At 59.6% G+C, this 229,762-nt stretch carries 203 protein-coding genes, 9 pseudogenes and 1 riboswitch (2 of these 213 only partly in view); of the genes and pseudogenes, 102 read left to right on the plus strand and 110 right to left on the minus strand.

The genetic code is table 11. The features are described from left to right. From AB4N48_RS08410 to AB4N48_RS08425, 4 genes are all read right to left on the minus strand, one after another. Window positions 1-577, minus strand: the 5' portion of a protein-coding gene (locus AB4N48_RS08410) for an NAD-dependent protein deacetylase (protein ID WP_460095150.1). It extends 266 nt beyond the left edge of the window; the window shows 577 of its 843 coding nt (coding positions 1-577); it begins with the start codon at window positions 575-577; its stop codon lies off the left edge, out of view. A 54-nt stretch (window positions 578-631) separates the two neighbouring features. Further along, the gene (locus AB4N48_RS08415) at window positions 632-1,678 is read right to left on the minus strand and encodes a class I SAM-dependent methyltransferase (protein ID WP_460095151.1); all 1,047 of its coding nucleotides are present in this window, start codon (window positions 1,676-1,678) and stop codon (window positions 632-634) included. A gap of 150 nt (window positions 1,679-1,828) precedes the next feature. Continuing rightward, window positions 1,829-3,139: an ATP-binding protein gene (locus tag AB4N48_RS08420; protein ID WP_071172820.1), complete on the minus strand. Its 1,311-nt coding sequence runs from the start codon at window positions 3,137-3,139 to the stop codon at window positions 1,829-1,831. Beyond that, entirely contained in the window at window positions 3,136-3,876 is a 741-nt protein-coding gene (locus AB4N48_RS08425) for a response regulator (protein ID WP_024013314.1), read from the minus strand. Before AB4N48_RS08425 ends, AB4N48_RS08420 begins: the two co-directional genes overlap by 4 nt. A 298-nt stretch (window positions 3,877-4,174) precedes the next feature. On the opposite strand from AB4N48_RS08425, the gene AB4N48_RS08430 reads away from it, so the two are divergent. The 3 genes from AB4N48_RS08430 to AB4N48_RS08440 all read left to right on the plus strand — a co-directional run bounded on the left by AB4N48_RS08430 (window position 4,175) and on the right by AB4N48_RS08440 (window position 6,153). Then, a complete protein-coding gene (locus AB4N48_RS08430) occupies window positions 4,175-4,438 on the plus strand; it encodes a DUF2790 domain-containing protein (protein ID WP_016775158.1) in 264 nt (87 codons plus the stop codon). 33 nt (window positions 4,439-4,471) lie between these two features. Next, on the plus strand, window positions 4,472-4,852 hold the full coding sequence (locus AB4N48_RS08435) for a hypothetical protein (protein ID WP_460095152.1): 381 nt from the start codon (window positions 4,472-4,474) through the stop codon (window positions 4,850-4,852). A gap of 89 nt (window positions 4,853-4,941) precedes the next feature. After that, window positions 4,942-6,153: a cytochrome c biogenesis protein DipZ gene (locus AB4N48_RS08440; RefSeq protein WP_457262810.1), complete on the plus strand. Its 1,212-nt coding sequence runs from the start codon at window positions 4,942-4,944 to the stop codon at window positions 6,151-6,153. A 17-nt stretch (window positions 6,154-6,170) separates the two neighbouring features. Here the strand turns inward: AB4N48_RS08440 and AB4N48_RS08445 are convergent, their stop codons facing one another. Beyond that, window positions 6,171-6,632, minus strand: a complete 462-nt coding sequence (locus AB4N48_RS08445) for a GNAT family N-acetyltransferase (RefSeq protein ID WP_457262811.1) — start codon at window positions 6,630-6,632, stop codon at window positions 6,171-6,173. A 230-nt stretch (window positions 6,633-6,862) separates the two neighbouring features. On the opposite strand from AB4N48_RS08445, the gene AB4N48_RS08450 reads away from it, so the two are divergent. Continuing rightward, window positions 6,863-7,675, plus strand: coding sequence for a class I SAM-dependent methyltransferase (locus AB4N48_RS08450; RefSeq protein WP_460095153.1), 813 nt, complete (start codon window positions 6,863-6,865; stop codon window positions 7,673-7,675). Window positions 7,676-7,808: 133 nt separating this feature from the next. On the opposite strand, the gene pcsA is transcribed toward AB4N48_RS08450, so the two are convergent. Further along, window positions 7,809-8,531, minus strand: coding sequence for a phosphatidylcholine synthase (gene pcsA, locus AB4N48_RS08455; protein ID WP_016775154.1), 723 nt, complete (start codon window positions 8,529-8,531; stop codon window positions 7,809-7,811). Window positions 8,532-8,791: 260 nt separating this feature from the next. Between pcsA and AB4N48_RS08460 the strand changes: the two genes are divergently transcribed. After that, complete coding sequence (locus AB4N48_RS08460; protein ID WP_252876508.1) at window positions 8,792-9,529, plus strand: tellurite resistance TerB family protein; 738 nt, start codon at window positions 8,792-8,794, stop codon at window positions 9,527-9,529. A 132-nt stretch (window positions 9,530-9,661) separates the two neighbouring features. Then, a complete protein-coding gene (gene ligD / locus AB4N48_RS08465) occupies window positions 9,662-12,295 on the plus strand; it encodes a DNA ligase D (RefSeq protein ID WP_460095154.1) in 2,634 nt (877 codons plus the stop codon). Here ligD and AB4N48_RS08470 read toward each other — a convergent pair whose 3' ends face one another. The 3 genes from AB4N48_RS08470 to sodC all read right to left on the minus strand — a co-directional run bounded on the left by AB4N48_RS08470 (window position 12,296) and on the right by sodC (window position 13,739). Then, entirely contained in the window at window positions 12,296-12,697 is a 402-nt protein-coding gene (locus AB4N48_RS08470) for a hypothetical protein (RefSeq protein ID WP_310216630.1), read from the minus strand. 80 nt (window positions 12,698-12,777) lie between these two features. Beyond that, complete coding sequence (locus tag AB4N48_RS08475; protein WP_016775151.1) at window positions 12,778-13,092, minus strand: DUF2388 domain-containing protein; 315 nt, start codon at window positions 13,090-13,092, stop codon at window positions 12,778-12,780. A 125-nt stretch (window positions 13,093-13,217) separates the two neighbouring features. After that, window positions 13,218-13,739 (minus strand): superoxide dismutase family protein, encoded by a 522-nt coding sequence (sodC, locus tag AB4N48_RS08480; protein WP_042609346.1) that lies wholly within the window; start codon window positions 13,737-13,739, stop codon window positions 13,218-13,220. A 303-nt stretch (window positions 13,740-14,042) separates the two neighbouring features. Between sodC and AB4N48_RS08485 the strand changes: the two are divergent. Together AB4N48_RS08485 and AB4N48_RS08490 are read left to right on the plus strand one after the other, a co-directional pair. Further along, a pseudogene (locus AB4N48_RS08485) lies at window positions 14,043-14,690 on the plus strand (methyl-accepting chemotaxis protein); the annotation flags it as partial. A 312-nt stretch (window positions 14,691-15,002) separates the two neighbouring features. Beyond that, window positions 15,003-15,596 (plus strand): annotated as a pseudogene (locus tag AB4N48_RS08490) (methyl-accepting chemotaxis protein); the annotation flags it as partial. A gap of 167 nt (window positions 15,597-15,763) precedes the next feature. Here the strand turns inward: AB4N48_RS08490 and AB4N48_RS08495 are convergent. Continuing rightward, a complete protein-coding gene (locus tag AB4N48_RS08495; RefSeq protein WP_071172808.1) occupies window positions 15,764-16,195 on the minus strand; it encodes a nuclear transport factor 2 family protein in 432 nt (143 codons plus the stop codon). A 529-nt stretch (window positions 16,196-16,724) separates the two neighbouring features. Between AB4N48_RS08495 and mqo the strand changes: the two genes are divergently transcribed. Beyond that, window positions 16,725-18,371, plus strand: a complete 1,647-nt coding sequence (gene mqo / locus AB4N48_RS08500) for a malate dehydrogenase (quinone) (protein ID WP_460095155.1) — start codon at window positions 16,725-16,727, stop codon at window positions 18,369-18,371. 178 nt (window positions 18,372-18,549) lie between these two features. Here the strand turns inward: mqo and AB4N48_RS08505 are convergent, their stop codons facing one another. Next, on the minus strand, window positions 18,550-18,978 hold the full coding sequence (locus AB4N48_RS08505) for a nuclear transport factor 2 family protein (protein WP_095180270.1): 429 nt from the start codon (window positions 18,976-18,978) through the stop codon (window positions 18,550-18,552). Between the two features lie 439 nt (window positions 18,979-19,417). Between AB4N48_RS08505 and AB4N48_RS08510 the strand changes: the two genes are divergently transcribed. Continuing rightward, window positions 19,418-20,227, plus strand: a complete 810-nt coding sequence (locus AB4N48_RS08510) for an OBAP family protein (RefSeq protein ID WP_460095156.1) — start codon at window positions 19,418-19,420, stop codon at window positions 20,225-20,227. A 133-nt stretch (window positions 20,228-20,360) separates the two neighbouring features. On the opposite strand, the gene AB4N48_RS08515 is transcribed toward AB4N48_RS08510, so the two are convergent. After that, window positions 20,361-21,131, minus strand: coding sequence for an alpha/beta hydrolase (locus tag AB4N48_RS08515; protein ID WP_460095157.1), 771 nt, complete (start codon window positions 21,129-21,131; stop codon window positions 20,361-20,363). Window positions 21,132-21,242: 111 nt separating this feature from the next. On the opposite strand from AB4N48_RS08515, the gene AB4N48_RS08520 reads away from it, so the two are divergent. Then, on the plus strand, window positions 21,243-22,202 hold the full coding sequence (locus AB4N48_RS08520) for an aldo/keto reductase (RefSeq protein ID WP_460095158.1): 960 nt from the start codon (window positions 21,243-21,245) through the stop codon (window positions 22,200-22,202). Between the two features lie 6 nt (window positions 22,203-22,208). On the opposite strand, the gene AB4N48_RS08525 is transcribed toward AB4N48_RS08520, so the two are convergent. After that, window positions 22,209-23,102 (minus strand): LysR family transcriptional regulator, encoded by an 894-nt coding sequence (locus AB4N48_RS08525; protein WP_460095159.1) that lies wholly within the window; start codon window positions 23,100-23,102, stop codon window positions 22,209-22,211. Between the two features lie 96 nt (window positions 23,103-23,198). Between AB4N48_RS08525 and AB4N48_RS08530 the strand changes: the two genes are divergently transcribed. Further along, a complete protein-coding gene (locus AB4N48_RS08530) occupies window positions 23,199-23,675 on the plus strand; it encodes a (R)-mandelonitrile lyase (protein WP_263219373.1) in 477 nt (158 codons plus the stop codon). Between the two features lie 324 nt (window positions 23,676-23,999). Here AB4N48_RS08530 and paoC read toward each other — a convergent pair whose 3' ends face one another. From paoC to AB4N48_RS08550, 4 genes are all read right to left on the minus strand, one after another. Beyond that, complete coding sequence (gene paoC, locus AB4N48_RS08535; protein ID WP_460095161.1) at window positions 24,000-26,198, minus strand: aldehyde oxidoreductase molybdenum-binding subunit PaoC; 2,199 nt, start codon at window positions 26,196-26,198, stop codon at window positions 24,000-24,002. Then, a complete protein-coding gene (locus AB4N48_RS08540; RefSeq protein WP_400554652.1) occupies window positions 26,195-27,151 on the minus strand; it encodes an FAD binding domain-containing protein in 957 nt (318 codons plus the stop codon). Before AB4N48_RS08540 ends, paoC begins: the two co-directional genes overlap by 4 nt. Further along, window positions 27,148-27,771, minus strand: a complete 624-nt coding sequence (gene paoA, locus AB4N48_RS08545; RefSeq protein ID WP_041480864.1) for an aldehyde dehydrogenase iron-sulfur subunit PaoA — start codon at window positions 27,769-27,771, stop codon at window positions 27,148-27,150. The genes AB4N48_RS08540 and paoA overlap by 4 nt, the downstream gene beginning before the upstream one ends. 358 nt (window positions 27,772-28,129) lie before the next feature. Further along, window positions 28,130-29,884: an L-lactate permease gene (locus AB4N48_RS08550; protein WP_252878448.1), complete on the minus strand. Its 1,755-nt coding sequence runs from the start codon at window positions 29,882-29,884 to the stop codon at window positions 28,130-28,132. Between the two features lie 244 nt (window positions 29,885-30,128). Between AB4N48_RS08550 and AB4N48_RS08555 the strand changes: the two genes are divergently transcribed. Further along, window positions 30,129-30,335, plus strand: coding sequence for a hypothetical protein (locus AB4N48_RS08555; protein ID WP_016775135.1), 207 nt, complete (start codon window positions 30,129-30,131; stop codon window positions 30,333-30,335). Window positions 30,336-30,386: 51 nt separating this feature from the next. Here AB4N48_RS08555 and AB4N48_RS08560 read toward each other — a convergent pair whose 3' ends face one another. After that, window positions 30,387-30,668 carry a hypothetical protein gene (locus AB4N48_RS08560; RefSeq protein ID WP_236168640.1) on the minus strand — a complete coding sequence of 94 codons (282 nt, stop codon included), beginning with the start codon at window positions 30,666-30,668 and terminating at the stop codon, window positions 30,387-30,389. Window positions 30,669-30,948: 280 nt separating this feature from the next. Here AB4N48_RS08560 and AB4N48_RS08565 point away from each other — a divergent pair, with 280 nt between their 5' ends. Together AB4N48_RS08565 and AB4N48_RS08570 are read left to right on the plus strand one after the other, a co-directional pair. Then, a complete protein-coding gene (locus AB4N48_RS08565; RefSeq protein WP_460061794.1) occupies window positions 30,949-31,971 on the plus strand; it encodes a hypothetical protein in 1,023 nt (340 codons plus the stop codon). 90 nt (window positions 31,972-32,061) lie between these two features. Then, complete coding sequence (locus AB4N48_RS08570) at window positions 32,062-32,682, plus strand: TetR/AcrR family transcriptional regulator (RefSeq protein WP_024013291.1); 621 nt, start codon at window positions 32,062-32,064, stop codon at window positions 32,680-32,682. A gap of 202 nt (window positions 32,683-32,884) precedes the next feature. Here the strand turns inward: AB4N48_RS08570 and preA are convergent, their stop codons facing one another. From preA to hydA, 3 genes are all read right to left on the minus strand, one after another. Further along, window positions 32,885-34,159 (minus strand): NAD-dependent dihydropyrimidine dehydrogenase subunit PreA, encoded by a 1,275-nt coding sequence (gene preA / locus AB4N48_RS08575; RefSeq protein WP_076563397.1) that lies wholly within the window; start codon window positions 34,157-34,159, stop codon window positions 32,885-32,887. Next, on the minus strand, window positions 34,160-35,527 hold the full coding sequence (locus AB4N48_RS08580) for an NAD(P)-dependent oxidoreductase (protein ID WP_460095162.1): 1,368 nt from the start codon (window positions 35,525-35,527) through the stop codon (window positions 34,160-34,162). 164 nt (window positions 35,528-35,691) lie between these two features. Continuing rightward, window positions 35,692-37,131, minus strand: a complete 1,440-nt coding sequence (gene hydA / locus AB4N48_RS08585) for a dihydropyrimidinase (protein WP_460095163.1) — start codon at window positions 37,129-37,131, stop codon at window positions 35,692-35,694. 624 nt (window positions 37,132-37,755) lie between these two features. On the opposite strand from hydA, the gene AB4N48_RS08590 reads away from it, so the two are divergent. The 4 genes from AB4N48_RS08590 (at window position 37,756) to AB4N48_RS08605 (ending at window position 42,855) form a co-directional block, all read left to right on the plus strand. Next, window positions 37,756-39,240 carry an NCS1 family nucleobase:cation symporter-1 gene (locus AB4N48_RS08590; RefSeq protein WP_122602775.1) on the plus strand — a complete coding sequence of 495 codons (1,485 nt, stop codon included), beginning with the start codon at window positions 37,756-37,758 and terminating at the stop codon, window positions 39,238-39,240. Window positions 39,241-39,475: 235 nt separating this feature from the next. Next, window positions 39,476-40,759: a Zn-dependent hydrolase gene (locus AB4N48_RS08595; RefSeq protein WP_460095164.1), complete on the plus strand. Its 1,284-nt coding sequence runs from the start codon at window positions 39,476-39,478 to the stop codon at window positions 40,757-40,759. 201 nt (window positions 40,760-40,960) lie between these two features. Further along, window positions 40,961-42,457 (plus strand): helix-turn-helix transcriptional regulator, encoded by a 1,497-nt coding sequence (locus tag AB4N48_RS08600; RefSeq protein ID WP_122602771.1) that lies wholly within the window; start codon window positions 40,961-40,963, stop codon window positions 42,455-42,457. Window positions 42,458-42,597: 140 nt separating this feature from the next. Continuing rightward, window positions 42,598-42,855 (plus strand): DUF1652 domain-containing protein, encoded by a 258-nt coding sequence (locus AB4N48_RS08605; RefSeq protein WP_024013284.1) that lies wholly within the window; start codon window positions 42,598-42,600, stop codon window positions 42,853-42,855. A 1,081-nt stretch (window positions 42,856-43,936) separates the two neighbouring features. On the opposite strand, the gene AB4N48_RS08610 is transcribed toward AB4N48_RS08605, so the two are convergent. The 4 genes from AB4N48_RS08610 to AB4N48_RS08625 all read right to left on the minus strand — a co-directional run bounded on the left by AB4N48_RS08610 (window position 43,937) and on the right by AB4N48_RS08625 (window position 47,480). After that, on the minus strand, window positions 43,937-44,704 hold the full coding sequence (locus AB4N48_RS08610; RefSeq protein WP_041480848.1) for an SDR family oxidoreductase: 768 nt from the start codon (window positions 44,702-44,704) through the stop codon (window positions 43,937-43,939). Between the two features lie 37 nt (window positions 44,705-44,741). Then, window positions 44,742-45,809 carry a phosphotransferase family protein gene (locus AB4N48_RS08615; protein WP_095180255.1) on the minus strand — a complete coding sequence of 356 codons (1,068 nt, stop codon included), beginning with the start codon at window positions 45,807-45,809 and terminating at the stop codon, window positions 44,742-44,744. Window positions 45,810-45,972: 163 nt separating this feature from the next. After that, the gene (locus AB4N48_RS08620; RefSeq protein ID WP_095180254.1) at window positions 45,973-46,941 is read right to left on the minus strand and encodes a 2-hydroxyacid dehydrogenase; all 969 of its coding nucleotides are present in this window, start codon (window positions 46,939-46,941) and stop codon (window positions 45,973-45,975) included. Between the two features lie 155 nt (window positions 46,942-47,096). Further along, on the minus strand, window positions 47,097-47,480 hold the full coding sequence (locus AB4N48_RS08625; protein ID WP_095180253.1) for a tautomerase family protein: 384 nt from the start codon (window positions 47,478-47,480) through the stop codon (window positions 47,097-47,099). A 248-nt stretch (window positions 47,481-47,728) separates the two neighbouring features. On the opposite strand from AB4N48_RS08625, the gene AB4N48_RS08630 reads away from it, so the two are divergent. The 3 genes from AB4N48_RS08630 to AB4N48_RS08640 all read left to right on the plus strand — a co-directional run bounded on the left by AB4N48_RS08630 (window position 47,729) and on the right by AB4N48_RS08640 (window position 49,678). Further along, a complete protein-coding gene (locus tag AB4N48_RS08630; RefSeq protein ID WP_056789207.1) occupies window positions 47,729-47,923 on the plus strand; it encodes an FtsB/FtsL family cell division protein in 195 nt (64 codons plus the stop codon). Between the two features lie 49 nt (window positions 47,924-47,972). Beyond that, window positions 47,973-48,143 carry a hypothetical protein gene (locus tag AB4N48_RS08635; RefSeq protein WP_163032915.1) on the plus strand — a complete coding sequence of 57 codons (171 nt, stop codon included), beginning with the start codon at window positions 47,973-47,975 and terminating at the stop codon, window positions 48,141-48,143. A gap of 254 nt (window positions 48,144-48,397) precedes the next feature. Beyond that, window positions 48,398-49,678 (plus strand): HAAAP family serine/threonine permease, encoded by a 1,281-nt coding sequence (locus AB4N48_RS08640; protein ID WP_024013278.1) that lies wholly within the window; start codon window positions 48,398-48,400, stop codon window positions 49,676-49,678. Between the two features lie 198 nt (window positions 49,679-49,876). On the opposite strand, the gene acnB is transcribed toward AB4N48_RS08640, so the two are convergent. Continuing rightward, window positions 49,877-52,486 (minus strand): bifunctional aconitate hydratase 2/2-methylisocitrate dehydratase, encoded by a 2,610-nt coding sequence (gene acnB, locus AB4N48_RS08645; protein ID WP_252878185.1) that lies wholly within the window; start codon window positions 52,484-52,486, stop codon window positions 49,877-49,879. A gap of 467 nt (window positions 52,487-52,953) precedes the next feature. Between acnB and AB4N48_RS08650 the strand changes: the two genes are divergently transcribed. Continuing rightward, window positions 52,954-53,424, plus strand: a complete 471-nt coding sequence (locus AB4N48_RS08650) for a DUF1289 domain-containing protein (RefSeq protein WP_024013275.1) — start codon at window positions 52,954-52,956, stop codon at window positions 53,422-53,424. Window positions 53,425-53,517: 93 nt separating this feature from the next. Here AB4N48_RS08650 and AB4N48_RS08655 read toward each other — a convergent pair whose 3' ends face one another. Beyond that, the gene (locus tag AB4N48_RS08655) at window positions 53,518-54,381 is read right to left on the minus strand and encodes a universal stress protein (RefSeq protein WP_076562374.1); all 864 of its coding nucleotides are present in this window, start codon (window positions 54,379-54,381) and stop codon (window positions 53,518-53,520) included. 159 nt (window positions 54,382-54,540) lie between these two features. Here AB4N48_RS08655 and AB4N48_RS08660 point away from each other — a divergent pair, with 159 nt between their 5' ends. The 3 genes from AB4N48_RS08660 (at window position 54,541) to AB4N48_RS08670 (ending at window position 57,279) form a co-directional block, all read left to right on the plus strand. Beyond that, on the plus strand, window positions 54,541-55,143 hold the full coding sequence (locus AB4N48_RS08660; protein WP_016775115.1) for a MiaE family protein: 603 nt from the start codon (window positions 54,541-54,543) through the stop codon (window positions 55,141-55,143). 141 nt (window positions 55,144-55,284) lie between these two features. Next, window positions 55,285-55,992 carry a winged helix-turn-helix domain-containing protein gene (locus AB4N48_RS08665; protein ID WP_137214904.1) on the plus strand — a complete coding sequence of 236 codons (708 nt, stop codon included), beginning with the start codon at window positions 55,285-55,287 and terminating at the stop codon, window positions 55,990-55,992. Then, window positions 55,993-57,279, plus strand: a complete 1,287-nt coding sequence (locus tag AB4N48_RS08670; protein WP_122612530.1) for an ATP-binding protein — start codon at window positions 55,993-55,995, stop codon at window positions 57,277-57,279. Between the two features lie 99 nt (window positions 57,280-57,378). On the opposite strand, the gene AB4N48_RS08675 is transcribed toward AB4N48_RS08670, so the two are convergent. Next, on the minus strand, window positions 57,379-57,867 hold the full coding sequence (locus AB4N48_RS08675; protein WP_273527314.1) for a GFA family protein: 489 nt from the start codon (window positions 57,865-57,867) through the stop codon (window positions 57,379-57,381). A 139-nt stretch (window positions 57,868-58,006) separates the two neighbouring features. Here AB4N48_RS08675 and glsB point away from each other — a divergent pair, with 139 nt between their 5' ends. After that, a complete protein-coding gene (gene glsB, locus AB4N48_RS08680) occupies window positions 58,007-58,915 on the plus strand; it encodes a glutaminase B (RefSeq protein WP_024013269.1) in 909 nt (302 codons plus the stop codon). Window positions 58,916-59,111: 196 nt separating this feature from the next. Further along, entirely contained in the window at window positions 59,112-60,614 is a 1,503-nt protein-coding gene (locus tag AB4N48_RS08685; RefSeq protein ID WP_460095165.1) for an aldehyde dehydrogenase family protein, read from the plus strand. 129 nt (window positions 60,615-60,743) lie between these two features. On the opposite strand, the gene AB4N48_RS08690 is transcribed toward AB4N48_RS08685, so the two are convergent. Both AB4N48_RS08690 and cynS read right to left on the minus strand, forming a co-directional pair. After that, the gene (locus tag AB4N48_RS08690; protein WP_095180245.1) at window positions 60,744-61,403 is read right to left on the minus strand and encodes a carbonic anhydrase; all 660 of its coding nucleotides are present in this window, start codon (window positions 61,401-61,403) and stop codon (window positions 60,744-60,746) included. A gap of 57 nt (window positions 61,404-61,460) precedes the next feature. Then, window positions 61,461-61,928, minus strand: a complete 468-nt coding sequence (cynS, locus tag AB4N48_RS08695; protein ID WP_041480833.1) for a cyanase — start codon at window positions 61,926-61,928, stop codon at window positions 61,461-61,463. 120 nt (window positions 61,929-62,048) lie between these two features. Here cynS and cynR point away from each other — a divergent pair, with 120 nt between their 5' ends. Beyond that, window positions 62,049-62,936, plus strand: coding sequence for a transcriptional regulator CynR (gene cynR / locus AB4N48_RS08700; RefSeq protein ID WP_315434719.1), 888 nt, complete (start codon window positions 62,049-62,051; stop codon window positions 62,934-62,936). Window positions 62,937-63,189: 253 nt separating this feature from the next. On the opposite strand, the gene AB4N48_RS08705 is transcribed toward cynR, so the two are convergent. Both AB4N48_RS08705 and AB4N48_RS08710 read right to left on the minus strand, forming a co-directional pair. Further along, entirely contained in the window at window positions 63,190-63,519 is a 330-nt protein-coding gene (locus AB4N48_RS08705) for a hypothetical protein (protein WP_252886371.1), read from the minus strand. A gap of 542 nt (window positions 63,520-64,061) precedes the next feature. Next, a complete protein-coding gene (locus AB4N48_RS08710; RefSeq protein WP_460095166.1) occupies window positions 64,062-66,005 on the minus strand; it encodes a DNA topoisomerase III in 1,944 nt (647 codons plus the stop codon). A gap of 192 nt (window positions 66,006-66,197) precedes the next feature. Here AB4N48_RS08710 and AB4N48_RS08715 point away from each other — a divergent pair, with 192 nt between their 5' ends. Next, on the plus strand, window positions 66,198-66,560 hold the full coding sequence (locus AB4N48_RS08715; RefSeq protein ID WP_056789235.1) for a DUF427 domain-containing protein: 363 nt from the start codon (window positions 66,198-66,200) through the stop codon (window positions 66,558-66,560). Window positions 66,561-66,613: 53 nt separating this feature from the next. Here AB4N48_RS08715 and AB4N48_RS08720 read toward each other — a convergent pair whose 3' ends face one another. Beyond that, complete coding sequence (locus tag AB4N48_RS08720; protein WP_024013261.1) at window positions 66,614-68,236, minus strand: MFS transporter; 1,623 nt, start codon at window positions 68,234-68,236, stop codon at window positions 66,614-66,616. A gap of 132 nt (window positions 68,237-68,368) precedes the next feature. Beyond that, the gene (locus tag AB4N48_RS08725; protein ID WP_095180242.1) at window positions 68,369-70,030 is read right to left on the minus strand and encodes a GMC family oxidoreductase; all 1,662 of its coding nucleotides are present in this window, start codon (window positions 70,028-70,030) and stop codon (window positions 68,369-68,371) included. A 133-nt stretch (window positions 70,031-70,163) separates the two neighbouring features. Here AB4N48_RS08725 and AB4N48_RS08730 point away from each other — a divergent pair, with 133 nt between their 5' ends. Together AB4N48_RS08730 and AB4N48_RS08735 are read left to right on the plus strand one after the other, a co-directional pair. Beyond that, on the plus strand, window positions 70,164-71,075 hold the full coding sequence (locus tag AB4N48_RS08730) for a LysR family transcriptional regulator (RefSeq protein ID WP_056789240.1): 912 nt from the start codon (window positions 70,164-70,166) through the stop codon (window positions 71,073-71,075). A gap of 34 nt (window positions 71,076-71,109) precedes the next feature. Then, a complete protein-coding gene (locus AB4N48_RS08735; protein ID WP_056789243.1) occupies window positions 71,110-71,589 on the plus strand; it encodes a GNAT family N-acetyltransferase in 480 nt (159 codons plus the stop codon). A 101-nt stretch (window positions 71,590-71,690) separates the two neighbouring features. Here the strand turns inward: AB4N48_RS08735 and AB4N48_RS08740 are convergent, their stop codons facing one another. The 3 genes from AB4N48_RS08740 to AB4N48_RS08750 form a co-directional block, all read right to left on the minus strand. Beyond that, window positions 71,691-72,794: a DNA alkylation repair protein gene (locus AB4N48_RS08740; RefSeq protein WP_457262842.1), complete on the minus strand. Its 1,104-nt coding sequence runs from the start codon at window positions 72,792-72,794 to the stop codon at window positions 71,691-71,693. Between the two features lie 2 nt (window positions 72,795-72,796). Continuing rightward, window positions 72,797-73,402, minus strand: coding sequence for a glutathione S-transferase (locus tag AB4N48_RS08745; protein WP_150635039.1), 606 nt, complete (start codon window positions 73,400-73,402; stop codon window positions 72,797-72,799). Window positions 73,403-73,463: 61 nt separating this feature from the next. Then, the gene (locus AB4N48_RS08750; protein ID WP_460095167.1) at window positions 73,464-74,372 is read right to left on the minus strand and encodes a MurR/RpiR family transcriptional regulator; all 909 of its coding nucleotides are present in this window, start codon (window positions 74,370-74,372) and stop codon (window positions 73,464-73,466) included. Window positions 74,373-74,775: 403 nt separating this feature from the next. On the opposite strand from AB4N48_RS08750, the gene AB4N48_RS08755 reads away from it, so the two are divergent. The 3 genes from AB4N48_RS08755 (at window position 74,776) to AB4N48_RS08765 (ending at window position 77,326) form a co-directional block, all read left to right on the plus strand. Continuing rightward, the gene (locus tag AB4N48_RS08755; protein ID WP_016775095.1) at window positions 74,776-75,180 is read left to right on the plus strand and encodes a TraR/DksA family transcriptional regulator; all 405 of its coding nucleotides are present in this window, start codon (window positions 74,776-74,778) and stop codon (window positions 75,178-75,180) included. Window positions 75,181-75,789: 609 nt separating this feature from the next. Next, on the plus strand, window positions 75,790-77,013 hold the full coding sequence (locus tag AB4N48_RS08760; protein WP_460095551.1) for a methyl-accepting chemotaxis protein: 1,224 nt from the start codon (window positions 75,790-75,792) through the stop codon (window positions 77,011-77,013). A 109-nt stretch (window positions 77,014-77,122) separates the two neighbouring features. Continuing rightward, window positions 77,123-77,326, plus strand: coding sequence for a hypothetical protein (locus AB4N48_RS08765; RefSeq protein ID WP_016775093.1), 204 nt, complete (start codon window positions 77,123-77,125; stop codon window positions 77,324-77,326). Between the two features lie 6 nt (window positions 77,327-77,332). Here the strand turns inward: AB4N48_RS08765 and AB4N48_RS08770 are convergent, their stop codons facing one another. Together AB4N48_RS08770 and AB4N48_RS08775 are read right to left on the minus strand one after the other, a co-directional pair. Further along, window positions 77,333-77,572 (minus strand): DUF2789 family protein, encoded by a 240-nt coding sequence (locus AB4N48_RS08770; protein ID WP_056789253.1) that lies wholly within the window; start codon window positions 77,570-77,572, stop codon window positions 77,333-77,335. 49 nt (window positions 77,573-77,621) lie between these two features. Beyond that, window positions 77,622-77,834, minus strand: a complete 213-nt coding sequence (locus AB4N48_RS08775; RefSeq protein ID WP_236168680.1) for a hypothetical protein — start codon at window positions 77,832-77,834, stop codon at window positions 77,622-77,624. Between the two features lie 459 nt (window positions 77,835-78,293). On the opposite strand from AB4N48_RS08775, the gene AB4N48_RS08780 reads away from it, so the two are divergent. The 4 genes from AB4N48_RS08780 to AB4N48_RS08795 all read left to right on the plus strand — a co-directional run bounded on the left by AB4N48_RS08780 (window position 78,294) and on the right by AB4N48_RS08795 (window position 80,633). Beyond that, window positions 78,294-78,764 (plus strand): hypothetical protein, encoded by a 471-nt coding sequence (locus AB4N48_RS08780; protein WP_039763128.1) that lies wholly within the window; start codon window positions 78,294-78,296, stop codon window positions 78,762-78,764. Further along, complete coding sequence (locus tag AB4N48_RS08785) at window positions 78,761-78,958, plus strand: hypothetical protein (RefSeq protein WP_041480814.1); 198 nt, start codon at window positions 78,761-78,763, stop codon at window positions 78,956-78,958. The genes AB4N48_RS08780 and AB4N48_RS08785 overlap by 4 nt, the downstream gene beginning before the upstream one ends. A 125-nt stretch (window positions 78,959-79,083) precedes the next feature. Next, entirely contained in the window at window positions 79,084-80,100 is a 1,017-nt protein-coding gene (locus AB4N48_RS08790; protein ID WP_095180238.1) for an ABC transporter substrate-binding protein, read from the plus strand. A gap of 92 nt (window positions 80,101-80,192) precedes the next feature. Then, window positions 80,193-80,633, plus strand: a complete 441-nt coding sequence (locus tag AB4N48_RS08795) for a DUF3995 domain-containing protein (protein WP_041480810.1) — start codon at window positions 80,193-80,195, stop codon at window positions 80,631-80,633. A 116-nt stretch (window positions 80,634-80,749) separates the two neighbouring features. Here AB4N48_RS08795 and AB4N48_RS08800 read toward each other — a convergent pair whose 3' ends face one another. The 7 genes from AB4N48_RS08800 to AB4N48_RS08830 form a co-directional block, all read right to left on the minus strand. Next, the gene (locus tag AB4N48_RS08800; RefSeq protein WP_041480808.1) at window positions 80,750-81,112 is read right to left on the minus strand and encodes a Na+/H+ antiporter subunit G; all 363 of its coding nucleotides are present in this window, start codon (window positions 81,110-81,112) and stop codon (window positions 80,750-80,752) included. Further along, window positions 81,109-81,387: a K+/H+ antiporter subunit F gene (locus AB4N48_RS08805; protein ID WP_041480807.1), complete on the minus strand. Its 279-nt coding sequence runs from the start codon at window positions 81,385-81,387 to the stop codon at window positions 81,109-81,111. The genes AB4N48_RS08800 and AB4N48_RS08805 overlap by 4 nt, the downstream gene beginning before the upstream one ends. Then, window positions 81,384-81,872 carry a Na+/H+ antiporter subunit E gene (locus AB4N48_RS08810; protein WP_056789263.1) on the minus strand — a complete coding sequence of 163 codons (489 nt, stop codon included), beginning with the start codon at window positions 81,870-81,872 and terminating at the stop codon, window positions 81,384-81,386. The genes AB4N48_RS08805 and AB4N48_RS08810 overlap by 4 nt, the downstream gene beginning before the upstream one ends. Continuing rightward, entirely contained in the window at window positions 81,869-83,548 is a 1,680-nt protein-coding gene (locus AB4N48_RS08815; RefSeq protein ID WP_095180236.1) for a monovalent cation/H+ antiporter subunit D, read from the minus strand. The genes AB4N48_RS08810 and AB4N48_RS08815 overlap by 4 nt, the downstream gene beginning before the upstream one ends. Next, on the minus strand, window positions 83,545-83,889 hold the full coding sequence (locus AB4N48_RS08820) for a Na+/H+ antiporter subunit C (protein ID WP_016775082.1): 345 nt from the start codon (window positions 83,887-83,889) through the stop codon (window positions 83,545-83,547). Before AB4N48_RS08820 ends, AB4N48_RS08815 begins: the two co-directional genes overlap by 4 nt. Beyond that, complete coding sequence (locus tag AB4N48_RS08825) at window positions 83,889-86,807, minus strand: monovalent cation/H+ antiporter subunit A (RefSeq protein ID WP_150635048.1); 2,919 nt, start codon at window positions 86,805-86,807, stop codon at window positions 83,889-83,891. Before AB4N48_RS08825 ends, AB4N48_RS08820 begins: the two co-directional genes overlap by 1 nt. A 170-nt stretch (window positions 86,808-86,977) precedes the next feature. Next, window positions 86,978-87,913 carry a DMT family transporter gene (locus AB4N48_RS08830; RefSeq protein WP_460095169.1) on the minus strand — a complete coding sequence of 312 codons (936 nt, stop codon included), beginning with the start codon at window positions 87,911-87,913 and terminating at the stop codon, window positions 86,978-86,980. An 85-nt stretch (window positions 87,914-87,998) separates the two neighbouring features. Here AB4N48_RS08830 and AB4N48_RS08835 point away from each other — a divergent pair, with 85 nt between their 5' ends. Together AB4N48_RS08835 and AB4N48_RS08840 are read left to right on the plus strand one after the other, a co-directional pair. After that, window positions 87,999-88,562 carry a helix-turn-helix domain-containing protein gene (locus AB4N48_RS08835; protein WP_460095170.1) on the plus strand — a complete coding sequence of 188 codons (564 nt, stop codon included), beginning with the start codon at window positions 87,999-88,001 and terminating at the stop codon, window positions 88,560-88,562. Continuing rightward, on the plus strand, window positions 88,563-89,966 hold the full coding sequence (locus AB4N48_RS08840) for an FAD/NAD(P)-binding protein (protein WP_460095171.1): 1,404 nt from the start codon (window positions 88,563-88,565) through the stop codon (window positions 89,964-89,966). Window positions 89,967-90,168: 202 nt separating this feature from the next. Here AB4N48_RS08840 and ppnN read toward each other — a convergent pair whose 3' ends face one another. Then, window positions 90,169-91,542, minus strand: coding sequence for a nucleotide 5'-monophosphate nucleosidase PpnN (gene ppnN / locus AB4N48_RS08845; protein WP_056789275.1), 1,374 nt, complete (start codon window positions 91,540-91,542; stop codon window positions 90,169-90,171). 222 nt (window positions 91,543-91,764) lie between these two features. On the opposite strand from ppnN, the gene AB4N48_RS08850 reads away from it, so the two are divergent. Then, window positions 91,765-92,292, plus strand: coding sequence for a DUF3087 domain-containing protein (locus AB4N48_RS08850; protein ID WP_095180232.1), 528 nt, complete (start codon window positions 91,765-91,767; stop codon window positions 92,290-92,292). Here the strand turns inward: AB4N48_RS08850 and AB4N48_RS08855 are convergent. Continuing rightward, on the minus strand, window positions 92,289-92,675 hold the full coding sequence (locus AB4N48_RS08855; protein WP_041480792.1) for a DUF2784 domain-containing protein: 387 nt from the start codon (window positions 92,673-92,675) through the stop codon (window positions 92,289-92,291). The two genes, AB4N48_RS08850 and AB4N48_RS08855, sit on opposite strands and share 4 nt — an antisense overlap. 129 nt (window positions 92,676-92,804) lie before the next feature. On the opposite strand from AB4N48_RS08855, the gene AB4N48_RS08860 reads away from it, so the two are divergent. Then, window positions 92,805-92,948, plus strand: a complete 144-nt coding sequence (locus tag AB4N48_RS08860; RefSeq protein ID WP_164488351.1) for a hypothetical protein — start codon at window positions 92,805-92,807, stop codon at window positions 92,946-92,948. Between the two features lie 44 nt (window positions 92,949-92,992). Here the strand turns inward: AB4N48_RS08860 and AB4N48_RS08865 are convergent, their stop codons facing one another. Together AB4N48_RS08865 and AB4N48_RS08870 are read right to left on the minus strand one after the other, a co-directional pair. Beyond that, complete coding sequence (locus AB4N48_RS08865) at window positions 92,993-93,265, minus strand: hypothetical protein (RefSeq protein ID WP_041480791.1); 273 nt, start codon at window positions 93,263-93,265, stop codon at window positions 92,993-92,995. 263 nt (window positions 93,266-93,528) lie between these two features. After that, window positions 93,529-94,209 (minus strand): SOS response-associated peptidase, encoded by a 681-nt coding sequence (locus AB4N48_RS08870; protein ID WP_252876474.1) that lies wholly within the window; start codon window positions 94,207-94,209, stop codon window positions 93,529-93,531. Between the two features lie 198 nt (window positions 94,210-94,407). Between AB4N48_RS08870 and AB4N48_RS08875 the strand changes: the two genes are divergently transcribed. After that, window positions 94,408-95,307 carry a polysaccharide deacetylase family protein gene (locus AB4N48_RS08875; protein ID WP_252876473.1) on the plus strand — a complete coding sequence of 300 codons (900 nt, stop codon included), beginning with the start codon at window positions 94,408-94,410 and terminating at the stop codon, window positions 95,305-95,307. Between the two features lie 105 nt (window positions 95,308-95,412). Continuing rightward, on the plus strand, window positions 95,413-95,655 hold the full coding sequence (locus AB4N48_RS08880; RefSeq protein ID WP_016775073.1) for a DUF1652 domain-containing protein: 243 nt from the start codon (window positions 95,413-95,415) through the stop codon (window positions 95,653-95,655). 3 nt (window positions 95,656-95,658) lie between these two features. On the opposite strand, the gene AB4N48_RS08885 is transcribed toward AB4N48_RS08880, so the two are convergent. Further along, window positions 95,659-96,021, minus strand: coding sequence for an NUDIX hydrolase (locus AB4N48_RS08885; RefSeq protein ID WP_252876472.1), 363 nt, complete (start codon window positions 96,019-96,021; stop codon window positions 95,659-95,661). A 218-nt stretch (window positions 96,022-96,239) separates the two neighbouring features. Between AB4N48_RS08885 and AB4N48_RS08890 the strand changes: the two genes are divergently transcribed. Then, window positions 96,240-96,437, plus strand: coding sequence for a DUF2188 domain-containing protein (locus AB4N48_RS08890; RefSeq protein ID WP_252876471.1), 198 nt, complete (start codon window positions 96,240-96,242; stop codon window positions 96,435-96,437). A 64-nt stretch (window positions 96,438-96,501) separates the two neighbouring features. Here AB4N48_RS08890 and AB4N48_RS08895 read toward each other — a convergent pair whose 3' ends face one another. Then, window positions 96,502-96,741 (minus strand): hypothetical protein, encoded by a 240-nt coding sequence (locus AB4N48_RS08895; RefSeq protein WP_041480783.1) that lies wholly within the window; start codon window positions 96,739-96,741, stop codon window positions 96,502-96,504. 184 nt (window positions 96,742-96,925) lie between these two features. Here AB4N48_RS08895 and AB4N48_RS08900 point away from each other — a divergent pair, with 184 nt between their 5' ends. Both AB4N48_RS08900 and AB4N48_RS08905 read left to right on the plus strand, forming a co-directional pair. Next, entirely contained in the window at window positions 96,926-97,261 is a 336-nt protein-coding gene (locus AB4N48_RS08900) for a hypothetical protein (RefSeq protein ID WP_041480781.1), read from the plus strand. A 189-nt stretch (window positions 97,262-97,450) separates the two neighbouring features. Next, window positions 97,451-98,095 (plus strand): DUF6338 family protein, encoded by a 645-nt coding sequence (locus AB4N48_RS08905; protein WP_150741030.1) that lies wholly within the window; start codon window positions 97,451-97,453, stop codon window positions 98,093-98,095. A gap of 104 nt (window positions 98,096-98,199) precedes the next feature. Here the strand turns inward: AB4N48_RS08905 and AB4N48_RS08910 are convergent, their stop codons facing one another. Further along, entirely contained in the window at window positions 98,200-99,099 is a 900-nt protein-coding gene (locus AB4N48_RS08910; protein WP_252884376.1) for a LysR family transcriptional regulator, read from the minus strand. Between the two features lie 119 nt (window positions 99,100-99,218). Between AB4N48_RS08910 and AB4N48_RS08915 the strand changes: the two genes are divergently transcribed. Together AB4N48_RS08915 and AB4N48_RS08920 are read left to right on the plus strand one after the other, a co-directional pair. After that, complete coding sequence (locus tag AB4N48_RS08915) at window positions 99,219-100,586, plus strand: MFS transporter (RefSeq protein WP_041480776.1); 1,368 nt, start codon at window positions 99,219-99,221, stop codon at window positions 100,584-100,586. Between the two features lie 30 nt (window positions 100,587-100,616). Continuing rightward, complete coding sequence (locus tag AB4N48_RS08920) at window positions 100,617-101,891, plus strand: glucarate dehydratase family protein (RefSeq protein ID WP_056789296.1); 1,275 nt, start codon at window positions 100,617-100,619, stop codon at window positions 101,889-101,891. 102 nt (window positions 101,892-101,993) lie between these two features. Here the strand turns inward: AB4N48_RS08920 and AB4N48_RS08925 are convergent, their stop codons facing one another. Beyond that, window positions 101,994-102,878 (minus strand): LysR substrate-binding domain-containing protein, encoded by an 885-nt coding sequence (locus tag AB4N48_RS08925; RefSeq protein WP_056789299.1) that lies wholly within the window; start codon window positions 102,876-102,878, stop codon window positions 101,994-101,996. Window positions 102,879-103,035: 157 nt separating this feature from the next. On the opposite strand from AB4N48_RS08925, the gene ydiJ reads away from it, so the two are divergent. Beyond that, the gene (gene ydiJ / locus AB4N48_RS08930) at window positions 103,036-106,062 is read left to right on the plus strand and encodes a D-2-hydroxyglutarate dehydrogenase YdiJ (protein WP_460095173.1); all 3,027 of its coding nucleotides are present in this window, start codon (window positions 103,036-103,038) and stop codon (window positions 106,060-106,062) included. Here ydiJ and AB4N48_RS08935 read toward each other — a convergent pair. Then, window positions 105,995-106,681, minus strand: coding sequence for a paraquat-inducible protein A (locus AB4N48_RS08935; RefSeq protein ID WP_460095175.1), 687 nt, complete (start codon window positions 106,679-106,681; stop codon window positions 105,995-105,997). The two genes, ydiJ and AB4N48_RS08935, sit on opposite strands and share 68 nt — an antisense overlap. Beyond that, window positions 106,678-107,274 (minus strand): paraquat-inducible protein A, encoded by a 597-nt coding sequence (locus AB4N48_RS08940; protein ID WP_024013226.1) that lies wholly within the window; start codon window positions 107,272-107,274, stop codon window positions 106,678-106,680. Before AB4N48_RS08940 ends, AB4N48_RS08935 begins: the two co-directional genes overlap by 4 nt. 170 nt (window positions 107,275-107,444) lie before the next feature. Between AB4N48_RS08940 and AB4N48_RS08945 the strand changes: the two genes are divergently transcribed. Further along, complete coding sequence (locus AB4N48_RS08945) at window positions 107,445-108,614, plus strand: DUF1624 domain-containing protein (protein ID WP_406226739.1); 1,170 nt, start codon at window positions 107,445-107,447, stop codon at window positions 108,612-108,614. 251 nt (window positions 108,615-108,865) lie between these two features. On the opposite strand, the gene AB4N48_RS08950 is transcribed toward AB4N48_RS08945, so the two are convergent. Next, window positions 108,866-110,257, minus strand: a complete 1,392-nt coding sequence (locus tag AB4N48_RS08950; protein WP_460095177.1) for an aldehyde dehydrogenase family protein — start codon at window positions 110,255-110,257, stop codon at window positions 108,866-108,868. Window positions 110,258-110,360: 103 nt separating this feature from the next. Here AB4N48_RS08950 and ptrR point away from each other — a divergent pair, with 103 nt between their 5' ends. Further along, entirely contained in the window at window positions 110,361-111,239 is an 879-nt protein-coding gene (ptrR, locus tag AB4N48_RS08955; RefSeq protein WP_038862196.1) for a putrescine utilization regulator PtrR, read from the plus strand. A 12-nt stretch (window positions 111,240-111,251) separates the two neighbouring features. Here the strand turns inward: ptrR and AB4N48_RS08960 are convergent, their stop codons facing one another. Together AB4N48_RS08960 and AB4N48_RS08965 are read right to left on the minus strand one after the other, a co-directional pair. Further along, window positions 111,252-111,875, minus strand: coding sequence for a glutathione S-transferase family protein (locus tag AB4N48_RS08960; RefSeq protein ID WP_056789310.1), 624 nt, complete (start codon window positions 111,873-111,875; stop codon window positions 111,252-111,254). A gap of 115 nt (window positions 111,876-111,990) precedes the next feature. Then, on the minus strand, window positions 111,991-112,809 hold the full coding sequence (locus AB4N48_RS08965; protein WP_016775055.1) for an alpha/beta fold hydrolase: 819 nt from the start codon (window positions 112,807-112,809) through the stop codon (window positions 111,991-111,993). Between the two features lie 223 nt (window positions 112,810-113,032). Between AB4N48_RS08965 and AB4N48_RS08970 the strand changes: the two genes are divergently transcribed. The 3 genes from AB4N48_RS08970 to AB4N48_RS08980 are packed head-to-tail and all read left to right on the plus strand — an operon-like array spanning window position 113,033 to window position 123,850. Then, entirely contained in the window at window positions 113,033-114,739 is a 1,707-nt protein-coding gene (locus AB4N48_RS08970) for a ShlB/FhaC/HecB family hemolysin secretion/activation protein (protein WP_460095179.1), read from the plus strand. A 25-nt stretch (window positions 114,740-114,764) separates the two neighbouring features. After that, window positions 114,765-123,416 carry a two-partner secretion domain-containing protein gene (locus AB4N48_RS08975; RefSeq protein ID WP_460095181.1) on the plus strand — a complete coding sequence of 2,884 codons (8,652 nt, stop codon included), beginning with the start codon at window positions 114,765-114,767 and terminating at the stop codon, window positions 123,414-123,416. After that, window positions 123,416-123,850, plus strand: a complete 435-nt coding sequence (locus AB4N48_RS08980) for a hypothetical protein (protein WP_016775049.1) — start codon at window positions 123,416-123,418, stop codon at window positions 123,848-123,850. Before AB4N48_RS08975 ends, AB4N48_RS08980 begins: the two co-directional genes overlap by 1 nt. On the opposite strand, the gene AB4N48_RS08985 is transcribed toward AB4N48_RS08980, so the two are convergent. Continuing rightward, window positions 123,831-124,130: a hypothetical protein gene (locus tag AB4N48_RS08985; RefSeq protein ID WP_130927882.1), complete on the minus strand. Its 300-nt coding sequence runs from the start codon at window positions 124,128-124,130 to the stop codon at window positions 123,831-123,833. The genes AB4N48_RS08980 and AB4N48_RS08985 overlap by 20 nt on opposite strands. Window positions 124,131-124,348: 218 nt before the next feature. On the opposite strand from AB4N48_RS08985, the gene AB4N48_RS08990 reads away from it, so the two are divergent. From AB4N48_RS08990 to AB4N48_RS09040, 11 genes and pseudogenes are all read left to right on the plus strand, one after another. Next, window positions 124,349-124,618 carry a hypothetical protein gene (locus tag AB4N48_RS08990; protein ID WP_016775048.1) on the plus strand — a complete coding sequence of 90 codons (270 nt, stop codon included), beginning with the start codon at window positions 124,349-124,351 and terminating at the stop codon, window positions 124,616-124,618. A 237-nt stretch (window positions 124,619-124,855) separates the two neighbouring features. After that, on the plus strand, window positions 124,856-125,473 hold the full coding sequence (locus AB4N48_RS08995) for an SMI1/KNR4 family protein (RefSeq protein WP_224787207.1): 618 nt from the start codon (window positions 124,856-124,858) through the stop codon (window positions 125,471-125,473). A 133-nt stretch (window positions 125,474-125,606) separates the two neighbouring features. Continuing rightward, window positions 125,607-126,089, plus strand: a complete 483-nt coding sequence (locus AB4N48_RS09000; RefSeq protein ID WP_252867762.1) for a hypothetical protein — start codon at window positions 125,607-125,609, stop codon at window positions 126,087-126,089. A gap of 127 nt (window positions 126,090-126,216) precedes the next feature. Next, a pseudogene (locus AB4N48_RS09005) lies at window positions 126,217-128,646 on the plus strand (DUF637 domain-containing protein); the annotation flags it as partial. A gap of 9 nt (window positions 128,647-128,655) precedes the next feature. Continuing rightward, entirely contained in the window at window positions 128,656-129,084 is a 429-nt protein-coding gene (locus tag AB4N48_RS09010) for a hypothetical protein (protein ID WP_041479757.1), read from the plus strand. Window positions 129,085-129,381: 297 nt separating this feature from the next. Further along, on the plus strand, window positions 129,382-129,834 hold the full coding sequence (locus AB4N48_RS09015; protein WP_236169913.1) for an Imm42 family immunity protein: 453 nt from the start codon (window positions 129,382-129,384) through the stop codon (window positions 129,832-129,834). A gap of 291 nt (window positions 129,835-130,125) precedes the next feature. After that, a pseudogene (locus AB4N48_RS09020) lies at window positions 130,126-132,387 on the plus strand (DUF637 domain-containing protein); the annotation flags it as partial. Between the two features lie 165 nt (window positions 132,388-132,552). Continuing rightward, entirely contained in the window at window positions 132,553-132,834 is a 282-nt protein-coding gene (locus AB4N48_RS09025) for a hypothetical protein (protein WP_095180220.1), read from the plus strand. A 75-nt stretch (window positions 132,835-132,909) separates the two neighbouring features. Further along, window positions 132,910-133,185 (plus strand): annotated as a pseudogene (locus AB4N48_RS09030) (hypothetical protein); the annotation flags it as partial. A gap of 554 nt (window positions 133,186-133,739) precedes the next feature. Further along, window positions 133,740-134,171 carry an Imm42 family immunity protein gene (locus AB4N48_RS09035; protein ID WP_460095184.1) on the plus strand — a complete coding sequence of 144 codons (432 nt, stop codon included), beginning with the start codon at window positions 133,740-133,742 and terminating at the stop codon, window positions 134,169-134,171. A gap of 143 nt (window positions 134,172-134,314) precedes the next feature. Beyond that, the gene (locus AB4N48_RS09040) at window positions 134,315-134,827 is read left to right on the plus strand and encodes a hypothetical protein (RefSeq protein WP_371857529.1); all 513 of its coding nucleotides are present in this window, start codon (window positions 134,315-134,317) and stop codon (window positions 134,825-134,827) included. A 54-nt stretch (window positions 134,828-134,881) separates the two neighbouring features. Here the strand turns inward: AB4N48_RS09040 and AB4N48_RS09045 are convergent, their stop codons facing one another. Further along, window positions 134,882-135,925: an LLM class flavin-dependent oxidoreductase gene (locus AB4N48_RS09045; RefSeq protein WP_073471146.1), complete on the minus strand. Its 1,044-nt coding sequence runs from the start codon at window positions 135,923-135,925 to the stop codon at window positions 134,882-134,884. Between the two features lie 359 nt (window positions 135,926-136,284). Between AB4N48_RS09045 and AB4N48_RS09050 the strand changes: the two are divergent. Both AB4N48_RS09050 and AB4N48_RS09055 read left to right on the plus strand, forming a co-directional pair. Continuing rightward, window positions 136,285-137,169 (plus strand): annotated as a pseudogene (locus AB4N48_RS09050) (cache domain-containing protein); the annotation flags it as partial. A 306-nt stretch (window positions 137,170-137,475) separates the two neighbouring features. Further along, window positions 137,476-138,075 (plus strand): annotated as a pseudogene (locus AB4N48_RS09055) (methyl-accepting chemotaxis protein); the annotation flags it as partial. A 140-nt stretch (window positions 138,076-138,215) separates the two neighbouring features. Here the strand turns inward: AB4N48_RS09055 and AB4N48_RS09060 are convergent. After that, complete coding sequence (locus tag AB4N48_RS09060) at window positions 138,216-138,701, minus strand: flavin reductase family protein (protein ID WP_016775037.1); 486 nt, start codon at window positions 138,699-138,701, stop codon at window positions 138,216-138,218. A 323-nt stretch (window positions 138,702-139,024) separates the two neighbouring features. On the opposite strand from AB4N48_RS09060, the gene AB4N48_RS09065 reads away from it, so the two are divergent. Together AB4N48_RS09065 and AB4N48_RS09070 are read left to right on the plus strand one after the other, a co-directional pair. Then, window positions 139,025-140,431, plus strand: a complete 1,407-nt coding sequence (locus AB4N48_RS09065) for a purine-cytosine permease family protein (RefSeq protein ID WP_016775036.1) — start codon at window positions 139,025-139,027, stop codon at window positions 140,429-140,431. A 249-nt stretch (window positions 140,432-140,680) separates the two neighbouring features. After that, the gene (locus AB4N48_RS09070; protein ID WP_041480044.1) at window positions 140,681-141,781 is read left to right on the plus strand and encodes a polyamine ABC transporter substrate-binding protein; all 1,101 of its coding nucleotides are present in this window, start codon (window positions 140,681-140,683) and stop codon (window positions 141,779-141,781) included. A gap of 122 nt (window positions 141,782-141,903) precedes the next feature. On the opposite strand, the gene AB4N48_RS09075 is transcribed toward AB4N48_RS09070, so the two are convergent. Next, window positions 141,904-142,878, minus strand: a complete 975-nt coding sequence (locus AB4N48_RS09075; protein ID WP_375122305.1) for a TerC family protein — start codon at window positions 142,876-142,878, stop codon at window positions 141,904-141,906. A gap of 239 nt (window positions 142,879-143,117) precedes the next feature. Continuing rightward, the gene (locus AB4N48_RS09080) at window positions 143,118-143,906 is read right to left on the minus strand and encodes an AraC family transcriptional regulator (protein WP_460095552.1); all 789 of its coding nucleotides are present in this window, start codon (window positions 143,904-143,906) and stop codon (window positions 143,118-143,120) included. An 82-nt stretch (window positions 143,907-143,988) separates the two neighbouring features. Between AB4N48_RS09080 and AB4N48_RS09085 the strand changes: the two genes are divergently transcribed. Further along, window positions 143,989-144,987 (plus strand): bile acid:sodium symporter family protein, encoded by a 999-nt coding sequence (locus tag AB4N48_RS09085; protein ID WP_041480047.1) that lies wholly within the window; start codon window positions 143,989-143,991, stop codon window positions 144,985-144,987. A 6-nt stretch (window positions 144,988-144,993) separates the two neighbouring features. Here the strand turns inward: AB4N48_RS09085 and AB4N48_RS09090 are convergent, their stop codons facing one another. Next, complete coding sequence (locus AB4N48_RS09090) at window positions 144,994-145,596, minus strand: LuxR C-terminal-related transcriptional regulator (RefSeq protein ID WP_236169602.1); 603 nt, start codon at window positions 145,594-145,596, stop codon at window positions 144,994-144,996. Between the two features lie 114 nt (window positions 145,597-145,710). Here AB4N48_RS09090 and AB4N48_RS09095 point away from each other — a divergent pair, with 114 nt between their 5' ends. Continuing rightward, a complete protein-coding gene (locus AB4N48_RS09095) occupies window positions 145,711-147,339 on the plus strand; it encodes an ATP-binding response regulator (protein WP_460095187.1) in 1,629 nt (542 codons plus the stop codon). 50 nt (window positions 147,340-147,389) lie between these two features. On the opposite strand, the gene AB4N48_RS09100 is transcribed toward AB4N48_RS09095, so the two are convergent. The 3 genes from AB4N48_RS09100 to AB4N48_RS09110 form a co-directional block, all read right to left on the minus strand. Next, window positions 147,390-147,998 (minus strand): hypothetical protein, encoded by a 609-nt coding sequence (locus tag AB4N48_RS09100; protein WP_460095190.1) that lies wholly within the window; start codon window positions 147,996-147,998, stop codon window positions 147,390-147,392. 250 nt (window positions 147,999-148,248) lie between these two features. Continuing rightward, window positions 148,249-149,421 (minus strand): cystathionine gamma-synthase, encoded by a 1,173-nt coding sequence (locus AB4N48_RS09105; protein ID WP_460095192.1) that lies wholly within the window; start codon window positions 149,419-149,421, stop codon window positions 148,249-148,251. Then, window positions 149,418-150,794, minus strand: a complete 1,377-nt coding sequence (locus tag AB4N48_RS09110; RefSeq protein WP_129999953.1) for a pyridoxal-phosphate dependent enzyme — start codon at window positions 150,792-150,794, stop codon at window positions 149,418-149,420. Before AB4N48_RS09110 ends, AB4N48_RS09105 begins: the two co-directional genes overlap by 4 nt. A gap of 364 nt (window positions 150,795-151,158) precedes the next feature. Here AB4N48_RS09110 and metE point away from each other — a divergent pair, with 364 nt between their 5' ends. Continuing rightward, window positions 151,159-153,447, plus strand: coding sequence for a 5-methyltetrahydropteroyltriglutamate--homocysteine S-methyltransferase (gene metE, locus AB4N48_RS09115; protein ID WP_460095194.1), 2,289 nt, complete (start codon window positions 151,159-151,161; stop codon window positions 153,445-153,447). 211 nt (window positions 153,448-153,658) lie between these two features. Here the strand turns inward: metE and AB4N48_RS09120 are convergent. The 3 genes and pseudogenes from AB4N48_RS09120 to AB4N48_RS09130 form a co-directional block, all read right to left on the minus strand. Further along, window positions 153,659-154,327: pseudogene (locus AB4N48_RS09120) on the minus strand (ABC transporter ATP-binding protein); the annotation flags it as partial. Between the two features lie 92 nt (window positions 154,328-154,419). Beyond that, complete coding sequence (locus AB4N48_RS09125; protein WP_056789371.1) at window positions 154,420-155,436, minus strand: FecCD family ABC transporter permease; 1,017 nt, start codon at window positions 155,434-155,436, stop codon at window positions 154,420-154,422. After that, window positions 155,433-156,446, minus strand: coding sequence for an ABC transporter substrate-binding protein (locus tag AB4N48_RS09130; protein WP_460095198.1), 1,014 nt, complete (start codon window positions 156,444-156,446; stop codon window positions 155,433-155,435). Before AB4N48_RS09130 ends, AB4N48_RS09125 begins: the two co-directional genes overlap by 4 nt. Before the next feature lie 139 nt (window positions 156,447-156,585). Then, window positions 156,586-156,777: riboswitch (cobalamin riboswitch) on the minus strand. Between the two features lie 209 nt (window positions 156,778-156,986). Between AB4N48_RS09130 and AB4N48_RS09135 the strand changes: the two genes are divergently transcribed. Both AB4N48_RS09135 and map read left to right on the plus strand, forming a co-directional pair. Next, complete coding sequence (locus tag AB4N48_RS09135; protein ID WP_007918027.1) at window positions 156,987-157,214, plus strand: ParD-like family protein; 228 nt, start codon at window positions 156,987-156,989, stop codon at window positions 157,212-157,214. After that, window positions 157,211-158,002 (plus strand): type I methionyl aminopeptidase, encoded by a 792-nt coding sequence (map, locus tag AB4N48_RS09140; RefSeq protein WP_073471133.1) that lies wholly within the window; start codon window positions 157,211-157,213, stop codon window positions 158,000-158,002. Before AB4N48_RS09135 ends, map begins: the two co-directional genes overlap by 4 nt. A gap of 203 nt (window positions 158,003-158,205) precedes the next feature. Here the strand turns inward: map and AB4N48_RS09145 are convergent, their stop codons facing one another. From AB4N48_RS09145 to ribBA, 5 genes are all read right to left on the minus strand, one after another. Next, entirely contained in the window at window positions 158,206-159,360 is a 1,155-nt protein-coding gene (locus AB4N48_RS09145; RefSeq protein ID WP_406226730.1) for an ABC transporter ATP-binding protein, read from the minus strand. Between the two features lie 17 nt (window positions 159,361-159,377). Next, window positions 159,378-160,187: an ABC transporter permease gene (locus AB4N48_RS09150; RefSeq protein WP_007918021.1), complete on the minus strand. Its 810-nt coding sequence runs from the start codon at window positions 160,185-160,187 to the stop codon at window positions 159,378-159,380. Window positions 160,188-160,193: 6 nt separating this feature from the next. Further along, window positions 160,194-161,102 (minus strand): ABC transporter permease, encoded by a 909-nt coding sequence (locus tag AB4N48_RS09155; RefSeq protein WP_056789380.1) that lies wholly within the window; start codon window positions 161,100-161,102, stop codon window positions 160,194-160,196. After that, a complete protein-coding gene (locus AB4N48_RS09160; protein WP_016775018.1) occupies window positions 161,099-162,124 on the minus strand; it encodes an ABC transporter substrate-binding protein in 1,026 nt (341 codons plus the stop codon). Before AB4N48_RS09160 ends, AB4N48_RS09155 begins: the two co-directional genes overlap by 4 nt. A gap of 426 nt (window positions 162,125-162,550) precedes the next feature. Then, window positions 162,551-163,660, minus strand: coding sequence for a bifunctional 3,4-dihydroxy-2-butanone-4-phosphate synthase/GTP cyclohydrolase II (ribBA, locus tag AB4N48_RS09165; protein ID WP_460095201.1), 1,110 nt, complete (start codon window positions 163,658-163,660; stop codon window positions 162,551-162,553). 68 nt (window positions 163,661-163,728) lie between these two features. Here ribBA and AB4N48_RS09170 point away from each other — a divergent pair, with 68 nt between their 5' ends. Further along, a complete protein-coding gene (locus AB4N48_RS09170; RefSeq protein ID WP_460095204.1) occupies window positions 163,729-164,025 on the plus strand; it encodes a DUF1330 domain-containing protein in 297 nt (98 codons plus the stop codon). A 134-nt stretch (window positions 164,026-164,159) separates the two neighbouring features. Here the strand turns inward: AB4N48_RS09170 and AB4N48_RS09175 are convergent, their stop codons facing one another. From AB4N48_RS09175 to AB4N48_RS09205, 7 genes are all read right to left on the minus strand, one after another. Next, window positions 164,160-164,723, minus strand: a complete 564-nt coding sequence (locus AB4N48_RS09175) for an NUDIX hydrolase (protein ID WP_256810089.1) — start codon at window positions 164,721-164,723, stop codon at window positions 164,160-164,162. 1 nt (window position 164,724) lies between these two features. Then, a complete protein-coding gene (locus AB4N48_RS09180) occupies window positions 164,725-165,489 on the minus strand; it encodes a GntR family transcriptional regulator (protein ID WP_042606770.1) in 765 nt (254 codons plus the stop codon). Window positions 165,490-165,546: 57 nt separating this feature from the next. Then, window positions 165,547-165,936, minus strand: a complete 390-nt coding sequence (locus AB4N48_RS09185) for a carboxymuconolactone decarboxylase family protein (protein ID WP_039763896.1) — start codon at window positions 165,934-165,936, stop codon at window positions 165,547-165,549. Between the two features lie 131 nt (window positions 165,937-166,067). Next, a complete protein-coding gene (locus AB4N48_RS09190; RefSeq protein WP_071172702.1) occupies window positions 166,068-166,553 on the minus strand; it encodes a flavin reductase family protein in 486 nt (161 codons plus the stop codon). Window positions 166,554-166,565: 12 nt separating this feature from the next. After that, window positions 166,566-168,047, minus strand: coding sequence for an aldehyde dehydrogenase (locus tag AB4N48_RS09195; protein ID WP_056789392.1), 1,482 nt, complete (start codon window positions 168,045-168,047; stop codon window positions 166,566-166,568). Continuing rightward, window positions 168,044-168,877: an alpha/beta fold hydrolase gene (locus AB4N48_RS09200; RefSeq protein ID WP_071172700.1), complete on the minus strand. Its 834-nt coding sequence runs from the start codon at window positions 168,875-168,877 to the stop codon at window positions 168,044-168,046. The genes AB4N48_RS09195 and AB4N48_RS09200 overlap by 4 nt, the downstream gene beginning before the upstream one ends. Before the next feature lie 31 nt (window positions 168,878-168,908). Further along, window positions 168,909-169,499 (minus strand): amino acid synthesis family protein, encoded by a 591-nt coding sequence (locus tag AB4N48_RS09205; RefSeq protein ID WP_056789406.1) that lies wholly within the window; start codon window positions 169,497-169,499, stop codon window positions 168,909-168,911. 462 nt (window positions 169,500-169,961) lie between these two features. Between AB4N48_RS09205 and AB4N48_RS09210 the strand changes: the two genes are divergently transcribed. Both AB4N48_RS09210 and AB4N48_RS09215 read left to right on the plus strand, forming a co-directional pair. Further along, a complete protein-coding gene (locus AB4N48_RS09210; RefSeq protein WP_056789409.1) occupies window positions 169,962-171,005 on the plus strand; it encodes a WD40/YVTN/BNR-like repeat-containing protein in 1,044 nt (347 codons plus the stop codon). Continuing rightward, entirely contained in the window at window positions 171,002-173,386 is a 2,385-nt protein-coding gene (locus AB4N48_RS09215) for an efflux RND transporter permease subunit (protein WP_042606775.1), read from the plus strand. The genes AB4N48_RS09210 and AB4N48_RS09215 overlap by 4 nt, the downstream gene beginning before the upstream one ends. 265 nt (window positions 173,387-173,651) lie before the next feature. Here the strand turns inward: AB4N48_RS09215 and AB4N48_RS09220 are convergent, their stop codons facing one another. Both AB4N48_RS09220 and AB4N48_RS09225 read right to left on the minus strand, forming a co-directional pair. After that, on the minus strand, window positions 173,652-174,371 hold the full coding sequence (locus AB4N48_RS09220) for a FadR/GntR family transcriptional regulator (protein ID WP_024013185.1): 720 nt from the start codon (window positions 174,369-174,371) through the stop codon (window positions 173,652-173,654). A 187-nt stretch (window positions 174,372-174,558) separates the two neighbouring features. After that, window positions 174,559-176,295, minus strand: a complete 1,737-nt coding sequence (locus AB4N48_RS09225) for an IlvD/Edd family dehydratase (protein WP_460095210.1) — start codon at window positions 176,293-176,295, stop codon at window positions 174,559-174,561. A gap of 192 nt (window positions 176,296-176,487) precedes the next feature. Here AB4N48_RS09225 and AB4N48_RS09230 point away from each other — a divergent pair, with 192 nt between their 5' ends. From AB4N48_RS09230 to AB4N48_RS09255, 6 genes are all read left to right on the plus strand, one after another. Then, a complete protein-coding gene (locus tag AB4N48_RS09230) occupies window positions 176,488-177,810 on the plus strand; it encodes an MFS transporter (protein ID WP_056789414.1) in 1,323 nt (440 codons plus the stop codon). Between the two features lie 144 nt (window positions 177,811-177,954). Continuing rightward, window positions 177,955-178,947, plus strand: a complete 993-nt coding sequence (araD1, locus tag AB4N48_RS09235) for an AraD1 family protein (protein ID WP_460095212.1) — start codon at window positions 177,955-177,957, stop codon at window positions 178,945-178,947. Between the two features lie 9 nt (window positions 178,948-178,956). Next, window positions 178,957-180,537 (plus strand): aldehyde dehydrogenase (NADP(+)), encoded by a 1,581-nt coding sequence (locus tag AB4N48_RS09240; RefSeq protein ID WP_460095213.1) that lies wholly within the window; start codon window positions 178,957-178,959, stop codon window positions 180,535-180,537. Window positions 180,538-180,743: 206 nt separating this feature from the next. Next, window positions 180,744-181,055 (plus strand): DUF5629 family protein, encoded by a 312-nt coding sequence (locus tag AB4N48_RS09245; protein ID WP_110645651.1) that lies wholly within the window; start codon window positions 180,744-180,746, stop codon window positions 181,053-181,055. Further along, window positions 181,042-182,217, plus strand: coding sequence for a lactonase family protein (locus tag AB4N48_RS09250; protein ID WP_056789423.1), 1,176 nt, complete (start codon window positions 181,042-181,044; stop codon window positions 182,215-182,217). Before AB4N48_RS09245 ends, AB4N48_RS09250 begins: the two co-directional genes overlap by 14 nt. 156 nt (window positions 182,218-182,373) lie before the next feature. Further along, a complete protein-coding gene (locus tag AB4N48_RS09255; protein WP_016775003.1) occupies window positions 182,374-182,553 on the plus strand; it encodes a hypothetical protein in 180 nt (59 codons plus the stop codon). 227 nt (window positions 182,554-182,780) lie between these two features. On the opposite strand, the gene AB4N48_RS09260 is transcribed toward AB4N48_RS09255, so the two are convergent. Beyond that, window positions 182,781-182,972, minus strand: a complete 192-nt coding sequence (locus tag AB4N48_RS09260; RefSeq protein WP_353189003.1) for a hypothetical protein — start codon at window positions 182,970-182,972, stop codon at window positions 182,781-182,783. Between AB4N48_RS09260 and AB4N48_RS09265 the strand changes: the two genes are divergently transcribed. Continuing rightward, window positions 182,971-183,183: a hypothetical protein gene (locus tag AB4N48_RS09265; protein ID WP_039763920.1), complete on the plus strand. Its 213-nt coding sequence runs from the start codon at window positions 182,971-182,973 to the stop codon at window positions 183,181-183,183. The genes AB4N48_RS09260 and AB4N48_RS09265 overlap by 2 nt on opposite strands. Next, window positions 183,180-183,437, plus strand: coding sequence for a hypothetical protein (locus AB4N48_RS09270; RefSeq protein ID WP_056789426.1), 258 nt, complete (start codon window positions 183,180-183,182; stop codon window positions 183,435-183,437). The genes AB4N48_RS09265 and AB4N48_RS09270 overlap by 4 nt, the downstream gene beginning before the upstream one ends. A 109-nt stretch (window positions 183,438-183,546) precedes the next feature. Here the strand turns inward: AB4N48_RS09270 and AB4N48_RS09275 are convergent, their stop codons facing one another. From AB4N48_RS09275 to AB4N48_RS09300, 6 genes and pseudogenes are all read right to left on the minus strand, one after another. Then, a complete protein-coding gene (locus AB4N48_RS09275) occupies window positions 183,547-184,146 on the minus strand; it encodes a glutathione S-transferase (RefSeq protein WP_460095216.1) in 600 nt (199 codons plus the stop codon). After that, on the minus strand, window positions 184,143-187,784 hold the full coding sequence (locus AB4N48_RS09280) for an AAA family ATPase (protein WP_460095218.1): 3,642 nt from the start codon (window positions 187,782-187,784) through the stop codon (window positions 184,143-184,145). Before AB4N48_RS09280 ends, AB4N48_RS09275 begins: the two co-directional genes overlap by 4 nt. Further along, complete coding sequence (locus AB4N48_RS09285) at window positions 187,781-189,025, minus strand: exonuclease SbcCD subunit D C-terminal domain-containing protein (RefSeq protein ID WP_256810092.1); 1,245 nt, start codon at window positions 189,023-189,025, stop codon at window positions 187,781-187,783. Before AB4N48_RS09285 ends, AB4N48_RS09280 begins: the two co-directional genes overlap by 4 nt. Window positions 189,026-189,102: 77 nt before the next feature. Beyond that, window positions 189,103-190,263 carry a hypothetical protein gene (locus tag AB4N48_RS09290; RefSeq protein ID WP_315434762.1) on the minus strand — a complete coding sequence of 387 codons (1,161 nt, stop codon included), beginning with the start codon at window positions 190,261-190,263 and terminating at the stop codon, window positions 189,103-189,105. 201 nt (window positions 190,264-190,464) lie between these two features. After that, window positions 190,465-191,580: a SoxR reducing system RseC family protein gene (locus AB4N48_RS09295; RefSeq protein ID WP_252886334.1), complete on the minus strand. Its 1,116-nt coding sequence runs from the start codon at window positions 191,578-191,580 to the stop codon at window positions 190,465-190,467. Window positions 191,581-194,743: 3,163 nt separating this feature from the next. Next, window positions 194,744-195,163: pseudogene (locus AB4N48_RS09300) on the minus strand (toxin VasX); the annotation flags it as partial. 712 nt (window positions 195,164-195,875) lie between these two features. Here AB4N48_RS09300 and AB4N48_RS09305 point away from each other — a divergent pair. The 7 genes from AB4N48_RS09305 to AB4N48_RS09335 all read left to right on the plus strand — a co-directional run bounded on the left by AB4N48_RS09305 (window position 195,876) and on the right by AB4N48_RS09335 (window position 199,173). Beyond that, window positions 195,876-196,352 carry a hypothetical protein gene (locus AB4N48_RS09305; RefSeq protein WP_252867737.1) on the plus strand — a complete coding sequence of 159 codons (477 nt, stop codon included), beginning with the start codon at window positions 195,876-195,878 and terminating at the stop codon, window positions 196,350-196,352. Window positions 196,353-196,781: 429 nt separating this feature from the next. Further along, on the plus strand, window positions 196,782-197,222 hold the full coding sequence (locus AB4N48_RS09310) for a hypothetical protein (RefSeq protein ID WP_252867736.1): 441 nt from the start codon (window positions 196,782-196,784) through the stop codon (window positions 197,220-197,222). Then, window positions 197,223-197,459 (plus strand): hypothetical protein, encoded by a 237-nt coding sequence (locus AB4N48_RS09315; protein WP_252867735.1) that lies wholly within the window; start codon window positions 197,223-197,225, stop codon window positions 197,457-197,459. A 23-nt stretch (window positions 197,460-197,482) separates the two neighbouring features. Then, window positions 197,483-197,845, plus strand: a complete 363-nt coding sequence (gene cdiI / locus AB4N48_RS09320) for a ribonuclease toxin immunity protein CdiI (RefSeq protein WP_406226722.1) — start codon at window positions 197,483-197,485, stop codon at window positions 197,843-197,845. Between the two features lie 64 nt (window positions 197,846-197,909). Next, on the plus strand, window positions 197,910-198,251 hold the full coding sequence (locus AB4N48_RS09325) for a hypothetical protein (RefSeq protein WP_252884345.1): 342 nt from the start codon (window positions 197,910-197,912) through the stop codon (window positions 198,249-198,251). A gap of 118 nt (window positions 198,252-198,369) precedes the next feature. Then, window positions 198,370-198,789 carry a hypothetical protein gene (locus AB4N48_RS09330; RefSeq protein ID WP_236169867.1) on the plus strand — a complete coding sequence of 140 codons (420 nt, stop codon included), beginning with the start codon at window positions 198,370-198,372 and terminating at the stop codon, window positions 198,787-198,789. 81 nt (window positions 198,790-198,870) lie between these two features. Then, window positions 198,871-199,173, plus strand: coding sequence for a hypothetical protein (locus AB4N48_RS09335; protein ID WP_122087874.1), 303 nt, complete (start codon window positions 198,871-198,873; stop codon window positions 199,171-199,173). An 89-nt stretch (window positions 199,174-199,262) separates the two neighbouring features. On the opposite strand, the gene AB4N48_RS09340 is transcribed toward AB4N48_RS09335, so the two are convergent. From AB4N48_RS09340 to AB4N48_RS09380, 9 genes are all read right to left on the minus strand, one after another. Next, window positions 199,263-200,894: a BatD family protein gene (locus AB4N48_RS09340; protein ID WP_460095221.1), complete on the minus strand. Its 1,632-nt coding sequence runs from the start codon at window positions 200,892-200,894 to the stop codon at window positions 199,263-199,265. After that, the gene (locus AB4N48_RS09345) at window positions 200,891-202,627 is read right to left on the minus strand and encodes a vWA domain-containing protein (RefSeq protein ID WP_073471111.1); all 1,737 of its coding nucleotides are present in this window, start codon (window positions 202,625-202,627) and stop codon (window positions 200,891-200,893) included. The genes AB4N48_RS09340 and AB4N48_RS09345 overlap by 4 nt, the downstream gene beginning before the upstream one ends. After that, a complete protein-coding gene (locus tag AB4N48_RS09350; protein ID WP_252876438.1) occupies window positions 202,624-203,703 on the minus strand; it encodes a vWA domain-containing protein in 1,080 nt (359 codons plus the stop codon). The genes AB4N48_RS09345 and AB4N48_RS09350 overlap by 4 nt, the downstream gene beginning before the upstream one ends. After that, window positions 203,696-204,193: a DUF4381 domain-containing protein gene (locus AB4N48_RS09355; RefSeq protein WP_095180187.1), complete on the minus strand. Its 498-nt coding sequence runs from the start codon at window positions 204,191-204,193 to the stop codon at window positions 203,696-203,698. Before AB4N48_RS09355 ends, AB4N48_RS09350 begins: the two co-directional genes overlap by 8 nt. Further along, window positions 204,190-205,134 carry a DUF58 domain-containing protein gene (locus AB4N48_RS09360; RefSeq protein ID WP_016774988.1) on the minus strand — a complete coding sequence of 315 codons (945 nt, stop codon included), beginning with the start codon at window positions 205,132-205,134 and terminating at the stop codon, window positions 204,190-204,192. The genes AB4N48_RS09355 and AB4N48_RS09360 overlap by 4 nt, the downstream gene beginning before the upstream one ends. Before the next feature lie 5 nt (window positions 205,135-205,139). Continuing rightward, the gene (locus tag AB4N48_RS09365; protein WP_007913915.1) at window positions 205,140-206,099 is read right to left on the minus strand and encodes an AAA family ATPase; all 960 of its coding nucleotides are present in this window, start codon (window positions 206,097-206,099) and stop codon (window positions 205,140-205,142) included. A gap of 167 nt (window positions 206,100-206,266) precedes the next feature. Continuing rightward, on the minus strand, window positions 206,267-207,973 hold the full coding sequence (locus AB4N48_RS09370) for an ATP-binding cassette domain-containing protein (RefSeq protein ID WP_460095222.1): 1,707 nt from the start codon (window positions 207,971-207,973) through the stop codon (window positions 206,267-206,269). 26 nt (window positions 207,974-207,999) lie between these two features. Continuing rightward, complete coding sequence (locus AB4N48_RS09375) at window positions 208,000-209,187, minus strand: YcaO-like family protein (protein ID WP_082530321.1); 1,188 nt, start codon at window positions 209,185-209,187, stop codon at window positions 208,000-208,002. Between the two features lie 519 nt (window positions 209,188-209,706). Continuing rightward, window positions 209,707-210,063 carry a hypothetical protein gene (locus tag AB4N48_RS09380; protein ID WP_056789468.1) on the minus strand — a complete coding sequence of 119 codons (357 nt, stop codon included), beginning with the start codon at window positions 210,061-210,063 and terminating at the stop codon, window positions 209,707-209,709. 293 nt (window positions 210,064-210,356) lie between these two features. Here AB4N48_RS09380 and AB4N48_RS09385 point away from each other — a divergent pair, with 293 nt between their 5' ends. Then, the gene (locus tag AB4N48_RS09385; protein ID WP_252876434.1) at window positions 210,357-211,751 is read left to right on the plus strand and encodes a hypothetical protein; all 1,395 of its coding nucleotides are present in this window, start codon (window positions 210,357-210,359) and stop codon (window positions 211,749-211,751) included. 479 nt (window positions 211,752-212,230) lie between these two features. Beyond that, window positions 212,231-217,126, plus strand: coding sequence for an NAD-glutamate dehydrogenase (locus tag AB4N48_RS09390; protein ID WP_041480093.1), 4,896 nt, complete (start codon window positions 212,231-212,233; stop codon window positions 217,124-217,126). Between the two features lie 61 nt (window positions 217,127-217,187). On the opposite strand, the gene AB4N48_RS09395 is transcribed toward AB4N48_RS09390, so the two are convergent. After that, window positions 217,188-218,486, minus strand: a complete 1,299-nt coding sequence (locus tag AB4N48_RS09395; RefSeq protein ID WP_460095225.1) for an NHL repeat-containing protein — start codon at window positions 218,484-218,486, stop codon at window positions 217,188-217,190. A gap of 275 nt (window positions 218,487-218,761) precedes the next feature. Beyond that, window positions 218,762-219,163 (minus strand): cupin domain-containing protein, encoded by a 402-nt coding sequence (locus AB4N48_RS09400; RefSeq protein ID WP_460095227.1) that lies wholly within the window; start codon window positions 219,161-219,163, stop codon window positions 218,762-218,764. Between the two features lie 372 nt (window positions 219,164-219,535). Here AB4N48_RS09400 and AB4N48_RS09405 point away from each other — a divergent pair, with 372 nt between their 5' ends. After that, the gene (locus tag AB4N48_RS09405; protein WP_056786210.1) at window positions 219,536-220,507 is read left to right on the plus strand and encodes an IS110 family RNA-guided transposase; all 972 of its coding nucleotides are present in this window, start codon (window positions 219,536-219,538) and stop codon (window positions 220,505-220,507) included. A 76-nt stretch (window positions 220,508-220,583) separates the two neighbouring features. Here the strand turns inward: AB4N48_RS09405 and AB4N48_RS09410 are convergent, their stop codons facing one another. Next, a complete protein-coding gene (locus tag AB4N48_RS09410; protein WP_016774982.1) occupies window positions 220,584-220,877 on the minus strand; it encodes a putative quinol monooxygenase in 294 nt (97 codons plus the stop codon). A 123-nt stretch (window positions 220,878-221,000) separates the two neighbouring features. Then, complete coding sequence (gene pdxR, locus AB4N48_RS09415) at window positions 221,001-222,434, minus strand: MocR-like pyridoxine biosynthesis transcription factor PdxR (RefSeq protein ID WP_256810104.1); 1,434 nt, start codon at window positions 222,432-222,434, stop codon at window positions 221,001-221,003. Window positions 222,435-222,878: 444 nt separating this feature from the next. On the opposite strand from pdxR, the gene AB4N48_RS09420 reads away from it, so the two are divergent. Beyond that, a complete protein-coding gene (locus AB4N48_RS09420) occupies window positions 222,879-223,319 on the plus strand; it encodes a carboxymuconolactone decarboxylase family protein (RefSeq protein WP_460095229.1) in 441 nt (146 codons plus the stop codon). 141 nt (window positions 223,320-223,460) lie between these two features. On the opposite strand, the gene AB4N48_RS09425 is transcribed toward AB4N48_RS09420, so the two are convergent. Then, the gene (locus tag AB4N48_RS09425; RefSeq protein ID WP_041480100.1) at window positions 223,461-223,763 is read right to left on the minus strand and encodes a hypothetical protein; all 303 of its coding nucleotides are present in this window, start codon (window positions 223,761-223,763) and stop codon (window positions 223,461-223,463) included. A 149-nt stretch (window positions 223,764-223,912) separates the two neighbouring features. Between AB4N48_RS09425 and AB4N48_RS09430 the strand changes: the two genes are divergently transcribed. The 3 genes from AB4N48_RS09430 to AB4N48_RS09440 are packed head-to-tail and all read left to right on the plus strand — an operon-like array spanning window position 223,913 to window position 226,151. Beyond that, a complete protein-coding gene (locus tag AB4N48_RS09430; RefSeq protein ID WP_460095553.1) occupies window positions 223,913-224,632 on the plus strand; it encodes a secretin and TonB N-terminal domain-containing protein in 720 nt (239 codons plus the stop codon). Next, a complete protein-coding gene (locus AB4N48_RS09435) occupies window positions 224,629-225,180 on the plus strand; it encodes an RNA polymerase sigma factor (protein ID WP_041480103.1) in 552 nt (183 codons plus the stop codon). The genes AB4N48_RS09430 and AB4N48_RS09435 overlap by 4 nt, the downstream gene beginning before the upstream one ends. Before the next feature lie 32 nt (window positions 225,181-225,212). Beyond that, window positions 225,213-226,151 carry a FecR family protein gene (locus tag AB4N48_RS09440; RefSeq protein WP_460095231.1) on the plus strand — a complete coding sequence of 313 codons (939 nt, stop codon included), beginning with the start codon at window positions 225,213-225,215 and terminating at the stop codon, window positions 226,149-226,151. A 414-nt stretch (window positions 226,152-226,565) separates the two neighbouring features. Here the strand turns inward: AB4N48_RS09440 and AB4N48_RS09445 are convergent, their stop codons facing one another. After that, the gene (locus AB4N48_RS09445; RefSeq protein WP_460095233.1) at window positions 226,566-227,174 is read right to left on the minus strand and encodes a prepilin-type N-terminal cleavage/methylation domain-containing protein; all 609 of its coding nucleotides are present in this window, start codon (window positions 227,172-227,174) and stop codon (window positions 226,566-226,568) included. After that, window positions 227,171-227,617 (minus strand): GspH/FimT family pseudopilin, encoded by a 447-nt coding sequence (locus tag AB4N48_RS09450; RefSeq protein ID WP_460095234.1) that lies wholly within the window; start codon window positions 227,615-227,617, stop codon window positions 227,171-227,173. Before AB4N48_RS09450 ends, AB4N48_RS09445 begins: the two co-directional genes overlap by 4 nt. A gap of 120 nt (window positions 227,618-227,737) precedes the next feature. Here AB4N48_RS09450 and AB4N48_RS09455 point away from each other — a divergent pair, with 120 nt between their 5' ends. After that, on the plus strand, window positions 227,738-228,169 hold the full coding sequence (locus tag AB4N48_RS09455; RefSeq protein WP_460143633.1) for a type II secretion system protein N: 432 nt from the start codon (window positions 227,738-227,740) through the stop codon (window positions 228,167-228,169). 259 nt (window positions 228,170-228,428) lie between these two features. Here the strand turns inward: AB4N48_RS09455 and AB4N48_RS09460 are convergent, their stop codons facing one another. Both AB4N48_RS09460 and AB4N48_RS09465 read right to left on the minus strand, forming a co-directional pair. Continuing rightward, the gene (locus AB4N48_RS09460) at window positions 228,429-228,902 is read right to left on the minus strand and encodes a hypothetical protein (protein WP_460095236.1); all 474 of its coding nucleotides are present in this window, start codon (window positions 228,900-228,902) and stop codon (window positions 228,429-228,431) included. A 16-nt stretch (window positions 228,903-228,918) separates the two neighbouring features. Further along, a protein-coding gene (locus AB4N48_RS09465) for a hypothetical protein (RefSeq protein ID WP_460095238.1) crosses the window boundary here: on the minus strand, window positions 228,919-229,762 show its 3' portion. It continues 446 nt past the right edge of the window; the window shows 844 of its 1,290 coding nt (coding positions 447-1,290); its start codon lies beyond the right edge, outside the window; its stop codon occupies window positions 228,919-228,921.

A 229,762-nucleotide genomic window follows, 5' to 3' on the forward strand; every position in this document is an offset into this window, starting at 1 on the left:
CCGGTTTCATCCGCTCACCCGCGCAATGCGGGCACTGCGGTACCTGAAAGCGCGCTTCAAATGCCGGGTCGAGCAAGGTATCGCCATCCGGCGCCTGCACCGCATCAACACCACTCAGGTAGGGATTCTGTGCCTCCATCTGCTGCTGGATCGCATCGCGCTCGCTGCGTTGCCCGCAATCCAGGCAAAGCACCCGATGCAGACTGCCATGCAGCTCGATCACATCCTGGGTGCCGGCCTGATCGTGCAAGGTATCGACATTCTGCGTGATCAAATCGCTGATCCGGCCGCGCTGTTGCAACGCTGCCAGCGCCTCATGCGCGGCATTCGGTCGGGCCTTTCCCACGCGCGGCCAGCCGAGCATGGCTCGGGCCCAATAGCGCCGGCGTGATTCTGGGGCGGCGAGAAACTCCTGATACATCATCGGCTGCCGCCCACGACGCACGCCGTCACTGTCGCGATAGTCCGGAATGCCCGATGGCGTGCTGATGCCGGCGCCGGTCAATATCAGGAATTTATCGTCGGCCATGGCCTGCAACAGCGTATCGAGATGTTCGCGGATCGGGCTATCGAGCATGCTCAGCACTCCAGAATGGGCAGTGCCCGCAGGTTAGCATGCGATCCGCTCGGGTTACTTGCGCGCCTCCAGTATCAGGTTGAACGGTGTCTGCGTGGCGCGGCGGAACTGTTTGAACCCGGCCTCGACAAAGACTTTGCGCAGGCGCATTTCCCCGGCCTGCGCACCGAGCCCGAGGCCGACTTCCTGTGACAGCGAATTGGGCGTGCAGATAAACGTCGAGGCGGCGTAGAACAGGCGCCCGACCGCGTTGAGATTGTCGTCCAGTTTGTCGTTGGCGAACGGTTCGACCAGCAACACCGTGCCGTCGTCTTTCAGCGACTCATGAGCGTGGCGAGCGGCGCCGACCGGGTCGCCCATGTCGTGCAGGCAGTCGAAAAAGCAGATCAGGTCGTAGTCGCCGCCGGGATAGTTTTTCGCCGTGCCCTCGAAGAATCTGGCGCGGTTGCCCACGCCGCCTTCTTCGGCCCGTTGCGTGGCGACGGTGACTGACGGCTCGTGGAAGTCGAAGCCGACAAACTGCGATTTTGGAAACGCCTGGGCCATGATCACCGTCGAGGCGCCGTGGCCGCAGCCGATGTCGGCAACTTTGGCGCCGCGTTCCAGCTTCGCCACCACGCCGTCCAGAGCCGGAAGCCATTCGGCAATCAGGTGACCTTTGTAGCCGGGGCGGAAGAAGCGTTCGGTGCCGCTGAACATGCACGGATGGTGATCGCCCCACGACAAGGCGCCATTGCCGCGCATGGCCTTGACCAGTTTGTCCTTGTCATGGAAAAACGACGCCACCACGCCGAGACCGCCAGCGACGTACACGGGGGATTCCTCCACGGCCAGCGCCAAGGCCTGCTCTTCGGGCAAGCGAAACTGACCGTCAGAGTGTTCCATGTAACCGGACGCGGCATGGGCGCTGAGCCATTCGCGTACCAGGCGCGGATTGCAGGTGGTTTTTGCTGCGAGGGCTTCGGGGCTGATCGGTTGGCTGTCGGCCATTGCCCGGTACAGACCGAGTTCTTCGCCGACAATGACATTGGCCAGCATCGCCGCGCCGCCCATGTCGTTGACCAGTTTGCCCATGAATTCGTTGAGCTTCGCCTCATTCATCACGTGTGCTCCTGAAACAGGATCACCGTCCGGCGGCGTTGAATGTCGAGGCAGGCGCCACCGGGCGGTGGTCACGGATTGGGGCAGGGCACAGCAGACGTCCTGCGGCCCCCTCGACTGGGTAATGAATGAGTCTAGTCGGTGTTTTTCTCAGCGTGGCAGCGGCAACTTCAGTTCAGCGCACAACCCGCCACCTTCACGATTGCTCAACAGCAGCGAGCCACCGAGCGCCAACGCCAATTGCTGGGCGATCGCCAATCCGAGCCCGGTGCCGCCGGTGTCACGATTGCGCGAGTTTTCCACGCGATAGAACGGTTCCAGCACCTGCGCCAACTCGGCCTCGGCGATGCCCGGGCCGCGATCGAGGACTTTCACCGACAGGCTGTTGCCCTGCGCTTCGACCTGCAATTGCGCGGCGCCGGCGAATTTCAGGGCGTTGTCGGTCAGGTTCACCAGCACCCGGCGCAGGGCCTGCGGACGGGTTTCGATTACCGCTTTGCTTTTGCCGCCGAGCTGTACGTCCTTGCCCATGTCCTGGTAGTCGAAGACCAGGCTGTCGAGGAACGAGTCAAGATCGGTACGCCGGCTCTCTTCGGTGGCCCCGTGCACGCTGCGGGCGTACGCCACGCCTTCGCGCACCAGATGTTCGATCTCCCCAAGATCGCTGCTCAGTTTGTCCTTCTCGACCGAGTCGTCCATGAACTCCGCGCGCAACTTCATCCGGGTGATCGGCGTTTGCAGGTCGTGGGAAATCGCCGCGAGCAGTTGCATGCGTTCTTTCAGGTAGGCGGCGATGCGCGTTTGCATGGCGTTGAACGCCCGCGCGGCGTGGACCACTTCGGTCGGCCCTTGCTCGTCGAGTTTGATCGGATGGGCGTTGGGGTCGAGGGTTTCCACCGCATTGGCGAGGCGGGTGAGGGGGCGAATGGCGATGCGCACGGCGAGCCAGGTGCAGAGGATCAGCAATGCCAGTTGGCCCAGCAGCACTACCGGCAACCATGGTGACAGCGGCACCATCGCCGGACGGATATCGATGGTCACCGGGCTGCCGTCGCTCAGCCGCAAGTGGCCCTGGAAATGTTGTCTCGGACCACCGGGAACTTCGGTAAACACGATGGGATAAGTGTCGCCGATGGCCGCCGTAATTGAGGCAATCGCGACGGACTTTTCAGCCGAGGTCACCGGCATGCCCGGTTCGCCCTCGTTGAGCAGGTAGCCGTAATTGCGCCGGGCCAGACGCGGCAGCCAGGCCTCGCGTTCTGCGGCGGGCAGGCGATCGAGGATGGCCATCGACGTCGAGACGTCGGTTTCGAGGTTGCCGAGCATGGTGCTTTTCGCGCTCTGGTAACGCTCGTAATACTGCGCGCCGAACGACAGGCCCTGCGCCAGGATCAGCCCGATCAGGAAAATCAGCGACAGGCGCGAGGCGAGAGTGCGCGGCCATTGCAGCTTGAGTTTCATGCCGAAGCCCCAAGCAGTTCGACCGGCAGCGAGAACACATAACCTTCACTGCGCACGGTCTTGATATAAGCCGGCTCGCGAGCATCGTCCAGCAGGCGTTGACGCAGGCGACTGACCAGCAGATCGATGGAGCGGTCGAACAGATCGGCCTCGCGGCCCTGGGTCAGATTGAGCAGTTGATCGCGGCTGAGCACCCGTTGCGGGTGGTCGAGGAACACCCGCAGCAAGCGGTATTCGGCACCGCTGAGGGCAACCATGGTGCCGTCGCTGTCGAGCAGGTGCCGGGCCGAGGTGTCCAGCTGCCAGCGACCGAAGGCCAGCAGGCGACCGGCTTCGGTGACCACCAGGTTCGGCGGCAACATGCGGGTACGGCGCAACACAGCGTTGATCCGCGCCAGCAGTTCGCGGGCGGCGAAGGGTTTGCTCAGGTAATCGTCGGCGCCCATTTCCAGACCGATGATGCGGTCGGTCTCATCGTTGCGCGCGGTGAGCATCAGCACCGGCGTGGCCTTGTGTTTGCCCACGCGCAATTCACGGCACAACTGCAGGCCATCGTCGCCGGGCATCATGATGTCGAGCACGATCAGGTCGACGGTGTTGGCATCAAGGAAGCTGCGCATCTGTCGGCCATCGGCGACCACTGTCGTGCGCAGGCCGTTCTTCTTCAGGTAGTTGCCTACCAGTTCACGGATCTCGCGGTCGTCGTCGACGATGAGAATGTGATCGACATGTTCCATCGGTTCAAGCCTCTGTCAAAGGGGGGAATGCCGTGCAGTCTATAGCGCCGCTGACCGCACGCCTGCCTGCCTTTGTATTGCAGTGTATCTGTCGCGACGGCGGATACACACCGACGCAAAATCACGATTTTTTCGGGGTTTTGTATCGCTCTGTATCTACACACTGCATGGATACACAACGAGTGATTCTCGTCCTTTCCTGACACAGACGCGATACCTCGAAGGCCTCAAATAGGCTCCATCGAGGCACACACAGATCGCCTCGGCTCAAACCCACTGAAGCCTTGAGGACTACACCATGAACAACAAATCCGTATTCGCCGCCTGCCTGTTCGCCGCTCTGAACATCTGCACCCTGTCGGCCCACGCCGAAGCTGACGTCAGCCGGCAAACCTACACCTACGGCACCCATCTGGATATCCAGAAAGTGCTGTCGATGACTGAAGACACTTCCGTGACCTGCGGCATCACCGAGGCGCGCATGACCTACCTCGATTCCGCCGGCAAAACCCGCGAGCTGGATTACAGCAAATTCGCTGACGGCTGCAACAACCAGAACTGAGTCATCCCTACTTTTTCTGCAAGGAGTTTTGCCATGAACAACGTCTCGCGCTTTCTGACCGCAGCAGCCTTCGCCTTCACCGGTGCCGCCGCCCACGCCAACAGTGCCTTGGAGCAGAGCAGCTGCGCCAGCAGCACCTGCTTCCAGCTGACCACGGTCGCGAAGGAGGGCAGCGATGCACTGATCGCCGCTGATGGTTCCAGCCGCACGCCGCAGGGGCAGATGGTTGCCGCTGACGGATCGAGCCGCACACCGCAGGGCCAGATGGTTGCTGCTGACGGATCGAGCCGCACACCGCAGGGCCAGACGGTTGCCGCTGATGGTTCCAGCCGCACACCGCAAGGCCAACTGGTCGCGGAAAACGGTGCCAGTCGCACGCCTCAAGGGCAGCTGCTGGACGGCCAGACCGCATGAGCCACGGCGTAGATAAAGCAGGCTAGCGAGGGACGTTTCCCTCGCTGCCCGGTTGCGTGCCCAGCCCCCACATTCAAGGTGACCCCGTTATGTACCTCATCGCATTTCTCGGCGGTCTGCTGACCGTCCTCAGTCCGTGCATCCTGCCGGTGGTGCCGTTTCTGTTCGCTGGCGCCAACCGTACCCGTTCCTCGATCTTGCTGACCCTCGCCGGCATGGCGCTGACCTTTGCGCTGATCTCAAGCCTCGCGGTGGTCAGCAGCGAGTGGGTGATTCAGGCCAGCAACACCGGCCGCCACGTTGCCTTGTTGGTCATGGCGCTGTTCGCCCTGTCGCTGATCTCGGCCCGCGTCGGTGACTGGCTGACCAGGCCCTTCGTCGCCCTGGGCAATCGTCTCGATCAGGACACCCGTAAAAGAGCCGGACCGATGGGTTCGATCATGCTCGGCGTCGCCACCGGCCTGTTGTGGGCGCCCTGTGCCGGGCCGATCCTTGGGGTGATTCTGACCGGCGCAATGTTGCAAGGCGCCAATGCCCAGACCAGCCTGTTGCTGCTGGCTTACGGCGTCGGCAGTGCCTTGTCGCTGGGCACGTTGATCTTCGCCGGGCGCGGTCTGGTCAATCGGCTGAAACCGTCGATCCCGTTCAGCGGCTGGTTGCGCCGTGGTGCCGGGGTTGCGGTGCTTGCTACAGTCGCGGTGATTTCCACGGGCGCCGATAAGACTTTGCTTGCCAACACCTCTTCCGAAGGCGTGGCCAGCTTCGAGAAAAACGTCCTGGAAAACGTGCCGAAAGTGGTCGACTACTTCGTCAGCAAGGTCCGCGCCGATTCGATGATGGACCAGGCCCGGGGCTCAATGCCGTCGCTGTCGGGCGCTGTGCAATGGCTCAATTCACCAGAGCTCAGTGCCGAATCCCTGCGCGGCAAAGTGGTGCTGGTGGACTTCTGGACCTACGACTGCATCAACTGCCAGCACACCCTGCCGTACGTCAAAGACTGGGCGAAGAAATACGAGAAGGACGGCCTGGTGGTGATCGGCGTGCACACACCCGAGTATGGCTACGAGCGCATCATCAACAACGTCAAGGATCAGGTGAAAAAACTCGGCATCACCTACCCGGTCGCCATCGACAACGACTACGCGATCTGGCGCAACTTCGACAATCAATACTGGCCGGCGCATTACCTGATCGACGCCAAGGGCCAGATGCGTTACAGCCACTTCGGTGAAGGTCGCTATGCCGAGCAGGAGCAGATGATCAAGCAGTTGCTGGAAGAGGCGAAAGCTCCGGCAGCCTGATCAAAAAAACCAATGGCTCACAGGTCGCGGACCATGAGCCATTGTTGTTTTTCCCACGCCTGAAAACCCTCCAATAGCTGCCAGCCGCGTTTACCGTAGTAGTCGTGTTTGTCTTGCGTGTGCAAGTACAAGCGCGACACCCCACGCTGCTTTGCTGCCTCGCAAATCCCTTCAATCAGCTGCTCCGCCAAGCCTCGCCCGCGCGCCTCGGGGTCAACGAATACGCAGGCGAGCCATGGGCCGAGATCGGCGCGATCAGCCAAGTCGTTGCGGGCCAGTGCGGCACCACCCAGCAGGTGTTCACCGTCCATGGCAATCAGGCACGACCATTCGCCATTGCTTTGGCCCTCGGCAAATTCGCGCTGCCATTGAGCCAGGGGCTGGTCGGCGTATTCGTAGTGGAATTGTTGGTGAATCCACGCCGCGTAGCGATCGCTGTGTTGCATGTGCGCGGCGAGCCAGTCGAGGTGCAGTGACATCGGTCGAGTCCTTTGCGTGGGCGAGCCCGCATCAGAAACCAATCTCGCAACGCTGACAATGCGCAAGGTGTATCAGGCGCTTGACAGATTTGCGCCGCTCATCGGCAAAGTGCCGGGTTTACGGGGCTGGCGGACGATTGGCAGGGACGCCGGGCAGCCTCGGCGCGATAGTGACCAAGCACAGTCTGCGCCGCCGACTGTGCATTCTCTCTGCCACGGAGCTCGCTGTCATGAGTACCCCGATTGATCTCACTGCCCTGAAGGAACGTCAGAAAGTCGCTTGGGCCAGTGGCGACTACGCCGTGATCGGCACCACCTTGCAAATCGTTGGGGAAAACCTCGCCGAGGCTTGCGATCTGCGCTGTGATGAACAGGTGTTGGATGTCGCTGCCGGCAACGGCAATGCAACCCTGGCAGCGGCGCGGCGCGGTTGTGTGGTGACCTCGACCGATTACGTCGCGGCACTGCTGGAGCGTGGTCAGGATCGCGCACGGGCCGAACATCTGGAGGTGATTTTTCAGGTGGCCGATGCCGAGGCTTTGCCTTTTCCCGATGAAAGCTACGACGCCGTGTTGTCGACGTTCGGCGTGATGTTCGCGCCTGACCAGGTCAGCGCCGCTAATGAGCTGGGGCGGGTCTGTCGTCGGGGCGGGCGGATCGGTATGGCGAACTGGACGCCGGAGGGCTTCGTCGGGCAGATGTTCAAGATTCTCGGCCAGCATCTGCCGCCGCCAGCAGTGGCCCAGCCACCGTCGAACTGGGGCTCGGATGCGTGGCTGCACAAGCATTTCGATGACCGCGATTTTGTCGTACGCGTGACCCGCAGCCACTTCAATTTCCGCTACCGCTCGGCGGCGCATTTCATTGACATCTTTCGCCACTGGTACGGGCCGGTGCACAAGGCTTTTGCGGTGTTGTCGGCGGAGGCAGGACAGGCGCTGGAGGATGATCTGACGGATTTGCTCAACCGGTCGAATCGCGCCGGGGAGGCGTCCCTGGTGGTGCCGAGTGAGTATCTGGAGGTGGTGATTACCAAGCGCTAGTCCACATCGGATTTCCTGGTCGATGAAGATCTCTGTGGGAGCGAGCCTGCTCGCGAAAGCGGTGTGCCAGCCAACCTTTATGTTGATGGAACCACCGCATTCGCGAGCAGGCTCGCTCCCACAGGGGATGTGCTTATTTCAAATGGCTGCGATCAAACCACTCCAGCGCCGTGCGCCAGATGCAGATCCCCAGAAAATAAGCCGACATCAGCAACCACAAGCCCATTACCAGCGGATTGATCACCGGGTGATTGAGCACCAGCGACAGACTGCACAACAGCCAGATCGCCGTCACCGCGATATTGATTGGCATGAAACGCCGCACGCGAAACGGGTGCAGGAACTTCATCCGCGTCACCGTCAGCAATGCCAGACCGATCACGGTGAGAAAGGTGATCCACGGCCCCGGGCCGATGATGTACAGGCACAGCGCAACCACGTTCCAGGCCGCCGGGAAGCCGACAAAATAGTTGTCCTTGCTCTTCATGTTGACGTTGCAGAAACAGAACAGCGACGACACCAGAATCACCGACACCGTCAGCAACAGGGTGTAATCGGGCAGGGGAATGTAGCGGTAGATAAACAGTGCCGGGATGAATACATAAGTCAGGTAATCGATGACCAGATCAAGGATCGAACCGTCGAAACTCGGCAGCACCGATTGCACATTGACCTTGCGCGCCAGTGCGCCATCGAGGCCGTCGACGATCAGCGCCACGCCCAGCCACATCAGGCAATGAATCGGCTGGTTTTCCAGCAGGGCGAGGGTGGCGAGGAAGGCGGTGACCACGCCAGTCGCGGTAAAACCATGGGCGCCCCATGCTTTGAGCCTGGCGATGTGTACGGTGGATATCACGGGGGCGTTCTCCAGAAAGTGAAGCAAGCCGGGTATCGCCCATCGTCAGAAAGGGCGTCGGCAAACCGGGTCGGGTTGCAGCTATCGACCGGTTTGGCCGGGATAAGGTTCACCACCCATGAATCTTAGCTGGCTCGCGGAAAATTTCTCGGGTGCGATTTCATCGGTGAGCCGGCGTCAGCCCAACGGTGCTGGCGCTATGGCTGCGTCGGTCTATCGTTGCCTGACGCGATCGGGCCGTGGCCTCGGAGGATAACGTCATGAACACCAGCGATTTGCTTGAACAACTGCTGCGAGGCCAGGCCTCGGCGGGACAACAACGCGGAGCTTCGGCCGGTGACGGCCTGGGCGGTTTACTTGGTGGACTGTTGGGCGGCGGCAGTCAGTCCGGAGCGGGTGGCGCGGCTGCTTCGGGTGGCCTCGGCGGCCTGGGTGGTTTGCTCGGTGGCTTGCTCGGCGGCGGTGGCTTGGGAAGCGCCCTCGGTGGCGGTAGCAGAAGCCGTACCGGCGGGACCAGTTACGCGGCGCTCGCATCGCTGGGCATGATGGCTTACCAAGCGTACCAAGCCTGGCAACGCAGCCAGGCCAGTAACGCGCCGCAGGAGCTGCCACAAACCGCCGACCTGCTCGCCGGCCCGCAAATCGAAACCCACAGCCACGCGGTACTGCGCGCCCTTATCGCCGCCGCCAAGGCTGACGGCCGCATCGACGACGCAGAAAAGCATCTCATCAGCAGCGAAATCGGCAAACACACCGCCGACCCGCAGTTGCAGCAATGGCTCGACGCCGAAGTCGCCAAGCCGCTGGATGCCCGCGAAGTGGCGCAATCCGCTAACGGCGATCCGGCCGTAGCCGCCGAAATGTACCTGGCCAGCGTCATGCTGGTAGACGATCAACAGGACGCCGAACGCAGCTATCTCGATGAGCTGGCCGCCGCCTTGAACATCGATCCCGACTTGCAGGTGCATCTGGAACAGCAGGCGAAAGGGCAAGCCTGACCCGCTGTAAAAATCCCTGACACTGCCAGCCCCGGCCGCTCCATCCGTCCGGGGCTTTTTTACCTCGATTGAATTTTTCCGCCGCCGTGTCGCTCTTCTGCATAACAGAACCCGTCTGCCATCGGTGTGCTCATGAACAGGAACCTCGACGATTACAACCGCATGCGTGATTTTTCCGCGACGTCGGAACCGGCCGCAGTCAAGCGCTCGGGCCGTAAGTCGGCCAAGGATCATGCCTTGCAGTTCTGCATCCAGAAGCACGACGCTTCGCACCTGCATTACGACTTTCGCCTGGAACTCGACGGCGCCCTGAAGAGTTGGGCGGTGCCGAAGGGGCCGTCGCTGGACCCGTCGGTCAAGCGTCTGGCGATTCATGTCGAGGATCATCCGCTCGATTACGCGACGTTCGAAGGCAGCATTCCCGAGGGGCATTACGGTGCCGGTGATGTGATCGTCTGGGATCGCGGCGTGTGGATTCCGCTGGAAGATCCGCACAAGGCCTATGCCAAGGGCCGGCTCAAGTTTGAGTTGCAAGGCGAGAAGCTCGGCGGCGTGTGGAATCTGGTGCGCACGCACATGCCGGGCAAGAAGGAACAATGGTTCCTGATCAAGCATCAGGACAACGCCGCGCGCCCGCAGGATGATTTCGACGTGCTGGTCGCCGAGCCCGACAGCGTGCTCAGCGAGCGCACGATTGTCGGTAAACCGGCGGCTGCCGCCGATAAGGCCAAACCGGTAAAGAAGGCCCCGGCCAAACCGCGCAAGCAGGCGTCCGGGCAGCTTACCGGCGCACGCAAGGCCAAGCTCCCAGCGCTGATCAAGCCGGAACTGGCGACGCTGGTCGACAGCGCGCCCGAAGGGCAGTGGAGCTACGAGATCAAGTTCGACGGCTACCGGATCATGGCGCGGATCGATCACGATGAGGTGCAGCTGTTCACCCGCAACGGCCATGACTGGACGCACAAACTGCCGCAGCAGGCCAAAGCGCTGGCGGCGCTGGGTCTGGAATCGGCCTGGCTCGATGGCGAAATGGTCGTGGCCAACGAGCAAGGGGTGCCGGATTTTCAAGCGCTGCAGAATGCCTTCGATGCCGGGCGCAGCGGCAATATTGTTTATTACCTGTTCGACGTGCCGTATCTCAATGGCGTCGACCTGCGCGACGTGCCGGTCGAAGAACGCCGCGCCGCGTTGAGCACCATCCTCGGCGCGCAGAAAGAATCGTCAACGCTGCGCTTCTCCGAAGCCTTCGAAGAAACCCCGGACGCGCTGCTCAACAGTGCCTGCCAAATGCAGATGGAAGGCCTGATCGGCAAGCGGCTCGGCTCGCCTTATGTATCGCGGCGCAGCGGTGACTGGATCAAGCTCAAGTGCAAGCATCGCCAGGAATTCGTCATCGTCGGCTACACCGATCCGAAAGGTGCGCGCAGTGCTTTCGGCGCGTTGCTGCTCGGCCTGCACGACGCTGACAGTGGCGAGTTGCGCTACGCCGGCAAGGTCGGCACCGGGTTCAACGAAACCACATTGAAAAGCATCCTCGCCCAACTCAAGCCGTTGCAGACCAAAACCTCCGCAGTGGTCAATCCGCCCAGCGGTTTCGAGGCCAAAGGCGTGCACTGGCTCAAACCCAAACTGCTGGCCGAAGTGGCATTCGCCGAGATGACCAAGGACGGCTCGGTGCGCCACGCCGTGTTCCATGGTTTGCGCGATGACAAACCGGCCAAGGACATTACCGAAGAGCGAGCGAAGCCTGTGAAAGCTGCCAAGCCCGAAAAAACCGAAAAAACCGAAAAGACCGAAAAGACCAAAACCGCCGAAAAGCAGCCGGCAAAGAAAACCGCCGCCAGCAAAAAAGCCGAAACCGCGCCTTCGCAAGCAGGTCTGGCCGGCGGCAAGGTACGCATCACTCACCCCGATCGAGTGATCGATGCGGTCAGCGGCACAACCAAGATGCAACTGGCGCAGTATTACGCCAGCGTTGCCGAACACATCCTGCCGCAACTCAAGGATCGTCCCGTGGCCTTAGTGCGTGCACCGGACGGCATCGCCGGCGAACTGTTCTTCCAGAAGAACGCCGATCGCCTGGCCATTCCCGGCATCACCGCCCTGGACAAGGACGTCACCGGCCAGCCAGTGATGATGATCAACAATCCCGAAGCGCTGGTCGGTGCGGTGCAGATGAGCACGGTGGAGCTGCACACCTGGAACGCCACAACCGTGGATCTGGACAAGCCCGATCGCTTCGTCCTCGACCTCGACCCGGATCCTGCGTTGCCATGGAAAAGCATGGTTGAAGCCACCGCGCTGACCCTCACTGTGCTCGATGAGCTGGGCCTCAAAGCCTTCCTGAAAACCAGCGGCGGCAAAGGCATTCACCTGGTGGTGCCGTTGACGCGCAAGCATGGCTGGGACGAAGTGAAGGACTTCAGCCACGCCATCGTCAGCCACATGGCCAAGTTGCTACCGGACCGGATTTCAGCGGTGTCCGGGCCGAAAAACCGCGTCGGGCGGATCTTCATCGATTACCTGCGCAACGGCCTCGGTGCCACCACCATTTGCGCCTACGCCGCACGTGCGCGGGAAGGCATGCCGGTGTCGGTGCCGCTGTACCGAGAGGAAGTCGCTGAAATCAAGGGCGGTAATCACTGGAACATCTACAACGTTCACGAGCGTCTGACCGAAGTCGGCGATGAGCCTTGGGCGGAAATGAAGAAAACCCGTCAGACCATCACCGCCGAGATGCGCAAACGCGTCGGCATGAAAAAGTGATCAGGTGTCGCGCAGCAAGTCGTGGGCGTTGAGCAGTTCGAAGGCGATTTGCGGGTGGTTTTCCAGGCCCTTGCGAATCGCCGCCGGGATTGCCGCGCGAGTCTTGCGACACAGGCCTGGCAGCTCGTCGATCTGAATGGCAATGCCGCGCATGGTGCGCACTTCATTGAAACCGGGGGCGACGTCGACACGGATGCCGAGTTGCTCGTACATGCGCTGTTGCAGGCGTTTGAGGTCGTTGAGGTCTTTGAGTTGTTCCAGGCGCGCCAGAAGAATTTTTTCTTCAGCGCGAGTCAAGCGCAGGATGCGCAGGTCGGCGCCGGGCGTTTCCAGCAACGGATCGCGCCCGCAGATGCAGGCGCCGGGAGGGCAGGGTGAGCGCAAGGGCACGGTCGTCGTCATGGCCTCCATCATAGAGGCCGTCGGACATGTTTGCCTATGTGCACTCAGCGGCCGTCCATCGGCCGCTGCTTCCCTCGTGACTACTGCTGCACGCCTTCGTATTGCACCAGAATGGCGTTGGCCAGGTCTTCATCACTGGCGTTCAAGCCAGGGTTGGCCTGGCGCACCTGTTGCAGTACCGACTCAAGATAAACCCCACGAATGGCCCCGCCGCTGGCAACGAACGCAGACACGTCGTCACGGGCCGGAATGACCATTTTGTCGTCCTTGAAGGTCGAGTACAGCGACGCGGAGACACCTGCCGAGGTGGCGACGTCACCCGCGTCAACGCGGGCCAGCGCCGAACCGACCGGCAGGCAAAGCATTAAAGAAGAAATCAGGACTAACTTGCGCATGACGTGTTCCTCCACAAGCGCTAAGCAAAAAGGGAAGGGACTACATAACGTCAGAGGTGAACGGCGCGCGGGAGTTCCGTGAGCGGTGAAAAGCCGTGAGTCAGAGTTTTCACCGCTCAGTCGGTTCAGATCACCCCACAGGCCATGCGATCGCCGCCACCGCCCAGTGGCTTGGGCATGTCGGAATGGTTATCGCCGCCGGCGTGAATCATCAGGGCGTGGCCCTTGATCTCGGAAATCTTCTTCAGGCGCGGTGCCAGCACCGGATAGTTGGCGACCCCGTCAGCCGTCACATACACCGCTGGCAGATCACCCAGATGCCCGTCGGCGTAAGGGCCGAGATGCTTGCCGGTTTTCGCCGGATCGAAGTGTCCGCCAGCGGCCAGTGCCGCGCCTTTCACGCCATCCTTCGTGCCCGCTTCGCAGCTGCCGTTTTCATGGACATGAAAACCGTGGATGCCGGCCGGCAATGATTTCAGCTCGGGTGTGAACAGCAGGCCGTACGGCGTTTCGCTGACAGTGACAGAGCCGATCGCCTGCGGCGCGCCGTCGGCGCTGACCAGATTGATTGCGACTTTCTCCGTTGCTGCCTGTGCGGTGCCGATTGCCAACGTGCCGAGCAGACCAAACCACAGTGCGCGTTTCATAAGCGTTTCCTTCAGCTGCATGAGTGTTCGAAGCGATGGATTCATAGCCTGTCGTTGTTAACCAGCGATGAAGGCGTTATCCATCGGCGCTGCAAGGTGTGACCGGGTTCACGCTTGAAAAGTTTTGCCGGATTCAAGTCGCCCCTGACATCAGCCGATACGCTCTGTGTCGGCAGTTCCCTGCACATAGGCTTAACTGAAATCCGACAAGCGCAATCCAGCGTGCCCACGGGAGATTCCACGGTGTCGATCAAACTGCGTTTGGTGTTGCTGATTGCGACCAGCCTGCTGACGGCGCTGATCGTGAGCCTGGTCAGTTACGTCGGCAATCTGCGGATGGCCACGGCGGTCGGCGATAACACGGTAAGCATGAGCGCGCTGCGCAATCACATGGAAGCGGACATGATGCACGACGCCCTGCGCGCCGATGTCTATTCGGCGATGCTGGTCGGCCTGGGCAAGAGCACCGCCACCGCCACAGAAGTGCGCGATTCGCTGGCCGAGCACGCCGGGCATTTTCGTGAAGTGCTGGATGACAACCTGAAACTGCCGATCAACCCGCAGCTGCGCACGGCGCTGGAGCAGATCAAGCCGAGCCTCGACACCTACATCAAATCCGCCGAGCAGATCGTCGGCGTGGCGCTGGACAAGCCGGATGCCGCCCAGCAGCAGCTCGGCACGTTCAATGCCGCGTTCAGCCAGCTCGAAGAGCAAATGGCGACGCTCAGCGAATTGATTGAAAGCAACACTCGGCAAACCAGCGAAGGCACCGAAGCGGCCATTAGCAATGCCAATCTGGCCCTTGGTGTGGTGCTGATCGCCAGTCTGTTGCTGCTGCTGATTCAGGGGCGCTGGGTGATCCTGAGTATCATGGGGCCGCTCAAATCCGCCAGCCGCATCGCTGAAAGCATTGCCCATGGCAATCTCAGCGAACCGATTGTCGAACCCGCCGGCAAGGACGAAGCCAGCGTGCTGATCCGCACATTGGCGACCATGCAGCGTGATCTGCGCAACATGATTGACGTGGTCCGGCGCAACGCTCACGGCGTCAGTGGCATGAGCGAGCAGCTCAGTCAGGGCTGCCATCAGGTCGCCGACAGCAGCCAGCAGCAAAGCGTTGCCGCCGGGACCATGGCGGCCGCCGCCAGCCAGATGACCGCCAGCATCGAGGAAATCACCCGCCACGCCGAACGTGCGCTGAGCATGGCCAATCAGGCGGAAACTCTAGCGAAGGAGGGCGGCGGGGTGATTCATCAAGTGGTCAGCGACATGGACGACATCGCCCGCTCGGCACAGCAGTCGGCGCAGGTGATCCGCACGCTGGATCAGGAATCCGAGGCGATCTTCAACATCATTCAGGTGATCAAGAGCATCGCCGACCAGACCAACCTGCTGGCGCTCAACGCGGCGATCGAGGCAGCGCGGGCAGGTGAGCAGGGCCGTGGTTTTGCCGTGGTCGCCGATGAAGTGCGCAGTCTGGCCGCACGCACCAGCGCCTCGACCCAGGAAATCGCCGCCATGGTCGCGCGCATCCAGAACAGCACGCGCGAGGCGGTCAGCAGCATGGAGGCGGGCGTGGCGCAGGTCGACAAGGGCATGGCAGTGACGGCGGAAGTCGAGCGGGCGATTCGCGAGATCCTCGACGCCACGCTGAACACCACGCAACTGGTCAACGACATCACCCGCACGATTGGCGAACAGAGTATGGCCAGCAACGAAATCGCCCATCAGGTGGAAATGATTGCGGGGATGAGCGAGGGCAATAGCCGGGTGATCGGGCAGACGGCGACGACTACCGATGAATTATCGAATCTGGCGGGACAGTTGGCGCAGTCGGTGGATCGGTTTCGGTTGTGATAGCGGTAGGACTGGTGTCTATCACGGCCTTATCGCTGGCAAGCCAGCTCCCACAGGGTCTGATGTTGTGAATGCAACGGTGTGTACACCATCATCCACTGTGGGAGCGGGCTTGCCCGCGATGAGGCCAGCTCGGGCAACACTGAATCAGGCCAATGTTCCCTTAATCAAAACCTGAACGCCTGTCGTCCCACCAACAACCATTTCCCACCCTGTTTCTGCCAGATCTGGAAATTTTCGATCTCGGTCGGAATCACCTCAGTCCCCTTCAACGCCTGCGCGGAGAAGTGGTGGCGCACCAATGCGGTATCGCCGGACATCGTGATGGTCTGCTTCTGCATCTCCAGGGTCTTGAATGCGCTGCGGCCGGTTTCGATGTCGGCGATGAATTCCTGCTTGTCCTGAATCTTGCCGCTGGAGTGGCCGTAGGTCAGGTTCGGCGCGGTCAGAGCGTTCAACTCGGCGATGTCTTTATGCAGCATCGCCTGAGTCAGGTGATCAACTGCTTGGGCGACTTCTCTTTCCGCCGGGGCAGGGGCGGCCATGGCGCAGGCGCTGAAGGCGCAGAAGAAACCGATGAGTAGGCGGGATTTGGTCATGTTGTTTCCTTGTTGTTATTGGGTTGGGATGACTGGCTTTGTTCGTCAGTCATCATACAACTTAGCAGGTTATTTTCTGCATGAACAACGAGCCGTTGGCGCTGATTTATCAAGTTGCGATGCGTATCGCGCAAAAAACTTTGCAGGCCAATGCCTAATCGCAGTCATGTTTGGTTGCCGATGGCCGATAAGTCTCTGAGCGGAAAAAGACTTTCAAGTCGGGAACAGACGCGCGGGTTCGCCCTGACGTGATATTCTCCGCGCCAAATTTGCTTTGACTTAATTCGGTTGGCTGGCCTTTCGGGCGGGCCGACGGGATCCCTGTCGCTCAAGCAGCTGAAGCCAATAACGATAAGAAGTCAGTTCAGAAGGGACATTAACTGAGGTCGATGCCACATGTCGGCCTTGTGTGCCCACCCGTCAATATTGAAGTGTGCCGGATTGCGCGACGCCAGCCTGAGCGTCAGCAAAGCGCAACGCAGACTGATAACAACGACGGGCGGAAGGCGTTTTATCATAGGTGCAACAGATGTTTAAGAAAGTGAACACAGCCTTGCTCGGTCTGGCTTTGGCGATGGGGATGTCGTCTGCCAATGCTGCCGAAGCCAAGAAAGTTGACGTCCTGCTGATCGGCGGCGGCATCATGAGCACCACCCTGGGTGTGTGGATCAATGAGCTGGAACCGACCTGGTCGATGGAAATGGTCGAGCGCCTCGATGGCGTCGCCCTGGAAAGCTCCAACGGCTGGAACAACGCCGGTACCGGTCACTCGGCTCTTGCCGAGCTGAACTACACCCCGGAAGACGACAAGGGCAACGTAACGATCCCGAAAGCTGTCGAGATCAACGAAGCGTTCCAGGTTTCCCGTCAGTTCTGGGCGTGGCAGGTTCAGCAGGGCGTGCTGAAGAACCCTCGTTCGTTCATCAACACCACTCCGCACATGAGCTTCGTGTGGGGCGATGACAACATCAAGTTCCTGAAAAAGCGCTACGAAGCGCTGCAGGCGAGCCCGCTGTTCGCTGGCATGCAGTACTCCGAAGACCCGGCTGTGATCAAGAAGTGGGTACCGCTGATGATGGAAGGGCGTGACCCGAACCAGAAAATCGCGGCCACCTGGAGCCCGCTGGGTACGGACATGAACTTCGGCGAAATCACCCGCCAGTTCGCCGCTCACCTGCAAACCAAACCCAACTTCGATCTGAAACTGTCGAGCGAAGTTGAAGACATCACCAAGAACGCCGATGGCACCTGGCGTGTGAGCTACAAAAACCTCAAAGACGGTACCAAGACCGAAACCGACGCCAAGTTCGTGTTCATCGGCGCTGGCGGCGGTGCTCTGCACCTGCTGCAGAAGTCGGGCATTCCTGAAGCCAAGGAATACGCAGGCTTCCCGGTTGGCGGCTCGTTCCAGGTGACCGAGAACCCGACGATTGCCGAGCAGCACCTGGCCAAGGCCTACGGTAAAGCTTCGGTTGGCGCGCCACCGATGTCCGTTCCGCACCTGGACACCCGTGTTCTGGACGGCAAGCGCGTCATTCTGTTTGGCCCGTTCGCGACCTTCAGCACCAAGTTCCTCAAGGAAGGTTCGTACTTCGACCTGCTGACCAGCACCACCACCCACAACATCTGGCCAATGACCAAGGTCGGCATCAAGGAATACCCGCTGGTCGAGTACCTTGCCGGGCAGTTGATGCTGTCGGATGAAGACCGCCTGAACGCGCTGAAGGAATACTTCCCGAACGCCAAGGCCGAAGACTGGCGCCTGTGGCAAGCCGGCCAGCGCGTGCAGATCATCAAGCGTGATGAAGCCGCTGGCGGCGTGCTGAAACTGGGCACCGAGATCGTTGCTTCGCAAGACGGCTCGATCGCCGGCCTGCTGGGCGCATCGCCAGGCGCGTCGACTGCTGCACCGATCATGCTGAGCGTGCTGCAGAAAGTCTTCAAAGACAAAGTCGCAACCCCTGAGTGGCAGACCAAGCTGCACCAGATCGTGCCGAGCTACGGCACCCAGCTGAACAGCGATCCGGCCAAAGTGGCTGCTGAGTGGGCTTACACCGCGAAAATCCTCGAACTGCCGACGCCTCCAGCGATCGGTCAGGTAGCTGCTCCGGCGGCACCTGCGGCTGACAAAGCCGTAGCGCCGAAGGAAAACGCTGCACGTGACATGGCTCTGTAAGCAGAACCCTGACACACAAAACCCACTGAACCGGCGACGGTCAGTGGGTTTTTTTATACGCCGGACCTGTAGGAGCTGACGAGTGCAACGAGGCTGCGATCTTTTGATCTTGATCTTCAAACGTCAAAGTCAAAAGATCGCAGCCTCGTTGCACTCGTCAGCTCCTACATCGGTAGGGTCAGGCTTTCGCGTTCGCCAGGTAGGCCCCCAGGCGCCGACCCATTTCTTCGCCCAGTGCTTGCAACCCGCTCAGCGGCCGCACCATCACTTCAAACTCGACAATCTTGCCGTGTTCATCGAAGCGAATCATGTCGATGCCTTTGAGTTCCTTGCTGCCGACCCTGGCGCTGAATTCGAGAATCACGTTCAGGCCATCCGCCGTCGCCAACTCGCGGTGATAGGCGAAATCTTCGAAGACTTCAAACACGGTGTTGAGGATCATCGCCACCACCGGCGCGCCGGGGTAGGGCGTGTGGGCCATGGGCGAGCGGAACACAGCTTGCGGATCAAGCAGTTCAGGCAGGGCTTTGAGATTGCCGCTGCGGATCATCTCGTGCCAGCGCGCGAGGGATGCGGCGACGTTGGGCTGCAAGGCGAGGTCGGGCATGGTCACTCCGGTTTTTATTGTTGTCGGTCGGCAATGACTGTAGATCAACCGCGCCGAAAGTGAATCCCCAAGTCTCAGGCTGAATATCTGTTCATGCCCGAAGCGGATCAGATGCGCATCTGATCCGTATTTTTCTGTTTCATCTGCCTCTGTATTCAGTACAGCCACAGGCTCAGAATGCCCCGGCAGTGCGGCCAATCACCCTCCGACCTCATTCCGAAGCGTCCGGTGCACCGCACACCCCGCATCAAGGAGCGCGACATGTACAAGATGGCAATTTTTCTCGGCGGTTTTCTGACCTTGACCATTCTGATCGGCGTGCTGGCGACGATCTCTCCAGTCTGATCCGCGCGCATTTTTTCGAACTCCGCCGTTCTCCTGCTTTCAGTTGCAGAACAGGGCCAGCATGCGCCCGTTACTGAAGTTCGAGGAGTGAAACATGCGTACGACAACCTCGCAGGGACGTTGGGTTCCCATTGGTTTGATGGTCGCCGCGCTGACTGGCTGCGCGATGAGCAACACCGAGTCACCGGTGCAGACACCGGGTCAGGCCAAGGCCTCCGATACTGAAATGCTCGAAGTCGGCGCGCAGTGGTTGCAGGACAAACCGCCGATCCGCGCGTTGAACATGTACCTTGATGGCTTTCATTTTTACAACGGTCATCCCGGCGCGCAGATGGAAGCGCACCATTACTGCTCGGCGCTCAATGAGGAAGTGTTCCAGTGCGTGATCTACGACGGCAACACGGCTGAAGCGAAGTTGATGGGCGTGGAATACATCATCAGTCAGCGCCTGTTTACGCAATCGCCGGCAAAAGAAAAAGCCTTGTGGCACAGCCATGCCCACGAAGTGACTTCCGGCCAGTTGGTCGCGCCGGGCATCCCGCAAGTGGCGGAAAAGCGCCTGATGGAAAAACTCGCCAATACTTACGGCAAGACTTGGCACACCTGGCACACCGATCAGGACAAGCAACTGCCGCTGGGCGTGCCGCAGTTGATGATGGGCTTTACGGCTGACGGTCAGGCCGATGCGCAAATGGTCCGCCAGCGCGATCAGCGTCTGGGCATCGACAGTGCCGAGAAGAAGAACGCTCGCGCCGGGATCAAACCGGCGCCTGTCGCAACGGGGGCTGATGCGTGGCAGAAGGGTAATGTCATCCAGCTCAACGACCCGACCGGGCATCAGCACGTCACGCCGCGCTCGGCCACCTCTGGCGATGAAAATGCCCGGAGCGGCAGTCAGCCTTAGCTTTGGACAGTAGCTGGAAATGGTGTTGTCTGTACCGGCGTCATCGCGAGCAGGCTCACTCCTACATTTGAAATGCGTTCCCCCTGTAGGAGTGAGCCTGCTCGCGATGGCGTCCGTCTGATCGCTACATCCTTCAGCGATTCAACACATCCACAATCCACTGCAAATATTGCTCGCGCTCGGAAATCGAGTTATGCCCCGAGTCCGGCACCACCTTCAGCGTCGCCACGCCCGCAGGAAAACGCTCGAACAGCCGCTGCGTACTGCTGCGCCCAATCACTTCGTCATCACTGGCCGCCAAGAGCAACGTCGGTGCGCGAATATGCGCCGCGTATTTGCCTGATTCGAAACGATCCTTGAGCAACCACTTCACCGGCACCCACGGGTATTGCCGTTCGGCGATTTCCTCAAGGCTGTTGAACGGCGTCACCAGGATCAGATTCTGCACCGGCCGCTGACTGGCCAGGCGCACCGCCACCCCCGAACCGAGGCTGCGTCCGATGACAGCAATCTGCGGGTGGCTGGCATAGACCTGATCGAACAGCGCCAGCGCATCTTCGGCAATCGCGGCTTCCGATGGCGAGCCGGTGCTGCCACCAAAGCCCCGATAGTGCAGGAAATACAGCGCGTAGTCGGGAAACGCCTCGGCGAATTCCGGCAGATTTCGCGATACGTCCTCGGCATTGCCGCCGAAATAAATCAGTGCGCGCGATCCGCTGCGCTCTCGGGTTGTCACCCAGACCTCGGCATCCGGCATCGGCAGTTTCATTCGCGAGTCCGCTGCAACCACGGCGGCAGGCTGGGGAAACCAGATCAGCGAGCGCTGAAACACGAACAGCGCGGCGCACAGCACCAGGTACACGGCAACAATGAAAACGACGAGTGACATCAGGGTTCGGGACATTCGGCTACTTTTAACGGGGAGAAAGGTTGGCTGTGGCAGTGTAGTTCAGCGACTGCGCCTGACAGCCGGCGCACACACCGTGCAACAGATCCGCGCAACAGGAGGACTCGCATGCGCCACACTGAGGGTTACTCACGTCGCCGCTTGCTCACGCTGGCTGCCCAAGCTGCGGCGCTGCTCACCATTGATCGGGCGTTGGCCGGCAGCGTGGCGCCGACCGAAACTGTGCTGCCCACGGCAGGAGACCAGACCATGCAGACCCGCGCCATCCCTTCCAGCTCCGAGGCACTGCCCATGGTCGGGTTGGGCACCTATCGCGGTTTCGACGTCGCGCCTGGCGATCCGGTTTACCGGCAATTGCCCGCCGTCCTCGAAGCGCTGTTCAGGAAGGGCGGCACGCTGATCGACAGCTCGCCGATGTACGGCCGCGCCGAGCAGACCACCGGTGAACTGCTGTCGATTCACGAACCACGCTCGCCGGCGTTTCTCGCCACCAAGGTGTGGACGCGCGGGCTCGATGAAGGCATCGCGCAGATGGAGCAGTCGTTCAGACTGCTGCAAACCGAGCGCATCGACCTGATGCAGATTCACAACCTGCTCGACTGGCAAACCCATTTTCCGACCCTGCGCGAATGGCAGGAGCAGGGGCGGATTCGCTACATCGGCATCACCCATTACACCTCGTCGGCCTATGACGAGGTCGAGGCCGTGCTGAAAGCCGAAAAGCTGGATTTTCTGCAGATCAACTACGCTCTGGATGATCGTGCGGTCGAGAAACGCATCCTGCCGCTGTGCCGCGAGCATGGGGTCGCGGTGATTTGTAATCGGCCGTTTGGCGGCGGTGATTTGCTCGCCCGGCTCAAGGGCAAGCCGCTGCCGGCCTGGGTCTCGGATGTACAGGTCAACAGCTGGCCGCAGCTGGCACTGAAATTTCTCCTGGCGCATCCGGCGGTGACCTGTGTGATTCCCGGGACCAGTAATCCGCGCTACATGGCTGACAACGCAGGAGCCGGTTTTGGGCCGATGCTGACCGATGCGCAGCGGCATCAGTTGATTGCGTTGCTGGGCTGAGCCGGGTCAACTGCGATAGCGCAACGCCTCCAGCAACAACGCAAACGCCGGCGCTGCCTGGCGTCGGCTCGGGTAGTACAGGTGATAACCGGAAAATGTCGGGCACCAGTCTCCCAGCACCTGGACCAGGCTACCGTCCGCCAGAAACGGCGCGACGACGTTTTCCGGGATGTAGCTCAGACCGAATCCGTCCAGCGCGGCGTCGAGCAATGGGTACACGCCATTCAGGATGACCTGCCCGGCAACGCGCACCTTCAGACTTTCACCGTCCTTTTCGAACTCCCACGAATACAGCCCGCCATTGGTTGGCAGGCGCAGGTTGTTGCAGGCGTGGTCGGTCAGGTCGCGCGGGGTTTGCGGCGCAGGGCGCCGGGCGAAGTAGGCGGGGGAGCCGACCACGGCCATGCGCATGTCCGGACCGATACGGGTGGCGATCATGCCTTGGGCGACGTCTTCGCCCAGGCGCACACCGGCATCGAAGCCCTGGCCGGCGATGTCGACGAAGCCATAGTCACAGCAAACCTCGACGGACACATCCGGGTACTGCGGCAGGAAATCCTGCAACACCGGACGCAGGATCCAGTTCAGCGAATGGTCGGTGGCGCTGATGCGGATCTTGCCCGCCGGGGTTTCACGCAGGTTGCTCAGGGCGGCCAGTTCCCCTTCGATTTCATCGAAGCGCGGGCCGATGGTTTGCAGCAAGTGTTCGCCGGCCTCGGTCGGCGACACGCTGCGCGTGGTGCGGGTCAGCAGGCGCAGGCCGAGTCGCGCCTCGAGGCTGCGAATGGTGTGGCTGAGCGCCGATTGCGACACGCCGAGTTTGGCCGCAGCCTTGGTGAAACTGCGTTCACGGGCGACGGCGAGAAAGGCGAGCAGGTCGGTGGCATTTTCCCGAAGCATTGATGATTGTCCTGCATAAGTTTTTTCCGATTCTAGTTGATTATCCAAAGAGTGCGGATCGCTACAGTGGTTGCATCATTTATTGGAGGAAATGCCATGAACCCGATTGCTGCTTCTGCACTGACGCTCTCGCTGCTGGCTGGTGAGGTGCAGGCCACCGAAAATCCCCGTGTCACGGTCACACCGAATGGCTCGCAACCGTCGGCCAAAGGCCCGGCTGACTGGTTTACCGGCACGGTGCGGGTGGATGCGCCGTTCAAAGGCACCGATGAGGCGCGGATCAGCGGCGCGACCGTGACGTTCGAGCCGGGCGCGCGCACTGCATGGCATACCCATCCGCTGGGGCAGACATTGATCGTCACCTCGGGGGCAGGCTTCGTGCAGGAGTGGGGCCAGCCGGTTCGTGAAATCCGCCCGGGCGATACCGTGTGGATTGCCCCGGGCGCCAAGCACTGGCACGGAGCGGCACCGACGACGGCGATGAGTCATATCGCGATTGCCGAAGTGCTGGATGGCAAGGTGGTGGACTGGATGGAGCAGGTCAGTGATGAGCAATATCCAAAGACCGAGTGAAACCGCGCCCCTCACCCCAGCCCTCTCCCGAGGGAGAGGGAGCCGATTGGGGGATGCTCGAGACGTTCGGCATTCTGCAAGCGTGGTGGTGAATCCACTCGACCCCTGGCACCCCATGCAGGTGCGCTAACAGCATGCGACTCACCCCAGGCGTCTCCCGGGGGAGTGGGAGCCGACCGAGGTGTCTTGCGATGTGCATCGACCTGAACTTGCCGTTGCGATTATGGATACACAGAAAGACTTTCACGTCGCTGCACATCCTGAATATACCCGGATCGGTCCCCTCTCCCTTTGGGAGAGGGCTAGGGTGAGGGGCTTTTCGCTTCAGATCATCTCCGGCAACGAATCAAGAATCTTGTCCAGCGTAATCGGATACTCCCGCACCCTCGCGCCGGTGGCGTTGTAGATTGCATTCGCCACCGCCGCACTCACGCCGCAAATCCCCAATTCACCCACGCCTTTGGCCTTCATCGGCGATGAAATCGGGTCGGTTTCTTCGAGGAAGATCACTTCCTGATGCGGTATGTCGGCGTGCACCGGCACCTCATACCCGGCGAGGTCATGGTTGACGAAAAAGCCCAGACGCTTGTCCACCGCCAGCTCTTCCATCAATGCCGCGCCGACGCCCATGGTCATCGCGCCGATGACCTGACTGCGCGCCGACGTCGGGTTGAGGATCCGCCCCGCAGCGCACACCGCCAACATGCGCCGTACGCGAACTTCGCCAGTGGCAGCATCGACGGCGACTTCGACGAAATGCGCGCCGAAGGTCGATTGCTGATACTTCTCGGCCAGATCACCGAACTCGATGCTGTCCTCGCCGACCAGTGCGCCGCCTTCAGCCGCGTTGCGCAGCGGCAGGCTCTTGCTGCCGACGCGCACCTGACCATCGGCGAACTCCGCCTGATCCGCCGCCAGTCCCAGCTTCTGCGCCACCGCTTCACGCAGTTTCACACAGGCGGCATAGACGCCAGAGGTCGAGCAGTTCCCACCGAACTGACCGCCAGAACCAGCCGAAACCGGGAAGTTCGAATCACCCAGACGCACCACCACATCATCGAGACCAACGCCCATCATCTCGGCAGCGGTCTGCGCGATGATCGTGTAGCTGCCGGTGCCGATATCGGTCATGTCGGTTTCGACGACGACTTTGCCGTCACGCTCCAGGCGCACACGGGCTCCGGACTTGACCAGCAGGTTGTTGCGAAACGCCGCCGCCACGCCCATGCCGATCAGCCAACGGCCTTCACGACGGCTGCCCGGTTGCGCCTTGCGCTGATCCCAGCCGAATTTCTCCGCGCCGATCTGCAGGCATTTGACCAGTTGACGCTGGGAGAACGGCCGCTCGGTTTTCACCGGGTCGACTTGAGTGTCGTTAGCGATGCGGAACAGCACCGGGTCCATCTTCAGCTGTTCGGCCATTTCGTCCATGGCAATTTCCAGCACCATCAGCCCCGGCGCTTCACCCGGCGCGCGCATGGCATTGCCTTCGGGCAGGTCGAGCGGGGCGAGGCGCATGCTGACGCGGCGGTTTTCTGCGGCGTAGAGCAACTGGCTCGGTTGCGCGGCCAGTTCGACCTTGCCGTCAGCGAGGTTGCCTGACCAGCCCTCATGGGCGATGGCGGTCAGCTTGCCGTCCGCCGTTGCGCCCATGCGGATGCGCTGAATCGTAGCCGGGCGATGGGTGGTGTTATTGGCCATTTGCGGGCGGGCGAGGGCGACTTTCACCGGCCGCCCCGCCATGCGCGCGCCGAGAGCGGCGAGAATCACGTCGGCGCGGATGAACAGTTTGCCGCCGAAACCACCGCCGATGTACGGCGAGACCAATCGGACTTTTTCCTTCGGCAGGCCGAGGGTTTTCGCAATGTCACCGACACTCCAGGCGACCATCTGGTTCGACGTCCACACGGTCAGCTGATCGCCTTTCCACGCGGCCAGTGTGGCGTGCGGTTCCATCATCGCGTGGGACTGGTCTGGCGTGGTGTAGGTCTGATCGAACTGCACCGGCGCGGCGGTGAAGGCCTTGTCGAAGTCGCCGTGATTGACGTCCGGCAGCTCGTCTTTCGGCTCGACGCCGAGGTCTTTGACGCTGGCCAGATCGAACTTGCCTTCGCTGGTCTCGTAATCGACCCTGACCAGTTGCGCGGCGGCGCGGGCCTGTTCGAAGGTTTCGGCAACCACCAATGCAACGGCTTGCTGGTAGTGCTGCACTTCGGGACCGGCGAGCAGATGCGCGGCGTTGTAATCACCTTTATCGAGCTTGCCGGCGTTCTCGGCAGTGACGATTGCGAGTACGCCGGGTGCGGCTTTGGCCTCGTCGAGATGAATGGCTTTGATCCGGCCTTTGGCGATCGCCGAATCGACCATGAAACCGTAGGCCTGATTGGCTGCCGCCTCATGTTGCTCGTAAGCGTAAGTGGCCTGGCCGCTGGTTTTCAACGGGCCTTCGATGCGCTCGGTGGGCTGGCCGACGACCTTCAGGCGGTCGATGGGATTGGTGGTGGCGGGCGTGTCGAATTTCATGCGGTTTCCCTCGCTTGCGCCAACACCGAAGCCAGCGTGCGCTCGACCAGTGTCAGTTTGAATTGGTTGTCATCGGTGGGTGTCGCGCCCTCAAGCAGGCGTTCGCTGACTGCTTTGGCGCCCTTGGGCAACAGCGCTTCAGCGGCTTCGACCCGCCACGGTTTCGGCGCAACGCCGCCGACGGCCACGCGGCCGGTGCCGTCCTTTTGCAGGATCAGACCGACTGAAACAAGGGCAAACGCGTAAGACGAGCGATCGCGGACCTTGTGATAAATGTGCGTGCCGCCGACCGGTGCCGGCAGGGTCACGGCGGTAATGAATTCACCGGGCGTGAGACTGGTTTCGATGTGCGGCGTATTGCCCGGCAATTGGTGGAAATCCGCCATGGGAATGCTGCGCGTGCTGCCGTCAGGCTTGACCGTTTCGATCTGCGCATCGAGTGCGCGCATGGCGATGGCCATGTCGCTCGGGTGGGTGGCGATGCAAGCGTCGCTGACGCCGATGATTCCGAGTTGCCGAGTCACGCCACCGATCGCCGCGCAGCCACTGCCGGGGTTGCGTTTGTTGCAGGCCTGGTGGGTGTCGTAAAAGTACGGGCAGCGGGTGCGTTGCAGCAGGTTGCCGGCGGTGGTCGCCATGTTGCGCAGCTGCCCGGAAGCCCCGGCGAGCAAGGCGCGGGAGAGCAGGGCGTAGTCCTTGCGCACGCGCGCGTCGGCGGCCAGATCGGTGTTGCGCACCAGCGCGCCGATGCGCAGTCCGCCTTCGGGTGTGGCTTCGATCTGGTCCAGGCCGAGGTGGTTGATGTCGATCAGGTGGACTGGGGTTTCGATGTCGAGTTTCATCAGGTCAAGCAGGTTGGTGCCGCCGGCGATGAACTTGGCGCCTTCGACGTGCGCAGCCTGGGAAGCGGCTGCGGCAGGTGAGTCGGCGCGGCTGTAATTGAAGGCTCTCATGCCGGCACCTCCGCAACTTCAGTGATGGCTTCGATGATGTTCGAGTAAGCGCCGCAACGGCAGATATTGCCGCTCATGCGCTCCTGCAGTTCGGCGGCGATCAGTTTCGGCGGCTCGGTCAGGCTCGGGCTGACGTGGCTGGGAATGCCATCGCGGATCTCTTTGAGCACAGCGACCGCCGAGCAGATCTGCCCCGGCGTGCAGTAGCCACACTGATAACCGTCGTGCTTGATGAACGCGGCCTGCATCGGGTGCAGCTTGTCCGGCATGCCGAGGCCTTCGATGGTGGTCACCTCACTGCCGTCGTGCATCACCGCCAGGGTCAGACAGGAGTTGATCCGCCGACCGTCGGCGATCACCGTGCAGGCGCCGCACTGGCCGTGGTCGCAGCCTTTCTTGGTGCCGGTCAGGTGCAGGTGTTCGCGCAAGGCGTCGAGCAGGGTGGTGCGGGTGTCTACTTCGAGGGTTTGCGGTTTACCGTTGACTTGCAGGGTAACTTGACTCATGGCCGGTTGCTCCAGACTGGCCGCGTAGGCCTTGAGGCTGATAAAGGGGGGCATAGCGAACGCCGTCGCGGTTACGGCGCCGAGGATCATGAAATTGCGTCGGGAAATCGGCATGGTTCGATTCCTTTTCTCTCATCGGGCGGCAGGATTGCAAAAGGCCCAAACGGGCGCGCCGGCATGCATGCCAGTCTCGTAAAAGGAGTGACCGCAGCGGGAGGGAAAAGGTTTTGTCGGATTTGCGCTAAAGAGTTATGTGCGCAGCTCATCAATCTGCAGATCACACAAAAACCCTGTAGAAGTGAGCCTGCTCGCGATAGCGGTGTGTCAGTTAATACTGATTCGACTGACACACCGCTATCGCTGGCAAGCCAGCTCCCACAGGGTTCCGAGTTGTTAATCCAATTGCATTCACAACATCAAAATCTGTGGGAGCTGGCTTGCCAGCGATGAGGCCGACGCGTTCACTCTGAATCTAATGCCCACCCACCACCATCGAGGTAAACGGTGCGACATACGCCTGCAACGTCACCAGCCCGCCGACCAGGATCGCCAGCACGATCGAGTGGAAGAACACGTAACGCAGGATCTCGCCCTCATGCCCATACCAACGGGTCGCGGTGGAGGCGACGACGATCGACTGCGCGTCGACCATTTTGCCCATCACCCCACCGGAACTGTTCGCTGCCGCCATCAGCACCGGACTGATACCCAGCTGTTCCGAGGTGACCCGTTGCAAGCCGCCAAACAGCACGTTTGACGCGGTATCGGAACCAGTCAGCGCCACCCCCAGCCAGCCGAGCAGCGTGCCGAACATCGGGTAGAAAATCCCCGTCGCCGCAAACGCCAGGCCCATGGTCGCATCCAGTCCCGAATAGCGGGTGAGGAAGCCCAGCGCGAGCATCGCCGCAATCGTGATCAGCGAAAACCGCACCACCCACAATGTGCGCAGGTACTGCTTGATCAATTGCGGGATCGAATAACCCATCAGCAAGCCGCCAACGATCGCCGCCAGCAAGATCCCGCTGCCGGTCGCGGTCAGCCAAGTGAACTTGTAAATCGCTTCCTCGGCTTTCGGCGCCGCGACCACGGGCGGCACTTTTTCTATTTGCAGATGCAGACCGGTGAAGGTCACCGCCGGGGCGAAGATCGGATTGGCCTCGCGCACCGGTTTGCCTTGCGGGTCGAGCTTGGCCGATTGCGTGACCGGGTCGATCACCGGGCGCGTATCGAACATGTTCTTGAAACCCTGGGTGCCCCAGGCAAACACGAACACCGTGAGGATGATCCACGGCATCCACGCACGCATCACTGCCGGACGCGCCTGATCGCTGAACGCGGCGCTGGCGGTGACTGTTTCTTCGTCGACCTTGGAGTTGTCGACGCGCCCGGACAGCGCCGCCGAGGTGTGGATGGTCGCCGGTTTCCACACCTTGAGGAACAGCGTCAGACAGGCCATGGAAATCAGCGCAGCGATGACGTCCACCAGCATCGGCCCGTGGTAGTTGGACACGAGAAATTGCGGGATGGCGAAACTCACCCCGGCCACCAGAATCGCCGGCCACACCTCGAGCATCTTGCGCCACCCGGCAAAGGCCCAGATCAACCAGAACGGCACCAGCACCGAGAAGAACGGCAACTGCCGCCCGACCATCATCGACAGCTCCATCTCGTCCAGCCCGGTGACTTTGGCCAAGGTGATGATCGGTGTGCCCAGTGCACCGAAAGCGACGGGCGCGGTATTGGCGATGAGCGCCAGACCCGATGCGGCCAATGGCGAAAAACCCAGGCCGATCAGAATCGCACCGGTCACCGCCACCGGCGTGCCAAAGCCTGCCGCGCCTTCGAAGAACGCACCGAAACAGAAGGCGATCAGCAGCAACTGCAAACGTCGGTCATCGGTGATGCGCGCGAGGGAATCCTGCAGCACTTTGAACGAACCGTTCTCGGTGGTCAGGCGATGCAGAAAAATGATGTTGAGCACAATCCAGCCAATCGGCAGTAAGCCATTCGCCGCGCCGAACAGCGCCGCCGAACCGGCCATGCGCGCTGGCATGTCGAAGGCGAAAATCGAGATCAGCAGGGCCGACGCCAGCGCCAACAGCGCCGCCAGATGCGCCTTGACGTGAAAGAACGCCAGCGCCGCGAGCATCACCACCACCGGCACTGCGGCCATCAGCGTGGAGAGCACCGGGTTGCCGAACGGGTCGTAGATTTGCTGCCAGACCATGGTCCACCTCTGCTTATTGTTATTGAGGGCGCAGATCCATTGCATGGGGGTTGGTTGCAAGCAGTATAGGTGGCATTCCGCCGCCGTTCGGGCATGGCGAACGGGCCGACCAACGGTCGATAGTGGCCACTGAATCAACGTGCTTTTGCCCGGTCGTATCTGCGGCTGCGCGCACTGCGTCCCGAAGACGCGGGCAGCGTGGCGATTTCCGTCGTCAAGACCTTGGGTTTTAGGGAAGTGTTGAATGAAGCAAGCGACAACGATGCTGCTCACTGTGACCGCCGCCGTATTGCTGAGCGGCTGTATTGCGGATTTTGATGATGACCACCGGCATGGCCGGCACTACGACCGCGACCACGGCCGCTATTACGACCATGACCGGCGTTGGGACGACCGCGATGACGACCGCCGCGATGGCCGTCGTTATCACCGTGATCGCGATGATGACTGATTGAAAGCAGAGGGCGTTCCCGTTAAAGGAACGCCCTCTGTGCATCAGCCTTCAGTTGAAAAAACGAGCGTTCGCCTGGACGCGGGATCGCGCAGGCACCGGGGCCTCGTGATCGAGCAGATGGGTGGCGAGTATGTCGCTCAGAAAACGGAACTGATCGTTGAGGCCGACCACTTCATTGCTGAAATGATTGCTGGCGGCGGGCATCAGCAGATCGTCGAAATCTTCGTTGAACACCAGTGTCTGCGCCTTGCGCGGCACGACGTGCTGTTGGTAGTAGTTGCTGCCGAACACCGGGAAACTCACGGAGAGGGTGACTTGGGTGTGGATCATGATGTGAACGCCTCGTTGTGTTTCGGATGAGTCAATCGTGCCTTTCATCATGGGAGGGCGGAAGGCAATCGTGGCGATGGTGGATATCGATGGTGGTGATGGTTGAGGTTTGCGGTGCTGCTGATGGCGCCTTCGCGAGCAGGCTCGCTCCCACAGGTGCAACACATTTCAAATGTGGGAGCGAGCCTGCTCGCGAAGAGGCCGGAACCTTCAGCATCGAAATCGACTGACCTGCCTATACTCAAACCAGCACCTCCCCAAGCCAAAGGACACCGCCACCGTGAACACGCGCGCGCTGGTCGTTGCCGCACTGTTTCTGCTGGCCGGCTGCGCCACTTCGGCCCGGGCGCCAGTGAGTGCGCCGCAGGCGGTGGTGGTGTCGGCGCAAACCTGGCAGCAGATCGACCGCGAGATCCTCAGCGCATCGCAACAGGCCACCGAGCAGGTCAAGCTGTTCGCCCGTGGCTCGATGGAACATTGGCGCACTCGGGTCTATCAGCAAACTGAAGAAAATTTCATTCCCTGGTTCAGCAGCTACTGGACCCAGGAATGGCTGTCGATGAAGGTCAGTTGGTACACGATCAGCGCCGGCGGTGAGCAGGATGCTTCGGCGAAACGGCTGGCGGCGTATCTGCTTGAGCAATATCAGGAAAAAGTCCTCGCGCCGGTCGCAGTGGAGATCGATCCGGATGCGATCCTGGCGCAGGCCACGGCGTTCTACGCGCAGTTGATGGCGCAGCAGATGCCGCTCATCGCCCAGCGTCACGGTGTGCCGATTGCGCAGCTCAACGGCCGCTTGCGGAAGATCCCGGCCATCGCCCTCGGCCCGCCGCCGGCGCGGGATGCTTCGCTGTTCAAAGTCATCAGCACCGAGCCGCTCAACACCCTCCCGGCGTACGCCGCACTGATCGACAAGATCCACACCGACGGCGGCGCCAAGGGCATTTCCTCCATCGACGCGGCCATGGCCCCGGTGGCCAAGCGCGCCAGCCAGCGCATCGAAGCCGAAATGGCCCCGCGCGGCGCCGCCAGTGCGGTGGCGGCAGCGGCGGGTAAACTCGCCGGGGCGATGATTTCGGTCGGCGTGGCCGGCATACGCGCAATCATCCAGGCCAACGACCGCCCTGACAGTGAAGCGCTGATTCGCAGCAGCCTCGGCAACACCTTCGACAAGGCCTGGCAGAAGCTGCTGCAAAATCCGACCACGGGCGTGATGGCCGGCACGTTGCACATGGCCGGGCAGGTCGAAGGCAATTTGGGCGTGAGTGAACCAACGCCTATCGGTGTGAGCGCTGTGCCATAGCGCCTGCACCTGTGAAGTTTTGTTGGCGGCGGTCGCGCCCGGATCAGAGCGGATGCTAGTCTTGCGCAACGCTGTTGTCAGGGAGCCCACATGGGCAATCACAAGATCGAGATTCGCCGCAGTAACGTCGAGAAAATCCTGCTGGCGGCGGAAAAGGTTTTCGCCGAAAAAGGCTTCGGCAGCACCGCCATGGCGGACATCGCTGCCGAAGTGCAGTTGCCGCGTTCCAATCTGCATTACTACTTCAGCACCAAGAGCGAGCTGTACAGCGCAGTGCTGTTCGATCTGCTGGAAGTGTGGAAGCAGGACGCGCTGTGCTTCGAGATGTTCGATGACCCGCGCGTGGTGCTGAGCAGTTACATCCGCGCCAAGATGAATCATTCGCGCAGCCGGCCCTATGGCTCGAAAGTCTGGGCCAACGAGATCATCCACGGCGCGCCGACCCTGGGCGAAGCGCTGGATGCGAGCCTGTATGACTGGGCGAAGATGAAGGAGGCGAAGATTCGCCAGTGGGTCGAGGACAAGCGGATCCTGCCGGTGGAGCCGTCGGGTTTGCTGTACATGATCTGGGCGTCGACCCAGCACTACGCCGACTTTGATCATCAGGTGAACATTCTCAATGATCACCAGCCGTTGTCGGATATGCAGTTCGAGCGTGCGGTGCAGACCGTGACAGGTGTGATTTTGCGCGGGATCGGGCTGGAGCCTTGAAGAGCACCATCAAGGGCTTACCCTCACCCCAGCCCTCTCCCAGAGGGAGAGGGGGCCGACCGAGGTGTATTGAGAGGTACATCGACCTGAAAGACCGTGTCGATTATGGATTCACAACAACTCTTTCAGGTCGGCGAAGTTTGTCAGCATCCCCCAATCAGTCCCCTCTCCCTTTGGGAGAGGGCTAGGGTGAGGGGTTTTTTCAGACTGCAACGTGGTAGGGGTTGCGCGGATCATGATTCCAGTCCAGAAACGGCTTGCCCGTTTCCATCGGCACCATCTCGATGCAGTCGGCCACGGGGCAGGTGATCTGGCACAGATTGCAGCCCACACATTCCTCATCGATCACTTCATATTTATGCGTACCGTCGGCCTGTTTCAAACTGCCGATCGCCTGGTGTGACGTGTCTTCGCAAGCAATGTGGCAACGCCCGCAACCGATGCACGCCTCTTGGTCGATCTTCGCGATCACCTGGTAGTTGATATCGAGGTACTTCCAATCCGTGGTGTTGCCCACGGCGCGCCCGGAAAACTCGGCGATATTGGCGTAGCCCTGGCTGTCCATCCACCGCGACAAGCCGTCCTTCATCTCTTCGACAATGCGGAAACCATGCAGCATCGCCGCCGTGCACACCTGCACCGCGCCGCTGCCCAGCGCCATGAACTCCGCCGCGTCGCGCCAGCTGCCGATGCCGCCGATGCCGCAGATCGGCAAGCCCTGGGTCTGCGGATCACGGGCGATTTCCGCGACCATGTTCAGCGCAATCGGCTTGACCGCCGAACCGCAATAACCGCCGTGGGTGCTTTTGCTGCCGACGGTGGGCAGGGCGACCATATGGTCCAGGTCGACGCTGGTGATCGAGTTGATCGTGTTGATCAGCGACACCGCATCGGCGCCACCACGATGCGCCGCACGGGCAGCGACGCGGATGTCGGTGATGTTCGGGGTGAGTTTGACGATCACCGGCAGCGAGCAGTATGTCTTGCACCAGCGCGTCACCTGTTCGACATACTCCGGCACTTGGCCGACCGCCGCGCCCATGCCGCGTTCGGGCATGCCGTGGGGGCAGCCGAAGTTGAGTTCGATGCCGTCGGCGCCGGTGGCTTCGACCAGCGGCAGAATGTGTTTCCACGACTCCTCGACACACGGCACCATCAGCGACACGATCAGCGCGCGATCCGGCCAGTCCTTCTTCACCTGGGTGATTTCGCGCAGGTTGATTTCCAGCGAGCGGTCGGTGATCAGTTCGATGTTGTTGATGCCCAGCACTTCGCGATTGGCACCGTAATGCGCCGAATAACGCGAGGAAACGTTGACCGCCGCCGGATCCTCACCCAGGGTTTTCCAGACCACGCCACCCCAGCCCGCTTCGAACGCGCGGACCACGTTGTAGGCCTTGTCGGTGGGCGGCGCGGAAGCCAGCCAGAACGGGTTGGGCGCTTTGATACCGGCGAAGACTATCGAGAGATCGGCCATTTACGCAGCCTCCACGTTGAGCATCAGTTGAGCGTTGATCGCCTCGGCGGCGCGTTTGCCGTGCTGCACTGCTTGCACGGTGAGGTCCTGATCGAGGCTGGTGCAGTCGCCGCCGGCATACACGCCGGGGACGCTGGTGCGCAGGTGTTCATCGACCGCGATGCGTTCGCCCTGACGCTTGAGTTCGCGCGCCAACGGATCACTGAGGGCGCTGTCATCGAAGCTCTGGCCGATCGCTTTGAAGATCGCATCGGCAGCCAGCTCAAAGGTTTCTCCGGTGGTTTGCAGACGCCCGTCAACCAGATCGGTGCGGGCGAAACGCATGCCGCGCACGCGGCCCTGATCATCGAGCAACACTTGCTCCGGCTGCGCCCAGGTCATCAACCGCACCTGATTGGCTTTGGCGATGTCCTGCTCATGGTGGGTTGCGCCCATGTCTGCCGCACCACGGCGATACACCAGATTGACGTCGCGCGCGCCGAGGCGGGTCATCTGCACGGCCATGTCGATCGCGGTGTTGCCGGCGCCGAGAACGATGCAGCGTTCGGCCAAGGGCAACTGCGTGAGGTCATCGGCCTGGCGCAGTTCGCGGATGTAATCGGTGGCGGCGAGCAGGCCCGGCGCGTCTTCGTGGGCCAGACCGAGTTGCTTGCTGGCATTCAGGCCGAGGCCGAGGAATACCGCGTCGAACTGTTGATGCAGTTCGCTGAGAGTAAGATTTACACCGAGTTTCTGGCCGTGGCGGATTTCTATCCCGCCAATCTGCAGGAGAAAGTCCAGCTCCTTCTGCGCGTAATCGTCGACCAGTTTGTACTTGGCGATGCCGTATTCGTTGAGCCCGCCGGCCTTTTCCCGTGCTTCGAAAATCACCACGTCATGCCCGTGCATTGCGCTGCGATGAGCGCAAGACAACCCGGCCGGCCCGGCGCCGACCACGGCGATCCGTTTGCCCGTGGCCGGGGCGCGCTGGAACGGGTGTTCGGCGAAATGCGCGTTGTCTACGGCATAGCGTTGCAGCAGACCAATCAGCACCGGTGCGCATTCCTGCGCGTTGTTGCGCACGCAGGCCTGCTGGCAGAGGATTTCCGTTGGACAGACCCGCGCGCAACTGCCGCCGAGGATGTTTGCCGAAAGGATCTTTTGCGCCGCGCCCTGTACGTTGTCCTGATGGATATTGCGGATGAACGACGGAATGTCGATTTCGCTGGGGCATGCATTGACGCAAGGCGCGTCGTAGCAATACAGGCAGCGCGAGGCTTCCAGATGCGCCTGCCGGGCATTGAGCGGCGGCGCCAGATCAGTGAAATGGCCGGCGAGAGCGGCCGCGCTTTCGTGCGGGTGGGGGAGGTGGTTCAGGGTCTCGATCACGGTTCATGGCCTCATGGCTAATTGAGGTGCTGCCTCTGGTGGGCAGTGGTTGATCGTTCCCACGCTCTGCGTGGGAATGCCTCAAGGGACGCTCTGCGTTCCAATGGGACGCAGAGCGTCCCGGGCTGCATTCCCACGCAGAGCATGGGAACGATCACTAGGGGTCAGCGTTTAACGGCAGTCGGTTTATGCAACTCCGCCCGCTTGCTCAACAAATCAAACACCGCCGGATAGGCCGGCCGTTCGATGTAGCGTCCGGCGCCGCGTTCGGCGCGCAGGTCGCCGTCGGCCCAGACCACGCGGCCCTGGCTGACGGTGTGGCTCGGCACGCCGCGCACGGTCTTGCCTTCGAAGATGTTGAAGTCCACCTGCTGATGGTGGGTCTTGGCGGAAATGGTCCGTGTGCCTTGCGGATCCCACAGCACCAGATCGGCATCGGCGCCAACGCGGATCGCGCCTTTGCGTGGATAGATATTGAATATCTTCGCGGTGTTGGTGGAGGTCAGCGCGACGAAATCCTGCATCGACAATCGCCCGGAGTTGACGGCTTCATCCCACAACACTGCCATGCGGTCTTCGATGCCGGCGGTGCCGTTGGGAATCTTGCTGAAGTCGTCGCGTCCGGCAGCTTTCTGCTCGGCGCAGAAACAGCAGTGGTCGGTGGCGGTGGTGTGCAGATTGCCGTTCTGCAGCCCGTGCCACAGCGCCTCCTGATGGCCGCGCGGACGAAACGGCGGGCTCATCACGTAGCCGGCAGCGGTCTGCCAGTCCGGGTGTTGATAGACGCTGTCGTCGAGCAGCAAGTGCCCGGCCAGCACCTCGCCGTAAACCGGCTGGCCCTTGCTGCGTGCGTAGGTGATTTCGTCGAGGGCTTCCTTGGTGGAAACGTGCACCAGGTACAACGGCGTGCCGATGGTTTCGGCGATACGGATCGCCCGGCTCGCGGCTTCACCTTCGACCTGCGAAGGTCGCGACAGCGGATGCGCTTCCGGCCCGGTAATGCCCTGAGCCATCAGCTTGCGTTGCAGGTGATAGACCAGCTCGCCATTTTCCGCGTGCACGGTCGGCACCGCACCGAGTTCCAGACAGCGCTCGAAACTCGCCACCAAGGTATCGTCGGCGGCCATGATCGCGTTCTTGTAGGCCATGAAGTGCTTGAAGCTGTTGATGCCGTGGTGGCTGACCAGCTCGGCCATTTCCTCGCGCACCTGCTCGCTCCACCAGGTGATTGCGACGTGGAAGCCATAGTCCGACGCAGACCTTTGTGCCCAGCCGCGCCACTGATGAAACGCCTCCATCAGCGATTGCTGCGGATTGGGAATGACGAAGTCAATGATCGAGGTAGTGCCGCCGGCCAGACCGGCTGCAGTGCCGCTGTAGAAGTCCTCACTGGCAACGGTGCCCATGAACGGCAGTTGCATATGCGTATGCGGATCGATGCCGCCGGGCATCAGGTATTGGCCACTGCCGTCGAGCACTTCGGCGCCGGCGGGAATGTCGAGGTTTTCACCAATGGCTTTGATCACGCCGTCAGCGCAATAGACGTCGGCGCGGTAACTTTCATCATGGGTAACAACGGTGGCGCCACGGATCAACAGAGACATTCCGGATTCCTCGCAGGCATGACCGACTTGTGCCGGTTCTAGATGTTTTATTGAAGTACAGCGGCGCAGTTCGTATTCCTGTCATCGCTGTCAGGAATAGAAACTAGTCGCGATTTCAAGAATGATCAAGAATATTTTTTATAAGCTTATAGCTGTTTCAAGCTATTGATAAATATAGATAAAAACGAGAAATCACCAAAATGGGTAGGGCGCTCACCATTTTGACGCACTTGACAGGATGGAAATATGAGCAAGATTTTCTATGTGAAATCAGCCGCTTGAAGTTGTGCTGCGGTTGCTAGTTCACCGACAAAAATAAATGCAGTGCACCAGTTTGAGTCCTGACACTTCGGACAACTTGCCCGACGTTTAGCCTGAGCGTTCAGACAAGTTTTCCCGGACTCATCGAATATTCAATTAAAACTGATAAATATCAGAAAGTTGCAAAGCATCCAGTGCACCGCCCAAGCGTTAAGCGCGAGAACCGGCACGTTTATTGATGCCGCCGCTGACACCATGGCCGGTGCATGAAAGTTGTCAGTTCCTCCGGCCATCGTCCGGCTGGCGTCGTATGCGCCAGCCGCCTGATGAGCAAAAAATAATCAGAAGAACAGTGGAGCGGCCATGCAACAGACCAGATCACAAGTGACCGAGCGCGACGGCTTGTACGAGCTCGAAGCGGGCAGTGATGTCCTCGACAGTCCCCGCTACAACCACGACATGGCACCGACCAAGGTGCGCGAACGCACCTGGAACAAATGGCACATCACCGCGCTGTGGGTCGGGATGTCGATTTGTGTACCGACCTACACCCTCGGCGGCGTGCTCACCGCTTATTTCGGCTTGAGCGTCGGCGAAGCGCTGTTGGCGATTCTGTTTGCCAACGTCATCGTGTTGATTCCACTGACCCTCAATGCTTTCCCCGGCACCAAGTACGGCATTCCGTTTCCGGTGCTGCTGCGTTCGTCGTTCGGCATTCTCGGCTCCAACGTGCCGTGCCTGATCCGCGCTTTGGTGGCGTGTGGCTGGTTCGGCATCCAGACCATGTTCGGCGGACTGGCGATTCACCTGTTCCTCGGCTCGGTGTTCGAGGGCTGGAAATCCCTCGGCGGAACCGGCGAGGTCATCGGTTTCATGGTGTTCTGGGCGCTGAATCTGTGGGTGGTGATTCGCGGCGCCGAGTCGATCAAATGGCTGGAAACCTTGTCGGCGCCGTTGTTGGTGGCGGTGGGCATTGGCCTGCTGGTGTGGGCGATGCCCAATGTGTCGATGACTGAATTGCTGGCGATCCCGCCCAAGCGTCCGGAAGGCGCCAGCGTGGTCAGTTACTTCGCGGCAGGGCTGACGGCAATGGTCGGCTTCTGGGCCACGCTGTCGCTGAACATTCCCGACTTCAGTCGCTACGCCAAGAGCCAGAAGGATCAGATCCTCGGGCAGATTTTCGGTCTGCCGCTGACCATGTTTCTCTTCGCTGCGCTGGGCGTGGTGATGACCGCCGCATCGGTGAAACTGGTCGGCGTCACCGTGTCCGACCCGGTCACGCTGATCGGCCATATCCAGAGCCCGGTGTGGGTGGCGGTGGCCATGGCGCTGATCATCGTTGCCACACTGTCGACCAACACCGCCGCCAATATCGTCTCGCCGACCAATGACTTTCAGAACATCGCGCCGAAGGTGATCAACCGCACCAAAGCGGTGTTGCTCACCGGTCTGGTCGGGCTGGTGCTGATGGGCCATGAACTGCTGAAAAAGCTTGGCCTGATCGTTTCCGACATCAGCCTGGAAACCGTGTATTCGAACTGGCTGCTGGGCTACTCAAGCCTGCTCGGGCCGATCGCCGGGATCATGGTGGTGGATTATTTCCTGATCAAGAAACAGCGACTGGACCTCGCCGGGCTGTACCGCGATGACGTGTATCCGGCGTGGAACTGGGCCGGTTTTCTCGCCTTTGGCGTGCCGGTGGCGCTGACTCTGCTGTCGCTGGGCAGCGACGCGTTCAGCTGGTTCTACAGCTATGGCTGGTTCACCGGCTCGGCGTTGGGCGGGGTGATTTATTACGGGTTGTGCGTGATGCGGGCGCAGCCTTCTGCCGTGAAAACAGCGGTGTGAGCAAGGGCCTTTTCGCGAGCAGGCTCGCTCCCACATTGGAAATGCATTCTCACTGTGGGAGCGAGCCTGCTCGCGAAGGCGATGCTCCATACACCGCCGAAACTGATCGTTCCCACGCTCTGCGTGGGAATGCAGCCCGGGACGCTCCGCGTCCCAACAGCGGACGCAGAGCGTCCATGGATGAATGCCCACGCAGAGCATGGGCACTATCGGCATCAGCATTGAGGAGATCCCCATGAACGCAGCCGTAGACGTTCTGCAATCCACCCATCAGCACATCAACCGTGATCGCCTCTGGGCCTCGCTCATGGAACTGGCGAAACTCGGCGCCACGGTCAAGGGCGGCGTCTGTCGCCTGGCCCTGACCGACCTCGACCGCCAGGCGCGCGACCTGTTCGTGCAGTGGTGCAAGGACGCCGGTTGCAACGTCACGGTCGATGCCGTCGGCAACATTTTCGCCCGGCGCGCCGGGCGCAACCCGAGCCTGCCGCCAGTGATGACCGGCAGCCACATCGACACCCAGCCCACCGGCGGCAAGTTCGACGGCTGCTTCGGCGTGCTCGCCGGCGTCGAAGTGCTGCGCACCCTCAACGACCTCGGCGTGGAAACCGAAGCGCCGCTGGAAGTGGTGGTCTGGACCAACGAAGAGGGCTCACGCTTCGCCCCGTGCATGATGGGCTCAGGGGTCTTCGCCGAGAAATTCACCCTCGAAGAAACCCTCGCCAAGGTCGATGCCGACGGCGTCACGGTCGGCGAAGCACTGAATGCGATCGGCTATGCCGGTCCGCGCCAGGTCAGCGGGCACGCGGTTGGCGCGTATTTCGAAGCGCACATCGAACAAGGCCCGATTCTCGAGGACGAAGAGAAAACCATCGGCGTGGTACTCGGCGCGCTCGGGCAGAAGTGGTTCGACCTGAAATTGCGCGGCGTCGAAGCCCACGCCGGCCCGACGCCGATGCACCTGCGCAAGGACGCCCTGGTCGGTGCCTCGGTGATCGTCGGCGCCGTCAACCGCGCCGCCCTCGGCCATCAGCCCCACGCCTGTGGCACGGTCGGCTGCCTGCAAGCCTATCCCGGCTCGCGCAACGTGATTCCCGGCGAAGTGCGCATGACTCTGGATTTTCGCCACCTGGAGCCGGCGCGGCTGGATTCGATGATTGCCGAAGTGAAACAAGTGATCGAGGCGACCTGCGAAGAGCACGGCCTTACCTACGAACTGACCCCGACCGCCGACTTCCCGCCGCTGTACTTCGAAAAAGGCTGCGTGGAAGCGGTGCGCGGTGCTGCGAAAGGGCTGGGTCTGTCGCACATGGACATCGTCAGTGGCGCCGGGCATGACGCGATTTTCCTCGCCGAGCTCGGCCCGGCGGGAATGATTTTCGTGCCATGCGAGGGCGGGATCAGCCACAACGAAATCGAAAATGCAGCGCCGGATGATCTGGCGGCGGGGTGCGCGGTGTTGCTAAGGGCGATGCTCGCGGCTTCGGCGATGGTGGCGGCCAGCGAGCGTGCCGCCTAAGGTAAACACACCCAGTAAACATGTGGAAGCGAGCCTGCTCGCGAATGCGCCGGGTCAGTCACCGAATGGCCTATCTGACACTGCGCTTTTGCGAGCAGGCTCGCTCCCACAGGGGATTTCTGGCGATTTTGAGGCTGTGGCACGATCCCGAGCCGCTGCGGTCGTACTCTTCACCTAGCCGCATCACAGTGTGGAGATCCAATGAGCCAGGAAGTCCTGACCACCGAAACCAACCGTCGCCAGTTGCAGCAGATCATCGCCGGGCTGTCGGACGGGGTGATTCTGCTGGAACTCGACAAAAGCATTCTCTGGGCCAACGAAGCGGCGCTGACCATGCACGGTGTCAGCACCATCGGTGATCTGGGCAGCAACGCCGACGAGTACGCCAAACGCTTTACGCTGCGCTATCGCAACAATCATGTCTTGCCGCCGGACAACTACCCGATCAGCCGCGTTGCGCGCTGCGAGGCGTTCAATGATGTGCTGATCGAAGTCTCGTCCGTGGACGACCCGGAGCGGGTCTGGGTGCACAGCGTGCGCAGCATGGTGCTGACCGACCGCGTCGGCCAGCCCGAGTCGCTGGTGCTGATCATGAGCGACGTTACCGACTGGGCCAACGCCGAGCAGCGTTTCGAAAAAACCTTCAACGCCAACCCCGCGCCGGCAGTGATCTGTCGTCTCAGCGATTTGCGCTACATCAAGGTCAACCCGGGCTTTCTGGAAATGACCGGCTATACCCGCGATCAGGTGATCGGCACTTCGGCTTACGAAATCGATATCTTCGAGCAGGCGGATCAGCGCGATCTGGCTGTTCAGCGTTTGCGCGATGTCGCGACCATTCCGCAAATGCAGGCGGAGTTGCGCCTTCCCGACGGTGGCAGTAAACAGGTGATCGTTGCCGGTCAGCCGCTGCTGCTCAATGACGAGAATTGCATGCTGTTCTCCTTCGTCGACATGGAGCCTCGGCGCCGGGTCGAAGTGGCCTTGCGTCAGAGCGAGGAGCGCTTTGCCAAGGCTTTTCGTCTGACGCCGGTACCGATTTTGATCTGCACCGCTGACAAGCAGGAGGTCATCGATGTCAATCAGGCGTTCCTCGATACCCTGGCCTATGACAGCGATGATGTACTCGGCAAAACCGTGACGCAGCTGAGCTTCATCCACGATGACAGCGCGCGCACGCGCCTGCTGTCGGCGCTGGCGAAGAACGGTCGGGTCGATCGGGTCGACGTGCCCGTGCGCAAGAAGGACGAGGAGTTGCTGGAGTGTGCGGTCTCGGCTGACACGGTCAATATCCATGATACGTCCTGCTATCTGCTGGTGTTGATGGACATGACCGAGCGCAAGCGCACTGAGCTTGAGCTGGTCGCGGCGATTGAAGAGGTGATGAAGGATGCGTCGTGGTTCAGCCGAACGCTGATCGAGAAGCTGGCCAACGTGAAGAAAATCAACTCGCCGCAGCTGCCCAGCGCCTCGTTCACCGACCTGACGGCCCGTGAGCGTGATGTGCTGGGTTTGATCTGTGAAGGTCTGGCGGACAAGGAGATCGCCGCGCGGTTGAAACTGGCGCCCAATACCGTGCGCAATCATGTGGCCACCGTGTACTCGAAAATTGATGTGCATAGCCGCAGCGAGGCGATCGTCTGGGCTCGCGAGCGCGGTTTGTTTTCGGGAGAGTGGGGCACCAAGGGCCAGCGCTGAGGGGTGCAAATGCACTAGTTACAAGGGTGCAAATTCATGTATTGGCCAAGGCGTTGTGTTCTTAGGCTGGTGGGGTGCGGTGTGGGCCATTTCGGGCCTGCGATCGTGCCCCTTTTGAAACAGTCATAGGAACAACGTCAATGATGAATCTTGCGCAGTTGCGCGCTCGGCTCGAGCACAGTTTTGCGCCGCTGGCTTGTGAGTGTTCGGTGGATGGTGATCATTCGCTGACGGTCAAGTTGTATCACCGGGATTCGGGGCAGGTGGATCTGGTGATCAGCGGGCTGGATCTGGCTTCGCTGCGTACGCCTGGGGCGGTTGAGGCGTTGGTGGATGAGTTGAGGTATGAGCTTGAGAGCAATTCCTTGCGTTCTTCGCGGGATCCGGATTTGGCTTAAGCGCGCTTTGGTCTTGGCGGCCTTTGGGCCGGCCATGCTCTGGGGATTTTGGGTGTATATCCGTTTTTTTGGGTGTTGCGGCTGGCGGTTTCGCCCTTACGGCGAGTCCCTTTTGGCAAACGCCCCAAAAGGAACCAAAAGGTCTTCGCCCTGACGTTCGGCCCGCTCGCTTAGGCTCGGGGTTCCTTCGCTCCGGGATCGATCCTGGCGCAGCGGCTCCGGTTTGCTTCGCTGCACCTACACTCGCTGTGTACGACTGCGTCGTACGGTCGCTGCGCTCCCACGCCCGGATCAATCCCTCCACTCAGCCTGCCGACGGGCTCCAAGATCAAGATCAAAAGCGGTACTCGAGCTAACGCTCATCGTGTGTAGGAGCTGCCGAAGGCTGCGATCTTTTGATTTTGATTTTGATTTTCTGTGGGAGCGAGCCTGCTCGCGAAGGCGGCCTGACAGCCGACCTGGTTGTTACTGAACTCACTCGATCAAAACTGTAGGAGTGAGCCTGCTCGCGATGAGGCCCTCGCCGACGACCATAATCCCAATCCAGGCTTCTGCTGGAAAATCTGCGCAAAACCGACAGCCCGAACTAGCCAATCTCCCCAATCCACTGGCGCTAACAAGGCGCTCAGCTATAAAGAATGAGTGGTCAGGTCTTCCGCGGCCGGTTGGGTTGCGGGAGTTTGTCTCTCTTTACCGCGGGTCGTCCTATGAATAATCCTGGGAAACGCGTATTGCCGTTGGCTTTTCTTGCTGTGCTGTTGGCCGGTTGTGCCAGTCCTCCACCCCCTGCGCCTGTCGCGCCGCCGCCACCGCCGGAACGTCGGTGTGAGGTGCTGGAAAATACTGAGGTTGCCGGGGATGTGTATGTGGATGGGCAGGTGACGCGCCACATCACCACTACGCGTTGCATAACCCAATAAGATTCGCGATTCCTCGATTGCACGAAGCCTGGAACCCAGCAGTGACCCTGTGGGAGCGAGCCTGCTCGCGAATGCGTGGTATCAGTCAAAACATAGCTGACTGACACAACGCTTTCGCGAGCAGGCTCGCTCCCACACGGGTTAGCAATTTGCCCTGGAAATCAGGACAGGAATCCGCCATCCACATTCAGCGCCACGCCAGTGGTGTAGCTCGACGCATCGCTGGCCAGGTACAGCACCGCGCCGGCCATTTCGCTTGGATCGGCTACGCGTTTGAGCGGGATCTGGGTCAGTGCCTGTTTCAGAATCGCGTCGTTCTTGACCAGTGCCGAGGCGAATTTGGTGTCGGTCAGGCCGGGGAGCAGGGCGTTGCAGCGGATGCCGAATTGCGCGCATTCCTTGGCGAAGACTTTGGTCATGTTGATGACCGCCGCTTTGGTTACCGAATAGATGCCTTGGAAGATTCCCGGCGAGATGCCGTTGATCGACGCGACGTTGATGATGCTGCCGCCACCGTTTTCGCGCATGAGCTTGCCGGCTTCGACCGACATGAAGAAGTAGCCGCGAATGTTCACATCGACGGTCTTCTGGAACGCCCCCAGATCGGTGTCCAGCACGTTGCAGAATTGCGGGTTGGTCGCGGCGTTGTTGACCAGGATGTCGAGGCGGCCGAATTGTTCCTTGATCCCGGCGAAGACCTGGCTGATCTGCTCCATCTCACCGATGTGGCAGGCCACGGCTGTCGCCTTGCCGCCGGCGGCGATGATGGCGTCGGCGACGTGTTGGCAGCCTTCGAGCTTGCGGCTCGAGACGATCACGTGGGCGCCTTGCTGGGCCAGCAGTTTGGCGATGGCTTCACCGATGCCACGGCTGGCGCCGGAGACGAAAGCGATTTTGCCGTCGAGGTCGAACAACTGAGTCTTGGACATGGGTTTCCCTTGTTGAAAGTCTTGTTATTGGCCCGGATCAGAGGCTGGATTTCTGAATGACCTGCAGGCTCATCTGCTCCAGCAGTTTGTTCATGTGAATGAACTGCGCGAAGCGTTTGTCCTGCGTCTGGCCATGGTAGAAGCGGTAGTAGATCTGCTGCACGATGCCGGCCAGGCGGAACAGGCCGTAGGTGTAGTAGAAATCGAAATTGTCGATGCGGATGCCCGAGCGCTCGGCGTAGTAGTCGACGAATTCGCGGCGGGTCAGCATGCCCGGCGCGTGGCTTGGCTGGCGGCGCATCAGTTGCACCGGTGCCGGGTCGCCGGCTTCGATCCAGTAGGCGAGGGTGTTGCCCAGATCCATCAGCGGGTCGCCGAGGGTGGTCAGTTCCCAGTCGAGCACGCCGATAATTTGCATCGGATTGGCCGGGTCGAGAATGACGTTGTCGAAGCGGTAGTCGTTGTGGACGATGCTCGACGTCGGGTGGTCGGCCGGCATCTTGTCGTTGAGCCAGGCTTTGACCGCTTCCCAGTGCGGCGCGTCCGGGGTCAGGGCTTTTTCGTAACGCTCGCTCCAGCCCTTGATCTGCCGGGCGACGTAGCCTTCAGGCTTGCCCAGATCGCCGAGGCCGCAGGCGTTGTAATCGACCCGATGCAGTTCGACGAAACGGTCGATGAAGCTTTTGCACAGCGCTTCGGTTTTCGCCGAATCGAGGCCCAGCTCCGGCGGCAGTTCAGCGCGCAGGATGATGCCCTTGACCCGTTCCATCACATAGAACTCGGCGCCGATAACGGCTTCGTCGGTGCAATGCACGTAGGCCTTCGGGCAATACGGAAAGCCGTCGCGCAGTTGGTTGAGAATGCGGAACTCACGGCCCATGTCGTGGGCGGATTTGGCTTTGTGGCCAAACGGCGGACGGCGCAGAACGAACTCTTGCTCGGGGTATTCCAGCAGGTAGGTCAGGTTCGACGCGCCGCCAGGAAACTGGCTGATCTGCGGCGTGCCGGTCAGGCCGGGAATGTGCGCCTTGAGGTACGGATCGATCAGGCTGGCATCAAGTTCTTCGCCTGCACGGATCCGGGTGGACTGGTCAGTAAGCGCCATGCTTATCCCTTCTGCTTATTTTGGAGGCCAGACATCATTGGCTAATCTAATGGCGCGCTCGGGTGCTCACAAGCGCGGGTCGGTCTTATAGGTTAGCGTGTTGCTGGATAATCAACTTTGAGAATGGGGCAAAGATCGGCGCGGTTCGACGATGCCACGCGCGTTAATGCACGCGCTGGTTGTTCAACTTGGGCGGCAGGGCGACGGGAGTCAGCACCGGTTGCCCGGAGAAAAACGCCATCAGGTTTTTCCCCACCAGTTCAACGGTGCCTTGCGTGGCTTCGGGGGAAAGCCCAGCGACGTGGGGAGTCAGCACAACGTTGCTGAGGTGTTTCAGGGCATCAGGCACTTCCGGTTCGTGATCGAACACGTCCAGTGCAGCGCCGGCGATACGACGTTGCTCAAGTGCGGTGATCAGGTCTGCCGTTGCGATAACGCTGGCGCGGGCGATGTTGACGATAAAACCCTTGGGGCCGAGCGCATCGAGCACAGCTCGCGTCACCAGATGTTGTGTAGCAATGCCACCGGGCGTGGCAACGACCAGAAAGTCCGAGGCTCGCGCCAGATCGGTGGGTGTCGAGCAGAACGCATAAGCGACTTCGCTGCGCACCTGGCGGCTGTGGTAGCTGATCTGCATGTCGAACCCGAGCTCCGCACGTTTGGCAATCGCCATGCCCACTGCGCCCAGCCCGAGGATGCCCAGACGCTTGCCGGCCAGCGACGGGCGCATGATTTTCGGCCATTCACCGCGGCGCACGGCTGCATCGCAGCGCGGGATATCGCGGACCAATGCCAGCAGCAACGCCATCGCATGATCGGCCACTGACGAGGCGTTGACTCCGGCGCCATTGGTGACGGTGATCCCACGGTCACTGGCCGCTTGCAGATCGACCTGTTCATAACCGGCGCCGATCACCGTGATGATTTTCAGGGCGGGCAGGGCGCTGATCTCTTGCGCAGTCAGGCCCAGTGGGCCGCGAGTGAGCACGGCATCAATGCGACTGCCATGGGTGGCGATGGCTTGCGCACGTTCGGCTGGCGTTGGTGCGAGGATCAGGTGGAATCCCTGATGCTCAAGAATCGGCAGATAGTCATTGATCGTTTCAACCAGTACCAGAACGGTTGCGGGCATTGCGCGGCTCCTGTGATTGGCGGCGGGTGGGTCGCGAAAGTCGACTCAGAGTGCTGAATCCGCAGCGGCTTGGCAATCGTTGCATTCACGCAGTGGTGCTTTGATTCTGGACGGGTTCGTGGAACAAGCAAGTACGCAGGCATGGGCGCTGCGAATCAGCTGACGTATTGCGCAATGCCGTTGCCAAACGACCAGTTCTCTTTCTTTACCTCCAGCAGATTGATGAACACATCCTCCAGGCGAATACCCAGTTGCGCATGCAGGCTCTCGGCAATGGTCTTGAACAGCAATTGTTTCTTTTCCACGCTGCGCCCTTCGCTGATGGTGATCTGGATGAACACCACGCCGTCGCTGCGCTCGATGCCGAGGTATTGCGGGTCGTACACGAAGTGCTGGCCGTCGTGCTCGTTGAGAATCTGGAAGTTGTCGTGCTCGGGCACATCGATACAGCTGCGCAGGGCGGCGTAGATCTGTTCGCCGATGCGCCTGGCGAAAGTGGGGTCTGGGTTTTGCTGGATGTCGACGCGGACCAGTGGCATGGGAGGCTCCTTGGGTTATGGCTTCTCTCACGCTAGATCAATGGCGGAGTTCTGGCAGGTAGTTGGTCTGGAATATTGCGGATCACTCGTATGAGGAGGCTTACGTGAATCGCGGATTTTGCCTACGGGGATGGCAGATGCGTCTGCTGGTCAGCGTGAATGGAACAGTTTGATGATAAGGGCATGACGATAGCCGTCGATGTGCATGCAAATGCTGACACCGATCCGCCAGCAGCCAAGGAGGGCAAATGTTCCATAACGATCGCGAAAATCTGGAGCTAGACAGGCTGGAAAACGAATCAAGGAAACTCGTGGCTGAATGGAAAAAGCTTCAGGCTGAAGAGAAAAAGTTATCAAGGGAGACGAAGCTCTATCCAATTGCAGTGTTTGGTGGAGTCTTGACTGCAATCACCGCAGTGGCAGGGTTTTTCTTCAAGTTGTGAGTCTTCATGCTTCACGACCGTCAGGCGCATTATTCAAAGGTTAATCAGTATGAGCACATATGACCGTAAGGCACGACTGGAGCAAATTGAGCGAGAGTTCGCAGAATATGACGAAGCGGTGCGCAATAGAGACAAGCGCGAAAATGGCAAGCTCTGGTTGCTTTTCGGCTTCGGGCTGTACTGCGTTTTATTGGGTTTCATGCTCGGCATATCGCTCTAGGCGCATTCGATGACGCATGGGTGGGTGCAAAACGTATCCGTTTGCGGCATCCGACGTATCCATAAACGACCTTGTTTTTTCTATAAACGACCATCCTTGGATCTGCTCCGCACAACCATTCCTCAGCTAAGTCTTTGCTTGCATTGATTTATCACGGAGAATCGCGCCCCTGTTTCGGCCGGAGCATGTCTGTCGGTTTTTTCCGACGCGTCCTGACCGAGTGGCAAGTGACCGGAATGCGGAGATCCGACCGGATGAATGATCAGGCCAATAGCCTCGAAAAGCGCTTCGATGCAGCAGCACCCGCTGAACTTTCGAGCTGGAATCGCCAGGACACCACCTGGATGCTGGGACTGTTTGGGACGGCCATTGGCGCCGGCACCCTGTTTTTGCCGATCAACGCAGGATTGGGTGGCTTCTGGCCGCTGGTGATCCTCGCGCTTTTGGCATTCCCGATGACGTTTTACGCTCACCGTGGCCTGACCCGTTTTGTCCTGTCCGGTCGCGAAGGTGCTGATATTACCGAAGTGGTCGAGCAGCATTTCGGTATCAAGGCCGGTGCCTTGATCACGCTGCTGTACTTCTTTGCCATCTTCCCGATCCTGCTGATCTACAGCGTCGGCCTGACCAACACGGTCGCCAGTTTCCTCGAACACCAACTGCACATCACGCCGCCACCGCGCGCATTGCTGTCGTTCGTGCTGATTCTCGGCCTGCTGGCCGTGGTTCGTTGCGGTGAGCAGGCGATCGTCAAGGCCATGAGCCTGATGGTCTATCCGTTCATCGTTGCGCTGCTGTTCCTCGCCGTGTACCTGATTCCGCACTGGAACGGCGGCATCCTCGCCACCGCCTCGCAAGTGCCGGCGCCGTCAGCGCTGCTGCACACGCTGTGGCTGGCGATTACGGTGATGGTGTTCTCGTTCAACCATTCGCCGATCATCTCGGCGTTCGCGATGGACCAGAAGCGTCGTTACGGTGTGCACGCCGACGAGCGCAGCTCACAGATCCTCGCGCGCGCTCATGCATTGATGGTCATTTTGGTGCTGTTCTTCGTATTCAGTTGCGTGCTGACCCTGTCGCCAGAGCAACTGGCTGAGGCAAAAGAGCAGAATCTTTCGATCCTGTCGTACCTGGCCAACCACTTCAGCAACCCGACCATCGAGTTTGCGGCGCCGTTGATTGCGTTTGTGGCGATCTCCAAGTCGTTCCTCGGTCATTACATCGGGGCCAGCGAAGGCCTCAAGGGCCTGATCGTCAAGAGCGGCAGGCGTCCGGGCGCCAAAGCGCTGGATCGCATCGTGGCGGCGTTCATGCTGGTGATCTGCTGGATCGTCGCAACGCTTGATCCGAGCATCCTGGGCATGATCGAAACCGTCGGTGGGCCGGTGATTGCGGCGATTCTGTTCCTGATGCCGATGTACGCGATTCGCAAGGTGCCAGCGATGGCGCGCTATCGCGGTCAGGCGTCGAACGTGTTTGTTACCGCGGTGGGACTGGTGGCGATTTCGGCGCTGGTTTACAAGCTGGCTGTCTGACCTGTCACTGATGACTGATCGTTCCCACGCTCTGCGTGGGAACGCCTCTTGTGACGCTCTGCGTCACGCTTGGGGACGCAGAGCGTCCGGGGCTGCGTTCCAACGCGGAGCGTGGGAACGATCAGAATGCTTGCCCGGCAGGCATAAAAAAACGCCGCTCATCTCACGATGGGCGGCGTTTTTTATGGCCTTGCAGCGTTAGGCTTGAACGACCGGGATCTTGGCGTTCGCAGCAGCTTCACGGAACTCGGCGATCTGGTCGAAGGACAGGTAGCGGTAGACATCGGCCGCCATGCTGTCGATCTTGCCAGCGTATTCCATGTACTCCTCGACGGTCGGCAGGCGACCCAGGATCGAAGCAACGGACGCCAGCTCGGCCGAGGCCAGGTAGACGTTCGCGCCGTCGCCCAGACGGTTCGGGAAGTTACGGGTCGACGTCGAGACCACGGTGCTGTTCGGCTCAACGCGTGCCTGGTTACCCATGCACAGCGAGCAGCCTGGCATTTCCATGCGAGCGCCAGCCTTGCCGTAGATGCCGTAGTAGCCTTCTTCGGTCAGTTGGTGAGCGTCCATCTTGGTCGGCGGCGACAGCCACAGACGGGTTGGCAGCTGACCCTTGACCTGATCCAGCAGTTTACCGGCAGCGCGGAAGTGACCGATGTTGGTCATGCACGAACCGATGAACACTTCGTCGATCTTCTCGCCAGCAACGCTGGACAGCAGACGGGCGTCGTCCGGATCGTTCGGCGCACACAGCACAGGCTCGTTGATGTCGGCCAGATCGATTTCGATGATTTCGGCGTATTCGGCGTCGGCATCGGCTTCCATCAGTTCCGGGTTGGCGATCCAGGCTTCCATCGCTTGGGCGCGACGTTCCAGAGTACGCGCATCGCCGTAGCCTTCGCCGATCATCCAGCGCAGCAGGGTGATGTTGGACTGCAGGTACTCGGTGATCGACTCTTTCGACAGCTTGATGGTGCAGCCGGCAGCCGAACGTTCGGCCGAGGCGTCGGACAGTTCGAACGCCTGCTCGAGGGTCAGACCTTCCAGACCTTCGATTTCCAGGATGCGGCCGGAGAAGGCGTTTTTCTTGCCTTTCTTCTCGACGGTCAGCAGACCGTTCTGGATAGCGAAGTACGGAATGGCATGAACCAGGTCACGCAGGGTGATGCCAGGTTTCATCTTGCCTTTGAAGCGCACCAGGATCGATTCCGGCATGTCCAGCGGCATGACGCCAGTGGCAGCGGCGAACGCGACCAGACCGGAACCGGCCGGGAACGAGATGCCCATCGGGAAACGGGTGTGCGAGTCACCACCGGTACCGACGGTGTCCGGCAGCAGCATGCGGTTCAGCCACGAGTGGATGATGCCGTCGCCCGGACGCAGGGAAACGCCGCCGCGGGTCATGATGAAGTCAGGCAGGGTGTGGTGGGTGGTCACGTCGATCGGCTTTGGATAAGCCGCGGTGTGGCAGAACGACTGCATCACCAGATCAGCGGAGAAGCCCAGGCACGCCAGGTCTTTCAGTTCGTCACGGGTCATTGGACCGGTGGTGTCCTGAGAACCCACGGTGGTCATCTTCGGTTCGCAGTAGGTGCCAGGACGCACGCCTTGGCCTTCTGCCAGACCGCAAGCCTTGCCGACCATTTTCTGCGCCAGGGTGAAACCCTTGGTGCTTTCAGCCGGAGCTTCCGGCTTCTTGAACAGGTCGAACGGCGGCAGACCCAATTCGGCGCGAGCCTTCTCGGTCAGGCCACGGCCGATGATCAGCGGGATACGACCGCCGGCACGGACTTCGTCCAGCAGCACCGGGGTTTTCATTTCGAAAGTGGTGATGACTTCGTCGGTACCGTGCTTGCAGACTTTGCCAGCGTGCGGGTACAGATCGATCACGTCGCCCATGTTCATGTTCGACACGTCGAACTCGATCGGCAGGGCGCCGGCATCTTCCATGGTGTTGTAGAAGATCGGAGCGATCTTGCTGCCGAAGCAGAAACCGCCAGCGCGCTTGTTCGGCACGTACGGGATGTCGTCGCCGAAGAACCACAGCACCGAGTTGGTGGCCGATTTACGCGAGGAACCGGTACCGACCACGTCACCGACGTAGGCGATCGGGAAGCCCTGGCCGCGCATTTCTTCGATCTGCTTCATCGGGCCGGTCTTGCCTTGCTCGTCCGGAACGATGCCGTCACGGGCCATTTTCAGCATGGCCAGGGCGTGCAGCGGGATATCAGGACGCGACCAGGCGTCTGGCGCAGGGGAGAGGTCGTCGGTGTTGGTTTCGCCGGTGACCTTGAATACGCGCAGGCTGATCTTGTCGGCCAGCACCGGGCGCTTCTTGAACCACTCGCCGTCAGCCCAGGATTGCAGCACGGCCTTGGCGTGAACGTTGCCGTTCTTGGCTTTTTCGGCGACGTCGTGGAAGGCGTCGAACATCAGCAGGGTGTGCTTGAGTTCTTCGGCGGCGACTGGCGCCAGCTCGGCGTCGTCCAGCAGTTCAACGAGGGTGACGATGTTGTAGCCGCCCTGCATGGTGCCGAGCAGTTCTACAGCGCGTTTCTTGTCCAGCAGAGGGGAGGTGGCTTCGCCCTTGGCCAGGGCAGACAGGAAACCGGCCTTGACGTAAGCGGCTTCGTCCACTCCAGGCGGTACGCGATTGGTGATCAGGTCAACGAGGAAAGCTTCTTCGCCAGCCGGAGGGTTCTTCAGCAGCTCGATCAGGCCTGCTGTTTGTTCGGCGTTAAGCGGCTGGGGAACGATACCCAGGGCTGCACGCTCTTCGATATGTTTGCGGTAGGCTTCAAGCACAGTTATTACCCTCATCAGTGGTCCCAAATGGGTGTCCGGGACGCTCATCCCGAAATTGCCGTACTCATGCGCCTCACGACGTTGTGGGTCGTTCGGCCAGAATTACCGGCAATTCCTTACAGAAGCTGCTTTCAAAGTTTTACGCCTGCAGAACGGGGAGCTGATGAGGGTTGGCGTTGGGCTTTTCCCCGCTGGAAAAACCCTTCGCCAACACCGCTCTGAAGGAACGACTGTGCTCGTGACGCTTTGAAAACAGCTTCTAACGGACATTGGCGCCTTAAAAGGCTGGCTGATTCTACGGCAAAAAAAATTTAAAGGTAAGTCGCGCTCTATTGGACTTTCGTGGCAATCAGCGCGGCCGGAGCAAACCTGCGACGCTGGCGAGACCCTGTTGTTTGAGGGGTGATCAATGCCCGACAAAGGGCTAACATGCCGGCCTGTTCCGCGTTTCAGTGTTCTGCCCATTTATGCCCAATCAGACCATCAAGACCCCCTGCGTCGGCCTCTGCTCCACCGTTTACGGTGACCTGGTGTGCCGTGGCTGCAAGCGTTTCCATCACGAAGTGATCCATTGGAACGGATACAACGAGGAGGAAAAACGTGCGGTGTGGCTGCGTCTGGAGCAATTGCTGTCACAAGTGATGGCGAGCAAAGTCGAGATCTTCGATCCGGCGCGCCTGCGCGAGCAGCTCGAACAGCGCAAGATCCGTTTCGTACCGCATCAGTCGGAATATTGCTGGGCCTACCAGCTGATCGCCAGGGGGGCGCGGGTGATCATTAATCTCGAGGCGTACGGGATGGTGTTGCTGCCGGAATTCCGCGACTGGAACCTGCCGGAACTGCGCGATGCCATTGATCGGGAATTCTTCCTGCTGTCGGAAGCGCATTATCAGCGTTACATTGCCCCGGGCTTTCTGAAAGACGCCTTCGGCGCCTAGAAGCATCGCGAGCAGGCTCGCTCCCACAGGGAAATGCATTCGAGATGTGGGAGCGAGCCTGCTCGCGAAAGCGCCAGTCAGACATGGCAATCCTCAGTGTTTTGCCGTCAGTTCCACCAGATGATCCTCAACCTCCTGCGGCTTGAGCACCAGCACATCGCTTTCCAGGGTATCCAGCACCGCTTCCGCCGTATTGCCGATCAACGCGCCTGACAAACCACTGCGCGCTACCGTGCCAATTACCGTTACCGCCGCCTGGAGCTTGTGCGCCATGAACGGGATCAGCACATCTGCCGGGCCTTCCTCGATGTGCAGGTGCTCGTCATCGACATCGAACTCCGCCTGAAACGCCCGGCACTGCTCGCGGTATTTGGCTTCTATGGTCGATTTGAGCTGAAACGTCGGGTCTGCCGCCGAGAGCATCGGCGACGGATGCGCGGTGATCACATGCAGATGCGCCTTGGCCAGACTGGCGATGTCGTAGCCGTGATCAATGATGGTGCTGTGCAGATGCCGATGCTCACCATCGGCATTGCCGACATCGACGGCGGCGAGAATCACTTTGTCTTTCCACGAACCGGCGGTTTTGACCAGCAGCACCGGGGTAGGGCAGTGGCGCAGCAGCTTCCAGTCGGCCGGGGTCAGCAGGGCCTTTTTCAGCGAGCTGTCGGGGAAGTGCTGTTTGATCACCAGGCCGCAACCCTCGGCCTGCTGCACATCGATGATGGTTTCGTGCAGGCTCTCGTTCCATGCCTGTTCGGTGGTCACGCTATAGCCTTCGGCGAGCAATGCCGCCTTGAGCACGCTGAGCAGGCCGGCGTGGTCATGCTTTTTGTCGCACACCAATAGGTGCAGATGAGCCTGGGTGACACCGGCGATCAGCTTGGCGCGTTTGAGCGCCAGGCTTTCCGCATGTTCAGGTTCGATGACCACCAGAATGCTGCGAATGGCTTGCATGAGCGGAGTCTCCAGCAAAGAAAAGGCACGGCGTTGCACAACTATAGTTGCTACCCGAACGTCTGCGACTTGATGCATATCAACAGCCGCCGCTGGTGGTCTGCGGACAGGCCGGTATAATCGGCGCCCTTCGCTCGAACACCTTTTACCGTGAGCCCCATGATCCTTCCCGAAATCCACGAATTCCTTGGCTGCCGCACCCCCGACGCCTGGGTCCAGGCGGCATTGGCCGACCAGGAAACCCTGCTGATCGACCACAAGAACTGCGAGTTCAAGGCTGCCAGCACGGCGCTGAGCCTGATTGCCAAGTACCACGCCCACGTCGACCTGATCAACATGATGTCGCGCCTGGCCCGGGAAGAACTGGTGCACCACGAGCAAGTCATGCGCATCATGAAGCGGCGCAAGATTGAGCTGCGTCAGCTGCACGCCGGCCGCTACGCCTCGGGCCTGCGCAAAGTGGTGCGCAGCCACGAACCGGTGAAACTGGTGGATACGCTGGTGGTTGGTGCCTTCATCGAAGCGCGCAGCTGTGAACGCTTCGAAGCACTGGTGCCGCATCTGGACGAAGAACTGGGCAAGTTCTATTTCGGTTTGCTGAAAAGCGAGGCGCGGCATTTTCAGGGTTATCTGAAACTGGCCTATCAGTATGGTGATGCCAAGGATGTCGCGCAGGTGATCGAGCGCGTCCGTGCAGCCGAGCAGGAACTGATCGAATCGCCGGACGAGGAATTCCGCTTCCACAGCGGTGTGCCCGCCTGAATTTGTTAAAAACTCTTAAGAGTATGAAACATCACCGAAAACCGGCCCAAGTGGCCGGTTTTTGCTGTCCGCCGTCATCGCCTGTTCGATGAATGCCAGCATAATATCGGCCCTTCCACGTTTGGCTTGGCAACGGTTGTTATGGATAACCTGGGTTTCGGCAAAGTTCTGCTGGTCGAAGACGATGAGCGTCTCGCCGCACTGATCGCACACTTTCTTGAACAACACGGCTACGAGGTGCGCACGGTGCATCGCGGCGATCTGGCCATGGCTGCATTCCTGGAATTCAAGCCGAAAGTGCTGGTGCTCGACCTGATGTTGCCGGGGCAGAGCGGTTTGCAGGTCTGCCGGGAAATTCGCAGTGTCTCGGACACGCCGATCGTGATCCTTACGGCCAAGGAAGACGATCTCGATCACATCCTCGGTCTGGAGTCCGGCGCTGACGATTACGTGATCAAACCGATCAAACCGCCGGTATTGCTCGCGCGGCTGCGGGCGTTGCAACGGCGGCAGACGCCGGACACCAGCGTGGTCAGTTTCCTTGAGTTCGGGCAATTGAGCATCGACCGCAGTTGCCGGGAAGTGCGCCTGGCCGGTGAGCTGATCGAGCTGACCACCATGGAGTTCGAATTGCTCTGGTTGCTCGCCAGCGCGGCGGGCAAGATTCTTTCCCGCGATGACATTCTCAATCGCATGCGCGGCATCGCCTTCGACGGCCTCAACCGCAGCGTCGACGTCTACATCAGCAAATTGCGCAACAAACTCAAGGACAATCCCCGCGAGCCGGTGTGCATCAAGACCGTGTGGGGCAAGGGCTATCTGTTCAATCCGTTCGCGTGGGAGCTGTAGATGCTGCGCTTGTTCCTCGGCCTGTTTCTGGTGATGACGGTGGGTCTGGTGCTGGCCTTGCAGGCGGTCGAGCACACCTTCAACGCCTTGCTCGACAGCCAGACGCAGGATTACAACCGTGAAGCCGTGCGCGGTCAGGCGTGGTCGCTGGTCGATCATCTGCAAGGCCGCCAGGGCGCCGAGCGTGAACAGAAACTCGATTCATTGCGTGCGCATTACGGTCTGTCGCTGAGTCTGGTCGAGGCCGATCAACTGGCCCTCACACCGCAGGAAAAAGCCGAGCTCGCGCGGAACCTGTTGGTGATCCGCGACGATTACACGCAGTTCATCAGCAACATCGATGGTGGCTCGCAGTTGCTCAGCATCAAGCTGCCGCCAGAGCCGAGCCTGATGCCGTTCTACATCACCGCGGCGTACATGATGCTCGCGGTGTTGATCGGCATCGTTCTGTTTTTCTGGGTGCGCCCGCACTGGCGCGACCTGGAAAAGCTGCGGCTGGCGGCCGAGCGTTTCGGCGACAACGATCTGTCGGTGCGCATCCAGTTGTCGCGGCGCTCGAACATCCGCGATCTGGCCGAGCACTTCAATCTGATGGCGGCGCGCATCGAGGGGCTGATTGCCAATCAGCGCGAGCTGACCAACGCCGTGTCTCACGAACTGCGCACACCAATCGCGCGGCTTTCGTTCGAGCTCGATCAGCTCAAGCAGCAACCGGACGCGAGCCAGAATCGCGAGCTGATCGCCGACATGTATGCCGACCTCGGTGAGCTGGAGGAGATGGTCTCGGAATTGCTGACCTACGCCAGCCTCGAGCACGGCGCGACGGTGATAAAGCGGGAGAATATTCACGCGGCCGACTGGCTAGACAGCGTTGTCGGCAGTGTGGCGCTTGAGGCCGAAGCAGTGGGCGTGCAGTTGTCGATCGCCGGTTGCCAGGTCGACACTGTAAGCATCGAACCGCGCTTCATGGCGCGGGCGGTGATCAACCTTTTGCGCAATGCCATTCGCTATGCCGAGCAGCGCGTTGAGGTGTCGCTGCTGCGCAATGGCGATGACTATGAAGTGCGGGTAAGTGATGACGGGCCGGGCGTGCCGCTGGAGGGACGGGAGAAAATCTTCGAACCGTTTTCCCGACTGGATGCCAGCCGGGATCGGCGTACTGGCGGTTTCGGGCTGGGCCTGGCGCTGGTGCGGCGGGTTTCGCAGTCCCATGGCGGGCAGGTTGAGGTTGGCGACTCGGTGTGGGGCGGGGCGTTGTTCAGGATGACCTGGGCGCATCTGGACTGATTGATATTGCCTGACCCGGCCCCTTCGCGAGCAGGCTCGCTCCCACAGGTGATCGCAATCCAAATGTGGGAGCGAGCCTGCTCGCGAAGGGCGCGGTGTTCAGCGAGTCACACCGAGCCGCTCATGCCACTGGGCGATCGATTCTTCGGGATATACATCAAACTGCTGATCCTTCGGCTTCGCCTCGACTTCAACCCACGGCGCTTTCGAACCTAGCATCAGATGTGTGTGTTCCGGCGGCACCGGCAGCGGCGTATCGATCGCCGAGGCGAATGGATGAATCAGCTCTGGCCACTCCGGGCTGAACAGCCACAGGCCGCTGCCGCACAGCGCACAGAAGTGGCGTTCGGCGCTGCTGCGATGGGCGCGTTTATCGCTTTCAGCTTTCATCTTCGCGTGATAGATGCTGATGTTTTTGCGTCCGCGAACCTTGAGAGTGGTCGCGTCGCCGCCAAGGTTGATCGCATAACCGCCACCGCCCTGGGTCTTGCGGCAGATCGAGCAATAGCAGCGTTGATAAGGATAAGGATGGGCGCTGTCGAGGCTGAACGTGACTTCGCCGCAATGGCAGGAGCCTTCGAGGTGCATGGTGCTCTCCTGTGTCTGAATGGTCCGCTTCAGCCTAGAACATTCTGCCTGATGCTTGCCGGTGTGATGCGACCGGCGGGCGCAGCGTCTAGCCCCAGTGTCCCCGCGATCCCATGGGGCGAGACTTTCGGAACCCGGCATGCAAGCGCTGTTGAACGAGATCCTTGACGCCGTCCGGCCCCTGATCGGGCAGGGCAAAGTTGCTGACTATATTCCCGCCCTCGGCACGGTGCCGGCCAACCAGTTGGGCATCGCCGTGTACAGTAACGACGGCGAAATGTATTGCGCCGGCGACGCTGAAACGCCGTTCTCGGTGCAGAGTATTTCCAAGGTATTCAGCCTGGTGCAGGCCATCGATCACTCCGGCGAAGCGATCTGGGAACGGCTTGGCCACGAGCCGTCGGGCCAGCCGTTCAACTCGCTGGTACAACTGGAATTCGAGCGCGGCCGCCCGCGCAATCCGTTCATCAATGCTGGGGCGCTGGTGATCTGCGACATCAACCAGTCGCGATTCGCTGCGCCGACATTGTCGATGCGCGACTTCGTCCGGCGTCTGTCCGGCAATCCGCAAATCATGATCGACGGCAAGGTCGCCGACTCCGAATACCAGCACCGCGCGCGCAATGCGGCGATGGCCTATCTGATGCAGTCGTTCGGCAATTTCCACAACGATGTCGAAGCGGTGCTGCGCAGCTATTTCAGCCACTGCGCACTGCGGATGAATTGCATCGATCTGGCCCGGGCGTTCTGCTTTCTGGCCAATGACGGGTTCTGCAAGCACAGCGGCGAGCAGATCCTGACGCGCCGCCAGACCCAACAGGTCAACTCGATCATGGCCACCAGCGGTCTGTATGACGAGGCGGGCAACTTCGCTTATCGCGTCGGCCTGCCGGGCAAGAGCGGGGTCGGCGGCGGCATCGTTGCGGTGGTGCCGGGGCAGTTCAGCGTGTGCGTGTGGTCGCCGGAGTTGAATGCGGCCGGCAACTCGCTGGCGGGGATGGCGGCGCTGGAGTTGCTGAGCTCAAGGATTGGCTGGTCGGTGTTCTGACCCACCTGAACACCACATGACCCTGTGGGAGCTGGCTTGCCAGCGATGAGGCCCTGTCAGTCACTATAAATTTGCCTGAACCACCGCTATCGCTGGCAAGCCAGCTCCCACAGGTTTCTTTAGTGTTTGAGGAGGTGTATTTCAGCCAGTAATCCGCTACATTTTCCGGCCGCCCTCTGCATGGTGAATCCGCTTCATGTCTCTTGCGCTCGAACGTCTAGTCGCTGGCACGCCGATCCCTTTCGCTGGTAACCGCGTCACCGTGGTCAGCCCGGAGCTGGCCGCGCGGTTTCAGCCCGGTGACCATTTGCTGGTCGAGCAGGTCAGTGGCGAGTTGTTGCTGATCCCCGTGGCCGATCAACAGGCCGCCTCGGTGGCAATCGAGCGTGCGGCTGCGGCATTCACCGCGTTGTCGGCGGTGTCCGATGAAGCCATCAGCCAATTCTTCGACCTGTTTGCCCAGCGCCTGGAAAATCCTCAGTGCTGGACGCAGATCGAAGCCGCCAACCGCGCCGACATCGAGCGGGCCAAGGCGCGCGGTCGCTCGACCACACGCTTGCTCGCCGATGAACGCATGCGCCGCGACATGATCGCCGGGCTGCGCGCCTGGCGTGATGCGCCGCCCACGCGGGGCAAAGTGATCAGCAGTGTCGAGCACGACGGCTGGAAGGTTGAGCAAGTCGTCTCGCCGCTGGGCATCGTCGCGTTTGTCTTCGAAGGCCGGCCCAACGTATTTGCCGACGCCGCCGGCGTGTTGCGCACCGGCAATACGGCTGTGCTGCGCATCGGCAGCGATGCGTTGGGCACTGCGCAAGCCATCGTCACTCACGCCTTGAACCCGGCGCTGGCCGAAGCCGGTTTGCCGGTGGGGGCGGTGTCGTTGGTCGAAAGTGTCAATCACGCCGCCGGTTGGGCGATGTTTGCCGATCGGCGTCTGTCGCTGGCGGTGGCGCGCGGCTCGGGCCGTGCGGTCAGCCAGTTGGGCAGCATTGCCCAGCAGGCCGGTACCGCCGTCAGCCTGCACGGCACCGGCGGTGCGTGGCTGATCGCCGAACGTGATGCCGATGCCACACGCTTCGCGGCGGTGGTGCGCAACTCGCTGGACCGCAAGGTCTGCAACACCCTGAACGTCTGCCTGATTCAGCGCGAACGCGCCGATGAGCTGGTGCCGCTGTTCCTCGAAGCTTTGAAAGACGCCGGTACTGCGCGCGGCCAAGGCTGCAAATTGCACATCGTCGCGGGCAGTGAAAGTTGCCTGCCAAGCGAATGGCAGAACGCAACGGTGGAGGTTTATCGCGCCGAGGGTTACAAGACCGAAGCGCTGGCCGAATCCTTGCCCGAGTCGGACCTGGGCCGCGAGTGGGAATGGGAAGAGACCCCGGAAGTCAGCCTGATGATTGTCGACGATCTGGATCAGGCGATTGCGCTGTTCAACCGGTACAGCCCGCAATTCACCGTGTCGTTGATCAGCCAGGCGGCGGCGGTTCAGGAACGCTTCTACAACGCGGTGAATGCGCCGTTCGTAGGCAACGGCATCACCCGTTGGGTCGATGGCCAGTACGCGTTGAACAAGCCGGAACTGGGGCTTTCGAACTGGGAGAGCGGGCGCCTGTTTGCGCGCAGTGCGATTCTTTCCGGTGATGGCGTGTTTACCGTGCGTAGCCGGATGACTCAGGTTGATCTCACGGTGAAACGCTGACTTGAAACCCGTTGTTGATCGTTCCCACGCTCCGCGTGGGAATGCAGCCCGTGACGCTCCGCGTCACTGGACGCAGAGCGTCCCTAGAGGCATTCCCACGCAGAGCGTGGGAACGATCACGGTGGGGAGTCAGGCAGCGTGGCTGGCTTGCGCGCTGATCGCGCAAGTCTCAGGCCGCTCGGCCAGCGGCACAAAGGTGCGACGATCGGAAGAGAGTGCGTCGATCGAACCGGTCTCGATGTCGTAAACCCAGCCATGCAGATTCAACCGGCCTTGCTCCTGGGCCAGGCGCACACTCGGGTGGGTCTGAATATTCGCCAGTTGCGCGATCACGTTCTCGCGCACCATCGAACTCAATTTCGCCGCGTCGCTGCCATGCACGCGCGCTTCGTTCACTACCTTCGCCGATTCGGCATGCTGCAGCCAGCCACTGACAGCGGGCAGGTGATCCATGCATTTGCACTGGGCAATCGCTGTCATCGCGCCGCAATCGGAGTGGCCGCAAATCACGATATCGGTCACCCCCAGCACTGCCACCGCATATTCCACCGTCGCCGAGACCCCGCCCGGATGCGGGCTGTAGGAGGGCACGATATTGCCGGCGTTACGGATCACGAACAGCTCGCCGGGCTCTTGCTGGGTCAGCAGCTCAGGCACCACACGGCTGTCGGAACAGGTGATGAACAGCGTGCCGGGTTGCTGAGTCGTGGCCAGGTGTTTGAACAGTTCGCTGCGTTGCGGGAAGGCTTCGTTCTGGAATTTCAGGAAGCCGTCGATCAGGGCTTTCATGGCATGTCCTCGTGGCAGAAATGAGATGGCCCGCACGCAGGTTGCGGGCCGGGCGCATCAGAACGGCCGCAGCGGCAGGAACTTGCCGTCGAGGGTCACCACGGCGCGGGAGCCGCCTTCCGGGTCTTCGACTTTCTTGATGTCCAGTTTGAAGTTGATCGCACTGATGATGCCGTCACCGAACTGTTCATGAACCAGCGCTTTCAGCGTGGTGCCGTAGATCTGGATCATTTCGTAAAAACGGTAGATGGTCGGATCGGTCGGCACGCCGCTGAGGCTGCCGCGCAAAGGAATGATCTGCAGAGCGGCGACGTCATCTGCGCTGAGGTCAAGCTTGTCGCCGACCACTTGAGCAGCGTTTTCCGGCAACGGATGCTGGCCGAGCAGGGCGGCGGTGACATAAGCCAGGCTGAGGCCGGTGCCGTCAGCGAGATCCTGCCACGACAGATCTTTTTTCGCCTTGGCGTCGAGAACGCGGGTGGTCAGGGCCAGGCTGTTGTCGTTGTAGGCGTGGGACTGTTGCATGGTGTCACTCCTTTCAGGGGTTGGCTTGCTGTGTGGAAGCAATGTTGCGCTGGTTGATTCATAGCGTCCAAGATCGATATACAATGCTTCGCATAAGTCCTGCCTATAGATGGTGTGTTCATGCTGTTGCGACATTTGCGTTATCTGCTCGCCGTTGCCGATCACGGCGGCTTCACCCGCGCCGCCGAAGCGCTGCATGTATCGCAGCCGACGTTGTCGCAGCAGATCCGGCAGCTGGAAGAAACCCTCGGCGTCAGCCTGTTCGATCGCACCTCCCGCACGGTGAAACCGACCGATGCCGGCGCGGCATACATTGAATGCGCGCGGCGCGTGCTGGTGGAGCTGGAGGCCGGGCAGCGCGCCTTGCACGATGTGAAGGATTTGTCGCGCGGCACCCTGCGCCTGGCGATGACGCCGACGTTCATGGCGTATCTGGTCGGGCCGTTGGTGCGTGATTACAGGGCACGGTTTCCCGGGATTCATCTGGAAATATTCGAACTGTCGATGGACGACATCGAGGCCGGGCTCGCGGATGACTCGCTGGACGTCGCGATCGCGTTTACGCCGGTACGCAATGCCGATATCGAATGCATACCGGCGTTTACCGAGACGCTGGGGATCATGGTCGGGCCTGGGCACCCGCTCTATGACAGCCCTTCGGTGTTGACGCCGACGGAATTGGCTTCACTGGATTTCGCCTTGCTGGCGCCGGGCTTCATTACGCGGTTGTCGGTGGATGAGTATTTCCGTGAGCACGGGATTACGCCGCAGGTGCGGATTGAAGTGAATTCGGTGAGTACGTTGCTGGAAGTGGTGCGGCATGCGCCGCTGGCGACCATGCTGCCCGAGGCGATTGCCAGCGAAGACCGCGCGTTGCGCCGCTTGCGTGTTGAAGGGGAGGCGCCGCAGCGGGGAGCGGCGTTGTTGCGGCGCAGGAATAATTATCACAGCGCGGCGGCGTTGGCGTTTGTGGAACTGGTGCTCGGCATGAAAAGCCCCTCACCCTAACCCTCTCCCAGCGGGAGAGGGGACTGACCGAGGTGTTTGGTCAAGTCACGCCGACCTGAACGAGCTTCGTTGACTCATAATCGCCACGGTCATTCAGGTCTACGGTTGAGCTGAGGCAACTCGGTCGGCTCCCTCTCCCTCGGGAGAGGGCTGGGGTGAGGGGCGACGGGGGCACTCACGCCGCATAACTCAAAAGAACAACAAAGGGCCTGCTCCCAATCGGAAGCAGGCCCTTAGTCAAATAATCTACAACTCAATAAAACCGATCAATCACCCGAACTTCATTTTTGTTCTGCATCGAATCCCACGCCTGTTTCAGCGTCTGCAGCACGTTCTCAATGAAGTCCTTGTCGGCCGCAGCCTTCTTGCCGACATAACCGTGGCCGCGGCGGTACATCTTCAGGCGGGCCAGCAGATTCTGGTGATTGCGGTCGAATTCTTCTTCGCCAGCGTGGGGCGACAGGCAGTCAATGTGTACCTGCCCCGACTTGCTGATCCAGAGAATATGGCTGTCGTGGCTGTCTTTCTGCGCCGCGAACATACGCGCCAGTTCTTCGATGGTGGGTTGATTGTTCAGATTCATTGTTATGCCCCTTGACCAGTCTGGTGATCTTTCAAAGTTGATTCGCTAATACAGGTAGCCCATCGGTTAGTTGATCCCTGGCACCGAAACCAGGACGTCAGCGTTCGCCCGTGTGAAGTACGGGGTCGTGCATCTGTTGCATGTAGTCGTGTTGAATAACTGCTACGCAATAGCGTCACAACGAGGAGAAGCAGCGAAAACCGGGAGGCTCCTTGACGACAATCCAGTGTCGGCCACAAGCGTCTTGAGAATTTTCGCCAGCGCTTCTCGTCCTTGTACTGGACGTTCAGGCCAGGTCAGCTTCTTCAATCTGCCTTGTGGGCAGCGTGTATCCGGAAAAAACAACTCGGCGGTCAGACGAGTTTGCTCAAGCGTGTTACCAGTGTTCCCGATCGGGGAACGTCTTCATCATGCAAAAGCAAAACGATGCCGTCAACGGTTTTGTAGTGATTATTTTCAAGCACTACATATTGTCGGACAAAGCTGTTTTGGAATGAGAAAAGATCCGTTTCGACAACGTCGAGAAGGGAACCGCGAGGGATTCAGCGAGTCGTCGGACGCGCCGTGCGTTTGCGCGTACCGGCGGTTTTGCTGGGCGTCGACTTACGCTTTTTCTTCCACGGCGCTGCAGCTTTGCCCGCAGGCGGCGGGCCGCTGATGGTCAGGCTGAGGGCGGAGCAGCGGGTGACCTGCTTGCTCATCCACGCGGCCTGTTTGGTAACGAATTCTTCCAGACTCATCTCGCCGCTCTGCACCATGTCCAGGGCCTGTTCCCAGATCGCCGTGGTGCCAGGGTCGGCGATCGCGCGAGGCACTGCGTCGATCAGGCTGAACGCGGCAGGTGTCGCCGCCAGTGCCTTGCCGTTCTTGACCAGATAACCGCGATCAAGCAAACCCTGAATGATCGACGCGCGGGTGGCTTCGGTGCCGATGCCGGTGGTGTCCTTGAGTTTCTGTTTGAGCAGCGGATCCTCGACCAGTTTGGCGACGTTCCTCATCGCCTTGATCAGATCGCCTTCGGTGTAGGGTTTTGGCGGTTGCGTCCACAGGTCCTTGAGACTCACTTTCGCCACAGCGCATTCGACGCCTTGGCTGAGGGTCGGCAAGGTTTGCGGTGCTGGTGCTTCGCGGCCCCTGGCCGGTGCCAGTGCTTCGGGCAATGCGCGCTTCCAGCCCGCTTCGATGATTTGCTTGCCCACCGCGCGCAATGCCTGCCCGTTGCAATCGAAATCGGCCTGGGTGCGATCGTATTCGTGGTTGGGCAGGAACTGCGCCAGGTAGCGCGCGCGAATCAGCGTGTACACCGCGCGATGTTTGCCGGTCAGACGTTCAAGATTCTTCGCGGCGATGGTGGGAATGATGCCGTGGTGAGCGCTGACCTTGGCGTCATTCCACGCCCGCGAGCGCCGTTGCGGTTCGAGATAACCCTGCAAGGCTTCAAGGCTCGGATCGGCCTGGCGCAACGCTGTGAGGATCGATGGCGCCTCACTGTGTTGGCTCAAGGGCAGAAAGCCGCAATCACTGCGCGGATAGGTGATGACTTTGTAGGTTTCGTAAAGGGCCTGGGCGATGTCGAGGGTTTCCTGCGCGCCAAGGCCAAGCTTTTTCGAGCAGACTTCCTGCAAGGTGCCAAGATCGAAGGGCAGCGGCGCCACTTCGCGCATGCGCTCGGTCTTCAGCTTGATCACCCGTGCGCTGTCAGCACTGCTGATCGCCGCCGCCGCTTGTTGCGCCAACGCCTGATTCAGGCAGCGATCCTGATCATCACAAACGTCGGACGGCGCGCGCCATTGCGCGGTAAACGCCGTGCCGTTGTGCAGCAAATCCACGTCGATTGCCCAGAACGGTACGGGGACGAAATCGGCGATGCTGCGGTCGCGGTCGACCACCAGTCGCAGGGTGGGCGTTTGCACTCGGCCCACAGGCAGCACGCCCTGATAACCCGACTGCCGGCCCAGCAAGGTGAACAGTCGACTCATGTTCATGCCGATCAGCCAGTCCGCGCGTGAACGGCCCAGCGCCGAGTGATACAGGCTGAAGGTTTCGGCCCCCGGCTTCAGCGCAGCGAGGGCCTTGCGAATCGATGCCTCGTCCAGCGCCGACAGCCACAAGCGGCGGATCGGCCCGCGATAGCGGCAGTGCTCGACCAGTTCCCGGGCGATCATCTCGCCCTCACGGTCGGCATCGGTGGCGATGATCAGTTCGCTGGCTTCGCCGAGCAGGCGCTTTACCGCTTTGTACTGGCTGGCAGTGCGCGGCTTGACGGTCATTTTCCACTTGTCCGGGATAATCGGCAGATCGGCCAGCACCCAGCGTTTGTAGCGCGCGTCGTAGGCGTCCGGCGGCGCGGTTTCGAGCAAATGGCCGATGCACCAGGTCACTGTGACGTCCGTCCCCAACCAGCAGCCGTCGCCGCGACGCTTGGCGCCGAGCACCGCCGCAATATCTTTGGCCTGAGAGGGTTTTTCACAGAGGTACAGCCGCATAGCTACCATCGCTGGTTGGTGTGTGGAGAGGGCACAGGATGGCGGGAGTTCGCGGCGGGAGCAACTTTTATCTGTATGGATATACAGATAAAAGCATTGCAGGAGGTTTAGCCGTTCGGCCGTAATCCAGTCGAGCTGCGCATCCATCAGCTATACCTGAACCGGTCTCTTCGCTGTGCTCAGGAGAACCTCATGAAAAGCCCCAGTCCCGTGATCAGCCTGGAACAACTTGCCGGCTGCCTGCTGGTGAAGTTCCACGGCATCCAGGTCGCCGCGTCCTCTCACGCGATGATCCTCAACGAAGCCAACTATCCGCCGGTGTACTACATCCCGCGCGAAGACATCGACGAAAAATACTTCGCCCGCACCGACCACACCAGCTATTGCCCGTACAAGGGCGACGCCAATTACTTCAGCCTGCAAGTGCCGGGGCATGAGGGCGCCAATGCGGTGTGGACTTATGAAAAACCCAAGATCTCGGTTGAACCGATCCGCAACTATGTGGCGTTTTATCCGGACCAGGTGAAATTCGAAGTGATCAAAGCGGACGCCTGAAGCAAAAAATGGCGAGAGAATCGCTTCCCTCGCCATTGTTGTCAGCGGGTTTTTCAGTTTTTATCGAGATCGATATTCTTCGTCTCACGCAGACAGATCATCCCCACCACCAGGCTCACCCCGGTGATCAGCACCGGATACCACAGCCCGTAGAAAATATCCCCGGTGTACACCACCAGCGCAAACGACACGGTGGGCAGGAATCCGCCGAACCAGCCGTTGCCGATGTGATAGGGCAGCGACATCGAGGTGTAGCGAATGCGGGTCGGGAACAGTTCGACCATCAGTGCCGCCAGCGGCCCGTAGCACATGGCCGAGATGATGATCAGGGCGACGATCAGGGCGACGATCATCGGTTTGTTGATCTGCTGCATATCGGCTTGTTGCGGGTAGCCGGCGAGGGTGATCGCGCCGCGCAGTGCCGCCTCATCGAAACCATCCAGCTTCACGTCGCCGACACTCACTTGCACGGCGCTGCCCGCAGGCGCTGCGACGCTGGAGTAGGGCAGGCCTTGCTTGACCAGGAAGGTCTTGACCTTGTCGCAGGGGCTGTCGAATTTGGCCTTGCCCACCGGATCGAACTGGAAGGTGCAAGTGGCGGGGTCGGCGAGGACGGTGATCGGCGCCTGACGGCTGGCCTGATCGATCGCCGGGTTGGCGTAGTGGGCCAGGGATTTAAAGATCGGGAAGTACAGCGCGGTGGCCAGCAGCAGGCCGAGCATCAGCACCGGTTTACGCCCGACCTTGTCCGACAGCCAGCCGAAAAAGATAAAGAACGGCGCGCCGATCACCACGCTGATGATCAACAGGCTGTTGGCCACCGCCGGGTCCATTTTCAGGAACTGGGTGAGGAAGAACAGCACGTAGAACTGCGCGGCGTAGAAGGTTACTGCTTGCCCGGCGTTGATGCTGAACAGCGCGATCAGCACGACTTTGAGGTTTTCCCATTTGCCGAAGGATTCGCGGATCGGCGCCTTCGAGGTTTTGCCTTCTTCCTTCATTTTCAGGTAGGCCGGCGACTCGTGCAGGCTCAGGCGAATCCAGGTGGAAATACCCAGCAGCACGATCGACAGCAGGAACGGAATGCGCCAGCCCCACACCTCAAACTGGTCGCCGGTGAAGTAGCGGCAACCGAGCACTACCAGCAGCGAGAGCAACAGGCCGAGGGTCGCGGTGGATTGAATCCAGCTGGTGTGGAAGCCACGTTTGCCGATAGGCGCGTGTTCGGCCACGTAGGTCGCCGCACCGCCGTATTCGCCACCGAGCGCCAGGCCCTGAAGCATGCGCAGCACCACCAGAATGATCGGCGCGGCAATGCCGATGCTGGCGTAGGTCGGTAGCAAGCCGACGCAGAACGTCGCCACGCCCATCAGAATGATCGTCGCCAGAAAGGTGTATTTGCGCCCGATCATGTCGCCCAGGCGGCCGAACACCAACGCGCCGAATGGCCGCACGATGAAGCCGGCGGCGAACGCCATGAGCGCGAAGATGAACGCCGTGGTGTCATTGACCCCGGCAAAAAACTGCTTGCTGATCACTGCCGCGAGGGCGCCGTAGAGGAAGAAGTCATACCACTCGAACACCGTCCCGAGTGATGAAGCGAAGATGACTTTCTGCGTGGCGTTGCTGGTCTCGGCGCTGCCCGCAGCGTCCAGCGGCTGAACGTGTTCTGACATATCGGTATCCCTCACAGTGATTGTTTTTGTTGTTCCACTGGTGTTGCGTGTCCGGTAATGCGCGATGCCTGAGTCTGGTGATGATTGCTGTGGGAGCGAGCCTGCTCGCGAAAGCTTTTTGTCAGTTAACTCCTAGGCTGAGTGAGCTACCGCATTCGCGAGCAGGCTCGCTCCCACAGGGGAGATATCTGCAGATCTGGACAAAATCAGTTGTGCCGCCTTCTCGGCAATCATCAGCGTAGGCGAACAGGTGTTGCCCGAGGTGATGCGCGGCATGATCGACGCATCGGCAACGCGCAGACCCGGCACACCATGCACGCGCAATTGCGCATCGACCACCGCGTCACCGTCATTGCCCATGCGGCAGGTGCCTACCGGATGGAAAATCGTCGTGCCGATCTTCGCCGCCGCTTCATGCAATTGTTCTTCGCTTTGCAAGCTGTCGCCGGGCAGGTATTCGACCGGTTTGAACGCTTGCAGGGCAGGGGCGCTGACGATGCGCCGGGTCAGGCGAATGGCATCGGCGGCGACGCGCAGATCTTCTGGATGGCTGAGGTAATTGGGCTGGATCAGCGGCGCTGCTTGCGGATCGGCCGAGCGAATCTCGATGCGTCCACGGCTCTGCGGGCGCAGGTCGCACACCGAGGCGGTGAACGCCGGGAAGCTGTGCAGCGGCTCGCCAAAGCGCTCCAGCGACAGCGGTTGCACGTGATATTGCAGGTTCGCCGAGGTTTGCTCGGGACCGGAGCGGGCGAATGCGCCCAACTGACTCGGCGCCATCGACAGCGGCCCGCTGCGGTCATACAGATAGCGCAGGCCCATGCCCATCTTGCCCCACACGCTGCCGGCGATCTGGTTCAGGGTGCGGGCGTTTTCCAGCTTGTAGATCAGGCGCAGTTGCAGGTGATCCTGCAGGTTGCCGCCGACCCCCGGCAGCTCATGAATCACGCCTATCCCTACGCGTTCGAGCAGCGGCCGCGGACCGATGCCGGAGCGCTGCAGAATGCTCGGCGAGCCGACTGAACCGGCGCACAAAACAATCTCCTTGCGCGCCTTGAACTGTTTGATCTGACCTTCATGCTGCGCGCTGACTTTCGCCGCGCGGCCGTTCTCCAGCAACACACGATCAACCTCGACGCCGGTCAGCACGGTCAGGTTCGCCCGGCTGCGCAGCGGTTTCAAAAAGGCCTTGGCCGCGTTCCAGCGCACCCCGGCTTTCTGGTTGACCTGAAAGTAACCGCAGCCTTCGTTGTCGCCCTGGTTGAAGTCATTGATGCTGGCGATGCCGCTCTGCTCGGCGGCGCTGCGAAAGGCATCCAGAATCGGCCACGACAGGCGCTGCTGTTCGACCCGCCATTCACCCTGATCGCCATGAAATTCAGCGCCGCCGGCAAAGTGGTTTTCGCTCTGTTTGAACAGCGGCAGCACATCCTTCCAGGCCCAGCCCGGATTGCCTGCGGCCGCCCAGCCGTCATAGTCGCCGGCCTGACCGCGCATGTAGATCATGCCGTTGATCGACGAACAGCCGCCCAGCACCTTGCCGCGCGGATAACTCAGCGCGCGGCCATTGAGGCCCGGTTGTTGTTCGGTTTTGAAGCACCAGTCGGTGCGCGGGTTACCGATGCAGAACAGGTAACCCACAGGAATGTGAATCCAGGCGTAGTTGTCGCGTCCGCCGGCTTCGAGCAGCAACACCCGCTGCTGTGGATCCGCAGAGAGCCGGTTGGCCAGCAAGCAACCGGCGGGGCCGGCGCCGACCACGATGTAGTCGAATTCATCCAGGGACGTCTGCATGCCCTGACCTCGCTTTTTGTTTTTATTGTCGGACACTCTAGTTGTTAGCTTTCGTTAAAAGAATGTTAGTTTTTGCGCAGCCGCTGTGCGTTTTCAAACAGCGTGCAACGACGATAGCCGACAAGGACCCGCCATGTTCGACTGGAACGACCTGCGCTTTTTTCTCGAGCTGCAACGCAGCGGCCGCCTGCTCACTGCCGCGCGCCGGCTCAACACCACCCACGCGACAGTGGCGCGGCATATTGAATCGATCGAGAAAAGCCTCGGCACTGCGCTGTTCGTCCAGCACGCCCAGGGCTATGAGATGACCCCGGCGGGGGAGGCGCTGCTCAAGCACGCCGAAGCGATGGAAAACGTCGCGCTGCTGGCGCAGGAAGAAATCACCCAGTCCACCGCGCCGCTGGGCAAGATCCGCGTCGGCGTCACCGAAGGCCTTGGCATCAAATTTCTCGCCAGTCGCATGATTGGCTTGTTCGAGCGTTATCCGGGATTGGAGGTGGAACTGGTCGCCGTGCCGCGCTTCGTCAGCATCCTCAACCGCGAAGCGGAGATCAGCATCCACCTCGAACGGCCATCCGCCGACATGCTGGTCACGCGCAAGCTCACTGACTATCGGCTCGCGCTTTACGCCAGCCAGACCTACCTCGACAAAGCGCCACCGCTGCATAGCCGCGAAGACCTGGGCCGACATGCGTGGATCGGTTACGTTGACGACCTGCTGTTCAGTCAGGAACTGATGTTCCTCAACAGCTTCTGCCGCAGCCCGCGCGTGGTCTTTCACAGCACCAGCGTCATCGCCCAGCAGGAAGCGGCGCGCTCGGGGTTGGGCATCGCCGTGCTGCCGTGTTACATGGCCGCGTCCGACCCGGATCTGGTGGCGCTGCTGCCGGATGAAAGCATCGAACGCAGCTACTGGATCAGCACGCGGCGGGAATTGCACAAATCGGTGCGGCTGCGGGTGGTCTGGGATTATGTGGTGGGGTTGTGTGAGGCGGAGCAGGGGTTGTTGCTGGGAAGATCTCAGGTTGGCTCCTCTCTTGCTTGAAAGCGCCAAGGACTTTTAGCAATGGAGAGCAGCAATGAGGGAATGGCTTACCGTTCGCGACATCAATCCGGACACCATGAAGGCCATCAGTGACGGCGTCTTACAGCATGGCCGAGCCTTGTCCGAGGCTCGCGGCGGACAAGCTGAGGCCATCGCCTGTTCGCTGATGGAGAACGGGGCACTAATCGGCGGCGCTTCCGGTAGAACCGAATTCAGGCGTCTGTTTGTCAATTACCTGTGGATCAACGCGCAATGGCGTGGAACCAGGCTGGGTACTCAGGTGTTGCACAAGCTTGAGGCATTAGCGGTTGAAAGAGCATGCGTAGATGCGTTGATCGAAACACTGGATGACGACGTCGCCCGTTGGTACACCCGCTGCGGATACCGATTGATCGCGCACGTGCCTGAGTACTGCGGCCCGTGGAGTCGCCATACGCTGTTGAAAGTGCTTGTGACAACAGGTGCTCCCTCAGGGCTTAATTCGGCGTCCCATACGGAAGTTGGTAACTACTGAGGCGGGAGTTTGTCCATTGTGCTGCCGCGCTCATTATCGATGCACGGCTGCCAGTGCACTGATTCGCGACCGGTCTTCAAGACCAATCAATGACTCATTTCTCAAATCAAAACCTCAAACCCCGCACTACCCACCACCTTTCCGTTAATCATCACCTGCACTCCATGCCGGCCGGCAAAATGCTTGCGTGTCGTGAAATCCTTGATGACCTGTCTGCGCTGCACAAGCGCCACCTCAAACCCCGGCAATTCCACCGTCTTCAACTTGAATACCTTCCTCGAAACCCCGCCATTCGCCTTCACATACTCAATCGCATAGTCGATCACCAGCCGCTGCTCATGCGCCACAGTCGACTTCACCACAAACGACAACGTAATCGCTTCCCCCAACCTCACCACCGCCGGCTCGACCCGCACATCCAGCAACTCAACCTCAGCCTTCGCCCCCGCGCCAATCACCGTCAGCGCGCGCACGTCGCCCTGTTTGATCAAGCTGCGCAGCGCATGTTTGGCAATCCAGGCCGTATGCTTGTTGTCCAGCGACCAACCTTCAATCGTGTCCAACACCCACTCCGGATGCACTTTCGTCACATCATTCAAATGATTCGCCACGGACTTGCGCACGTACAAGCTCTCATCCGCCTTCAACCGATTCAGTATCCCGGCGGCCAGCAGCGGATCCGCTTGTACCGCTTCCAACCGAAAGGACCACGGCAGGCGAGGGCGGCTGCCTTCGCTGGCTAGTCGGCGGACGTGATGGTTTTCTTCGCGGGTCCAGTCATGCATTCGTTCCAGCGAGCGCTCGAGGTCGCTGCGCAGAAAGTAACGGATGGCGAATTCGGAGGAGCCGAAAGTGGTGAAGTATTTCAGGGCATCCATGGAGGTATCGAAGGCGTGCCCGCCATAGCTCGCGACGTAGTGCGGCAGGCACATGCTGACGAACCCGCTGTTCAGCCGTGGCGCGAGTTCGAACAGCACTTCGAGGGAGTCTTCGTAGTCCAGCGGCAGCACGGCATGCAGACTTTCGCTGACACGCGCCATGCGTTGCATCACTGATAATTCAGCGAGTCCGTCCTGGGCGTGTTTGAGAAACGCCTTGGCCTTGAATGCCGGGTACACCGCGCTCATTTCGTCAGCGATGTGCTGCAAGCGCTCGGCGTTGAAGATTTCCTTTAACGCCGGGGCGGCGGTGTCGGTGGTGCTCATGGTCAGGTCATCGGTGTGCTGATGAACGCATCGGTGCCTTCTGCGTAGGCGGTGTATTCGGCGATGCGCGCATAGCGCGCGGAGTCGACCTGATCGGGCACGACGAGGTTGGTGAAGCTCCAGGCAACCGCCAGGCTTATGCCGGTCTGGGCGAGGGAGCCGTCGACCGGCAAGTCACTGTGTTCAAGTTCTTTTTCCAGCGCGGTAAATGCGGCAGCGAGTTGGCCTTCAACGCGTTCAACCCAAGGTTGATATTGAATGTCGGCCGGGCGCAAGTTGCGTTCGTAATACAGCTGCACGGCTTTTTCGCAAGCGGCGAGGCTGAGGCCGATCAGACGCAGGGCGTGGGCGCGTTGTGTGAGATCGCTGGGCAGCAGGCTCTTGCCGGAGCTGGCTTCGAGGTAGTCGAGGATGAGGGTCGAGTCCATCAGGACCACGCCGTCGTCGAGAATCAGCGTGGGCGCTTTGACCACCGGGTTGATCTGCTGGAATTGCTCGAAGTGGCGGAACACCGAGACCGACTCGTGTTCGAGGTCAATCCCCAGGCATTTGGCGGAGATTGCTACGCGGCGCACGTAGGGAGAGTCGAGCATGCCGATCAGTTTCATGACGCGTTCCTTCAAGTCGAACCGGTGGGAACGCATAACCTAGCCGAGCCTGAGACAATTGTCAGTCGTCGAATCCGGGTTGTTCGTGAATCTCATCGACATTCAGTTCCAGCCGATAGGCCACCGCCACAAACAGCGCCTGACATAAACACAGTGTCGCGCTTAGCGAACGAAAGGCCAGCGCACTGCCTTCATTGACCATCAACACGCTATTGGTAAGTTTCGCCAGTGGCGACAGAGGGCTGTCGGTGATGATCAGGGTATTGGCGTCTTGCTGTTGTGCGAATCGCAGGCAGTGCTGGGTTTCCTTGGCGTAGGGCACAAAACTGATGGCGATGACCAGGTCGTTGGCGCGCACGCTGCGCATTTGCTCGCGATAGCTGCCGCCGATGCCGGAGACGAGATGAATGCGCTTCTGGGTGTGCTGCAGGTTGTAAACCAGATAATCGGCGACGGCGAACGAACGGCGGACCCCGACCACATAGATGTCGTCGGCATTGACGATGAGATCGACAGCTTTGTCGAACGCAGCCCCATCCAGTTCGCGGCCCAAACGTTCGATGCCCGATAGCGTTGCGTCGATGCACTCGCGGACAAGCTCGCCGCTGTTGGCGGTCTGCGATTTGTTGGCGATCAGGCTGCGGATGCGTTGTTGATAGTTCTGCGCCGGCGTGGCCTTGTGCGTCCAGGCCTGGCGGAACAGCGCCTGCATTTCGCTGAAGCCGCTGAACCCGAAGCGCTGCGAAAAACGCACGATGGCGGACGGATGCACCTCGCATTCACGAGCGATGTCGCTGATGCGGTCGACCATGATTCGCTCGCTCTGCTGGCTAATGTAACTGGCGATACGTTTAAGCTGACGCGGAAGGGCGTCATATTCGTCGCTAATCGTTTGCAGCAGACGCTCGGCAGTGATCGGGGGGCTGGCGAGCGAAAGTTCGTCGGCGGCCGGCAGATCGGGGCGGGGCATAGGACATCCTTCGGGCGGGTTGATCACGCGGTAAGCCTGATCATAGAAGGGCTGCGCGGGCTCTGCCGGGCTGAAACGATGCACCTTGCGAGAATAATCTCGGCTGTCGATGGCGGCATGGTTAGCCGTTTGTCTTCTATATACAGCCGCTGGAGTGAATTTCTTGCTATAAACGCACTCCGATGGCCGTGTGAAGCCTGTGTCAGAGCAGTTTCCTGGTCCTGTCGGACAAATTCCCTGTATTTACAGTTGCTGAGGCCTTGATCGGGCCTTAGACTGCCGCCCCTCGTAAATTGAGTGCCGGGTGGCGTTTGCAATAAAACGATGCCTTTTCGACGGCCGACACGGTTCGCCGAAACGCTCCCTTATTCGCCTTAATGCACGTTTTTTTATAGAGATATCAATGACAAAGGACAAGTTGCTGGCTATGCCGGCAGATGACTACATGAATGCAGAGCAACACGCTTTCTTCACTGAGCTGTTGCAGAACATGAAAGTCGAAACCCACGAGCGCATTGAGCAAAACCGTATCGCCATCGAAAGCCTGGACACCCCGGCTGACCCGGCGGACGCGGCTTCGGTTGAAGAAGAGCGCACTTGGCTGGTCAACGCGATCGATCGCGACCAGCGCATGCTGCCGCAGTTGGAACAAGCTCTTGAGCGCATCAAGGACGACAGCTTTGGCTGGTGCGACGACAGCGGCGAGGCCATTGGCCTGAAGCGTCTGCTGATCAGCCCGACCACCAAGTACTGCATCGAAGCTCAAGAGCGTCACGAGCAGATCGACAAGCACCAGCGTCAGGCCTGATTCTGTGGGGTGACCCTTTCAACAGGGGCGCCTTGAAAAGATCGCAGCCTTCGGCAGCTTCTACACGGAGTTGCGCGAGGCTGCGATCTTTGTTTTTGCTCGTCTGCGATATTCTCCCGTCGTTCCCTTGACCTGCCACAGACCCCACGACTAACGGACCATGGATAATGGCGTTGTAGTGGCGTTTAATGCAGTCACAACAATGAGAACAAACGTGGGGTGATCAAGATGACGAGAGATGGATCTCTGGTTGCGGCGCTGCCTGCACCAGTGCTTTTGCCGAAAAATCGCTGGATCGCGCCGACCCTGCAAAGCATCGCTCTGATGCTGTTGCTGGCCGGCATGGCTCTGGCCGAATGGTCGCTTTACCTCGGCATGCCGATGGCGGTGCTGATTGTCTGGCTGCCGCGCCTGCGTTCGCGCAGCGCTCCTGTTGCTGTCCCGGTCGATAGTGCGAGCGAATTGTCCGCACTGACCCGCGATCTTTCCTACACCACCAGTCACAACGCACTGTCTGCCGCCGGCGTGGCGTTTTCGGTCAAAGCGCTCGCCAGCAAACTTGAATCGCAACTCGACGCGGCGGCGCAGATCGTCAGCAACGCCGAAGTGATGATCGCCACCGAGCAGGCGACTTCACAGCTCAGTCGCGACGCGCTGGACGCCGCCAGCGAAGCGCATCACAGCAGCGCGGCGGGGCGCAGCGAACTGCTCGACTCGATTTCGCGCATGCAGCAACTCAGTCAGCGCGCCAACGCTAGTCGCGAGCTGATCGAGGCCCTGAGTGTGCGCAGCGACGACATTCAGCGGGTGACGCTGGTGATTCAGTCGATCGCCAGCCAGACCAATCTGCTGGCCTTGAACGCAGCTATTGAAGCGGCCAGGGCGGGCGAACATGGTCGCGGTTTCGCCGTGGTCGCCGATGAAGTACGCGGATTGGCGGCACGGACGGCGGCGGCCACGGGCGAAGTCGGTGAGATGGTTGCAGACATTCAGCAGCGCACCGCGCAAGTGGTGGCGCAGATTCGCGAGTTGTCGAGTGATCTGCATACTGGCGTCGAACAGGTCGAGCACACCGGTCAGCATCTGGAGAACATCGCGCGACTTGCCGCCGGAGTGGAAACCCAGGTCAGCGAAATCGCCCGTGGCGCGCAAACCAATCGCGAGCAGCTTGATGCGCTGTTCAGCGCGATTGAGCAAATGCGTAGCGATCTGGCGATCAGCGATCAGCAGACCCGCCGCCTCGCCGACGCCGCGGTGCAGATGGAAGGGCAGGCGGAAACCATCAGCGAACGCTTGGCCGAAGTCGGTCTGGACGACTATCACCAGCGCATTTATGACCTGGCGCGCGAAGGTGCGAGCCTGATCGCAGCGCGCTTCGAGGCGGATGTCGAGCAGGGGCGGATCAGCCTGGATGATTTGTTCGATCGCAGCTACCAGCCGATTCCGGGTACCGAACCAGCCAAATTTCAGACCAGGTTTGATCAGTACACAGATCAGGTCTCGCCCGCGATTCAAGAGCCTCTGTTAACGCGTCATGAAGGTTTGGTTTTCGCGATCGCCTGCACGCAGCAGGGTTATGTACCGACGCATAACCAGGCATTCAGCCAGCCGTTGACGGGTGATGTGCAGGTCGACACGGTAAATAACCGCACCAAACGCAAATTCGCTGACCGCACGGGCATCCGTTGCGGCAGCCATCAACAACCAGTTTTGCTGCAGACTTACACGCGCGATACGGGTGAGCTGATGCATGATCTTTCGGTGCCGATCATGATCAAGGGCCGGCATTGGGGCGGATTGCGGCTGGGCTATAAACCTGAGAACCCACACTGAGATTGTTACCGTTGACGCAATGAATCTGTGCACGGCGGTTGCTGTTTCCTCCCGAAGGAAAGCTTTAATCTGACGACTTAGTTAGGTAGCTAATTATTTCGGAGGGCACATGCAGTGCAGGGTGGATGTGGCAGTAATGATCGGCAGCGGCGTTCCGGCCGGCTTACGCGCGATGGGGCGCAGTGTGTGCTGGGTGGTTTTGCTCAACGGGGAGCGACGCGGCACAGCCTTCGCCAGTCGCGATGAAGCGGAGGAGTGCAAGGCTGCCTGGCTCGAACAACTGAACATCGAGCCCGGCGACAGCCTGCACTGATCGCCCTTATTTACCGCGATGCAGGCGCACGTTCAGCTCATCGACAGTTATCGCTTCTTCGCCGTCCTCACGCAGCCACTCTTTTAGTAGTTGCGCCTGTTGGGGCGTCCAGAAATCGGCATCGATCAATTTGATATCAGATTTCAAAGGGTGGGCTTCGACAAAATTATTGATCGACGCTTCATCGGCCGGTAGGCCCAGCTGTTCGAAAAGGGTGGTCAGGTTAAGCTCGGTTGGCAGTTCCATCATCTACTCCTGGGTTGGTGCCGGTACGGCTTGTTCGTTCACTCCCTTATCAGAGGCAGGCGCTGGCGCGGAGTTCGATTTTTGATTCAAGCGAGCGGGCAAGGGCGCAGGCTTCGTTGTGATTGCCGCGGAAACCTCTGACACGTCCCGTGGATATCTCCTTGATGTGAAAGAACGCAATACCTGCCGGCACCACTTGAAAGTGCGGGGTTCGATGATTGTTAGAAGATGTCGGAAGGTTGTCGAGGTCGGCAACCTTCATCGTCAGAGATGGGGTGATTCGCGCGTCAGCCGACGTGGCAAAATGAGTCAAAGTGCACATATGAAGTCCTTTTCATCAGTCGGCCGGGATTTAACGGCCGTTGCGGGTAGTCGTAATGAGCATCGCTGCTCTAGAATCGCCAGTACCTGTTGACGACCGGGCTTATCTAAAGCAATTTTTCGCCAGCGATATGTCGGAAAAGTGCTTTTTTTCGTGAGAAATTTCCCTGAAGTTCGTAGTCAGAATTGCTCTAGTCGCACTTGAGGCGTTTTCCTTCAAGCTTTGGCGATTTCAGAGCAGGTTTCACTAATGACAATCCAGTAGTCTACGAACCTCGCGATTCAAGAGTGCTTTGCTCGCTTCGGGTGTTTGAATGTTTTTGCAGTTTTCATCGGCCTGGCCGTTTCTTTGCCGTGGGCGTTTTTCGCTGCGCGGTTTTTCAAATGTGGGGATGTTTCTTTGGCAGTCAGTAACCTCGATATGCATGCTTTGTTCGTGCTGGGTGATTTGCGTGCAAAGCTGGTCAAGCAATTCCAATCACGTTTTGTTTACATCACCGAGCAAAACGCCGAAGGCATTTACATCGCCGAAATCGACACCGAAAGTGCATTGGTAGTCGATGACAAACCGGGACTCAAACTCAAGGTTGGCGACCATTTCATCGCGTCAGTTTTGCCCAGCCGTGAAGGCGGCAAGATGGACATTCGTTTTCGCGACATCAAACTGACGGTCTACGGCCTGGGCGATTACGCCTTTGTCAGCACGGCCGACGGTCACGCGATCCTGTTCAAGGAAGGCCATAGCGTCGTCACCGTGTTCGCCGCCAATGAGCAGCTGCAGGAAGGTTTGACCAAAACCCTCAAAGCCGTCACTGCCAAAGCCGCCAAATGGCGTAAGGGTGAACTGGTGACCTTCAAGGCCAGCGAGTGAAGCGCGCGGATTTCCATGCGCAAAACCTCGACAGCGCACGCGAAGACGCTCAGCGCCTGTTCGCCCGCAAGGCCGAACTGCAAGGTGCCTGGCTGAGTTGGGTAGCGTCGCAGCTCTATGCATTGCAACCGGCGGCATACGCCAGCATGGTCAGACGTGAGCTGCAAAGCCTGCAGGAAAAGTCTGAAACGTAACCTCGCACGCAGCGGACCCCGGAAAAAGCAGGAACCTCGGCTAAAGTCAGTTGACTGAGTCATTCAGAGGCTTGCGTTTCTGTCAGGCCAACTGCCATTGCTGTGAACAGCACGAGGTGCGATGCATGAACGGATTTCGACGGTTACTGGCCGCCAGCGTGGCCACCTTTGGTTTGCTGACGTCAGCGCAATCGCTGCAGGCGGCACAGGCGCCGGTGCACTTTGCCGACCTGAACTGGGAAAGCGGCAGCCTGATTACCGAGGTGCTGCGGGTTATCGTCGAGAAAGGCTATGGCCTGCCGACCGACACTTTGCCCGGGACCACCATCACGCTTGAGACCGCGCTGGCCAACAATGACATCCAGGTGATTGGCGAGGAGTGGGCCGGACGCAGTCCGGTCTGGGTCAAGGCCGAAGCCGAGGGCAAAGTGGTCGGCCTGGGCGATACGGTAAAAGGCGCCACTGAAGGCTGGTGGGTGCCGGAGTACGTGATCAAGGGCGATCCGGCCAAAGGCATCAAGCCGCTGGCGCCGGATCTGCGCAGTGTCACTGATCTGAAGAAATACAAGGACGTGTTCAAAGACCCGGAAAGCCCGGGCAAAGGGCGTTTCCTCAACAGCCCGATCGGCTGGACTTCGGAAGTGGTCAACAAGCAGAAGCTCACGGCGTATGGCTTGCAGGACGACTACACCAACTTCCGCAGCGGCTCCGGCGCTGCGCTGGATGCCGAGATCAGCTCTTCGATTCGTCGCGGCAAACCGGTGTTGTTCTATTACTGGTCGCCGACGCCGCTGCTTGGCAAATTCAAACTGGTGCAGCTGGAAGAGCCGCCGTTCGATGCCGAGGCGTGGAAGACGCTGACAGATGCCGATAATCCCAATCCGAAACCAACCCGCTCGCTGGCATCGAAGCTGTCGATTGGCGTGTCTACGCCGTTTCAAAAGCAGAACCCGCAAATTGCCGAATTCTTCAGCAAGGTCGATTTTCCCATCGAGCCACTGAACAAGGCATTGGCGGAGATGAGTGACAAGCACACCGCACCTCGTGAGGCGGCGGTCGCGTTCATGAAAGCGCATCCGGACGTGTGGCAGGCCTGGTTACCCAAGGATGTGGCTGACAAGGTGACGGCTGATCTGAAATAACGCGGTCAACGCAGCGCACCGCCGACCGGTCGTGCAGGGGCAAAAAATCCGACTAGGATGGTTTGTTCAAATCCCTTTGAAGGATTTCAACCATGACCTTTGTGTTGGCTCAATGGCTGGTGACTGTGTTCGCGGCAATCGGCCTGATGCACGTGTATTGGGCGTTGGGTGGGCAATGGGCGGCTGCGGTGGTGGTGCCGCAGGTGCCGGTGTCGGGCTTCGTGGCCTCGGTACGCCCGGCCTTCAAGCCCTCAGGCTGGCTGACGCTGGCAGTCGCCGCTGCGTTGCTGGTCATTGCGGCGCTGGTTTGTATGCGGGTCGGCTGGGGCATGCCGGCGGTGCAGCACAAGGCACTACAATGGGTAATCAGCGCGATTGCGTTGCTGATGTTCGCCCGAGCGATCGGTGACTCGAATCTGGTCGGATTTTTCAAGGAAGTGAAAGGTTCGCGATTTGCGCGGCTGGATACCTGGGTGTATTCGCCGTTGTGTGCGCTGCTGGGGGCGGGGTTGTTGGCGGTGGCTTGGGTTTGAGCTGATCCGGAATTTGCGACGCCCCGACTGGCCGCTTCGCGAGCAGGCTCGCTCCCACACATGGGAGAGCGGATTTCTGGTGTAGCGATGGCGCCATCACAGGCGCCACATGATCATCAGTTACCACTTTCAGTCTGACGACTGCTCACCTCAGCCGGCACATCATCCCCGGCCATCCGCTTGCGGAACAACGCCGCCCGCGCCAGCAGCAGGGTGGTCACTGGCACGGTGATGGCCAACAGAACCGGAATCAGCCAGGCATGCACCACTGGCCCGGACTTCAGCGCTGAAAAGCAGATGATCGACGCCAGTGCCACACACCAGGCACCGATTGTCGACGCCAGCGCTGGCGGATGCATACGCTGGAAGTAATCCTTCATGCGCAGCAATCCGGTTGCGCCCAGCAGGGTAAACACGCCGCTGAGCACCAGCAGGACCGCCACCGGAATCTCGACCCACAAAGACAATTCGGCATTCATTCGATCACCTCGCCACGCAGCAGGAATTTCGCCAGGGCAAACGAGCCGACGAAGCCGAACAGCGCAATCAGCAGCGCCGCTTCAAAGTAGGTATCACTGGCGTAGCGAATGCCCAGGGTCAGCATCATCAGCATGGCGACGATATACAGGTAATCCAGCGCCAGTACCCGATCCTGCGCTGACGGGCCTTTGAACAAGCGCACCAGCGTCAGCGTCATCGCCACGCAGTACAGAAACAACGTCAGCAGAATCGCATTCGACAGCAATGGGCTCATTCGAAAATCTCCATCAACGGTCGCTCGTAAGTGCTTTTGAAGTGCTCGATGAACTGCGCTTCGTCGTGCAGATCCCAGACGTGCAGCAACAGAACGCTGCGGTCCAGTGCCAGTTCCGACCATACGGTGCCGGGCACCACGGTGCAGATCATCGCCAGTGCCGCCAGACCATGAGCATCACGCAGATCGAGCGGCACCTTGATAAAGCATGAGTTGGGCGGGCGCCGTCCGGCGTTGAGTACGCCCCAGGCGACGATCAGGTTGGACATGATCACGTCACGACCGACCAGGAGAAACAGGCGCAGTACGGCCACCGGATTGCGAATGCGCGCACGTTTCGGCCGCAATTTGCGCATCATCAGCGGCGCGGCGAAACCCAGCGCGGCACCGAGCAGCAGGTTGCCCGGGCTGACGGACAGGTTCAGGGTCAGCCACAAGATCCACAATGCCAGCGATAGCCACGGCGCCGGAAACAGTCGATTCATGGCTGCACCTCGAGCATGTCGGCTCTGGCTTGCGGGCTCGGCACCGCACGTGTGCCGAGAACTGCGAGCACATATTGCTGCGGATTGTTCAGCGCATCGGCCGTAGCCTGGGTGTAGCGCAACAGCGGTTCAGCCTTGAACGTCAGGACAATGCTCAGCCCGAGCAGCAGAAAAATCGGCGCGCATTCGAGTTTGCGCAGCAGTGGTGACGGGCGCTCCTCCGGCGTCCAGAAGCGCTGGATACCCAGGCGAGAGAAGGCCATGAGGGAGGCCAGACCGGTCAGGATCAACAGGGCCAGCAATCCCCATGCGCCGGGCGGCAGCGGCGCCGCAGTGCCAAGTCCCGACGGGTTGAGCAATGCCCCGATCAGGCTGAGCTTGCCGATAAATCCGGAGAGCGGTGGCATGCCGATAATCAACAGCGCGCAGGCAATGAAGCTCAAACCGAGAAAGGCCATGGTCCACGGGATGACCTGACCGACCACGGCTTTCTGTTCGTCGTCGAGGTTGATGCCCTTGGGCGGTTGCAGCGATTCCTGCGGGCGCGGAAGCAGTTCGCTTTCGTCCTCCAGCGGAATTTCGTTGGCCGAGCGCGAGCGCTCGATCAGTTCGGCCAAGAGGAACAGCGCGCTCAGCGCCAGGGTCGAGCTGACCAGATAGAACAGCGCAGCGCCGATCAGGTTCGGCTGGGCGAAGCCGATCGCCGAGAGCAGGATCCCCGCCGACACCAGAATGCTCAGGCTGGCCATGCGCTCCAGGCGTTGCGCGGCGATAATCGCCAGCCCTGCGCAAGCCATGGTCGCCATGCCGCCGTAGATGAGCCAGTCGCCGCCGAAGAATGCCGAGGCGCCGGCCTGACCGGAAAACAACAGGGTCCACAAGCGCAGCAGGGTGTAGACGCCGACCTTGGTCATGATCGCGAACATTGCCGCCACCGGCGCGCTGGCGGATGAATAAGCCGGCACCAGCCAGAAGTTCAGCGGCCACATGCCAGCCTTGGCCAGAAACGCTACCGCAAGAATCCCCGCGCCAGCATGCAGCAAACCACGATCGGCTTCCGGCACCAGCGGAATCTTCATCGCCAGATCAGCCATGTTCAGCGTGCCGGTCACCCCGTAGATCAATGCAGCGCCGATCAAAAACAGTGACGATGCCAACAGGTTGATCGAAATGTAATGCAACCCCGACGACACCCGCGCCCGGCCCGAGCCGTGGAGCAACAAACCATAGGATGCCGCGAGCAACACTTCGAAGAATACGAACAGGTTGAACAGATCAGCCGTCAGGAACGCGCCATACAGGCCCATCAGCTGGATCTGGAACAGAGCGTGAAAGCTTGAGCCGGCGCCGTCCCAGCGGGCCATGGCAAACAGCAACGCGCTGACGCCGATAACGCCGGTCAGCACCAGCATCAGTGCCGACAGGCGATCAACCACCAGGACGATGCCGAACGGTGCCTGCCAGTTGCCCGGCAGGTACACACCGATGGAGCCGGGCACCCCGGTGGTCTGCGTCCATTGCAGTAGCATCACTGAAATGAACAAGCCGAGGAGGCTGGAGAACAGGTTGATTTTCGCCTTCAGCGGCCGGTGTTTCTCGCCGAGCATCAGCATGATTGCGGCGGTCAGCAGCGGCAGCAGGATCGGTGCAGCGATCAGGTGAGTCATCGCCATCATTCTTTAGGCTCCCGGCCGTCGACATGGTCGGTGCCGGTCAAGCCGCGCGAGGCGAGCAATACGACGAGGAACAGCGCGGTCATGGCGAAGCTGATGACGATCGCCGTCAGCACCAGCGCCTGGGGCAGCGGGTCGGTGTAATGCAGCAAGTCCTGGGTCACGCCGTCCTTGATCACCGGCTCCTTGCCGATGAACAGGCTGCCCATGCTGAAAATGAACAGGTTGACCGCATACGACAACAGACACAGGCCCATGACCACCTGAAAGGTACGCGGGCGCAGGATCAGCCAGACCCCGGAGGCGGCGAGAATGCCGATGGCGATTGCGATGACTTCTTCCATCAGACGGCTCCTTTGCTGGCGACTGACTTGGGCAGCGAGGCCGTCTTGTGGCCGCGCACCGATTGGTGGGCGAGGGCGGTGAGAATCAGCAGCGTCGACCCGACCACCACGGCGTACACGCCAATGTCGAAGAACAGCGCACTGGCGATATGGATGTCGCCCAGCACCGGCACGCTGATGTGCCAGGTGTGAGTGGTGAGGAACGGATAGCCGACCAGCATCGCACCGAGGCCGGTGGCGGTGGCGAACAGCAGACCGGTGCCCATCCAGCGCAATGGGCGCAGGCTCATTTGCGCCTCGACCCACTGCGTGCCGGCAACCATGTATTGCAGGATAAAAGCCACCGACATCACCAGCCCGGCGACAAAACCGCCGCCCGGCTGATTGTGCCCGCGCATGAACAGGTAAAACGACACCACCAGCGCGACAGGCAGCAGCAGGCGCACTAGCACCGCCGGCACCATCATGAAGCCGAGCGCGGTGTCGCTGGCCGAACGCGGGTTGACCAGATCGGTGACCACGTCGGGCGCGAGCAGGCGTTGCTGCGCCGGCAACTGCAGGCTTTCCTTCGGCGGGCGGAAGCGGCGCAGCAGGGCGAACACGGTGAGCGCCACGGCGACCAGCACGGTGATTTCACCGAGGGTGTCGAAGCCACGGAAGTCCACCAGCATCACGTTGACGACGTTGCTGCCGCCGCCCTCGGGCAGGGCGCGACTGAGGTAGAAAGAGGAAATATGGTTCGGCGTCTGCCGGGTGAGCATGGCGTAGGACAACAGCGCCATCCCCGCACCGACCGCAATCGACAGCAGCAAGTCGCGCAGACGACGGATACGCGCCTTGCGCAGGCTGCCTGGCAGTGGTGAGACTTCTTCGATGCGTCTCGGCAACCAGCGCAGACCAAGCAGGATCAACACCGTGGTCACCACTTCGACCGCCAGTTGCGTCAGCGCCAGATCAGGCGCGGAGAACCAGACGAAGGTCACGCAGGTCATCAGGCCACAGACGCTGACCATGGTCAGTGCAGCGAGACGGTGATATTTCGCCTGCCATGCGGCGCCGAGCGCACAGGCGATCGCCAACAGCCACAGGGTCACGAAGACGATGGAACCAGGTATTTTCGGCCGGTCGCCCCAGGTCAGCGTGCTGTGCAGCATCGGGATCAGACCGGCGAGCACGGCGGCCGAAACCATCAGGAACAGCTGCATCTGCAAGCGCTTGGTACCCAGGCGCCGCTCGACGCGCCGGGCGATGCGCATCATCACGACCAGACTGCGCTCGAACAAACGCTTGCCGTTGAAGCGGCCGACCAGCGGCGGATACTTGAAATGGCCGAGCTTGAACTGCTTGCGCAGCAGCAGATAGAGGATGATGCCGCCGGACATGGCGATCAGGCTCATGATCATCGGTGCGTTCAAACCGTGCCAAATGGCCAGGCTGTATTCCGGCAACTCACCACCGACCACCGGCAGTGCCGCAGCGGCGAGTAATGGCCCGACGATCTGCGCCGGGAAAATCCCCACCAGCAGACAGGTGAAGACCAGCAACTCGACCGGGGCGCGCATCCAGCGCGGCGGCTCGTGCGGCGTGTGTGGCAGGTCAGTGGCGGTGGGGCCGAAGAACACGTCGACGGTGAATCGCAGGGAGTAGGCGACGCTGAACATGCCGGCGATGGTCGCGACGATTGGCAGACTGGTCTCGACCCACGCGGTGGCGTTGATGAACACGGTTTCGGCGAAGAACATTTCTTTCGACAGGAAACCGTTGAGCAGCGGCACGCCGGCCATTGAGGCACTGGCGACCATGGCCAGCGTCGCCGTATAGGGAATCAGTTTGATCAGACCGCTGAGCTTGCGGATATCACGGGTGCCGCTTTCGTGGTCGATGATGCCGGCGGCCATGAACAGCGAAGCTTTGAACGTCGCGTGGTTGAGAATGTGAAAAACTGCTGCCACTGCGGCCAGTGAACTATTGAGGCCCAGGAGCAAGGTGATCAGACCGAGATGGCTGATGGTCGAATAGGCCAGCAAACCTTTGAGATCGTTCTGGAACATCGCGCAGTACGCGCCAAGCAACAGTGTACAGGCGCCCGCTCCGCTGACGATGTAGAACCATTCCTCACTGCCGGACAGCGACGGCCACAGACGTGCCAAAAGGAAAACCCCGGCCTTGACCATGGTCGCCGAGTGCAGATAGGCCGAGACGGGCGTCGGTGCCGCCATCGCGTGGGGCAGCCAGAAGTGAAACGGGAATTGCGCGCTTTTGCTCAGCGCGCCGATCAGGATGAGTGGCAAAAGAACAGGGTAGAGGGCATGTGCGCGAATCAGATCGCCGGCGGCCAGGACCTTGTCCAGGTCATAGCTGCCGACGACATGGCCGAGAATCATGACCCCCGCCAGCAGACATAACCCGCCGGCACCGGTGACCATCAGCGCCATATAAGCCCCGCGCCGCGCATCGGCGCGGTGGTGCCAGTAGCCGATCAGCAGGAACGAGAAGAGGCTGGTCAATTCCCAGAAGAACACGATCTGAATCAGGTTGCCGGAGATTACCAGGCCAAGCATGGCGCCCATGAACGCGAGAAAAAACGCGAAAAAACGCGGCACCGGATCGTCCGGCGACATGTAATAACGGGCATATAAAGAAACAAGTGTGCCGATGCCCAGCACCAGCATCGAGAACAGCCAGGCGAAGCCGTCCATGCGCAAAATGAAGTTCAGCCCGAGGCTGGGCAACCACATGAATTCTTCGCGGATCACGCCACCGTGGGCGATTTGCGGGTACAGCATCGCGACCTGAACGGTGCCGATCAAAGCGACCAGACCCGCCAGCAGCGATTCGGCATTGCGCGCATTGTGCGGCAGCACCGCTGCCAGACAGCTGCCGATGAACGGCAGAAGCAGTAGAACTATCAGGGACATAGGCTTCTAATCTGCGGAAGTTTGTGAAGCATCATACGTGCCAGCTCCCTGATCACCAAACGCGAGGATGTCTCAGAATCCTACAAAGTAGTCCGGAATTTTGTGTTTGGCGTTGTTTCAGGGGCAACAATGGTGCGGCGCTTTCGCGAGCAGCCAGAAAAGATTGCGGGTCACGCCTGCGTTTCCCGCTCCAGCTCAGCTTCTGCCTCGGTGGACCTTCCCTTGGTCTTCAACTCACTGACAATCACCGCCGCCACAATCAGCCCGGCGCCCACCAGTGCAATCGCCGGCAAGCGCTCTCCGGCAATCCGTCCGACAATCCCGGCCCACACCGGTTCACCGGCATAGATCAACGTCGCCCGAGTCGGCGAAACACTCTTCTGCGCCCAGTTCATCGCCACCTGAATCGCCGCACTTGCTGCGCCCAGACCCAAAGCGGTCACCAGCAACAACCAGGAAAATTCCGGAATCACTTCACCGGTCGGGACCACCAGCAAGAACGACAACACCGCCGTCACCGCCAGTTGCACCACCGTCACCCGCCGCACATCAACCTGTCCGGCGAATGTGCTGATCAAGATAATCTCGGCCGCAATCGCAACGGCGCTGATCAAGGTCGAAATTTCTCCCGGACTGAAATTCAACGCCGCCCCCGAAGGACCCGACAACAGCATCAACCCGGTAAACGCCAACATGATACCGATGCTCGGCATCAATCCTGGGCGACGGCCAAGTACCAGCCATTGCAGCAGCGGCACAAACGGCACATACAGCGCGGTAATGAACGCCGACTGACTGCTCGGAATACTTTGCAATCCGACCGTCTGCAGGCCGTAACCGAGCATGATCGCTACACCGATGAACGACCCTGCCTTGACTTCGAACAAGGTTAGTTCGCGCAGATGACGCCAGGAGAACATCGCCACGATCGCCGCCGCGGCGGCAAAGCGCAGGCCGACAAAAAACATCGGGCCACTGACCGTCATGGCATGTTGCACAATCAGAAACGTGCCGCCCCAGATCATGGTGATCAGCACCAGCACGCACTCGGCTTTGCTGAAGCGGGAAAAGCGGATTCGGGACGCAGAATTGTTTGGCGGCATCATGACCTTGCGCACATTAAAAGGGAGGCCGCACAATGCCGCCAACGTTGCGCAGTATACTGCCCAACTCCACCGAGTGAGCAATATAGTGCACAAAGATTCGACTCAGCGAGCCTCCGTCCTGCAACACGTCAGCCAGAACGTTCGACGCCTGCGGCATGCGGCGGATATGAGCCAGACCGCGTTGGCGGAAAAGTCCGGGGTCAGCCGACGGATGCTGGTGGCGATCGAGGCAGGCGAAAAGAATGTCAGCCTGACCACGCTTGATCGCGTCGCCGAAGCGCTCGACGTTGCGTTCAGTGATCTGATCCAGGCGCACGATGCGCGCGACCCGAGCCGGATCAATGAGGTTGCCTGGGCGGGCACGATTCCCGGCAGCAGAGCCGTGCTACTGTCCAAAGCCACCGCGAGCCGCGAAGTCGAGCAATGGGAGTGGTGCCTGCAACCGGGCGAGGTTTATCCGTCGCAACCGGACGCCGATGGCTGGAGCGAGCAGATCTACGTATTTGAGGGTTGCCTGACGCTGATGCTCGGCGATCAGCCGCAGTACATCAACAAAGGAGAGTTTTTCATGTTCGCCAGCAATCAACCGCATGCCTACCGCAACGATGGCGATGTGACTGCGCGGTTCGTGCGTAATGTGGTGATCTGAATGGAGCAGCCTGCGGAAACTCTGATCATCGGCGGCGGCCTCAGCGGCACGATGCTGGCGGTGCAGTTGCTGCGCCTGCCGGGGCAACGAAAGATTCTCATCATCGAGCCTCGCGCTGAACTGGGCCGGGGCGAGGCTTACAGCGCAGTCGAGTTGGGGCATACGCTGAACGGCAACGCGGCGCGGATGAGCGTCGATCCGGATAATCCTGATGATCTGACGCAGTGGCTGACCGCGCATATTGCCGGCGGCGGCTGGCCGGAATCTGCCGAGCAGGACGTGCCGGTCAGTGAGCTGTTTCCGCCGCGCGGCCTGTTCGGGGTCTATGTGCAGCAGCGTCTGGCTGAGGCCCGGGCGGTGGGCGCGCTGCAAGGTTCGACCGTTGAACATATTTGTGCTGAAGCCGTCGACCTGCAAAGCGATTCCGGCTCAATGCAGCTCACCTTGAGCGATGGCCGGATTTTGCGTGGATCGCAGGCGGTGCTGGCCACCGGCATGTTTCCCGCCGCTCGCACGCCGCAGACGCAATCCAGTGGCCTTAACGCCGCAGCGCTTGATCCCTGGGATGTGGCGGCCATGCGCGAACTCGACCCGCAGTCCACCGTGGTGATCATCGGCTCCGGTCTGACCATGGTCGATGCCGTGGTGTCGCTGGAGCAGGCCGGGCACCGTGGGCCGATCGAGGTATTCTCCCGGCATGGCCTGCTGCCGCACGTGCGCCGTCAACCGCCGGCCTGGGTGGATTTTCTGGCAGCAGATCACAGCATCCGCACGCCACGCCAGTTGGTGCGCGAATTGCGCCGACATTGTCGCGACGCAATCGCCCAAGGCATCGACTGGCAGGCGCCGCTGGATACGGTTCGCGCGCATATCGCGCGGTTGTGGAGTCAGGCGACTGACGTGCAGCGTCGACAATTCGTACGGCAAGTACGGCCATGGTGGGAGAGTCACCACCATCGTTCGCCGCCACTGAGTGCCGAGTTGATCGAACGGCTGCACAAGGAAGGACGCTTGCGCATTCACGCCGCGTCATTCAAGGGCATTGAGCCCGGCGCTGGCGATGCTGTGACCATTCGCATCCGTCCTCGGGGTGAGGCTGAAACATCTACTGTAAGTGGTGCGGCGCTGATCAACTCCAGCGGTATTGAATACGACTGGCGGCGAGTCGCACGACCGTTGCCGCAGCAGTTGCTGGCGCGGGGGCTGGTGCGGCCGGGGCCGTTGGCGCTGGGGATCTCGGCAAAGGATGGCGCAGTGGTGGATGCCGAAGGGCGGGTGAGTAGTCAGCTGTTTGCCATGGGCCCGCCGTTGCGCGGGATGTGGTGGGAGAGTACGGCAGTGACGGACGTCGCTGCACAGGCCAAAGCGTTGGCTCGGCGGTTGGTGGATAGGCTGAGAGACTGATGTGTTTTTCTTGGGCCTCTTCGCGAGCAGGCTCGCTCCCACAATGGGATTCAGGTTGTGACTACAATTTGCGGCACACCATAAATCCTGTGGGAGCGAGCTTGCTCGCGAAAGCGTCATCTGATTCAACGTCTCTGTTGAATGAAAGACCGCTATCGCTGGCAAGCCAGCTCCCACATTGGGCTTTTGTGACGGCTTGAGATTATGCGACGACCCGGTAGCAAGGCACATACGCCGCGCCACCCGGAAGTTTCATCCGGTGCTGGGCGACGAAGGCTTTGAGCAGTGCATCAAGCGGCTGCATGATCGCCGCATCGCCACGGATCTGATACGGCCCGTGCTCTTCGATCAGACGAATGCCCTTGTCCTTGACGTTACCGGCGACGATCCCGGAAAACGCCCGACGCAGATTGGCCGCCAGTTCATGCGGTGGCTGGTCGCGGTGCAGTTTCAGGTTGGCCATGTTTTCGTGGGTCGGATCGAACGGACGCTGGAAGCCCTCATCGATCTTCAACAGCCAGTTGAAATGAAACGCATCGTTACGCTCGCGGCGGAACTGCTTCACCGCTTTCAGGCCTTGAGTCATCTGCCGCGCTACTTCGGCCGGATCATCGATGATGATCTCGTAATGCTGTTTGGCTTCTTCGCCGAGGGTCGCGATGACAAACGCATCCAGCTGTTCCAGATACGGCGCGGCATGCTTCGGCCCGGTGAGGATCACCGGGAACGGCAGACCTTCATTGTCCGGGTGCATCAGGATGCCGAGCAGGTACAGGAACTCTTCGGCCGTACCGGCGCCGCCCGGGAAAATGATGATGCCGTGGCCAACACGGACGAAGGCTTCCAGACGTTTTTCGATGTCCGGCAGGATCACCAGCTCATTGACGATCGGGTTCGGCGCTTCGGCGGCGATGATGCCTGGCTCGGTCAGGCCGAGGTAGCGACCGCCGTGAATGCGTTGTTTGGCATGGGCAATGGTCGCGCCCTTCATCGGGCCTTTCATCACGCCAGGGCCGCAACCAGTGCAGATGTCGAGGCTGCGCAGGCCCAGTTCGTGGCCGACTTTCTTGGTGTATTTGTATTCTTCGGTATTGATCGAGTGGCCGCCCCAGCACACCACGATCTTCGGCTCGACGCCCGGGCGCAGGGTGCGCGCGTTGCGCAGCAGGTGGAACACGTAGTCGCTGATGCCTTGGGAATTGCTCAGGTCGATGCGCTGGCTGTCGAGTTCGTTCTCGGTGTAGACGATGTCGCGCAGGGCGCTGAAGAGCATTTCGCGGGTGCTGGCGATCATCTCGCCGTCGACGAACGCGTCGGCCGGAGCGTTCAGCAGCTCCAGGCGTACGCCACGATCCTGCTGGTGAATACGGATTTCGAAGTCTTTGTAGGCTTCGAGGATGGTCTTGGCATTGTCGACATGCGCACCGGTGTTGAGGATGGCCAGGGCGCACTGGCGGAAGAGGGTATAAGTGCTGCCGGATCCGGCTTCGCTCAGTTGCTGGACTTCACGTTGAGAAAGGGTTTCCAGACTGCCTTTCGGGCTGACCGAGGCATTGATTACGTGTCGTTGGGTCATGCAGTGATCCTTAAAACGATGTCATCCACAACGCAGCGGATGGCATCCGAATAGTGTGTATCCATGAATGAAGATGGCACGATCTGCGCTATACCGCCATGTCCCGTTGGACTTTGAAAAGATGAAAAGGAGCCCCAGCATAGCTAAAACCCGGTGCGATGCGATAATGCGCCGGCGAGTTTTTTCCGTTGCGCGTTTTGTCACTCAAGGAAGTCATTTTCGATGTTCGAGATTCAGCCGATGGACCCCGCTACCTTTCGTCAGCAGACCCGCCGCAGCACGATCATCATCGCCGTGCTGTTTCTGCTGCTGGCCATGCTGTTTTCGTCTGTCGCGGTGGCGGTATTTGGCGAGCCCGATGGGGATAATCTGCGATTCAACGTGGGCGGGGTATTTGTGGCGTTTCTGCTGACGGCGGCGCTGTTGCGCGGACGTTTCTGGCATCAGACCTGGATGGCCCCGGCGGTGTACAGCTGGCGCCTCAAGCGCAATCTGATGAGCATCACCAATGTGATGCATCAGGTAACAGCGGCGGCGCAGAACAACGATCCGACGGCGATGAAGGTGTTGCGTTTCTACCACTTGGGACTGCTGCAGATGCATGAGCTGGACGGCAACTCCAGCGATCATGGACAACTGCGTGACGAAGTCGCACAGCACAAGGCGCGGATGCAGGCGCTGGGCCTTGATCCTGACCAGCCACGCTTCGATCCGCAGTGGCTGGAAACGTTGAAACCGGCCTCGCGTTAAAACGGAATGCGCCGGGCGCGGCGCAGTTTCCACGAACGCAGCAGTCGTGCGTACACCAACAGGTTGACCGCCAGCACCACGCTGCCAAGTGCCAGTTGAATCTGCGGCGTCAGACCGGCCGGGTAGATGATCGGCCAGATGTAATGCTCAATGAAACCGCCGGCGTATTCGGTCTGCCCGGCCGCGTGGCGCATGAGGTTTTCCCAGTAGGTCAACGGACAAGTCAGGTGCAACACCTCGACCGCTACGCCCCAGGCAGCCGCCGGCAGGTGCAGCCACATCAACCGTGGCCAGCGCAGCACCAGCAGCCCGCCGAACAGTACGAACAAGATGAAACACAAGTGAAACAGCACCAGCCCGTCGGCGGCGATTCGGTACAGCATGGCGTCTTCCTGACGTAAGGGGAGATGGCGCTATGGTACGCCGCGCGGGACACAATGCGTTGGTGAATCTGGGCGCGCAAAAGTGTTCTACCCTTTAACGATCATCAACTGTTCTGAGGTGAGGTGCACATGGCAACTGAGCAAACGCGCGCGGAAGATGATGAGCCAACGGAAGAAGAAATCGAGCAGCAGAAGAGGCAGGAAAAAACCTGGAAGCATGATGACAGCCGCGAGCTGTCGGACCGCGATCAGGAGCGTCCTCTGAAACCTTGAACAGCGCATACGAAGAGCCCCGCATCAGCGGGGCTCTTCGCGTTTCAGAAGTCTTCCAGCTGCGTGAAATCCGGGTAGGTCGCTCGATACCCCAACGTTCGATCGATCCACGCATTGAGCTCATTGACCATCACCGGCGGATGGCCGGGATATCCCTCGAGGGTGCTGCGCAGGGTGCGTTCGATATCGGGCACGCTGTGCAGGTTTCGGGTCTTGATGTAATGGCCGATAAAACAGTCGAGTTCCAGGCGTTCTGTCTTGGACAGATGGACACACTTCAGGCCGCTGACCTGTTTGATTGCAAAATCGTCGCTCACTTATTTCTCTGCAAGGCTTGAAAGTTGTTGATGGATTCCTGATTTCTTTGACTCTTTGGTCAACTGGTATACCAATCGGAAAGGCGGCGCGCATGCTATCCGCAGCGCGGGGAAATGTATGTATGACTGTCGAAATGTCTGACAGGCGGTTGATTCGCTCAAACGGCTGTTTTATGGGGGTTGTATCGCGGTTGAAACACTTATTGTAACGCGCGGGATTCAGTGACGGGCTCGCTTGATTAACGCAGCAGTGAAGTAATTATTTAGTCGACTCGTTCTATCAATTGCTCACCTTGATTACGCGTATTACCGACCGCTTTGCCGACTTTGTACCATTCGAAGGCATCACTGGGCTCGCCTTCAAACAGCAGCATCTGCTCGGCGCGCTCCAGTGGCGTAGCCGGATCAAGCCATTCCCGAGCCCGCGTCGAATCGAAGACCACCGGGCGGCGATCGTGAATATCGAGGAGGCCGCCCAGGCTGTCAGCGGTGATGATGACGAACCCGTCGTCCTCCCTCGGCGCAACCCCCGGTGCCGGAAACTGGCCGATACCAGCACAGAAAACCGGAGCCTGATCCGCCCGACGAATCAACCAGGGCTGGCGGGATTTTTCCCCGGTATCAACCCACTCAAACCAGTTGTCGACCGGCACAATCAGCCGCTGCCGCCAGATCGCCCGGAAGAACGCGCCGTGGGCGACTTTTTCCACCCGTGCGTTGATGGGCGCGGCACGATCCTTGGCCCAATGCGGCCGCCAGCCCCAGCGCAGATTGTCGGCATGAATGGCCTGTTCGTGCTGGTGCAGAACCGCCAGCGCAGTGGTGGGCGCTGCGTTGTAGCGATTGAGCGGCGCATCGCCAACGTGATTGATCAACGCATCGGGGATGCTGAGCACCGCGACGAAATCGTGAATCCCACGGTACTGCGTGAGTCTTCCGCACATGGCTGAAATCTCCTTGAGGAAATTTGAGTCTAGTCGGACATGCCGATGTGCCTGGCCGATGACGCACTGAAACCAGCACCGGAACCAAACCCTGTGTACCTTATCCAACCTGCGCTCGCGGATAGCCGCGCAGGGATGGACAAAGGCGAGGGAGGTTTGCCATTCGACAACACCACGGCCGCGGCCTCGGGGCAAGACATGACATCCGGATGCAAACTTCTTTGTGTTGCGCTCATCGCGCTCGGTCTGGCCGGTTGCATCGCCGCGCCGATTGAAATGACCACGCAAACCGAAACGCGCCTGAAGGCTCAGGCCCCCGTACGTTTTCTGCTGACGTTTGACGATGGCCCCAGCGCTTCAGGATGGTGGAATCCCACGGCGACGGTGCTCGACAGCCTCAAAAGCAATCCGCTGCAGCCAAACATCAAAGCCGTGTTTTTCGCGCAGACCCGAGCACCCAGGGCAGGCGACAGCGAGATCGGTCGCAGCCTGATGCGTCGTGAGCACGCCGAGGGACATATCCTCGCCTTTCACACAGCGACTCACTGGCACACCAACCACCGCTCGCTTGATCCACAAGAACTGGAGCAGTCGCTGACCGATGGCAGTGCTGACATTGCCGCTATCACCGGGGCGCCGCCCAGGCTGTTGCGCCCACCGTTCTGGAATTACGACAAACGCACATTTGCGGCCTATCAAAAACACGGCTTGCACGTCTTGCTCACGGACCTGAGTGCCAACGACGGCAAGATCTGGGGCTTCAACGCCAGCCCTCGGCGTCGGGCGAACATGCTGCGGCAGTTATCGGAAGTGCGCGAGCGCATCGCGGTGGGTCAATTGCCGACCGTGGATGGCGTGATTCCGGTCGTGGTGACGTTCCATGATCTCAATCGCTACACCGCGCGCCACACTCGCGAATATCTGCAGATTCTGCTCGATAGCGCGGCGGCGACCGGGGTCAGACTGGCGGACAAGCCGTTCTACGACAATCAGGCCGCAATGGAAAAAGCCGCGTTGGCGCGTACGGTTCAGCAAAGCGCTGAGCCGGTGAATCTGCCCGGTATGTGGAACTGGATCTGGGATCATGATGCGCATTGAATGACGTGAGTGAGTTGTGATCGGCTTGGCATTCCCGAGCGGGCAATTAACAGACCGTGGGTCTATGATCGATGGATCGATTCTCCGCCTGCGAGGCGCCCGCCCATGCTTGCCATTGCCGATATTTGCCGGATCGTCGAGTCAGGCTTCCCCACGTTCAAGTGTGATTGCACACCGACCGGACAAGGTCTGTTGCGGATCAAGGTGTATGAGCCGGGCAGTGGGCGTGTCGAGTTGTTGCTCGACGGCGTTTCTCCCGAACATCTGGTGACGATTCGCGATATTTCCAATTTCATCGGTGAGTTGCGCACGGAAATCAGCGCCGGTCGCCGGGCGTTCGCCGGCTGATCGTTATAAACGCCGTTGAAAGGCCTGCACGATGCGCCGTGTCGCGTCGTTGGTTTCAAGATTGTGCAGGGCATCGAGCGGATACCAGATGCAATCGACGATTTCATTCTGCGGGCGCACGTCGTCGAGGTTGACCACCGAAGCCTCATACACATGATGTCGCGTACTTCCCGCCTGAAAGTCCATCAGGTACAGGACGTCCTCAGCATTGAGCCCGGTTTCCTCCTGCAACTCGCGCACAGCTGCCGCCGCACGGGTTTCCCCGGGTTCGACCTTGCCGCCGGGCAATGACCAGTGATGGCGGGATTTGCGGACCAGGAGGATATGCCGATCCTGTTCGCAAATGACGGTGGCGCGTACTTTCATGATTGCCCTGTTGATGTGTGTCATAAATCTGTAATCAAACTGCAATATTCGAGCCGCAGGCGGTTTTAAAGGTTCCTTCTTGATTCGGAGCCATTTGCATAGCAAAAAGTGCCAGTGAATTGACATGTGCCAGGGTGAATCCGGTTCACACCGCAGCGGGGAGCGGGTGTAAGGTAAGCCCGTACACCGAACACACCGTTGGCAAAAGTGAGGTGCTCATGAGCATTCCAATGCTGAACAAGCTGCACATGAACGGTTATGACGTGCTAAGCGTGGGTAACGGCCCATGGCGGGTATGCACTCAGGGCGACCGGTTGGCGTCATTCACCAGCAGAGAGGAGGCGATGGCCTATGCGGCGGCGCTTCCTGGTTACAAGCAACGCTCCAAGCGGGTGCAAAGCCAGAATGTCAATTGATGCGTTATAACGAAAGAGCCCCGGTTTCGACCGGGGCTTCTTATTTGTGGCTTTGGAACGCTTGTCAGTGCACCTTGATTCGGCTGATGGTCCGGGCTTTCACCTCCTTGGCATAGATCTGCAATCTCTCTTCGTCGCTTTGCAGGATTTCGCAGGAGCGCAGCACGGTCTGGGCGTCTGCTTCGTTACCTGATTTGCGCAATTGTTCGGCAATGCGTTTGAGGTCGACCGCCGACCATCTCAGGTCTGACGCCACGCTTTGCAAATCCCGTTGAAGTTCGTGTTCGTATTCATTGAGCCGCATGATCACCTCCTGAACGTTCTCGGAAGAAAAGAGTAGTCGCATTTCCCCGGATGCGGCCAAGTCATCTGACGCCCGGCTGAACCGATGTGAAAAATTGTCCAAACGCCGGTAACGGCGGGTTGCCACGATGGATGTGCAAGCGGTTAAACGGTACATTCAGCTTTTTTCCGCACAGGTAAACAACATGCGCGTATGGATCGGCAGTCTGGCACTTGCTCTGTTGACGGGGTGCTCGTTACCGGCGTCGCTGGTGCCGGGCGAGCCAAACCTCAGCAAGACCAGTGACAAGCCACCCAAGGAATATGCTGCGTGTTTGTTACCGTTGTGGCAGAAAGACGTGGCCAAGACTTCGCAGACGTCGATTTCCAACGGCTACCGGATTACCGCGCCGAGCATTATCACGGCGGATGAGATTCTCGATATCGTCAAATACAAGGACGGCAGCAAAGTGTCCCTCTATCAGGGGCCGCCGTGGGCCAAGTCCGGGTCGCTTCGCCAATCGGTGCGTGATTGCCTGTAACCGGGCGCCCGGATCTCAAAAAAGGCAGACACTGAAGTTCGGTGTCTGCCTTTTTTCATCGGATGGAGACTCCAGCCAAACGCTCGCAATGAGCTGTGACAGTTGCCCCCGAGGCGCAGCAGGATCCTTGACTAGGCTTTGAATGTCGGCCCGTGACGGGTTCGGCATGACTAAAAGGAGCCTCGGATCATGGATGATCTGGTCAAGGACATCATTCCGCTGTTGCAGTACCTCATCCCCGGGTTTCTATCGACCTGGATCTTCTATTCACTTACGGCATTCAAGCGACCGGATACGTTCGGCCAGATCGTGCAGGCGCTGATATTTACTTTTGTGATTCAGGGCGCGGTGTTGGCGGTGGGCAACCTCTGTTTGTGGATTGGCTCGAAGGGTTTTTCATTAGGAAACTGGGATGATCGGGCGCAAACGCTCTGGGCATTTATGTTTTCGCTGATGCTGGGATTGTTTGCCTGTTACCTGGCTACGAGTGACAAATTGCACGGCTGGTTACGTGAGCGAAACGTCACGAAACAATCTTCTTTCCCCAGTGAATGGTTCTGCGCCTTTGCCCAACATGAGCGCTTTATAACCCTGCATTTAAGCGACGAAAGGCGCGTATTTGGCTGGCCGGTCGAGTGGCCACGGGAATCATCAAATGGTCAGTTCGTCATGAAATATCCGCGTTGGCTCACGGATGATGGCCAACCTGCATCTATTGGCGCGGAGTTTTTGTTGATAGATTCCGCGAAAGTCAAATGGGTCGAGTTCAGCCCAGTATCAGAGGGATCAACATGCCAACTGCCAGAGCACCACAACCCATGCCAAAGCATTTAGAGCGACTCTTTGTCGGGCCGGACGGAAAAATGCTCGACGTGCCCTTGATCAAGGGACCCAGTGCGCCGCCGCCTCTGAAACCACGGTCTAGACGATAAACTTCTTCAGCCCCAACCCTGCACCACCGCCCGGCGAATCGCCTCCAGCAACATCGCGAACGCCGGGTTGTCATTGTTCTCCCGCCAGATCAGATGCAGTTCGCTTTGCACCCCTTCGCCCAGATCGATCTCGCGAAACACCACATTCCTGAACACCACGCTGGTAGCGCAACGCGGTACCAGCGCCAGACCCATGCCAGCGTTGACCAGCGCCAGAATCGTCAGCGACGAGCCCAGCCACTGCACGTAATCCGGCGCCACCCGCGCTGAGCGTAGCGTGCCGGTCAACAGTTCGTTGAACGGCGGATAGGCTTCATGGGAGTACATCAGGAACGGTTGTTTATCCAGATCGGCGACAGACACTTCAGTCGCGTTTGCCAACTTGTGCCCGCTGGGCACTGCCAGCACAAATGGTTCGCGCACCAGGCATTCGGTGGAATAGCCCGGTTCCTGCAATGGCGCCCGTGCGATGCCCAGGTCGATACGGCGAGCTCGCAACGCCTCGTGCTGTTGATAGGTGTTCATTTCTGCCAGATCGATTTTCACCTGGGGCTGTTTAAGTCGCGCTTCGGCGATCACCTTGGGCAGAAACTCATACACCGCGCTGCCGACAAACGCGATGTTTACCGAACCAATATCGCCCTCGGCAAACCGGCGTGCGGTGATCGCTGCTTGCTGGGCGCGCTCCAGCAGATTCTGCGCTTCAACGAAAAATGCCCGGCCTGCCGCCGTCAGCGCAACGCTGCGTGTGCTGCGGGTGAACAGCTCGACGCCAAGGTGATGCTCCAGCAACTGGATCTGCCGACTCAGCGGCGGCTGCGTCATGTTCAGACGCTCGGCGGCGCGGCGGAAGTTGAGTTCGGTGGCGACCGTGGTAAAGCAGCGCAGTTGGGTGAGTTCGAACATTGATCTAATCCAGGTATCAATCGAATGCCTGTTTAGATTAGACGGGATCAATGCACGGCGTCCATGATCGGCTCATTGCTTCAAGTCATCCCTAAAAAAACAAGATCGGGAGTCGCCCCTTGAAAACCCTCCAGAGTCCGCCGGACATCACGGTGCTCGCCCGCGCCGCCGCCAAGGTCAAACGCCATGTGCTGCCGCTGTTCGTGGTGATGTTCATCGTCAACTACATCGACCGGGTCAATATCGGTTTCGTGCGCAGTCATCTGGAGACCGATCTGGGCATTGGCGCAGCGGCTTATGGACTTGGCGCCGGATTGTTTTTCATCGGTTACGCACTGTTCGAAGTGCCGTCGAACATGCTGTTGCAGCGCTACGGCGCGCGGGTCTGGCTGACGCGGATCATGTTCACCTGGGGCGCTGCGGCCATGGCCATGGCCTTTGTTCAGGGCGAAACCAGTTTCTACGTACTGCGCTTTATTCTTGGCGCGGCTGAGGCCGGGTTCTTCCCGGGAATCATTTACTACTTCACCCAATGGCTGCCAGCGTCCGAGCGCGGCAAAACCATGGCGGTGTTCCTTAGCGGCTCGGCGATTGCCTCGGTCATTTCCGGCCCGGTGTCCGGTGCGCTGTTGCATATCAGCGGATTGGGCATGCACGGCTGGCAGTGGATGTTTCTGATCGAAGGCGCTGCGTCGGTGGTGCTGTGTGCTTTCGTCTGGTTCTGGCTGCAATCGCACCCGCGCCAAGCCAAGTGGCTGAGCGAGGAGGAGCGTGAAGCGCTGGTCGCGGCGATTGCCGAGGAGCAGCGCGCTCGCGAAGCGGTACAAGTCGCCAAGCCGTCGATGTTCAAACTGTTGGCCGACCGGCAGATCGCGCTGTTCTGCTTCATCTACTTTTCCATTGCCCTGACCATCTACGGCGCAACCTTCTGGCTACCGAGCATGATCAAGAAGATGGGCAACCTCGGTGATTTCCAGGTCGGGCTGCTCAACTCCATTCCGTGGATCATTTCGATTGTCGCCATGTACGGCTTCGCGGCGCTGGCCGGCAAGTGGAAATTCCAGCAGGCCTGGGTCGCGCTGACCCTGGTAATCGCCGCCATCGGTATGTTCATGTCGACCACCGGCGGGCCGGTGTTTGCCTTTGTCGCGATCTGCTTCGCCGCCATCGGTTTCAAAGCGGCGTCGGCGCTGTTCTGGCCGATTCCGCAGAGCTATCTGGATGCGCGCATTGCTGCGGCGGTGATCGCGCTGATCAACTCCATCGGCAACCTTGGCGGCTTCGTCGCGCCGACCGCGTTCGGCATCCTTGAACAAACCACCGGCTCCATCGAGGGCGGCCTGTATGGCCTGGCGGCGACATCGCTGATCGCTGCCGTGGTGATCTTCTTCGCCCGCACGGCGCCTGGCGCCAAAGATAAAACCCCGGCAAAGCCAAGTGACGAAGCCGCCGTTGTGGCGCCGGCTCGTCCGGCTGCGAGCCACTGAATCGATTGTTGATCTGTCAGGAGCGTTATCTTGAAAATCACCCGTGTCAGCGTCACCCCGATTGCCTTTCGCGATCCGCCACTGCTAAACGCCAGCGGCATCCACGAACCCTTTGCCCTGCGCTCGATCATCGAGATTGAAAGTGATAACGGCTACATCGGCCTCGGCGAAAGCTATGGCGATGCCCCGGCGCTGGCGATCCAGCAACAATTGCAGAGCCAGTTGATCGGCCTCGATCCGTTCAACCTCAATCAATTGCGCGCGATCGTGCAGGCCACCGTGGCGGCGAATAAACCCGCCGGCGTCGCTGGTGCCGAACTGGCCCCCGGTTCCCACGCCAGCAAAGCGGTGAGCAATGCCTACTCGGCATTCGAAGTGGCGTTTCTCGATTTGCAGGCGCACTACCTGAACGTGCCGCTGGTGGACCTGCTCGGCGGAGCGATCCGCGATGAAGTGCCGTTCAGCGCCTACCTGTTTTTCAAATACGCCGAACATATCGAGTCCCCCTACAAGCCGGACAACTGGGGCGAGGCGCTGAGCGAGCAACAGATCGTCGCGCAGGCAGCGCGGATGATCGAGGCGTACGGTTTCAAGAGCATCAAGCTCAAGGCCGGCACCTTGCCGCCGGAGCATGAGGTGGCATGCATCAAGGCACTGAAGAAAGCCTTTCCGGGATTTCCGCTTCGCATCGATCCGAACGGCAACTGGTCGCTGGAGACGGCGATTCGCATGGCCGAACTGCTCGGCGATGATCTGCAGTATTACGAAGACCCGACCCCGGGCCTTGATGGCATGGCCGAACTGCACAAGCGCACCGGTCTGCCCTTGGCGACCAATATGGTCGTCACCGATTTCGACGAGTTCCGCCGCAGCGTTGCGCAGAACAGCGTGCAAATCGTCCTCGCCGACCACCATTATTGGGGTGGCCTGCGGGATACGCAGACGCTGGCGAAAATGTGCGATGTGTTTGGCCTCGGCGTGTCGATGCATTCCAACTCGCACCTGGGCATCAGCCTGATGGCCATGGCGCACGTCGCGGCGGCGGTGCCGAATCTGGATTACGCCTGCGACACCCACTACCCGTGGCAGGAGCCGGACGAGGAAGTGATCAAGGGCGGCAAGCTGCCGATTGTCGATGGCTGTGTGAAGATCAGCCGTGCGCCGGGGTTGGGGCTGGAACTGGACCATGAGCAACTGGCCAAGCTGCATGACCAGTACCTGACGTGCGGGATTCGCCAGAGGGATGATGTGCGGCAGATGCAGCGGTACAAGGCGGATTGGCGGGCGGTCAAGCCGAGGTTTTAAGTTCGTTGCGACTGGCTTCTTCGCGAGCAGGCTCGCTCCCACACTTGACATACGTTTCCCTGTGGGAGCGAGCCTGCTCGCGAATGGCCGCGACTCGATCCTTCAGAGGGTATCAATCAGCCAATCCCTGAACGCCTTCAACGAAGGCAAATTCTCATTACGCGGCGGGTACACCAGGTAATAGCTGCGTCGGCTGGTAATCGGCTCGCCCAGTTGCAGCAATTCGCCCTTGAGCAATTCGTCTTCGACCAGAATTCGCGGCACCAGGCCAACACCGATATTGGCGCGTACCGCCTGGATCAAGTGCGAGGTCATTTCAAAGCTCGGTCCGATCCGCATGCTGCGATGCGCAAGTTGGTGATGGCTGAACCATTCCGCCCACGCCTGGGCATTGCTGCTGACGTTGAGCAATAACTGCCCGGCAATGTGCTGCTCAGCTTCGTCGCGTTCAGGTGCCGACAACTGCGCGCTGGCAATGGCCACCAGTTCTTCGGTGTGCAGGGGCAGGGCGGTCAGGCCTGGCCATTCTCCGCCGCCGACGCAGATGGCGGCGTCGATTTCGCTGGTATCGAAGTCGATGGTTTCGATCCGCGAGTGCAGGTGCACGGTCATGCCCGGGTGCGCCGTGTAGAAATCCTTCAACCGTGGCAGCAGCCATTTCGAGCCGAAGGTCGGCAGCGTCGCCAGGCGCAGGCTGTGGATGCCCGAACCAAACGCCATTGCCTGCAAGGTTGCGCTGCGAATCTGCCCGAGGGCTTCGCTGAGTTCGCGCTGATACATGCGCCCGACATCCGTCAGCACCACCTGCCGGCCTTCGCGGCTGAACAAGCGCATGCCGAGCATCTTCTCGAGAATCTGTACCTGGCGGCTGACCGCGCTCTGCGTCAGTGACAGTTCATGGGCGGCGCGGGTGTAGCTCTCGTGTCGAGCGGCGGCCTCGAAAGCCAGCAGCAGCGACATGGACGGTGTGAGGGTGCGCGGATTCATTCGTAAAACTCATCGATAGCGGGTCGAAATTACGCTTGTTCCATGGCTGGCCAGCAATGAACATGGGCGCAATCAGATGGCGGAGCCTGACGCAATCATTCGTTGCGCACAACTGTCCACCGCCACACAGCCCGATTTGACCGAGATAACCCGACCAATGATTGCCCAGCTGTCGCCCGCCAAAGCCTTGACCGGCGATTACCAACAATTCCTCGCCGCCCTGAAAGACAGCGGCTTTCGCGGTGAAATCAGCGCTGATTACGCCAGCCGCGTGGTACTCGCGACCGACAACTCGATCTATCAACGCCTGCCGCAAGCGGCGGTGTTTCCGCTGGATGCGGACGATGTGGCGCGGGTGGCACGGCTGATTGCCGAACCGGCGTACGAGAAAGTGGTGATCACCCCCCGTGGCGGTGGCACCGGCACCAACGGCCAATCGCTGACGGACGGCATCGTCGTCGACCTGTCGCGGCACATGAATCGCATTCTGGAAATCAACGTTGAACAGCGCTGGGTGCGGGTGCAGGCCGGGGTGGTCAAGGATCAGCTCAACGCCGCGCTGAAATCCGCCGGGCTGTTTTTTGCTCCGGAACTGTCGACCTCGAACCGCGCCACGGTCGGCGGCATGATCAACACCGACGCCAGCGGCCAGGGCAGTTGCACCTACGGCAAGACCCGCGACCATGTGCTGGAACTGGAGATGATCCTGCGCGGCGGCGAGCGTTTGCGCGGTCTGCCGCTGACCGAGGATGAGCTTGCAGCGCAGTGCGCCCGTGACGACCGGGTCGGCGAAGTCTATCGTTGTGCGCGGCAGATCATTGATGAACAGGGCGAGCTGATCAAGGCACGCTTTCCGGATCTCAACCGCTGCTTGACCGGTTATGACCTGGCGCACCTGCGTGAGGCCGATCAGCGCTTCAACCTCAACAGCGTGCTGTGTGGCGCGGAGGGCTCGCTGGGCTTCGTCGTCGAAGCGCGGCTCAACGTGCTGCCGATTCCCAAGCACACGATGCTGGTGAATATCCGCTACGCCGGGTTCATGGATGCCTTGCGCGATGCACGGGCGTTGATGGCGCTCAAGCCGTTGTCGATCGAAACCGTCGATTCCAAGGTTTTGCTGCTGGCGATGCAGGACATCGTCTGGCACGGCGTTGCCGAATATTTTCCTGAAAATGCTGAGCGGCCGACTCTGGGCATCAACCTGGTCGAGTTCTGCGGTGACGATCCCGAAGACCTGCAGCGCCGCGTCGAAGCGTTCCTCGAACATCTGCAAAACGACCGCACGGTGGAGCGCCTGGGGCATACGCTGGCGATCGGTCAGGCAGCGGTGAACAAGGTTTACGGCATGCGCAAACGGGCGGTGGGCCTGCTCGGCAATGTCGCCGGCGAAGCCCGCCCGCAGCCGTTCGTTGAAGACACCGCAGTGCCGCCGCAGCATTTGGCCGAATACATCGCCGAGCTGCGCGACCTGCTCGACAGCCACGGTTTGCAGTACGGCATGTTCGGCCATGTCGACGCCGGCGTACTGCACGTGCGGCCGATCCTCGACATGAAAGACCCGCAGCAAGCGGCGCTGGTACGCCCGGTGTCCGATGGCGTCGCCGCTTTGACCCAGCGCTACGGCGGGCTGCTCTGGGGCGAGCATGGCAAGGGCCTGCGTTCGGAGTACGCGCCGGCATTCTTCGGCGAGTTGTACCCGGCGCTGCAAGCCTTGAAAGCCGCGTTCGACCCGTTCAACCAGTTCAACCCCGGCAAAATCGCCACGCCGGCCAACAGCGGATCGGCACTGCTGAAGATCGACGAAGTGACTCTGCGCGGCGAGCTGGATCGGCAGATCGACGAAAAAGTCTGGCAAAGCTACGGCGCCGCCATGCACTGCAATGGCAACGGCGCGTGCTACAACTTCGATCCCGATGACGCGATGTGCCCGTCGTGGAAAGCCACCCGCGAACGCGCGCAGTCGCCCAAGGGCCGCGCTTCGCTGATTCGCGAATGGCTACGGTTGCAGGGCGAGGCGGGCGTCGACGTGCTCTCGGATGCGATCCGCAAACCGGCGTTTTTCCCCACGCTGTGGCAGCGCTGGCGCAACAGCCGCGATCCGTCGGCGGACTTCTCCCATGAAGTGTATGACGCCATGGCCGGTTGCCTGGCCTGCAAATCCTGCGCGGGGCAGTGCCCGGTCAAGGTCAACGTGCCGGAATTCCGCTCGCGTTTTCTCGAGCTGTATCACAGTCGTTATCTGCGGCCGGCACGGGATTACCTGATTGCTTCGCTGGAATACACCATTCCCTATATGGCGCGGATTCCGGCGCTGTACAACGGTGTGATGGGCGCCGGCTGGGTGCGTGGCGCACTGGCGCGGATCGGTGGCATGGTCGATGTGCCGTTGCTCAGCCGTTTCGATTTCCACGCAGCGATGCGCCGTTGGCAGGTGCAGCCAGCAACGGTTGCAACGCTGTCGGCGCTGAGCCCAGAGCAACGCGAACGCAGCGTGGTTATCGTGCAGGACGCCTTCACCCGCTACTTCGAAGCGCCGCTGCTGGCTGATCTGGTCGAGCTGATCTCGCGTCTGGGTTATCAGGTCTATCTCGCGCCGTTCAGCGCCAATGGCAAACCGCTGCACGTGCAGGGCTTTCTCTCGGCGTTCAATCGCGCGGCGTTGCGTAACGCTGAGCAGTTGCAGGCGCTGGCGCAGACCGGCGTGCCGTTGTTGGGGCTGGATCCGGCGATGACCCTGGTCTATCGCCAGGAATACCTGAAAGTACCGGGCCTGAATGAATGTCCTGAAGTGGCGCTGGTGCAGGAGTGGTTACTAAAGGTCATGCCGGAGCAGGCGCCTGAGGCTCAGCCCAAAGCGTTCCGTCTGCTCGCCCATTGCACGGAGAAAACCAACGCGCCCGCCGCAACCCGCCAGTGGGAACAGGTCTTCGAACGTGCCGGACTGAAGCTGGCCAACCAAGCCACCGGTTGCTGCGGCATGTCCGGTACTTACGGCCACGAAGCACGTAATCGGCAGACCTCGGCAGTCATTTATGAGCAATCGTGGGCGCGTCAGGTGCAGGCTTCGGCGGAGCAGGGCGAGGCGTTGGCGACCGGCTATTCCTGCCGCAGCCAGGTCAAGCGCCAGTCGGATCAGGCGCTGCGCCATCCGTTGCAGGTGCTGCTGGAGACGCTACGTCGCTGACCGTGTCGCTGGTGTCCTTGTCCCAGATCAGGCGCGGGTCGAAACTCATCGCCGCGAGCATGGTGAACACCACGACCAGGCCGAAGAAGAGGATGCCCGGTCGTGGCTCGATATCGCCCAGCGCCTGGAATTTCACCAGCGCAGCAACCAGCGCGACCACCAGCACATCGAGCATCGACCAGTAACCGATCAGCTCGACGAAGCGATACAGCTTGGAACGCTCCTTGCGCGCCCAGTCGCTGTTGCGCTGCACGGTGACGAGCAGCAAGGTCAGGGCGACGAATTTGATTCCCGGCACCGCGATGCTGGCGATGAAAATGATCAGGGCAATGTCCCACGCCCCGGCTTCCCAGAACTCCAGCACGCCACTCATGATCGTGCTGTCGGCACCGTTGCCAAGCATCACCGTATTCATCACCGGCAGCAGATTGGCGGGAACATAAAACGCCAGCGCGGCGAGCATGTACGCCCAAGTGCGCGCCAGCGAATTGGTCTTGCGCCGGTGCAACGGCGCGTCACAGCGCGGGCACTCGTGTGGCTCGTCGGTCATATCGCAGGCCAGGCCACAGCTGTGGCACAGGCACAGGTTGAGTTCGCTGGCGGTCGGTGGACGCTTCATAAAATGTCCCACAGTTCGCGAATGTCCCGGCCGGCAATGCGGATCATCATCAGGCTCAGCACCGCCAGGGCGAACAGGCCGATCCCGGGCAGTACATCGAGCAGGCCGGCAAGTTTGAACACGGCGACCATCGCCCCCAGCAGACACACTTCGAGCATGCTCCACGGGCGCAGGGTTTCCAGCCAGCGCATGCACAGATTGAACCCCGGTGCCCGGCGCAGGCCGAGGGCAAAACTCAACACCCAGATCAACAACACCAACTGAAATGCCGGGGCGATGATGATCGCAATCGCTGCGACCATCGCAATAAAGGTGATCGGCCCCTGGCTCAGCGCGAGCACCGAATCCCACAGGGTTGCGCTGTTTTTCATGCCTTTGAGGCTGATGCTCATCACCGGGTAGAAATTGGCAAACAGCCACAGCATCGCCGCCGTGAACGTCAGTGCCAGACGCTGCTCGATGGTCAGGCCGTTGAAGCGCTGCAGCACGCCACCGCAGCGCACGCACAGGGTTTTCTGGTGTTTGGCGAGCACGACTTTCTCGTACACACAATCACAGTGCTCGCAGATGATCAGGTGTTCGGTGTTGACCATGGACAACGCTCAAGGGCAGGGCGGATCTGTTCACTATAGAAGGCTGGCGCTGATGGGCAACTTCGATGCTGGATGTTTGGGTTTTGTTATTCTGATGTTATAAGGTAACGCGAAATTTGCGGGCGGCGTTGCGGCCGTCCGGTGTTATCCCTCTCGATTGCGAAAGATCCATGACCCCTGTGCTTCCCCGTTCTGCCCCATTGACGACTGGCCGGCTGCTGTCTATTGATGCGCTCCGAGGCCTGGTGATCCTGTTTATGCTGCTCGATCACGTGCGCGAAACCTTTCTCTTGCACCGACAGGTCTCCGATCCGATGGACATCGCCAGCACCGAGCCGGCGCTGTTTTTCAGCCGCACATTGGCGCATTTGTGTGCGCCGGTGTTTGTCTTGCTGACCGGTTTGTCGGCATGGCTCTACGGCGAAAAATACGCTGGCAAAGCCGATGTCAGCGCGTTTCTGTTCAAGCGCGGATTGTTCCTCGTGGCGCTGGAATTCACTTTGGTCAACTTCGCCTGGACGTTCCAGTTGCCGCCCAGCGTGATCTACCTGCAAGTGATCTGGGCGATCGGCCTGAGCATGATCGCGCTGGCGCTGCTGGTCTGGTTGCCACGTGCGGTGCTGCTGACGCTGAGCCTGGCGATCATCGCCGGGCACAACTTGCTTGATACGCTGCATTTCCCGGTCGAGTCGGCGCTGCATGTGCCTTGGGCGATTCTGCATGATCGAGGCTGGATCGAGATCAGCGACACCCTGCGCCTGCGCACCTCGTACCCGCTGCTGCCGTGGATTGGTGTAATCGGCCTGGGCTATGCACTGGGACCGTGGTTTGCCCGGGGCATGGATGCGGCGGTGCGTCAGCGTCGTTTGCTGATTGCCGGGGTCGGTGGATTGCTGGGCTTCGTGGTGCTGCGCTTGATTAACGGCTACGGCGAAAAACCGTGGGCGATCAGCGATTCGCTGGTGCAGACGCAGATGAGCTTTTTCAATATCACCAAATACCCGCCATCGCTGCTGTTTCTCGCGCTGACTGTGAGCGTGGGGCTGTTGCTGTTGCTCGCCTTTGAGCGCGTGCAGAGTCGCCGCTGGATTCGCTGGCTGACCGTGTTCGGCTCGGCGCCGATGTTTTTCTATCTGCTGCATCTGTATGTGTTGAAGCTGCTGTACCTGATTGGTGTGGCGCTGTTCGGCCTGAATCAGGGCAGCTATTTCGGCTTTTCGACGGTGACGGCGGTGTGGCTGGCGGCGGTGGTTCTTGCCGTGGTGCTGTTCCCGGCAGTGCGCTGGTTCTCGGCATTGAAAGCGCGGCGGCGGGACATCAGCTGGCTGAAATATCTGTAAATTGCGTGGACTTGTGGGAGTGAGCTTGCTCACGAAAGCGGTGAATCAGCCGGTATAAATGCTGGCTGATGCACCGCCATCGCTGGCAAGCCAGCTCCCACAGGGTTCTATGGTGTTTGCTGTATCAGTTTCCACCGCAGTATTTGTGGGAGCTGGCTTGCCAGCGATGGCGCCGGTGGATTCGGCATCTTCATCGCTTGATACACCGCTTTCGCGAGCAGGCTCGCCCCACAGGTTTTACAGCACCAGGCTTATTTACGATCCAGCCACACGGTCTGCGCGTTGCAGAATTCCCGTACGCCAAAGTGCGACAGCTCACGACCGAAGCCGCTTTTTTTCACGCCGCCGAAGGTCACACGTGGATCGCTGGCGGAGTAGCCGTTGATGAACACGCCGCCGGTTTCCAGTTCACTGGTCAGTTGCTCAGCCAGCGCCACGTTCGCGGTGTAGATAGTCGCGGTCAGGCCGAAATCGCTGTCGTTGGCCAAGGCCACGGCGTGTGCGCAATCGCGGGCGGTGATGATCGAAGCGACCGGGCCGAACAGCTCTTGCTTGAACGAAGTCATGCGCTCGGTGACATCGGCCAGTACCGTCGGCTCGTAGTAGTTGCCCGAACCCTCAACCTTGCCGCCCCCCAGCAACAGCGTCGCGCCTTCCTCCAACGTGTCGCGCACTTGCTGATCCAGCTCATCGCGCAGATCGAACCGCGCCATCGGCCCGATGTAAGTGTCGGCGTTCAGCGGATCGCCCACTTTCAACTGGCGTGTAGCTTCGACGAACTTACGGGTAAATTCTTCGACCACACCTTGTTCGATGATCAAGCGTTTCGCAGCAGCGCAGACCTGGCCGGAATTCTGATAACGACCGACCACCGCCGCCTGCACCGCCTCATCCAGATCGGCGTCATTAAGCACGATGAACGGATCGGAGCCGCCGAGTTCCAGCACGCATTTCTTCAATGCCGCACCGGCCTGAGCGCCGATGGCCATACCGGCGCGGACGCTGCCGGTCAGCGTCACAGCGGCGATGCGCGAATCGGCGATGGCGCTGGAAACGCCTTCCGGGGTGACGTTGATCACCTCAAACACGCCATCCGGGAAACCGGCACGAACAAACGCATCGCGCAACAGATAAGCGCTGCCCATCACGTTTGGCGCGTGCTTCAGTACGTAGGTGTTGCCAGCGATCAGCGTCGGCACCGCGCCGCGCAGCACTTGCCAGATCGGGAAATTCCACGGCATTACCGCCAGAATCGGCCCCAGCGGGCGGTACTCGATGCGCGCCTTGCCGCCTTCCACCTGAGTCGCCTCGGCGTCGAGCATGGCTGGGCCGTGTTCGGCGTACCACTCGCAGAGCTTGGCGCATTTCTCGATTTCGCCACGGGCCTGGGCGATCGGCTTGCCCATTTCCTGGGTGATCATGGTTGCCATCGCTTCTGAGGTTTCACGCAGCGCGCCGGCGAGGGCGGTCAAAAGGCGCGAACGATCCTGCAGCGGCTTGCGCTTCCACTTGCCAAAAGCGAAGGCAGCGCGAGTCAGCGCCGAATCAAGGGCGGCGGCGGATTCAAACGCGTAGTGACCGATCCGCTCACCGGTGGCGGGGTTGATCGAGATGGCGTGGGTCTGGCTGGAAATCTGGCTCATGACGTTGTCCTGTAGGTTCGTCGGATGGGCCTAGAGTAGGGTGGCGCTAGTTTTCTGGAAACTGAATAATAAAGAGCGTTTCCTTCACGATTGGAGAATGACTGTGGATCTGGTGCAACTGGAAATCTTCAAGGCCGTGGCCGAGCACGGCAGCATCAGCGCCGCCGCCACGCAGATCCACCGCGTGCCGTCGAACCTGACCACACGGATCAAACAGCTTGAGCAGGATCTCGGCGTCGATCTGTTCATCCGCGAGAAGAGCCGTCTGCGCCTGTCGCCGGCCGGGTGGAGTTTTCTCGAATACACGCGGCGCATTCTCGATCTGGTGCAGGAAGCCCGCGCTACGGTGGCAGGCGAAGAACCCCAGGGGGCGTTCCCCTTGGGCTCGCTGGAAAGTACCGCAGCGGTGCGCATTCCAGAACTGTTGGCGGCGTACAACCAGCAGCACCCGAAGGTCGATCTCGATCTTTCGACCGGGCCATCGGGGACGATGATCGACGGCGTACTGTCCGGGCGCCTGGCTGCGGCATTCGTCGACGGCCCGGTGCTGCATCCGGCCCTGGAAGGTGTGCCGGCGTTCGAGGAGGAAATGGTCATCATCGCGCCGCTCAATCATTCACCGGTCGAACGTGCGGCGGACGTGAACGGCGAGAATATCTACGCCTTCCGATCCAACTGTTCCTACCGGCATCATTTCGAAAAATGGTTCAGCACCGACGCTGCCGTACCCGGCAAGATCTTCGAAATGGAGTCCTACCACGGCATGCTCGCCTGCGTCAGCGCCGGTGCCGGCCTGGCACTGATGCCGCGAAAAATGCTGCAAAGCATGCCCGGCAGCGCGACGGTCAGCGTCTGGCCGCTGACCGCGGACTTCCGCTATCTGACCACTTGGCTGGTGTGGCGCCGGGGCACAGTGTCGCGCAGTCTGAGCATGTTCGTGCGCTTGCTTGAAGAGCGGGGCGTGGTGCGTGAGCAAGCCTGATCGAGCATGTCTTTATGGCGTGCCGTTGCGCCCGTACAAACGATAACCGTCGCGCTGATTCAAGCGATCGTAATAGGCGCGCACCGCAGCAAGATCCCCGTGATCGAGCGGCGTTTCGAACCAGCGATTGACCGACAGCCCGATCGGGATGTCCGCCAGGGAAAACTGCTCGCCACTGACGTAAGCGCCGGTCTTCTCCAGTTGGCGATCGAGGATTTGCATGTTGCGCGTCCAGTCCCGGCAGCCGGCGGCCAGGGCATCGCGATCCTGATAGTCCGGCGACTTGCGCACCAGCGCCATCAGCGGATACGACCACGAGCGATTCAGCTCCGAGGCCTGCCAGTCGGTCCACTGATCGACCCGCGCCCGGGCAACAGGCTCAGCGGGATACAAATGCGCGCCGCCGTAACGCGTCGCCAGATAACGAATGATCGTGTTTGATTCCCACAAGGTGAAATCGCCGTCCTGGATCACCGGCACCATGGCGCAGGGATTCAGCGCGAGAAACTCCGGCGTGTTTGGCGACTTGAAACCCGAACCCCAGTCTTCGCGCTCGAACGGGATGTCCAGTTCGGCACAGGTCCACAGCACTTTGCGCACGTTGATCGATGAGGCTTTGCCGAGTAGTCGCAGCATGGGATTTCCTTCTCCGGGTAGTGGACGCAGAAAAATACCATAGCGTAAAACACAAGGCCCGCATTGCGCGGGCCTTGGTTCATCAGCATCTGACTACGGCTTTTGCCGGGCGGGATTACCGGTTGAGGAACGCCAGCAGATCCTCATTCAACGCCTGCGCATGGGTTACGGCGAACCCGTGCGGCGCGCCGGCGTAAACCTTCAACTCAGCGCCTTTGATTTGCGCAGCGGCCTGCTTGCCGGTGGTTTCGAACGGCACGATCTGGTCGCCGTCACCATGGATCACAAGGGTCGGCACGTCGATCTTGGCCATGTCCGGGCGGAAGTCGGTTTCCGAGAACGCGGTCACGCAATCGACGGTGCCCTTGAGCGAGGCCATCAGCGCGATGTTCAGGGTTTGCGTGAGCACGCCGTCAGAGACTTTCTGGCCCTGATTGGTGCCGTAGAACGGCGCGTTGAAATCAGCGATGAATTGCGCACGATCCTTCAGCAGGCCGGCCTTGATGCCGTCGAACACCGATTTGTCGACGCCGTCGGCGAAGTCGGCTTTCTTGCCGAACAGCGGCGTGACCGCGCCGAGCAATACCAGGCCGGCAACACGCTCGCTGCCGTGGCGGGCGATGTAGCGGCTGACGTCGCCGCCACCCATGGAGAAGCCGACCAGGGTTACGTCGCGCAAGTCCAGATGGTTGATCAAACCGGCGATGTCATCGGCGAATGTGTCGTAGTCGTAGCCGGTCCAAGGTTGATCGGAGCGACCGAAACCACGGCGGTCGAAGGCGATCGTGCGATAGCCGCGACTGCTCAGGTATTCCATCTGGTATTCCCACATGTCGGCATCCAGCGGCCAGCCGTGGCTGAACAGCACGGGCTTGCCGCTGCCCCAGTCCTTGTAATAGATCTCGGTACCGTCTTGGGTCTTGAAGGTGCTCATGCAAACTCCTTGTGATCGTGTGTGGCAAGAATAGATGCCGAATGGGCAACGGCCACTATCCGCGCAAAACGCGCCGGCCACTTGTACGCAGGTGCTGGTTTCACCCGTATGAAGGTGCGGCAAACGCCGATGAACGGTGTAAACATAAGTTTGACGTCAAAATGATGGCCCTCTAATATCGCGCCACTATTTTGATGTCACTTTTTATGTCGAGGGATCGAACATGTTTTCACCCGCCTTCACGGCGCGGTTGTGCCTGGCGCTGCTCTGCCTTTCTCCGCTTGAATCTGCCTGGGCCGCGCCCACTCCTGGTGAAACCGACCTGATCCGCGAACGTCAGAACCGTTTGCTCGAAGAGCAGCAGCGGCGCCTCGAAGAACTCAAGGATCTGCCCGGCAAAGACGCCAAACCGGCGCAACCGACAGCACCCGCCGATACGCGCTGCTTCACCATCAAGGACATCGAGCTCAAGGGCGCCGACAGCCTCTCGGAGCGCGAAAAGACGCGGCTGCTCAAGCCTTATATCGGCGAATGCCTCGGCGTGCCGCGGCTCAACGAGCTGCTCAAAGTCATCACCGATCACTACATCGAAAAAGGTCTGGTCACCAGCCGTGCTTATCTGCCGCAACAGGATCTGTCCGCCGGGCACCTGAAAGTGCTCGTGGTCGAAGGCAAACTCGAAGGCATGAAAGGCGCAGAAAACAGCCGGCTCTCGGATCGCGAACTGGCCATGGCTTTTCCCGGCAAAAGCGGTGAACTGGTCAACCTGCGCGAGATCGAGCAAATGGTCGACCAGCTCAATCGCCTGCCGTCCAACCAGGCCAAAATGGAGCTGGCGCCGGGGCAGAATGTCGGCGGCAGTGAAGTGCGCGTCACCAACACGCCGCAGAAGCCTTGGCGCGCCGGCCTGTCGCGCAGCAACGACGGTCAGCGCAGCACCGGCGAGCAGCAGTGGGGTACCTCGTTCGATTGGGACAGCCCGCTGGGTCTGGCTGACCAATTGAGCCTGCGCGGCGGTCATGATGCGATGACCGATCATCAGCACACCTCCAACAACGCCATGCTCAATTACAGTCTGCCGTGGGGCTGGTGGACGTTCAGTTACACCTACAGCCAGAGCGAGTACCGCTCGCAGATCGCCGCCAACGGCTACAACTTCAAGCAGACCGGCGACAGCGAAAACCATCAGTTGCGCGCCGAACGCGTGATCCATCGCGACGCGGTCAGCAAGACCTCCCTCAGTGCGGGACTTTCGTACCTGCGCAGCAACAACTTCATCGAAGACAGCAAACTCAAACTGAGCAGCAATCGCATCAGCGAAGCGCAATTCGGCTTCAACCACGGCCGTCGTGTCGGCAGCGCGTTCGTCAACTTCGACGCTGGCATGCAGGAGGGCATCGGCGCTTTCGATGCGCAGGGCAGTCACGATCCCGGCCCGGGCGAACCGGACGCACGCTATCGCAAATACACCGCAACCCTGAGCTATCTGCAGCCGTTCAAACTGTGGGACGAGTCATTCAGCTTCAGCAGCCTGATGACCGGCCAGCGCAGCGAAGACGTGCTGTTCAGCCCACAGCGCACCAGCCTTGGCGGCTCGGCGTCGATCCGTGGCTACAAGGATCAATCGCTGTCCGGCGACAGTGGTGGCTACTGGCGCAACGACCTGCGCTGGAGCCGCCCGGTGACTGCCGAATGGCTGCGGCCAGTGTTCGCCGAGTACGGCACCAGCCTCGGATACGACCAGGGCGTAATTCGCGGCGATCGCTACAACGGCGACCAGCACGGGCGCATGTCGAGCAACTCGCTGGAGTTGTTCGCACGTGGTCAGCATGTGGCCGCCAGCGTGACTTTCGCGCATTCCCTGGAACGACCGGACGCGCTGACTGAGCGTGAAGCGCCGATCTATTTCCGCCTGGATTTCTTCATTTAATTTTTGCCCGCTTCGAGATTCTGATATGGACATTCGCCACCTGGCCTTCCTGGCTAGCCAACCTTCTGCGGCCGTAAAAAAGCGCGAGCAATTCTGCGGCATGCCCAAGCGTGGTCTGGCCTTTTTGCTGGCGAACGTCATGTTCTGGCAACCGGTGTGGGCGCAGGCGGACGGCATCGTTGTCAGTGCACCCGGCACCAGTCTGGATCGCGCCGGCAATGGCGTGCCAATCGTCAACATCGCAGCGCCCAATGGCAGTGGCCTGTCGCATAACCAGTTCCACGACTACAACGTCGGTGCGCAAGGCGTCATCCTCAACAACGCCACCGACCGCATGCAACAGACGCAACTGGGCGGGATCATTCTCGGCAACCCGAACCTGCGTGGCGCAGCGGCACAAACCATCCTCAACGAAGTCAATGGCGGCAGCCCGAGCCAGTTGCGCGGCTACACCGAAGTCGCAGGGCAATCGGCACGGGTGATCGTTTCCAATCCTTACGGCATCAGTTGCAACGGTTGCGGTTTCATCAACACGCCACGTGTCACGCTGACCACCGGTAAGCCGGTGCTCGACAATGGTCGCCTGGAGCGCTTTCAGGTTGATCAGGGAAGCGTGTCGATTGACGGCGTCGGTCTTGATGCGAGCAACGTCGACAGTTTCGAAATCATTACTCGCAGTGCGCAGATCAATGCACAGATCCACGCAAAAAACCTGAACATCACCACCGGCCGCAACGACGTCAACGCCGACACGCTCAGTGCCACCGCCCGTGCCGATGACGGCAGCGCCAGACCACAACTGGCCATCGACTCCTCGGCGCTCGGCGGCATGTATGCCGGTGCAATCAAACTGGTCGGTACCGAGCAGGGCGTTGGTGTGAAGCTGGCGGGGGATCTTGCCGCCAGCGCCGGTGACATCCGGATCGACGCCAATGGCCAGCTGACCCTGGCTAAAGTCACGGCGGGTAATGCCGTCGATGTAAAGGCCAAAAGTCTCGATGCCCAGGGCGCGGTTTATGCCGGTACGCAGGTCACCGTACAAACCGCCGAAGACCTGATCAATCGCCAAAGCCTCGCTGCCCGTGACAGCGTCAGCCTGAGCAGCGGCGGCAGGCTGACCAACGCTGGTGTGATTGAAGCCGGGGTGAACGCAGACAACAGCCGCAACGCCAAGGGTGATCTGTCGATCAACAGTGCTTCGGTGAGCAACAGTGGCAGCGTGTTGGCCAGCCGAACCCTGACCGCCAGCGCAGCCGCAACGTTCGAGAACCAGAACGGTACCGTGCAGGCTCAAGACATCACTCTGAACGCGGCGCGCCTGGTCAACCAAGGTGTGAATGCGCGTGTTTATGGTGAAACCCGTCTAGTCGTGAGCGCGCCGGCCATCGTCAACCTCAGCGGCCTGATTCGCTTCGCCGATGGGCAAGCGGCAACACTGGTGGTCGACAGCATCGACAACCGTCAGGGTCGTATCGAAATCGCCGGCGGCAGCCTCAAGCTCAATGCTCAGGAGGTAAAAAACACCGGCGGCAAAGTGATCGCCGGTCGCCTCGACGTGGACGCCCGTCAACTGGACAACAGCGGCGGCCTGATCGGCGCCAGCGACGGTGAGGCCAAGGTTGTCGCCCGCGAACGTCTGAATAACGGCGCGGGCAAGATCCAGGCGAAAACCACACTGGCACTGTCGGGAGGGGAGTTGCTCAATCAGGGGGGGACGCTGGCAGCCGACGACATTCTCGTCACGGCCACTCGCCTCGATAACAGCGCCAAGGGTGTGATCAGCGCGGAAAAAGGTGCTGCTGATCTGACGCTGATGCAGGATTTCGATAACCACGACGGCAAGGTGCAGACTTCGGATCGCTTGACCGTCTTTGCGCAGAGCATCAACAACCGCAACGCAAGTCTGACGGGCAAAACCCTCGAGGTGGCCAGTCGCGGCACGCTGGATAATACGCAAGGCGCGATTTCGTCCGATGACAGCGTGGTTTCCAGTGCAGACCTGGATAACAGCCTTGGCCTGATCCAGGGGACCGATCGCCTGAGCCTGACCGCGCAAGATCTGCAAAACGCCAGCGGCCAACTTTTGGGCGGCATCGTCGACGCAAACCTGCGCAATCTGATCGGCAACAACGACGGCACGCTCAGCGCCGAAACCGGGCAACTGACGCTCCTCGTCCAGCAGCACTTGAACAACGCATTGGGCCGTCTGCAATCCATCAAAGGCGATGTGGAACTGCGTGCCAGCTCTATCGATAACCGTGGCGGTGTAGTCGCCGCCCGGCAATTGCTGGTGGTGGCCAAGGACGGATACGTCGACAACCGTGGCGGGCGGATGATCGCCGACGGCCTGGAGTTGCACGCGGCCAGCCTTGATAACCGTGCCAACGGGTTGTTGGCCGCAGGTGCCGATGGCGCGCGGTTGATCCTCAAGCAAACTGCACCAAGCCAGTCGCAACTGCTGAATCAACAGGGCCGGATTCAGAGCGAAGGTCAGTTGCACATCGACGGTGACGAGATCGACAACAGCGCCGGTGTCCTGCTCGGCAACGCTATCGACATCAATGCCAAACAACTTGGCAACAACGACAAGGGCGGCATCGTCGGTAATGGCGGCGATGTCGTCCTCAACATTGCCGGAGTTTTCAGCAACGTCACCGGTCTGGTCGATGCTGGCGCACAGCGCTTGCTCCTTGATCAACTGACCTCGCTGGATAACCGGGGCGGCACCCTGCAAGGCAAGCGCCTGGACATCAATAGCGCCTGGATCAACAACAACGCTGCCGGGCAGATCATCGCTGGCAGCGACGGCCTGAAGATTACTGGCAAAACACTGCTCAATCAGCAAGGTGTGATTCTGGCCAACGGCAGCCATGCCGAACTGGCGCTGAACAACGGCAATTTGCAAAACCAGGGCGGCACGCTGCAAGCCGACTCGGTGAGCATCACCAGTGCCGACCTCGACAACAGTGCAGCCAGCGGCAAGGCCGGGCTGATTTCCAGCCTGATTGATGACTTGACGCTGACCGTGACGCGCCTGGCTAACCGCGCCGGCAAAATGTTCGGCAAGGATCAGGTGATCTTCACTGGTACCAGCCTGGACAACACCAGCGGCGAGATCAGCGGTAATCAGCTGGGGCTCGAAGCCGTCGGGCAGGTCCTCAATCAGGGCGGCCTGATCGAATCGGCAAACAGCCTCAAGCTGACTGCCGACGGCTTGGATAACAGCGCCGGTGGCCAGCTCCGCGCCCTCGGTGGCGCTGCGAGTCAGATCAAGCTGACCGGCAATCTGAACAACCAGAGCGGCGTGATCGAAATCGGCAGTCAGGACCTGCTGCTGTCGGGTGCCGAAATCAATAACTTCAGCGGCAATGTGCGCCACGCGGCGCAGGGCCTTTTCGACCTGGATGTGAGCCAACTGGCCAACAACCAGGGCAGTCTCACCGGGCTGGGCAATGGTGTATGGGATGTCGGCTCGGTCAACGGTGTTGGTACCTGGCAACTGAACGGCGGGCTGACCTACACCAGTGCGCAGAACCTGACGCTCAATGCTGGCGAACGGATCGCCAGTGCTTCGGCGCTCAGCCTCAACGTGGCCAACCTGAACAATGCCGGACAATTGCTCAGCGGCGGCGATCTGGCGCTGACCCTCGGCGGCAATCTGCTCAACAGCGGCAAAGTCTCCGCGCAGCAGAAACTCACGATCAGCGCCAACGACGTGATCCAGCAGGACGGGCGACTGGTTGGCGGCGGCGACACCGTGATGACCTTGCGCGGCACACTGGACAATCTCGGTCGCCTGATCGCCAACCAGAACCTCACGGTGACGGCGGCACGGATCAATAACAAAGGCACCCTCGGCGCCCAAGGCAATCTCGAACTCACCGCCGCCAACGGTCTCTACAACGATGCCGACACGCTGCTGTTCAGCGGCGGCACGATGAAGCTGCACGGCAACAGCCTGAATAACTATTACGGCGATATTTACAGCCGCGGCAACATGAGCTTCGACGCTGTCGATGGCGGGCGCGCGGCGTTGTTCAGCAACTTGTCGGGCACCATCGAAGGCGAGGGTGACGTCGATATCAACGCGGTTTCCTTCGAAAACGCCAAAGCCGAGTTCGAGCTGACTTCCGGTCAGTCGTCCGGCAGTTTGAGCTGGGTGTGCGGTCAGCACTGCGATGGTGGTGATGGCTGGAAGCGCGGCACCATCACCATCACTACCCAATTCAACGACGAGGTGCTCAAGGACTCGCGCGCGGCGCGATTCGTGGCAGGCAAGAACTTCACCATCCACGCCAACCAGGTTGAAAACCGTTACAGCCTGCTGGCCGCCAACGGCAACCTGACCGTGACGGCTGACAGCCTGCTGAACCAGGGCGGGGAGTCGCGTTCGGGGACGCGCGTGGTGAAAAGGGGCACCCCTGGGCGTATCGACAACAGCCTCTGGGACAAGATGGAGTTCGTCGATGTTCCGGCGTTCAACGCGGCTACCGCGGCCGGCAACTTCGATCAGGTGCGGTTCGATGAACTGATCAGTCGCTCCAGTGATTCGCGATTCTCTTTGATGAGTGACGTCACCACCTGGAACGCAAACGGCAACGCCGTTTACGCTGCGGTGATGCAGGCCGGCGGCAAGGTCAAGCTCGACGTCACCAACAGCATCCAGAACGGCACGCTATACGACAACACTTATGGCCAACTGACAGGTTCTCTGGCCAGCGACCAGACTGACGCGGTCGGCGGCATCAACATCAACCTGGGCAAACATAGCACCGACGCTGTCGCCCAAACCTCCAGATCCGTTACCCGTATCGAGCATGTCGACGCCGATGGCGTGAAGCAGATCAGCTTCACACCGGTGGACTTCAAAGGTGTGCCGTTCGCCGCCGTCGACCCGACGGCTTCCTCGACCTTCCGGTTGCCGAAAGGCCCGTACGGCATGTTCGTGCAAAGCACGAATCCGCAGAGCCGTTATCTGATCGAAACCAACCCAGAGCTGACTCAGACGACGGCGTTCATGAGCTCCGACTACCTGCTCGGCAAGCTCGACTTCAGCGCCGATGAAGCGGCGCGTCGCCTCGGTGACGGTCGCTATGAATCGCGGCTGATCAGCGACGCCGTCATGGCCCAGACCGGCCAGCGTTTTCTCGCCGGTGGCCTGGAGAACGACTACGAGCAATTTCGTTATCTGATGGATAACGCGCTCGCCAGCAAAAATCAACTGAACCTCTCAGTCGGCGTCAGCCTGACCTCGGCGCAGGTCGCTGCGCTGACCCACGACATTGTCTGGATGGAAGAGCGCATCGTCGACGGCCAGAAAGTGCTGGTGCCGGTGTTGTATCTGGCGCAGGCCGAGTCGCGCAACGTGCGCGGTGGCAGCCTGATTCAGGGCCGAGATCTGGAAATGCTGGCCGGTAGCGATCTGGTCAACGTCGGCACATTGAAGGCCAGCAACGACGTGTCCGTCGACGTCAAGGGCAGCCTCTATCAGGGCGGTCTGGTCGAAGCCGATGAGCGCATCAAACTCATGGCCACCGACAGCATCCGCAACGCCCTAGCCGGCGAAATCCGTGGCAATCAGGTCGAACTGACGACACTCAAGGGCGATATCGTCAACGATCGCACCGCCATCGCGGTGCGTGATGGCAACGGCATGCGCACCCTCGTCGACGACGGCGGCATCATCAGCGCCCGCGACAGCCTGACCATCAAGTCCGGACAGGATCTGACCAACGCGTCTGCCATCAGCAGCGGCGGTGACGCCAGCCTGAGTGCAGCGCGCGACATCAACCTGTTGGCGACACGCGACGAAGACGAACTCCACGAATCGTTCGATGGCGGCCATCGCTCAGTCATTACCACCACCGTGGAAAACCTCGCGTCGACAGTGAAAACCGGCGGCGACCTGAAGCTCGATGCCGGTCGCGACATCAACGTCATCGCCAGCACAGCCGAAGCCACCGGCAACCTCACCGCCGAGGCCAAGCGCGACATCTACCTGTCCTCGGCCGGTGATGAACACAACGTCGAAACCCATAGCAAGGACGGCAAGAAACGTGTCCATGAACAGGATGACCACACTGTTCAGAAAGCAGCTGAGTTCATCGCCGGCGGCGACGTAAAAACCAGTTCCGGCCGTGACACCACACTGGTCGCGAGCAAAATCAGCGCAGGCAATGAAGCCTACGTCTACGCCGGTAACGACCTCAATCTGCTGGCCGCGCAGAACAAGGACCACACGCTCTACGACATGAAGGAGAAGGGCGGTTTCGGCAACCTGAAACTCCAGCGCGACGAAGTCACCCAGGTCACCCACGTCGGCAGCGAAATCAAGACCGGCGGCAACCTGTCTCTGGTCAGCCTGGGCGACCAGCATTACCAGGTGGCCAAACTCGACAGCGGCAAGGACATCCTCCTCGACAGCGGCGGCGCCATCACCTTCGAAGGGGTGAAGGATCTGCATGACGAGAGCCATACCAAAACCAACAACAACGCCGCATGGGTCTCGGCCAAGGGTCGCGGCAACACCGACGAAACCCTGCGCCAGACGCAGATGATTGCCAAGGGCAACATCGTCCTGAAAGCGGTCGATGGGCTGAAGATTGATATCAAGGATGTGAGTCAGGAGTCCGTCAGCCAGACCATTGATGCGATGGTCAAGGCTGATCCGCAACTGGCGTGGTTGAAGGATGCGGAGGCTCGGGGAGATGTTGATTGGCGGCGCGTGAAGGAGATTCACGAGTCGTTTAAATACAGCAACTCGGGGCTTGGCCCGGCTTCGCAGATGATTATTGCGATCGTGATGGCTGCCTTTGTCGGGCCTGCTGCGTTCGCTTCGCTAAGCGCGAGCATGGGCACAGCCTGGGCCGCAGGCCTCGCCGCTGTGGCAACAGGTGCAGCCACGAATGCCACGACCAGTTTTATCAATAACGGCGGAAACCTTGGAGCGGTTTTCGCGGACGTTACTTCATCCGATGCACTGAAGGGCTATGTGATTTCCGGAGTGACAGCCGGATTGATGGCCGAATACCTGAACCAGCTGACGGGTATGAAATACGATCCGAATACCGGAAAGCTGCTCGGCCCGTCGTTAGCCACGTGGGAGGGCGTCGGTAGATTCGCTGGAAGCCAAATCATCCAGGGTGGCACTTCCGCGCTGATCACCAAGGCAGTCGGCGGCGATGCAAGCGCCGGTGACGTTCTGAAGACGGCTCTGTTCAATACCGTCGCAGCGTTCAGCTTCAACATGGTGGGCGATCTCACGCAGGGCGTTCTGGATGATGGCTCAGCGGGCAAAATCATCATTCATGCGGCGGTGGGTGGGCTGTTGTCGGAGATGACCGGCGGGGATTTTGCGACAGGCGCGTTGGCGGCTGGTGCGAATGAAGCGCTTGTTGGTGAGATGAACAAATGGTTCAAGGGCAATCCCGAGTTGTTGCTCATGGGGTCGCAGATAGTGGGGGTGCTCTCCGCAACTGCGCTGGGCAATACTGATCAAGAGTCATTGGAAAACGCCTCTTGGGTTGCCAACAATGCGACACAGTACAACTTCCTGAATCACCAGGATGTAAAAGACCTCGAGAAAGCGCTTAAGGAGTGTAAAGACAACTGTGATGCTGTTCGAGCTGAGTTTGCCAAGCGTGATGCGGATAACACGGCGCGGCTCAATAACTGTTGGGCGACCGGCGATTGCGCGCAGATCAAGGCTGAGATTGATGAAGGCTCTCTTGCATTAAATAAACTTTGGGAAAATGACGATTCGGGGATCACAGATCAATTCCTTCATAGCAATATCGCCGACTCGACCAACGCTAGGACGCGAGCGGTCCTCGACCACCTTCCGAAAGGGGATCCGGCTAATGCGGTGAAATTGTTGGCTGCAGCGGGAATTATTGCTCTTGCGCCGGAAGCGATTGGTTTGCTTGGACAGTTGGCCACGAGAGGTGCAGCTACTTGTGCAGCAAACCCAGTGCTGTGCGCGAACGAAGTCGCGATCTGGACCGCTGAGGCAGGAATGTCGGAGGCACTTCCCGTGGGGTTAGGGGCCACAGCAGGTGGGGCCGCAGCCAAGGAACTGAGTGATCTCCGCGGTTTGATGGAGATCGAAGCGAAAACTGGGGCTAAGCTAACGGCTGAGCAGATTGCGGCAGTCGTTAGGCCGGCAGCGATAGGTTCAGAGGGGGCAGCCACCGTTGGAGGTCAGGCAACCTCTACATTTTTGAAAGATTTTGGCGAGAAAGTTCTTAGTCATAACACCCAGATTGGCGTGCGTAATAGTAAGGCGGGGACGATTTCTGGTGCTCATAACAGCGATGCCTTCTTGGAGTCGGTTGAAAAAACTGGGGCAAAAATCTCCAATAAAACTACGGATGTCCGTTATCCTGGCCTTGTGGAGTATAGTTATCAGTTGCCTAAAACTAACACTCGGGGCGAGTTGGTCGGTGGATACAAGTCCAAATCCACCAAAACAACTTATGATTCGAAAATTCTGTCAGATATCAAGGTGGCTGATATGTCGAGCAGGGCGGCAGTCGAAGCTGGCTCTTTGTTCAGAGCTAATCCAGCCATGAGGGAGGCCAGTATCAAAATTGATGGTTATTACTTTCAAGTGACGCGTGATAGCAAAACTGGAGATATAACAAACTCATTTATTACTATGCCGCCGAGGACGAAATAATGGCTGATTTGGTTTGGTTAGAGGTTCTCAAGGAATCATTTTCTTCAACTGACGCAGATTATGAGGGTCTTTACGAGTTAATTGAGGCTTCTATCGTAAGAGGGAGGACTAATTTTCCTGCGTTTATCTACGACGCTTCGCAGGGACATGGGTTCTCAGTGGCTGAAGGTTTTTTTTACTCGCTTGATCAGGATTGGGACGATCCAGAAGAATTCAATGAGGTAAGTTTCTTCTTGGGGGAAGCGTTAACTTCTAGCATACCTGTGGCTGACTACGTTTCTCTGATGAAAATTGCAGCTGATGTTTATTCTGCTTACTTTCCAGATGAACGCGATGGAGTTCAAAGGTCTGCTGAAAGATTAGAAAAGCGTTATTCACAACAAATGGAGGAGATAAACGGGGACAGACCACCTTTCAATTCTCGTCCAGCGTAAAAGCGGTGGCGACCTGAAGCTCAATGCCGGTCGCGACATCAACGTTGTCGCCATCGCCGAAGCTACCGGCAACCTTACCGCCGAGGCCAAGCGCGATATCTCCCTGTCTCGGCCGGTGATGAACACAACGTCGAAATCCACAGCAGGCACGGCAAGAAACGCGTCCATGAAGAGGACGACCACTCTTTTCAGGAAGCTGCTGATTCATCGCCAGCGGCGACGCAAATACCAGCCCGGACCTCGACACCACACTGGTCGCGGGGAAGATCTGCACAGGCAACGAAGCCTACGTCTACGCCGGTAATGATCTGAACCTGCTGGCCGCGCAAAACAAGGGCCGCACCCTCTACGACATGAAGGAGTAAAACGTGTCTGTCCGCCGTTTTCCCAAGTAAGGTGATTGGAACAAACGTCTGATGCGCTCCGATCTCGACAATCAAAATAAATGTTCGGGATGGTGTGATCCAGACTGCGTTCTCGTACTGGTTAGGAATGGTTATGAGCAGTGGCGGCACGATAATAGAACGATTTGTGGCCCAAGAGTTGGACGACAGCGTTCGCTCTATTTTGAAAAACGCCTTTGATGAGCGGGTTTGCTCAGAGAGCATTCTGTTCAGGGCGTTCGAGTTTAATTGCTTTGACGTTTCTTTAGACTTTGAAAAAGGCATCGTCACATTGCAAGATGTACTCTCCGCTGGAGAAAGTAGCGTTCTTGATATACCGATACGTGATTTTATCTCTGCTTGTGGTTTGAATGTCTCTTGTTAATTGTAGAGGACTAGATGTGATCTGACACCGGCCTAGCACCCAGATAAACGGGGACAGACCATGTTTAAAACGCATTCCAAAACGTGATCTGTCCCCGTTTCCCCGAGTCGGCGCAACATATTGAAGATGCCATCGGGGCAGGAAAGCCTGACACGTTGACCAGGCGCTTGTATTGGCGCTCAATGCAGAGAGTTGCCTAGCGGGACGAAGGTTAGAATAGAGGTGATAGATTAGATTGTGAATAATTTGGATAAGTTGTTATCGATTGCAAGTTCGTCCTTGAGTGAGCGTGAACCAGAACTGTCTGGGCCAATACGCAACATGGCAGGGACTTCGGCGGAACAACTTTTTAATGTGCTGCGTCAGCGCAATGGCTTCTATGCTTTTGAAGGCGCGCTGCATATTTTTCCAAGCAACTCCAGCCAAAGTGAAATGGGCATATCTGATTGGAATCATGCTGACCTGTGGCGCACTAGCTACAAAGGTCTAGCCGATAATGGTGTCTTTTTTGCTGAAGATATCTTTGGTGGGCAGTTCTGTATCAAGGATGGCAGTATCTACATTTTTGATCCGGAAACTGGCTCGTTAGAGTACTTGGCTGCGGATGTTGAAAGCTGGGCTGAAGTAGTTCTGCACGACTATGAAGTATTGACAGGCTATCCGTTGGCTCATCAGTGGCAAAAGCGCAATGGTCCAGTTCGTGCTGGGATGCGTTTGCTGCCCAAAGTGCCTTTTGTAATGGGTGGTGATTTTTCCTTGGATAATTTATATGTTGCCGATGCTGTAGAAGGCATGCGGCTCAGAGCCGATATAGCCGATAAGATTAAAAATTTACCAGACGGTACTCAGGTTTAATTCAGTCTGGACTGACAGGAGACAAATGATAGTTTCAGCGATGTTTGATTCCCTCGTCACATTTGACTGCGTATATGGAGGCTTTGAGCTCGAAAATGGAGTAGTTCGCCTTTATGTCGAAAGAGGCCTAGCCTTGAAAAAGACGAAGTTGGTAACAGCGGCGGATGGCGCTCGGATCGTACAGTGTGATGAAGATGAGTGTCCTAAGGGCGAAAGTATTTTTCCTGTTCATTATATTTACGATCCCGCTAGAGATGTGGAGTATGTTGAATGGAGTCTTGTAAATGGTTTGTTACACGCTCGAAGCGAGGGTGGTGAATGGGTCAAATACGAGAGCAAGAGTGAAGGTTTGCACGCAATGCATGAATATGTGGGTGACTGCTGGCTGGTCTTTTCGGGTGTGAGTGTGTTGAGAAAAGTTATCTATGAATATTCTCTCGATCGAAAGAGTTCCTCAGGTAATGAGTTTGTCGAGGAGTTTATTAGTGGGCCTAAAGTCGATAAGTCTGCAAGTGAGTATTTTCTTGAGGGTGAAATAAGCGTTTTGCCTGGGCCAGGATGGATGTCTTTGAAAATTGATGCAGATTCGTTTCATATCGAGATTCCCGACGATTGAAAGAAAAGCGGATAAATGGGGACCGGATAAATGGGGAAAGACCACCTTTCGAGAGACAAACGGGGACAGGCCACCTTCAAATTCGCGTCGAGCGTAAAAGCGGCGGTGACCTGCAGCTCGATGCCGTCGCAACATCTATTTGTCCTCGGCCGGAGATGAATACAACGTCGAAACCCATAGCAAGGACGGCAAGAAACGTGTCCATGAACAGGACGACCACACTGTTCAGAAAGCCGCCGAGTTCATCGCCGGCGGCGACGTAAAAACCAGTTCCGGCCGTGACACCACACTGGTCGCGAGCAAAATCAGCGCAGGCAATGAAGCCTACGTCTACGCCGGTAACGACCTCAATCTGCTGGCCGCGCAGAATAGGGACCACACGCTCTATGACATGAAGGAGAAGGGCGGTTTCGGCAACCTGAAACTCCAGCGCGACGAAGTCACCCAGGTCACCCACGTCGGCAGCGAAATCAAGACCGGCGGCAACCTGTCTCTGGTCAGCCTGGGCGACCAGCATTACCAGGTGGCCAAACTCGACAGCGGCAAGGACATCCTCCTCGACAGCGGCGGCACCATCACCTTCGAAGGGGTGAAGGATCTGCATGACGAGAGCCATACCAAAACCAACAACAACGCCGCATGGGTCTCGGCCAAGGGTCGCGGCAACACCGACGAAACCCTGCGCCAGACGCAGATGATCGCCAAGGGCAACATCGTCCTGAAAGCGGTCGATGGGCTGAAGATTGATATCAAGGATGTGAGTCAGGAGTCCGTCAGCCAGACCATTGATGCGATGGTCAAGGCTGATCCGCAACTGGCGTGGTTGAAGGATGCGGAGGCTCGGGGAGATGTTGATTGGCGGCGCGTGAAGGAGATTCACGAGTCGTTTAAATACAGCAACTCGGGGCTTGGCCCGGCTTCGCAGATGATTATTGCGATCGTGATGGCTGCCTTTGTCGGGCCTGCTGCGTTCGCTTCGCTAAGCGCGAGCATGGGCACAGCCTGGGCCGCAGGCCTCGCCGCTGTGGCAACAGGTGCAGCCACGAATGCCACGACCAGTTTTATCAATAACGGCGGAAACCTTGGAGCGGTTTTCGCGGACGTTACTTCATCCGATGCACTGAAGGGCTATGTGATTTCCGGAGTGACAGCCGGATTGATGGCCGAATACCTGAACCAGCTGACGGGTATGAAATACGATCCGAATACCGGAAAGTTGCTCGGCCCGTCGTTAGCCACGTGGGAGGGCGTCGGCAGATTTGCTGGAAGCCAAATCATCCAGGGTGGCACTTCCGCGCTGATCACCAAGGCAGTCGGCGGCGATGCAAGTGCCGGTGACGTTCTGAAGACGGCTCTGTTCAATACCGTCGCGGCGTTCAGCTTCAACATGGTGGGCGATCTTACGCAGGGCGTTCTGGATGATGGCTCAGCGGGCAAAATCATCATTCATGCGGCGGTGGGTGGGCTGTTGTCGGAGATGACCGGCGGGGATTTTGCGACAGGCGCGTTGGCGGCTGGTGCGAATGAAGCGCTTGTTGGTGAGATGAACAAATGGTTCAAGGGCAATCCCGAGTTGTTGCTCATGGGGTCGCAGATAGTGGGGGTGCTCTCCGCAACTGCGCTGGGCAATACTGATCAAGAGTCATTGGAAAACGCTTCTTGGGTTGCCAACAACGCGACACAGTACAACTTCCTGAATCATCAGCAAGTAGACGATCTCGTCACAGAGTTGAAGGGCTGTAGAGCTAGCGAAAATCCAGCAGCCTGTCGAGAGAAAGTGAAGGATACCTATGCGAAACTGAGCGCGAAAACCAGTGGATCCGAACTGTTCAAGTGCGAGGGTTTCGATCAGTGTAATGGTCAGACGAACGCCGCTGAAGGAGGGACCCTGGCGCTTGAAAACTACGATGCAAATGGCGGGTTAAGTGCTGAAGAGCGAGCGATTGTTCAGGACTTCCAAGACTCGAACCACACGGACGAGCTGAACTCTCACCATAAAACGATGCTGGGTGATCATGCGGAAATCGCTGGGACGATTCTGACTGGAGGGATCGGGGCTGGGAGCAAATTGGTTGGAAAGACTGATGAACTGCTTACCTCCACAAAAGGTGCTGATGGTGTAATAACCAAAATTTCGGATGGAATGAGGGCGAATCCTTATCACCCTGACTGGAAGAACTACTCGGGAACTGAAGCCCTCAGCCTGTCATCCGGCGCGAGCGGGGTTAAACCTGTGACCGGTTTAGGGGACGTTGAAGATTTTATGACGTCCCAGTTAACCAATTTGAATAAAAAACTTGGGGAAAAAATCGGACAAGGACGACTTCCTTACGAACGAGGAAGAGCTGGGATCGATCAAGCAAAGCTTGATATCAAAGCTACCCTCGAGAGTGCAACGGACATAAGCAGCTTGATTCCCAGGTCGCAAGTCCGAGGCGACTACGATTTAGTGCATGTGTATAGTAAGGTCACGGATCGAACCGTTAGTTTAAGAGTGCTGCCAGGCGGTAAATATGAGTTTGATGCTTTAATTCCAGAAAGGTCCTCAAAATTCTGAGAGGTGGTTATGTATTTAGATGATGAATTTTGTGAGTTTCGCGCGCGCTCCTTTTATATCGAAAGGGAAAAGATTTGTGACGTGTTGGTGTTGTTTTTTAAACTACATCTGCAGGGCTGGGTGTCATTAAGTATTGGAGAAGGGGTCGCAATTTTTTCGCACGGTTTGAGAGAGGCCGAATATCAAATAGTCGAGAGTCTTGATGACGAATTTGCTTATCCCGTGAGGGTGGTGAATTCTTTACGCAAATACTTAGATAAAAAAATATCAGGGATTTATGAGTACCGTATTGAAGGGGTGAAGGAAGGGTGCTTGGGCATTTACTTTGATTGTGGAGATTGTGGGCTTAGTGTGTTGGAATATGATGGCTGCCTAACGTTTACTGATGGTATGTGCGATTTCGGAGACAAAGTCTCTTTGGTAAAGCGGGCTGCGTAATAGCAAGCGCGGGAAGAGGCCACTTTAGCAAGTTTTTCGGAGAAATGGCGGTGGATGGGGGCAGAACGCGTATTTTTTAAAAATAAGAACAGATTGCATTTAATGTGATTGGCTGAAGCTATACGTGAAAGTTTGTCCTGCGTTGAGTGTTGCGGAGCGCTATAGGAAAAAAGGGGGCTGTCCCCTTTTTTAATGGTGTGTTTCACTGGAACGGTAGTACGGGGGGGGGTCCGGCAGCCAATTGTCGGCTAGTTATATACCGGCGGCGGTGCAAAAAGCACTAGGAGTAAGATTGAAATGATTTATGGTGATCCGTTTATATTCTCAATTCAGTTTGATGTCGTGAGGGATTGGACTGATTCATGTTTCTGGGTAAATGGATTGTTTTCGTTGTTTGTTTGTGGGGAAAGGCTCCTTGATGTGGTGGATGTAGTCGAGCTTAAAACTGCCGTGAACTTTTACGCAAAAATGGACTTTGAAAATATAGAGGAGGGTGATCCGGCGATTTCTGCAAAAGAATTATTTGCTTCCGCGCATCGTTATTTCTTCAAAGGGGAATCCGCCATTTTAGAAGGCGTGCAAGATATAACGTGCACCTTTTTGGGGGGCGCCGGTCTGTTTATTTATTTTCAAAAAACAGCGCATGCAGACAGACTGGTCTGGAGTAAGGACTTTGGCAACCTTGTTCATGAGGCGTTGCTGCCTCGGGGGGCAGTTGTTGGCGTAATTGAAAGTATTGAAGAGTTGTAGATGTTTTATGGTTGTTGTAGCGGGGTAGGTTTGTTGAACTCGACAAATCTGGCCGCTACTTTTTGAAAGGGTAAGCGAAAATTGACTAAAGCCGGACTTTTGCTGCTTTTTATTTTCCTGATTGCAGGCTGCCATTCCAACGTCAGAGACTCTTCCCCCAGTCTTTTAAAGGATGGTGTCCAAATTCAGCGGGATAAATGGGGACAGACCACCTTTCGAGAGACAAACGGGGACAGGCCACCTTCAAATTCGCGTCGAGCGTAAAAGCGGCGGTGACCTGCAGCTCGATGCCGTCGCAACATCTATTTGTCCTCGGCCGGAGATGAACACAACGTCGAAACCCATAGCAAGGACGGCAAGAAACGTGTCCATGAACAGGATGACCACACTGTTCAGAAAGCAGCTGAGTTCATCGCCGGCGGCGACGTAAAAACCAGTTCCGGCCGTGACACCACACTGATCTCGAGCAAAATCAGCGCAGGCAATGAAGCCTACGTCTACGCCGGTAACGACCTCAGTCTTCTGGCCGCGCAGAACAAGGACCACACGCTCTACGACATGAAGGAGAAGGGCGGTTTCGGCAACCTGAAACTCCAGCGCGACGAAGTCACCCAGGTCACCCACGTCGGCAGCGAAATCAAGACCGGCGGCAACCTGTCTCTGGTCAGCCTGGGCGACCAGCATTACCAGGTGGCCAAACTCGACAGCGGCAAGGACATCCTCCTCGACAGCGGCGGCGCCATCACCTTCGAAGGGGTGAAGGATCTGCATGACGAGAGCCATACCAAAACCAACAACAACGCCGCATGGGTCTCGGCCAAGGGTCGCGGCAACACCGACGAAACCCTGCGCCAGACGCAGATGATCGCCAAGGGCAACATCGTCCTGAAAGCGGTCGATGGGCTGAAGATTGATATCAAGGATGTGAGTCAGGAGTCCGTCAGCCAGACCATTGATGCGATGGTCAAGGCTGATCCGCAACTGGCGTGGTTGAAGGATGCGGAGGCTCGGGGAGATGTTGATTGGCGGCGCGTGAAGGAGATTCACGAGTCGTTTAAATACAGCAACTCGGGGCTTGGCCCGGCTTCGCAGATGATTATTGCGATCGTGATGGCTGCCTTTGTCGGGCCTGCTGCGTTCGCTTCGCTAAGCGCGAGCATGGGCACAGCCTGGGCCGCAGGCCTCGCCGCTGTGGCAACAGGTGCAGCCACAAATGCCACGACCAGTTTTATCAATAACGGCAGAAACCTTGGAGCGGTTTTCGCGGACGTTACTTCATCCGATGCACTGAAGGGCTATGTGATTTCCGGAGTGACAGCCGGATTGATGGCCGAATACCTGAACCAGCTGACGGGTATGAAATACGATCCGAATACCGGAAAGTTGCTCGGCCCGTCGTTAGCCACGTGGGAGGGCGTCGGTAGATTCGCTGGAAGCCAAATCATCCAGGGTGGCACTTCCGCGCTGATCACCAAGGCAGTCGGCGGCGATGCAAGTGCCGGTGACGTTCTGAAGACGGCTCTGTTCAATACCGTCGCAGCGTTCAGCTTCAACATGGTGGGCGATCTCACGCAGGGCGTTCTGGATGATGGCTCAGCGGGCAAAATCATCATTCATGCGGCGGTGGGTGGGCTGTTGTCGGAGATGACCGGCGGGGATTTTGCGACAGGCGCGTTGGCGGCTGGTGCGAATGAAGCGCTTGTTGGTGAGATGAACAAATGGTTCAAGGGCAATCCTGAGTTGTTGCTCATGGGGTCGCAGATTGTTGGGGTGCTCTCCGCAACTGCGCTGGGCAATACTGATCAAGAGTCATTGGAAAACGCCTCTTGGGTTGCCAACAATGCGACACAGTACAACTTCCTGAATCACCAGCAAGTAGACGATCTCGTCACAGAGTTGAAGGGCTGTAGAGCGAGCGAAAATCCAGCAGCCTGTCGAGAGAAAGTGAAGGATACCTATGCGAAACTGAGCGCGAAAACCAGTGGATCCGAACTGTTCAAGTGCGAGGGTTTCGATCAGTGTAATGGTCAGACGAACGCCGCTGAAGGGGGAACGCTGGCGCTTGAAAACTACGATGCAAATGGCGGGTTAAGTGCTGAAGAGCGAGCGATTGTTCAGGATTTCCAAGACTCGAACCACACGGACGAGCTGAACTCTCACCATAAAACGATGCTGGGTGATCATGCGGAAATCGCTGGGACGATTCTGACTGGAGGGATCGGGGCTGGGAGCAAATTGGTTGGCAAAACCGAGGAGGTTCTGGTTGGTGCAAAAGGTGCGGCGGATATCGGAGCCTTAGACGACGTAGCTCTTCCCGGCTTAGGTTCGACACCAGGCCTACTCTCGTCACCTAGCATTCCATCGGGAGCAGGACTTGGTGGTTTCAAATTTGGACTAAGCGCGGGTGAAATAAACGCCATCAATTCAAAATTTGATGGTTCAATATCGTTTCGAAGCGTGGATACGGCTATTGCAAACGCCAGCAATTATGATGGATTCTTTGATAAGGCTGGTTCAATTATAAGAGATATCGCAGGGGGGGCATCTGTTTGATAATGGGAATAAACGAACGGCTGTTGAGGTTGTGGAGCGGCTAATTATAAGAAACGGTGTCGATGGTCCGCCAAAGCAGGTGATATGGAATGTCGTAGATAAGGTTGCTACAGGGAAATTAACAGATGTTAAAGATATTTCTAACGCATTGAGAGGTCTGGATTGATGTCTTGTGATCCTTCTGATAAATATGCTGCTCGTTTTGGGTTTTTAGATATGAATAGTGTGCATCTGGATGATTTCATTCAGATTATGGAGCTGGTGGCAAAAAAATGCGAAGGATTCTTTATATTTAAAATCGACGGTGAAAGGAAGTCCGATATTTATACTTTTGTTCTAAATGCCTCTTCGCAAAGTAACGTGGTTCTAAGAAAGGACACAGATAATATACGAGAAGGTATGAGGTTTTTTTTCTGCGAGCTTGAAAGAGCTGGAATCTACCTCTGACTAAAGAGTTGGCAGGTTCGGCAGTCGAAAGCTCAGCGTATCTAGAAGTGCGGTGTGTGGCTTCTTTCGGGAATGGTCGGCAGCGAAATCGAGACCGGCGGCAACCTGTCGCTGATCAGCCAAGGCGACCAGCATTACCGGTGGCCAAACTCGACAGCGACAAGGGCTTCGTCCTCGACAGCGGCGGCGCCATCACCTTCGAAGGGGTGGAGGATCTGCATGACGAGAGTCACACCAAAACCAATAACAACGCCGCGTGGGTCTCGGCCAAAGGTCGGGGCCAACACCGACGAAACCCTGCGACAGACCCAGATGATTGCCAAAGGCAACATTGTCCTGGAGATAAACGGGGACAGATCACCTTTCAATTCGCGTCGAGCGTATAACGCGATGGTGACCTGAAGCTCGATGCCGGTCGCGACATCAGCGTCGTCGCCATCGCCGAAGCTACCGGCAACCTTACCGCCGAGGCCAAGCGCGACATCAACATGTCCTCGGCCGGTGATAAGCACAACGTCGAAACCCATAGCGAGGACGGCAAGAAACGCCTCCATGAGCAGTACAACCACACCGTTTAAAAAGCTGTTGAATTAATCGCTGGCGGCGACGTAAAACCCAGCTCGGGCCGTGACATCACTTTGATCGCGGGTAAGATCTGCGCAGGCAACGACGTCTACACCGGCAATGACCTGAACCTGCTGGCCGCGCAGAACAAGGACCATACCCTATGCGACATGGAGGAGTAAAACGTGGTCTGTCCCCCGTTTTCAAAATGGCAACGTCCACCGATTTGAAGGGACGAATGGTGGGTTTCACTGGAACGGTAGTACGGGTGACGCCGGCAACCAATTGTCGGCTAGTTATATACCGGCGGCGGTGCAAAAAACGCTAGGAGTAAGATTGAAGTGATTTACGGTGATCCTTTTATATTCTCAATTCAGTTTGATGTCGTGAGGGATTGGAATGATTCAAGTTGTTTCTGGGCAAATGGCTTGTTTTCGTTGTTTGTTTTTGGGGAAAGGCTCCTTGATGTGGTGGATGTAGTCGAGCTTAAAACTGCCGTGAACTTCTACGCAAAAATGGAGTTCGAAAATGTAGAGGAGGGCGATTCGGCGATTTCTGCAAAAGAATTATTTGCTTCCGCGCATCGTTATTTCTTCAAAGGAGAGTCCGCCATTTTAGAAGGCGTGCAAGATATAACGTGCACCTTTTTGGGAGACGCCGGTCTGTTTATTTTTTTCAAAAAACAGCGCATGCAGACAGACTGGTCTGGAGTAAGGACTTTGGCAACCTTGTCCATGAGGCGTTGCTGCCTCGGGGGGCAGTGGTTGGCGTAATTGAAAGTATTGAAGAGTTGTAGATGTTTTGTGGTAGTTGTAGCGATGCAGGTTTGTTGAACTCGAAGAATCTGGCCGCTACTCTTTGAAAAGGTAAGAAAGAGTTGATTAAAGCCGGACTTTTGCTGCTTTTTATTGTCCTGATGGCAGGCTGCCATTCCAACGTCAGAGACTCTTCCCCCAGTCTATTGAAGGATGGTGTCCAACTTCAGCAAAGAACGGCAACGCCAGATGCACAACACGCCAAAGTCATCATGAAATCGACAGGCTACACATATCCTGTCGAGTGCTCGGTTCGCCGTGCTACAGATCCTGATCGGCGAATGGAAGTGATGGGTACTGTGGTCGATTCCGAGCGGGGTAAGGTATTCGGCTGGATCGCCAAGCTTAACGAAGCGGCCAATAGCGCCACGTTCAAGCACTTCCCTCAGTTGGAAGCGCAAGCCAATGCCGACGAACCCTTCGAAGTGTCGGGGCGTTCCAACGGCATGGGCACCGGCAACACTTATAGCTGCGGGCCGCTGAGCAGTACCTTTACGCCGGAGCGAAGCAAGGTCTACCTGGTGGAGTTTCAGTTTGTTGGGCGGGGTTGCGAGCAGCGTGTTTACGATGTCACCCAGCCGGGCCAGCGCATTCCCGTGATCTCTAAAAACTAAAGCCCCGGACAAGTCCGGGGCCTTTTAGTGGGTCAGAGACCGTCCGCCGAGTAATCAACGAAACGCCGGCACCACATGCTTGATAAACAACTCCAGCGACTTCTTCTTCTCTTCATGCGGCAAGCTGTTGTCACACCAGAAGCTGAACTCATCCACCCCCAGTTCCTGGTAGTACTTGATCCGCGGAATGATTTCTTCCGGCGTACCGATCATCGCCGTCTTGTGCAGGCTCTCCAGTTCGAACTCCGGACGTCCGGCAAACTTCTCTTCCGGACTCGGGGCGAGGAAGCCGTTGACCGGTGTCTGCTTGTTACCGAACCACGCATCGAAGGTGCGATAGAAACGTGAGATCGCTTTCGCGCCGACTTTCCAGCCGTCCGGGTTATCAGCGGTGTGCACGTGGGTGTGGCGCAGCACCATCAATTGTGGGCGAGGCACGTCTGGGTTGTTGTCCAGTGCGGTCTGGAATTTGTTCTTCAGGTCGAGGACTTCTTCGTCGCCTTTCATCAATGGCGTGACCATGACGTTGCAGCCGTTGGCGACGGCGAAGTTGTGCGAGTCGGGGTCGCGGGCGGCGATCCACATGGGTGGGTTGGGCTTCTGGATCGGTTTCGGCACGCTGGTGGAGGTGGGGAATTTCCAGATGTCGCCGTCGTGGGCGTAGTCGCCTTGCCACAGGGCGCGGACCACCGGGACCATTTCGCGCAGGGCCTGGCCGCCGCTGGAGGCGGGCATGCCGCCGGCCATGCGGTCGAATTCGACTTGATAGGCGCCGCGCGCCAGACCGACTTCCATGCGGCCGTTGCTGATCACGTCGAGCAGGGCGCATTCGCCGGCGACGCGCAGCGGGTGCCAGAACGGCGCGATGATGGTGCCGGCGCCGAGGTGGATGGTGGTGGTTTTCGCTGCGAGGTAGGCCAGCAGCGGCATCGGGCTTGGGGAGATGGTGTATTCCATGGCGTGGTGTTCGCCGATCCACACGGTGCTGAAACCGCCGGCCTCGGCCATCAGGGTCAGTTCGGTCAGGTCTTCGAACAGTTGGCGGTGGCTGACGCTTTCGTCCCAGCGTTCCATGTGTACGAACAGGGAAAATTTCATGACGCTACCTCGAGTCTTTTGTAATTGGCCGGTCGTGTGCGGGCCTGTCGAACTGACGTGAACGCGTTGCGCTCGCGAGTCTTCTCACCATTCAAGCACGCCTTCGAGGACGGCTGTTCGGTTGATTGAATATTGGTATACCATAATACGGAATATCCGCAAAATATTTCTGACCGACACTTCGAACAAGGAAGGCGCAAGCAATGAACATAAAACAAAAACTGACTTTGGCGTTTGCGGTAATCGCCAGCCTGCCGGTGTTACTGGTGGCAGCGCTGATCATCCTCAATGTCCGCGATGGCGCGCGCGACACCTTTACCGACAGCACCGGGCGCGAAGTGCGTCAGGTGGAAAACGCGATGCAGCTGTTTTTCGAGGGCATCAGCCAGAACGTTGCTTACCTGGCCGAGCATCCGCAACTGCAGAGCATCGACACCAGCCTCAAACGCTACCTGAGCAGCGACGCCGCGCAAGTGCCGCTGGGGCCGCAGGATCAACAGCTGTTCAAGCTGTTCGACGGTCTGGCCAAGGCGCACCCGGCTTACACCTATCTATCTGTCGGCACCGAGCAGGGTGGTTATCTGTTCTGGCCGGGCGATGCGAAGTTGGCGAACTACGATCCGCGCACCCGGCCCTGGTACAAAACCGCGATGGCCAATCCCGGCAAAACCCTTCGCACCGAGGCCTATTACTGGGCGGCGGATGACGTGGTGCTGGTGAGCACCGTGCGCAGCTTCAACAACCAGTTGGGCAGCAATGCCGGCGTGGTCAACATCGATGTGTCGCTCAAGCAATTGACCGACCTGGTCAAGCAGATCCGCCTCGGCGAGAGCGGTTATCTGATGTTGATGGAAGCCAACAACACCGTGCTGGTCGACCCAAGCGACCCGGCGCACAACTTCAAGAAACTCAGCGATCTCGGCGACGGTTATCAGCAACTGGCCGAGGCGGGCAAAGGCCTGGTCGAGGTGCAACTGGCCGGGGAGGATTACATGGCGCTGGTCTGGCCGTCGCAGGCGTTGGGCTGGCGGTTTGTCGGGTTGGTGAAAGCCAGTGAAGTGATGGCCGGGGCGACGCGTTTGACTTGGCTGATCGGCGCTATCGCTGTGGTTTGCGCGTTGCTGTTTGCGATGGTCGGTGCGTGGTTTGCCGGACTGATGGTCAAGCCGATTCGTGGTGTCGCCAGTGGTCTCGAAGGCATCGCGCAAGGCGAGGGCGATCTGACTGCGCGACTGGAAGTCCGTGGGCAGGACGAAACCGCGCAACTGGCGGGCTGGTTCAACCAGTTTCTCGAAGCGATTCGTACGTTGATTCAGCGCATCGGCCAAGCAGCGGGGCAGATTCACAGCAGCTCCGGCAGCGCCACCGAGGTCTCGGCGGAAATGGCCGACGTGGCTTCGCGTCAGCGTGAGGCGGTGGACATGGTTTCTACGGCGTTTCACGAAATGGTCGCCACTTCCAACGAGGTTGCGCGCTCGTGCAGTCAGGCGGCCGACTCGGCAGACAACGGTCAGCGTCAGGCTCACACCGGGCAGCAGCAGATCGATGCGGCGGTGAGCAACGTCGGGCGCTTGAGCCAGGAGATCGGCCACAGTGCCGAGTCGATGCAGCAACTGGAACAGGACAGCAACGACATTCAGTCAATCCTCGGCACGATCCGTTCGATTGCCGAGCAGACCAATCTGCTCGCGCTCAACGCCGCCATCGAAGCCGCGCGCGCCGGTGAACAGGGCAGGGGCTTTGCCGTGGTCGCTGATGAAGTTCGCGCGCTGGCCAAACGCACTTCCGACTCCACCGGTGAGATTGACGCATTGCTCGGCAATCTGGCGCGGCGCACCCATCAGATGGGCAAGCAGATGCACGCCAGCCTTGAGGTCTCGCAGGAAACCGTGGTGTCGATCAACGAGGCGCGAGCGAGTTTTGAATTGATCCGTGAATCGGTCGACGTGATCCGCGACATGAACACGCAGATCGCCACGGCGGCGGAGGAACAGCATCAAGTGGCAGAGGACATCAATCGGCACATCAGCCAGATTCATGGCGATGCGCAGTTGGTGGCGAGCCTGGCGGATTCAACTCGCCAGGATGCGCAGAACCTGACGGCGTTGTCGCAGACGTTGAATCAGTTGGTGAGCCGGTTTAGGACCTGACACGGTCGCCCAGGCAACACCAAAACCTGTGGGAGCGAGCCTGCTCGCGAAGGTGTCGGGTCAGTCAAAAATGTAACAACTGACCCATCGCATTCGCGAGCAGGCTCGCTCCCACATGGGATATCCGAGATCTGGTGAAATCACGCCACAACCGGCAACGCACCCATCTTGCCATGGCAATACACCAGCGGTCCGGCGACCTGCTCGGGGACGATCAGGTTCTTCACCGCGCCGACCATGATCGCGTGGTCGCCACCTTCGTATTCACGCCACAACTCGCACTCGATCACCGCCGTGGCATTGGCGAGGATCGGGTTGCCCAGTTCGCTCAACGTCCACTCGATGCCCTGCGCCTTGTCCTTGCCTTTGCGCGCGAAGGCATAGGCCTCGCTTTGCTGCACGCTGGACAACAGGTGAATCGCAAAGCGTTTGTTCTTGATCAGCACGGGATAGGAGTCGGAGCTGTAGTTAGGGCAGAACAGCACCAGCGCCGGGTCCATCGACAGTGAGCTGAACGCGCTGGCGGTCAGGCCGACGATCTGGCCGTCGTCGTCCAGCGTGGTGATGACGGTGACGCCGGACGGGAACGAGCCCATGACTTGTTTGTAAATGGCAGCATCGATCATTGGGTGGTCCTCGGGTGGTGTGACGCGGTTTTTATGGTTTGTAGGTCTGATGGTATACCGTAATACATATCTTGCAAGAGCTTTTCTGGTGAACCGATAAACGTGCCACTTTCGTCGGAAACTCAGTGTTTACGGGGCTTTCAGCTAGCCGGTCAGGGGTGGGATCAGCGAGGATAGCGGATCAGAGAGCGACAGAATCAGCGGATCAGGCTTGTGCAAAGTTTGGAATACCATAATATGGTCTGCATCTGAGGGGCGACCCAAGAGTCCTCCCGGTTTGGCTTCATACAAAGATAAAAACAGACAAACTCGAGTTCATGCATATGTCCCAGATGTCCCGGCAAGATCCGTTGATCGAGAATCATACGGTCGATTACGTCCCACTCGCGGAACGCCACGGGAAGGCCCGCGATCTGTTCACTCTTTGGTTCAGCACCAACATCGCGCCACTGCCCATCGTTACCGGCGCCATGGTGGTTCAGGTGTTCCACCTCAATCTGTTCTGGGGGCTGCTGGCGATTGCGCTGGGGCACATGATCGGCGGCGTGGTGATTGCGCTGGCCTCGGCCCAGGGTCCGCGCATGGGCATTCCGCAAATGGTCCAGAGTCGCGGTCAGTTCGGTCGTTATGGCGCACTGCTGATCGTGTTCTTTGCGGCGCTCATCTACATCGGTTTCTTCATTTCCAACATCGTGCTGGCCGGTAAATCCATTGTCGGCATTGCCCCGTCAGTGCCAGCGCCGCTGAGCATTCTGATCGGCGCGCTGGCTGCTACGGCGATCGGTGTGATCGGCTACAACTTCATCCACACCCTCAACCGCATCGGCACCTGGGTGATGGGCGGCGCGTTGCTCGCCGGGTTCATCTACATCTTCGCCCATGACTTGCCGGCAGACTTCCTGACGCGCGGCAGTTTCAACCTCTCCGGCTGGCTGGCGACGGTGTCGCTGGGGATCATCTGGCAGATCAGCTTCTCGCCGTACGTCTCCGACTATTCGCGTTATCTGCCAGCAGATATCGGCATCGCCAAACCCTTCTGGGCGACGTATCTGGGTGCGACGCTGGGCACGATTCTGTCGTTCAGCTTTGGCGCGGTGGCGGTACTGGCGACGCCGGAAGGCACTGAAGCGATGGCAGCGGTCAAGCAGTCCACCGGCTGGCTGGGGCCGATTCTGATGGTGCTGTTTCTGCTCAACATCATCAGCCACAACGCGCTGAATCTGTACGGCGCGGTGTTGTCGATCATCACCTCGATTCAGACTTTCGCCAGCCAGTGGACGCCGAGCATCAAGGTGCGCGTGGTGCTGTCGAGCGTGATTCTGGCCGGATGCTGTGTGGTCGCCCTCGGTGCCTCGGCGGATTTCATTTCCGAATTCATCGGACTGATTCTCGCGCTCTTGCTGGTGCTGGTGCCGTGGGCGTCGATCAACCTGATCGACTTCTACCTGATCAAGCGCGGCAACTACGACATCGCCTCGATCTTCCGCGCTGACGGCGGGATCTACGGGCGCTTCAACCTGCACGCGATCATTGCCTATTTCATCGGCATCATCGTGCAGCTGCCGTTTGCCAACACCTCGCTGTACGTGGGGCCGTACGCCAACTTGGTGGAAGGTGCCGACCTGTCCTGGCTGGTCGGTCTGGTGGTAACGGTGCCGCTGTATTACTGCCTCGCAACCCGTGGTCAGGCGCAGCAGAGCAGGGCGGCCAGGCTCGGCTATACCGACTGATCCCAACGGCAACACAGCAATGCCCGGCCCAGTGCCGGGCATTTTTGTGTGCGTATCTCGGCGGTCAAGCAAATTGGCCATATCGATCCCCTTTTGGCCTGCCGCCTACTGTCATCGCGCTACGCTGTCAGCAAGAATCGAAACCATAACAACAGGCTCGACCTTTTTTGCCCTTGGCTAGCGTTACTGCCACTGCCGTGTACAGAACATAAAAACCATCGATCTCACGTCGCATTCGGGGAAACAACCATGGTCACGATCAAACGCATTCTGGGCGCCACCGTGTGTGGCCTAACGCTGCTGGCCAGCGCCGTCCAGGCCGAGCAGCGCGAACTGCGGGTGTACAACTGGGCGGATTACATCCTGCCGTCAGTGCCCAAGGACTTCGCCGAGCAAAGCAAGATCAAAGTGACCTGGGACACCTTCGACACCAACGAATCCCTAGAAGCCAAACTGCTCACCGGCAACTCCGGTTACGACCTGGTGGTGCCGTCCAATCAGTTCATCGAAACCCAGATCAAGGCCGGTGTGTTCCAGAAACTCGACAAGTCGAAACTGCCGAACTGGCAGCACCAGGATCCGGCCCTGCTCAAATTGCTCGACGCCAACGACCCCGGCAACCAGTACGGCGTGCCATACATGTACGGCACCGTGCTGATCGGCTTCAACCCGGCCAAGGTCAAGGCCGCCCTGGGCGAAAATGCGCCGGTGGACAGTTGGGATCTGGTGTTCAAGCCCGAGAACATGGAAAAGCTCAAGGCCTGTGGCGTGGCGATGCTCGATTCGCCGTCGGAGATCCTGCCGCTGGCCCTGCATTACCTCGGCCTCGACCCGAACAGCCAGAACCCGGCGGACTATGAAAAGGCCAAGGCCTTGATGATGAAGATTCGCCCGTACGTGACCTACTTCAACTCGGCCAAGTACATGACCGACATTGCCAACGGCGACATCTGCGTGGCGATCGGTTATTCCGGCAGCTTCTACCAGTTCGGCAATCGCGCCAAAGAGGCGGGCAATGGCGTGGTGGTCGACTGGCGTTTGCCGAAGGAGGGCGCGCCGATCTGGTTCGACACGTTCGCCATTCCGAAGAGCGCGAAGAACGTCGCCGAGGCCCACGAATTCCTCAACCACTTGCTCGACCCGAAAGTGATCGCACCGATCAGCGATTTCCTCGGTTACCCGAATGCCAACAAGGACTCGATGCCGCTGGTCAACAAGGACATCACCGACAACCCCAACCTGACCCCCACCAGCGAAGCGCTGAAAACCCTGTATGTGGTGCAACCGTTGCCGCAGAAAATGGAGCGGGTGCGCACTCGGGTGTGGACCAGTATCAAATCCGATAAATAAGAGCATCGCACTTCAAATGTGGGAGCGAGCCTGCTCGCGAAAGCGGTGTGTCATTCAACTCCTATGTTGAATGAACCGGCGTATTCGCGAGCAGGCTGCTCCCACAGGTGGGTTGTGTTGTGTCATTCGGTGCGGCGTTCTGCCTCGCGGCTGGTCACCAGGCTCAACAACACCGACCCCAGAATCACCGATCCGACGATTGCCAGCGACCATTCCACCGGCATGTGGAACCACGGCATCAGCACCATCTTGCCGCCGATGAACACCAGCACGATCGCCAAGCCATACTTGAGCAGGTGAAAACGGTCAGCCATGTCCGCCAGCAGGAAGTACAGCGCGCGCAGGCCCATGATCGCGAAGATGTTCGAGGTGAAAACAATGAACGGGTCAGTGGTCACGGCGAAGATCGCCGGAATGCTGTCGACCGCGAACATCAGGTCGCTGGCCTCGATCAGCACCAGCACCAGAAACATCGGCGTCGCCCAGCGCACGCCGTTCTGCAGGATGAAAAACTTCTCGCCATGAAAGCCGCTGGTGATGCGCATATGCCCGCGCACCCAGCGCAATAACGGATTCTTTTCCAGATCCGGTTGATGATCAGCGAACACCAGCATCTTGATCCCGGTGATGATCAGGAACACACCGAAGGCATACAGCAGCCATTCGAACTGCGACACCAGCCACACACCGGCGAAAATCATGATCGCGCGCATGACAATCGCGCCGAGCACGCCGTACAGCAGCACTCGTCGTTGCAATTCCGGTGGCACGGCGAAGTAGCTGAAGATCATCACGAAGATGAACATGTTGTCGATCGACAGCGACTGCTCGATCAGATAGCCGGTGAGGAATTCCAAGGTTTTCTGCCGGGCGATTTCACCGCCGAATTCACCGTGCAGATACCACCAGAGCAACCCGGCAAAACTCAGCGCCAACAGGCACCAGGCAACCACCCAGGCCGACGCTTCCCGCACCGACACCCGGTGCGCCTTGCGCCCACCGAAGACAAACAGGTCCAGGGCCAGCATGGCCAGAACGAAGATGATGAAGGCACCCCACATCCAGGGTTCGCCGATGTTGATGTTCGTGGCAGGCATGGCACGCTCCCCTGTCTTTTTATTTGCAGCAAGCACATCTCCTGTGGGAGCGAGCCTGCTCGAGAATGCGATGGAACAGCGAAGTTGAGGTTGCTGACCCACCGCGTTCGCGAGCAGGCTCGCTCCCACAGGGATCATCTTCTCTTCTCGATCAAAGTCAGACGGGGCCATGCTAGCGACGGATCTGGAGCAAAGAAAAATCGTTTATTTCTGACTGACAGTTCGGCAAAAACGAAGTATCAGCGGAAAAACTCTCCCGGCGTTTCGCCGAACTGCTGACGAAACGCGGCGATAAACGCCGAGGTCGAGTCGTATCCACAAGCCAGCGCAACATCGGTCACACGCTCGCCTTTTTCCAGCGGGGTCAGGGCACCAAGCAAGCGCAGGCGCTGGCGCCAGGCGCGGAAGGTCAGGCCGGTGTCGCGCAAAAACAGGCGCGTCAGAGTCTTTTCGGTGACACCGATTTTTTCGCTCCAGTGGCTCAGCGTGGTCTGCTGCTCCGGGTGTTGCTCCAGGCTCTGATAGATCTGCTTCAGGCGCGGGTCTTGCGGCAGCGGCAGCATCAGGTCGATGGTCGGTGCGTCGGCGAGTTGATCGAGGATCACCTCGGCCAAGCGTCCGTCAGGGCCACTCTCGTCGTATTCCACCGGGACCTGACTGAAGGCGCGAATCAATTCCCTGAGCAGCGCGCTGACGCCGAGCACATGGCAATGCTCAGCCGCCCAACCGGTGACGCTGCTATCGATGTACAGGCTGCGCATTTCCGTATGCGGTGCGCTGAACACCCGGTGCGGCTCGCCGGCCGGAATCCACACCGCACGCTCCGGCGGCGCGACGAAACGGCCGACGCTGGTCTGCACTTCGAGCACGCCCTGAATCGCGTAGGACAACTGCACCCACGGATGACTGTGACGGCGGGTGAGGGCGCGGTTGGGCAGCGATTCGGTGCGTCCGTACACGGGGCGCGGCAGGCTGGGCAACCCGGGAACACTGCGGCGCACGCTTTTGCTATGTCCTTTAGGCGGCATCTTGCGGCTCTTCGGCGTTAGTCGGTAATTGCCAGTCACGTTAGAGTCGTCGGCACGCACTGGCAACCCCCGGATGAATCTCATGACGCGCCCACGTTTTCTGCCCGATAACTTCACCCTGACTTTGATCGGCGTGGTTCTGCTGGCCAGCTTCCTGCCCGCCAGCGGCCAGGTCGCGGTCGGCTTCGGCTGGCTGACCAACATCGCCATCGCCCTGCTGTTTTTCCTGCATGGCGCCAAGCTGTCGCGCGAATCGATCATCGCCGGCGCTGGCCACTGGCGTCTGCATCTGTTGGTGTTCGGCCTGACCTTCGTGCTCTTCCCGATTCTCGGTCTGGCGCTGAAACCGCTGTTGTCACCGCTGATCGGCGATCAGCTGTACATGGGCATGCTCTACCTTTGCGCGTTGCCAGCTACGGTGCAGTCGGCCATCGCGTTCACTTCGCTGGCGCGAGGCAATATTCCGGCGGCGATCTGCAGCGCGGCGGCGTCCAGCCTGTTCGGGATTTTTCTTACGCCGCTGCTGGTGACTTTGCTGCTCAACGTCCACGGCGACGGCGGCTCGACCCTCGATGCGATCGTGAAGATCAGCGTGCAATTGCTCCTGCCGTTCATTGCCGGGCAGATCGCCCGCCGCTGGATCGGCGCGTGGGTAGGGCGCAACAAGAACTGGCTGAAATTCGTTGATCAGGGCTCGATTCTGCTGGTGGTGTACGGCGCATTCAGCGAGGCGGTCAACGAAGGCATCTGGCAGCAGATTCCGTTGTTCGAGTTGCTCGGCCTGGTGGTGGTCTGCTGCATCCTGCTGACGTTGGTTCTGGTGGCATCAATTCTGTTGAGCAAAGCCTTCGGCTTCAATCAGGAAGACCGCATCACCATCCTGTTCTGCGGCTCGAAAAAGAGCCTGGCCACCGGCGTGCCGATGGCGCAGGTACTCTTTGCCGGCAGCACCATCGGCGTGCTGATTCTACCGCTGATGCTGTTCCATCAGATTCAACTGATGGTCTGCGCGGTGCTGGCGCAGCGCTATGCCAAGCGGCCGGAGTCGGTGCCGGATCTGATGGCGCAGGTTGATCCGTAAAAGGGTTCACAGCCCCGAATACTTGACCGCCGCTGCCGCTCGCGTCGGCACGTCCAGCGTGCGCAACAACGAAGACACATGGATCCTCACCGTGAACGGCGAAATATCCAGTTCACGGGCGATTTCCTTGTTGGTCTTGCCTTGCGCAATCAACCGCAGCACGTCCTGCTGACGCGGCGTCAGCGTCGTCGCGGTTTCCAGCGGCAACAAGCCGGACGGCGCCGACTTCACCAGCACCTCACCTTCACGGATCGCCAGAATTGCCTGGCCGATTTCATCCGGCGCAATGTTCTTGCCGATAAAACCGTCAATGCCCGCCGCCATGACTTCACTGATCAGCGTCTGATCGTCAACCATCGACACCACGATCAGCGTGGTGCGCGGCAATCGTCTTCGCAAGTCGGCGAGTTGAGTGATGCAGGTCAGTCCGGGAAAACGCAGATCGAGCATCAGCGTGTCCGGCTCGTCGCCCTGTGACAGCAGCTTGAGCACCGCGTCGAAGTCGCCGGCCTCGCAGGTATCGGCATCGGGCAGCAAGCGCTGCACGGTGCGCAGCATCGCCTCGCGAAACAGCGGGTGATCGTCGGCTATGATGATCCGGCACGTCATGACGCGACCCTCCCTGGGTCAGGCGTGATTCAAGGCCTGCACCTTAGCACTGGACGCGAAGGTTGCCTGTAGGCTGCTTCCGAAACTGACGATTGCTGCACAAGGACGTTTACCATGAAGTTCGAAAAAAATACCGAACTCGACCAGGCCAACCTGCGCATTATCATCGCTGCCATTGCGGTGGTTTACATGGTCGTGCTGGGTTTTCTGCCGGGCCAGCGCTTCGATACCTACCTGCCGGTCATCACTTACATTGTCTTGTTTCTGCTGGCTTCGATCGCGTTCCGCCAAGCCATTGCGCGTTGGCCCGGGCATTATCCGGCGCGGCGGATTTTTGCCATGGTCCACGATTACACCGGCACCTGTTTTGGACTGGTGATCGGCGGCGAAGCGGCGCTGCCGTTGTATGCGGTGATGGTCTGGGTCAATCTCGGCAACGGCATGCGCTACGGCTCGCGCTATCTGGCAATCGCCACCGGCCTTGCATTGGTGGCGCTGCTGGTGGTGTATCGCCTGACGCCTTATTGGCAGGCGCAGCCGTTCATGGTGCTGATGCTGCTGATCACCAGCACGGTGATTCCGTTTTATGCGCACTTGCTGCTCGAGCGTACGCGCAAGGCGTCGGAAGAAGCGCTGGCGGCTAACCTGGAAAAGTCGCGGTTTCTGGCGCAGGCCAGTCATGACTTGCGTCAGCCGATTCATTCCATCGGTCTGTTTACCGCGTGTCTGCGGGAGTCGCGCCTGGGCGATGACGAGCGGCGGCTGGTCGACAACATCGACCGCTCGCTGCTTAACGTTTCGCAATTGTTCCGCTCGATTCTCGACCTCTACACCCTCGATAACAGTCGGGTCGAAGCGAAAATGCAAACGCTGAATCTCGGTGAATGGCTTGCGGATCTGATACGCCAACACCAGGAAGCGGCCCGTTGGGCAGGCGTCGAGCTGCGGCTGCGACCGTGCAACCACTGGGTCAGAACCGACCCGGCGCTGCTCGCGACCATGGTGCAGAACGTGCTCTCCAACTGCTTCAAATACGGCGCGCAACGTCCCGTGCTGATCGGCGTGCGTAAACGTGGGGCAGGGCTGGCCATCGTCATCCATGACCGTGGCAACGGCATTGCCGAAGAGCATCTGCACAAGGTCTTCGAGGAGTTTTATCGGGTACGGCAAGTGCGCGACAAAGATGTCGAGGGCGTCGGGCTGGGCCTGTCGATCATCAAGCGTCTTGGTGAACTGATCGATGTGCACGTTGCTCTGCGTTCACAGTTGGGGCGCGGCACAGCTGTGACGCTTGCGGGGTTGCCGATCGTGGCGGCGCCGCAGTCACCGGTGGTTCGCAGTGAAGCGCGGCAGGTGGGTTTGTTGACCGGGCTGAAGGTGTGTCTGGTCGAGGATGACCGCAACGTGTTGCTCGCGACTTCGGCGTTGCTCGAGCGCTGGGGCTGCGTGGTGCAGGCCGAGTGGTCGGCTGAAGGCCTGGTCACCGACTGCGACATCATCGTCGCCGACTATGACCTCGGCACCCATGCCACGGGTATCGAATGCATCGATGAAGTGCGCAGGCAGCGCGGCTGGGCCGTGCCGGCGATGATCATCACCGGGCATGACGTCGAGAAGATTCAGGCAGCCTTGCATGACCGGCAGATTGCGATTCTGTCGAAACCTGTGCGCCCGGCCGAGTTACGCGCGACGTTGCGCGCCCTGCGTGATCGACAAGGCGCAGCGGTTGAACAGATGCTGTAAAGGCCAATGTAAACGGGCGGCTCAGGAGCTCGCCCGTTATTTCGCGGCGATTATTGTGGGCTGTTGAACTGGTCGGAATAGCTGCCGGTCATCAGCGACGATGCCACGCGATCAGAACCGACTCCGACCCGGGAGTAGGCCACTCGGTTGACGCCGGTGCGGTCGGCCCCATCCGCTGCCAATGCTCCGGCACCGACACGATCAGCGCCATCGGCAGCCACCGCGCCTGCGCCGACACGATCAGCGCCATCGGCAGCTACCGCGCCGGCACCGACACGATCAGCGCCATCGGCAGCCACCGCGCCTGCGCCGACACGATCAGCGCCATCGGCAGCTACCGCGCCGGCACCGACACGATCAGCGCCATCGGCAGCCACTGCGCCAGCGCCGACACGATCAGCGCCATCGGCAGCCACCGCGCCGGCACCGACACGATCAGCGCCATCGGCAGCCACCGCGCCGGCACCGACACGATCAGCGCCATCGGCAGCCACCGCGCCGGCACCGACACGATCGGCGCCATCGGCAGCCACTGCGCCGGCGCCAACATGATCAGCCCCATCCGAAGCCAACGCCTGCGGTTGCGCCGCCAAGACATTCGGCACCACAATGCTGGCCGCTACCGCAAGAAGCACGCCTGACAACAACTTGTATTTCATGGTTTTCTCCACGACCCGTTGCCAAACAGCGATCAATCGCGCGCGATGCATACAGACGCCACGACTCACTGGCTTGGGTTCTACCTGGTTGGCGAAAGGCACGGGCACACCGAACGGCGTGCGGGTGTCGAGATAATTTTGATCGAGCCGATTGAGTATAGGATCGGCCTCGGGAACTGCCACGGCAGAAAGATCGACGGACAAAAAAAGACGAAGCCCGCATTGCGCGGGCTTCTTTGGGTGGAGCTGTTTACATTCTTGCCAGTGCCTGAGCCAGATCGGCGCGCAGGTCTTCAACGTCTTCAACTCCGACCGACAACCGCACCAAGCCATCGCCAATACCAAGCTTGGCGCGCGTCTCCGGTGGAATCGTCGCGTGGGTCATGATCGCCGGATGCTCGATCAAGCTTTCCACGCCACCGAGGCTTTCGGCCAACGCAAAGATCTTCACGTTTTCCAGAAAGCGCCGCGCACCGGCCAGGTCGCTGTTCAGATCGACGGAAATCATCCCGCCAAAGCCACGCATCTGCCGCTTGGCCAGTTCGTGCTGCGGGTGCGACTCAAGGCCCGGATAGTAGACGCGCTTGACCTGCGGTTGCTGCTCGAGCCACTGCGCCAGATCCAGGGCGTTGCTGCAATGACGTTCCATGCGCAGCGCCAAAGTCTTCACCCCGCGCAGGGTGAGGAATGCATCGAACGGCCCGGAAATCGCCCCGACGGCGTTTTGCAGGAAACCGAGTTTTTCCGCCAGCTCGTCGTTCTGTCCGACCACGGCAATGCCGCCGATCACGTCGGAGTGGCCGTTGAGGTATTTGGTGGTCGAGTGCAGGACGATGTCGAAACCCAGCTCCAGTGGGCGCTGGATGTAGGGGCTGGCGAAGGTGTTGTCGGCCACGCAGATGATCCCCCGCGCGCGGCAGATGCGCGCAATGGCGGCCAGATCCGACAGGCTCAGCAGCGGGTTGGTCGGGGTTTCGACCATGACCATGCGCGTGTCGTCCTGCAGCGAGGCTTCGAACGCCGACAGATCGGTCAGGTCGACGAAGCTGAAACGGTGCCCGGCGCTGCGCTGGCGAACCTTGTCGAACAGGCGGAAGGTGCCGCCGTACAAGTCATTGCCGGAAACGATGTGCGAGCCTGCGTCGAGCAGTTCCAATACCGTGGAAATCGCCGCCAGCCCCGAGGCGAAGGCGAACGCGCGAGTGCCGCCTTCGAGGTCGGCGACGCAGCGCTCCAGCGCGAAGCGCGTCGGGTTGTGCGAGCGGCCGTAGTCGAACCCCTTGTGCACGCCGGGGCTGTCTTGCAGGTAGGTGGAGTTGGCGTAGATCGGCGGCATCAGCGCGCCGGTGGTCGGGTCCGGCTCCTGCCCGGCGTGGATCACCCGGGTGGCGAAGCCTTGGGATTTATCGTCGTGCTGACTCATGCAAGGGATCTCCGTAATTGGTTGAGCATGTCGGTGCGGGTGATCAGACCATGGAAGCCTGAGGCGTCGGCGATGATCGCGACGAGGCCACGGCTGAGCACCGCTTCCAGCTCGGCCAGGGTCGCAGCCGGGGCGAGGGTTTGCAGTTTGTCGGTCATCACGCTGGACACCGACTGGCTGAAGCGCGCGGCATCTTCGTGGACGCCGAGGAGGATGTCGGACTCGTCGATCACGCCCACCAGTTGCTTGCCTTCAACCAGCACCGGCAGTTGCGAAACATCCGCCAGACGCATGCGCTGAAACGCAGTGAGCAGGGTGTCGTCAGGGCCGACGCTGATCACCCGGCCGTCTTCGAAACGCCGTGCGATCAAGTCGCGCAAGTCGCCGTAGCCTTTGCGTTGCAACAGGCCTTGATCGGTCATCCACTGGTCGTTGTAGACCTTCGACAGGTAACGCGTGCCGGTGTCACAGACGAAGCTGACCACGCGTTTCGGCTCGGTCTGTTCGCGGCAATAACGCAGCGCAGCAGCGAACAGGGTGCCGGTCGATGAGCCGCCGAGAATGCCCTCGGCCTTGAGCAACTGGCGTGCATGATCGAAGCTTTCCGCATCGCTGATCGAGTAGGCGTGACGCACGCTGGACAGGTCGGTGATCGACGGAATGAAGTCTTCGCCGATACCCTCGACGGCCCACGAACCGGGCGTCGGCAAGGTGCCGTCGCGGCTGTATTGCGCCATCACCGAGCCGACCGGATCGGCCAGGACCATTTCCAGATCCGGTTGCACGCGCTTGAAGAAACGACTCAGCCCGGTCAGCGTGCCGGCCGAACCGACGCCGACGACAATGGCGTCCAGATCATGTTCGGTCTGCGCCCAGATCTCTGGCGCGGTGCTGCATTCATGGGCCAGCGGGTTGGCGGGATTGTTGAATTGGTCTGCGAAAAATGCGCCGGGAATGTCCTTGGCCAAGCGGGCGGCGACGTCCTGGTAATACTCGGGATGGCCCTTGCCGACGTCAGAACGAGTGATGTGCACTTCGGCGCCCATGGCCTTCAAGTGCAGGACCTTCTCGGTGGACATCTTGTCCGGTACCACCAGCACTACGCGATAGCCTTTGGCGCGACCGACCAGCGCCAGACCCAGACCGGTATTGCCGGCAGTGGCCTCGACAATCGTCCCGCCCGGTTGCAGGCGACCGTCACGTTCGGCAGCGTCGATCATCGCCAGACCGATACGGTCCTTGATCGAGCCGCCAGGGTTCTGCGATTCGAGTTTGAGAAACAGCGTGCACGGTCCGGTATCGAAGCGGGTGACCTGCACCAGCGGAGTATTGCCTATCAGCCCAAGCACGGCAGGGCGTGATTCCTTTGACATTTCTTCACCTCTTTATGGTGTTGATCGCGTTCCAATCGCGGGGAAAAGACTCGCGTGCAACTTAGGCGCAGACATCCTCTCTCGCAACCTCTAATCCTTGGAAAATCCAGCCATTTGGATCTAACGATAGAACGAAAACTTGCATGTTGCCCTGACGTGTTCTGATCGTTCCCACGCTCCGCGTGGGAATGCAGCCTTGGACGCTCTGCGTCCCTACGGCCAGAAGATCCCAGCCTTCGACAGCTTCTACGGGGCGCCTGTGCATGAGTAGAACTTGTGATGATCTAGAATTTATTGAGTTTGTTTCATCAAGTCCGGTTCCCGACAATACCTGCCATCGAATAAGCATCTGGAGTTGTTTGTCATGGCACTGGCCCATTCCCTGGGATTTCCGCGCATCGGTCGCGACCGCGAACTGAAGAAAGCGCAAGAGGCGTTCTGGAAAGGAGAACTGAACGAGGCGGGCCTGCGTGACGTCGGGCGTGAGCTGCGCAAGGTCCATTGGGACTTGCAGAAAAACGCCGGCATCGACTTGCTGCCGGTTGGCGATTTCGCCTGGTACGACCAAGTGCTGACCCACTCGCTGATGTTCGGCGTGATCCCCGAACGTTTCCGTCCGCACGACGGTAAAGCCACGCTGCAGACCCTGTTCAGCATGGCCCGAGGCGTCAGCAATGCTTGCTGCGGCGAAGGCCACGCTCAGGAAATGACCAAGTGGTTCGACACCAACTATCACTACCTCGTACCGGAATTCAGCGTCGATCAACAATTTCAGCTGGGTTGGGAGCAGTTGTTTGAGGAAACCGAAGAGGCCCGTGTGCTGGGGCACAACGTCAAACCGGTGATCATCGGTCCGCTGACCTATCTGTGGCTGGGTAAAACCAAAAGCGTCGACTTCGACAAGCTCGATTTGCTTGACCGCCTGCTGCCGCTGTACGGCCAGATCTTCGCGCGGCTGGCGGCGTTGGGTGTGGAGTGGGTGCAGATCGACGAGCCGATTCTGGTGCTCGATCTGCCGCAGGACTGGAAGAATGCCTTCGAGCGCGCCTACAACCAGATCCAGCGCGATCCGCTGAAAAAACTGCTCGCCACGTACTTCGGTGGCCTGGAAGAAAATCTCGGTCTGGCGGCGAACCTGCCGGTCGATGGCTTGCACATCGATCTGGTGCGCGCGCCGGATCAGTACCCGACCATTCTGGATCGTCTGCCGGCTTATAAGGTGCTGTCGCTGGGTGTGGTCAACGGTCGGAACGTCTGGCGCTGCGATCTGCAAAACGCGCTGGCGACGCTGCGCCATGCTCATGAGCGTCTGGGTGATCGTTTGTGGGTAGCACCGTCCTGTTCATTGCTGCACAGCCCGGTTGATCTGGGCCGCGAAGACCAGCTCGATGCCGAACTGAAAAGCTGGCTGGCGTTCGCCGTGCAGAAGTGCGAAGAGGTCGCCGTGCTCGCTCAAGCGGTCAGCGAACCGGAAGCGCCGAAGGTACTGCGTGCCCTCGCGCAAAGCCGTTCGGTGCAGACCAGCCGCGCTGCCTCGCCGCGTATTCACAAACCGGCGGTACAAGCGCGGGTCGCGGCGATCACTGCCAAGGATGCGCAACGCCAATCGCCGTTTGCCCAGCGTATTGCCAAACAGCGCGGCAAGCTCGACCTGCCGTTATTCCCGACCACCACCATTGGCTCGTTTCCGCAAACGGCGGCGATCCGTCTGGCGCGTCAGGCCTACAAGCAAGGCAAGCTCAGCGCGGCCGATTACACCGATGCGATGCACACGGAGATTCGCCACGCGGTGGAAATTCAAGAACGCCTCGGCCTGGATGTACTGGTGCACGGTGAGGCCGAGCGCAACGACATGGTCGAATACTTCGCCGAACAGCTCGACGGCTATGCCTTCACCCGCTTTGGCTGGGTGCAGAGCTACGGTTCGCGCTGCGTCAAACCGGCGGTGATTTTCGGCGACCTCAGCCGCCCGCAAGCGATGACGGTCGAGTGGATCCGTTACGCCCAAGGCCTAACCGACAAGGTCATGAAAGGCATGCTGACCGGCCCGGTGACCATGCTGATGTGGTCGTTCCCGCGCGAAGACGTCAGCCGCGAAGTGCAGGCACGACAACTGGCGCTGGCGATCCGTGACGAGGTGAATGATCTGGAGGCGGTGGGAATCAAAATCGTCCAGATCGACGAAGCGGCGTTCCGTGAAGGCTTGCCGTTACGCCGGGCGCAGTGGCCGGCGTATCTGCACTGGGCGAGCGAAGCGTTCCGCCTGTGCGCCTCCGGCGTGCGCGACGAAACCCAGATCCACACGCACATGTGCTACAGCGAGTTCAACGATGTGATCGAGTCGATCGCGGCGATGGACGCCGATGTCATCACCATCGAAACCTCGCGTTCGGACATGGAACTGCTCGAAGCGTTTGAAGCGTTCGCCTACCCGAACGACATCGGCCCCGGCGTGTACGACATTCACTCGCCACGGATTCCCGATGTGTCGGAAATGGTTGGCTTGCTGCGCAAGGCGGCGCAGCGTATTCCGGTGGAGCGGCTGTGGGTCAATCCGGATTGCGGGTTGAAAACCCGAGGCTGGCCAGAGACCGAGGCGGCGTTGGTGCACATGGTCAGCGCCGCGCGGCAACTGCGCAAAGAGTGGGCCTGATCCTCTATCGCCCGGGAATACATAACCTTTGTGGGAGCGAGCCTGCTCGCGAAAGCGGTGTGTCAATCGACATCAATGTTGGATGACCTGACGCCTTCGCGAGCAGGCTCGCTCCCACAGAATTCGCGTTCTCCCCGTCATTCACGGCAACACACAAATCCTTTGTGGGAGCGAGCCTGCTCGCGAAAGCGGTGTGTCAGCCACCCATGCATCAGGCAAGGAAGCGCAATATCGGCGCACCATCGAACGGGTCTGTCAGATAGTGCGCCCTGACCCCGAAAGTCGTCTGTAACCGCTCCGGCGTCAGCACGTGCAGCGGCTCGCCCAGTGCCACCAGACGCCCGCGCTCCAGCACCGCCAGGCGATCGCACTTGAGCGCCTGATTGAGATCGTGCAGGGCGATCAGCGTAGTCACCGGCAGTGCGCGCACCACTTGCAGAATGCTCAACTGATGCTGGATGTCGAGGTGGTTGGCCGGCTCGTCGAGCAGCAGGATCTGCGGGCGCTGCGCCAGTGCGCGGGCGATGTGCACGCGCTGGCGTTCCCCGCCGGAGAGGCTGCGCCAGAGGCGGTTGCGCAGGTGCACGGCGTCGACGTCGACCAGCGCTTGCTCGACGATGGCGTCATCGGCCGGCGACCACGGTTGCAGCGCCGACAACCACGGCGTCCGCCCCAGCGCCACCGCGTCGAACACGCGAATGCCATCGTCGGTATCGGCCTGTTGCTCAACCACCGCCAGCGTCTGCGCGATGCTGCGCCGCGACATCTTGCGCAGCGTCCGACCGTCGAGCTGCACCCGACCCGCGCTCGGTTCGCGCAGGCCGGCGAGCAGTTTCAGCAGCGTGGATTTACCCGAACCGTTCGGCCCGACAATGCCCAGGGTCTCGCCGCGCTCAACGTCGAGGCTGACACCGTTGAGCAACTCGGCACCGCGCACTTTGAAGCCCACATCAGCACAACTCAAAACCGTGTTCATCGCGCCGATCTCCGGCCCACCAGAATCAGCGCGAACACCGGTGCGCCGACCAGCGCAGTGATCACGCCGACCGGGATCACCTGACCCTTGATCAGGGTGCGTGACAGCACATCGGCGGCGATCAGAAACACTGCGCCGCCCAACGCACTGGCCGGCAGCAGACGGGCATGGCCGGTGCCGAGCAACAACCGCGCGGCATGGGGAATCACCAGACCGACAAAGCCGATCGAGCCGACAATCGACACCATCACCGCCGTCACCAGCGCGGCGCAGCCAATCAACAGAATTTGCACACGTCGCACTGGAATGCCGAGAGACGCCGCCGAGTCCGCACCAAAGGTGAACGCATCCAGCGCCCGGCGATGCCACAGACAAACAACCAACCCCAACACCGCCACCGGCACCGCCAGCCCCACCGACGGCCAGCGCACGCCGCCGAGATTGCCCAACAGCCAGAACATGATCCCGCGCGCCTGTTCCGAGCTGGCCGAGCGGGTGATCAGAAAAGCGGTGAGGGCGTTGAACAGCTGCGAGCCGGCAATCCCGGCCAGAATGATCTGCCCGGTGCCGCTGGCCGAGCCGCTGACTCGCGCCAACAGGATCACCAGTGCGAAAGCGGTCACCGCGCCGGCAAAAGCACCGACCGACAATGAAATCGCCCCGGCACCGACGCCGAGCAGGGCGACCATCACCGCGCCGGTCGAGGCGCCAGCAGAAATTCCCAGCAGATACGGATCGGCCAACGGATTGCGCAGCAGCGATTGCAGGATTACGCCACAGGTCGCCAGACCGGCGCCGCAGGCCGCCGCGACCAGCGCGCGGGTCAGGCGATAGTTCCAGACAATGCCTTCGTCGATCGGGTCGAGCACATAACCGGCGCCCCACAGCTTGTTCGCCAGCACCTGCAACACCACGCTCGGCTCGATCGAAGTCTCGCCAATGGCCACGCCGCCGATCAGCGCGACCGACAGCGTCAACAGCACCAGCAGCAAACGGATCAGGCGTCTGCTCATGGCGACAGGTCGTAGCCGTTGATGGCGCTGGCCAGTTGTTCGAGGCCGTCGAAGGTGCGCAGGCTGGCCTGCATGGCCATGGCGTCAAGGATGATGATGCGGTTGTGCTTGACCGCATCCATGTTGCGCGTCACCGGATCACTGCGCAGGAAGGCGAGTTTCTTCTGATAGTCGTCCGCCGGGAAACGCCGACGATCCATGCGCGCGATCACCAGAAACGTCGGGTTGGCCTTGGCGATGGTTTCCCAGCCGACGGTTGGCCATTCTTCATCCGACTCGACGACGTTGCGCACGCCGAGGGTGCTGAGCATGAAATCGGGAACGCCTTTGTGCCCGGCCACGAAAGGCTCGATGTCCATCTCGGCGCTGGAGAACCACACCAGGGCGCTGACGTCTTTGCGCTGCTGCTTTTTCGCGGTGGCGATCGACTGCGCGAGGCTGGCTTTGAGCTGCTCATTGAGCTGCTCGCCACGCGCCTGCACGTCGAAAATCGCCGCCAGTTGGCTCACGCTTTTGTAGATGCTGTCGATGCGAAACGGTGCCAGCCGCGTCCCGTCCGAACCAACGAGGTTGTCCTTGGCTTCGCAATCGGAGGGCAGCAGATAGGTCGGAATCTTCAGTTCATGAAACTGCTCGCGGGTGCCGACCGCGCCTTGCGGGCCGACCATCCATTCCAGCTCGACGGCAACCAGCTCCGGGCGTTTGGCGATCACCGCTTCGAAACTCGGCTCGTTGTCGGCGAGGCGCTCGATCCTGTCGTTCTGTGCTTTGTATGTGCCCAGCACATCGTTGAACCACAGCGAAGTGCCGACGACTTTGTCGCCCAGGCCCAAGGCATAGAGCATTTCCGTGCCGGCCTGGCCGATGGTAACCGTGCGCGCAGGCGCGTGCTGAAAGGTCAGGCTGCTGCCACAGTTTTCGACGGTCAGCGGATACGCAGTCGGCGCCGCTTGCGCCAGGGGGCAAAGATTCAGAGTGGTGAGCAGGGTGGCAACGCGGGGCAGCAGCATGGGGCAGTCTCCAAGGGAACCGTACGGGAGCGGGCGGGTACGGTTGGAAACACACCTCGGGCGCGGTCGTGGAAACTGCGCAAGGCCGGCACGGGGAAAATGCGCACGGCACGATGTCCTTCCCGGACACCCCGCCGGTTAGTCAGTCGCTGTGCCGGCAGGTCTCCTGACTGATGCGTCATTGCCACGCTCCGGCCTTCCCGGGATTCACCCAGTGGCAGTCGAGGAGCAGGCTCGGCACCTACAGTTGCGGGGGCAGTTCCGATTGATGCGTGGAGCACCTCGGATTCCCTATTAATTCCGTGTGGAAACCGGCGCGGGCATGGTAGTCGATCAGGCCGCTGATGGGGAGCCGAATCTGCTTTGGTAGGAGCTGCCAAAGGCTGCGATCTTTTGATCTGGTCTTTAACGGGCAAGATCAAAAGATCGCAGCCTTCGGCAGCTCCTACACGGGTGCGTGTTTGCGTGGCGAAGCGTTTGCAATCCGAGGGTAAGCTTGGCTAATATACGTTCCATATACACATCGTATCGGATTCATATATGGGCATCGTAAAAATCTCAGAGGACATGCACGAGAACCTGCGTATCTCCAGCAACGCCCTCAGCCGCTCGATCAACGCGCAGGCCGAGCACTGGATGCGCATCGGCATGCTCGCCGAGCTGCATCCCAATCTCGACCACAGCGCCATTTGCCGCCTGCTGATCCGCGCCGAACAGAATGGTGGGCTGGATCTGCAACAACTGACTCAGGAAGCCGTCAGCGCATGAGAAACCAGATCAAGATCAACACCCCGGCCGACATCGAAAAATCCCGCGCCGCCGGCAAACTCGCCGCTGAAGTGCTGGCAATGCTGGTGCCGCATGTGAAGGCTGGCGTGACCACCGATGAGCTGGATCGACTGTGCAACGATTACATCGTCAATGTGCAGAAGGCGGTGCCAGCCAATGTCGGTTATCACGGCTTTCCGAAAACCGTCTGCGCGTCGGTCAACGATGTGGTGTGCCACGGGATTCCATCGGGTACGCCATTGAAAGACGGCGACATCGTCAACCTCGACATCGCGGTGATCAAGGACGGCTGGTTCGGCGATACCAGTCGCATGTATGTGGTGGGCGAGGCGACTCCCGAAGCGCAGCACCTGATCAAGACCACCTACGAAGCCATGTGCGCAGGCATCCGTGCAGTGAAGCCGGGCGCAACGCTGGGCGATATCGGTTATGCGATCCAGAGCCTGGCCGAGGCGGAGGGCTTTAGCGTGGTACGCGAATACTGCGGCCACGGCATCGGCAAGGTCTATCACGACGAACCGCAGATCCTGCATTACGGCTTTCCCAATCAAGGGCTGAAGCTCAAGGCCGGAATGATTTTCACAGTGGAACCGATGCTCAATGCCGGCAAACGCCATGTGAAGAACATGCCGGATGGCTGGACCGTATTGACCAAGGATGGCTCCTTGTCGGCGCAGTGGGAGCATATGGTCGCGGTGACGGAGAGCGGGTTTGAAGTGCTGACGGCTTGGCCGGATGAGATTGAAGGGTACCGGGCCATTGGCTAATACCGTGTCGCCTGCTTGCCCTCACCCTAGCCCTCTCCCAATGGGAGAGGGGACTGACCGAGGTGTTGTTGCGAGATACGCCGACGTGCGATACCGAGTCGAACTTACATTTTGAACAGCATGAAGATCGGCTCCCTTTCCCCCTCGCCCCCCGTGGGGGAGAGGGCTGGGGTGAGGGGGTAGATCCAACTGACTCAGCGCAATCAGTGAGCCCCGGCAGCCTTGTTCAAATCGCTCTCGGTCCACTCGGTATAAACACAAGCATCCGCCGTCGCCCAGCGCACCCGTACCGGATCGCCGGCCTTGAGCGGCATGCCCGCTGCCGATAGCGCTTTCACCGTCATCGACGTCCCGCCCGCAGTCACCACGCTGCACGTCTGGCTTTCACCGAGAAACAGCACCTCCACAACGTTCGCCGACACCTCATTCCAGCCCGCCGCCAGCGGCTCATCCAGCGCCTGCTGCGTGCTCAGCGCCAAGGCCTTTTCCGGACGCACCATCAGCAGCACATCCTGATCAGTGTGCAACCCGGACGTCAGCCGAATCGACAACGACTGGCCCTCGAAACGCGCTGCTGCATTGCCTTGCGCCTTGAGCTTGAGGAAGTTCGAGTTACCTAGAAACGACGCGACAAACGCATTCGGCGGATTCTGGTAAAGGTCGTAACCACTGCCCAGACCAACGATTTTGCCGTGGCTGAAAATCGCGATGCGTTGCGACAGCCGCATGGCTTCTTCCTGGTCGTGGGTCACGTAGACGATGGTGATGCCCAGGCGCCGGTGCAGCTGGCGCAGTTCATCCTGCAAGTCCTCGCGCAGCTTCTTGTCCAGCGCGCCCAACGGTTCATCCATCAGCAGAATGCGCGGCTCGTAAACCAGCGCCCGGGCGATAGCAACACGTTGTTGCTGGCCACCGGACAGTTGCGAAGGGCGGCGTTGGGCGAACTGCTCAAGCTGCACCAGTTTCAGCATCGCATCGACGCGCTTTTCGCGCTCGGCCGCAGCCAGTTTGCGAATGGCCAGAGGGAAGGCGATGTTGTCGCGTACCGACAGATGCGGGAACAGCGAGTAACGCTGAAAAACCATGCCGATGTCGCGCTTGTGCGGCGGCACGTTGACCAGCGACTGGCCGTTGACGAGGATCTCGCCGCTGCTCGGTGTTTCAAAACCGGCGAGCATCGACAGCGTGGTGCTTTTGCCCGAGCCGCTGGAGCCCAGGAACGTGAGGAATTCACCGTCCTTGATGTCCAGCGAGATGTTATCGACGGCAGCAAAATCGCCGTAGTGCTTGTTCAGGTTGCGCAGGCTGACCAGGGGTTTGTCGCTCTGCTGGGATGCGTCTTTGATCACGGCACTCATGTCGTACTCCTGGGCGCTCAGGCGCTGATTTCGTTGCGCCGGCGCAGGGCGGCGGCGATCACCATGACCAACACTGACAGGCCGATCAGCAGCGTCGAAGCGACGGCGATCACCGGGGTCAGGTCCTGGCGCAGGGTGGTCCACATTTTCACGGGAAGGGTTTGCAGAGTCGGGCTTGCCATCATCACGCTGAGCACCACTTCGTCCCACGAAACGAGGAAGGCGAAGAGGGCGCCGGCGACCATGCCCGGACGAATCGCCGGGAACGTCACTTTGAACACCGCTTGCAAGCGCGAGGCACCGCAGATCACCGCCGCGTCTTCAATCGACTGATCGAACAGCTTCAGCGAGTTGATGATCGAGATGATGGTGAACGGCAGCGCGACGATCACATGGCTGACGACGAAGGCGAACATCGTTCCGGTGTAGCCGAGCTTGAGAAACAGCGCGTACACCGCCACGGCAATGATCACCAGCGGCACGATCATCGGCAGGGTGAACAGGCCGTAGAGCATCTCGCGGCCGGGAAAGCGTCCGCGCACCAGCGCAAACGCGGTCGGCAAACCGAGCGCCACAGCGCAGATGGTGGTCAGCACGGCGACCTTGAGGCTGGCGGCAGCGGCGTTCATCCAGTCGGGATTGGAGAAGAACTGCCCGTACCATTTCAGCGTCCAGCCCGGTGGCGGGAACACCAGCCACTGCGAGGAGCCGAACGACAGCAGCACGATGAACACGATCGGCAACAGCAAGAACAGACCGATCAGCCCGGTAGTGGCGTAGAGGCCGAAACGCATGCGCCGGCTCATGGCATTGGGGGTCAGGAGCATGTCGGCTTACCTCGCGTTACTGGCGCCAACCGGGGATTCCGGTTGAAGCTTCAGGTAGAAGTAGAACAGCACCAGGGTGATTGCGATCAGCAACGCGGCGCCGGCACTGGCCAGGCCCCAGTTGAGGAACGATTGCACCTGCTGAATGATGAACTCCGGCAGCATCATGTTCTGCGCCCCGCCGAGCAGTGCCGGGGTGACGTAGTAACCGAGCGACATCACGAACACCATCAAACCGCCGGAGGCCAGACCCGGCCGGCACAGCGGCAGGAACACCCGGAAGAAGTTGGTCCACGGACTGGCGCCGCAGATCGAGCCGGCCTGCAGGATCATCGGGTCGATGGCCTGCATGGTTGCCTGCAACGGCAGCACGATGAACGGGATCATGATGTAGCTCATGCCGATCACCACGCCGGTGAGGTTGTGCACCATCTCCAGCGGTTGATCGATGATGCCCATGGCCATCAAGGTCTTGTTGATCACGCCCGAGGCTTGCAGCAAAACCAGCCAAGAATAGGTGCGGGCGAGCAGGCTGGTCCACATCGACAGCAGCACGATGTTGAGGATCCAGCGCCCCCAGCCGCGCGGCACCAGGGTGATCGCCCAGGCCAGCGGAAAGCCCAAGAGCAGGCTGAACAGCGTCACCAGCCCGGCCACCGAAAAGGTGTTGAGCAGCACTCGCGCATAGGCCGAGTTGGCGAACAACTGTTCGTAGTTGCCGAGACCCGGCACAGGTTCCAGCACACCGCGCAACAGCAGGCCAATCAACGGCGCGAGAAAGAACAGGCCGAGGAACAGCAGCGCCGGGACGAGGTTGCCGGCGCCGCGCCAGCGTTGCTTGAAGGCCGAACCGGCAGCGCCGGCGGCGCTCCCGGTGGCAGTGGAAGGACGAGGCGCAGTGGCCGCGATTTTCATTTGACCAGCCATTCGTTCCACCGTGTCGCGATAGCCGGACCGTTCTTGGCCCAGTAAGCGAAATCAAGGGTGATCTGATCCTTGGCGTAAGCCGTCGGCAGGTTGGGGGCCAGCGTCGAATCCAGACGCTCCACACTGTCGAGGTTGACCGGCGCGTAGGCGGTCAGGTTGGAGAAGTCGGCCTGGCCTTTGGCGCTGCTGGCATTGGCGAGGAACTTCATCGCCGCATCTTTGTTTTTCGAGCCTTTGGGGATGACCAGAATGTCGGCCATGACCAGGTTCTGCTTCCAGCTCACGCCGACCGGTGCGCCGTCTTCCTGCAGGGCGTGCACCCGACCGTTCCAGAACTGGCCCATGCTCGCTTCGCCGGACGCCAGCAGTTGCTGCGACTGCGCGCCGCCGCCCCACCAGACGATGTCTTTCTTGATGGTGTCGAGTTTCTTGAAGGCGCGATCCAGATCCAGCGGGTAGAGCTTGTCAGCCGCAACGCCGTCGGCCAGTAGCGCCAGTTCGAGCACGCCGGGGCTTGGCCATTTGTACAGGGCGCGCTTGCCCGGGTAGGTCTTGGTGTCGAACAGCGCGCTCCAGTCCTGCGGCTTGTTGGCGCCGAGCTTGCCTTCGTTGTAGCCGAGGACAAAGGAGAAGAAGAATGAACCGACGCCGTGATCGCTGACAAAGCGCGGGTCGATCCTGTCGCGCTGGATCACTTTGAAATCGAGGGGTTCGAGCAGGCCTTCGGCAGCGGCGCGCAGAGCGAAGTCGGCTTCGACATCGACCACGTCCCACTGCACGTTGCCGCTTTCGACCATGGCTTTGAGTTTGCCGTAGTCGGTGGGGCCGTCCTGGACGACGGTGATGCCGCTGGCCTTGCTGAACGGATCGGCCCAGGCCTGTTTCTGCGCATCCTGGGTGCTACCGCCCCAGCTGACAAAATTCACGCTTTCGGCAGCCATTGCAGCCTGGCCGGTAACGCTGAGCAGTCCCGCGAAAAAGATCGCGGTTGCAGCTTTGTTCAACACCATGTTCACGCCCTCATTGTTGTGTTTTTGAGCGGGCCTTGCGTTGTTGCCCGCCTGTCGGGAGCAGTAGCTGGACGGTTTTTCAGGTCGCCCGGTCTATGGAATATCATATTATGGTATTCCAAACTTTGTGCAAGCACTTTGCCTTACCGGTTATCTGGCCGGTTGGTTTTTTTGAGCCGCTCGGCCTGAGATATTTTGTGAATGTGAGATCCAGCCCCTCACCCCAGCCCTCTCCCTAGGGGAGAGGGGGAAAGGGAGCCGATCTTCATGCTGTTCAAAACCCAGCCCGATTCGGTAATGGGAAAGGAGTGGATCCGTATGCTGCTCAAAGCTGAGTTCGACTCGGTATCCCAGGTCGATGTATAGCGACCGGTCAACGCGGTCGGCTCCCTCTCCCTTTGGGAGAGGGCTGGGGTGAGGGCGGCGTCATTGAGTGAACGGAATGCTCTCAACCACCTCAAGGTCATACCCGGTCAACCCCGCATACTTCAGCGGCGGACCGAGGTGGCGCAGCTTGCCAACCCCAAGGTTCTGCAGAATCTGCGCCCCCGTCCCGACCTCGGAATAAATCCGCGATTGCGAACGGCTGAACTGCCGTGGCGGTTGGGTCAACTGCGGCACGCGCTCGAGCAACGCCTGCGACGATTCATGATTGGCCAGCACCACCACAACCCCATGACCTTCCGCCGCGACCCGTTGCAACGCTGCCCAGAGGGTCCAGTTCGTCGGCCCGCTGTACTCGGCGCCGACCAGATCGCGCAGCGGATCGATCACATGCACGCGCACCAGCGTCGGTTCTTCACGGTGCAGATCGCCCATGACCATCGCCATGTGCACACCGCCTTCGATGCGATCCTCGAAGGTGATCAAACGGAAGGTGCCATGCACCGTCGGCAGCTCACGTTCGCCGATGCGTTCGATGGTGTGCTCGGTGCTCAGGCGATAGTGGATCAGGTCGGCGATGGTGCCGATCTTGATCCCGTGCTTGCGTGCGAACTGCTCCAGATCCGGGCGGCGGGCCATGGTGCCGTCGTCGTTCATCACTTCGACAATCACCGAGGCGGGGGTGAACCCGGCCAGGCGCGCCAGATCGCAACCGGCCTCGGTGTGCCCGGCGCGGGTGAGCACGCCACCTTCCTTGGCGCGCAACGGGAAGATGTGGCCTGGCTGCACCAGGTCTTCGGCGCGGGCATTTGGCGCCACGGCGGCGGCGACTGTGCAGGAGCGATCTGCGGCGGAAATGCCGGTGGTCACGCCGACCGCCGCTTCGATCGACACGGTAAATGCAGTGCTGAACACACTGCCATTGGCGGGTACCATTTGCTCCAGGCCCAGACGCTGACAATGTTCGTCGGTCAGGGTCAGGCAGATCAGCCCGCGTGCCTCGCGGGCCATGAAGCTGATAGCCTCCGGCGTGCAACGGTCGGCGGCCAGCAGCAGGTCGCCTTCGTTCTCGCGGTCTTCGTCATCGACCAGCAGGACCATTTTGCCGAGGCGATAATCTTCGATGATTTCTTCGATGCTGTTGAAGGCCATGCTGGACTCTCAGGGTTCGTTGGAAATATATTGGTATACCATAATACAAAATCAACAAAGAGGTCACTATGAAGGCGTACTGGATTGCACATGTGGATATAGCCGATGCCGAGCACTACAGCCAATACACCCAGCGCACCCCGCAGGCGATTGCCGCATTCGGCGGCAAGTTTCTGGCCAGAGGCGGGCGCAGCGAAGCGCTGGAAGGCCGGCAGACGCCGCAGCGCACAGTGATCATCGAGTTCGACAGCTACGAACAGGCCGTGGCGTGCTATCGCTCGGCGGCGTATCAGGAGGCGAAAAGTTACCGCGAAGAATGGGCGAGGGCGGAGATCATCATCGTTGAGGCCTTCACACCGATCTAAGCCGCATGATCGTTCCCACGCTCCGCGTGGGAATGCAGCCCGGGACGCTCTGCGTCCCATCCAGAGCCGAACGCGGAGCGTCCGTAGAGGCATTCCCACGCGGAGCGTGGGAATGATCAGGGGGAAGGTGATTTTTAGCGCATGAAATGGATTTTGCCGCTGTCATCATTACCCATGTAGATCCCGTAAACCCCAGCCTGGCGCTCTTCGATATAGCGCTCGAGAATCTGCCGGATCGCCGGGTAGTAGATCTGCTCCCAGGGAATCTCTTCAGGGGCGAAGAACTTGTAATCCATGGTTTCCGGCCCAAACTGCCCGGTGATCTCCAGGGCGATGGCGCGGAAGATGATGTACACCTCGCTGATCTTCGGCACGCTGAAGATCGAATACGGCGAGACGATTTCCGCGCGCACGCCGCTTTCTTCCCAGACTTCGCGCAGCGCCGCCTGCTCGGTGGTTTCACCGCTTTCCATGAAACCGGCCGGCAGCGTCCAGGTGCCCGGGCGCGGGGGGATCGCCCGTTGGCACAGGAGGTATTTGCCGTCCTGCTCAATGATGCAGCCGGCAATGATCTTCGGATTGACGTAGTGGATATAGCCGCAGCCGCGGCACATCAGGCGCTCGTGCGTATCGCCCGGCGGCGTCTGCTGACCGAGGTCAGGGCCACCGCATTTCGGGCAAAAGCTCGGGCTGAACATGTCATTGACCTATGCGGGGTTCTTTCAGCGCGATCGGCAGGGTGATCGCCGGGGTACCTTTGACGGCGACGCCGGTTTCTTCCTGTTTGCGCTTGAGGTAATCGAGGGCCACGGCAGCCGCCGCGCGGACGTGATCAACGCACGCCTGATGCGCCGCCAGCGGATCGCCGCTCTTGATCGCCTCGACCATTTTTTCCATCTCGTGATTGCTTGCGCCGCGCCGGTTTTCCTGGGACACCGAGGTCGCGCGCAGATAGCTGATGCGCGCCTGCAACTGGCGCAATTGGGTGGCGGCGACATGGTTGCCCGAGCCTTCGAGCAGCACGTCGTAGAAGCCCTGCACCGAGTCGATCACCTGTTGCAACTCGCCGTCCTTCAACGCTTTGCGGTTGTCATCGAGGGCTTTTTCCAGGGCTTTGATGTCCTTGGCTTTGGCGCGCAGGGTGAACAGCTGGACGATCAGGCCTTCGAGCACACAACGCAGTTCGTAGATATCGACGGCATCGGCGAGGGTGATGATGGCCACGCGCGGGCCTTTGGCATCGGCGAATTCGACGAGACCTTCTGATTCGAGGTGACGCAAGGCTTCGCGCACCGAAGTGCGGCTGACGCCGAGGCGATCACAGAGGTCGCGTTCGACCAGGCGATCGCCTGGCATGAGCTGGAAATTCATGATCGCGCTACGCAGTTTGTCCAGCACGATTTCGCGCAGGGTAACGGGGTTGCGATTGACCTTGAAGCTGTCGTCGAGTGGCTGGCGTTTCATGGGGTCCGCTCTTGAGCTTGGCTGTCCATGCCAGACGGGCATCAAAACAGCCGAGGGTTAACTGGAGGCCTCGGCGTCGGCTTCGGCAAAGGCTTCACGGGCCAGCCGGAAACTGTCCACGGCCGCCGGAACGCCGCAATAAATGCCGACCTGAAGCAGAATTTCGCGTATTTGCTCACGACTCAGGCCGTTACGCAAGGCGCCACGCACATGCAGCTTGAGTTCATGCGGGCGGTTGAGCGCCGAGATCATCGCCAGGTTGATCATGCTGCGCTCCTTGAGCGACAGACCCTCACGCCCCCAGACATGGCCCCAGCAGTATTCGGTGACCATTTCCTGCAGCGGGCGGGTGAAATCGTCGGCGTTGTCTATCGAGCGCTGCACGTAGGCTTCGCCCAATACCTGCGTACGGATCTGCAGACCTTTTTCATACTTTTCGTTACTCATAAATCCTCCAGTCACCACAGATCCCTCGTGTAGGAGCTGCCGAAGGCTGCGATCTTTTGACTTTGACTTTTGAAAACAAGATCAAAAGATCGCAGCCTTCGGCAGCTCCTACAGGGATTTGTGTGAATTCGTCAGGCCAGAGTCGGCAACGGGCCGAGCTTGCCTTTGTGATAAATCATCGGCGTCACCGGTTGCTCGGGCAGGATCAGGTTCTTCACTGCGCCGACAATGATCGCGTGATCGCCGCCGTCGTATTCACGCCACAACTCACACTCGATGATCGCCGTGGCCTTGGCCAGGATCGGGTTGCCCAGGTCGCTCAGGTGCCACTCGATGCCCTTGGCCTTTTCCTTGCCCTTGCCGGCGAATGCATAGGCTTCGGCGGTCTGCTCGGCGGAGAGCAAATGGATGGCGAATTTCTTGCTGTCGCGCAGCACCGGGTAGGTGTCGGACGCGTAGTTGGGGCAGAACAGCACCAACGCCGGGTCGATCGACAGCGCGCTGAACGCGCTGGCGGTGATGCCGACGATGCCGCCGTCCGGGTCGAGGGTGGTGACCACCGTGACGCCGGACGGGAACGAGCTCATGACGTCTTTGTAAATGCCGGGTTCGATCATTTCGCAGGACTCCTAGCGCATCACAAACGGATCAGGCATTGGCGCCTGGGAGAGGTTGATCCACACCGTTTTCAGTTCGGTGTAGGCCAGCACCGAGTCGATGCCGCTTTCGCGTCCATAGCCACTGTTCTTGAAGCCGCCGATCGGCGCCATCGCCGACACGGCGCGGTAAGTGTTGACCCAGATAATCCCCGAGCGCACATCGCGGGCCAGACGATGGGCGCGACCGAGATCGCGAGTCCAGATGCCGGCGGCGAGGCCGAACTGCGAGTCGTTGGCGATCGCCAGCGCTTCGGCTTCGTCTTTGAAGCGAATCACCGAAGCCACCGGGCCGAAGACTTCTTCCTGCATGATCTTCATCGAATTGCGGTCGCACTCGAATAGCGTCGGCTCGTAGAACCAGCCTTCACCGAGATCCGCCGGACGCTTGCCACCGGTGCGCAAACGCGCGCCTTCGGCGATCGCATCGGCGACCAGACCTTCGACCACCGCCAGTTGCTGCGCGGTGGCCATCGGCCCCATCTCGCTATTGTCTTCCTGTGGGTTGCCGATGCGGATGCGCTGGGCGCGCTCGACCAGACGATTGACGAACTCGTCGTAGATTTCGTCCTGCACCAGCAAGCGCGAACCGGACACGCAACTCTGCCCGGACGCCGCGTAGATCCCGGCAATCGCGCCGTTGATCGCGCTGTCCAGATCGGCGTCGGCGAAGATGATATTCGGCGACTTGCCGCCCAGTTCCAGCGACAGCTTGGCGAAATTCTCGGCGCTGCTGCGCACCACATGCCGTGCCGTCGCCGCGCCGCCGGTGAAGGCGATCTTGCGGATCAGCGGATGGCGGGTGAGGGCGGCGCCGGTGCTCGGGCCGTAACCGGTAACGACGTTGACCACGCCCGGCGGAATCCCGGCTTCGAGGGCCAGGCGTGCCAGCTCAAGAATGGTCGCCGAGGCGTGCTCGGACGGCTTGATCACAATCGTGTTGCCGGCGGCGAGGGCCGGGGCGAGTTTGATCGCGGTCAGGTACAGCGGGCTGTTCCAGGGAATGATCGCGGCGACCACACCCATGGCTTCGTGCACGGTGTAGGCAAACAGGTCGGGCTTGTCCAGCGGCAGGGTGCCGCCTTCCAGTTTGTCAGCCAGGCCTGCGGTGTAGTGGAAGAACTCCGGCAGGTAGCTGACCTGGCCACGGGTTTCGCGGATCAGCTTGCCGTTGTCACGGCTTTCCAGCTGCGCCAGGTGTTCCTTGTTTTCTGCGATCAGATCGCCGAGGCGACGCAGCAATTTCCCTCGCGCGGTGGCGGTCAGACCGCGCCATGCCGGGCTGTCGAAGGCCGTCTGCGCCGCTTGCACGGCGCGTTCGACGTCCGCTTCATCGGCGTCGGGCAATTGCGCCCAGGCTTGCGCGGAGGCCGGGTTGAGGCTTTCGAAGGTCTTGCCGGAGAGGGCGTCGACCCAGTCTCCGCCGATGCACATCTGGAAGCGTGCGAGTGTCATGCAACGATCCCCTTTATATGGTTTTGTCGGGCGTGTGCGAATTGGAGAAATTCCAGCAGCATCTGATTGACCAGACGCGGCGACTCTACCGGCATCATATGCCGTTGCTCGGGCAGCACGGCAACCTTCGCGCCGGGGATGCGTCGGGCCAGTTGCTCGGCCATTTCCGGCGTCGAGCCAGGGTCGAGCTCGCCAGTGGCGATCAGTGTCGGCGCCTGAATGCTGCTCAGGTCGTCGGCGCGGTACATGTCCTGGGTGGCGAACAATTCGTAGGTGGTCAGGTAACCCTGCGGATCGTTGTTGGCCAAGGTCTGGCGCAACGCGGCGATCTGCGCCGGGTTGGCCGCCTGATATTCACGGCTGAACCAGCGTGACAGGGCGGCTTCGGCGTTGGCGTCCGGGCCATGCTCGGCAGCCTGCGCAGTGCGTGCGATGACGCCGGCACGCTGTTCTTCGCTGCGGTTGAACACGCTGTTCAGCACCACCAGGCTTTGCAGGCGCTCCGGGTAGTGCAGGGCGAAGGCCCGCGCGACCAGACCGCCCATGGAGAAACCGATCACCGCTGCCTGGGGCAGATTCAGGTGATCGAGCAGCTCGAGCAACTGATCGGCGTAACCGAGCAGGTCGGTGCCGCTGGCCGGGCGCGGACTGGCGCCGTGGCCGAGCATGTCGTAGGCGATCACCTGGTACTGGCTGGCGAGGCCGACAATCTGCCCGCCCCACATTTCTTTGTTCAGGCCCACGCCGTGGATCAAGACCACGGGCTGGCCTTGGCCGGTCGCCAGGTAACTGGTGCCAGCCGGGGTGAGTTCAGCGGTGAGCCGAATCATGGAGCGCTCCTGCAATGCCTTTTTATTGTGATTACTGGGCTTTTTCGGCAGCCAGTTCTTCCAGATCGATGTAGCGGTTGCCGATGCGCGGGTGCAGGCGGCCACCGTCGGCGCAACCGAGCACGACGACGATTTCGTCGGCACGAGGCGCGTCTTCGATCTGCATTTCCAAGGTGATGTAGTGCGAACGCAGGCCTTCGTCGTCCTTGTGCATCATCGGGATCTGAATCGACGTGCCCGGACCGCCGCGCTTGTTGGTAAAGCTCAGGTAGCTCTTGGCTTTCACCGCTTCGCGATAGTGGTTGCCGAAGCGCAGCGTATGGATCACGGCGGAGGCGTGTTCGATCTCGCCGTCAGCGCCGACCACGGCGGCTTTGCCGTAAGCCTCGATCTTCTCGGCGCCACCAATGATGCCCACCAGGCGCTCGACCATCATGGCGCCGAGGTCGGAGCAGTTGGCGCGGATCTGCGGCTTGAGGTCTTCGACAAAACCGTGGCCCACCCACGGGTTCTTCATCACCACGGCGAGGCCGACCATGGTCACCGGCTTGTCAGTGGACTTGCCGCCTTCGATGAAGGTTTCTTCGACATAGCTGACGATCTTGCGAATTTCGAAACTCATGAGCTGCTCCGTTTGGGGGATTGAGAGTGTCTGTGCGTCTGATGGTATACCATAATACCGATCCTGCAAGTCCCCTCCGCAACAATTGCGTCATCCATCCTACGAATGGCTGCGCATTCACCCTTTGTCGCAAAACCAACCATCACTACAAACCCTGTGGGAGCGAGCCTGCTCGCGAAAGCGGTGGGTCAGCCAATAAACAGGGTGACTGATACACCGCATTCGCGAGCAGGCTCGCTCCCACAGGGAAAATGATGGGTTACAGAGAGCCGCTTTCGGTTAACAAAAGATAACGCGGCGCCGATTGTCAGACATTTGCAAAGCCCGATAGGATGAGCCAGCTTCCGAAGGGGCTCTGGATTGCGGGTTTCAGGACTATGCTTCTGAAACGCCAGTAGCCGAGCACCCTTGCGGCGCCCTTGAAGGCCCGATGGCCCAACAATAATAAATAGGGGAAGGTCTATGAGTCGTTGCCGCCCGCCGGCGTTACGCAACACCGCGTTGCTGGCCACAGCACTCTCGCTGCTGGGCTTTGCCACGTTATCGGCACCTGTGATTGCCGCCGAGGCCCCGGCTGACGTGGTCTATGCCACCGAATCGGCCAAGGCCGCAAAAAGCCTGATTCTTGATGTCGTCCACGCTGGCGCGCGTCTTGTCGCGGTCGGCGATCGCGGGCACATCGTCTATTCCGATGACCAGGGCAAAACCTGGACCCAGGCCAAGGTGCCGACCCGGCAACTGCTCACTGCCGTGTATTTCGTCGATGACAAAAACGGCTGGGCCGTGGGCCACGACGCACAGATTCTCGCCAGCGCAGACGGCGGTCTGACCTGGACCAAACAATTCGAAGACCTCGCACGCGAATCGCCGCTGCTCGACGTCTGGTTCAAGGACGCCAGCAGCGGCTTTGCCGTGGGCGCCTACGGCACGCTGCTGGAAACCTCCGACGGCGGCAAGCACTGGGAAGACGTCAGCGATCGCCTCGACAACGAAGACCAGTTCCACCTCAACGCCATCGCCGCCGTGAAAGACGCCGGGCTGTTCATCGTCGGCGAGTCCGGCAGCATGTTCCGCTCCGCCGATGACGGCCAGACCTGGGAAAAGCTCGAAGGCCCGTACGAAGGTTCGCTGTTCGGCGTGATCGGCACGGCGCAGCCGCAGACCCTGCTGGCGTACGGCTTGCGCGGCAATCTTTATCGCTCCACTGATTTCGGCAGCACCTGGGAGCAGGTCGAACTCAAAGCTGCACGCGGTGCGCTGGAGTTCGGTCTGTCTGGCGGCACGCTGCTCGAAGACGGCTCGATCGTGATCGTCGGTAACGGCGGTTCGGTGATCAGCAGCAGCGACAACGGCGAAACCTTCAGCGTGTTCAACCGTCCGGATCGCATTTCGCTGTCGTCGGTTACCGCCGCTGGCAACGGCAACCTGATTCTGACCGGGCAGGGTGGTTTGCACATCACCCAGCCAAACGGTGCCGAGACCAATAACAAGAAGGCGGGGCTATGACTTCCTTGATCACTCCTCAGCAGGAAAAGGCGACGGTTCTCGAGCGCCTGATCTTCAACAACCGTCCGGCCGTGATCCTGATCTGCCTGGTGGTGAGCATTTTCCTGTTCTGGCAGGCCACGCTGATCCGGCCGTCGACCAGTTTTGAAAAAATGATCCCGCTGCAGCATCCCTTCATCGAAAAGATGATGGAGCACCGCAACGATCTCGCGAACCTCGGCAACACCGTGCGTATTTCGGTGGAAGCCACCGACGGCGACATTTTCTCCAAGGAGTACATGGAGACCCTGCGTCAGATCAACGACGAAGTGTTCTACATTTCCGGCGTCGATCGTTCCGGCCTCAAATCGCTATGGAGCCCGAGCGTACGCTGGACCGAAGTGACCGAAGAGGGTTTCGCCGGCGGTGAAGTGATTCCGCAGAGCTACAACGGTTCCCAGGACAGCCTCGATCTGCTGCGCAACAACGTGCTCAAGTCCGGCCAGGTCGGGCGTCTGGTGGCCAACGATTTCAAGTCGAGCATCGTCGACATCCCTCTGCTGGAGGCCTATCCGGACCCCCAGGATCAGGGCAAGCTGCTGGCGCTGGACTATCGCCAGTTCTCCCATGAACTCGAAGACAAGATCCGCAACAAGTTCGAAGCGCAGAACCCCAACATCAAGATCCACATCGTCGGTTTCGCCAAGAAGGTCGGTGACCTGATCGACGGTCTGGTGATGGTGGTGCTGTTCTTCGGTGTCGCCTTCGTCATCACCCTGATCCTGCTGCTGTGGTTCACCAACTGCCTGCGCAGCACCATCGCGGTGTTGAGCACGACGCTGGTGGCGGTGGTCTGGCAGCTCGGGTTGATGCACTTCTTCGGCTTCGGCCTCGACCCGTATTCGATGCTGGTGCCGTTCCTGATTTTCGCCATCGGCATTTCCCACGGCGTGCAGAAAATCAACGGTATCGCCCTGCAATCCAGCGAGGCCGATAACGCCCTGACCGCTGCACGGCGCACCTTCCGCCAGTTGTTCCTGCCGGGGATGATCGCGATTCTGGCCGATGCGGTGGGTTTCATCACCCTGTTGATCATCGACATCGGCGTGATCCGTGAACTGGCGATCGGCGCGTCCATCGGCGTTGCGGTGATCGTGTTCACCAACCTGATTCTGCTGCCGGTGGCGATTTCCTATGTCGGCATCAGCAAGCGCGCGATTGCCAAGAGCAAGAAAGACGCCAACCGCGAACATCCGTTCTGGCGTCTGCTGTCGAACTTCGCCAGCCCGAAAGTCGCGCCGATTTCGGTAGCGCTGGCGCTGATCGCCTTCGGCGGCGGCCTCTGGTACAGCCAGAACCTGAAGATCGGCGACCTCGACCAGGGCGCGCCGGAACTGCGTCCGGACTCGCGCTACAACAAGGACAACAACTTCATCATCAGCAACTACTCGACCAGCTCCGACGTGCTGGTGGTGATGGTCAAGACCAAAGCTGAAGGCTGCTCGCGCTACGAAGCCATGGCGCCGATCGATCAGCTGATGTGGAAGATGCAGAACACCGAGGGCGTGCAGTCGGCGATCTCGCTGGTGACCGTGTCCAAGCAGATGATCAAGGGCATGAACGAGGGCAACCTGAAATGGGAAACCCTGTCGCGCAACCCGGACGTACTGAATAACTCGATCGCCCGCGCCGATGGCCTGTACAACAACAGCTGCTCGCTGGCACCGGTACTGGTGTTCCTCAACGACCACAAGGCCGAAACCCTCGACCGTGCGGTGCAAGCGGTGCAGGAGTTCGCCAAGGAAAACAATAAGGACGGTCTGGAATTCATCCTTGCTGCCGGTAACGCCGGGATCGAAGCGGCCACCAACGAAGTCATCAAACAGGCTGAGCTGACCATTCTGATTCTGGTGTACATCTGCGTGGCGGTGATGTGCATGATCACCTTCCGCTCTTGGGCGGCAACCCTGTGCATCGTCCTGCCGCTGGTGCTGACCTCGGTACTCGGCAACGCGCTGATGGCGTTCATGGGCATCGGCGTGAAAGTCGCGACGCTGCCGGTGGTGGCGTTGGGCGTGGGGATTGGCGTGGACTACGGCATCTACATCTACAGCCGCCTGGAAAGTTTCCTGCGTGCCGGGCTGCCGTTGCAGGAAGCCTATTACCAGACGCTCAAGTCGACCGGTAAAGCGGTGCTGTTCACCGGCCTGTGCCTGGCGATCGGCGTGTGCACCTGGATCTTCTCGGCGATCAAGTTCCAGGCCGACATGGGCCTGATGCTGACCTTCATGCTGCTGTGGAACATGTTCGGCGCGCTGTGGCTGCTGCCGGCGCTGGCCAAGTTCCTGATCAAGCCGGAGAAGCTGGCGGGGCAGAAGGGCAATTCGCTGTTTGCTCACTGATCTGAAAGGCTGAAACGACAAAGCCGCAACCTTGAGGGGTTGCGGCTTTATTTGTGAATCAAGATCAAGAGCCCCTCACCCTAGCCCTCTCCCGGAGGGGAGAGGGGACTGACCGAGGGGTGCGGCTAGATATATCGGCCTGAAATACCGAGTCGGTTATGGATTCACAGCAGAACGTTCAAGTCGGCGTAAATCTCAAATATTCCCCAATCGGTCCCCTCTACCTCTGGGAGAGGGCTAGGGTGAGGGCAAGCGGTCTCAAGCCCTAAGAAAGCTCAGCGCCAAGCACCACACTCAACGCACTGCGCGCATCATCCAGCTGCACCAGCGTCGCATGCCGGGCACCCAGGGCATCGCGGTTCTCGATGGCAGTCAGAATCGCCTTGTGCCTCGGCAACGCCAGTTCATGCAGATTCGGCCGTTGATTGGAATGCTTCAACGCCTCGGCAATCGCTACCGCCAACATATTGCACAGGTTCGCCAGCAGGTCGTTGTGCGTCGCATCGGCGATGCGGCTGTGGAAGTCCAGGTCCGGCTGCAACAGCGCTTCCGGGGTCGGCGCGGCTTCCATGCGTTGGTAGGCTTCGTTGATCGCAGCGATGTCGGCATCGGTCGCATGCTGAGCGGCGAGGGCGGCCGCTGCCGGTTCGATGATGCTGCGCACGCTGGTCAGCACGTTGAAGAATTCATTCTGCGGGCTGCTTTGCATCAGCCAGTGCAACACGTCGGGGTCGAGCATGTGCCATTCGCGGCGCGCCTTGACCACGGTGCCGACGCGCGGCTTGGAATACACCAGACCCTTGGCCACCAGCACCCGGGTGGCTTCGCGCAACACCGGGCGACTGACCGCGTACTCCTCGCAAAGCAGGGCTTCGGCGGGCAGTTTGTCGTCGGGCAAAAAGCGTCCGGAGACGATCTGCATGCCCAGTTCCTGGACGATGCGCGAGTGCATGCTTTTACGGTCGGAAGGTTTGCGGTAATCCATGGGGAGTGGCGCGATCCTGAGCGATGGAGATGCCGCGCATCATAGCAGGCACGGCACAGATTTGAGGCGATACGCAAAAGCAACTGTGGGAGCGAGCCTGCTCGCGAAGGCGGCATATCAGTCAAATAGATGTCGACTGACACTCCCTCTTCGCGAGCAGGCTCGCTCCCACAGGGGAATTGCGCTGTTAGTGAGAGTGACGCGGAACCTCGGCACCTCGGCAACCAACCAGGAAGTCAAAGTCGCAACCCTGATCCGCCTGCAGCACGTGATCGATGTACAGTTGACGATAACCGCCCACCAGCAACTGCTGCGGTGCTTGCAGATCGGCCATGCGCGCGGCCAGTTCAGCATCCGGAATGTCCAGATGCAGACGGCCGCTGGCGCAATCGAGTTCGATCCAGTCGCCTTCCTGCACCGCCGCCAAAGGCCCGCCCGCTGCCGCTTCCGGGGCGACGTGCAGAACCACCGTGCCGTAAGCGGTGCCGCTCATGCGTGCATCGGAAATGCGCACCATGTCCGTCACGCCTTGCGCCAACAGCTTGGCCGGCAAGCCCATGTTGCCGACTTCAGCCATGCCCGGATAACCCTTCGGCCCGCAGTTCTTCATCACCAGAATCGAATCCTTATCGACGTCCAGCTCCGGATCGTTGATCCGCGCCTTGTACATGTCGAAGTTCTCGAACACCACGGCGCGACCGCGATGCTGCATCAGTTCAGCGCTAGCGGCGGACGGTTTGAGTACCGCGCCCAGCGGCGCCAGATTGCCGCGCAACACGCAGATGCCACCGTCAGCGCGAATCGGATTGTCGAGGGTGCGGATCACTTGGTCTTCGCCATAGATCGGCGCGTCCTTGGTGTTCTCGTCGATGGACTTGCCGTTGACGGTCAGTGCGTTCGGGTTGGGGATCAGATTGGCTTCGCCGAGGCGACGCAGCACCGCTGGCAAACCACCGGCGTAGTAGAACTCTTCCATCAGGAAACGCCCTGACGGTTGCAGGTCGACGATGGTCGGCATGCCGCGACCGATGCGCGTCCAGTCGTCCAGGTCCAGCTCGACGCCGATGCGCCCGGCGATAGCTTTCAAGTGGATCACGGCGTTGGTCGAACCACCGATGGCGGCGTTGACGCGAATGGCGTTTTCAAAGGCTTCCTTGGTGAGGATCTTCGACAGCTTCAGGTCTTCACGCACCATCTCCACCGCACGCATGCCGGACATGTGCGCCAGCACATAACGGCGCGCATCTACGGCCGGAATCGCGGCGTTGTGCGGCAGCGAAGTGCCCAGCGCTTCGGCCATGCAGGCCATGGTCGACGCGGTGCCCATGGTGTTGCAGGTGCCCGCCGAACGCGACATGCCGCCCTCGGCTGCGAGGAAGTCATCGATGGTGATGGTGCCGGCCTTGACCTGTTCGCTGAGCTGCCAGACCACGGTGCCGGAACCGATGTCCTTGCCTTTGTGCTTGCCGTTGAGCATCGGCCCGCCGGTGACGACGATGGCCGGCACGTCGCAACTGGCCGCGCCCATCAACAGTGCTGGAGTGGTTTTGTCGCAACCGGTGAGCAGCACGACGCCGTCGATCGGGTTGCCGCGAATCGCTTCTTCAACGTCCATGCTCGCCAGGTTGCGGGTGAGCATGGCGGTCGGGCGCAGGTTCGATTCGCCGTTGGAGAACACCGGAAACTCCACCGGAAAACCACCGGCCTCGATCACCCCGCGTTTGACGTGCTCCGCGATCTGGCGGAAGTGCGCGTTGCACGGGGTCAGTTCCGACCAGGTGTTGCAGATGCCGATGATCGGCTTGCCGTGGAACTGATGGTCGGCGATGCCCTGATTCTTCATCCAGCTGCGGTACATGAAGCCGTTCTTGTCGGCTGTGCCAAACCATTGGGCGGAGCGCAGGGTGGGTTTCTTATCAGACATGATCGATTCTCTTATTGTAAGACTATTGTTTGCGAGCTGACGCTTAATCTAAGCTCAAAATCCGCGCTTTGGAAGTGTTGTTGGGTAATTAGTATTACTATATAGTCGTTTTCGACGGAGGGATGGCCCTGGCTGTTTTGGCGAGAGGCGTCCCCCGAGGTTCTATAAAAACAACAATCGGAGACCGATCTCATGAGCCAGGAATTGCGGCTTGTCCGGCGCATCACACTGAAACTGATTCCCTTCCTGATCCTGCTGTACCTGATCGCCTATGTGGATCGCTCCGCCGTCGGCTTCGCCAAGCTGCACATGGGCGCGGACATCGGTATCGGCGACGCCGCCTATGGCCTCGGTGCCGGGCTGTTCTTCATCGGCTATTTTCTTCTCGAGATTCCCAGCAACCTGATGCTCGAACGCTTCGGCGCGCGGCGCTGGTTCGCGCGGATCATGATCACCTGGGGCGCGATCACCATCGGCATGGCCTTCGTGCAAGGGCCGCACAGCTTCTACGTGATGCGCTTTCTGCTCGGCGCGGCCGAGGCGGGCTTCTTCCCCGGTGTGCTGTACTACATCACCCAATGGTTCCCGGTGCGCCATCGCGGCAAGATCCTCGGCCTGTTCATCCTCTCGCAACCCATCGCGATGATGATCACCGGTCCCGTGTCCGGCGGTTTGCTGGGCATGGACGGCATCCTCGGCCTGCACGGCTGGCAGTGGCTGTTCATCGTCATCGGCACCCCGGCGATACTGCTGACCTGGCCGGTGCTGCGCTGGCTGCCGGACGGCCCGCAGCAAGTGAAGTGGATGGATCAGGCGGAAAAAGACTGGCTGACCGGCGAACTGAAAAAGGATTTGCAGGAATACGGCCAGACCCGTCACGGCAATCCGCTGCATGCGCTGAAAGACAAACGTGTGTTGTTGCTGGCGCTGTTCTATCTGCCGGTGACCCTGAGCATTTATGGTCTGGGCCTGTGGCTGCCGACGTTGATCAAACAGTTCGGCGGCAGCGATCTGGTGACCGGGTTCGTCTCTTCGGTGCCATACATTTTCGGGATCATCGGCCTGCTGATCATTCCGCGCAGTTCCGACCGCTTGAATGATCGCTACGGCCACTTGGCGGTGCTCTATGTGCTCGGTGCGCTGGGCCTGTTCCTCAGTGCCTGGCTGTCGCTGCCGGTGGCGCAACTGGCGGCGCTGTGTCTGGTGGCGTTCGCGCTGTTCTCATGCACCGCGGTGTTCTGGACCTTGCCGGGGCGTTTCTTTGCTGGCGCGAGTGCGGCGGCGGGGATTGCCTTGATCAACTCGGTGGGCAATCTGGGCGGGTATATCGGGCCGTTCGTGATCGGCGCGTTGAAGGAATACACCGGCAATCTGGCTTCGGGGTTGTACTTCCTCTCGGGCGTGATGGTGTTCGGGCTGATTCTGACCGGCATCGTCTACCGCGTGCTGGAACGCAAGCATGTGCTGCCCGTCGACCAGTTCGCCGCCAGCGCCCGTGGCGCGACCCGCATCTGACTGACAACACTGGCCCCTGTGGGAGCGAGCCTGCTCGCGAAGAGGCCATCACATTCAACACTGCTGGTGAACGGTACACCGCTTTCGCGAGCAGGCTCGCTCCCACAGGGGATAGCGGCGTTTTTGATGGAACAGGAGAAAATCATGCATCTGGTTCAATTCGAATTACCCAACGGCGAGCGCCGGGTCGGCGTGGTCGACAACGGTCAGGTCCGCGAAGTCGAGGACGCCCGCAGTGTCCGTGATCTGGCCCTGGCGGCAATCGAGGCCGGCAGCTCCCTTGAGCAGCAAGTACAAAGCCTCGGCCTCGGCGCCAGTCACGACTACGCGCAATTGCTCAAAGACCTGCGCATCCTGCCGCCACTGGACCACCCGGACCCGGCACACATGCTGGTCAGCGGTACCGGCCTGACCCATCTGGGCAGCGCTTCGGCCCGCGACAAAATGCACCAGCAGGCCGGCGATGAAGCGGGGATGACCGACACCATGCGCATTTTCAAATGGGGCGTGGAGGGTGGCAAACCGGCGGCGGGGCAGGCCGGCGTGCAACCAGAGTGGTTCTACAAGGGCGACGGCAGCATTGTCGTGCGTCCGGGGCAGGCGTTCCCGCTGCCGCCGTTCGCCGAAGACGCCGGCGAAGAGCCGGAGATGGCCGGCCTGTACGTCATCGGCAACGATGGCAAGCCGTATCGCCTCGGTTTCGCGGTGGGCAACGAGTTCTCCGACCACGTCATGGAGCGCAAGAATTACCTGTACCTGGCGCACTCGAAATTGCGCAGTTGCAGTTATGGCCCGGAACTTCGCACCGGTGAATTGCCTCAACACCTTGCCGGCACCAGCCGAATCCTGCGTGACGGCGAAGTGCTCTGGCAGAACGAGTTCCTCAGTGGCGAGGCCAACATGTGCCACAGCCTGGCGAACCTCGAGTACCACCACTTCAAATACAGTCAGTTCCTGCGTCCGGGCGACGTGCATATTCACTTTTTCGGCACTGCGACCCTGTCGTTTGCCGACGGCATCCGCACCCAGCCGGGCGACACGTTCGAGATCAGCCAGGCCGACTTCGGCGCACCGCTGGTCAACGGTATCGCACCGGTCAAAGCGGCTTTTGAACCGGACAGCATCGGCACCCTTTAAGGAGATCCCATGACTCAGATTCTCGGTCACAACTACATCGGCGGTCAGCGCAGCGCCGCCGGCAGCGTCAAACTGCACTCGGTCGACGCCAGCACGGGCGATGCCCTGCCGCATGATTTCATCCAGGCCACGGCCGAAGAGGTCGATGCCGCCGCCAAGGCCGCCGCTGCGGCTTATCCGACCTATCGCAGCCTCAGCGCCGAACGTCGCGCGCAGTTCCTCGACGCAGTCGCGGATGAGCTGGATGCGCTTGGCGACGATTTCGTCGCCGTGGTCTGCCGCGAAACCGCGCTGCCGGCCGGACGCATTCAGGGCGAGCGTGGTCGCACCAGCGGGCAGATGCGTCTGTTCGCCAAAGTCCTGCGTCGCGGTGATTTCTACGGCGCACGGATCGATCTGGCACTGCCGGATCGGCAGCCGCTGCCACGTCCGGATCTGCGTCAGTACCGCATCGGCCTCGGCCCGGTCGCGGTGTTTGGTGCGAGCAACTTCCCGCTGGCGTTCTCCACTGCCGGTGGCGATACCGCAGCAGCGCTGGCCGCCGGTTGCCCGGTAGTGTTCAAGGCCCACAGCGGCCACATGGCCACCGCTGAATTGGTCGCCGACGCGATCATTCGTGCCGCAGAAAAAACCGGTATGCCCGCTGGCGTGTTCAACATGATCTACGGTGGTGGCGTCGGCGAATGGCTGGTCAAGCACCCGGCGATTCAGGCCGTTGGTTTCACTGGCTCGCTGAAGGGCGGTCGCGCTTTGTGCGACATGGCCGCTGCACGTCCGCAACCGATCCCGGTGTTCGCCGAGATGTCGAGCATCAACCCGGTGATCGTCTTGCCGCAGGCACTGGCCACGCGTTCGGAAACCGTCGCGCGCGACCTCACCGCTTCGGTGGTGCAGGGTTGCGGTCAGTTCTGCACCAATCCAGGTCTGGTCATCGGTATTCGCTCTGCGCAGTTCAGCGCGTTTGTAGAGCAAGTCGCCGCTGCGATCGGTGATCAACCGGCGCAAACCATGCTCAACGCCGGCACCCTCGGCAGCTACGGTAAAGGCCTGGAAAAGCTCCTGGCGCACAGCGGCATTGAGCATCTGGCCGGTAATCCGCAGCAGGGCAATCAGGCGCAGCCGCAGTTGTTCAAGGCCGATGTCAGCCTGTTGATCAACGGCGACGAAGTGCTACAGGAAGAAGTGTTCGGTCCGACCACAGTAATCGTCGAAGTGGCCGATCAGGCACAACTGAGCGCAGCGCTGCACGGCCTGCACGGTCAACTGACCGCGACGATCATTGGTGAGCCGTCTGACTTCGAGCAATTCGCCGAACTGACGCCGCTGCTGGAACAGAAAGTCGGGCGCATCCTGCTCAATGGTTATCCGACTGGTGTCGAAGTGTGCGATTCGATGGTGCATGGCGGCCCGTACCCGGCGACGTCCGATGCGCGCGGCACGTCAGTGGGCACGCTGGCGATCGATCGCTTCCTGCGCCCGGTGTGCTTCCAGAACTACCCGGACAGCTTGCTGCCCGAACCACTGAAAAACGCCAACCCGCTGCGGATCCAGCGCCTGGTGGATGGCAAGCCATCGCGTGAGGCGATCTAGCCAGCACCGCGATTTTTTGTGTTGATCGTTCCCACGCTCTGCGTGGGAATGCAGCCCGGGACGCTCTGCGTCCCACTGGAACGCGGAGCGTCCCTTGAGGCATTCCCACGCGGAGCGTGGGAACGATCAGACAGAGATTCCAGCAGGGGCCTCTGGATCACATTGGGCTATCATTGGCCCTTTCCCCCCTAGAAAGACTGTTTGCCATGACTGCCCAAACCCTTCTCAACGCCCTCGAACACTGCGGTATGGTCGAAATCGATGGCCTGCACGCCTTCGAATTCGCCCTCGACGAGGACGATAACCTGCACATCGAATGCATTGATGGCCGTGCAGCCAAGCACTGGGAATTCACCCCGGCGCAGGTCGCGCAAGCGACGTTCGATGAGACGCTGCAGAGCTGGCTGATCGTCGGTTACGCCAGCGACACCAAGACCACGGGCGAGCATCGTCTGGTGTGCCTCGGCGACGTAGTCAGCAGCAGCGACGATGAGGATGACAATAATGAAGATGCGTAATTTCTGGCCTTTGCTGATGGCCGGCAGCGTCGGCGCGATGGGGCTTTCCAGCGCCAGCGCCGACACCTTGCAGTTGCTGGTCGGCTCGTACACCGCCGGTTCCAGCCAGGGCATCTACCGCATGCAGTTCGACAGCGCCACCGGCCAGATCGACGCCAAGCCGCTGCAAGTGGTCAAGACCGAAAACCCTTCGTGGCTGACCCTCTCGAAAGACCAGAAGCGTTTGTTCGTGGTCAACGAAAACGGCCCGGGCCAGACCGATCCGGTCGGCCGCGTCAGCAGCTTCGCCATTGACCCGAAGACCCATGCGCTGAGCCTGATCAATCAGGTGCAGAGCCTGGGCAACGAGCCGACCCATTCCAGCCTCAGCGCTGATGCCAGACACCTGTTCGTCAGCAACTACTCAGTGATGGAAGATCCGGGCGGCACCCTGGCGGTATTGCCGGTCGATGCCGACGGCCAGTTGAAACCGGTGGTGCAGATGAGCGGCCACCCGGCCAGTCGGGTCAACCCTGAGCGTCAGGCTTCCAATCATGTGCACTCGACGGTGTCGTCGCCGGACGGGCGCTATGTGTTCTCCAATGATTTGGGAGCGGACAAGGTTTTCATCTATCAGTACGACCCGAAGGCCAATCCACACCTGCCGCTGACCCCGGCAAAAACCGCCTCGGTAGCCTTGCCGGCCGGCAGTGGCCCGCGTCATCTGCTGTTCAGCGCTGACGGCAAACACGCCTGGCTGACCATGGAGATGAGTGCACAGGTCGCGGTGTTCGACTACAAGGACGGCGTACTGACCCAGACGCAACTGGTCGATCTGGCAGCGGGCCAGCCAACCTCGGACAAAGCCGGCGCGGCGCTGCATGCTTCGGCTGACGGCAAGTTTCTCTACGTGAGCAATCGCGGCACGGCCAATCAACTCGTAGTGTTCGGCATTGATCCTGCGACCGGTCAGCTCAAAGAGCTGCAAAAGCGCTCGGTCGAGGGGGATCACCCGCGCGAGTTTGCTCTCGATCCGAGCGGTAAATTCGTCTTGATCGCCAACCAGAAGAGCAACCAGATTGTCGTCGTCGAGCGCGATACCAAGACCGGTCTGCTCGGCAAAACCGTGCAAAAACTGCCGATGGACGCGCCAAGCGATCTGAAGTTTGTAGTGCGACAATAAGCCACAGGCCCCGGTCTGCGGGGCCTGCATCGTTGTATTAATTGCACTGATATCGGCTAATGCTACAAAAGATTTCAAGCGAGCAACCCTCGAGCGTTACGTTTGTTTCACAGCCCGACCGGGCAAACCAAGCAAACGAACACGAGGGTTACCGCCATGAATTTCAATCTCTTCTCCGTCATCGCCGCTTCCGCCATTTCTGCCACCGTGGTATTGCCAGCCGGTGCCAACGTCGAAATCGCCAGCAAAAAATCCCACACCCAGAGCTACACCCAGAAATACCTGCAACAAAGCGCCAACTTCTACGCCGCACTGGATCACAAAACCCAAGCCTGAGCGCACCGTTCTCCTGTAGGAGCTGCCGAAGGCTGCGATCTTGATCGTTCCCATGCTCTGCGTGGGAACGATCAAACAAGAGATCGCAGCCTTCGGCAGCTCCTACGCGTGCGCGTAACCTGATCGTTCCCACGCTCTGCGTGGGAACGCAGCCCGGGACGCTCTGCGTCCCATTGGAACGCGGAGCGTCCCTTGAGGCATTCCCACGCGGAGCGTGGAACGATCAATCAGAAGATCGCAGCCTTCGGCAGCTCCTGTGCGCGTACGCGTTCTCCACTCATAGGTTTTCTCTCGCGGGCAAATAGAGCCGCTAAATAATCAACGAAGCTGATATTCACCATTGCAAACCCTGAGTGGTTGCTTCGGCTTTTTTGATTGATTCTGTGGCCATCGAAACCTTTGCCCACGGAGAACACCATGGCCAGCGCAATCCTCACTTCCGCCAAACGCGGCGCCTACCTGGCCATCGGTCTGTACCTGGCCGTGGTGCTGTTTGTCAGCATCGGCGCACAAATGGAACACAGCTTCGACGCCCCGATCGACGTCGCCCACCCCGGCATCCAGTTCGAACTGCGCTCGCAAAGCGCGATGGTCGACAGGGCCGAACTCGCAGGAGTCGGCGGCGCATGAAAGGCTACAGACTCTGGGTCATCGCCAGCCTCGCGCTGATGACCAACGGCGCCTCACTGTTGGGATTTGGCCAAGGCTCGGTGGGCGGCTTGGCCCGGGCCATAGAGGCCAACCACAACATCGCCCACAACATTGAAAGAGCCAACACGCTGGGGTTGATGGCCGGCAATCCACCGGTCAAGGTCGCGCTGGATTTTCTCGGGCCGTTTGAAGTGGATTGCATGGCGCTGGGCATGTGCCAAGCACTGGCCTAATGATCGTTCCCACGCTCTGCGTGGGAATGCCTCAAGGGACGCTCCGCGTTCCACTGGGACGCAGAGCGATTCCCACGCGGAGCGTGGGAACGATCAAAGGGACAGAGGGTTATTTTTTCATGATTGAGGTGAACAGGTCGGATTCGAGGAAACGCTGCAACCACACCTGCAAGCGAACATAAGGCGTCTGCGCGAACCACTCGCGATCAACGTGAGCGAACTGCCGGACGAAGGGCAGCAGGGCGATGTCGGCGAGGCTCGGATGATCGGCCAGCAAGTACTCACGTCCTTCAAGCAGCTCATCCAGTTTCTGCAGAAATAACGCACCTTCAGCCCGATAAGCTTCCATCATCGGCTGCTCAGGGTAACGCTCGGCGTACTTGTAGCGATTCAAAGCCGATTTGAAAATCTGATCATTGCCTTCAATCAGTTTCTCCATCCACAGTGCCGCGAACGAATCACCGGCCAGCAACCAATCATCCGGATCATTCTGCGCCAACGCCCAGCACATGATCTGCAGACTCTCATCAATCACCACGCCATCGGCATTCAGCACCGGCACGGTGCCCTTGGGCGAGAGCGCCAGCATCTGCGCCGGTTTGTCCTTGAGACTGACTTCGACAATCTCCACCGGCACGCCCGCATAACGCAACGCCATTCGCGCACGCATGGCGTAAGGGCAGCGGCGGAAGGAATACAGCGTGTTCATTTCACCTCCAGCGTGCTCAAACCATTGCCTTGGCGCCGCACCTGAATCTGCACAGGAATCCGTTCGTGCATTTCCTGCACATGGGAAATCACCGCCACCTTGCGTCCCTGCGCCTGCAAGCCATCGAGCGCGTCCATGGCCAGTTGCAAGGATTCCGGATCAAGGCTGCCGAAACCTTCGTCGATAAACAGCGATTCGATTTTCAGCGTGCTCGACGCCATCGAAGCCAGACCCAGCGCAAGGGCGAGCGAGACGAGGAACGTCTCGCCGCCCGACAACGAATGCACCGAGCGCAGTTCGTCGCCCATTTCCGTGTCCATCACCAGCAGGCCGAGCATGCTGCCGCCACGTTTGAGGCGATAGCGTTTGACCAGTTGGCGCAGCTGCGCGTTAGCGTGGTGCACCAGCAGGTCGAGGTTGTAGGCCTGGGCGATCTTGCGGAAGGTGTCGCCGGTGGCTGAGCCGATCAAGGCACTGAGTCGCGCCCAGCGTTGATACTCGGCGTAGGCGTCAGCGATCTGCCGGGCCAACGCCTGATTGGCGTTCTGTCGGCGCTGGTCTTCCGCCTGTTCGGCGCGCAGTTCGGCGCACTGCTGTTCGCTGACGGCGAACTGGTTTTGCAGCTCGGCGAGGGCGCTGTCCAGCTGTTCGGCGTGAAGATTGCCGTCCTGCCGGGCCTGGTGATCGAGCAGGCGCTGATCGCGCTCTTGCAACAAGACCTGGGCCTGTTCGATGGCTTTTTCGTTGTGCTGAAGGGTCTGGCGCATTTCGGCGACTTGCGCGTCGTCGAAGCGCAGCAAGTCTTCCAGGCCGCTGTCATCCAGTTCCGGATGGCTGGCGCGCCAATCGGCGATCTTGCCGGCGAGTGCCAGGTCTTCAGCTTGCAGTGCTTGCAGGCGTTCCTGTTGGGCCTTCAGCTCAGCGGCGATCTGCACCAGTTGCGTGCGCACGCTTTGCAGCTCTTCAGCCGTACTGGTTTCGGCGACGCGCGCCTGTTCCACCGCGTGTTCCAGCTGCTGCTGCCAATGCTCGGCGCTGTCGTGCTTGCCAAGTAACTGCGCGAGTTTTTCCTGACAGCTTTGCTGCTGCTCGGTCAGCGCGGTGAATTGTTGCTCGGCGCTGTGCAGTTGCTGAGTGCGCAGCTGTTGGCGATCCTGTTCTTTCTCCAACGTCTGCTGGCGTTGCTGCTGTTCGCTCAGCTCTTCCTTTTGCTGTTCGAGCTGGGCCAGACGCTCGGCGATCTGCCGATCCAACTGCATGAATGTTGCCGCCGGCTCCAGGCGCAGTGCTTCGAGGGTGTCAGCCGGCAGCAGCGGACCGAACGCGCTGAGTTCTTCTTCAAGGCGCTGACGGTCGTTGTTGAGTTCATGCTGCTGATGGCTCAGCTGTTGCGCCGCTTGCTGATACGCCACCTCGGCCTGACGCAATTGTTGCGACAAGCGCGCCGCGTCCTGTTGCAAGGTGAGCAGGGCGCTTTGCCGTTGCTCGTCTTGAGTGATGCTCTGGTTCAACTGCTCGGTCTGGCGGCTGAGCCAGGCGTCGCGTTTGTCGGCGTCCTGATTGAACAGTTGCGCGGCCAGCGGATGCGCCTCGAGGCTCGGGGCCAGGGCTTGTTGCTGCGCCGCCAGTTGTTCCTGTTGCTGCAGCAGCTCTTTCTGTTGCGCGATCACGCCACCGACTTCGCCGCGCAGCTCGATCAGTTTTTCCTTGAGCTGATCGACCACTTGCTGGGCGTTGGCCTGTTCGCTTTCATCGTGACGGCCAAGGCTTTGCAACAGCGCTTCGGGCTGATGATAGGGATGCTCGTTGCTGCCGCAGACCGGGCAGGGCTGATCGTCCTGCAACTGCGCGCGCAACTCTTCGACACTGGCACTGCGCGCCAGCCGCTGACGCTCGAGCAGTTCGCGAGTGACATTGAGGGTCTGCTCGGCGACGGTCAGTTCGGCCTTGGTTTTCACACCGTCCTGGGTCAAGCGTTCGCGTTGCTGCTGCGCGTCGAGCTGACGTTGTTGCAACTCGGCGCTGCGCTTGTCGAGATCCTGCTGAGACGCCCACAGGCGCGACAGGTCTTCAACTGCGCGCAGCTGTTTGCGGTTGTCCTGCAGCAAAGTGCCGAGCAGGCCGATCTGTTCCGCAACCGCGTCGGGCTCGGCGCCGGCCTCTTTGAACAGCACTTCCAGTTGCTGCTTGTGCGAGGCCAGTTGCTCAGCACTGCGCGCGGCGTTCTGTTCGAGGGACGCCAGTTCGCTCTGGCCCTTGTTCATGCGGTTGCCGATCAGCATCAGCTGTTGCAGACGGTCGCGATAGGCGCTCCAGGCATCGCTCAACGGCGCCAGATGCGCACTCTGCTCAAGCTCGGTGGCGATGCGTTGCAAACGCTCGGCGACCTCAGCTTGTTTTTCCTGCAAGGCCTGAATCGCGCTCTGGCCATCCTTGAACGCTTGCTCGGCGGTTTGTCGGGCTTCGGCGCTGCTGGCAGTGTCCTTGATCAGACGGGCGAGGGTGCTTTGCTCTTCGAATGCCTGACGCAGCAACGGCGCGTTTTCGCTCTGGCGTTGTTGTGCTTCGCTGAGGGCGACTTTTGCTGTATCGAGGTTTTGCGCCAGTTGCGTCTGGCGTTCGCCCAACGCGGCGTGTTGTTGGGTGTGCGCGGCAATCTGCGTCGTCAGTGGCGTCAGCAGCGCATCAAGCTCGGCCTTGCGCGCGAACTGATGGCGTTGCGGGCCAAGCTGTTCCAGACGCGTCAGCTTCACCCGCTCGCCGGCCAGTGCCTGCCATTGCTGTTGCGCGGTTTGCAGTTGTTCGCTGGCGGCTTTTTGCGCGTCCTGCAACTGACGCAAATCCTTCAGCCAACCGTGTTGTTGCTCAAGCTGTTTGAGCTGCGCCTGTTGCGCCTTCATATGTTGCTGCGCGGTGTTGAAACGCTCGTCGAGTTCGGCGCGCGCTTCCGGCGCCAAAGGCGTTACCCCGGTAGCCTGATCCTGCAACAGCTTGTGCGCTTCGCGGGCTTCTTTGGTCTTGTCGAAAGCGCGGCGGCCGAGGCGGGTGTAGAGCGCGGTGTCTGTGAGTTTTTCCAGCAGTTCACTGCGGTCGTTGTCGTCAGCCTTGAGGAACGCGCTGAACTCACTCTGCGCCAGCAGCACAGCGCGAGTGAACTGTTCAAAGTTGAGGCCCAGCGCGGCTTCCAGCTGGGTTTTGTATTCGCCTTTCTGGCTGGCGAGCAGTTGATCCTGATCGATGTCGCGCAGGCTCTGCCGACTGGCCTGGAGTTTGCCACCAGCCTTCTCGCGAGCACGATTGGCTTCCCAGCGCGCGCGATAGCGGCGGCCATCGACGCCGACAAAATCCACTTCGGCATAGCCTTCACCGGTGCCGCGTCGCAGCAAGGTGCGCGGGTCGCCAGTGGCGATTTCACCGTCAGCATCGGGGACTTTGGCATCGCGACCGGTGTTGTTCAGGCGCGGCACGGCGCCGAACAGCGCCAGACACAACGCATCAAGCAACGTGCTCTTACCAGCGCCTGTGGGGCCGGTGATCGCAAACAGACCAGCGCTGGCCAGCGGTTCGGCGGTGAAATCGATCTCGAACGGACCGGCCAGCGAGGCGAGGTTCTTCAAACGAATGGCGAGAATCTTCATGGCTGCTCGCCCTCCAGTTGCACGTCCTGCAGCAGTTCGGCGAAGTCCTTGAGCGTCTGCTCGTCGACCTCGCTGCCGTAATTGTCGAGCCAGGCGCGGCTGAACAATTCCTGCGGGGTGAGCTGGTCGAGTTCGATCAACGTGCTGCCGTCATCGCTGCCATCGGCGCCACGATTGCCGGCGTATTCAGCGGCGATGCGCACCAGTCGCACGGCTTTGCCTTGCAGTGCGGTTTCCACTTGATGGCGCAGATCCGGCTGCGGCTCATCCAGGCGCACGCGCACTTCGAGCCAGGGCTGGCGCTGGGTTTCGGCGAGCAGATCGATGTTCGGCAGGTCGGCCAGTTGCAGCAGAATCTCGGCCAGCGGTGCCGGGCCGATGCGTTGCAGATTGACCGAGCGCGGGATCAGTTTCGGCTCGACGCTGACCAGGGTTTCACCCTCGAGGACCACATCGAGAATCTGATGCTGATAACCGATTTCGGAGAACGACAGCGGAATCGGCGAGCCGCTGTAGCGAATGCGCTCCTCGCCGTTGACCTTCTGCGGCTTGTGCAAATGGCCGAGGGCGACGTAACTGATGCTTTCGCCGAACAGGCTGGCGGGCAGCGCTTCGGCATTGCCGATGATCAGGCTGCGCTCGGAATCCTCCGACACCGAGCCCCCGGCCATGTGCGCGTGGCTGATAGCGATCAACGCCTGCCCGGGTTGACGCTTGGCATTCGCCGCCGCGATCAGCCATTCATGCACCTGACCGATGCCGCGCAGATAGTTGTCACCCAGATGCGCGCCAGTGACTTCCGCCGGGCGCAAAAACGGCAGCGCCAGACACCACGCGGCGATTTCTCCTTGGGCATTCGGCAGCGGCAGCAGCAGGCGCTCGGCATCGAGTTGCCCGTCATCCAGCCACAAGACCCGACCCAACGCGTGAGTGCGCAAACGCCGCATCAACGGCGCCGGCAGCTCGATCCGCGAGCCGGAATCATGGTTGCCGGCGATCATCACGATGGTCAGCAACGGCTGCTGTTCGTGAGCGCTGACGATGAAGTCGTAAAGGCGTTCCTGAGCTTTGACCGGCGGATTGACCGTATCGAAGATATCGCCGGCAATCAGCAGCACATCCGGCTGCGCCAAGTGCAACTGGCGCAGCAGCCATTCGAGAAAACACGCGTGCTCGAAATCGCGCTCCTGGCCGTGCAGGTTTTGCCCAAGGTGCCAGTCGGAGGTGTGGAACAGACGCAAGGTGGACTCCGCATTTTGATCAAGAGGGTGGCCGCGAAGAAGAACGGGCGGCGAAAGGAGGGGAGTTTACTGGCAAATCACGCCCCTTGCCTTGTCGCGTGTCTGCTTGCACCGGCAGCGGCGAATATTTCGGTAATCGGCCGATGCGGGTGGCGTCTGTGCATCTGCCGCACCAGCTCGCTCATCCGCAACAACTCTTCGCTCGGCTTGGCCCATTGCTCTTTCGGCAATGGCTCGGACCATTCGCGCATGACTTCCGGCACCGCCTGCTTGCCGATTCTTTCCAGCCGACGAATTTCCCATTCGAGCAGACGGTTGGGAATCGTCCATAGGGTCATGACGTGATACAGGTACCAGAAGAACCCCGACAACCGCGAGCGGCGGCCTTCATGGATCTCCTGATGCATCCGCGCGCGGGCATTGTGGAATGTATGCAGGCCTTCGTGGGGTGGGTCGTCCGGGCCTTGCAGATCCTGCAAATCCTGAATCGATTTGAGGTCGTTGACCTCGTACTCCATGTAACCGCGAATCGCTTCCCAATGGCTGATCGCGAGCTCCAGGCCGGCGCATTGGAATTCCTGGCTTATGAGGGTTTCACCTTGGTAGAAACCGATGCCCATACCGTATTGGCGATGGATCCCGAACTGGGTGGCGCCCTTGGCTTCGATGATCCACGCGCTGAGCGACTCCCACGGGACAAAAACCGGCTCGGTGGCGCCTTCGGGCATGAAGCAGACTTCGCGGCGTTGGCGGTTGAAGCGGGTTGGGATGAGGGAGAGGCGTTTTTTGTGGACGTGGTGCCAGACGCCCAGGCCGATACCCAAGGCCATAAAACCCGTTAATAACGCCAATTTGTAAAGGGCAAGAAAAACACCCTCAATAATTTCCTGAATAAACTCCCAGTTATCTCCAAACATGAGCCCAATAAAGCCTCCCACCAGTGGATATAGAAACGCGATCATGAATGTGCCACTGAACGGTCCTCCTAAAGTCATCTGCCACATGAATACCTGCGGGTTTCCCAACCCGAAGTCCATGTAAACACTGTTTAGTACCCCTATATGAGGCCCGTAGGGTGGCGTTTGTGTTGGTAATGGCAAGGGCGCGAGATAGGTAATTTTTCCACTCGGAAACGGCTCTACATCGCCCGCTTTTCTGATCACCTCACATTGCGCATCAACAAGAGGCTCATTGTGATTATTCAGCATGGTCAGCCCTTTCGAGGTATTGATTTTCAACCAGCAGAACCATCGGGTTTTCCTTGAACGAGCCGGTAGCAACCACTGAGAAATGGCCGTCACCCCGAGGGTCTCTCGCCTCGGCCAACATCAACCGAAACATCCGCATCCAACGCGGTCCTCTGTGGGAGCGAGCCTGCTCGCGAAGGCGCGCAAACAGGCAAAAAACCTCCCTCCCTCTGGTCACAAAACTGCTCTGCATCAGTCCACAGCCCGCCTGCAAACCTCAGCGAAAATCTGCGTAATCGGCCGATGCGGCTGGCGCTTGTGCATCTGCCGCACTTGTTCGCTTAGTCGCAACAGCTCTTCACTGGGCTTGGCCCATTGCTCTTTAGGCAGCGGCTCGGACCAGGCGCGCATGACTTCCGGCAGCGCCTGCTTGCCGATTCTTTCGAGTCGGCGCACTTCCCATTCGACCAAACGGTTGGGAACCGTCCATAAAGTCATGACGTGATACAGGTACCAAAAAAATCCCGACAACCGCGAGCGGCGGCCTTCACGGATCTGCTGATGCATCCGCGCCCGGGCGTTACGAAAAGTGTGCAGGCCTTCGTGGGGCGGGTCGTCCGGGCCTTGCAGGTCTTGCAGGTCCTGAATCGATTTGAGGTCGTTGACTTCGTACTCCATGTAACCGCGAATCGCCTCCCAATGGCTGATCGCGAGCTCCAGGCCGGCGCATTGGAATTCCTGGCTTATGAGGGTTTCACCTTGGTAGAAACCGATGCCCATGCCGTATTGGCGATGGATGCCGAACTGGGTGGCACCCTTGGCTTCGATGATCCAGGCGGACAGCGATTCCCATGGGACGAAGACAGGTTCGGTGGCGCCTTCGCGCATGAAGCAGACTTCGCGGCGTTGACGGTTGAAGCGGGTTGGGATGAGGGTGGCGCGGGTTTTGTGGACGTGGTGCCAGACGCCTAGGCCAATAAACAAGGCAATTAAACCCGTTGAGAAAGCCAATTTGTAAATGGCAAAAAAAATACCCTCAATGACTTCTTTAATGAACTCCCAGCTATCACCTAACAGAAGTCCTATAAACCCTCCCATCAGTGGATATAGGAACGCGATCATTAATGTGCCGCTGAATGGTCCGCCTAAAATGACTTGCCAAGAAAAAACCTCCAGTGTCCCTAAACCGAAATCCATATAAACGTCATTCAGTTCACCAATATGCCGACCGTAAGCTGGCATTGATGTTGGTAATGGCAAGGGCGCGAGATAGGTAATTTTTCCGCTCGGAAACGCCTCAATGTCACCGGCCTTTCTAGGCTGTTGAAGCGGGCGAATTGTTAATGGATCATCGTGATTATTCAGCATGGTCAGCTCTTTCTAACAGGTGAGCCTCAACCAGCAAAACTGGAGGTTTTTCTTTGACCTGTTGAGGAGTAACAACCCCAAAATGACCCTCACCACGCGGATCTAGGTGAATGACGCGAGTTCGAGATGCCCATTCACCTTTTTCATTCAATGTCTGAACGCACACAGCCAATTCCAGCGTTTCTTTCGCGGGAACAAATTCCGACCCGAGGCCCGCTGGATACTGGAGACAAAGTATCAGTCCTTCTGGGCTGGACTTCACGATGCGCAGGCTGCTTAAAATCTCGTCACTAATGACATCTCGCTGCTCTCGTGGTGCTCCTCGACTGTGCAGCGGAATTGAAATGCGGTGCGCGCCGATACCTAAACGGGAGGTTGGGTTGCCGCCAAACGGAGGCAGCAGATCATTCAGCGTTAGGGTCGGCAATGCTAAGTGAATATCGCTGGGTTTGGCTTTGAATAACAGATCCTTCAGCCAAGAGTCGTACAGATTTGGGCCAAGCTGCGCGTAAGGTGCGTGAATTAAAAAAGCCAGATAACTTTGATAGTCATCAAGTGAGTGGTCGCCACGCATCTCGCTATCCCTACTCCACGGTGTGATTTTCAACCATTTATCGTGAGCACTGATGTTGTAGCGGCTGTACAGCCAGCTGCCGCCCAGCTCTAGAACGGTAAAAAGTGCTCCAGCGAGATTGAAGCGGAAAAAGACGGTGGATAAACGTGTGCCAGCAGCGGCCCAAGCAGCTCTTCGAGCGGCATTACTTGACGCCTTCAATACCTTGAATGTGGAGTGGACAGTGTTGGTCAAACCATAGCTAGTAGTTGATGTCATGCCACCAGCTCCCATCGTCGCCAATGCAGCTGCGCTTTGCGCCGAATGATTTCCACTGCGAACCGCCTGTTCCCAGTTTTTGCGCTGCGTGACAAAACTGTTCGTAGAAGAAGCCAACCCTGACAAATATGTAAAAAAACCCAATCCCACATGCAATTTCCCCATCTGCACGTGCACGGTCTGCAAGGCATGGAGCTGAACGCTTGCCACTAGAGAAGCGCAGCGAACTTTTAACGCCGTATCAGCAAGACTTTGTGCGGCACTAAATCCCGCCGCTCCCGTTGCAGCGACTGAATTCATCAACGAGGTCCACACTCTTTCATTTACAGCCTGCCTGCGCAGCTCCCGATAAACCCCCACCAAATTCACCACCTGCACCATCACCACCAACAACCCCATCCCCTCCGTCCGCACCAGACTCGCCTTCGAAACCCCCGCCACTCCCGCGCGAATGTTCTCCAGCAACCCTCGCAATTCCCCGTGCTGCGCCGGCGGAAACACCACCGTCACGCCCGCTTTCGCCGGGGTGGCGCCATACAGCCGTGCCGAGCGATCCGGCAGTTCGTCAATCGGGCTTAGCGCTGCCGCAAGGCGGCCTTCGAACAAGGCCAGTTGCGTGCGCACGCGGACGATTTCTTCCTGCAATTCCATCGCCCGGGCGGTTTTGTGGCCTTGGCGGTTTTTATTGTGGGTGAGCTGGTTGCGTTCGCGGTTGAGGGTTTTCAGGTAGTCGCGTTCGCGCAGCACTTCCTTGATCGTGGCTTGCAGCGCCGCTTGTTCCGCCGGGGTGGATACGGTGAAGGTCACGCCGCTGGTTCGCGCGGCGTCGAAGACGCGCAGGCGCAGGGCTTTGGGCAGGCGCTGGAACAGTTCGTCGAGGTCGGGGATTTTCTCGCCGGCGAGATCAAAGCCTTCCAGCGCCCGGCTCAGGCCGAGGTTCAGCGCCGGGCTGTAGGTGTCCTGCACCGCATCGGCGAGGACGCGGCTGTGTGCCGGCAGATCGTCGAGGGCCGGCAACTGCGGATGCTCGATGCTCTGCAATTTGGCCAGCCAGTCCGGCAGGTTGTTGAACATCGCCATGCCGGCGTTGAACAGCGTTGAATATTGCCCGGCCTGTTCGGTCTGCAAGCGCAGCGGCAAGGTGTAGAACAGCGGGCGGGTCAGTTGCGGGTGTTGCTCGAGGTAACCGAGCATTTGCTCATTGGCCGCGTCGCTGCGGCCGATGTCCTTGAGGCAGGCGTATTCGCTGGCGAGCGCCTGATCGATCTGCACTTGCCCGTCGAAATACCACGCCGAGCGATGGAAACGCCCGGCGCACAGCAATTGCGCGCGGTCGGCGGTGATGCGTTCGAGCAGGCGATTCCAGCGTCCGAGGTTGTCGCGATGATTGTTCAGCACCTCGTCCATGGCCGGGCGGTCGATCAGGTCGTTGATGCCGCGTTTGCCGCTGAGCAACGGGCCGTCGAGCACGTCTCTCATGCGTCGGTTCTGATCCTTGCCGAGGTCGACCAGTGTGTTCAGATGACGCTCGACGAAATCGGCCGGGGCCACTTCAGCAAAATATTCGCGGGTGTAAAAGCGCCGATCTGCCTCGGCGGTGACGCGAGCGTGCGCGGTGAAATCCGGGGCAATGCCGTCGAAGCGGTTCAGCGCCAATGACTCGTCCAGTGCCTTTTCGCGAAGCTGTTGCAACTCAGGCGTGGCTTCGACTGCAACTGGCTCGACCTCACCACCTTTGTTCAGATAGTCGAGCAGCGCCTGCCGGGTATTTTCCCGATTAGGCTCGGGCAATTGCTCCAGTTCAGCGAACAATGCCTGGGCGCGCGGATCGTCGCTGGCCTTGGCCAAAGTGTCGAAGTCCTGAGATCCGAGCTGGCTCAGCGACTCGATGTAACTGGCCAGCAGGTAGTCGCGCTCGTTGTTGTCGGTGTTGCTCCACTGCTCGATCCAGCCGACCACCAGGTCCTGATAATCAGCCAGATCACGCATCACCCCGAGGTCGTCGTTGACCAGCAGAAACAGCGTGTCGTCCTGATAAGGTCCGCGCACCCGCCCGAGAAATTCGCCGATATGCGCCTCGCGAAAACGTCGCGGGTTTTCCCACAGATAGGGTTCACGCTCGTGCTCCGGCGCGTCGCTGACCTGCACCGCCGGCATCCGCGTGGCGTCGGCCTCGGCCAGCGGTTTCGCTGTGCAGGCCACTTCCGCCAGCCACTGTTTCGCCTGAGCCACGGTGAGCAAATGCTCGCCGCCGATCAGACAATGCACCGGGCCGAGATCGACCGCCTGCATGAAGTGCTCGCGTTCCTCCGCACTGTCCAGCACCTGTCGGCACTTCGCCGCGCTCAACTGCACGTCGGCGAAGGTCACGTAAAGGGTGCTTTTGCGCGAAAAGATCAACGCCGGACGTTCTTCGATGGCGCTGCGCTGATCCTCACTGACGCTTTTGCCGCGATGCAGCAATGCGCTGATGACACCTTCCAGCACGCGGTATTCGTAGAGCTCACCGCTGAGACTGTCGGCGATGTACAGCCAGCCGTCGCGCAGGCGGCGGATGCCCATGGGGCGCGTGGTCAGAGTGTACGGCAGCGTGATTTCGGTGCTGGGGTCGAAGGGTTTTTCCACCAGGCCGTACGCGAGGGGCAACAGTTGCACGTGGGTGTTGCGCAAGGGGCAGGCGGCTGGCGCACCAATGGGCGCTTTCGAGGCGGCAGCTGCCGCGAGGTTGGCGGGGTGCATCATTGAGCACATTTTCCTGTGTCTGTTTGTGACGGAGAAATGTGCGTGTATCTGAAAAACGACAGCAGTCAGATCTTTCTGTGTTTTGCGTAGGAATCGAACACTCGGGATGAAACCTACGAGGGATCGACTGAAATCTTACAGAGGTTACTTCGGATGAATCGTGAGTAGCTCGAAATGCGTACCCGCGGTCGCCAACCGACGCAGGGCAAACAGAGCCTTTAACAGGCGCATTGCCCGAGGATACGGGCTGTACCGCTCATCGAAACCGATTGTTCAACCCATCCAATGATTGACGCCAAAATAGTGGCCACTTAATATCATGCCGGATGATGCGCCATTGTAGAGACGCCAGCGACTCTTTGCGCTCATCCGCGCCGCTGTCCGGCCGAGCATGGCACCTGATCAGATCGATTATTGCCCGTTACAGGATCTTCTACATGGACGTTCGTCGTACGTATTCCTCGCGCACCAGTCTCCTGCCCCTGTGGGCGAACTCATCAGTTCATTGGCATGCCCAAGCGCGGACAGACGTTCCTGCTGGCAAACATCATGGTCTTGCAGCCACTATGAGCGCAGGCCGATGGCCTCGTCGTTGCCAATCCCAGTATCTCGCTGGATCGTGCGGGTAATGGAGCAGAACCAGGGACAAACCAAGTTCTGATAAACAGAGATCTGTCCCCCAGGTCCCCTACGGCGGAAAATCGTGTCTGGAGCCCATGCAATGCATCTGATCAACTCTTTACCCTTCGTCATCGACACTGAACCCTATGACGCGTGGAAGCAGCAATGGGCAAATCAGGAAGGCCTGGATATTCATTCGTATATCAACGACCAATGCCACCCGGAACAGATATTGATGTTTTCCACGTTGCTGTTCCCGACGTTCATCGTGTCTGAGGGAGGCGTCTTCCTCGAGCGAAATTTTTCACACGAAGCGTTCGCGCGCTGCGTGAACCTGGCCGCTGGCGACATGGCGGAGGTTGAGCTGCTTATGAATTGTGTGAAGATTTATGATGTTTTTGGCCAATACGGAAATGGTGTATCGCCCAGAATATTTCTTCAGCTGTGCGAGATGATCGGGTTTGCCTGGCGAATGGTGCTGAAGGAGAAATTCCCGGACACATTATTCACTGTCGAGGTGTCGAACTCGGATGAGGATTACGGCCCGGTGGTTACGTTTTGTCAGGTGAAACAATGATTGATCCCATTCCCAATGCTCGCTGATAAAAGATTTTTTGTCTTGATGTGCCCGTCTCAAGACCGTGTGCGAGCAGTTACTTTTCTTGAGTTGAGCCACCAATACAATGCCTAAATTTTCCTGTGTGTGCGGTCAGATAATCAATTTGTCTCATGGTACGTCCGAGTCAGAATATTCGATGGTTGCCGAGCGAAAGATAGATGAGCTGGGTGCTGCCTTGGCAGATCGTTGGTTGTCAGAGGAAGAGTTCTATCAGCAGATAGGAGCGGGTGCTACTACTGTTTATCGATGCAATAAATGCGAACGACTACATATTGATCAAGGTGGCGGTAAATTTTCTTCCTATACCAAGGAAGTACGTTAGGGCGCGCCCACATGCGTTGCGGGGAAAGAGTAGAAACTGGATTGTTCGCCAGCAAGAGGCTTCAAATGGACTTTTCAATTGCGGAATACGGATTGGTCGGCCCCCTGAATGGAAAACTGTCCAGAGCTCAAGTGCGCGAAATTCTGGGAGCCGGTTTCGAAGTGTTCTGGAAAACAGCTGACTCCTTGAATACTACGGATGCTTATTTTCAGCTCGACCTTCATGTCTACTACGACGCGCGCGATATGGTTAAAGGGGTAGAGTTTTTCGAAAGAAGCACGGTGTCCTGGAACGGCCACAGGCTGGTAGGCGAAACATCCTCGGACGTGTTGGCTTTGTTTCGTCGCCACGGTATTGATCCCGTCATTGACGATGACGGATTTGAAGTCGGTGAGTTGGGTATGGGGTTCTATGTTGACGATGACGACGACTTGATCACCACTTTATATATCAGTCTGCGTCGCGAAAACTCATTCAATGGTGTCGTGCCCTTGCAGGAGGCATAGATGATCATCTGCCCAAGATGTCAGCAGGATTACATTGTCTGTGCCCATGTCAACGCCACTGGGAAAGAGTTATTCATGTGCCCAGAGTGCGACGCTACCTGGTTTTCAATTGAGGCGATCGGCGTTGCGCCTTTTCTGGATTTTGGGACTTATATGGAAAGCATAGGCTTGTCGATGCTATGGGGCGAGTTGGACATTGTTTCCGGTTCAGAAGACTCAAGAAATGACAGTGTATGATCCGGCAATGAAGTGAGGTTGTTATGAAGGAGTTGTTCGGTCAGCCATACCGCCAGTCAGACCCTTATTGGATTGTCAAAGGGTATTTCGACAGGATGTATGATGATGGCCGTTTCATCGAGGCGGCCGGCTATATTGTGAGGCGTTGGGGGTTCAGTGTTGATGGAGCATACTGTAACTTCCCTGATGTAAATAGCTCATTTGAAGAGGGCCATTTCGAAGGAGTGGAGTTTTCTTATGGGTATCCCTCTAGCGATGCAGACACAATTATTATCAGTGAAGAGGTCTGCATGGAATACCTTCGGCTAGCTTGTGATAAATACCTGCAGCGTCATCCTGAAAATAAGGCGGAAGTCGATGTTCTCTTGAGTGAGAGCCATGTCTGATAAGTAAAAATGTGCCATTTGTCCAGCGCAGCCAAAAGTTATCCGGTCAAGAGAAAGTTGAAGGATGAAAGATTTAGAGTCAGTAAAGAAACTGATTATCCAATTGGTGAAAGATAAAGCCGGTGATTTTGATGGTGGCAGTTGGGAAGCTGATTACAAGCTGAACTGGGAAGACGAGTTAGCGGAAAGGCTAGCAAACGCTTTCTACAATATGTCCAGAGCGGCATCCGCCAAAGAAAATACAGATGATGTCATGTTGAAAGCCGCGTTGCTGAATTCACGAACGGACTTCATGGATCTCGCCAATTTTTTCAGGGATATTTTCGACGATTTGGATGCACTGCTGCGCAAGCCAGTCTGGCCGGATATTCCAGAAGGATTTGATTATCAGGGCTACCACCAGTGAGTTATCCATAGGTGCAGAATGCGACGACATCGGGTCTTTAGTAAGGGGCGCGGGCGTCAAGCGTGACCATCTTGGAAGGACTCGCGCATCTTTCTTGGTTCAGGAGATCCCGGAAAAGATGACAATGGTATTTAGTTTTTTAAGTCGCGGTGATCTCGGATTGATTCACGCTGGCATGTCCCGAGAAGAATCAAGGAAGGCGCTTGGTGATCGGTTTGAGGCGTTTTACAAAGCCGAATATTCGACAGTACCGACCGACGCTTACGATGATTTAGGCGTGCACGTTTACTTTGATGAGCGCTACCGGGTCTTTGGCGTTGAGTTTTTGAAATGGAGTGAGCTTGTTTGGGACAACCAGAAACTGGTCGGTGAGAATGCGCTTGTGGTTCGACAGTTTTTGGCCAAGCGAGGAGAGGTTCTGGTTTTCAATAATTCAGGCTTCAGTGTCACTGGCGTGGGTTTAAGGTTTTATGTGCCTGATTTCGGGGAAAACGACGCCATCGTTGAGGCTGTCTATGTAGAAGTTGGTGGCGCATGAGGAGAGGCGCGGGAAACAAATAGCTTATGGATTGGACATCTCAGAGGAACTCAGCTTCAGTCGCAATCTGGAGGTTTTACAGTGATTACCGAAGACATAAAGATCGTCCAAGAGATCTTCCAGGTGGTCGAAGCCGGCATCGTCCATGGCTATGACGCGTTCCGTTATGGCGTGGAGTTGGGGGAGGGCTACATCGAGACGGAGCTGTGCGTTGAGAAAGATGGCGTCGAGGACTGGAACGCTGAAACTGATATTAACGGGGCGATTATCCTTCGTTTGGTCGACCAGCTTCAGGAAAACGCAGTCAAGCGTGGCGAGCCATGGAAGTCATTCGTCCTCTCCTATCGAGAAGGCGAACAAGTCAAAACGAAATTCGAGTATTGATTCCGGACTTTCCGATCAAAAGATCGCAGCCTTCGGCAGCTCCTAAACACAATCCGTAGGCGCTACCAAAGGCTGCGATCTTTCGCTTTTCACTTCGGATAAAGCGGCGGCAATCCACTCTCACTCACCGGATCCTGCACGCGCTCGGCGGCGGGAATAGTGCGGATCGCCCGCCACAAATCCTCACCCTGCCAGTGCTGTCCCGTCTCGCTGTACAGCGCTCCATTCAACCCATCCAGCGCATCCGACAACGGCACAAACCGCGCCGCCATATCCGCCAGTGTCTCCGGCTGTTGCCGCGCCCAGGCGTCCAGTGCCTGGCGGGTGGCGTGGGGGTCGTTGGCCTGGCTGGCGCGTTTGATGTCGTCGAGCAGGGTGCGTGGGCTCGGACCGGTCTGGGCGGCGCGGTGGATTGCCGGTTGCCAGCGGGCGCGCCACCAGAGGCCGAAGCCGAGCAGGGTGGTGCAGGCGAGGATCAGGGTGCTGAGTTTCCACCACCACAAAGTGTCGTTGTCGGGCGTGCTCGGTTGCAGGGTGCCGGCCGGGGTGTCGATTTGCAGGCTGGGGTTGTTCGCCACTTGCAGGGTGCGCGCGGGCAGGCTGCTGTGTTCGAGGTGGTCTTCGAAGGTGTTCCACCAGACCACGTCGACGGTTGGCAGGTCGATCGCGCCGCTGCGGCTTGGCACCAGTGCTTCGCGCTCTTCGCGGCTGCCGATGATGCCGCGGTCGCTGCTCTGGTTGCTCAGCACCGGTTGGTCGGGGTAGCGGCGCAGACCGTTGACGTCGGTGGCGGGCAGGGCCGGCAGTTGCGAGCTGGCGAGGCCTTCGACTTTCAGGGTCAGGCTGCGGGTCAGGGAATCGCCGACCTGAGTGTGATCCGGTTCCGGGCTCCAGCTTTCGCTGAGGCTGAGGTTGCGCGCCGGCAACCATGGCGCATCGACCGGGTAGGTCAGCGGTTTCGGTTTGACCGTCAGCGGAATCGACGCCGAGCTGACGCGCATCAGTTTGCCGGGCTTCGGCCCCGAGGCGTCTGCTGATGGTGCGGTATCGACCAGCGTGGCGCTGAACGTCTGCGGGGCGATCGTCAGCAGACCGCTGTGTTGCGGATAGATCGCGTAGCGCATCTCGATCACGCCGTGGCGCAGACCGTTGATGTCTTTTTCGTAGGTGCGTGTGTCGCCAAGTTGTTCGATGCGCGCATCGGCGATTTGCAGCGGGCTCAGGCTGCTGTCGTCGTACAGCGAAACCGAGTGATAAATGCGCAGGGTCAGGATGGCCTGGGCCTGCACGTAGAGGCTGGTCTGGTCGAGGCTGGCTTCGATGAACACCGGATCGAGGCTGTTGTTGTCTTCGCGGTTGTCGCTGGCGATCACCTGCACGGTGATCGGCTGGCTCTGTGCTTCGCCCAGTTGCAGCGGCGGAATCACTACGCTGCCATTTTCTTTTGGCAGCAGGGTGATGATCCAGCGTGTGGTCGCGCGGTTGTCGCCGTTGAGGGTGTTGAGCTGGTTGACCTGGCGCGTGCCGCGCACTTCGAACAGCGTTTCCAGCGCCGACAGATCGGGCTTGCCGAACTGGGTGACGTCGTCAGTTTCGAGGGTGAGCTCGACCGTCTCGCCGGAGTTCAGGCGACTGCGATCCACGCTGGCGGTCAGCTCGGCCGCCTGAGCGGTGGCCGTGCAGATCAGCAGGGGCAGCAAGAGAGCGGCGAAGCGGGTCATCGATTGTTTTCCTGATCCTGATGTTGTTGCTGTTCGTACCAGAATTTGCGCCTGAGCAGTTCGCCCGGGTCGTCCGGGATCTTGCCCAGCCATTGTTCGAGCGCCTGACGCTGCTCGCCTTCGAGGTTGTTCTCGCTCGGGCGCAGGGTCGGCACCGTGTCGGTTTCCTCTTCCTCGTTGCTGCCGGGGATTTCATTGGGGCCTGGCAGCGGCGGGGCGGTCGGAGGCGGTTCGCTGGCCGACTCGGCTGGTTGCGCCTCGCTCTGGGTTTCACTGCTCACCGCCGGAGGGGGCGCGGTGGTGGGCGAAGGCTCATCGCCGGGCAGACTTTGTTCGTTGGGCTGGTTGTCCGGTTCGGGTGGCGGCGGGGCGTTTTTCTGCTTCAGCAGGTTTTCCACCAGCGCCTTGTTGGTCTGCGCCGGACGCAGATCCGGTTGCAGCTCGAGCGCCTGTTCGTAGGCATCGATCGCCGCTTCCAGCTCGCCGCTTTTCGCCAAAGCGTTGCCACGATTGTAGTGGGCGCGGGCATCGCTGCCCTCGGCAAAACGCTGAGCGGCGCCACTGTAGTCGCCGGCCTCGTACAACGCCACCCCTTGCCACTGATGATCATCGAAATGCTGCGCGGCTTCGGCCGGGCGCTTCTGCTTGAGCAGGTGCAAACCTTGCTGGTCGGGGCGCAGCCACAAGTCTTCGAAGTCGAAAGCGTAGCTCGGTTGCGGCAGGCACCACAGCAGCGGCAGGCAGAACAGCCAGCCACGGCGCCCGGCACACGCAGCCAGCAACAGCAACGGCAACAGCAGCCAGTAACCCTGATCGGCCCAAGTATCCAAGCGCACGGTCTGGCCGTCGTCGCGCAGGCTGCGCGGGCCGTTGAGCAAACCGAGAGCGCCAAGATCAGCCTCGTCAAGACGCGCCGGGTGATACTCGCCGCCCACGCTGTTGAGGAAAGTCGCCAGACCGGGGCTGTCGAGTTGCGGCACGCGGATCGCGCCTTGCTGGTCCTTGAGGAAACTGCCGTCTTCCTGGGCAATCGGCGCACCTTCAGCGGTGCCAATGCCGAGCATCAGCAGTTGCGTCGACTCGCCATTGAGCGCACGGCGAATGCCGCGCCGTTCCTCTTCATTGAGCGACGAACCGATCAACAGAATCCGTCCCTGTCCCAGCGCACCTTGCTTGAGCAAGGCCAATGCTTTGCCCACGGCCAGATCGGCGCGGTGGCCGGCTTCCGGCATCAGCGACGGCTTCAGCGCGTCGAGCAGATTGCGGCTGGTCGCCAGATCATCCGACAGCGGCACCAGCGTGTGCGCGCTGCCGGCATAAACGACGATGGCGGTCTGCGCATCGCTGCGCGCCTGCAACAGGTCGAACAGCTTGCGCCGCGCCTGTTCCAGACGCGTCGGCGGCGAGTCGGTGGCGAGCATCTCCGGGGTCAGTTCGAGCACCACCACCAGCGGGTCAGCGGGTTTCTGGCTGGTCTGTTCGACGCGCTCCCAGCTCGGCCCGAGCAAGGCCAGAATGGTCAGCAACCACGCCACGCCTAGGGCGATCCACGGCAGTTTGCTCTGGCGACCGCTGCCGCCACTGAGCAGCGCAGCGTGAAATGCCGGCGGCAGAATCATCTGCCAGCGCCCGGCGCGTTTCTGCCGGTGCCAGAGTTGCCAGAGCAGCCAGCCGAGCAGCGGCAACAGCAGCAGCCACCAAGGACGGAACCAGTGCGGCCAGAGCGCGATCATCGGCGCCTCCGCAGGCGCAAACGCTGCAAGCGCTCACGCCAGTCCGGCAGCGGACTTTGTAAATACAGTTGTTTGGTAAACAGGCGTAGCAGCGGATTGTCCGGCCACAGTTCGCGGACGACCAGCAACAGACTCAACCACAGCGCCAGCGCCAGCGGCCAGTGATACAAGGCTTGCGCCGGGCGTGCCTGAGTCGGTTGCTGAGTCACCGGTTCGAGCTGATCGAGGGTGTCCTTGATCGCTTGCAGCTCTTTGCCGTCATGGGCGCGGAAGTACTGGCCGCCGGTGATTTCGGCGATGGCCTTGAGTGCCGGCTCATCCAGATCGAGGCTCGGATTGACCCCGAGCAGGCCGGTCGAGCCGCTGTCCTCGGGATTGGCGCCGATGCCGATCGGATAGATTCTGACGCCTTCGCTGGCGGCCAGTTTTGCGGCGGTCAGCGGATTGATTTCGCCGCCGTTGTTGGCGCCGTCGGTGACCAGAATCAGCACGCGACTTTGCGCCGGGCGCAGACGCAGGCGTTTCAGGGCCAGACCGATGGCATCGCCGATCGCGGTGTTTTTGCCAGCGATGCCGATCCGCGCCTCGTCGAGCCAGACGCGCACGGTGCGCCGATCGAAGGTCAGCGGCGCTTGCAGGTAGGCCTGACTGCCGAACAGGATCAGACCGACGCGATCGCCGTCGCGGCTTTCGAGGAAATCGCCGAGCAAGTGCTGCACCAGCGACAGACGACTGACTTCTTCGTCCTGCCATTGCATGTCGGGAAAATCCATCGAACCGGACACGTCCACCGCCACCAGCAGATCACGGCCACTAGCGGCAATCGGCAGCGGTTCGCCGAGCCATTGCGGGCGCGCGGCGGCGATCAGCAAGATCAGCCACAGCAAGATAAACGGCGCCTGCTGCCGCCACGCCGGCAAGTTGGCGCGGGCGCGGCGGCGGGCGAGGCCTTCGAGGTCGGCGAGGAAACTGACTTTCAATGCCGGCTCGCCGCTGTCGGCCACCGGCAGGATCAGACGCATCAGCCACGGCAGCGGCAACAGCACAAAGATCCAAGGCCAGGCGAACTCAAACATGTTTGCGAATCCACGTGTCGACCGCTTGGGTCAGGCCGGCGATGGCTTTGTCGTCGAGTTTGCATTCCGGCTTGTACGCGCCTTCGACCAGCACCATCCAGCGCGTCAGGCCGGCAGCCGGGCAGCGGTTATCGAGGAAGGCCAGCCATTTGCGACCGTTGAGGGTGTGGCTCTGGCTGTACGGATAGTGGTTGCGGCACAGGCGTTTGAGCAGGCCGTTGAGTTGTTGCAGCCAAGCGCCGGCGGGTGCACCGTCGTAGGGTTTGGGCATTTGCGCCAGTTCGGCGAGCGCGGCGATGCGCACCGGATCCAGCGGCTGCTCGGCGCGCACCAACGGGCGTTTCTTCATCGGAATGAAACGCCGTAGCTTCCACACGGCGAAACCCAGCAGCGGCAACAGCAGAAGCAGCAGCCACCAGCCCGGCGCCGGCGGCCAGAACGCGATCGGCGGCGGTGAGATCAGCGGTTGCAGTTGTTCGAGGCCGTTCATCGACCTTTCCCCGGACGCTGCGGGTTCAGGAACTCGCGCATCTGCTCGACCATTTCGCTCTGCGTGCTCAGCGGCATCAGCAACACCCGCAGCTTTTGTGCGAGCAATTCCCAGCGAGCGATGCGCGCTTCGGCCTGGGCGCGGTAGGTCTGGCGCAGGTCGAAGTTCAGCGTGTCGATTTCCAGCTGCGCGCCACGCTCGGCAAAGCGCAGCAGGCCGGCAGCGGGCAGGGCGTGATCGAGTGGGTCGGACAGCGGCAACATCAGCAGATCGCAATGCCGCGCCAGCAGACTCAATTGCTGCTCGGCGCTGTCGGACAACGCGCGTTCGTCGCAAATGACGATGGCCAGACTGCCCGGCCGCAGCACTTCCCGTGCGCGGCGCAGGGCCACGCCGAAGGCATCGCGATCCGGCTCGCGCTCGCTGTGCAGCGATTGATTGACCTTGACCAGCCGGTTGAGCAATTGCAGCAGGCTCTGCTTGCTGCGGCGAGGCTTGATTTCGTAGTGCTCGTTGTCGCCGAACACCAATCCGCCGACGCGGTCGTTGTGCCCCAGCGCGGCCCAGCCGATCAACGCCGCGACCTGCGCCGCCAGCACCGACTTGAACATCAGCCCCGAGCCGAAAAACAACCGCGTGCTTTGCTCGACCATGATGAAAATCGGTCGCTCGCGCTCTTCGTGGAACAGCTTGGTATGCGGCTCCTGCGTGCGCGCGGTGACGCGCCAGTCGATGGTGCGCACGTCGTCACCGGCCTGATAGACCCGCACCTGATCGAAGTCGACGCCACGGCCACGGAATTTCGAATGATGCAGGCCGATCAGCGGGCTGCGCTGACTCGGCGTAGAAAACAGTTGCACCTCGCGCACGCGGTGACGCATCTCGATCAGCTCGGCGAGGCTGATGCGGATACCGGGTTCGGAGGGCAGGGCGGCGTTCATGGGGGTCAAGCGACGGCGACGACGTCGAGAATCCGCTGCACCACGCGATCCTGATCGATGCCAGCGGCTTCGGCTTCGAACGACAGAATGATGCGGTGGCGCAACACGTCGAACAGCACGGCCTGAATGTCTTCCGGGCTAACGAAGTCGCGACCGGCCAGCCAAGCGTGGGCGCGGGCGCAGCGATCGAGGGCAATCGAACCGCGCGGACTGGCACCGTAAGCGATCCATTCGGCCATTTCCGGATCGAACTTGGCCGGGTTGCGCGTGGCCATGACCAGTTGCACCAGGTATTCCTCCACGGCGTCGGCCATGTACAAACCAAGGATTTCCTTGCGCGCGGCGAAAATCGCCTGCTGGCTGACCCGGCGCTCGGGCTTGGTCTCGCCGTTCAACGCCTCGCCACGGGCCTGCTGGAGGATGCGCCGTTCGACAGCGGCGTCGGGGAAGCCGATCTTGACGTGCATGAGGAAACGGTCGAGCTGGGCTTCCGGCAACGGATAGGTGCCTTCCTGTTCGATCGGGTTCTGCGTGGCCATCACCAGAAACAGCGGCGACAGCTCATAGGTGCTGCGCCCGACGCTGACCTGACGCTCGGCCATCGCTTCGAGCAAGGCCGATTGCACCTTGGCCGGCGCGCGGTTGATTTCGTCGGCGAGCACCAGGTTGTGAAAGATCGGCCCTTGCTGGAACACGAAACTGCCGGTTTCCGGACGGTAGATTTCGGTGCCGGTGATGTCGGCCGGCAGCAGGTCGGGGGTGAACTGAATACGATGGAACTGGGCTTCGATGCCCTCGGCGAGTTCTTTGATCGCTTTGGTCTTGGCCAGACCGGGAGCGCCCTCGACCAGCATATGGCCGTCGGCGAGCAGGGCGATGAGCAAGCGCTCGATGAGTTTTTCCTGGCCGAGAATCTGCGTTGAAAGAAAGGTTCGCAGCGCCAGCAGCGCTTCACGATGTTCCATCGGTGACTGTTCCTGGAAAGGGGGTGGCCGGGGCGTTCGGATAACGCCGGGGCTGGGGGCGTTACTTTAATCCATCGTGGGGGGCGGCGACTAACGGCATTTGCGCGATTTGTCAGTATCGGCCCTCGTTTGCACTGCGTGGGGCCGTTTCTGGACGTTTTTGCGATTCAGGTCTGCGTGTGCAAGCTGTGCAATATGACCTTGATGGCGGGGCGCTCAAGCAGTTCGAACCATTTGCCTTCATCAACGATGGCGCCTTGCTGCATGACGAGCACGCGGTCAAAACGATGGAGATGTTCAACATCATGGGTGACACATATAAGGCCCTGTCCAGCGAATGTCTTGAATAGCAAATCCCACACTGGTGTAGCGAGTTTCGGTTCAATCGAAGCACTCGGCTCATCAAACAGATTGAATTTGCCCGGTCGATTCAGAAGTCGCAGCAACGAAAGCCGCTTCGCTTCACCTCCGGAGATATTGGTGGCGTTTTCAGCGATGTGACCTCGGCCAATGATTTCATCAAGCTGGAGGCATTGAATTGCCTCGTTCAATGTTTTCGACTGCTCAACACCGAAAAGTACGGACTGTTCAAAACTTCCTTCCAGGAACTGCGGAGACTGGGGGCTGTAACGCACCGTTTCCAGATGAACGCGAGCATTTAAGCGATCTATGCACAGCTCGTCGATGAACAGCCGGGGCCGCACCGAAAAATCCAGTCCTGCCAGCGCTTCGAGTAACGTCGATTTGCCAGCGCCGCTGGGCCCGATGATCGCAACGGATTGGCCCTGTCGGAAGCTGATCTGGCTGGCAATTGATAGCTGCGCAACACCGTTATGGGTGATCTCGCAGGGCTCGAGCCGTAATGTTGATAGGTTATGCAACGCATCAGAGTCATTGCGGCGATCGTTATCGAAGTCAGCAGTTGCAAGTAATTCTTTGAGTCGCCGTTGATCAGCCGAAAATTGATCCAGCACCCGATAGCCTTCGGTCAGCGCCGATACATTCAACAGGAACGTACCAGCAATAGAGGAAATGGCCACCAACTGACCGACGCTGATACTTGCTTGTCCGGACGTCTGATCCATGACTCCCCAAGCCAACAAACCGCCGGTGGACAGGCTGATAAACAAAATCTTCGCCGCGCTCAACAGTCCGCCCGAGCCTGCTACGGTCACCGCAGCATTGGCGTAGCGCTCAAACGCTCGGTTCAAGGGTTGCAGGGCCGTGCGTTCGGCGCGTTCCAGTTTTATCGATTTACCAGCCCTCAAAGTATTGACCAAGGTTGCACTCAGCTCATCCTCCTGGTCATTAACAGCATCGATGTGTTTTCTGCGCCATCGAATGATCCGGTGAGTTGCATAGAGATAACAGCCACCGAGGCCAGCTAGCGCGCAGAAAACCCAGGCTCCGCCCATATACCAGAATGCGCCGGCCACAATAAGAAATTCCAGGCACAGGGGAAAACCCGTAGTGACGAAGAACATCAGCAACTGTTCGTGGGCAGTGATTCCGCGCTCGACCGACTTGATGAAGTGTCCTACTCGCCACGTGCCAAACTGGGAAAAATCCTTGCCCATCAACCGCGCCATCCAATTGATGGAAGCATCCATGACAACTCGCTGGACGAGCTTTGAGAGCAGCAGCGTTTGCAGGGGGGTGGTCATCGACTGAATGCAACCGGCCAGCGTAAAAGCTGCGGTGAAAAAAAGCAGCGTACGCAGCGTTGTGTGATCGGCATCGTTTAGTGAATCGACGATCTTGCCCAATAACAAAGGAGGGGCCAGGGCCAGGATTTTCAGGGTGATGGTCGCGCCTATTGTCATCACCAGCAGGAGTCGATGTTTCTCGCAGGCTGTTCTTATAAATGTCTGCATGAGTATGGGCCTGTGGTCGTTTTGGATCACGCCGTTGGCGTGCTCCTGGTGCCGAGCAAAATGTGCTGAGGAGCTACGGGTTGGCCATTTCTGATTATGTTGAATCGGTCGAGACCCGGGATATAAGTCTGGGTAACTACGTTGGTCCCCGGGTACTCCATGACTGTTCTGAAAAATAGGACTTTGTTCATACCGCTCAGGTTTTTTCGGAGCAAGGCAAGTTGTTCAGGAACAGAGAGTGCAAGCAGGCTTTTTGGCGGCGCCAGGGTATTGAGTTTCAAGTTTTTAACGGGTGCAAAGTCTATCAGCTGTTTCAGTTTCTCGGATTGACAAAGCACATCAAGTACCTTTCGGTCCGCGATTTCATCGTTGGCGTCGTATAAGGCGTTTGATTGGAATTGCTCCGTTACCGCTCTTTGGATGGCGATAAATATGTCCAAAGAACAGCCGGAGCCGATTGCGGATATATGTCGGTCGCCGGGGCCGGTTCGTGGGAATGCAACCGCCAGATAAACTTCTGACTCGTCTTTGATAATGATGATCTGCAAAGCTTCGGCAGCCCGTAGCGCGTATGAGTTGTTGAACAGGGCTTGCGCAAGCAGGGGCGCCGACGGTGAGTAGAGATCTATCGCAGGTATCAGTCTGCAGACGGCCATGAAAAACCGGGACAACAGGTGTCGCTCAATCAGTTCCAGGGTACCGTGCAGCAGTGCTTCTGATTTCGTGCAGCCGAAAGCAGTTCCTGAGTTAGAGGCGTAGCGATTTAAAAAGCGCGTCGGTTGACTCGTTGTTTTACGTTCATCTTTGACCGGATACAGCAGGGCGCATGGCACAAAAAGCCCGGCGCAGCCGTCGAGTGCTGCAAGCTGCAGACACTGTAGAGGCTCGATGTTTTTTCGCAGACTTGTGAAAATGCCGTCCGACTCGACCCCGTTCTGCGAAGCGATGTCACTGCAACCAAGCGTTGTGCAAAATGGCGGCTCGGCGTGAAACATCGCGTAGTGCTCAAGGCTTTCAGCAAGTGCACCTACAAGCGCGTCGGGACCTTTGCCTGCGCCTGATTCAATCAGCGTGTCGTATTCGTTATAGAGTTCGGCAGTAGCGACCAGATTACCGTCATCGACATAGCGCACTCGCGCTTTCAAACCCAGTGTCTGGATAACATTGTTTATTCGGACAAACGCTTCGCTGGATGAAATCTCACGCTCTGACATGGTGAGCCTCGTAGGCTTGAATGCCGAAAGATCGACTTTCGGCATTTTCAGGATTGGCTGATCGGGAGGCCGAGTCAGCGGGTCAGTGAGGCGAAGAAGTCCAGTTCCGTCGCCAGGAAACCTTCAAAGTGGCCCGAGCCATAAGGCAAATCCTCGAAGGTGTTTATTTCAGAACGTTTTCTACCCATTACATATGACTCCATTGAATATCACGTTGTCGGCACTTTTTTGTGCGCCGAGCTTGCATGTTTTTTTGCAAGCGCAACGAGTAATAACAAGGGAGGGGTGGGCCCGCAATCAGACGGCTTCCGATGATTGCGTAGGGCACTTCTTGAGGAGTAGTAGGATCGAACTTCGTGCTGTTAAACACAGCGGCGTTCTATGCGGAAAATTAGCGCGAATTATGGTTTTCAGGTGTTTAGAGCTTGTAGAGGTATCGATCAGCGTGGAATTAATGACGATGGCATAAGGGGCGATCAAATGCCGTCGTCATTTATCTTGTCATGCGAGCCGACCTGGTTATTCCAGATTAATTACAAAAGTTCCTGTCCCATCGAGAATATTCTTCAAGGTCTCAACAACCTCTTCCATATCCACCATATCCGGGTTGAAAGCGATCTCCAGCACATCATCCCCATTCAACGCATCGGCATCCGCCGCAGCAATCTCGATCTTCAGCAGTTCCGACGTCAGCGTGACCTTCACGCCGTCAAGCGTCGACGGCTCGCCATCCAGGGTGATCTCCAGCTCATCCTCATCCGGATAACGGCTCATCAGGAACATCTCACCCTTGTCGCTGTGGCAGCAGAGCATGGCCATGTTGTCTTCTTCGTCGTCGCACGGGTTGACGATCAGTAGGGCGGTGGTCATTTGCATGGGGGAAATCCTGGGCAGTGGCGGCGGTGAATCTGTTCGAAGGCGCGATTTTGCCAGTCTCTGCTCGTTCGCGCTGCCTGCATCGGCAAAAAGTCGCAAAGCAGGACATTTCCGTCGCCCGGTTCCGAGTAGCGAGAAGGGAAAATCCGACGCCAGCGTAAGGCAATTACCGGATGCGCAAAATCCACCCGAAATTGCGATTTTTCGCTTGTGATCGCCACCGTTTTGCCGTTAGTTTCGCCGCTCTTGCGCAACGGAGTGCGTTACCAAAACCCCGAAAAAGGACCTTTGCCATGACTCAATATTTCGAACGCGCCGAAGAAATTCGCCACCTGTCTGACGAACAGATCGAGGAGATCTACAAGCGCTATCTGGAAGGTGAGAAAACTTCGCAGCTGATGGCGCAATTCCAGATTCCTTCCACGGTGCGCAGTCTGCTAAAAGTTCTGCCACCGATCGTCAGCACAGACCTCACCTGTCCTTACTGTGAACTGCCGATGTGGATGCGCCGCTACGCCAGGGGAACTCCGCTTTCGTTGCGCAGTGCATTCAAATGCGTCCGCTGTGAGCACCAGCACAGTGTCCCCGGCGCCAATGGCCGCCACGCAGCGTGCAACTGCACAGAATGTTTCAAGGTTCGCCAGCAGCAACTGGCCGCCCGGGCAGCGCGGGACCGTCTGGAGTTGCAGGCCAGATATGGCGCGCAACTCCCTGCAGTGCCTTACGCCAATCTGGGCTTTGTGCAGAAGTTGACGTTGCTTGCCTTGCTCGATGATGGCTACGGCGCAAACGTTGAATGGATTGCGCCGTTGAACGCGCCATCCCGAGAGGAGCTGCTCGCCCTGACCTTCGAGGCGCGGGAAGAGTTGCTCAAAGACCTGCACGAAGCCGGGGTGCTGGCGGTTTCCACCGAATCCGATATCAACGCCTTCGATCGCAGCGAGGGTTGCAGTATTCGCGAGTACAGCGCCGTGCGCTGGCTGCCCAACGTCACGCTGGATGGCGCGGCGCGCAGTAACCGAGAGAATCTGTATCTGGCGCTGTATCAGGAATTGTCGGGCAGCGTAAAGGCTGCCTGGAAGAGCGAAATCTATTCGCTGGTCTTCAGTCTCGCCCGCGAAGAGTCGCTTCAATACATTCGTGTGCTGGCCAGTGAGGTGGATTTCGCCTTCACGGCCGAAGCCCGTGCCGATGAGGTGGTCGGGCAGTTGTTGCAGGACTTCTCGGTGAGTCAGTTGTATTACTTCGCCCGCTTGGCGGTACGAAACGCCGCGCACTTTTATGCCACCGGCAATTCCAAAGGGCGCAGTCACGCCTCCAACACCATTCCGCGCAACATGCTGGGCACGGCGCAGGACGCGCTCGTCCGTAACTGGCGCAAGAACGGCCATCGTGATGCGCGGGTGCCGCAGACAGCCTTGCAGCGACTGCTTTACGACGTAGTGCTGAAGGACAGCGGCGCCGGATTCTCAAAGTCGCCGGGCATGTACTGGCGCGACGAACTGGTTCCGCAATTCTTCAGCGCCGTAGCGTTCGACAGCGACTTGCTGGGCAATCTGCGCCTGTTCTGCCGCGAATGCGATTCGAGCAACATTGACGCCAGCATGGACAAGCAGATCCTGCAGACGATGTGCTACGACTGCGCCACGGTGAGCAAATTCAGAGCCTTTGAGGAACTGCCGGACTGATCCGCGTCAACCGCCAGCGCTGAACCGGATGCCACGCTCAGGGTCGATAACAGGGCCTTGGGCGTTTTCGTTTCCGGATATGTAACGTTCCCAAGGATTGTCCTGGCACGAAAGTCCCGTGAAACCGGGGTATCGAGCCTGCATTTCAGCTCACGCCTGCTAGTGTTGATGCAGGCCAAACCCTGCATTTACGTGCCAATGACCGAATATGTCGCAGCACCGCAAGCAGACACATTGTCGCACCCATTAAGCTGCGCAACGGATGAGCACCCGTAAAGGCATTGTCGGCAGTGCTGGCAGTCGCTTTTGCAGATGCTCATTCATGGAAGGTGAATGTGACCTGAGTGTCCCGTCCAGCTTCACCCACCTGTCTCCCTGTTTCCTCTGCCCGAGAATCAGGAACAGGGCGACACCAGCCCCGAAAGGGGTGTTGCACGCGACGCTTTCCATCAATAACAAGCTTAAGCGGAGTACCACAGATGGCGTTCTTCACCGCAGCCAGCAAAGCCGACTTCCAGCACCAACTGCAAGCGGCACTGGCGCAGCACATCAGTGAACAGGCACTGCCACAAGTGGCGCTGTTCGCTGAACAATTCTTCGGCATCATTTCCCTGGACGAGCTGACTCAACGTCGCCTCTCCGACCTCGCTGGCTGTACTCTCTCTGCGTGGCGCCTGCTTGAGCGCTTCGATCACGCGCAACCGCAAGTGCGTGTCTACAACCCCGATTACGAACGTCACGGCTGGCAGTCGACCCACACCGCGGTCGAAGTGCTGCACCACGACCTGCCATTTCTGGTCGACTCGGTGCGTACCGAGCTGAACCGTCGCGGCTACAGCATTCATACCCTGCAGACCACCGTGCTCAGCGTGCGTCGTGGCAGCAAGGGCGAATTGCTGGAAATCCTGCCAAAAGGCAGCACCGGCGAAGGCGTGCTGCACGAATCGCTGATGTACCTGGAAATCGACCGTTGCGCCAACGCGGCCGAGCTGAACGTGCTGAGCAAAGAGCTTGAGCAGGTGCTCGGTGAAGTGCGCGTCGCCGTTGCTGACTTCGAGCCGATGAAAGCCAAGGTGCAGGACATCCTCACCCAGCTCGACAACAGCGCCTATCCGGTCGATGCCGACGAAAAGAACGAAATCAAGAGCTTCCTGGAATGGCTGGTGGGCAACCACTTCACCTTCCTCGGCTACGAAGAGTTCGTGGTTACCGATCAAGCCGATGGCGGCCACATCGAGTACGACCGGAACTCCTTCCTCGGCCTGACGAAACTGCTGCGCACCGGCCTGACCTACGAAGACCTGCGCATCGAAGACTACGCCGTGTCCTATCTGCGCGAACCGACCCTGCTGTCGTTCGCCAAGGCTGCGCACCCGAGCCGTGTGCACCGTCCGGCTTACCCGGATTACGTGTCGATCCGTGAAATCGACGCCGACGGCAAAGTCATCAAGGAACACCGCTTCATGGGCCTGTACACCTCGTCGGTGTACGGCGAGAGCGTGCGGGTCATCCCGTTCATCCGCCGCAAGGTCGAAGAAATCGAGCGCCGCTCCGGCTTCCAGTCCAAGGCTCACCTGGGCAAGGAACTGGCACAGGTCCTCGAAGTGCTACCGCGTGACGACCTGTTCCAGACCCCGGTCGACGAACTGTTCACCACCGTGATGTCGATCGTGCAGATCCAGGAACGCAACAAGATCCGCGTGTTCCTGCGCAAAGACCCGTACGGTCGCTTCTGCTACTGCCTGGCCTACGTGCCGCGCGACATTTATTCCACTGAAGTGCGCCAGAAGATCCAGCAAGTGCTGATGGAGCGCCTGAAGGCGTCCGATTGCGAATTCTGGACCTTCTTCTCGGAATCCGTGCTGGCCCGTGTGCAGCTGATCCTGCGCGTCGATCCGAAGAACCGCCTCGACATCGACCCGCTGCTGCTGGAAAAAGAAGTGGTTCAGGCCTGCCGCAGCTGGCAGGACGACTACGCCGCACTGACCGTCGAAAGCTTCGGCGAAGCCCACGGCACCAACGTGCTGGCCGACTTCCCGAAAGGCTTCCCGGCCGGTTACCGCGAGCGTTTTGCCGCGCATTCGGCCGTGGTCGACATGCAGCACCTGCTGAGCCTCAACGAAAAAAATCCGCTGGTGATGAGCTTCTATCAGCCGCTCGGTCAGGTCTCCGGCCAGCGCGAGCTGCATTGCAAGCTGTATCACGCCGACACGCCGCTGGCGCTGTCCGACGTCCTGCCGATTCTGGAAAACCTCGGCCTGCGCGTGCTGGGTGAATTCCCGTATCGCCTGCGCCACACCAACGGCCGCGAATTCTGGATTCACGATTTCGCCTTCACCGCCGCTGAAGGTCTGGACCTCGACATCCAGCAACTCAACGACACCCTGCAGGACGCGTTCGTGCACATCGTGCGCGGCGATGCCGAGAACGATGCGTTCAACCGTCTGGTGCTGACCGCTGGTCTGCCATGGCGCGACGTCGCGCTGCTGCGTGCCTACGCCCGTTACCTGAAGCAGATTCGTCTGGGCTTCGACCTGGGTTACATCGCCAGCACCCTGAACAACCACACCGACATCGCTCGCGAACTGACCCGGTTGTTCAAGACCCGTTTCTACCTGGCGCGCAAGCTCGGCAGCGACGATCTGGAAGACAAGCAACTGCGTCTGGAACAAGCGATTCTGACTGCACTGGACGATGTTCAGGTGCTCAACGAAGACCGCATCCTGCGTCGTTACCTCGACCTGATCAAAGCCACCCTGCGCACCAACTTCTATCAGACGGATGCCAACGGCCAGAACAAGTCGTACTTCAGCTTCAAGTTCAACCCGCATGCGATCCCTGAGCTGCCCAAGCCAGTGCCGAAGTTTGAAATCTTCGTTTACTCGCCACGCGTCGAAGGCGTGCACCTGCGCTTCGGCAACGTTGCTCGTGGTGGCCTGCGCTGGTCCGACCGTGAAGAAGACTTCCGTACCGAAGTGCTCGGCCTGGTAAAAGCCCAGCAAGTGAAGAACTCGGTCATCGTGCCAGTGGGCGCGAAGGGCGGCTTCCTGCCGCGTCGCCTGCCACTGGGCGGCAGCCGAGACGAAATCGCGGCCGAGGGCATCGCCTGCTACCGCATCTTCATTTCCGGCCTGTTGGACATCACCGACAACCTGAAGGACGGCGCCCTGGTGCCGCCGGTCAACGTCGTGCGTCATGACGATGATGACCCGTACCTGGTGGTCGCGGCGGATAAGGGCACTGCAACCTTCTCCGACATCGCCAACGGCATCGCCATCGACTACGGCTTCTGGCTGGGTGACGCGTTCGCCTCCGGTGGTTCGGCCGGTTACGACCACAAGAAAATGGGCATCACCGCCAAGGGCGCGTGGGTCGGCGTACAGCGCCACTTCCGCGAACGCGGCATCAATGTTCAGGAAGACAGCATCACCGTGGTTGGTGTCGGCGACATGGCCGGCGACGTGTTCGGTAACGGCCTGTTGATGTCCGACAAGCTGCAACTGGTCGCTGCGTTCAACCACATGCACATCTTCATCGACCCGAACCCGAACCCGGCGACCAGTTTCGTCGAGCGTCAGCGTCTGTTCGACCTGCCGCGTTCGGCCTGGACCGACTACGACACCAGCATCATGTCCGAAGGTGGCGGTATCTTCTCGCGCAGCGCGAAGAGCATCGCGATCTCGCCGCAGATGAAAGAACGCTTCGACATCCAGGCTGACAAGCTGACCCCGACCGAACTGCTCAATGCCTTGCTCAAGGCGCCGGTGGATCTGTTGTGGAACGGCGGTATCGGCACCTACGTCAAGGCCAGCACCGAAAGCCACGCCGATGTCGGCGACAAGGCCAACGATGCACTGCGCGTCAACGGTAACGAGCTGCGCTGCAAAGTCGTGGGCGAGGGCGGTAACCTCGGCATGACCCAACTGGGTCGCGTGGAATTCGGTCTCAATGGCGGCGGTTCCAACACCGACTTCATCGACAACGCCGGTGGCGTGGACTGCTCCGACCACGAAGTGAACATCAAGATCCTGCTGAACGAAGTGGTTCAGGCCGGTGACATGACCGACAAGCAACGCAACCAGTTGCTCGCGAGCATGACCGACGAAGTCGGCAATCTGGTGCTGGGCAACAACTACAAGCAGACTCAGGCCCTGTCCCTGGCGGCGCGCCGTGCCTACGCGCGCATCGCTGAGTACAAGCGTCTGATGAGCGATCTGGAAGGCCGTGGCAAGCTGGACCGTGCCATCGAATTCCTGCCGACCGAAGAGCAACTGACCGAGCGCGTCGCTGAGGGCCACGGCCTGACCCGTCCTGAGCTGTCGGTGCTGATTTCCTACAGCAAGATCGACCTCAAAGAGCAGCTGCTGGGCTCGCTGGTGCCGGACGACGACTACCTGACCCGCGACATGGAAACGGCGTTCCCGCCGACCCTGGTCAGCAAGTTCTCCGAAGCCATGCGTCGTCATCGTCTGAAGCGCGAGATCGTCAGCACGCAGATCGCCAACGATCTGGTCAACCACATGGGCATCACCTTCGTGCAACGACTCAAAGAGTCGACCGGCATGAGCCCGGCGAATGTGGCTGGCGCTTACGTGATCGTGCGTGACATCTTCCACCTCCCGCACTGGTTCCGTCAGATCGAAGCGCTGGACTATCAGGTTTCCGCTGACGTGCAGCTGGAACTGATGGACGAGCTGATGCGTCTGGGCCGTCGCGCCACGCGCTGGTTCCTGCGTGCCCGCCGCAACGAGCAGAACGCTGCCCGTGACGTCGCGCATTTCGGTCCGCACCTGAAAGAACTGGGTCTGAAACTCGACGAACTGCTCAGCGGCGAAATCCGCGAGAACTGGCAGTCGCGCTATCAGGCGTACGTCGAAGCCGGTGTGCCGGAATTGCTGGCGCGTATGGTTGCGGGTACTTCGCACCTGTACACGCTGCTGCCGATCATCGAAGCCGCAGACGTCACCGGGCAGAACCCGGCCGAAGTGGCCAAGGCTTACTTCGCCGTCGGCTCTGCACTGGACATCACCTGGTACCTGCAACAGATCAGCGCTCTGCCGGTTGAAAACAACTGGCAGGCTCTGGCCCGTGAAGCGTTCCGTGATGACGTCGACTGGCAGCAACGGGCGATCACCATCTCCGTCCTGCAACAGGGCGACGGCTCGCAGGACGTGGAAGCACGCCTGGCGCTGTGGATGGCCCAGCACGAAAGCATGATCGAACGCTGGCGCGCCATGTTGGTGGAAATCCGTGCTGCGAGCGGTACGGACTACGCCATGTACGCGGTGGCCAACCGTGAACTGCTGGATCTGGCGTTGAGCGGGCAAGCAATCGTGCCTGCGGTGACTGCGAATGCCGAGCTTGAACTGGCGTAAGTAGTGGCTGAATGAAGAAGCCCCGCTCTCGAAAGAGGCGGGGCTTTTTCTTGTCTGTCATTCAGAACGTATCGGCGCAGCGAAAGGCGAAGCTACCGACGCCGTCCGTACGGGGCAGGGATGTTCCGGCTACGACAAGCTGATTGTTCTGAATGGCAAGGCCTCCCGCCATGTCGAGCACGGCGGTCAGATTGATGACCAGCACACCGTCGTCGGCAAAATCGCGATCTGGATAGCCTTCCGATTTGAACTGGGCAATGACGATTTCCGAGTCTTGTTCGCCGTGGGTGCTGGAAAGCACGACGATGTGTCCGTCCCTCAGCGTGCCAGCAGTCCATTGGATGCCGAAAAGGGCTTTTGGATAGGACGTCAGGACAGGCCTCCCTTCATTGAAGTCGATGGCGTATTTCCCGTTCCTGTCGACACAAACCAGGACGCCCTGGTGAACAAAATCCTTCGAGGTGGCGCTACCGATGCCAAGGATGTTGCCACCAGGCATTTCGACCAGTTGGTTGATCTGACTGAGCTTGTCCAGGCGGTCGAACAGGGCAAAACCGTTATCGCCAAAGCTGCTGACAGGCTTACCTGTGGCGTCGAAGAGGGCGATCATTGCGCGGTAGCGGTTTTCACGTGAAACGTAACCTGCGATGGCGAATTTGCCGTCCTGGAGCCGGATCAGTGAGCCAGACCACGTGAAGTTGGCCAGGTATCGAATCACGACGTAACCCTTTCCCTGGCCAAACGCAGTGTCCAGAGCCCCGTTGCTTTGCAGTCTGATCAAAAGACCGCATTGGTCATTGGGGGAATATCGATGGTTGCTCAACACCATCAGTTTTCCGTCGTCCAGTTCAATGGCATGGCCACTGTAATCGGATGCCGTAGTGCGTTTTTGCCCAAGTTCGATCTCGGACGACGTGAGCGCGGGCACCGGAATCGGATCAACGAAGACTACGCCGTTGACGCCAAATGCGGTCTCGGGCGTTCCGTCATTGCGAAACATTGCCAGGCAGCGTTGTGGCTGTGCGTATTCGTGTAGATAAAAGGCACCCTGAAGCAACAGATTTCCGTTCTTGAGGATGCTGATGCTGCCACCCGTGGATTTATAGCCCGGAGCGAAAACCCCGCTGGCCACGCCATCCCGGGCAAACGAAGTGTCCTGTGTGCCATCAGGCTTCAATCGCACAATGGCGAACTTGTTGCCCGGACTTGCGGCGATCAGCAGCTTGCCGTCCGCCGCGACGGCAACTGCGTTGGCGAAGCCGTTTTCCTGATCGGGATATTTAAACCAGGTGAGGCCATTTTGGTCGGGGCCGAAAGTGGGGTCCAGGTTATGCACAGCGGTGTCTTTTACTTTAGTCATGGTCTGCTCCTCGAATACGCTGTTTTTGCGTAAAGCGATCAGTCGATAGGGACCGGCAAATCAACGCAGTGCTGGTATTTGGGAAGCTTTCGGTCGCGCTGTCCACTGTCAGACCTGACAGTGGACGGCGGCGGATGATTGTGGATTTGGAAGACGGGATGGCCTGTCTTGCCGGGGATTTAATGTCTGAGGGTTTTTGTGGTGTGTGGTCTGGCGCCTTCGCGAGCAGGCTCGCTCCCACGGTTGATCGCATTCCAAATGTGATCAGGCAGCCATCAGTTTTCCAGCGGGATCAGCACCTGCTCGTTCGGGGCCATCACCATGAACACCAGCAACCTGGCAGGCTTGGTCGAGCTGGCATTTTTCGACTCCAGATGCTCGGAGCCGGCCGGCTCGTACCAGTACTGGCCCTTTTTGTAAGTGATCGCCTGTTCGCCTTTGACTTGGGAAATCACTTCGCCGTCGAGCACGTAAGCCATCGCCGTGCCTTCGTGTTTATGGGCGATCGAGGATTGCCCGGGCTGGTAGTCGACTTCGATCATCATGGCTTTCTTGCCGGGGGCGTTTTTCAGCAGTTGGTCCTGCAGGACGGTGATTTTTTCGGATGGGTCGTGAGCCATTGCCGAGGCGGAGAGGGTGAAGGCGAGGGCGGCAGCGACGAGGTGCAGGGCTTTCATGGCGGGTTACCTGTGATGGTGGGGGTGTGCTCACAGTAGGCCGCAATGTGGCCGGTTCAAACGGCCAATATTCGCGAAGATCAGGTGACCAATTCTGGTTCAAAAGCAAAGATCGCAGCCTTCGGCAGCTCCTTGTATCTCGACTAACGCTCCGTCAGGAGCGATAGTTCTCGACTGATCATCGAGGGAGGGACTTGGAAGCCGCGCAGCTCCTTAGGCTTTTTGCCTGTGACGTAGATCGTGCTCCAGCCCTCCACACTCACTCGTACAGTTCGCACGGTATCTTGGGCCCGCCTGCGGCGAGAGCCCGCATTCGCAAGGTTGGACAGAGTGACGTGATGATCGCAACAGGGAACAAGTGGAGAATCAATCATGTCCGGTTTCGTTGGCGTCGACATCGCAAAGAACACCTTTGATATCGCTACACACCAGCCCAACGGCAAGCACAAAACCAAGGCCAAGCTGGCCAACGATCCAAAGGGCTTTAAAGAGTTTGAGGCGTGGCTAGAAAAAAATGCCGAGCGTTCGGCCCTGATCGTGATGGAAGCCACCAGCGTCTACCATTTGGAGCTCGCGGAATTCGTTTACAACAAAGGCTTCCGGGTCTGCGTCGTGAACCCGGCTACGACCAAAGCGTACGCTGACAGCGAACTGCGCCGCATCAAGACTGATAAAAGCGATGCCAAACTGATCGCCGACTTTGCCCGGGAAAAGGATCAAAAACTTCACCCATGGGCGCCTGAGCCGCTGAAATACCGCCAGTTAAAAGCAATGGTGCGCCGCCTGGATGACCTTCAGGAAATGGAACAAATGGAGCTCAATCGTCTGGACGTTTCCGACGAAAAGGTCAAAGACTCGATCAACTCCGTTCTGCGCCATATCGAAAAAGAGATCGTAGAAACGCATAAGGCGATCAAAAAACACATCGATGACGACCCGGATATGCGTCAGATGCGGGATCTCATCGTAACCATCGACGGCATCGGACAAAAAACGCTTGAACGATTGCTCGCCGAACTGGGTGACTTGCGCAAATACAGTGATCCTCGCCAACTGGTCGCTGCTGCAGGGCTCAATCCAAAGCTGCAGGAATCAGGAAAGCTCAAAGGTCACACCCTGATCTCAAGAGTAGGGTCAGCACGGCTGCGTGCAGGCCTTTACATGCCTGGCATGGTGGCGCTGAAACACAATAAGGCGATCAAGGCGATGAAAGAACGCCTGGAAGCCAATGGCAAGGCCCCCAAGCAGATCATCTGCGCAGCAATGCGCAAGCTGCTGCACTTCGTTTACGGAGTGCTCAAGTCAGGACTGCCATATGACCCGAAACTTGCGCTTGCCCGGTGAGGCTCAAGACGGTATCTACAGGGGAACGCATTCCAGAGTAGGAGCTGCCGAAGGCTGCGATCTTTTGATCTTGCTTTTAGACGATAGGGAAGCTGTTGAAATCGACGCTATTGGCCAGGCGGCTATCGATCAGGTCGATAAACCCCTGTGCCTCGGGCCGGTTGAAATGCGCCTGCATCGCCGCTTCCGACTGCCAGCGCGCGCTGACCGTCCAGCGGTGGCTGTCCTCGGGGCAGCGGTCGACCAGGTAGGAATCGCAGCCCGGGGTTTCGCGCAGGGTGTCGACGATCTTCTGCAATTGCTTGCCGAGCTCTTCCGAGCGGCCCGCAACAGCCTTCACCTCAACCGTGTTGATCACTTCGTTGGACATTGCTCACACTCCTGAATCAGGCCGGACGAATCCTGCTCACTGAGGGATAACGCCTGTGCAGAATAGGCCTGCCGCCGTGAATCACCAATAACCAATCGGCGGTAAAAGCCTTATACCAACGGCTCATGACAGCTGTTCGAGGATGTCGCGCAGGCGATCGAGGGCGATGTCGATGTCGAGGGTTTCGATGGCGCCGAAACCGAAGTAAAGGCCTTCTTTCGCCGGCTGCTGGTAGTAGAAACCACTGATCGCATACAGGCCGACCTCAACCTTTTTCGCCAGCTCGATGACCAACGGCAAATCGATAGGCACCTTGCAGAACACCGCCATGTGAAACCCGGCGCTGGCCGGCACGGCTTGCAGCCACGGTGCAAGGTCAGTCGCCATCCGCGCCAGGATCCGCTCGCGGCGTTGCGCGTAGATCGTGTGGCAGCGGCGGATGTGCTTGAGCAGGCAACCCTCGGCGATGAACTTGGCCAGCGCCCATTGCGGCAGAGTCGAGGCGTGCAGATCGGTGAGCTGTTTGGCGCGGATCACCGCCTCGATGATCGACGGCGGCAGGATCGCGTAGCCCAGGCGCAACTCCGGCAGCAGGGTTTTCGAGAAGGTGCCGACGTAGGCGACGATACCGCGCTGATCGAGGTTGTACAGCGAATCGGTGGGCCGGCCCTCGTAGCGGAATTCGCTGTCGTAGTCGTCCTCGATGATGATCGCGCCGAGCTCGTGGGCACGGGCGAGCAGGGCCTCGCGGCGCGCCTGACTCATCGCCATGCCCAGCGGAAACTGATGCGATGGCGTCACATAGATGAGCCGGGTGCCATCGGGAATGTGCTCGACCTGAATGCCCTCGGCATCCACCGGCACCCCGACCACCTCCGCGCCATGCGTGCCGAACAACAAGCGCGCGGGCGGATAGCCGGGGTCTTCCATCGCCACCAGACTGCCGGGGCGGGTCAGTACGCGGGCAATCAGGTCCAGCGCTTGTTGCGCGCCGTTGCACACGACGATGTCCTCGTCCTGACAGTTGATGCCACGGGAAAAGGCGATGTGCCGGGCGATCGCATTGCGCAGCGCTGGCAAGCCTTCGGCGACGCTGTAGAAACCTTTCGACTGCGCCATCTGCCGCATCGCATGGGCGACGCAGCGGCGCCAGTCGTCGTGGGGGAACTGGCCTTTGCTGGTGGCGCCGCCGATGAAGTCGTAGCGCAGCGAACCTTCCAGCGTCGGATGACGGAGGAACACCGGCAGATTGCGCCAGCTCTCGATCACCTCGGCACTGGCCAGCTCGGTGTGGCTCTGCTTGCGTTGCACCTGCGCCGGGCGGGCGTTGACGTAGGTGCCTTTGCCGATCACCCCGGTGAGGAAGTTTTCGTAGGTCAGCTGCGCATAGGTGTCGGAAATGGTCTTGCGCGAAATGCCCAATTGCTCGGCCAGCAAGCGGCTCGGCGGCAACTGCGTACCCGCCGCCAACCGCCCGGACTCAATCGCCGCGCGCAACTGCTGATACAACTGACCGGCAAGATCCTTGCGGCCGTTGATCACGACATGAAGTTCCATACCGACGAGGCTCCCGGGTGTTGAGTGAGGTGTCGGTCAGATTAGCGTTGTTGGGCTTATGGCAGTAGTTGCGTGGAGTAAATACCGCAAATTGGCGCAAGTCCCTGTGGGAGCGAGCCTGCTCGCGAAAGCGGTCTGTCATTGAACAGATTCGTTGTCTGACACTCCGCTATCGCTGGCAAGCCAGCTCCCACAGTTTTCGCGGCGTGCACAAATCTTGTGAACGACGTTAAACCTTGTGGGAGCTGGCTTGCCAGCGATGGCGGTGGTGCAGTGGATGAATATTTGTCTGGGAAACCGCTTTCGCGAGCAGGCTCGCTCCCACAGGTATTGCGTTTGGCCGAGGTTCATTGGTGTAGCCGGAATTCATGGAATTGGGGCTGTAACACAGCCTGCACAGCCCTTACTGTGAAACTCATCATTCCGCCTGCCGAGAGCCGCGCCATGTCCCTGCGTCTGGATTACTACAACGCTTCGCCCAAGGCGATGAAAGCGATGATTGCCATGGAGGCGCTGACCGCCAACTTGAGCATCGAAGCGCCGCTGCTGCAATTGATCCGGATCCGCGCTTCGCAACTCAACGGCTGCGCATTCTGCACTGATATGCATTCGGTCGACGCGCGGCGGGCCGGGGAGAGTGATCGGCGCCTGTATGCGGTCGCGGTGTGGCGCGACAGCAACTTCTTCAACCCCCGCGAACGCGCGGCGCTGGCCTGGGCCGAGGCAGTGACGCTGTTGGCCGAAAGCCACGTGCCGGATGACGTCTACCAGCAAGCGCGCGAGCAATTCGATGAAGGCGAACTGGTGGACCTGACGGTTGCAGTCAGCACCATCAACAGCTGGAATCGTTTGGCTGTCAGCTTCCGTCAGATCCCGAGTGACTGAAAGCACCCATCCCTGTGGCGAGGGGATCTGATCGTTCCCACGCTCCGCGTGGGAATGCAGCCCGGGACGCTCTGCGTCCCAATGGAACGCGGAGCGTCCCTTGAGGCATTCCCACGCAGAGCGTGGGAACGATCAACCTGCCTAATTCGCCGGCCGCTGCGGTTTCACTGATGTGCCAAACGTATTGCCCATCCGCGTACTCGTCGCCGCCGGGGTCGCCAGTCCGACCTGATTCGGCGCGCGCTTGTGCACCGGCACATTCAACGCTTCCATGTTCTTCTGCGCCGCCGCCGCGCCGTCGGGATTGTTGCCCATCTGCTGGCTCAGGCAATCGTAATTCGGCGCCTTGTAACCGCCGACCGTGACCTCGACACAGCCCAGCGGCTCTTCGGCCTGCGCCGCGCCCACCGTCATCAGCAAGACCCACATCCACCGCGTTTTCATTTCCGCCTCCTGGCCCGCCCGAATGGGCCGCTCTGGCTTTGAGTCTAGTGCAAGCGCGGCGCAAAACCCGTGATGGTTTTTTTGCACTGCCCGTCATACCAGAGTCATAAATGCCCCGCAGGATAGCGATTTTCAGGGGTGCGCCAGTCGTGCAGCGAGGCAGTTCGCGGATCAGTCTTCAGCGCTCGGCGACGCTTGTGCGCCGCGCGGGTCTGGGGTGGCTGCTCGGTCTGCTGACCTGCGCGGCCAATGCTGATCCGGCGGCGGACATGCGCATGACCTTGCACATCCCGGCGCAGGAACTCGCTCGGGCGCTGGATCAGTACAGCCGCGCCACGGGCGTCGCGGTGCTGGTAGACAGCCAGTTGAGCCGGGGCCGTCGCTCCCTCGCCGTGGATGGCGAATACACCGCCGCCGATGCCTTGCGCCATCTGCTCGGCGGCACCGGGTTGATGGCGCGCTACGCCCGCGCCGACGCGTTCACCCTGCAAGCGGCGCAGGTGGAAGACCTGCCAGTGCCGACGGACAAACCCACGCCGGCTGCGGTCGCGGTCAACCGCAGTTATGCGACGGCGGTGCAAGCGGCGATCGAGCGCAAGCTGTGCCGCTCGCCGCTGACACGGCCGGGCAGTTATCGCGCGGTGTTGCAGGTGTGGGTCGGGCGCGACGGCGTGGTGCAGCACAACCGGTTGGTCACTTCGACCGGCGATGTACGGCGCGATAACGCGCTGGTGGAAAGTTTTCGCAACCTCACAATCGATCGGCCGACGCCCAGCGCCTTGCGCCAGCCGGTCACGTTGCTGTTGTTACCGGAGTCGTCAGGGAAACGCATGGAATGCACGAGATGGGAAGGAGTTTCCGGGGGATGAAAGACGCCGGACAAAGCACGATGGGCCAGCTGTTCCTCAGCTCCTACGAGGATTTTCGCGTGCGCCTGCGCCGCCGCCTCGGTTCCGAGGACCTGGCCAACGACGTGCTGCACGAGACCTGGCTGCGGGTCGATCGCATGGAAACCCCGCCGAACCTGCTCAAGCCCAACGCCTACCTGTATCGCATGGCCCTCAACATCGCCGCCGACCGCCGTCAGGCCGATGCGCGCCTGCTCACCGGCACCGAAGTCGAGGAACTGCTGCAACTGGGCGACGAAGCCCTCGACCCGGCGCGGGTGGTCGGCGGGCAAAAGGAGATGCAGGCCCTGCTCAGCGCCTTGTACGAACTGCCCGCACGGCGTCGGCGGATCTTCATCGCCGCGCGGCTGGAAGAGGCGCCACACCTGGAAATCTCCCAGCGTTTCGGCATTTCCACGCGCATGGTCGAGAAGGAAATCAAAGCCGCGCTGGGCTTCTGCGCAGCGAAACTGGAAAGAAAAGTGTTTCAGCGGTTCGGTCGCGGGGCCGGAAAACCGTCTAGCGAATAGTGACCCGATTAATCCGTTGAGAATTTGCGCGTTTGAACATCTTTCGACTGAAACCCGCCGAGCCTTCGGCCACCGAGTCTCTGCACAGCGAAGCCCAAGACTGGCTGATCCTGCTGACCTCGGGCCGCGCCAACGTCGCCGACGCTCGCGCCCTGCGCGAATGGTGCGCGCAGAGCGGCGAACATGCCCAGGCGTTCGAAGAAGCCAAGCGGCTGTGGCATCACCTGCAACCGGCCGCCGAAGCCGTGCAGGGCCGACGCAGCTTCGGTCGACGGGCATTTCTCGGCGGCGCGATTGCCGCATCCGCCGCATTCCTGCTGGTGCGCGGCACGATTCCCGGTGGCTTCGAAGGCTTGGGCGCCGACTACATCACCGAAGTCGGCCAGCAACGCCGGGTCGAACCGGCGCAAGGCGTCAGCCTCGAACTCAACACCCAGACCCGCATCAACCAGCGCAGCGTCGAAAACGGCGTGCAGGGCTTTGAACTGGTCAGCGGCGAAGTCGAAGTGCAAACCGCACGCCTGCCGCTGGCGATGCAGGCCGGGGCAGGGTGGTTGCGCGCCAGCCAGGCCCGCTTCAACCTGCGCAACACCGACCAGCAAGTCTGCGTGACCTGCCTCGACGGCGCGGTCGACGTCGCCATCGACGGCCGCAACCTGCGCCTCGAAGCCGGCCAGCAAATCACCTACGACACACGACAAATCGGCAACGTACAAACCGTCGACACCGCCGCCGTGATGAACTGGCGCCAACAAGTGCTGGTGTTCAACGGCGCCACCCTCAGCCAGATGATCGACGAAATCAACCGCTACCGCCCCGGCATGCTCCTGCTGCTCAACCGCGAACTCGGCCAACGCCGCGTCCAGGCCCGCTTCAACCTCGACCAACTCGCCGGCGTCGCATTGCTGATCCGCGACGCCTACGGCGTCAAATGCACCGAACTCCCCGGCGGCGTGGTCGTCCTCAGCTAACTGCCTGCCACACACAGATCCCCTGTGGGAGCGAGCCTGCTCGCGAAAGCGGTTGCCCAACTGACCAATATCTTCCGGTCGCACTCGATCCCTGTGGGAGCTGGCTTGCCAGCGATAACGGCCTAACAGCCAACCAACCTGCAACTGACCGCCCCCAACCCAATTGTGGGAGCGAGCCTGCTCGCGAAAGCGGTCTACCAGCTGACCAATATCTTCCGGTCGCACTCGATCCCTGTGGGAGCTGGCTTGCCAGCGATAACGGCCTAACAGCCACCCAACCTGCAACTGACCGCCCCCAACCCAATTGTGGGAGCGAGCCTGCTCGCGAAAGCGGTCTACCAGTGGCAACAACATTGATTGACCCACCGCGTTCGCGAGCAGCCTCGCTCCCACATTTGATTGGTGACCGCCAAATTACTGCAACAACCCAATCACCTGCCGATACCGCTCAACCCCCTGCGCCGTCTGCCGACTCAAACTAATCTCCAACCCCAACGGATCCTCCCGCCGATTGCCACTCAACTGCCGCCAGCCTTTATCGATCTCCCAAACCCGCACCTGCACATCACTCACCTCACTCAACACCGCAACCCCATTCCCAGGCGCCGGCAACGGATAGCGACTGCGCGCCTCAGCCACCGCCCGATACAACGTATCCCCCTTGACCCACCACCGTACCCGCTGCAACGCCCCCGGCTGATCCGCCGCGCTGCGAATAATATCCAGCCGAAACCCCCTGCTATCACTACTGCGCACCGTCACCGCCGGCGGCGCGGTCGGCGCCTCATCCTCAGCCCCGACCTTGCGCGGCTCGCTCAACTCCACCCCCGCGCGCATGTCCACATCGCGCTGCAACTGATTCAACACCCGCAACAACCCATCGCTCTGCTCACTGCTCGCCTGCAAATGACTGTCCGCCCGCGTCACACTGTCCAGCCCGCGCCAGGCAATCAGACTCACCACCGCCATCAGCAGAATCGCGACCATCACCTCAATCAGAGTGAACCCTTGCTGAGTCTTCATTGAATACTGATCCGCCCACTGCTATCGCGCAGCACACTCAGCCGATTGGCCCCATCCGACAAAATCAGCCGCAACGGCGGATTGATCCACTCAGCATTCAGCACCACCGTCTGGCGGGGCTCCACCCGCACCTCGACCTTCGGGCTCTGCCACGCACGCGGGCGCAACTGCGCATCCTCCTTGAACGACTCAAACCCCAGGCCATCATCCACACGCCTACCAAAGCGAAACCCCTTGGCATCCGCCACCCACACAATCGGTCGCCCATCAGCGCGAGCCTCCGCCTGCGCCACCTGCAACAACTGCGCAACCCGCTCGGCATCCTTGCGCAACAACTGCAACGGATCAGGCCTGATACTCAAACTGATCGCCGCACTGGCAATCCCGATGATCACCAGCACTACCATCAACTCGATCAACGTAAAACCCTGCTGCCTGCTCATCACCCGCGCGCTCCTTGGCGTCCCACCCCATCGTGCCCGGCGAACATGTAAGGCATGTGAAATAAAACGGAGAGAATTGCCGCGTAGGCTGGCAGCAGGGACAACAAGGAGCGACAACCCATGAAATTCACCGCACGGATTACCCCGGCGCAAACCGTCCAGGCCCTGGCACTGCTCGCCGCCGTGGTCGGCGTCGCGACGTGGTCGTCGCTGCTGCTGACATCGGCGGAATCCCACACCCCCGCAGCCGCCCCGCAAGTGCTCGCGGCGAGGAGCGATAGCCCGGCGTTGCAGTGGTTTTCCAATGAGACCGCGCCGGTGGATATCAAGGTAAGCGGGGTGATCGCGGGCGGGAGCGGGACGGTGGCGATATTGAGTTTGAATGATGGCGCGCCGAGGAGTTTTTTGGTGGGGGAGAAGGTTGGGGTTGGGGTGAAGTTGGTGGGGGTTGGGGGGGATGGGGTGGTGATTGAGCGGGGTGGAGAGAGGGTGAGGTTGGGGGTGGAGAGGTTGGGGGAGGGGATGGAGATGCCGAGGTTGGTTAGGCCGTGAGTTGTGATTTGAGGTGGTTATTTGCCGTTACTTGGATTTCTGGAATACCAGTTAAATTACTTCGTTCAGCAAGAAGATAACGTAAAAAAGGAGGTTTTGATGCCTGCTATTTGCTCGGTAACAGAGACGTCGGTAAGAGCCTCAGAGACCTAAAGCGACCGTTTACAAACGATTACTTTAGGCCTGAGCGAATACCTACTCAAGTTTCATTCATTTGAAATACTTCAAATACCTCGATTTATGAAAAAGTTAACGGCGGTCAATCATGCTTTTCAGTTATGCAATTTACTGGGATGCAGATATAAGATTCACAAAATAGCATTACCTCGTGGCCCAAGCGGTGAGCCTCGTCAAGGCCGTTTTCTTTGTAATTCGAATTTTTAAGTTCTGTTCTTAAAGTATCGATCTCCGGCTTACTCATGCAGAGTTCTAGTAGGTCGCTAAGCTGGCTAGACCAACAATAGCTATATGGGCCCAATGGAATAATCTTGGCGATATGATCTGGTGTTGCAGCATAAGCTGCTGCAGTAGTGATGTTGGAGGATAAAAATATTGACTGGCTGCGATAGCGCACTCCAAACGTTTCATAAAACCAATCATCTGCTGCGTTATGCAAATCCAAATTCATATCTCTTGGACGCCTGTTTTTTCGAGTCGCGTGCACTGTTGGATGAGCTATCTCATAATGTCTAGATAGCCCTCTATAAAACCCAAGTGTTTCGAATGAAGACACCTATGTATTCCTTGTGTTATTTTGGATTTCTTCCGGAAGGACCATCGGGGCGGTTGGAGCCATTTAATATGTCAATCGCCTCAAAGAGTAGCGATCTCAATTTTTGACTGTTTATATTAGGCGTGTCTAATTGGTATGATTTCTTTACTGGTGCCAAAGCGCCTAGTCGCATTTCAACGTCAACTCCGGGTAAAAGAGATATGATTAATACTCTTGACCTTTTAGGCTTTAGGATTGATGCTTTCATTGAGGCGCGTGATAAGACCTCCAATTCATCAATCGAAACGTCGCAGGATGGTCGTTCCTCAACAGAAAAGGGCTTAATGATGTCTCTGATTAGTTTGTTGCATACTCCAGACATCGAATTTTTTAAATCAAATTCCAATGATAGACAGGCAAAAGCCATATACCAAAACACAATGTCTGGGTATTTAAATATATGAGATTTTAATGACGATGCATGATTCATAGAGCCAGGAAGTATTTTGTTGCAAAAATAGGCAATGCCTGCGGATTTAATTTCTGGCGATGCTGTTGATTTTTCAATTTTTCCGACAATGCTGTTGAAGACCGACATTCGCGAATTGTAAGTCTCCTTCAACTTCACGGAATCATCTCGAATATCAAATAAATGCGTCAACTCGTAAGAAAGTTCTGAGTCTGGGATTTTGTTGTTTAGGAAGAGGTTTAAAAAAGATGATTTGTCATCTGCTAAATAGGTTTTCTCAGAAAAAGATAAGATGGTTTCGGGAGAGACAATGCTTTGTTCTTGGCTAGTAAGTTTTCGTGCGAGTTCCCATCTTTTGAACGTTATATGAGGGCTCAATTTTGGGTAGAGATTGGAGGCTCGAGCAATAGCC

Source organism: Pseudomonas sp. S2_C11, assembly GCF_054668395.1.

Coding starts and splice junctions, on each gene's coding strand:
- AB4N48_RS09110 (WP_129999953.1), bottom strand. CDS start 150,794: ATGTCAAAGGAATCACGCCCTGCCGTGCTTGGGCTGATAGGCAATACT.
- AB4N48_RS09360 (WP_016774988.1), bottom strand. CDS start 205,134: ATGAACGCCGCCCTGCCCTCCGAACCCGGTATCCGCATCAGCCTCGCC.
- AB4N48_RS08525 (WP_460095159.1), bottom strand. CDS start 23,102: ATGCTTCGGGAAAATGCCACCGACCTGCTCGCCTTTCTCGCCGTCGCC.
- ydiJ (WP_460095173.1), top strand. CDS start 103,036: ATGATTGCCCAGCTGTCGCCCGCCAAAGCCTTGACCGGCGATTACCAA.
- AB4N48_RS08970 (WP_460095179.1), top strand. CDS start 113,033: ATGTTTTCACCCGCCTTCACGGCGCGGTTGTGCCTGGCGCTGCTCTGC.
- AB4N48_RS08715 (WP_056789235.1), top strand. CDS start 66,198: ATGAAAAGCCCCAGTCCCGTGATCAGCCTGGAACAACTTGCCGGCTGC.
- AB4N48_RS09245 (WP_110645651.1), top strand. CDS start 180,744: ATGACTGCCCAAACCCTTCTCAACGCCCTCGAACACTGCGGTATGGTC.
- AB4N48_RS09365 (WP_007913915.1), bottom strand. CDS start 206,099: ATGGAACATCGTGAAGCGCTGCTGGCGCTGCGAACCTTTCTTTCAACG.
- mqo (WP_460095155.1), top strand. CDS start 16,725: ATGTTTAAGAAAGTGAACACAGCCTTGCTCGGTCTGGCTTTGGCGATG.
- AB4N48_RS09260 (WP_353189003.1), bottom strand. CDS start 182,972: ATGGTGTTCTCCGTGGGCAAAGGTTTCGATGGCCACAGAATCAATCAA.
- AB4N48_RS09080 (WP_460095552.1), bottom strand. CDS start 143,906: ATGCCGCCTAAAGGACATAGCAAAAGCGTGCGCCGCAGTGTTCCCGGG.
- AB4N48_RS08790 (WP_095180238.1), top strand. CDS start 79,084: ATGAACGGATTTCGACGGTTACTGGCCGCCAGCGTGGCCACCTTTGGT.
- AB4N48_RS09065 (WP_016775036.1), top strand. CDS start 139,025: ATGTCCCAGATGTCCCGGCAAGATCCGTTGATCGAGAATCATACGGTC.
- AB4N48_RS09215 (WP_042606775.1), top strand. CDS start 171,002: ATGACTTCCTTGATCACTCCTCAGCAGGAAAAGGCGACGGTTCTCGAG.
- AB4N48_RS08820 (WP_016775082.1), bottom strand. CDS start 83,889: ATGGAAGAAGTCATCGCAATCGCCATCGGCATTCTCGCCGCCTCCGGG.
- AB4N48_RS09295 (WP_252886334.1), bottom strand. CDS start 191,580: ATGCTGAATAATCACGATGATCCATTAACAATTCGCCCGCTTCAACAG.
- AB4N48_RS08675 (WP_273527314.1), bottom strand. CDS start 57,867: ATGCACCTCGAAGGCTCCTGCCATTGCGGCGAAGTCACGTTCAGCCTC.
- AB4N48_RS08990 (WP_016775048.1), top strand. CDS start 124,349: ATGAGCAGTGGCGGCACGATAATAGAACGATTTGTGGCCCAAGAGTTG.
- AB4N48_RS09160 (WP_016775018.1), bottom strand. CDS start 162,124: ATGGTGTTGAACAAAGCTGCAACCGCGATCTTTTTCGCGGGACTGCTC.
- AB4N48_RS08960 (WP_056789310.1), bottom strand. CDS start 111,875: ATGCTGCGACTACTCGGCAAAGCCTCATCGATCAACGTGCGCAAAGTG.
- AB4N48_RS08640 (WP_024013278.1), top strand. CDS start 48,398: ATGAATGATCAGGCCAATAGCCTCGAAAAGCGCTTCGATGCAGCAGCA.
- AB4N48_RS08810 (WP_056789263.1), bottom strand. CDS start 81,872: ATGAATCGACTGTTTCCGGCGCCGTGGCTATCGCTGGCATTGTGGATC.
- AB4N48_RS09225 (WP_460095210.1), bottom strand. CDS start 176,295: ATGTCTGATAAGAAACCCACCCTGCGCTCCGCCCAATGGTTTGGCACA.
- AB4N48_RS09425 (WP_041480100.1), bottom strand. CDS start 223,763: ATGAAAACGCGGTGGATGTGGGTCTTGCTGATGACGGTGGGCGCGGCG.
- AB4N48_RS08890 (WP_252876471.1), top strand. CDS start 96,240: ATGAGCATTCCAATGCTGAACAAGCTGCACATGAACGGTTATGACGTG.
- AB4N48_RS08885 (WP_252876472.1), bottom strand. CDS start 96,021: ATGAAAGTACGCGCCACCGTCATTTGCGAACAGGATCGGCATATCCTC.
- AB4N48_RS08900 (WP_041480781.1), top strand. CDS start 96,926: ATGCGCGTATGGATCGGCAGTCTGGCACTTGCTCTGTTGACGGGGTGC.
- AB4N48_RS09205 (WP_056789406.1), bottom strand. CDS start 169,499: ATGAGTTTCGAAATTCGCAAGATCGTCAGCTATGTCGAAGAAACCTTC.
- AB4N48_RS08705 (WP_252886371.1), bottom strand. CDS start 63,519: ATGAATCTGAACAATCAACCCACCATCGAAGAACTGGCGCGTATGTTC.
- AB4N48_RS08590 (WP_122602775.1), top strand. CDS start 37,756: ATGCAACAGACCAGATCACAAGTGACCGAGCGCGACGGCTTGTACGAG.
- AB4N48_RS08750 (WP_460095167.1), bottom strand. CDS start 74,372: ATGCCCCGCCCCGATCTGCCGGCCGCCGACGAACTTTCGCTCGCCAGC.
- AB4N48_RS09280 (WP_460095218.1), bottom strand. CDS start 187,784: ATGAAGATTCTCGCCATTCGTTTGAAGAACCTCGCCTCGCTGGCCGGT.
- AB4N48_RS09125 (WP_056789371.1), bottom strand. CDS start 155,436: ATGAGCAGACGCCTGATCCGTTTGCTGCTGGTGCTGTTGACGCTGTCG.
- AB4N48_RS08515 (WP_460095157.1), bottom strand. CDS start 21,131: ATGTCCCGAACCCTGATGTCACTCGTCGTTTTCATTGTTGCCGTGTAC.
- AB4N48_RS09380 (WP_056789468.1), bottom strand. CDS start 210,063: ATGCAAATGACCACCGCCCTACTGATCGTCAACCCGTGCGACGACGAA.
- AB4N48_RS08735 (WP_056789243.1), top strand. CDS start 71,110: ATGAGGGAATGGCTTACCGTTCGCGACATCAATCCGGACACCATGAAG.
- AB4N48_RS09170 (WP_460095204.1), top strand. CDS start 163,729: ATGAAGGCGTACTGGATTGCACATGTGGATATAGCCGATGCCGAGCAC.
- AB4N48_RS08935 (WP_460095175.1), bottom strand. CDS start 106,681: ATGAAGCGTCCACCGACCGCCAGCGAACTCAACCTGTGCCTGTGCCAC.
- paoA (WP_041480864.1), bottom strand. CDS start 27,771: ATGCCGATTTCCCGACGCAATTTCATGATCCTCGGCGCCGTAACCGCG.
- AB4N48_RS08685 (WP_460095165.1), top strand. CDS start 59,112: ATGTCTCTTGCGCTCGAACGTCTAGTCGCTGGCACGCCGATCCCTTTC.
- AB4N48_RS09185 (WP_039763896.1), bottom strand. CDS start 165,936: ATGAGTAACGAAAAGTATGAAAAAGGTCTGCAGATCCGTACGCAGGTA.
- AB4N48_RS09175 (WP_256810089.1), bottom strand. CDS start 164,723: ATGTTCAGCCCGAGCTTTTGCCCGAAATGCGGTGGCCCTGACCTCGGT.
- AB4N48_RS08655 (WP_076562374.1), bottom strand. CDS start 54,381: ATGCAAGCCATTCGCAGCATTCTGGTGGTCATCGAACCTGAACATGCG.
- AB4N48_RS08445 (WP_457262811.1), bottom strand. CDS start 6,632: ATGTCACTGCACCTCGACTGGCTCGCCGCGCACATGCAACACAGCGAT.
- AB4N48_RS08765 (WP_016775093.1), top strand. CDS start 77,123: ATGCAGTGCAGGGTGGATGTGGCAGTAATGATCGGCAGCGGCGTTCCG.
- AB4N48_RS08520 (WP_460095158.1), top strand. CDS start 21,243: ATGCGCCACACTGAGGGTTACTCACGTCGCCGCTTGCTCACGCTGGCT.
- AB4N48_RS08875 (WP_252876473.1), top strand. CDS start 94,408: ATGACATCCGGATGCAAACTTCTTTGTGTTGCGCTCATCGCGCTCGGT.
- AB4N48_RS08415 (WP_460095151.1), bottom strand. CDS start 1,678: ATGAATGAGGCGAAGCTCAACGAATTCATGGGCAAACTGGTCAACGAC.
- AB4N48_RS08945 (WP_406226739.1), top strand. CDS start 107,445: ATGACCCCTGTGCTTCCCCGTTCTGCCCCATTGACGACTGGCCGGCTG.
- AB4N48_RS09045 (WP_073471146.1), bottom strand. CDS start 135,925: ATGAAATTTTCCCTGTTCGTACACATGGAACGCTGGGACGAAAGCGTC.
- AB4N48_RS09395 (WP_460095225.1), bottom strand. CDS start 218,486: ATGACTAAAGTAAAAGACACCGCTGTGCATAACCTGGACCCCACTTTC.
- AB4N48_RS09090 (WP_236169602.1), bottom strand. CDS start 145,596: ATGACGTGCCGGATCATCATAGCCGACGATCACCCGCTGTTTCGCGAG.
- AB4N48_RS09100 (WP_460095190.1), bottom strand. CDS start 147,998: ATGAAATACAAGTTGTTGTCAGGCGTGCTTCTTGCGGTAGCGGCCAGC.
- cdiI (WP_406226722.1), top strand. CDS start 197,483: ATGAAGGAGTTGTTCGGTCAGCCATACCGCCAGTCAGACCCTTATTGG.
- paoC (WP_460095161.1), bottom strand. CDS start 26,198: ATGAAATTCGACACGCCCGCCACCACCAATCCCATCGACCGCCTGAAG.
- AB4N48_RS09130 (WP_460095198.1), bottom strand. CDS start 156,446: ATGCTGCTGCCCCGCGTTGCCACCCTGCTCACCACTCTGAATCTTTGC.
- AB4N48_RS08450 (WP_460095153.1), top strand. CDS start 6,863: ATGAGTACCCCGATTGATCTCACTGCCCTGAAGGAACGTCAGAAAGTC.
- AB4N48_RS09405 (WP_056786210.1), top strand. CDS start 219,536: ATGTCCGGTTTCGTTGGCGTCGACATCGCAAAGAACACCTTTGATATC.
- AB4N48_RS09095 (WP_460095187.1), top strand. CDS start 145,711: ATGAAGTTCGAAAAAAATACCGAACTCGACCAGGCCAACCTGCGCATT.
- AB4N48_RS09220 (WP_024013185.1), bottom strand. CDS start 174,371: ATGGATTACCGCAAACCTTCCGACCGTAAAAGCATGCACTCGCGCATC.
- AB4N48_RS08440 (WP_457262810.1), top strand. CDS start 4,942: ATGTACCTCATCGCATTTCTCGGCGGTCTGCTGACCGTCCTCAGTCCG.
- AB4N48_RS08850 (WP_095180232.1), top strand. CDS start 91,765: ATGTTCGAGATTCAGCCGATGGACCCCGCTACCTTTCGTCAGCAGACC.
- AB4N48_RS08745 (WP_150635039.1), bottom strand. CDS start 73,402: ATGAAACTGATCGGCATGCTCGACTCTCCCTACGTGCGCCGCGTAGCA.
- AB4N48_RS08550 (WP_252878448.1), bottom strand. CDS start 29,884: ATGGTCTGGCAGCAAATCTACGACCCGTTCGGCAACCCGGTGCTCTCC.
- AB4N48_RS09250 (WP_056789423.1), top strand. CDS start 181,042: ATGAAGATGCGTAATTTCTGGCCTTTGCTGATGGCCGGCAGCGTCGGC.
- AB4N48_RS09455 (WP_460143633.1), top strand. CDS start 227,738: ATGAAATTCACCGCACGGATTACCCCGGCGCAAACCGTCCAGGCCCTG.
- AB4N48_RS09270 (WP_056789426.1), top strand. CDS start 183,180: ATGAAAGGCTACAGACTCTGGGTCATCGCCAGCCTCGCGCTGATGACC.
- AB4N48_RS08620 (WP_095180254.1), bottom strand. CDS start 46,941: ATGCCCGCAACCGTTCTGGTACTGGTTGAAACGATCAATGACTATCTG.
- AB4N48_RS09070 (WP_041480044.1), top strand. CDS start 140,681: ATGGTCACGATCAAACGCATTCTGGGCGCCACCGTGTGTGGCCTAACG.
- AB4N48_RS08510 (WP_460095156.1), top strand. CDS start 19,418: ATGCGTACGACAACCTCGCAGGGACGTTGGGTTCCCATTGGTTTGATG.
- AB4N48_RS08625 (WP_095180253.1), bottom strand. CDS start 47,480: ATGCCACTGGTCCGCGTCGACATCCAGCAAAACCCAGACCCCACTTTC.
- AB4N48_RS08800 (WP_041480808.1), bottom strand. CDS start 81,112: ATGAATGCCGAATTGTCTTTGTGGGTCGAGATTCCGGTGGCGGTCCTG.
- AB4N48_RS08670 (WP_122612530.1), top strand. CDS start 55,993: ATGCTGCGCTTGTTCCTCGGCCTGTTTCTGGTGATGACGGTGGGTCTG.
- AB4N48_RS09195 (WP_056789392.1), bottom strand. CDS start 168,047: ATGACACTCGCACGCTTCCAGATGTGCATCGGCGGAGACTGGGTCGAC.
- AB4N48_RS09340 (WP_460095221.1), bottom strand. CDS start 200,894: ATGACCCGCTTCGCCGCTCTCTTGCTGCCCCTGCTGATCTGCACGGCC.
- AB4N48_RS08630 (WP_056789207.1), top strand. CDS start 47,729: ATGTTCCATAACGATCGCGAAAATCTGGAGCTAGACAGGCTGGAAAAC.
- AB4N48_RS08870 (WP_252876474.1), bottom strand. CDS start 94,209: ATGTGCGGAAGACTCACGCAGTACCGTGGGATTCACGATTTCGTCGCG.
- AB4N48_RS08595 (WP_460095164.1), top strand. CDS start 39,476: ATGAACGCAGCCGTAGACGTTCTGCAATCCACCCATCAGCACATCAAC.
- AB4N48_RS09350 (WP_252876438.1), bottom strand. CDS start 203,703: ATGTTTGAGTTCGCCTGGCCTTGGATCTTTGTGCTGTTGCCGCTGCCG.
- AB4N48_RS08615 (WP_095180255.1), bottom strand. CDS start 45,809: ATGGCGCTTACTGACCAGTCCACCCGGATCCGTGCAGGCGAAGAACTT.
- metE (WP_460095194.1), top strand. CDS start 151,159: ATGGCACTGGCCCATTCCCTGGGATTTCCGCGCATCGGTCGCGACCGC.
- AB4N48_RS08570 (WP_024013291.1), top strand. CDS start 32,062: ATGGGCAATCACAAGATCGAGATTCGCCGCAGTAACGTCGAGAAAATC.
- sodC (WP_042609346.1), bottom strand. CDS start 13,739: ATGAAACGCGCACTGTGGTTTGGTCTGCTCGGCACGTTGGCAATCGGC.
- AB4N48_RS08910 (WP_252884376.1), bottom strand. CDS start 99,099: ATGTTCGAACTCACCCAACTGCGCTGCTTTACCACGGTCGCCACCGAA.
- AB4N48_RS09400 (WP_460095227.1), bottom strand. CDS start 219,163: ATGAAAGCCCTGCACCTCGTCGCTGCCGCCCTCGCCTTCACCCTCTCC.
- AB4N48_RS09325 (WP_252884345.1), top strand. CDS start 197,910: ATGAAAGATTTAGAGTCAGTAAAGAAACTGATTATCCAATTGGTGAAA.
- AB4N48_RS09450 (WP_460095234.1), bottom strand. CDS start 227,617: ATGAGCAGGCAGCAGGGTTTTACGTTGATCGAGTTGATGGTAGTGCTG.
- AB4N48_RS08770 (WP_056789253.1), bottom strand. CDS start 77,572: ATGGAACTGCCAACCGAGCTTAACCTGACCACCCTTTTCGAACAGCTG.
- AB4N48_RS09145 (WP_406226730.1), bottom strand. CDS start 159,360: ATGAGTGCCGTGATCAAAGACGCATCCCAGCAGAGCGACAAACCCCTG.
- AB4N48_RS08925 (WP_056789299.1), bottom strand. CDS start 102,878: ATGAATCCGCGCACCCTCACACCGTCCATGTCGCTGCTGCTGGCTTTC.
- AB4N48_RS09445 (WP_460095233.1), bottom strand. CDS start 227,174: ATGAAGACTCAGCAAGGGTTCACTCTGATTGAGGTGATGGTCGCGATT.
- AB4N48_RS08805 (WP_041480807.1), bottom strand. CDS start 81,387: ATGAGCCCATTGCTGTCGAATGCGATTCTGCTGACGTTGTTTCTGTAC.
- AB4N48_RS09305 (WP_252867737.1), top strand. CDS start 195,876: ATGCATCTGATCAACTCTTTACCCTTCGTCATCGACACTGAACCCTAT.
- AB4N48_RS08635 (WP_163032915.1), top strand. CDS start 47,973: ATGAGCACATATGACCGTAAGGCACGACTGGAGCAAATTGAGCGAGAG.
- AB4N48_RS09015 (WP_236169913.1), top strand. CDS start 129,382: ATGATTTATGGTGATCCGTTTATATTCTCAATTCAGTTTGATGTCGTG.
- AB4N48_RS09420 (WP_460095229.1), top strand. CDS start 222,879: ATGTCCCTGCGTCTGGATTACTACAACGCTTCGCCCAAGGCGATGAAA.
- AB4N48_RS09375 (WP_082530321.1), bottom strand. CDS start 209,187: ATGTCAGAGCGTGAGATTTCATCCAGCGAAGCGTTTGTCCGAATAAAC.
- AB4N48_RS08600 (WP_122602771.1), top strand. CDS start 40,961: ATGAGCCAGGAAGTCCTGACCACCGAAACCAACCGTCGCCAGTTGCAG.
- AB4N48_RS09310 (WP_252867736.1), top strand. CDS start 196,782: ATGGACTTTTCAATTGCGGAATACGGATTGGTCGGCCCCCTGAATGGA.
- AB4N48_RS09390 (WP_041480093.1), top strand. CDS start 212,231: ATGGCGTTCTTCACCGCAGCCAGCAAAGCCGACTTCCAGCACCAACTG.
- AB4N48_RS09075 (WP_375122305.1), bottom strand. CDS start 142,878: ATGCCTGCCACGAACATCAACATCGGCGAACCCTGGATGTGGGGTGCC.
- hydA (WP_460095163.1), bottom strand. CDS start 37,131: ATGTCTCTGTTGATCCGTGGCGCCACCGTTGTTACCCATGATGAAAGT.
- AB4N48_RS08975 (WP_460095181.1), top strand. CDS start 114,765: ATGGACATTCGCCACCTGGCCTTCCTGGCTAGCCAACCTTCTGCGGCC.
- AB4N48_RS08725 (WP_095180242.1), bottom strand. CDS start 70,030: ATGCAGACGTCCCTGGATGAATTCGACTACATCGTGGTCGGCGCCGGC.
- glsB (WP_024013269.1), top strand. CDS start 58,007: ATGCAAGCGCTGTTGAACGAGATCCTTGACGCCGTCCGGCCCCTGATC.
- AB4N48_RS09240 (WP_460095213.1), top strand. CDS start 178,957: ATGACTCAGATTCTCGGTCACAACTACATCGGCGGTCAGCGCAGCGCC.
- AB4N48_RS08430 (WP_016775158.1), top strand. CDS start 4,175: ATGAACAACAAATCCGTATTCGCCGCCTGCCTGTTCGCCGCTCTGAAC.
- AB4N48_RS08650 (WP_024013275.1), top strand. CDS start 52,954: ATGCCCAATCAGACCATCAAGACCCCCTGCGTCGGCCTCTGCTCCACC.
- AB4N48_RS08505 (WP_095180270.1), bottom strand. CDS start 18,978: ATGCCCGACCTCGCCTTGCAGCCCAACGTCGCCGCATCCCTCGCGCGC.
- AB4N48_RS08815 (WP_095180236.1), bottom strand. CDS start 83,548: ATGATGGCGATGACTCACCTGATCGCTGCACCGATCCTGCTGCCGCTG.
- AB4N48_RS08720 (WP_024013261.1), bottom strand. CDS start 68,236: ATGTCAGAACACGTTCAGCCGCTGGACGCTGCGGGCAGCGCCGAGACC.
- AB4N48_RS08775 (WP_236168680.1), bottom strand. CDS start 77,834: ATGAAGGTTGCCGACCTCGACAACCTTCCGACATCTTCTAACAATCAT.
- AB4N48_RS08710 (WP_460095166.1), bottom strand. CDS start 66,005: ATGCGGCTGTACCTCTGTGAAAAACCCTCTCAGGCCAAAGATATTGCG.
- AB4N48_RS08825 (WP_150635048.1), bottom strand. CDS start 86,807: ATGTCCCTGATAGTTCTACTGCTTCTGCCGTTCATCGGCAGCTGTCTG.
- AB4N48_RS09275 (WP_460095216.1), bottom strand. CDS start 184,146: ATGAACACGCTGTATTCCTTCCGCCGCTGCCCTTACGCCATGCGTGCG.
- AB4N48_RS08895 (WP_041480783.1), bottom strand. CDS start 96,741: ATGCGGCTCAATGAATACGAACACGAACTTCAACGGGATTTGCAAAGC.
- AB4N48_RS09040 (WP_371857529.1), top strand. CDS start 134,315: ATGGCAGGCTGCCATTCCAACGTCAGAGACTCTTCCCCCAGTCTATTG.
- ppnN (WP_056789275.1), bottom strand. CDS start 91,542: ATGACCCAACGACACGTAATCAATGCCTCGGTCAGCCCGAAAGGCAGT.
- AB4N48_RS09315 (WP_252867735.1), top strand. CDS start 197,223: ATGATCATCTGCCCAAGATGTCAGCAGGATTACATTGTCTGTGCCCAT.
- AB4N48_RS08560 (WP_236168640.1), bottom strand. CDS start 30,668: ATGATCCACACCCAAGTCACCCTCTCCGTGAGTTTCCCGGTGTTCGGC.
- AB4N48_RS09150 (WP_007918021.1), bottom strand. CDS start 160,187: ATGCTCCTGACCCCCAATGCCATGAGCCGGCGCATGCGTTTCGGCCTC.
- AB4N48_RS08840 (WP_460095171.1), top strand. CDS start 88,563: ATGGAGCAGCCTGCGGAAACTCTGATCATCGGCGGCGGCCTCAGCGGC.
- AB4N48_RS08740 (WP_457262842.1), bottom strand. CDS start 72,794: ATGAGCACCACCGACACCGCCGCCCCGGCGTTAAAGGAAATCTTCAAC.
- cynR (WP_315434719.1), top strand. CDS start 62,049: ATGCTGTTGCGACATTTGCGTTATCTGCTCGCCGTTGCCGATCACGGC.
- AB4N48_RS09180 (WP_042606770.1), bottom strand. CDS start 165,489: ATGAAACGCCAGCCACTCGACGACAGCTTCAAGGTCAATCGCAACCCC.
- AB4N48_RS08760 (WP_460095551.1), top strand. CDS start 75,790: ATGATCGCCACCGAGCAGGCGACTTCACAGCTCAGTCGCGACGCGCTG.
- AB4N48_RS08435 (WP_460095152.1), top strand. CDS start 4,472: ATGAACAACGTCTCGCGCTTTCTGACCGCAGCAGCCTTCGCCTTCACC.
- AB4N48_RS08660 (WP_016775115.1), top strand. CDS start 54,541: ATGATCCTTCCCGAAATCCACGAATTCCTTGGCTGCCGCACCCCCGAC.
- cynS (WP_041480833.1), bottom strand. CDS start 61,928: ATGCAACAGTCCCACGCCTACAACGACAACAGCCTGGCCCTGACCACC.
- AB4N48_RS09370 (WP_460095222.1), bottom strand. CDS start 207,973: ATGCAGACATTTATAAGAACAGCCTGCGAGAAACATCGACTCCTGCTG.
- AB4N48_RS09155 (WP_056789380.1), bottom strand. CDS start 161,102: ATGAAAATCGCGGCCACTGCGCCTCGTCCTTCCACTGCCACCGGGAGC.
- AB4N48_RS08420 (WP_071172820.1), bottom strand. CDS start 3,139: ATGAAACTCAAGCTGCAATGGCCGCGCACTCTCGCCTCGCGCCTGTCG.
- AB4N48_RS09435 (WP_041480103.1), top strand. CDS start 224,629: ATGAAAGACGCCGGACAAAGCACGATGGGCCAGCTGTTCCTCAGCTCC.
- AB4N48_RS08830 (WP_460095169.1), bottom strand. CDS start 87,913: ATGATGCCGCCAAACAATTCTGCGTCCCGAATCCGCTTTTCCCGCTTC.
- AB4N48_RS08530 (WP_263219373.1), top strand. CDS start 23,199: ATGAACCCGATTGCTGCTTCTGCACTGACGCTCTCGCTGCTGGCTGGT.
- AB4N48_RS08980 (WP_016775049.1), top strand. CDS start 123,416: ATGGCTGATTTGGTTTGGTTAGAGGTTCTCAAGGAATCATTTTCTTCA.
- AB4N48_RS08540 (WP_400554652.1), bottom strand. CDS start 27,151: ATGAGAGCCTTCAATTACAGCCGCGCCGACTCACCTGCCGCAGCCGCT.
- map (WP_073471133.1), top strand. CDS start 157,211: ATGAGAAACCAGATCAAGATCAACACCCCGGCCGACATCGAAAAATCC.
- AB4N48_RS08665 (WP_137214904.1), top strand. CDS start 55,285: ATGGATAACCTGGGTTTCGGCAAAGTTCTGCTGGTCGAAGACGATGAG.
- ribBA (WP_460095201.1), bottom strand. CDS start 163,660: ATGGCCTTCAACAGCATCGAAGAAATCATCGAAGATTATCGCCTCGGC.
- AB4N48_RS09135 (WP_007918027.1), top strand. CDS start 156,987: ATGGGCATCGTAAAAATCTCAGAGGACATGCACGAGAACCTGCGTATC.
- AB4N48_RS08460 (WP_252876508.1), top strand. CDS start 8,792: ATGAACACCAGCGATTTGCTTGAACAACTGCTGCGAGGCCAGGCCTCG.
- AB4N48_RS08495 (WP_071172808.1), bottom strand. CDS start 16,195: ATGACCAAATCCCGCCTACTCATCGGTTTCTTCTGCGCCTTCAGCGCC.
- AB4N48_RS08950 (WP_460095177.1), bottom strand. CDS start 110,257: ATGAGCCAGATTTCCAGCCAGACCCACGCCATCTCGATCAACCCCGCC.
- AB4N48_RS09210 (WP_056789409.1), top strand. CDS start 169,962: ATGAGTCGTTGCCGCCCGCCGGCGTTACGCAACACCGCGTTGCTGGCC.
- AB4N48_RS08690 (WP_095180245.1), bottom strand. CDS start 61,403: ATGAAAGCCCTGATCGACGGCTTCCTGAAATTCCAGAACGAAGCCTTC.
- AB4N48_RS08795 (WP_041480810.1), top strand. CDS start 80,193: ATGACCTTTGTGTTGGCTCAATGGCTGGTGACTGTGTTCGCGGCAATC.
- AB4N48_RS08755 (WP_016775095.1), top strand. CDS start 74,776: ATGACAAAGGACAAGTTGCTGGCTATGCCGGCAGATGACTACATGAAT.
- ligD (WP_460095154.1), top strand. CDS start 9,662: ATGAACAGGAACCTCGACGATTACAACCGCATGCGTGATTTTTCCGCG.
- AB4N48_RS08610 (WP_041480848.1), bottom strand. CDS start 44,704: ATGTCCAAGACTCAGTTGTTCGACCTCGACGGCAAAATCGCTTTCGTC.
- AB4N48_RS09025 (WP_095180220.1), top strand. CDS start 132,553: ATGTCTTGTGATCCTTCTGATAAATATGCTGCTCGTTTTGGGTTTTTA.
- AB4N48_RS09105 (WP_460095192.1), bottom strand. CDS start 149,421: ATGAGTCAGCACGACGATAAATCCCAAGGCTTCGCCACCCGGGTGATC.
- AB4N48_RS09385 (WP_252876434.1), top strand. CDS start 210,357: ATGACTCAATATTTCGAACGCGCCGAAGAAATTCGCCACCTGTCTGAC.
- AB4N48_RS08605 (WP_024013284.1), top strand. CDS start 42,598: ATGATGAATCTTGCGCAGTTGCGCGCTCGGCTCGAGCACAGTTTTGCG.
- AB4N48_RS08555 (WP_016775135.1), top strand. CDS start 30,129: ATGAAGCAAGCGACAACGATGCTGCTCACTGTGACCGCCGCCGTATTG.
- AB4N48_RS08940 (WP_024013226.1), bottom strand. CDS start 107,274: ATGGTCAACACCGAACACCTGATCATCTGCGAGCACTGTGATTGTGTG.
- AB4N48_RS08965 (WP_016775055.1), bottom strand. CDS start 112,809: ATGAGCACCTTCAAGACCCAAGACGGTACCGAGATCTATTACAAGGAC.
- araD1 (WP_460095212.1), top strand. CDS start 177,955: ATGCATCTGGTTCAATTCGAATTACCCAACGGCGAGCGCCGGGTCGGC.
- AB4N48_RS09255 (WP_016775003.1), top strand. CDS start 182,374: ATGAATTTCAATCTCTTCTCCGTCATCGCCGCTTCCGCCATTTCTGCC.
- AB4N48_RS09345 (WP_073471111.1), bottom strand. CDS start 202,627: ATGATCGCGCTCTGGCCGCACTGGTTCCGTCCTTGGTGGCTGCTGCTG.
- AB4N48_RS09230 (WP_056789414.1), top strand. CDS start 176,488: ATGAGCCAGGAATTGCGGCTTGTCCGGCGCATCACACTGAAACTGATT.
- AB4N48_RS09355 (WP_095180187.1), bottom strand. CDS start 204,193: ATGAACGGCCTCGAACAACTGCAACCGCTGATCTCACCGCCGCCGATC.
- preA (WP_076563397.1), bottom strand. CDS start 34,159: ATGGCCGATCTCTCGATAGTCTTCGCCGGTATCAAAGCGCCCAACCCG.
- AB4N48_RS08470 (WP_310216630.1), bottom strand. CDS start 12,697: ATGACGACGACCGTGCCCTTGCGCTCACCCTGCCCTCCCGGCGCCTGC.
- AB4N48_RS08855 (WP_041480792.1), bottom strand. CDS start 92,675: ATGCTGTACCGAATCGCCGCCGACGGGCTGGTGCTGTTTCACTTGTGT.
- AB4N48_RS09190 (WP_071172702.1), bottom strand. CDS start 166,553: ATGATCGAACCCGGCATTTACAAAGACGTCATGAGCTCGTTCCCGTCC.
- AB4N48_RS08860 (WP_164488351.1), top strand. CDS start 92,805: ATGGCAACTGAGCAAACGCGCGCGGAAGATGATGAGCCAACGGAAGAA.
- AB4N48_RS08475 (WP_016775151.1), bottom strand. CDS start 13,092: ATGCGCAAGTTAGTCCTGATTTCTTCTTTAATGCTTTGCCTGCCGGTC.
- AB4N48_RS09410 (WP_016774982.1), bottom strand. CDS start 220,877: ATGTCCAACGAAGTGATCAACACGGTTGAGGTGAAGGCTGTTGCGGGC.
- AB4N48_RS08880 (WP_016775073.1), top strand. CDS start 95,413: ATGCTTGCCATTGCCGATATTTGCCGGATCGTCGAGTCAGGCTTCCCC.
- AB4N48_RS08905 (WP_150741030.1), top strand. CDS start 97,451: ATGGATGATCTGGTCAAGGACATCATTCCGCTGTTGCAGTACCTCATC.
- AB4N48_RS09060 (WP_016775037.1), bottom strand. CDS start 138,701: ATGATCGATGCTGCCATTTACAAACAAGTCATGGGCTCGTTCCCGTCC.
- AB4N48_RS09265 (WP_039763920.1), top strand. CDS start 182,971: ATGGCCAGCGCAATCCTCACTTCCGCCAAACGCGGCGCCTACCTGGCC.
- pdxR (WP_256810104.1), bottom strand. CDS start 222,434: ATGGAACTTCATGTCGTGATCAACGGCCGCAAGGATCTTGCCGGTCAG.
- AB4N48_RS08425 (WP_024013314.1), bottom strand. CDS start 3,876: ATGGAACATGTCGATCACATTCTCATCGTCGACGACGACCGCGAGATC.
- AB4N48_RS09200 (WP_071172700.1), bottom strand. CDS start 168,877: ATGATTCGGCTCACCGCTGAACTCACCCCGGCTGGCACCAGTTACCTG.
- AB4N48_RS09085 (WP_041480047.1), top strand. CDS start 143,989: ATGACGCGCCCACGTTTTCTGCCCGATAACTTCACCCTGACTTTGATC.
- AB4N48_RS09330 (WP_236169867.1), top strand. CDS start 198,370: ATGACAATGGTATTTAGTTTTTTAAGTCGCGGTGATCTCGGATTGATT.
- AB4N48_RS09010 (WP_041479757.1), top strand. CDS start 128,656: ATGTATTTAGATGATGAATTTTGTGAGTTTCGCGCGCGCTCCTTTTAT.
- AB4N48_RS08730 (WP_056789240.1), top strand. CDS start 70,164: ATGTTCGACTGGAACGACCTGCGCTTTTTTCTCGAGCTGCAACGCAGC.